The organism is Algoriphagus yeomjeoni (genome assembly GCF_049821175.1).
GTDB classification, from domain to species: domain Bacteria; phylum Bacteroidota; class Bacteroidia; order Cytophagales; family Cyclobacteriaceae; genus Algoriphagus; species Algoriphagus yeomjeoni_A.
Window position 1 is genome coordinate 4,393,550 of sequence record NZ_CP187512.1, and the last position, 193,951, is coordinate 4,587,500.

The 193,951-nt window shown below is 39.7% G+C and carries 180 protein-coding genes, 4 tRNA genes and 1 other RNA gene (1 of these 185 only partly in view); 134 read left to right on the plus strand and 51 right to left on the minus strand.

The window, feature by feature from the left end; genetic code table 11:
• From rpsS to ACPUEN_RS18185, 32 genes are all read left to right on the plus strand, one after another.
• A protein-coding gene (gene rpsS / locus ACPUEN_RS18030; RefSeq protein ID WP_057939455.1) for a 30S ribosomal protein S19 crosses the window boundary here: on the plus strand, window positions 1-104 show its 3' portion. It extends 175 nt beyond the left edge of the window; the window shows 104 of its 279 coding nt (coding positions 176-279); its start codon lies off the left edge, out of view; its stop codon occupies window positions 102-104.
• Between the two features lie 2 nt (window positions 105-106).
• On the plus strand, window positions 107-499 hold the full coding sequence (rplV, locus tag ACPUEN_RS18035; RefSeq protein WP_425637339.1) for a 50S ribosomal protein L22: 393 nt from the start codon (window positions 107-109) through the stop codon (window positions 497-499).
• 9 nt (window positions 500-508) lie between these two features.
• Complete coding sequence (gene rpsC / locus ACPUEN_RS18040) at window positions 509-1,240, plus strand: 30S ribosomal protein S3 (RefSeq protein ID WP_086500275.1); 732 nt, start codon at window positions 509-511, stop codon at window positions 1,238-1,240.
• A gap of 23 nt (window positions 1,241-1,263) precedes the next feature.
• Window positions 1,264-1,683 (plus strand): 50S ribosomal protein L16, encoded by a 420-nt coding sequence (gene rplP, locus ACPUEN_RS18045; RefSeq protein ID WP_111611454.1) that lies wholly within the window; start codon window positions 1,264-1,266, stop codon window positions 1,681-1,683.
• 9 nt (window positions 1,684-1,692) lie between these two features.
• Window positions 1,693-1,875, plus strand: coding sequence for a 50S ribosomal protein L29 (rpmC, locus tag ACPUEN_RS18050; RefSeq protein ID WP_086500279.1), 183 nt, complete (start codon window positions 1,693-1,695; stop codon window positions 1,873-1,875).
• An 18-nt stretch (window positions 1,876-1,893) separates the two neighbouring features.
• Window positions 1,894-2,157, plus strand: coding sequence for a 30S ribosomal protein S17 (gene rpsQ, locus ACPUEN_RS18055; protein WP_111611455.1), 264 nt, complete (start codon window positions 1,894-1,896; stop codon window positions 2,155-2,157).
• 2 nt (window positions 2,158-2,159) lie between these two features.
• Complete coding sequence (gene rplN / locus ACPUEN_RS18060; protein WP_348274829.1) at window positions 2,160-2,528, plus strand: 50S ribosomal protein L14; 369 nt, start codon at window positions 2,160-2,162, stop codon at window positions 2,526-2,528.
• A 2-nt stretch (window positions 2,529-2,530) separates the two neighbouring features.
• Entirely contained in the window at window positions 2,531-2,875 is a 345-nt protein-coding gene (gene rplX, locus ACPUEN_RS18065; RefSeq protein WP_091692114.1) for a 50S ribosomal protein L24, read from the plus strand.
• Window positions 2,868-3,428, plus strand: a complete 561-nt coding sequence (rplE, locus tag ACPUEN_RS18070; RefSeq protein WP_086539684.1) for a 50S ribosomal protein L5 — start codon at window positions 2,868-2,870, stop codon at window positions 3,426-3,428. The genes rplX and rplE overlap by 8 nt, the downstream gene beginning before the upstream one ends.
• A 2-nt stretch (window positions 3,429-3,430) precedes the next feature.
• Complete coding sequence (gene rpsN, locus ACPUEN_RS18075) at window positions 3,431-3,700, plus strand: 30S ribosomal protein S14 (RefSeq protein ID WP_086539683.1); 270 nt, start codon at window positions 3,431-3,433, stop codon at window positions 3,698-3,700.
• Window positions 3,701-3,782: 82 nt separating this feature from the next.
• Complete coding sequence (gene rpsH, locus ACPUEN_RS18080) at window positions 3,783-4,178, plus strand: 30S ribosomal protein S8 (protein ID WP_092894627.1); 396 nt, start codon at window positions 3,783-3,785, stop codon at window positions 4,176-4,178.
• Between the two features lie 9 nt (window positions 4,179-4,187).
• Entirely contained in the window at window positions 4,188-4,745 is a 558-nt protein-coding gene (rplF, locus tag ACPUEN_RS18085; RefSeq protein ID WP_111611457.1) for a 50S ribosomal protein L6, read from the plus strand.
• Between the two features lie 6 nt (window positions 4,746-4,751).
• Complete coding sequence (rplR, locus tag ACPUEN_RS18090) at window positions 4,752-5,102, plus strand: 50S ribosomal protein L18 (RefSeq protein ID WP_111611458.1); 351 nt, start codon at window positions 4,752-4,754, stop codon at window positions 5,100-5,102.
• 6 nt (window positions 5,103-5,108) lie between these two features.
• Window positions 5,109-5,627 (plus strand): 30S ribosomal protein S5, encoded by a 519-nt coding sequence (gene rpsE / locus ACPUEN_RS18095; RefSeq protein ID WP_111611459.1) that lies wholly within the window; start codon window positions 5,109-5,111, stop codon window positions 5,625-5,627.
• A 5-nt stretch (window positions 5,628-5,632) separates the two neighbouring features.
• Window positions 5,633-5,812, plus strand: coding sequence for a 50S ribosomal protein L30 (rpmD, locus tag ACPUEN_RS18100; protein ID WP_057939441.1), 180 nt, complete (start codon window positions 5,633-5,635; stop codon window positions 5,810-5,812).
• Between the two features lie 2 nt (window positions 5,813-5,814).
• Window positions 5,815-6,261, plus strand: a complete 447-nt coding sequence (rplO, locus tag ACPUEN_RS18105) for a 50S ribosomal protein L15 (protein ID WP_111611460.1) — start codon at window positions 5,815-5,817, stop codon at window positions 6,259-6,261.
• Window positions 6,262-6,265: 4 nt separating this feature from the next.
• Window positions 6,266-7,585, plus strand: a complete 1,320-nt coding sequence (gene secY / locus ACPUEN_RS18110; protein WP_111611461.1) for a preprotein translocase subunit SecY — start codon at window positions 6,266-6,268, stop codon at window positions 7,583-7,585.
• Window position 7,586: 1 nt separating this feature from the next.
• Entirely contained in the window at window positions 7,587-8,360 is a 774-nt protein-coding gene (gene map, locus ACPUEN_RS18115; protein WP_425637340.1) for a type I methionyl aminopeptidase, read from the plus strand.
• Window position 8,361: 1 nt separating this feature from the next.
• On the plus strand, window positions 8,362-8,580 hold the full coding sequence (infA, locus tag ACPUEN_RS18120; protein ID WP_057939437.1) for a translation initiation factor IF-1: 219 nt from the start codon (window positions 8,362-8,364) through the stop codon (window positions 8,578-8,580).
• A gap of 7 nt (window positions 8,581-8,587) precedes the next feature.
• Window positions 8,588-8,704, plus strand: a complete 117-nt coding sequence (rpmJ, locus tag ACPUEN_RS18125; protein ID WP_082632371.1) for a 50S ribosomal protein L36 — start codon at window positions 8,588-8,590, stop codon at window positions 8,702-8,704.
• A 3-nt stretch (window positions 8,705-8,707) separates the two neighbouring features.
• A complete protein-coding gene (rpsM, locus tag ACPUEN_RS18130; protein ID WP_091692107.1) occupies window positions 8,708-9,085 on the plus strand; it encodes a 30S ribosomal protein S13 in 378 nt (125 codons plus the stop codon).
• Window positions 9,086-9,100: 15 nt separating this feature from the next.
• On the plus strand, window positions 9,101-9,499 hold the full coding sequence (rpsK, locus tag ACPUEN_RS18135; RefSeq protein ID WP_057939435.1) for a 30S ribosomal protein S11: 399 nt from the start codon (window positions 9,101-9,103) through the stop codon (window positions 9,497-9,499).
• Between the two features lie 18 nt (window positions 9,500-9,517).
• Complete coding sequence (rpsD, locus tag ACPUEN_RS18140; protein ID WP_111611463.1) at window positions 9,518-10,123, plus strand: 30S ribosomal protein S4; 606 nt, start codon at window positions 9,518-9,520, stop codon at window positions 10,121-10,123.
• Between the two features lie 39 nt (window positions 10,124-10,162).
• Window positions 10,163-11,152: a DNA-directed RNA polymerase subunit alpha gene (locus ACPUEN_RS18145; protein WP_111611464.1), complete on the plus strand. Its 990-nt coding sequence runs from the start codon at window positions 10,163-10,165 to the stop codon at window positions 11,150-11,152.
• Between the two features lie 6 nt (window positions 11,153-11,158).
• Window positions 11,159-11,716 (plus strand): 50S ribosomal protein L17, encoded by a 558-nt coding sequence (rplQ, locus tag ACPUEN_RS18150; RefSeq protein ID WP_425637341.1) that lies wholly within the window; start codon window positions 11,159-11,161, stop codon window positions 11,714-11,716.
• A 119-nt stretch (window positions 11,717-11,835) separates the two neighbouring features.
• On the plus strand, window positions 11,836-12,933 hold the full coding sequence (gene carA / locus ACPUEN_RS18155) for a glutamine-hydrolyzing carbamoyl-phosphate synthase small subunit (protein WP_425637342.1): 1,098 nt from the start codon (window positions 11,836-11,838) through the stop codon (window positions 12,931-12,933).
• A gap of 22 nt (window positions 12,934-12,955) precedes the next feature.
• Window positions 12,956-14,236 (plus strand): phosphopyruvate hydratase, encoded by a 1,281-nt coding sequence (gene eno, locus ACPUEN_RS18160; RefSeq protein ID WP_425637343.1) that lies wholly within the window; start codon window positions 12,956-12,958, stop codon window positions 14,234-14,236.
• 104 nt (window positions 14,237-14,340) lie between these two features.
• Window positions 14,341-14,628 (plus strand): FtsB family cell division protein, encoded by a 288-nt coding sequence (locus ACPUEN_RS18165; protein WP_425637344.1) that lies wholly within the window; start codon window positions 14,341-14,343, stop codon window positions 14,626-14,628.
• Window positions 14,609-15,160 carry a hypothetical protein gene (locus tag ACPUEN_RS18170; RefSeq protein WP_425637345.1) on the plus strand — a complete coding sequence of 184 codons (552 nt, stop codon included), beginning with the start codon at window positions 14,609-14,611 and terminating at the stop codon, window positions 15,158-15,160. Before ACPUEN_RS18165 ends, ACPUEN_RS18170 begins: the two co-directional genes overlap by 20 nt.
• Window positions 15,161-15,180: 20 nt before the next feature.
• A complete protein-coding gene (locus tag ACPUEN_RS18175) occupies window positions 15,181-16,029 on the plus strand; it encodes a serine O-acetyltransferase (RefSeq protein WP_425637346.1) in 849 nt (282 codons plus the stop codon).
• A 73-nt stretch (window positions 16,030-16,102) separates the two neighbouring features.
• Window positions 16,103-16,978 (plus strand): cysteine synthase CysM, encoded by an 876-nt coding sequence (gene cysM / locus ACPUEN_RS18180; RefSeq protein ID WP_425637347.1) that lies wholly within the window; start codon window positions 16,103-16,105, stop codon window positions 16,976-16,978.
• Between the two features lie 225 nt (window positions 16,979-17,203).
• Window positions 17,204-17,740, plus strand: a complete 537-nt coding sequence (locus ACPUEN_RS18185; protein WP_425637348.1) for a pyridoxamine 5'-phosphate oxidase family protein — start codon at window positions 17,204-17,206, stop codon at window positions 17,738-17,740.
• 66 nt (window positions 17,741-17,806) lie between these two features.
• On the opposite strand, the gene ACPUEN_RS18190 is transcribed toward ACPUEN_RS18185, so the two are convergent.
• From ACPUEN_RS18190 to ACPUEN_RS18240, 11 genes are all read right to left on the minus strand, one after another.
• The gene (locus ACPUEN_RS18190; RefSeq protein WP_425637349.1) at window positions 17,807-18,913 is read right to left on the minus strand and encodes an acyltransferase family protein; all 1,107 of its coding nucleotides are present in this window, start codon (window positions 18,911-18,913) and stop codon (window positions 17,807-17,809) included.
• A 144-nt stretch (window positions 18,914-19,057) separates the two neighbouring features.
• Window positions 19,058-19,507, minus strand: a complete 450-nt coding sequence (locus ACPUEN_RS18195; RefSeq protein WP_425637350.1) for a VOC family protein — start codon at window positions 19,505-19,507, stop codon at window positions 19,058-19,060.
• An 11-nt stretch (window positions 19,508-19,518) separates the two neighbouring features.
• Entirely contained in the window at window positions 19,519-20,613 is a 1,095-nt protein-coding gene (locus tag ACPUEN_RS18200) for a ferritin-like domain-containing protein (RefSeq protein ID WP_425637351.1), read from the minus strand.
• Between the two features lie 11 nt (window positions 20,614-20,624).
• A complete protein-coding gene (locus tag ACPUEN_RS18205; protein WP_425637352.1) occupies window positions 20,625-22,370 on the minus strand; it encodes a hypothetical protein in 1,746 nt (581 codons plus the stop codon).
• 220 nt (window positions 22,371-22,590) lie between these two features.
• A complete protein-coding gene (locus ACPUEN_RS18210; RefSeq protein WP_425637353.1) occupies window positions 22,591-23,802 on the minus strand; it encodes a class I SAM-dependent methyltransferase in 1,212 nt (403 codons plus the stop codon).
• Between the two features lie 52 nt (window positions 23,803-23,854).
• Window positions 23,855-24,226, minus strand: a complete 372-nt coding sequence (locus ACPUEN_RS18215; RefSeq protein ID WP_425637354.1) for a VOC family protein — start codon at window positions 24,224-24,226, stop codon at window positions 23,855-23,857.
• A gap of 137 nt (window positions 24,227-24,363) precedes the next feature.
• Entirely contained in the window at window positions 24,364-24,822 is a 459-nt protein-coding gene (locus ACPUEN_RS18220; protein ID WP_111611477.1) for a DinB family protein, read from the minus strand.
• A gap of 126 nt (window positions 24,823-24,948) precedes the next feature.
• Window positions 24,949-27,180 (minus strand): BamA/TamA family outer membrane protein, encoded by a 2,232-nt coding sequence (locus ACPUEN_RS18225; RefSeq protein ID WP_425637355.1) that lies wholly within the window; start codon window positions 27,178-27,180, stop codon window positions 24,949-24,951.
• Window positions 27,181-27,235: 55 nt separating this feature from the next.
• Entirely contained in the window at window positions 27,236-32,152 is a 4,917-nt protein-coding gene (locus tag ACPUEN_RS18230; protein WP_425637356.1) for a translocation/assembly module TamB domain-containing protein, read from the minus strand.
• 261 nt (window positions 32,153-32,413) lie between these two features.
• Window positions 32,414-33,784: a fibronectin type III domain-containing protein gene (locus ACPUEN_RS18235; RefSeq protein ID WP_425637357.1), complete on the minus strand. Its 1,371-nt coding sequence runs from the start codon at window positions 33,782-33,784 to the stop codon at window positions 32,414-32,416.
• A 71-nt stretch (window positions 33,785-33,855) separates the two neighbouring features.
• Complete coding sequence (locus tag ACPUEN_RS18240) at window positions 33,856-34,464, minus strand: hypothetical protein (protein ID WP_425637358.1); 609 nt, start codon at window positions 34,462-34,464, stop codon at window positions 33,856-33,858.
• Between the two features lie 199 nt (window positions 34,465-34,663).
• Here ACPUEN_RS18240 and ACPUEN_RS18245 point away from each other — a divergent pair, with 199 nt between their 5' ends.
• The 3 genes from ACPUEN_RS18245 (at window position 34,664) to ACPUEN_RS18255 (ending at window position 38,896) form a co-directional block, all read left to right on the plus strand.
• A complete protein-coding gene (locus ACPUEN_RS18245) occupies window positions 34,664-37,042 on the plus strand; it encodes a TonB-dependent siderophore receptor (protein WP_425637359.1) in 2,379 nt (792 codons plus the stop codon).
• Window positions 37,042-38,211 (plus strand): PepSY-associated TM helix domain-containing protein, encoded by a 1,170-nt coding sequence (locus tag ACPUEN_RS18250; protein ID WP_425637360.1) that lies wholly within the window; start codon window positions 37,042-37,044, stop codon window positions 38,209-38,211. Before ACPUEN_RS18245 ends, ACPUEN_RS18250 begins: the two co-directional genes overlap by 1 nt.
• 145 nt (window positions 38,212-38,356) lie before the next feature.
• Window positions 38,357-38,896: a hypothetical protein gene (locus ACPUEN_RS18255; protein ID WP_425637361.1), complete on the plus strand. Its 540-nt coding sequence runs from the start codon at window positions 38,357-38,359 to the stop codon at window positions 38,894-38,896.
• 19 nt (window positions 38,897-38,915) lie between these two features.
• Here the strand turns inward: ACPUEN_RS18255 and ACPUEN_RS18260 are convergent, their stop codons facing one another.
• Window positions 38,916-39,479, minus strand: a complete 564-nt coding sequence (locus tag ACPUEN_RS18260; protein ID WP_425637362.1) for a Crp/Fnr family transcriptional regulator — start codon at window positions 39,477-39,479, stop codon at window positions 38,916-38,918.
• Between the two features lie 180 nt (window positions 39,480-39,659).
• On the opposite strand from ACPUEN_RS18260, the gene ACPUEN_RS18265 reads away from it, so the two are divergent.
• Complete coding sequence (locus tag ACPUEN_RS18265; RefSeq protein WP_425637363.1) at window positions 39,660-40,211, plus strand: outer membrane beta-barrel protein; 552 nt, start codon at window positions 39,660-39,662, stop codon at window positions 40,209-40,211.
• 48 nt (window positions 40,212-40,259) lie between these two features.
• Here the strand turns inward: ACPUEN_RS18265 and ruvC are convergent, their stop codons facing one another.
• A complete protein-coding gene (ruvC, locus tag ACPUEN_RS18270) occupies window positions 40,260-40,835 on the minus strand; it encodes a crossover junction endodeoxyribonuclease RuvC (protein WP_425637364.1) in 576 nt (191 codons plus the stop codon).
• A 21-nt stretch (window positions 40,836-40,856) separates the two neighbouring features.
• Between ruvC and ACPUEN_RS18275 the strand changes: the two genes are divergently transcribed.
• From ACPUEN_RS18275 to ACPUEN_RS18350, 16 genes are all read left to right on the plus strand, one after another.
• Window positions 40,857-41,957 carry a glycosyltransferase gene (locus ACPUEN_RS18275; protein ID WP_425637365.1) on the plus strand — a complete coding sequence of 367 codons (1,101 nt, stop codon included), beginning with the start codon at window positions 40,857-40,859 and terminating at the stop codon, window positions 41,955-41,957.
• A gap of 33 nt (window positions 41,958-41,990) precedes the next feature.
• Window positions 41,991-42,242 carry a hypothetical protein gene (locus ACPUEN_RS18280; protein ID WP_425637366.1) on the plus strand — a complete coding sequence of 84 codons (252 nt, stop codon included), beginning with the start codon at window positions 41,991-41,993 and terminating at the stop codon, window positions 42,240-42,242.
• A gap of 2 nt (window positions 42,243-42,244) precedes the next feature.
• Window positions 42,245-43,456, plus strand: coding sequence for a PP2C family protein-serine/threonine phosphatase (locus tag ACPUEN_RS18285; protein WP_425637367.1), 1,212 nt, complete (start codon window positions 42,245-42,247; stop codon window positions 43,454-43,456).
• A gap of 1 nt (window position 43,457) precedes the next feature.
• Window positions 43,458-44,084 carry a polysaccharide deacetylase family protein gene (locus ACPUEN_RS18290; RefSeq protein ID WP_425637368.1) on the plus strand — a complete coding sequence of 209 codons (627 nt, stop codon included), beginning with the start codon at window positions 43,458-43,460 and terminating at the stop codon, window positions 44,082-44,084.
• Window positions 44,081-45,190 carry a glycosyltransferase gene (locus tag ACPUEN_RS18295; protein WP_425637369.1) on the plus strand — a complete coding sequence of 370 codons (1,110 nt, stop codon included), beginning with the start codon at window positions 44,081-44,083 and terminating at the stop codon, window positions 45,188-45,190. The genes ACPUEN_RS18290 and ACPUEN_RS18295 overlap by 4 nt, the downstream gene beginning before the upstream one ends.
• Window positions 45,191-45,319: 129 nt before the next feature.
• Window positions 45,320-46,096: a TatD family hydrolase gene (locus ACPUEN_RS18300; protein WP_425637370.1), complete on the plus strand. Its 777-nt coding sequence runs from the start codon at window positions 45,320-45,322 to the stop codon at window positions 46,094-46,096.
• On the plus strand, window positions 46,093-47,160 hold the full coding sequence (locus ACPUEN_RS18305) for an asparaginase (protein ID WP_111611493.1): 1,068 nt from the start codon (window positions 46,093-46,095) through the stop codon (window positions 47,158-47,160). The genes ACPUEN_RS18300 and ACPUEN_RS18305 overlap by 4 nt, the downstream gene beginning before the upstream one ends.
• A gap of 167 nt (window positions 47,161-47,327) precedes the next feature.
• Window positions 47,328-47,999 (plus strand): hypothetical protein, encoded by a 672-nt coding sequence (locus tag ACPUEN_RS18310; protein WP_425637371.1) that lies wholly within the window; start codon window positions 47,328-47,330, stop codon window positions 47,997-47,999.
• A 154-nt stretch (window positions 48,000-48,153) separates the two neighbouring features.
• Window positions 48,154-48,243: transfer RNA gene (locus tag ACPUEN_RS18315), tRNA-Ser, on the plus strand.
• Between the two features lie 1,072 nt (window positions 48,244-49,315).
• A complete protein-coding gene (locus ACPUEN_RS18320; RefSeq protein WP_111611495.1) occupies window positions 49,316-50,122 on the plus strand; it encodes a MotA/TolQ/ExbB proton channel family protein in 807 nt (268 codons plus the stop codon).
• Window positions 50,123-50,178: 56 nt separating this feature from the next.
• Window positions 50,179-50,508: a hypothetical protein gene (locus tag ACPUEN_RS18325; protein WP_111611496.1), complete on the plus strand. Its 330-nt coding sequence runs from the start codon at window positions 50,179-50,181 to the stop codon at window positions 50,506-50,508.
• 1 nt (window position 50,509) lies between these two features.
• Window positions 50,510-51,145, plus strand: coding sequence for an ExbD/TolR family protein (locus ACPUEN_RS18330; RefSeq protein ID WP_425637372.1), 636 nt, complete (start codon window positions 50,510-50,512; stop codon window positions 51,143-51,145).
• Between the two features lies 1 nt (window position 51,146).
• Window positions 51,147-51,611: an ExbD/TolR family protein gene (locus ACPUEN_RS18335; protein WP_111611498.1), complete on the plus strand. Its 465-nt coding sequence runs from the start codon at window positions 51,147-51,149 to the stop codon at window positions 51,609-51,611.
• Between the two features lie 63 nt (window positions 51,612-51,674).
• A complete protein-coding gene (locus tag ACPUEN_RS18340) occupies window positions 51,675-52,988 on the plus strand; it encodes an MFS transporter (protein ID WP_425637373.1) in 1,314 nt (437 codons plus the stop codon).
• A gap of 1 nt (window position 52,989) precedes the next feature.
• Window positions 52,990-54,459 carry an NAD(P)H-hydrate dehydratase gene (locus ACPUEN_RS18345; RefSeq protein WP_425637374.1) on the plus strand — a complete coding sequence of 490 codons (1,470 nt, stop codon included), beginning with the start codon at window positions 52,990-52,992 and terminating at the stop codon, window positions 54,457-54,459.
• Window positions 54,460-54,521: 62 nt separating this feature from the next.
• Complete coding sequence (locus ACPUEN_RS18350; protein ID WP_111611501.1) at window positions 54,522-55,709, plus strand: MFS transporter; 1,188 nt, start codon at window positions 54,522-54,524, stop codon at window positions 55,707-55,709.
• Window positions 55,710-55,747: 38 nt separating this feature from the next.
• On the opposite strand, the gene asnS is transcribed toward ACPUEN_RS18350, so the two are convergent.
• The gene (gene asnS / locus ACPUEN_RS18355; RefSeq protein ID WP_425637375.1) at window positions 55,748-57,199 is read right to left on the minus strand and encodes an asparagine--tRNA ligase; all 1,452 of its coding nucleotides are present in this window, start codon (window positions 57,197-57,199) and stop codon (window positions 55,748-55,750) included.
• A gap of 177 nt (window positions 57,200-57,376) precedes the next feature.
• On the opposite strand from asnS, the gene rpoN reads away from it, so the two are divergent.
• Window positions 57,377-58,831, plus strand: coding sequence for an RNA polymerase factor sigma-54 (gene rpoN / locus ACPUEN_RS18360; RefSeq protein WP_425637376.1), 1,455 nt, complete (start codon window positions 57,377-57,379; stop codon window positions 58,829-58,831).
• 74 nt (window positions 58,832-58,905) lie between these two features.
• Entirely contained in the window at window positions 58,906-59,451 is a 546-nt protein-coding gene (locus ACPUEN_RS18365) for a PA-phosphatase (protein WP_425637377.1), read from the plus strand.
• A 49-nt stretch (window positions 59,452-59,500) separates the two neighbouring features.
• Here the strand turns inward: ACPUEN_RS18365 and ACPUEN_RS18370 are convergent, their stop codons facing one another.
• Entirely contained in the window at window positions 59,501-60,256 is a 756-nt protein-coding gene (locus tag ACPUEN_RS18370; protein ID WP_111611505.1) for a porin family protein, read from the minus strand.
• Window positions 60,257-60,436: 180 nt separating this feature from the next.
• On the opposite strand from ACPUEN_RS18370, the gene ACPUEN_RS18375 reads away from it, so the two are divergent.
• A tRNA-Arg gene (locus ACPUEN_RS18375) sits at window positions 60,437-60,510 on the plus strand.
• 129 nt (window positions 60,511-60,639) lie between these two features.
• Window positions 60,640-60,885: a hypothetical protein gene (locus ACPUEN_RS18380; protein WP_111611506.1), complete on the plus strand. Its 246-nt coding sequence runs from the start codon at window positions 60,640-60,642 to the stop codon at window positions 60,883-60,885.
• Window positions 60,886-60,969: 84 nt separating this feature from the next.
• Here ACPUEN_RS18380 and yidC read toward each other — a convergent pair whose 3' ends face one another.
• Together yidC and ACPUEN_RS18390 are read right to left on the minus strand one after the other, a co-directional pair.
• A complete protein-coding gene (yidC, locus tag ACPUEN_RS18385) occupies window positions 60,970-62,778 on the minus strand; it encodes a membrane protein insertase YidC (RefSeq protein ID WP_425637378.1) in 1,809 nt (602 codons plus the stop codon).
• 41 nt (window positions 62,779-62,819) lie between these two features.
• Window positions 62,820-64,436: a CTP synthase gene (locus tag ACPUEN_RS18390; protein WP_425637379.1), complete on the minus strand. Its 1,617-nt coding sequence runs from the start codon at window positions 64,434-64,436 to the stop codon at window positions 62,820-62,822.
• Window positions 64,437-64,697: 261 nt separating this feature from the next.
• On the opposite strand from ACPUEN_RS18390, the gene ACPUEN_RS18395 reads away from it, so the two are divergent.
• Window positions 64,698-65,474: a hypothetical protein gene (locus tag ACPUEN_RS18395; protein WP_425637380.1), complete on the plus strand. Its 777-nt coding sequence runs from the start codon at window positions 64,698-64,700 to the stop codon at window positions 65,472-65,474.
• Window positions 65,475-65,603: 129 nt separating this feature from the next.
• A complete protein-coding gene (locus ACPUEN_RS18400) occupies window positions 65,604-66,008 on the plus strand; it encodes a hypothetical protein (protein ID WP_111611510.1) in 405 nt (134 codons plus the stop codon).
• Between the two features lie 61 nt (window positions 66,009-66,069).
• Here ACPUEN_RS18400 and ACPUEN_RS18405 read toward each other — a convergent pair whose 3' ends face one another.
• Window positions 66,070-66,477 (minus strand): hypothetical protein, encoded by a 408-nt coding sequence (locus tag ACPUEN_RS18405; protein ID WP_425637381.1) that lies wholly within the window; start codon window positions 66,475-66,477, stop codon window positions 66,070-66,072.
• Window positions 66,478-66,582: 105 nt separating this feature from the next.
• Window positions 66,583-67,158: an RNA polymerase sigma factor gene (locus ACPUEN_RS18410; RefSeq protein WP_425637382.1), complete on the minus strand. Its 576-nt coding sequence runs from the start codon at window positions 67,156-67,158 to the stop codon at window positions 66,583-66,585.
• A gap of 104 nt (window positions 67,159-67,262) precedes the next feature.
• Here ACPUEN_RS18410 and ACPUEN_RS18415 point away from each other — a divergent pair, with 104 nt between their 5' ends.
• From ACPUEN_RS18415 to ACPUEN_RS18445, 7 genes are all read left to right on the plus strand, one after another.
• Window positions 67,263-67,604 (plus strand): DUF6249 domain-containing protein, encoded by a 342-nt coding sequence (locus ACPUEN_RS18415; protein ID WP_425637383.1) that lies wholly within the window; start codon window positions 67,263-67,265, stop codon window positions 67,602-67,604.
• 115 nt (window positions 67,605-67,719) lie between these two features.
• The gene (locus ACPUEN_RS18420; protein ID WP_425637384.1) at window positions 67,720-68,190 is read left to right on the plus strand and encodes a hypothetical protein; all 471 of its coding nucleotides are present in this window, start codon (window positions 67,720-67,722) and stop codon (window positions 68,188-68,190) included.
• On the plus strand, window positions 68,187-69,629 hold the full coding sequence (locus ACPUEN_RS18425) for a CCA tRNA nucleotidyltransferase (RefSeq protein WP_425637385.1): 1,443 nt from the start codon (window positions 68,187-68,189) through the stop codon (window positions 69,627-69,629). The genes ACPUEN_RS18420 and ACPUEN_RS18425 overlap by 4 nt, the downstream gene beginning before the upstream one ends.
• 22 nt (window positions 69,630-69,651) lie before the next feature.
• A complete protein-coding gene (locus ACPUEN_RS18430; protein WP_425637386.1) occupies window positions 69,652-70,356 on the plus strand; it encodes a tetratricopeptide repeat protein in 705 nt (234 codons plus the stop codon).
• A 191-nt stretch (window positions 70,357-70,547) separates the two neighbouring features.
• Window positions 70,548-72,164, plus strand: coding sequence for a tetratricopeptide repeat protein (locus tag ACPUEN_RS18435; RefSeq protein ID WP_425637387.1), 1,617 nt, complete (start codon window positions 70,548-70,550; stop codon window positions 72,162-72,164).
• Window positions 72,165-72,357: 193 nt separating this feature from the next.
• Entirely contained in the window at window positions 72,358-73,449 is a 1,092-nt protein-coding gene (locus tag ACPUEN_RS18440) for a phytase (protein WP_425637388.1), read from the plus strand.
• Between the two features lie 18 nt (window positions 73,450-73,467).
• Complete coding sequence (locus tag ACPUEN_RS18445) at window positions 73,468-76,236, plus strand: TonB-dependent receptor (protein ID WP_425637389.1); 2,769 nt, start codon at window positions 73,468-73,470, stop codon at window positions 76,234-76,236.
• Between the two features lie 80 nt (window positions 76,237-76,316).
• Here ACPUEN_RS18445 and ACPUEN_RS18450 read toward each other — a convergent pair whose 3' ends face one another.
• From ACPUEN_RS18450 to ACPUEN_RS18485, 8 genes are all read right to left on the minus strand, one after another.
• Window positions 76,317-76,532, minus strand: coding sequence for a hypothetical protein (locus ACPUEN_RS18450; RefSeq protein WP_425637390.1), 216 nt, complete (start codon window positions 76,530-76,532; stop codon window positions 76,317-76,319).
• A gap of 133 nt (window positions 76,533-76,665) precedes the next feature.
• Window positions 76,666-77,895: a S8 family peptidase gene (locus tag ACPUEN_RS18455; protein ID WP_425637391.1), complete on the minus strand. Its 1,230-nt coding sequence runs from the start codon at window positions 77,893-77,895 to the stop codon at window positions 76,666-76,668.
• Between the two features lie 153 nt (window positions 77,896-78,048).
• Complete coding sequence (locus ACPUEN_RS18460) at window positions 78,049-79,446, minus strand: S41 family peptidase (RefSeq protein ID WP_425637392.1); 1,398 nt, start codon at window positions 79,444-79,446, stop codon at window positions 78,049-78,051.
• A 67-nt stretch (window positions 79,447-79,513) separates the two neighbouring features.
• Window positions 79,514-80,224 (minus strand): cell division ATP-binding protein FtsE, encoded by a 711-nt coding sequence (locus ACPUEN_RS18465; protein ID WP_425637393.1) that lies wholly within the window; start codon window positions 80,222-80,224, stop codon window positions 79,514-79,516.
• A gap of 2 nt (window positions 80,225-80,226) precedes the next feature.
• Window positions 80,227-80,430 (minus strand): fructose-6-phosphate aldolase, encoded by a 204-nt coding sequence (locus ACPUEN_RS18470; protein WP_111611521.1) that lies wholly within the window; start codon window positions 80,428-80,430, stop codon window positions 80,227-80,229.
• Between the two features lie 44 nt (window positions 80,431-80,474).
• A complete protein-coding gene (gene fsa, locus ACPUEN_RS18475; protein ID WP_425637394.1) occupies window positions 80,475-81,134 on the minus strand; it encodes a fructose-6-phosphate aldolase in 660 nt (219 codons plus the stop codon).
• Between the two features lie 187 nt (window positions 81,135-81,321).
• An RNA gene (gene ffs / locus ACPUEN_RS18480) (signal recognition particle sRNA small type) lies at window positions 81,322-81,407 on the minus strand.
• A 119-nt stretch (window positions 81,408-81,526) separates the two neighbouring features.
• Window positions 81,527-81,757 (minus strand): hypothetical protein, encoded by a 231-nt coding sequence (locus ACPUEN_RS18485; protein WP_425637395.1) that lies wholly within the window; start codon window positions 81,755-81,757, stop codon window positions 81,527-81,529.
• Between the two features lie 250 nt (window positions 81,758-82,007).
• On the opposite strand from ACPUEN_RS18485, the gene ACPUEN_RS18490 reads away from it, so the two are divergent.
• The 9 genes from ACPUEN_RS18490 (at window position 82,008) to ACPUEN_RS18530 (ending at window position 90,508) form a co-directional block, all read left to right on the plus strand.
• Window positions 82,008-83,420, plus strand: coding sequence for an anthranilate synthase component I family protein (locus tag ACPUEN_RS18490; RefSeq protein ID WP_425637396.1), 1,413 nt, complete (start codon window positions 82,008-82,010; stop codon window positions 83,418-83,420).
• A 79-nt stretch (window positions 83,421-83,499) separates the two neighbouring features.
• On the plus strand, window positions 83,500-83,868 hold the full coding sequence (locus ACPUEN_RS18495) for a four helix bundle protein (RefSeq protein ID WP_339869096.1): 369 nt from the start codon (window positions 83,500-83,502) through the stop codon (window positions 83,866-83,868).
• Window positions 83,869-83,971: 103 nt separating this feature from the next.
• Entirely contained in the window at window positions 83,972-84,538 is a 567-nt protein-coding gene (locus ACPUEN_RS18500) for an anthranilate synthase component II (protein WP_425637397.1), read from the plus strand.
• Window positions 84,539-84,570: 32 nt separating this feature from the next.
• Complete coding sequence (gene trpD / locus ACPUEN_RS18505) at window positions 84,571-85,581, plus strand: anthranilate phosphoribosyltransferase (protein ID WP_425637398.1); 1,011 nt, start codon at window positions 84,571-84,573, stop codon at window positions 85,579-85,581.
• 6 nt (window positions 85,582-85,587) lie between these two features.
• Window positions 85,588-86,406, plus strand: a complete 819-nt coding sequence (trpC, locus tag ACPUEN_RS18510; RefSeq protein WP_425637399.1) for an indole-3-glycerol phosphate synthase TrpC — start codon at window positions 85,588-85,590, stop codon at window positions 86,404-86,406.
• The gene (locus ACPUEN_RS18515; protein ID WP_425637400.1) at window positions 86,406-87,032 is read left to right on the plus strand and encodes a phosphoribosylanthranilate isomerase; all 627 of its coding nucleotides are present in this window, start codon (window positions 86,406-86,408) and stop codon (window positions 87,030-87,032) included. Before trpC ends, ACPUEN_RS18515 begins: the two co-directional genes overlap by 1 nt.
• A 46-nt stretch (window positions 87,033-87,078) precedes the next feature.
• The gene (gene trpB / locus ACPUEN_RS18520) at window positions 87,079-88,257 is read left to right on the plus strand and encodes a tryptophan synthase subunit beta (RefSeq protein ID WP_425637401.1); all 1,179 of its coding nucleotides are present in this window, start codon (window positions 87,079-87,081) and stop codon (window positions 88,255-88,257) included.
• A 317-nt stretch (window positions 88,258-88,574) separates the two neighbouring features.
• Entirely contained in the window at window positions 88,575-89,348 is a 774-nt protein-coding gene (trpA, locus tag ACPUEN_RS18525) for a tryptophan synthase subunit alpha (protein ID WP_425637402.1), read from the plus strand.
• Between the two features lie 140 nt (window positions 89,349-89,488).
• Window positions 89,489-90,508, plus strand: coding sequence for a bifunctional 3-deoxy-7-phosphoheptulonate synthase/chorismate mutase (locus tag ACPUEN_RS18530; RefSeq protein ID WP_425637403.1), 1,020 nt, complete (start codon window positions 89,489-89,491; stop codon window positions 90,506-90,508).
• Between the two features lie 99 nt (window positions 90,509-90,607).
• On the opposite strand, the gene ACPUEN_RS18535 is transcribed toward ACPUEN_RS18530, so the two are convergent.
• Window positions 90,608-91,123, minus strand: coding sequence for a nuclear transport factor 2 family protein (locus tag ACPUEN_RS18535; RefSeq protein ID WP_425637404.1), 516 nt, complete (start codon window positions 91,121-91,123; stop codon window positions 90,608-90,610).
• Window positions 91,124-91,316: 193 nt separating this feature from the next.
• Here ACPUEN_RS18535 and ACPUEN_RS18540 point away from each other — a divergent pair, with 193 nt between their 5' ends.
• Together ACPUEN_RS18540 and ACPUEN_RS18545 are read left to right on the plus strand one after the other, a co-directional pair.
• Window positions 91,317-93,263: a tetratricopeptide repeat-containing sensor histidine kinase gene (locus tag ACPUEN_RS18540; RefSeq protein ID WP_425637405.1), complete on the plus strand. Its 1,947-nt coding sequence runs from the start codon at window positions 91,317-91,319 to the stop codon at window positions 93,261-93,263.
• Entirely contained in the window at window positions 93,260-93,991 is a 732-nt protein-coding gene (locus ACPUEN_RS18545; RefSeq protein WP_425637406.1) for a LytR/AlgR family response regulator transcription factor, read from the plus strand. The genes ACPUEN_RS18540 and ACPUEN_RS18545 overlap by 4 nt, the downstream gene beginning before the upstream one ends.
• Window positions 93,992-94,240: 249 nt before the next feature.
• Here ACPUEN_RS18545 and ACPUEN_RS18550 read toward each other — a convergent pair whose 3' ends face one another.
• The 7 genes from ACPUEN_RS18550 to ACPUEN_RS18580 form a co-directional block, all read right to left on the minus strand.
• On the minus strand, window positions 94,241-94,639 hold the full coding sequence (locus ACPUEN_RS18550) for a nuclear transport factor 2 family protein (protein ID WP_425637407.1): 399 nt from the start codon (window positions 94,637-94,639) through the stop codon (window positions 94,241-94,243).
• 38 nt (window positions 94,640-94,677) lie between these two features.
• The gene (locus ACPUEN_RS18555; protein ID WP_425637409.1) at window positions 94,678-95,070 is read right to left on the minus strand and encodes a RidA family protein; all 393 of its coding nucleotides are present in this window, start codon (window positions 95,068-95,070) and stop codon (window positions 94,678-94,680) included.
• Between the two features lie 82 nt (window positions 95,071-95,152).
• Window positions 95,153-96,157 carry an NADPH-dependent aldehyde reductase Ahr gene (ahr, locus tag ACPUEN_RS18560; protein WP_425637410.1) on the minus strand — a complete coding sequence of 335 codons (1,005 nt, stop codon included), beginning with the start codon at window positions 96,155-96,157 and terminating at the stop codon, window positions 95,153-95,155.
• Between the two features lie 104 nt (window positions 96,158-96,261).
• Window positions 96,262-97,119, minus strand: coding sequence for an SDR family oxidoreductase (locus ACPUEN_RS18565; protein ID WP_425637411.1), 858 nt, complete (start codon window positions 97,117-97,119; stop codon window positions 96,262-96,264).
• 40 nt (window positions 97,120-97,159) lie between these two features.
• Window positions 97,160-98,476 carry a DUF418 domain-containing protein gene (locus tag ACPUEN_RS18570; protein ID WP_425637412.1) on the minus strand — a complete coding sequence of 439 codons (1,317 nt, stop codon included), beginning with the start codon at window positions 98,474-98,476 and terminating at the stop codon, window positions 97,160-97,162.
• Window positions 98,477-99,235: 759 nt separating this feature from the next.
• Window positions 99,236-100,759, minus strand: a complete 1,524-nt coding sequence (locus tag ACPUEN_RS18575) for a sensor histidine kinase (RefSeq protein WP_425637413.1) — start codon at window positions 100,757-100,759, stop codon at window positions 99,236-99,238.
• Between the two features lie 7 nt (window positions 100,760-100,766).
• Window positions 100,767-101,504 carry a LytR/AlgR family response regulator transcription factor gene (locus tag ACPUEN_RS18580; protein ID WP_425637414.1) on the minus strand — a complete coding sequence of 246 codons (738 nt, stop codon included), beginning with the start codon at window positions 101,502-101,504 and terminating at the stop codon, window positions 100,767-100,769.
• A 395-nt stretch (window positions 101,505-101,899) separates the two neighbouring features.
• Here ACPUEN_RS18580 and ACPUEN_RS18585 point away from each other — a divergent pair, with 395 nt between their 5' ends.
• The 7 genes from ACPUEN_RS18585 to ACPUEN_RS18615 all read left to right on the plus strand — a co-directional run bounded on the left by ACPUEN_RS18585 (window position 101,900) and on the right by ACPUEN_RS18615 (window position 109,867).
• Window positions 101,900-102,844 (plus strand): hypothetical protein, encoded by a 945-nt coding sequence (locus ACPUEN_RS18585; RefSeq protein ID WP_425637415.1) that lies wholly within the window; start codon window positions 101,900-101,902, stop codon window positions 102,842-102,844.
• Window positions 102,845-102,846: 2 nt separating this feature from the next.
• Window positions 102,847-103,440, plus strand: a complete 594-nt coding sequence (locus ACPUEN_RS18590; RefSeq protein WP_425637416.1) for a hypothetical protein — start codon at window positions 102,847-102,849, stop codon at window positions 103,438-103,440.
• A gap of 51 nt (window positions 103,441-103,491) precedes the next feature.
• Window positions 103,492-104,043: a hypothetical protein gene (locus tag ACPUEN_RS18595; RefSeq protein WP_425637418.1), complete on the plus strand. Its 552-nt coding sequence runs from the start codon at window positions 103,492-103,494 to the stop codon at window positions 104,041-104,043.
• 310 nt (window positions 104,044-104,353) lie between these two features.
• Window positions 104,354-106,126 carry a 30S ribosomal protein S1 gene (gene rpsA, locus ACPUEN_RS18600; protein ID WP_425637419.1) on the plus strand — a complete coding sequence of 591 codons (1,773 nt, stop codon included), beginning with the start codon at window positions 104,354-104,356 and terminating at the stop codon, window positions 106,124-106,126.
• 218 nt (window positions 106,127-106,344) lie between these two features.
• Complete coding sequence (locus ACPUEN_RS18605) at window positions 106,345-107,481, plus strand: 6-bladed beta-propeller (protein ID WP_425637420.1); 1,137 nt, start codon at window positions 106,345-106,347, stop codon at window positions 107,479-107,481.
• A gap of 460 nt (window positions 107,482-107,941) precedes the next feature.
• Window positions 107,942-108,538: an outer membrane beta-barrel protein gene (locus ACPUEN_RS18610; RefSeq protein WP_425637421.1), complete on the plus strand. Its 597-nt coding sequence runs from the start codon at window positions 107,942-107,944 to the stop codon at window positions 108,536-108,538.
• Between the two features lie 57 nt (window positions 108,539-108,595).
• A complete protein-coding gene (locus ACPUEN_RS18615; protein ID WP_425637422.1) occupies window positions 108,596-109,867 on the plus strand; it encodes a hypothetical protein in 1,272 nt (423 codons plus the stop codon).
• Window positions 109,868-110,058: 191 nt separating this feature from the next.
• Here ACPUEN_RS18615 and ACPUEN_RS18620 read toward each other — a convergent pair whose 3' ends face one another.
• From ACPUEN_RS18620 to ACPUEN_RS18630, 3 genes are all read right to left on the minus strand, one after another.
• Window positions 110,059-112,299, minus strand: a complete 2,241-nt coding sequence (locus ACPUEN_RS18620; protein WP_425637423.1) for a molybdopterin cofactor-binding domain-containing protein — start codon at window positions 112,297-112,299, stop codon at window positions 110,059-110,061.
• A gap of 2 nt (window positions 112,300-112,301) precedes the next feature.
• Window positions 112,302-112,772, minus strand: coding sequence for a (2Fe-2S)-binding protein (locus ACPUEN_RS18625; protein ID WP_425637425.1), 471 nt, complete (start codon window positions 112,770-112,772; stop codon window positions 112,302-112,304).
• A gap of 147 nt (window positions 112,773-112,919) precedes the next feature.
• Window positions 112,920-112,990: transfer RNA gene (locus ACPUEN_RS18630), tRNA-Cys, on the minus strand.
• 365 nt (window positions 112,991-113,355) lie between these two features.
• Between ACPUEN_RS18630 and ACPUEN_RS18635 the strand changes: the two genes are divergently transcribed.
• The 21 genes from ACPUEN_RS18635 to ACPUEN_RS18735 all read left to right on the plus strand — a co-directional run bounded on the left by ACPUEN_RS18635 (window position 113,356) and on the right by ACPUEN_RS18735 (window position 140,421).
• Window positions 113,356-114,618, plus strand: coding sequence for a c-type cytochrome (locus tag ACPUEN_RS18635; RefSeq protein WP_425637426.1), 1,263 nt, complete (start codon window positions 113,356-113,358; stop codon window positions 114,616-114,618).
• 39 nt (window positions 114,619-114,657) lie between these two features.
• Entirely contained in the window at window positions 114,658-117,741 is a 3,084-nt protein-coding gene (locus tag ACPUEN_RS18640; RefSeq protein ID WP_425637427.1) for a TAT-variant-translocated molybdopterin oxidoreductase, read from the plus strand.
• A gap of 17 nt (window positions 117,742-117,758) precedes the next feature.
• Entirely contained in the window at window positions 117,759-119,123 is a 1,365-nt protein-coding gene (gene nrfD, locus ACPUEN_RS18645) for an NrfD/PsrC family molybdoenzyme membrane anchor subunit (RefSeq protein ID WP_425637428.1), read from the plus strand.
• A gap of 2 nt (window positions 119,124-119,125) precedes the next feature.
• Window positions 119,126-119,656, plus strand: a complete 531-nt coding sequence (locus ACPUEN_RS18650) for a DUF3341 domain-containing protein (RefSeq protein ID WP_425637429.1) — start codon at window positions 119,126-119,128, stop codon at window positions 119,654-119,656.
• A 13-nt stretch (window positions 119,657-119,669) separates the two neighbouring features.
• Entirely contained in the window at window positions 119,670-120,386 is a 717-nt protein-coding gene (locus tag ACPUEN_RS18655) for a c-type cytochrome (RefSeq protein ID WP_425637430.1), read from the plus strand.
• Window positions 120,387-120,388: 2 nt separating this feature from the next.
• Window positions 120,389-121,681 (plus strand): quinol:cytochrome C oxidoreductase, encoded by a 1,293-nt coding sequence (locus ACPUEN_RS18660; RefSeq protein WP_425637431.1) that lies wholly within the window; start codon window positions 120,389-120,391, stop codon window positions 121,679-121,681.
• A 22-nt stretch (window positions 121,682-121,703) separates the two neighbouring features.
• Complete coding sequence (locus ACPUEN_RS18665; protein ID WP_425637432.1) at window positions 121,704-122,735, plus strand: cytochrome c oxidase subunit II; 1,032 nt, start codon at window positions 121,704-121,706, stop codon at window positions 122,733-122,735.
• 18 nt (window positions 122,736-122,753) lie between these two features.
• A complete protein-coding gene (locus tag ACPUEN_RS18670; RefSeq protein ID WP_111611558.1) occupies window positions 122,754-124,637 on the plus strand; it encodes a cytochrome c oxidase subunit I in 1,884 nt (627 codons plus the stop codon).
• Window positions 124,621-125,697, plus strand: coding sequence for a COX15/CtaA family protein (locus ACPUEN_RS18675; RefSeq protein WP_425637433.1), 1,077 nt, complete (start codon window positions 124,621-124,623; stop codon window positions 125,695-125,697). Before ACPUEN_RS18670 ends, ACPUEN_RS18675 begins: the two co-directional genes overlap by 17 nt.
• Window positions 125,698-125,699: 2 nt before the next feature.
• Window positions 125,700-126,602, plus strand: coding sequence for a heme o synthase (gene cyoE / locus ACPUEN_RS18680; protein WP_425637434.1), 903 nt, complete (start codon window positions 125,700-125,702; stop codon window positions 126,600-126,602).
• A gap of 2 nt (window positions 126,603-126,604) precedes the next feature.
• Entirely contained in the window at window positions 126,605-127,186 is a 582-nt protein-coding gene (locus ACPUEN_RS18685) for a cytochrome c oxidase subunit 3 (RefSeq protein ID WP_425637435.1), read from the plus strand.
• A 27-nt stretch (window positions 127,187-127,213) separates the two neighbouring features.
• Window positions 127,214-127,990, plus strand: coding sequence for a cytochrome c oxidase subunit 3 (locus ACPUEN_RS18690; protein ID WP_425637436.1), 777 nt, complete (start codon window positions 127,214-127,216; stop codon window positions 127,988-127,990).
• Window positions 127,991-128,008: 18 nt separating this feature from the next.
• Window positions 128,009-128,341, plus strand: a complete 333-nt coding sequence (locus ACPUEN_RS18695) for a cytochrome C oxidase subunit IV family protein (RefSeq protein ID WP_425637437.1) — start codon at window positions 128,009-128,011, stop codon at window positions 128,339-128,341.
• Window positions 128,342-128,415: 74 nt separating this feature from the next.
• A complete protein-coding gene (locus ACPUEN_RS18700) occupies window positions 128,416-129,276 on the plus strand; it encodes an SCO family protein (protein WP_425637438.1) in 861 nt (286 codons plus the stop codon).
• On the plus strand, window positions 129,257-129,811 hold the full coding sequence (locus ACPUEN_RS18705; RefSeq protein ID WP_425637439.1) for a DUF420 domain-containing protein: 555 nt from the start codon (window positions 129,257-129,259) through the stop codon (window positions 129,809-129,811). The genes ACPUEN_RS18700 and ACPUEN_RS18705 overlap by 20 nt, the downstream gene beginning before the upstream one ends.
• Before the next feature lie 35 nt (window positions 129,812-129,846).
• On the plus strand, window positions 129,847-130,098 hold the full coding sequence (locus ACPUEN_RS18710) for a hypothetical protein (protein WP_111611566.1): 252 nt from the start codon (window positions 129,847-129,849) through the stop codon (window positions 130,096-130,098).
• Window positions 130,099-130,154: 56 nt separating this feature from the next.
• A complete protein-coding gene (locus ACPUEN_RS18715) occupies window positions 130,155-133,859 on the plus strand; it encodes a sensor histidine kinase (protein ID WP_425637440.1) in 3,705 nt (1,234 codons plus the stop codon).
• A 40-nt stretch (window positions 133,860-133,899) separates the two neighbouring features.
• Window positions 133,900-137,370, plus strand: a complete 3,471-nt coding sequence (locus ACPUEN_RS18720; RefSeq protein WP_425637442.1) for a hypothetical protein — start codon at window positions 133,900-133,902, stop codon at window positions 137,368-137,370.
• Between the two features lie 63 nt (window positions 137,371-137,433).
• Window positions 137,434-138,138 (plus strand): SDR family oxidoreductase, encoded by a 705-nt coding sequence (locus tag ACPUEN_RS18725; RefSeq protein ID WP_425637443.1) that lies wholly within the window; start codon window positions 137,434-137,436, stop codon window positions 138,136-138,138.
• A 5-nt stretch (window positions 138,139-138,143) separates the two neighbouring features.
• Complete coding sequence (gene ispG, locus ACPUEN_RS18730) at window positions 138,144-140,126, plus strand: (E)-4-hydroxy-3-methylbut-2-enyl-diphosphate synthase (RefSeq protein ID WP_425637444.1); 1,983 nt, start codon at window positions 138,144-138,146, stop codon at window positions 140,124-140,126.
• Between the two features lie 100 nt (window positions 140,127-140,226).
• Window positions 140,227-140,421: a DUF6728 family protein gene (locus ACPUEN_RS18735; protein ID WP_111611570.1), complete on the plus strand. Its 195-nt coding sequence runs from the start codon at window positions 140,227-140,229 to the stop codon at window positions 140,419-140,421.
• A 526-nt stretch (window positions 140,422-140,947) separates the two neighbouring features.
• Here ACPUEN_RS18735 and ACPUEN_RS18740 read toward each other — a convergent pair.
• Window positions 140,948-143,929 carry a glycosyltransferase family 117 protein gene (locus ACPUEN_RS18740; protein ID WP_425637445.1) on the minus strand — a complete coding sequence of 994 codons (2,982 nt, stop codon included), beginning with the start codon at window positions 143,927-143,929 and terminating at the stop codon, window positions 140,948-140,950.
• Window positions 143,930-144,097: 168 nt separating this feature from the next.
• On the opposite strand from ACPUEN_RS18740, the gene trxA reads away from it, so the two are divergent.
• The 13 genes from trxA (at window position 144,098) to ACPUEN_RS18805 (ending at window position 155,690) form a co-directional block, all read left to right on the plus strand.
• Complete coding sequence (gene trxA / locus ACPUEN_RS18745; protein WP_425637446.1) at window positions 144,098-144,418, plus strand: thioredoxin; 321 nt, start codon at window positions 144,098-144,100, stop codon at window positions 144,416-144,418.
• Window positions 144,419-144,502: 84 nt separating this feature from the next.
• Entirely contained in the window at window positions 144,503-145,924 is a 1,422-nt protein-coding gene (locus ACPUEN_RS18750) for an MBL fold metallo-hydrolase (protein WP_425637447.1), read from the plus strand.
• Between the two features lie 149 nt (window positions 145,925-146,073).
• On the plus strand, window positions 146,074-146,655 hold the full coding sequence (locus tag ACPUEN_RS18755; RefSeq protein WP_425637448.1) for a YeeE/YedE family protein: 582 nt from the start codon (window positions 146,074-146,076) through the stop codon (window positions 146,653-146,655).
• 10 nt (window positions 146,656-146,665) lie between these two features.
• Window positions 146,666-147,151: a DUF6691 family protein gene (locus ACPUEN_RS18760; protein WP_425637450.1), complete on the plus strand. Its 486-nt coding sequence runs from the start codon at window positions 146,666-146,668 to the stop codon at window positions 147,149-147,151.
• Between the two features lie 262 nt (window positions 147,152-147,413).
• Window positions 147,414-148,589 (plus strand): MFS transporter, encoded by a 1,176-nt coding sequence (locus ACPUEN_RS18765; RefSeq protein ID WP_425637452.1) that lies wholly within the window; start codon window positions 147,414-147,416, stop codon window positions 148,587-148,589.
• On the plus strand, window positions 148,586-149,302 hold the full coding sequence (locus tag ACPUEN_RS18770) for an acyl-[acyl-carrier-protein] thioesterase (RefSeq protein ID WP_425637453.1): 717 nt from the start codon (window positions 148,586-148,588) through the stop codon (window positions 149,300-149,302). The genes ACPUEN_RS18765 and ACPUEN_RS18770 overlap by 4 nt, the downstream gene beginning before the upstream one ends.
• 108 nt (window positions 149,303-149,410) lie before the next feature.
• Window positions 149,411-150,457, plus strand: a complete 1,047-nt coding sequence (locus ACPUEN_RS18775) for a c-type cytochrome (protein WP_425637454.1) — start codon at window positions 149,411-149,413, stop codon at window positions 150,455-150,457.
• Window positions 150,454-151,800, plus strand: coding sequence for a hypothetical protein (locus ACPUEN_RS18780; RefSeq protein WP_425637456.1), 1,347 nt, complete (start codon window positions 150,454-150,456; stop codon window positions 151,798-151,800). Before ACPUEN_RS18775 ends, ACPUEN_RS18780 begins: the two co-directional genes overlap by 4 nt.
• A 448-nt stretch (window positions 151,801-152,248) precedes the next feature.
• Complete coding sequence (locus ACPUEN_RS18785) at window positions 152,249-153,241, plus strand: fatty acid desaturase family protein (RefSeq protein WP_425637457.1); 993 nt, start codon at window positions 152,249-152,251, stop codon at window positions 153,239-153,241.
• 7 nt (window positions 153,242-153,248) lie between these two features.
• Window positions 153,249-154,445, plus strand: coding sequence for a DEAD/DEAH box helicase (locus ACPUEN_RS18790; protein ID WP_425637458.1), 1,197 nt, complete (start codon window positions 153,249-153,251; stop codon window positions 154,443-154,445).
• Window positions 154,446-154,454: 9 nt separating this feature from the next.
• Entirely contained in the window at window positions 154,455-154,736 is a 282-nt protein-coding gene (locus ACPUEN_RS18795; RefSeq protein ID WP_425637459.1) for a cold-shock protein, read from the plus strand.
• A 5-nt stretch (window positions 154,737-154,741) separates the two neighbouring features.
• On the plus strand, window positions 154,742-154,936 hold the full coding sequence (locus tag ACPUEN_RS18800; protein WP_086501652.1) for a cold-shock protein: 195 nt from the start codon (window positions 154,742-154,744) through the stop codon (window positions 154,934-154,936).
• 325 nt (window positions 154,937-155,261) lie between these two features.
• The gene (locus ACPUEN_RS18805; RefSeq protein ID WP_111611582.1) at window positions 155,262-155,690 is read left to right on the plus strand and encodes a Dabb family protein; all 429 of its coding nucleotides are present in this window, start codon (window positions 155,262-155,264) and stop codon (window positions 155,688-155,690) included.
• Here the strand turns inward: ACPUEN_RS18805 and ACPUEN_RS18810 are convergent, their stop codons facing one another.
• Together ACPUEN_RS18810 and msrA are read right to left on the minus strand one after the other, a co-directional pair.
• Window positions 155,691-156,098, minus strand: coding sequence for a hypothetical protein (locus tag ACPUEN_RS18810; protein ID WP_111611583.1), 408 nt, complete (start codon window positions 156,096-156,098; stop codon window positions 155,691-155,693).
• A 130-nt stretch (window positions 156,099-156,228) separates the two neighbouring features.
• Complete coding sequence (gene msrA / locus ACPUEN_RS18815) at window positions 156,229-157,329, minus strand: peptide-methionine (S)-S-oxide reductase MsrA (RefSeq protein ID WP_425637460.1); 1,101 nt, start codon at window positions 157,327-157,329, stop codon at window positions 156,229-156,231.
• Window positions 157,330-157,513: 184 nt separating this feature from the next.
• Here msrA and ACPUEN_RS18820 point away from each other — a divergent pair, with 184 nt between their 5' ends.
• Window positions 157,514-158,098 carry an outer membrane beta-barrel protein gene (locus ACPUEN_RS18820; RefSeq protein WP_425637462.1) on the plus strand — a complete coding sequence of 195 codons (585 nt, stop codon included), beginning with the start codon at window positions 157,514-157,516 and terminating at the stop codon, window positions 158,096-158,098.
• 9 nt (window positions 158,099-158,107) lie between these two features.
• Here ACPUEN_RS18820 and ACPUEN_RS18825 read toward each other — a convergent pair whose 3' ends face one another.
• Window positions 158,108-158,755, minus strand: a complete 648-nt coding sequence (locus ACPUEN_RS18825; protein WP_425637463.1) for a GDSL-type esterase/lipase family protein — start codon at window positions 158,753-158,755, stop codon at window positions 158,108-158,110.
• A 295-nt stretch (window positions 158,756-159,050) separates the two neighbouring features.
• Here ACPUEN_RS18825 and ACPUEN_RS18830 point away from each other — a divergent pair, with 295 nt between their 5' ends.
• Window positions 159,051-160,166, plus strand: coding sequence for a DUF4407 domain-containing protein (locus ACPUEN_RS18830; RefSeq protein ID WP_425637464.1), 1,116 nt, complete (start codon window positions 159,051-159,053; stop codon window positions 160,164-160,166).
• Window positions 160,167-160,220: 54 nt separating this feature from the next.
• Here ACPUEN_RS18830 and ACPUEN_RS18835 read toward each other — a convergent pair whose 3' ends face one another.
• The 5 genes from ACPUEN_RS18835 to leuS form a co-directional block, all read right to left on the minus strand.
• Window positions 160,221-160,976 (minus strand): DUF5995 family protein, encoded by a 756-nt coding sequence (locus ACPUEN_RS18835; RefSeq protein WP_425637466.1) that lies wholly within the window; start codon window positions 160,974-160,976, stop codon window positions 160,221-160,223.
• A gap of 4 nt (window positions 160,977-160,980) precedes the next feature.
• Entirely contained in the window at window positions 160,981-161,706 is a 726-nt protein-coding gene (locus ACPUEN_RS18840) for a VIT1/CCC1 transporter family protein (protein WP_425637467.1), read from the minus strand.
• Entirely contained in the window at window positions 161,707-162,870 is a 1,164-nt protein-coding gene (locus tag ACPUEN_RS18845) for a dipeptidase (protein ID WP_425637468.1), read from the minus strand.
• A 755-nt stretch (window positions 162,871-163,625) separates the two neighbouring features.
• Window positions 163,626-164,660, minus strand: coding sequence for a glycosyltransferase family 4 protein (locus ACPUEN_RS18850; RefSeq protein ID WP_425637470.1), 1,035 nt, complete (start codon window positions 164,658-164,660; stop codon window positions 163,626-163,628).
• A 94-nt stretch (window positions 164,661-164,754) separates the two neighbouring features.
• Window positions 164,755-167,529: a leucine--tRNA ligase gene (gene leuS, locus ACPUEN_RS18855; RefSeq protein ID WP_425637472.1), complete on the minus strand. Its 2,775-nt coding sequence runs from the start codon at window positions 167,527-167,529 to the stop codon at window positions 164,755-164,757.
• Between the two features lie 228 nt (window positions 167,530-167,757).
• Here leuS and ACPUEN_RS18860 point away from each other — a divergent pair, with 228 nt between their 5' ends.
• The 9 genes from ACPUEN_RS18860 to lpxB all read left to right on the plus strand — a co-directional run bounded on the left by ACPUEN_RS18860 (window position 167,758) and on the right by lpxB (window position 182,017).
• Window positions 167,758-168,384, plus strand: coding sequence for a 7-carboxy-7-deazaguanine synthase QueE (locus ACPUEN_RS18860; protein WP_425637474.1), 627 nt, complete (start codon window positions 167,758-167,760; stop codon window positions 168,382-168,384).
• A 4-nt stretch (window positions 168,385-168,388) separates the two neighbouring features.
• Window positions 168,389-170,311 carry an OmpA family protein gene (locus ACPUEN_RS18865; protein WP_425637475.1) on the plus strand — a complete coding sequence of 641 codons (1,923 nt, stop codon included), beginning with the start codon at window positions 168,389-168,391 and terminating at the stop codon, window positions 170,309-170,311.
• Window positions 170,312-170,793: 482 nt separating this feature from the next.
• Window positions 170,794-173,772, plus strand: a complete 2,979-nt coding sequence (locus ACPUEN_RS18870; protein WP_425637477.1) for a SusC/RagA family TonB-linked outer membrane protein — start codon at window positions 170,794-170,796, stop codon at window positions 173,770-173,772.
• A 12-nt stretch (window positions 173,773-173,784) separates the two neighbouring features.
• Window positions 173,785-175,215, plus strand: a complete 1,431-nt coding sequence (locus ACPUEN_RS18875) for a RagB/SusD family nutrient uptake outer membrane protein (RefSeq protein ID WP_111611597.1) — start codon at window positions 173,785-173,787, stop codon at window positions 175,213-175,215.
• 14 nt (window positions 175,216-175,229) lie between these two features.
• Window positions 175,230-176,078 carry a hypothetical protein gene (locus ACPUEN_RS18880; protein ID WP_425637478.1) on the plus strand — a complete coding sequence of 283 codons (849 nt, stop codon included), beginning with the start codon at window positions 175,230-175,232 and terminating at the stop codon, window positions 176,076-176,078.
• 240 nt (window positions 176,079-176,318) lie between these two features.
• A complete protein-coding gene (locus ACPUEN_RS18885; protein WP_425637480.1) occupies window positions 176,319-179,633 on the plus strand; it encodes a S8 family serine peptidase in 3,315 nt (1,104 codons plus the stop codon).
• A complete protein-coding gene (locus ACPUEN_RS18890) occupies window positions 179,633-180,331 on the plus strand; it encodes a hypothetical protein (RefSeq protein WP_425637482.1) in 699 nt (232 codons plus the stop codon). The genes ACPUEN_RS18885 and ACPUEN_RS18890 overlap by 1 nt, the downstream gene beginning before the upstream one ends.
• Window positions 180,332-180,447: 116 nt before the next feature.
• Window positions 180,448-180,867, plus strand: coding sequence for a 6-pyruvoyl trahydropterin synthase family protein (locus ACPUEN_RS18895; protein WP_111611601.1), 420 nt, complete (start codon window positions 180,448-180,450; stop codon window positions 180,865-180,867).
• Window positions 180,868-180,898: 31 nt separating this feature from the next.
• The gene (gene lpxB / locus ACPUEN_RS18900; RefSeq protein WP_425637483.1) at window positions 180,899-182,017 is read left to right on the plus strand and encodes a lipid-A-disaccharide synthase; all 1,119 of its coding nucleotides are present in this window, start codon (window positions 180,899-180,901) and stop codon (window positions 182,015-182,017) included.
• A 29-nt stretch (window positions 182,018-182,046) separates the two neighbouring features.
• Here the strand turns inward: lpxB and clpX are convergent, their stop codons facing one another.
• From clpX to ACPUEN_RS18920, 4 genes are all read right to left on the minus strand, one after another.
• The gene (gene clpX / locus ACPUEN_RS18905; protein ID WP_425637484.1) at window positions 182,047-183,273 is read right to left on the minus strand and encodes an ATP-dependent Clp protease ATP-binding subunit ClpX; all 1,227 of its coding nucleotides are present in this window, start codon (window positions 183,271-183,273) and stop codon (window positions 182,047-182,049) included.
• Window positions 183,273-183,947, minus strand: coding sequence for a ClpP family protease (locus ACPUEN_RS18910; RefSeq protein WP_425637486.1), 675 nt, complete (start codon window positions 183,945-183,947; stop codon window positions 183,273-183,275). Before ACPUEN_RS18910 ends, clpX begins: the two co-directional genes overlap by 1 nt.
• Before the next feature lie 75 nt (window positions 183,948-184,022).
• Window positions 184,023-185,345 (minus strand): trigger factor, encoded by a 1,323-nt coding sequence (tig, locus tag ACPUEN_RS18915; protein WP_425637487.1) that lies wholly within the window; start codon window positions 185,343-185,345, stop codon window positions 184,023-184,025.
• A gap of 93 nt (window positions 185,346-185,438) precedes the next feature.
• A tRNA-Leu gene (locus ACPUEN_RS18920) sits at window positions 185,439-185,520 on the minus strand.
• Window positions 185,521-185,675: 155 nt separating this feature from the next.
• Between ACPUEN_RS18920 and ACPUEN_RS18925 the strand changes: the two genes are divergently transcribed.
• The 6 genes from ACPUEN_RS18925 (at window position 185,676) to ACPUEN_RS18950 (ending at window position 193,746) form a co-directional block, all read left to right on the plus strand.
• Window positions 185,676-187,892, plus strand: coding sequence for a RelA/SpoT family protein (locus tag ACPUEN_RS18925; protein WP_425637489.1), 2,217 nt, complete (start codon window positions 185,676-185,678; stop codon window positions 187,890-187,892).
• 54 nt (window positions 187,893-187,946) lie between these two features.
• Window positions 187,947-188,420, plus strand: a complete 474-nt coding sequence (locus tag ACPUEN_RS18930) for a Fur family transcriptional regulator (RefSeq protein WP_425637490.1) — start codon at window positions 187,947-187,949, stop codon at window positions 188,418-188,420.
• 93 nt (window positions 188,421-188,513) lie between these two features.
• Window positions 188,514-188,861: an STAS domain-containing protein gene (locus ACPUEN_RS18935; RefSeq protein WP_425637492.1), complete on the plus strand. Its 348-nt coding sequence runs from the start codon at window positions 188,514-188,516 to the stop codon at window positions 188,859-188,861.
• A gap of 147 nt (window positions 188,862-189,008) precedes the next feature.
• The gene (locus ACPUEN_RS18940; protein WP_425637493.1) at window positions 189,009-190,280 is read left to right on the plus strand and encodes an adenylosuccinate synthase; all 1,272 of its coding nucleotides are present in this window, start codon (window positions 189,009-189,011) and stop codon (window positions 190,278-190,280) included.
• A gap of 98 nt (window positions 190,281-190,378) precedes the next feature.
• Window positions 190,379-192,724 carry a PKD domain-containing protein gene (locus ACPUEN_RS18945; protein ID WP_425637494.1) on the plus strand — a complete coding sequence of 782 codons (2,346 nt, stop codon included), beginning with the start codon at window positions 190,379-190,381 and terminating at the stop codon, window positions 192,722-192,724.
• Window positions 192,724-193,746 (plus strand): PorP/SprF family type IX secretion system membrane protein, encoded by a 1,023-nt coding sequence (locus ACPUEN_RS18950; RefSeq protein ID WP_425637496.1) that lies wholly within the window; start codon window positions 192,724-192,726, stop codon window positions 193,744-193,746. Before ACPUEN_RS18945 ends, ACPUEN_RS18950 begins: the two co-directional genes overlap by 1 nt.
• Window positions 193,747-193,951 lie beyond the last annotated feature (205 nt).

Genomic DNA, 193,951 nt, shown 5'->3' on the forward strand with positions numbered 1-193,951 from the left:
CAGTATTTGTAACAGACAACATGGTAGGTCATAAGCTAGGTGAATTTGCTCCTACCAGAAATTTCAGAGGCCACATTGCCAAAAAAGATAAAGGAAAGAGATAATCATGGAAGCATTAGCAAAATTAAATAATGTCCCTACATCTCCGCGTAAGATGCGCCTTGTGGCTGACCTTGTCAGAGGCAAGAGAGTAGGATTAGCACTTAGCATATTGAAGTTCACTCCTAACCATGGAGCTGCTCGACTTGAGAAGTTGTTACTTTCCGCTATAGCCAACTGGCAGGCGAAAAACCCTGACGCTAAACTGGAAGAGGCTGACCTATTCATCAAAACCGTAATGGTAGATGAAGGTAGAATGCTTAAGAGATTAAGACCAGCTCCTCAAGGTAGAGGTCACAGAATCCGCAAGAGATCAAATCATGTAACGCTTATCGTCGATTCATTCGACGGTCAAGAAGTTACCGCTGATGTAGTAGAAACAAACGAAAAGGCAAATTAAGAACAGACTATGGGACAAAAGATCAACCCAATAGGATTTAGACTTGGTGTAGTCAAAGGCTGGGATTCCAACTGGTATGGTGGGAAAGACTTCGCTGAAAAACTATACGAAGATCAGAAAATCCGTAAGTACGTCCTTGCCAGAATTCCTAAGGGAGGTATTTCTAAAGTGATTATCGAGCGTACGCTTAAGAGAATCACTCTTACAATACATACTGCCCGTCCAGGTGTTGTAATTGGTAAAGGTGGAGCCGAAGTAGATAAGCTGAAAGAAGAACTTAAGAATATCACCAACAAGGATATTCAGATTAATATCTTCGAAATCAAGCGTCCTGAATTAGATGCGAAATTGGTAGGTGAATCGATCGCTCAGCAGCTTCAAGCAAGAATTTCTTTTAGAAGAGCTATGAAGCAAGCTATCGCAGCATCCATGAGAGTGGGAGCGGAAGGAATTAAAGTTAAACTTTCTGGACGTCTAGGCGGAGCCGAAATGGCCCGTTCTGAAATGTACAAAGAAGGAAGAATTCCTCTTCACACATTGAGAGCAGATATTGATTACGCACTTTCAGAAGCCCTTACGGTTTATGGATTGATCGGGATCAAAGTTTGGATCTTCAAAGGTGAAGTGTACGGTAAAAGAGATCTTTCTCCGAATCAGGGAGCTGCAAATGAGCCTAAAGGTGCTCGTAATGCCGGTCCTAAGAGAAATGACGGTCCAAGACGAAGAAAAAGAAATAACTAATTTTCACCCATAAGTGAGAACTCATGTTACAGCCAAAAAGAACTAAATATAGGAAAATGCAAAAGGGCCGTGTCAAAGGCATTGCACAAAGAGGGCATACGCTTTCTTTTGGCAACTTTGGCATCAAGTCCCTTGAGCCAGGATGGATCACATCCCGTCAGATCGAGGCAGCTCGTATCGCAATGACGAGAGCAATGAAAAGAGAAGGACAGGTTTGGATCAGAATTTTCCCTGACAAGCCTATCACTAAAAAGCCCGCAGAGGTTCGTATGGGTAAAGGTAAAGGTGCTCCAGAGTATTGGGTGGCCGTTATTAAACCAGGAACGATCCTTTTCGAAGCTACTGGCGTGAGCCAGGAGACAGCTAAAGAGGCGTTGAGACTTGCACAGCAGAAGCTACCTGTAAGTACCAGATTTGTTGTTCGTAGAGATTACGCTGAATAAGAAAGCACTATGAAAAATACTGAAATCAATTCACTTTCAAACAGTGAAATCGCCGAGCGACTAGTCGCTGAGCAGGAGAATCTAACCAAACTTAGGTTTGCGCACTCGATATCTCCTATAGAGAATCCTAACAGAATCCGCGAGACCAAGCGCTTTATCGCAAGATTAAAGACTGCATTGGCTGCCAAATAACTAGCTAACAAAAAGAATATGGCTACGATAGAGAGAAATCTTCGAAAAGAAAGAATTGGTAAGGTGGTAAGCAACAAGATGGATAAATCCATCACTGTAGTAATTGAGCGTCGCGTAAAGCACGCCATCTACGGTAAGTTTGTTACCAAAACAACCAAATTTATGGCTCATGACGAGACAAATGATTGTAACCCAGGTGACTTGGTGAAAATCAGCGAAACTCGTCCGCTGAGTAAGAACAAGCGTTGGAGAGTAGTTGAAATTATTGAAAGGGCTAAGTAATTATGATCCAACAAGAATCAAGACTAAGCGTAGCGGATAACTCTGGTGCCAAAGAGGTACTGGTAATCCGCGTATTGGGAGGAACAAAAAAGCGATATGCTACCATCGGCGATAAAGTCGTTGTGACAGTAAAGTCGGCTCTATCTTCCAGCAGCATGAAAAAAGGTACCGTGTCAAGAGCGGTAATCGTGCGTACTCGTAAGGAAATAAGAAGAAAAGACGGTTCTTATATCCGTTTCGAGGACAACGCAGCTGTGTTATTGAACAACAACGACGAGCCTAGAGGCACGCGTATCTTCGGCCCAGTGGCTAGAGAGTTGAGAGAGAAGCAGTTTATGAAAATCGTTTCATTGGCTCCTGAAGTATTGTAATCATGGAAAGAAAAATGAACAAGCAAACAAAGCTTCATATCAAAACTGGTGACACTGTAAAAGTGATCGCAGGTGATGACAAAGGCAAAACAGGAAAAGTACTTTCTGTAGATAAGCAAAAAAGTAGAGCAATCGTTGAGGGTCTTAATATGATCACTAAACACGTGAAGCCTACAGCAGCTAAGCCTCAGGGCGGTATCGATAAGAAAGAAGCTTCCATGCATATTAGTAACCTTATGCTTGTAGATCCTAAATCTGGTGAAGCCACTAGAACAGGTCGCAAAGAAGGTGAAAATGGTAAATTAGTAAGATACTCTAAGAAAACTGGGGAGGTGATCAATGGCTAATCCAAGAATCAAGCAAAAATATGTGGACGAGATCGTCCCTGCTTTGAAAGAGAAGTTTCAATACTCTTCAGTAATGCAAGTACCTAAGTTGGAGAAAATCGTTCTCAACAAAGGTATTGGTGCAGCTGTAGCAGATAAGAAATTGGTAGACCAAGGTGTAGAAGAGCTTTCTTTGATCACTGGTCAGAGAGCCGTTTCGACTATCGCAAAGACTTCTGTTTCCAACTTTAAGTTGAGAGAAGGAATGCCTATCGGAGCTAAAGTTACTTTGAGAGGTCAGACCATGTACGAATTCTTAGACCGTTTGATCACTATCGCACTTCCACGTGTGAGAGATTTCAAAGGTATTTCTGATAAAGGTTTTGACGGAAGAGGTAATTATACACTAGGTGTACAAGAGCAGATTATCTTCCCTGAGATCAGCATTGAGAAAGTCAACAGAATCTCTGGAATGGATATTACTTTTGTGACTTCTGCTAAAACAGATGAAGAAAGTTTAGAATTGTTTAAGGCTTTCGGAATGCCTTTCGTTAAAAAAACTAAAGAAGAATAGTCATGGCAAAAGAGTCAATCAAAGCTCGTGAGAGAAAAAGAGAGCGTCTGGTAGCCAAGTATGCAGATAAAAGAGCCGCGCTTAAAGCTGCTGGCGATTATGAAGCACTTGACAAATTGCCAAAGAACGCGTCTCCAGTTAGACTTCACAACAGATGTAAACTAACTGGTCGTCCTAAGGGCTACATGAGAAAGTTCGGTATCAACAGGGTAACCTTCAGAGAAATGGCCTCAGCAGGCAAGATCCCTGGAGTGACAAAGTCCAGCTGGTAAAATAACGACAGTAGTTTTTATTATAAAAATCAATTCGTAACTTTGCACGCCCAAAACGGGTGTAGCTAGACTATAAAACACAATGACTGATCCAATAGCTGATTATCTGACTAGGTTGAGAAACGCCATCAAGGCATCTCACCGAATCGTAGAAATCCCTGCTTCTAACATCAAGAAAGAGATTACAAAAGTATTGCACGAGAAAGGATATATTCAGAATTACAAGTTTGAAGAAAACGGTCCTCAGGGATCCATCAAAATTGCTCTGAAATTCAATCCTGTCACTAAGCAAAACGCTATTGTAAGCTTGAAGAGAGTTAGTACGCCAGGTTTGAGAAAATATGTGAAACATACGGAGCTTCCAAGAGTAATCAATGGTCTTGGTATAGCAATCGTTTCCACCTCTAAAGGTGTAATGACTGACAAAGAAGCCCGTACTGAGGGTGTAGGTGGAGAAGTTCTTTGCTACGTATACTAATTTACTATCATGTCTAGAATAGGTAAAAAACCAATAAATATACCTGGCGGTGTTACTGTAGACGTCACAGACAAAGGTACTGTGACTGTTAAAGGTCCAAAAGGTACACTGGTGCAGGATGTGAATCCTGATATCACAGTGAAAGTTGAAGACAACGAGATCGTTGTTACTAGACCTACTGATTCCAAGAGGCACAAGTCTATTCACGGTCTTTACAGATCGCTAATCAACAATATGGTGATTGGTGTTTCTGAAGGATATAAGAAAGATTTGGAGCTTGTAGGTGTAGGTTTTAAAGCGTCTAACCAAGGACAGATTCTTGAATTGAATCTTGGTTACTCTCACAATATCTTTATGATGCTTCCTGATGAGGTAGCTCTTAAAGCTGAGACTGCAAAAGGTAAGAATCCAATCATTACCTTAGAATCGATAGATAAAGAATTGATTGGACAAGTAGCTGCAAAAATCAGATCACTGCGTAAGGTTGAGCCTTACAAAGGAAAAGGTGTGCGCTTCGTAGGTGAACAAGTTAGACGTAAGGCTGGTAAAACTGCCGCTAAAAAATAATAGGTTATGGCATTTAATAAGAATTCCAGAAGACTTAGAATCAAGCAGGGTATCAGAAGAAAGATTTCTGGTACTGATTCCAGACCTCGTTTGTCAGTTTTCAAAAGCAATACTGGCATCTACGCTCAGCTTATCGATGACCTTAAGGGTCAGACTGTGGCACAGGCTTCTTCCAAAGAATTGGGAGCAAAGGCTAACGCTAATGTATCAGTTTCCAAAGAAGTAGGTAAAAAACTTGCTGAAAGAGCTGTTGCAAACGGAGTAGATTCCGTAGTATTTGACAGAAATGGCTACTTGTATCATGGGAATGTGAAAGCTTTGGCAGATGGTGCCAGAGAAGGAGGCCTTAAATTTTAATAAGCTATGTCTCAACTAAGAAGAAAGCCTATCAGGGCTACAGATACAGATTTAAAAGAAAAAGTAGTAGCAATCAACCGTGTTGCCAAAGTGGTAAAGGGCGGTAGAAGATTCTCTTTTTCAGCAATTGTTGTAGTAGGAGATGGCCAAGGTGTTGTAGGTTATGGATTGGGTAAAGCCAACGAAGTAACAGATGCAATCACTAAAGGTATCGAAGATGCAAAGAAGAATTTGGTGAAAGTGCCAATTTTGAAAGGTACTATCCCTCATGAGCAGATTGGTAAATATGGTGGAGGTTTTGTGTTGATCAAGCCAGCAGCAGCAGGTACAGGCGTTATCGCAGGTGGTGCAATGCGTGCGGTTTTGGAGAGTGCTGGCGTTACAGACGTATTGGCTAAATCCAAAGGATCATCTAACCCTCACAACGTGGTAAAAGCTACTATTGAAGCTTTGACTCAGCTAAGAGATGCGATTGCTGTTTCACAACAGAGAAGCATTAAAATGTCTAAAGTTTTTAACGGATAATCGAAATGGCTAAGATCAAAATCACGCAAACCAAAAGTACCATTGATAGACCAAAAGATCAAAAAGCAACTATCACTGCTTTGGGTCTAGGTCGTATCAGCAAATCAGTGACCGTAGAGAATACGCCTCAGATTGCCGGTATGGTAAATAAAGTTAATCACCTTGTAAAAGTGGAGGAAGCTTAATTATGAAACTGCATACATTAACACCAGCTGAAGGATCTACCAAAAATCGTAAGAGAATTGGTAGAGGTACAGGTTCAGGTAGAGGTGGAACTTCTACAAGAGGTCATAAAGGAGCGAAATCTAGATCAGGCTACAAGTCTAAGTTAGGTTTTGAAGGTGGTCAAATGCCTCTTCAAAGAAGAGTTCCTAAATTTGGATTCAAAAGCTTGAATAGAGTAGAGTTCAAACCAGTAAATTTGGATACATTGCAAAGCATTGCTGAGCAATACAATCTTGAAGTAGTAAACATGGAAGCGTTGGTTTCTCATGGTATTGCTTCTAAGAATGACAAAATCAAAATCCTCGGTGGAGGTGAATTGAAATCCAAATTAGACGTAACTGCTCATAAATTCTCAGCAACTGCAGCAGCAGCTATTGAGAAGTTGGGTGGAACGGTAAACACAATTTAAATTAATGAAAAAGTTTATTTCGACAGTTAAGAACATTTTCTCTATCGAAGACCTTAGAGTTAGAATCATGAATACGATCGGATTTCTGATCATATTCAGATTAGGGTCGTTCATAGTTCTGCCTGGTGTTGATCCTTCTCGTTTAGGAGATGCGCCCGAAGGAATCTTTGGATTGATCGATACCTTCCTGGGTGGAGCGTTCAGTAACGCATCTATCTTCGGTCTAGGCATCATGCCATATATATCTGCTTCCATCGTGTTGCAGTTATTGACTGTCGGAGTACCATATTTTCAGAAAATGCAAAAAGAGGGTGAGTCTGGAAGAAAAAGAATCAACCAGATCACTCGAGTTTTGACTATCCTGATCACTATTGCGCAAGGTATCGGCTATGTTTCCGCTACTATTATGCCTACAGGAGCAGTGATGGTTAGCTCTACTTTATTTATGTTTAGCTCGTTGGTTTTACTTTCTGCCGGTACCATGTTCTGTATGTGGCTTGGAGAGAAAATCACTGAGAAGGGCATTGGTAACGGTATCTCTATGCTAATCATGATTGGTATCATCTCTAGATTCCCAGGAGCTATTATTGCTGAAGGACTAGAGAAAGGTACATCAGGTATGTTGCTTCTTCTTATTGAAGCCGCTGTATTGTTCTTCGTGGTAGTTGGGGTTATTGCCTTGACTGAAGCGACAAGAAGAATTCCTGTACAATATGCTAAGCAAGTAGTGGGTGGTAAAGTTTATGGTGGACAACGACAGTATATACCTATCAAGGTCAATGCGTCTGGCGTTATGCCAATTATCTTTGCTCAATCCTTGATGTTCGTACCTGCTTTGATCGCTCAGATCTGGGCTTCAGAGAACGACATCGCAAACTACATTGGAGCTACGTTCAGTGATTTCACTTCTTGGCAATACAATCTGCTTTTTGCAGCAATGATCATTCTTTTCACTTTCTTCTACACTGCTATTACAGTTAATCCTGAGCAGATCGCGGAAGACATGAAGAGAAATGGAGGATTTGTTCCAGGTATTAAGCCAGGCGCTCCTACATCGGAATTCATCGACGGAATTATTTCCAAGATTACTCTTCCGGGATCTATTCTCTTAGCTGCAGTAGCTATACTTCCAGCTCTTGCGATTATATCTGGAGTTGGTGGTGAGTTTGCTCAATTCTATGGTGGTACATCTCTACTGATTATGGTAGGTGTGATCATGGATACTTTGAGACAAATAGAAAGTTACTTGTTGATGAGACACTACGAAGGCATGATGAAAAGCGGTAATGTGAAGAATAATCCTTCTAATTACCAAGTTGCCTAAGATGATCAATTACAAGACTTCGGAAGAAGTTAAGTTAATAAAAGAAAGTGCCGACATACTAGCAAAAGCCCACGGGGAAGTAGCTAAACATGTCAAGGAAGGGGTAAAGACCTCTTTTCTAGACAAAATTGCTGAGGAGTTTATCAGGGATCATAACGGAGTACCTTCATTCAAGGGCTACAATGGATTTCCTGCTTCACTATGTATTTCTGTGAATGAAGTAGTAGTACATGGTTTTCCCAGTGAATATGAATTGAAAGATGGCGATATAATCTCAGTAGATTGTGGAGTCTTTCACCAAGGTTTTCATAGCGATTCCGCTTATACGTACCCTATTGGTGAGGTCTCTCCTGCTGTTAAAGCATTATTAAAAGCCACCAAAGATTCACTTTACATTGGAATTGAGCAAGCTGTCTTTGGGAAACGAATAGGAGATGTGGGTAATGCCATCCAAAAGTTTGTCGAAGCGAAAGGCTACACTGTAGTCCGAGAGCTAGTTGGACATGGATTAGGTAGAAATCTACATGAAGGTCCTGAAGTTCCCAATTATGGAAAGAAAGGTAGCGGTCCTTTACTGAAAGACGGAATGGTGATCGCAATTGAGCCCATGATAAATCTTGGAACACGAAATATTGTCCAAGAGCGTGATGGTTGGACTATACGCACTGCGGATAGAAAACCTTCAGCACATTATGAGCACACAGTAGCGATATTTGAAGATAGAACAGAGGTGTTAACCTCTCATAAATACATAGAAGAGAATTTTAAATTCTAATATGGCCAAGCAAACATCAATAGAGCAAGACGGTACGATCAAAGAGGCATTGTCTAATGCGATGTTCAAAGTGGAACTAGAGAATGGACATCAGCTGATCGCCCATATATCTGGTAAGATGAGGATGAATTATATTAAAATTCTTCCTGGTGATCGAGTAAAGTTGGAACTGTCTCCCTATGATTTGAGTAAAGGCAGAATTGTATATCGATATAAATAAGACTGAGATGAAAGTAAAAACATCCATCAAAAAAAGAAGTGCTGACTGCAAGCTAATCCGTAGAAAAGGGGTTTTGTATGTCATCAATAAGAAGAATCCTAAGTTTAAACAAAGACAAGGTTAAATTATGGCTAGAATTGCAGGTGTAGACATACCAGACAATAAGCGTGGCGTAATCGGTCTTACCTATATCTTCGGAATAGGTAGATCTGCAGCCAAAGCTATCCTGACCAAGGCCGGTATCTCTTTCGATAAAAAAGCAGGTGAGTGGGATGACGATGAGTCAACTGCTATCCGTAACATTATCGCTGAAGAGTTCAGAACCGAAGGTGTATTAAAGTCAGAGATCCAATTGAACATCAAGCGACTACAAGATATTGGTTGCTACAGAGGTTTGAGACACAGAAAAGGACTTCCAGTTCGTGGTCAGCACACCAAGAACAACGCCAGAACAAGGAAGGGTAAGAGAAAAACAGTTGCTAACAAGAAGAAAGCAACTAAATAAAACCTGATTTAGATTATGGCTCAGAAAAGAAACGATAAAGCAAAGGGTAAAAAAAGAGTAGTAAAGGTTGAAGCTGTAGGTCAAGCTCACATCAGAGCATCCTTCAACAACATCATTATCTCTCTTACCAACAATGCAGGTCAAGTAATATCTTGGGCTTCTGCCGGTAAAATGGGTTTCAGAGGTTCAAAGAAAAATACTCCTTACGCAGCTCAGATGGCGGCGCAAAACTGTGGACAAGTAGCATATGACTTAGGTTTGAGAAAAATCGAAGTGTTTGTAAAAGGTCCAGGATCTGGTCGTGAATCAGCGATCAGAACATTGCAAAATGTAGGATTGGATGTGACTACGATCATCGATGTGACTCCAATGCCGCACAACGGTTGTCGTCCTCCTAAGCGTAGAAGAGTTTAATCATAAAATTGTAATACAATGGCTAGATATACAGGTCCTAAAGCAAAGATTGCCAGAAAATTCGGCGAAGCTATAGAAGGACATAGCAAAGCACTTGCAAAGAAAAACTACCCTCCTGGCATGCACGGAAGAGGTAGAAGAAAAAAGCAGTCTGAATACGCAATCCAGCTTGCTGAGAAGCAAAAAGCAAAATACATCTATGGTGTATTGGAGAGACAATTCGCTAAGATGTTTGATATTGCTTCCAGAAAAACTGGAATCACCGGAGAGAACCTTCTTCAGCTTCTAGAAGCTAGATTGGACAACACGGTATATAGAATGGGAATTTCCCCTACCAGAAGAGGTGCTAGACAACTAGTTTCTCACAAGCATGTGCTTGTAAACGGTGAGGTAGTTAACATTCCTTCGTTTACACTTAAGCCAGGTGATGTAGTTTCTGTAAGAGAAAGATCTAAGTCTCTAGAAGCAATCACAAGTAGCTTAGCAGGTAGAGGTGCTAATAAATATTCCTGGTTAGAGTGGGATGGCACATCGTTGACCGGCAAATTCGTCAGTGTTCCAGGCAGAGATGATATTCCTGAGAATATCAAGGAGCAACTCATTGTCGAACTTTACTCTAAGTAATATTTTACTATTTTCAGCTTTTAAAAAAGAACGAGATATATGTCCATACTAGCATTTCAAATGCCCGAGAAAGTGGTAATGGAAAAAGCCGATGATTTTCATGGCTTATTCACATTCAAACCACTCGAAAAAGGCTATGGAGTTACAATCGGTAACGCCCTGAGAAGAATTTTGCTTTCTTCCTTGGAAGGTTATGCCATCACTGCCATCAAAATACCTGGTGTAGTGCATGAGTTTTCGACCATCGAAGGTGTAGTTGAAGACGTTACAGATATTATTTTGAACCTTAAGCAAGTGAGATTTAAGAAAGTGCATGAGGCATTTGACGGAAAAATCACAGTTGAGATTAAGAATCAGTCTGTCTTCACTGCAGGTGACATTGCTAAGTTTACTTCTTCCTTCGAAATCTTGAATCCAGAGTTAGTTATCTGTCATATCGACGAAACTAAAAACTTTGAGATCGAATTGACGATGGAGAAAGGAAGAGGGTATCTACCAGCTGAAGAATCCAAACCAAAAGAGCAAATCTTCGGTACTATCGCTATCGATGCTGTTTTCACGCCTATTAAGAACGTGAAATACAGTGTAGAAAATACGCGAGTAGAACAGAAGACTGACTTCGAAAAATTGATCATGGAAGTTTCTACTGACGGCTCTATCCACCCGGAGAAAGCCCTTCAGGAATCTGCCAAAATCCTTATCCAACACTTTATGTTGTTCTCTGACCAGACTATGGTTCTTGATTCAACAGGTATTGCGGAGCCGGAGCCAATTGACGAGGAATTCTTGCATATGAGAAAGCTTCTTAAGACCAATTTGGGTGACCTTGACCTTTCTGTTCGAGCATTCAACTGTCTTAAAGCTGCTGACGTGAAGACTTTAGGTGATCTTGCCAAACTTGAAATTTCTGATATGATGAAATTCAGAAACTTTGGCAAGAAGTCCTTAGCTGAGCTAGAGCAACTTATTCAAGAAAAAAGCCTGACCTTCGGAATGGATATTTCTAAGTATAAACTTGATGAAGAATAAAAAATAATGAGACACGGTAAGAAATTTAACCACCTTGGAAGGAAGGCCGCTCATAGAAAAGCAATGCTTTCTAATATGGCAACTTCGCTGATTCTTCACAAGCGTATCTCAACCACGCTTGCCAAGGCAAAAGAATTGAAGAAGTACTTGGAGCCACTGGTAACAAGAGCTAAAGAAGATACTACGCATAATAGACGTATGGCTTTTGCTTATTTGAAAAATAAGGAAGCTATCATCGAACTATTCGGTGAAGTAATCGCTAAAGTAGCTACTCGTCCAGGTGGATACACCAGAATTATTAAAACTGGTTTCAGATTGGGTGATAACGCAGAAATGTGTATCATCGAATTGGTAGACTTCAACGAATTGATGTTGAAAGATGTTCAGCCTGCTAAGAAAACTACTAGAAGATCTCGTAGAGGTTCTGGTAAGTCTACTGCCGCTGAGGAAACAAAAGCAACTGCTGCAACAGCAGTAGAAGAAGCTCCTGCAAAGGACGCTGAGGAGCCTAAGGCCCCTGAAGCTTCTGCTGATTCCGCTGAAGAAGAAACTGATAACAAATAAGTTGATCAGTGGATCCACGATATTGAAAGGATTGGACATTTGTTCAATCCTTTTTTTATACCCTTTTCATTTATCTTCCTTCCCAATAAATATTTAACTTTGGGCAATTATCTAGCAAAATGATCAAACAAAAAGCAACTTTACTCTTGGCCGATGGTACGGTCTTTCACGGTTCATTAATCGGTAACCCAGGAACTAATGGTGGTGAGATTTGCTTCAACACCGGAATGACAGGATATCAGGAAATCTACACAGATCCATCCTACACTGGGCAAATCATTGTAACCACTACTTCTCACATAGGAAACTATGGTGTGATAGATGAAGAGGTGGAATCTGACCACCCTACTATCGGAGGCATCGTAGTGAACACCTTTTCAGACGTTTATTCTCGCCTAGATGCATTTGGTTCTTTACAGGATTATTTGGTGAAGAACGGTATCACAGGGATAGCAGATATAGATACAAGGCAACTTGTAAGACATCTTCGTTCCAAAGGCGCAATGAATGCAATAATCAGCTCTGAGTTTGAAGATGATTTGGAAGGCCTTCAGGCAAAATTAGATAAGGTACCCAATATGGATGGTCTTGAGCTTTCTTCTACTGTTTCTACTCAGGATCCCTATTTCTTTGGGGATGAGAATTCTTCCATTAAAGTAGCCTGCATGGATTTTGGTATCAAAAAGAATATTCTAAGGAGCCTAGCTGATCGTGGAGTCTATTGTAAGGTTTTTCCTGCTAAAGCTACTCTTTCAGAAATGGAAGAATGGGCTCCAAACGCATATTTCCTGTCAAATGGTCCTGGTGATCCTGCGGTAATGGAATATGCGGTGAAAACTACTAAGGATATTTTGGAGACAGGGAAGCCTGTTTTTGGAATATGTTTGGGACACCAGCTTTTGGCTGAAGCTTGCGGTATTTCTACCTACAAAATGCACCATGGTCACCGTGGGTTAAACCATCCTATTAAGAATATTTTAACCGGGAAAAGTGAGATAACTTCTCAAAACCACGGTTTCAACATTACCCGTGAGGATACTGAGAAAAATTCTGATGTGGAAATCACGCATGTACACCTCAATGATAATACGGTTGCCGGAATCCGTCTGAAAAACAAACCAGCTTTTTCTGTACAGTACCACCCGGAATCATCTCCAGGACCACATGATTCCCGCTATTTGTTTGACGATTTTATTTCTTTAATCAATAAAAATTAATACCATTAAACCTTTTAAAACTATGACGTTGATTCAATCAATTCATGCAAGACAAATCCTCGATTCCAGAGGAAACCCTACCATAGAAGTAGATGTTTACACAGAAAATGGCGCTTTTGGCCGTGCAGCTGTACCTAGCGGTGCATCTACGGGTATCAATGAGGCAGTAGAGCTTCGCGATGGAGATAAAGGTGCATATATGGGCAAAGGTGTTACTAAAGCAGTTGCAAATGTAAATGACATCATTGCATCCGAATTGGTAGGCTTTGATGTGTTCGAGCAAAATATGATCGATCAGATCATGATTGAGCTTGATGGCACTCCAAACAAAAGTAATCTTGGCGCTAACGCTATTCTAGGTGTTTCTTTGGCAGTTGCTAAAGCTGCAGCTATGGAGTCAAATCAGCCTCTTTATAGATATGTAGGTGGTGTGAATGCAAATACACTTCCTGTACCAATGATGAATATCATCAACGGGGGATCTCACTCTGATGCGCCTATCGCATTCCAGGAGTTTATGATCCGTCCAGTTGGTGCTCCAACTTTCTCTGAAGCGATGAGAATGGGAACTGAGATCTTCCACAACTTGAAGAAAATTCTTCATGACAAAGGCCTAAGCACTGCTGTAGGTGATGAAGGTGGGTTTGCTCCTAACTTCTCTGGAGGAACTGAAGAAGCGCTTGGAAGCATCTTGGATGCTATTGAGAAGGCTGGATACAAAGCAGGTGCTGATGTAACTATCGCTTTGGATTGCGCTGCATCTGAGTTCTATGTAGACGGTAAATATGATTACACCAAATTTGAAGGCGCTACCGGTACCGTTAGAAGCAGGGAAGAGCAAGTAGCTTATTTGGCTGATTTGACAGAAAAATATCCTATCGATTCTATTGAAGATGGATGTGCTGAAGAAGATTGGGCAGCTTGGGCTATGTTGACTGCCAAAATCGGAGATAAAGTTCAGTTGGTAGGTGACGATCTTTTTGTTACTAATGTGAAATTCCTTCAGAGAGGTATCGAAGAGAAGTCTGCTAACTCCATTTTGATCAAAGTAAACCAAATTGGTACCTTGACTGAGACCATCAATGCAGTTAATCTTGCGCACAAAGCAGGCTTTACAGCAGTAATGTCACACAGATCAGGTGAAACTGAAGATTCTACTATTGCCGATCTTGCGGTAGCATTAAACTGTGGACAGATCAAAACTGGTTCTGCTTCTAGATCTGACCGTATGGCTAAATACAACCAGTTGCTTAGAATTGAAGAGCAATTAGGAGATTCAGCTGTTTTCAACGGCAAGTTCTAAGTCAGCACTTTATAAAAAGTATTCTTTTAAGACAGCTTACCTAGGTAAGCTGTCTTTTTTTTGCACCATTTTTGTACCTTGAAACTGTATAACAATCATTTCATATGAGCAAATACCTTAAGTACACCAAAAGCTTCTATTTTCTGGGACTTGTTTTTTTTATTGCATGGATGATTTTTATCGACTCAAACAACGTAGTTAACCAAGTTAAGTTGAGCTCTAAGTTGGGTCAGTTGGAAGATCAAAAAGAGTTTTATCTTGAGAGAAGAGAGAAAATAAAAGCAGAAAGAGAAGAATTGATGAGCAATCCAGAACTCTTAGAGAAGTTTGCCCGTGAGAAGTACTTAATGAAAAAAAACACTGAAGATCTCTATGTCATTGTTAAAAAGTAAATACCTACTCCTATTTTTTCTTGCTTTTGCCCTTTTTCAATCGTCCACATTTGCGCAGCGTGAGATTTATGAAGGTGATTCTATTCAGCTTAAAGATCGATTGTATTATGGAGGGAACTTCGGGATGCAATTTGGAACCGTCACTTTAATTGACTTTTCTCCTCTAGTCGGTGTGATGATCACCCCGAAGTTTTCATCAGGTGTTGGTATTACCTATCAATATTTTAATGATAGACGCTACATAGGTGGAGAAACATCCTCCTACGGTGGCAGGCTTTTCAGTCGATATAATATCTTTCCAAATATCTTCCTTCACGCGGAATATGAATCTATCAACTTCGATAATTATAATCGATTTTCAGAGCGATTTGAACGGATTTGGTCCAATGCACTCTTCTTAGGTGGTGGTTATTTTGCCCCGTTTGGCCCAAGAGGAGGTGCAAACTTTACATTCCTCTACAATGTATTGCATGATAATCTTCGTTCGCCTTATGGTGAACCATACGTGATTCGTGTTGGTTTTGTGCTGTAGATACACCTAATACATTTTTAATGGAATCCTTTATTTCAAAACTTCACAAAGCTCATCAGGATTGTTCTGAATGCCCTTCACCAAAGGTGATTCAGAAGTTTTTTGAAGATACGCTTGGGCTCCTTTTCCCGGAGTATACCGTAGAAAAGATTGTGGATAGGTCACAAATAGAAGCGGCTTTACTTATTCTGCAGGATGATTTATCTTTTATTTTGGAGAGAAACCCTCATTTACATAAGGGCAAAGGTTCACAACTAGCGAAGGTCTTTTTTGATAATCTGGAACAGATTTATGATTGGATAAATCAGGATGTTGATGCCATGTATGCTGGTGATCCTGCCGCCAAGTCAAGGACAGAAATACTTAGAAGCTACCCAGGCTTCTATGCTATCGCAGCCTATAGAATTGCACATTCTCTTCTGGGCTTAGGTATCAATTTGATTCCAAGAATTATCACGGAATTTGCGCATAGCCGTACGGGAATAGATATTCATCCAGGTGCTACCATTGGGAAGCATTTCTGTATTGATCATGGTACCGGAGTGGTGATTGGTGAGACGACTATCATTGGGAATCACGTGAAGATCTATCAAGGCGTTACTCTCGGAGCATTGAGCGTAGATAAAGCGGATGCAGATAACAAAAGGCACCCGACCATAGAAGATGAAGTCGTGATTTATTCGGGAGCGACTATTCTTGGCGGTAATACGGTTATTGGGAAAGGCAGTACAATAGGTGGCAATGTTTGGCTGACGAAAAGTGTCGCCCCAAAAAGCAAAGTTTATTACCAAACTCAAATGTACCACGCAGACTCTGCTGTGACAGATATGTACGTTTTCAAAAATGATCAAGATGAAATGAGCCACTAGTATTTATTCTAGGAAAGAATAATATTTTAGCGAGCGAATTCCATGCGAGCAAACTACTATCAATACTAAACGCATGAAACTATTTGAACTTATAGGCAATACCCCACTTGTAGAGCTAGATCATATTCCAGTAAATCCTAAAGTCAAGATATTTTGTAAACTGGAAGGTCAAAATCCAGGAGGAAGTGTGAAAGATCGTGCAGCTTATAATATGCTTAGAAGTGCCATGGATCGTGGCGATATTAAAGCCGGAGATAAGCTAGTCGAAGCCACTAGTGGAAACACAGGAATTGCTCTCGCGATGGTTGCCAAGGTTCTTGGGTTAGAGATGACGTTGATCATGCCTGATAACTCAACCAAAGAGCGAGTAATTTCTATGGAGGCTTACGGAGCTGAGGTGATTTTGACCCCTGCGGCAAAGACAATTGAATATTCCCGAACTCTTGCAGAGCAGATGAGCAAAGAACGTTACTTCATGCTAGATCAATTTGGGAATCCTGATAATTACCTAGCTCATTACAAAACTACCGGCCCTGAAATATGGGAGGCGACTGATGGCGAGGTGACTCATTTTGTATCTGCGATGGGGACCACAGGGACAATTATGGGAGTTTCAAAATATCTGAAAGAAAGAAATCCTGACATTCGGATTGTAGGAACGCAGCCTACAGATGGTTCTAGTATTCCGGGAATCAGAAGATGGTCACCTGAATTTTTGCCGAAAATATTCGATCCTAGCCGCGTAGATAAAGTGATAGATGTAAGCGAACAACAGGCTACAGAAATGACGCGTAGAATGGCAAGAGAAGAAGGCATCCTTGCAGGCATGAGTAGCGGAGGAGCATTGCATGCTGCTATTGAGCTTTCCAAAACGTTGAAAGAAGGGGTTATTGTTTGCATTACCTGTGATCGAGGTGATAGATATTTAAGTTCTGATCTATTTGGCTAATTCCACCCTAGGAATCATTTTCCCCTATTGAGGTATAATTGCTATAAAATAGCTGAGCGGTTCTCTATTCTTAAATGAGGCATAATCTTTCATATCTGTCTCCTTTGGCGTTTAAGCTGGTTTTTGATTTGTTTAGAATTGTAGAGACCTTTTGGGCAGAGGGTTTGCATTATTTCAATTGTAATAATGAATGATTACAAATTGAAATTCTAAACCAACTATACCATGAACTCGATTAACGAAAACCAAGAGGAACAAAATAGGGAGGATTTGATGGGATCAGAAGCTGTTGAGAAAATCAGAGAGCTGATCGATAAATCTGGATCTTGCTTTTTTGTGACTTCTACCAGCCTTAATAATTCTCATAAATCCCGCCCTATGTCTGTTCAAAAAACGGATGATGCAGGTAATATCTGGTTTTTAAGTGCTAAGGATAGCATGAAAAACATGGAGATTGCTGCAGATACGGATGTTACACTATATTTTCAAGGTTCATCTTACTCCGACTTTCTTGAGCTTAATGGGCACGCGGTAATCACCGATGACCGTGCAAAAATAGAAGAGCTTTGGGACCCAACTGTCAAGGCTTGGTTTACCGAAGGAAAAGATGACCCTAGAATCTCAGTAATTCAATTTATGCCTGATAGCGGATATTATTGGGATAACAAACATGGAAATACCGTTGCTGGAATCAAGGTTTTGATCAGTGCTATTTCAGGGAAAACAATGGATGATTCCATTGAAGGAACTCTGAAAGTCTAAATAAGGCTACTATATAGATTAAAATGTGATCCAGTTTTTGGATCACATTTTTTTTGAATAAGATTTTTAGATTTTAAAGAAGATCTTCTTTTTGTATAGAAAATAGCATAGATACCACATTGCTCCTAATGTCAGAAAAGCTGTAATGACAGCAACTGCTGACTCCCCAATTCCAATTGAGTTTAGAACCCCACCGCTAAAAATCTCTACGAATCCAAACAACCAGCTATGTCCTAAAATCTCTGCAAAGAGATAAATGAAAATTGAATTCATGCCTACAATAACAAATGGGAAAACCCATGAATTTATCTTTTTGACATCTACCAGCCAATAGCAGAAGACTAATGCCAACATCGCCCAACCTCCGGAAGCAAAAGCAAACGAGGTGGTACTGATCCGCTTTACAATCGGTGTAATTCCTGCTAGATCCAATCCATATCCAATTGCTAATGCAAGTGCTCCAGCTATTGCCAGAGCTTTAATTTTTTCCTTTTCTGATCTTTTTGAAAGCAGTAAATTCCCGCAGATAGCTCCCCAAATCGTGTGTGCAGCAGTTGGGATGCAATTAATCGCTACCCACCCTCCGTTGTTAATTTTGCCCATCAAAATCATATCCATGTAATTCCCAAAGTTGGTACCGTGCTCATAGGGAACCTCAGGATTATATACTCTGTACATGATTTCCGTCAAGGCAAGAAGAGCCAGAGAGACGCCTAACTGTACTTTCCAAGACCTATCTAGTATGAAATAAGTGACCAGAATAGTAAAGGATAATTGAGTCAAGACATTCCAAAGCTCAAATACCAACTCACCCGAGTAGACGCAATGGAGACCAGTTCCAAATAAAAATAACAGCAAGCATCGCTTCAGAATGTGGCGAGTGACTTTACTCCGGTCACTGGCAATTACCATTCTTTTATTCAAAGAAAAAGGCATGGCCACTCCCACAATAAACATGAAAAATGGCTGGATCAAATCCCAAAATCGCAGCCCGTGCCATGGATGATGGGTGAATTGTGTGAAAAAAGGATGCAGGAATGCTCCTTCAGGATTAGCCTCCAAAAGTGTATGATAAACTGATGCTGCTTCAGCTACAAGTAAGAACATAGTTATTCCTCGAAATACATCTAGGGAAACAAGCCTGTTCTGGTTAGAAAGTTTCAGGTCACTCATGGGTATGGGTTTAGAGTTAGTGGTTTTTCTAAGATATGAAAAATGGAAATTTAAATTATTGTAAACTTGACCAGTGGAAATCAAAAAAGGGAAGAGGCTTTATTAGCGTCTTCCCTTAACTACTTGAATAGAATTATTGCTTACTTATTTCTCCTTCTCTTTTAGATTTTGTCTCATTACCAGAGAATTGTTGTCTGGGTCTCGAAAGAAGAAAAACCGATCTACGTAGCCTTCGTCTGATATGTTTTCAATTATAAATTCCTCATCAGAAACGGGATCTATCGCTACATTTTTACACTGAAGATATTCCAGGCCCTTTTTAATGTCTGATACAATAAGGCTTGGGACGGTTCCACTATCTGGTGGCGGGTCAAATGGCTTTTCTATATCAACAAATAACCCAATTGTAGATTTTAGTCCCTCACCTACATTTAGGTTCATCTGTATATAGGAGTTTTTTTCATAAGACCCACCAGCGTTAATTGTATACTTGTCTTCTACTTCATAGCCTAGGATGTCTCTGTAGAACGTAAGAGACTTTACCATATCACTTACTGAGATTTTGGTGACCTGCTGTTCATAGTTGAATGTCATAGAAGTTGAGTTCAGTGCTTCAGTTTGGCTTTTTCAGCTGGGGACAAATCTTCTCCAGTCACAAATTCAAAACTAGGTCCAGCCATAAATCCTGGGTGATTAGGATCCGGAGTTTTCAAAAGAGTTAAGGCGTATAGCCTAAGTGAAAACATCAACCCCATTGCTTCATTAATTTGCTCAGGTTCTCCATTGAATGTACGATGCAGGCTATTGAGCAAATACGTATAGGAATAGTTGAAAAACTTGCTGTTCACAAACGCTAAGGAATTCGTCGGATAATCTGACATTTTTGGGTTCGGCCACATATTCGGAATATGGGTACTGTCCAATGGAACCGGCGCTCCCGAATAGGAGTAGCCATTTTCTGCATTAGGATCTTTGACCAGTTTTTTGCCTTTGACAATCTCCTGAAACCGATAATAATGTGCAGGTTCTTCAATTTCAGAATCGTCAGGATTGACAAAAGGATCAGTGCTAGTACCTTCACCTTGATCTACAATGATATCTATTCCTCTAATTGCTGAATCTAAATCTGTGATAGGAAATAGCAGATTTGCTGGAAAGAACTTCTCAAAAGTCATTTGATCTTCAATTTTGCCAGTAAAAATTGTTTTCCCGGGACCTGCAGCTTCTTCCATTCGTTTTAATTTGTCTTTAATTTTTTGATAAAACTGTCCTATAGTCATCGGTTCTTCACTACCAGCATAATTAGCTAATGCCTTGATAGAGATAGGGTGTTCTGGCTCTTCAATGGACATAAAGACATTTTTGACCAAGTCCACCGAGAATTTCTCCAATGGAACAGTTAGCCCGGAATCAACGCCACCCGGTAATGGCCCCGGATAGGTAGGAATAAAATCAGGTTTATTTAAGCAAGGCTTTCCACCAATGGCTGTCAGTAAGTTACTGGCAATTGAAAGGTGTAGCATTTCCTCTCCGACCACGGAGCCTATGATATTGGAGATTTCATCATTTCCGGTATTGTGCAACGTGAAATTTGCAGTCAAATATGGCGGGATAGTTGAATGCTCGAGTTCTATGGCTGTTTGTACAGCATTTCTCAAGTCCTCGATTGAGTCGATAGTTATTTTTTTAAGTAAGATCATGAGTGGAGGGATTAAAGTTTTTTGTAAGTGATTTCATCCTTTTTTCCGGTTTGGCTAAGTATACCATCCAGGTAATTGAGAATCATTTGCTGTTTATCCCTCGAGAGATCTCGCGTCACAGGCATGTAGTTTGGATCAGATTTCTCTTTTCCGAAGACAAATTTTAATATCTCAGCATTTTTATCAACTACTTCTTGATCTGCCAGATTGAAAATCCCTTTTGACATCAATGGATAGAGATTGGCGTATTGCTGCATGGTAGGCTGTAAGTCTGACCAGGTCGGATTGTCGATCTTAGTTTGTTCCACGCTGTCAAAAACCAGCAGGCTGATGAAGTTATTCTGATTGCAATTGGAAAAATAGTTGTTGCTTAAATTATAGGCTATTCCGTATACCTGCCCATCTATATAGGATCTAGGATTGCCTGGATCGCCAGCTTTCACAGGTAAGCTTAGCTTTCCTTCAGCGTCGGTGGTTAAGGTTTCAGGGAAATCAATTGCTTCTACCGGAACACCTATAACTGGAGGGTTTGGGCCCAACGCATTGATGTTTCTTGCAAATGAAACCGATCGATTTGGTAAAGGTTTGCCTAGTGAAGAAGCGTACAATTCAGCTTGGCATGACTCTCCAGGGTTCAGGTAAAATACGGGGTAATCTGCACAAACGTATTCTTTGAATTCTTGAAAAACTGGAGTTGATTGTTTCGTAGATGCGATTAAGTCAGGATCGTTGGGATTGCTTGGAGTGACTATAACTAGAGGGTATTTTTCTGCTAGTTCAAATTGAATTTCACTTAGTGGAATGCTACAAACCCCAGAAGAGCCTAGGTACCAATCAGGCTCATGGTAGGGAATGTTTGCCAGAAATTCGTAGTCTGGATAATTCGTAGCTCCTTTATCAACAGCTAGAATTAGCTTATTATGTTGGGCTAAAACCACATGACCTGTAGATTTATCTACGTCGAACTGGAAGGAATTACTGAGATCGAGTGTAAGGCATTTTACTTGAGAGTCCAGCACAGCTGAGGCATAGCAGCTAATATTTGAATTAGTAGGGAAAAACTGCCTGCCAACGGTGAAATGCTTAGGTTCAGAAGTGGTGGACGGACCAATTGAGCCCACTATTCTTCCCAAGGTGAATTGAGGGGAAGTGTGGTCGCCATTGTATCTATCCACAGTAAACTGGATGGAAAGCTGATCAGGGCTGCACCCAAACAATTCTTTGAGATACCTGGAATTACTTTCTCCTATATCCCAAGTTATGTTTTTCAAAATAGACTGGTAAGTGGCGGATGCCGCTCCATCGTGGGTCTGATCCAGCGACCTGGTAAACCATAAGTTGGTAAATGCGGCAACTTCATAGTCGGCTTTAAATAGATCCTTTTCGCCCGAAACTAGTCTGACAATTAATCCCCAAAGCGCAGAAACACCCTGCTGTTGGGAGTCTAGATCCACTATTTTACCACAGACCTTGGAGTCAGAATCCATAATCGACATTCCGATGATGGGGTCATCTGCATGGTGAAACGTGCTGGTGCCATCCAAGTAGGTAACGCTTTTCACAGTACATCCTAGAAATCTCCAGTTACCTGTACCATCAGGATTCCACCAGCCATTTGCGTTCTTTCCTTCCGTGTATTGTTGATACTCAGGTCGGAATGATTCATTGTTGAAATGTGTGGGATCATTGTTGACCGTAGAGGGGTCAGCCTGGAATTGCCCCGAAAAAGTTAATCGGGGTGAGTTTAAATAAGACATTTTTATAAGTTTAAAAGATTAATAAAAAGTATAATCTTAAGTTAGTTGATGTCTTTTTTAAAAGCTAATAAATTAATTATAAATATCTGATAATAAGTTATTTAATTATTTATACTATCGAGATAATCCTATTATGGGGTTGGACAATTTCATAAAAATTTGATTATAAGAGTAGTATAATGTTGTTTGCTAATATATAATTGTAATATATATGGTTAGCTCAGTTGTTAAGTTCTTTCCTAATCCAATTTTTCATTTTGGGAAATTCTGTTGAGTCGCATAAGTCCATCCATACCAGTAATGGTAACCCTTTAAAATCCCCAGATTCATAGGAGTCAATTAGCATCTGAGCATCTCCTTTGTATCCATCAGGATGAAAGACTACTTCCGGATTAAGATTCAACTGCTTCAAGGCAGCATAGGACCAAAGCATCACGCCAATTTCATCATCTTGTCCTGGTGCTCTATATTCTTTGACATTACCTACAATTGTTTGTCGCTCTTCCTCGGTCATCAACGCGATATGTCCAGCTTCATGGAGTAAATCACCTGGATATAAAAGTGTTTCCAGATCATATAATAAAACGCCTTTTTCAATTTTTAGCCCAGGTAGGAAGGTGTTATCAAGTTTTTGAGATTTTGTAGGTGTTCCGATTTCCTCTAGGAAATCAAAGATGATTTTCGTGTTTTTGGCGTCTTCTTTAGAATTAGGTAAAGGTGTTTTCGCTTTAATCCCCCCAAAAGCCCCGAAGCACATGTTCTTATGCAGAATCTCAACTTGATTAAATCCTACCTGTTTCATCAGATCTAGCTGGTAATTCATTGATCTTGGCGAATCTTCCTTGGCTACATAAGCCAATACTTTTTCACGATAATCTTTTCCGCCTATTTCCTCTAGGTATTCACCATAGCGCTCCCACGTGTAGGCATTGAGCAAGTCAGTATCTTGCGTAATCAAATCAGATATCATGAGACATCCTCCCGGTTTGAGCAGCTTAAAAAGTTTAGCAAAGGTTCTTTCCCAGTCTTCATCTTCCCGAAGATGATGCAAAACTGCTCCAGCTAAAATAATGTCGAAACTTCCTTCAGGAAGCCAAATATCCCGTATGTCTCCTTGGAAAGCTGATACTTTACCTTGAGTTTCAGCTGAAACCCGTTCTACTGCTTTCTCAAGCATATTCCCACTTAAATCCACTAATGTGCACGACAGATCAGGAACTTTGCTAAGCATTTTCAATGCATAATTTCCCGCTCCGCAACCCACATCAAGAATACTTTCTGCTTTGGGGACGATTCGTTTCGCGGCTTCAGTAATTAGTTCCAGAGAAATCGTAGCATCGATAGTAGCCACTTGGCCTGTATCTAGATTTGAAAATCGTTCTACATCATTATCGAATCTTTCGCGGATTTCTGAGATACTTGACTTATTCATTAGTAAAGGTTGTGGGGTTAAAAATGACAACTAGTAATTTGAAATGGGTTGCTTATAAGTGCTGATCAAAAAGAATCATATTTCCATCTGGATCTTTGACTAAAAAGCTGCCTGGTCCTGATGAGTTCTCATCAGCCGGGTTGATGATTTCTTCGCCGGCAGACTTTAAGTGCTGCTGGATTTTTCTTACATCCAGGTATCCTTCCACTTCCTGAGCATTTTCATCCCAACCTGGATTGAAAGTCAAGATATTCTCTTCAAACATGCCTTGAAACAACCCAATCAGGGTACTTTCATTTTTCATAATCAAGTAATTACTTTCCATAGCTCCACCAAACTGGGTAAAGCCAAGGTTTTCATAAAATGCTCGTGAAGCTTCAAGATCTTTGACGCTGAGGCTAATAGAAAATGCTCCTAGTTTCATAGCTGTGTAGTTTATGTTTTTAGATGTATTTGCAGGGTTTGATTCCAAAAAAGAATTTAAGAAAAAACCTAGGCTAAAGGATGTCATTACTGCGCTGCTAAAAAGAACAAAACGGTTCATATCAAGATTGATTAGGTTTATTTAATGAATTTCAAGAGACTTATCATGGTGCCCAAATGCATGGCTTCATGGTAATTATTGAAACTTATTGCATCCTCTACCTTGGCTAGATGAAAGCCTTTGGATGTGGTGTAAGGTGTGTATTGCTGCAGTTTTCCTGTTGCAAAATCAGCCTTTGTCTGTGTGATTGGCTTGATCAGAAGCTCCTTGAATAGCTCAATGGTGTCCTGAGATTCGGGGATGCTAGGCTTAGTCCCGGGTTTATATTTTTGAAAAATATCATCAGAAATATTCAATGGTACATTGGCGAGTCCATAGACGAGGCGTTGCTGCACCACGATTACATGGCCGATATTCCAAAGTAAGTTATTATTGAAACCCTTTGGCACTTCATTCAATTGTTCCAAAGAATTGTGAATAAGAAACTTCAGGTAGATTTTCCGATTGTTTTCCCAGATGTGAAAGTCGTTATTCATAGAGGCTAGTTACAGGTTTTTATGCTCATGTTGCCAGAGCTTATTTTTAACAATATACTGAGAAAGTAAAAAAACAGCTTTAACTCGGTAAGCTATTCCGAAATAAAAAGTAGCAATCTGAGAACTTTAGAATGGATATCCAATGGCAAAGTTGAAGATCAAGTTTTGTTTTCTCCAAGTTTTGCTGCCTACATCAAAGCTATTTCCCCAGCGCTCTCCCTCTTCCAAATATGGTATGCGTAGTGGAGTCGCCAAATCGAAGCGAATCACAAAAAACTCAATATCGACACGTAACCCAAACCCAGTTCCTACAGCTAACTGATTCCACCAGTTAGATGTGAATTTACCGCCGGGCAAGGCTTCATTTTCGTTCATTAGCCAGACATTTCCTGCATCCATGAATAGTGCCCCTTTTAGCAAAGACACGATCGGGAATCTGTATTCTATATTACCTTCAATGCGCACATCTCCAGATTGATCGAAGAATGAATTGAGACTAAAGTCTTCAGGTCTGTATGTTCCAGGTCCTATGGAGCGTATTCGAAATGCCCGTACGCTATTTGGTCCTCCAGAAAAATACTGCTTGATGTATGGCAAAGACTGTGAATTGCCAAAGGGTAATCCGAATCCAGCAAAGAGGCGAGTAGCAATGGTTTGCTTTTTATCAATATTCAGATGATATCGTAGATCAAAATCCATTTTGCCGTATTGGGCATATTCCAGGCCCAAGAATTTCCCATCATCCTTCCCGGATATTTTATTGAGTAGATTTATCGTATTTCCGGCAAAGTCTAGCCCCAGTCCAAAGAAATAGCCGTGAGTCCTGAACCTGTCATTTAACTTGTTATAGTTAAAAGTGTAATTGATGCCTGCGATGAAATTCTGCTCAAAACTACGTTTCAAGAAGGGGTTGTCGTCCAAAATTTGCTCAAATTCAGGAGAAGTTTTACTGAGGTTTACTACGCTTACGCTGATCGGGTTTATCTCGTGATATGCAAACTGGTTAGCGTTCCAGAAATAGCCATATTTCGCTGAAATTGAGTTCAGACGGTAAAGTCCACCTCGGCTGAGGTATTCTGCACTAAGACCCATTTTGGTTTTAGGCACCGAGTAGCTGAACTTTTCTGTGATAGGAACGAAGAAGATGACCCTCGGGAAAATTAAATCAGCACCTAAGCCCAGCTCCAAGGATTGAAGCCCTTTCCTACCTTCTCCTCCAGCTATTTGGAACTCATACCCCACCTTTCCTGTCAAATTGAGTGTTTCCCCACCTTTGAATAGATTCCTGTTTCTATAAACCAAATTCAAAGCAGGGCCAGCGAAGTTGTTTGATTTGGATACCGCCAAAAGTTCAGCCCTTACGGAGCGTTTGGTCATCGGAGATAAATAGAAATTAGCAGTGAGATGACCAAGTGAGTCAGAAGTTGCTAACTCCTTATAGCGCAGATTTACAAACTTATAATTACCGATTGAGCTTAGCCTATTACTGGAAAGTCGGGAAAGGGTCGGGTTATATCGTTCATTCTTTTGAATCAGGATATAGTCATTCAGTAGTTTTGGCTTGAAGACTTTTTTATCCTGAATGAAGTTTTTGCCAGCTAGCGTTACCGTATCAGATTTCACACTGTTTTCGTCAATAGAATAATTTGGGAAGACATTGATAGTGTCTACCATATAGGGGATTATTCCATTGGATGGTACATTATTTTTCAGCCTGAGATAAAGCTTGAATAGCCTTGCGCTGTCAGAGATGTTTGTGTCTGCTTCGAAAATTAGGTAGTCGCTGTTAAAGTTGTAATAGCCTTTATCTTTTAGCCCTAAATCAATTCTGTTTCTTTCAGCGGTCAATGTTTGTAGGTCAAACCTGCTTCCGGAGTCGAGGGTAGTTTCCTTCATCAGCTCGATGATTACTTTTTCCAATTCCAGACTATCCCTTTCGACGACTACCTCTGTGAGTTTGTAAGGTTCCGAGATTGTAGCTGTGTAATCAACCTTAGCAAATTTATCTTTTCGAATCACTTCAGAATTTGTCGTGCTGTAAAAGAACCCTCGGTTTTCCAGTCTGTTTATGATGAGTTCTTCTGTTCGGCTTGGCGTTACTTGACTAAAATACACCGGTTTTTCTCCGATTTTTTTGTTTAAAAAGCGATTGATGAATCCAGGTTTTTCTTGAGTTCCTTTATAGTGAGCCCAAAGACCGATGTACATTCCCAGGAATTTTGAGTTTGGCTCAGGACGGAGAAGTTCATTCAATTCTTCCTCTACATCATCTAGTCCTTTGATATCTTCAACTTCCGTCTGGAGATTAAGATCGGCTCCTGTATAAAGGAATTCATCCTCGGGTATATACTTCTTCACGCTGCAGCCAATCATAGTTGCAAGTAGAATTAAATAGATAACCGATATGAACCTCTTAATCCTCATTTTCTTCCGATTCTTTAGCTTGCTTTTCCTTATTTTCTTCCAACTCATCTATCGGGTTTTCCTTATTTGGATCTATAGATGCCTTCCATAGTTCGGAGAATTCATTGAACTCCCGATTGAAAATTAAGCCACCGCCTGTCACGATAAGTTGCCCGTCAATGATACTTTCAAATTGATTTTTACGGAAAGCACGGATTCTCCAACGCCCATCTTCTGTGAGCAAGTATTCAAAACTGATATTTGCCAAGATAGAATTAGGCTGGTCTGAGTTTTGGGTACTTCCTTCCAGATCCATTTGGCTTCCTACCTGCACCACCAGGCGGTCATCAAAGAGAGTCTGCTGCGCATTTATATTGAGATCAGTCCTATTTTGTGCACTTCCCGATTGATAATCTTGATAGCTATCTACATCAAAGCCGACTTGGAACCCGCTGTCTCCAAAGAGTTTATTTGACAACGCATTCATCTGATCAGAAAGTACTTGACTCACCGAATTTCTAGCTATTGCCTCAGCACCGCCATTGGAACCATCACTACCAGTGGATGGGAAAAATCTATTGAGAACAAGCAGTGAAAATACCTGCTTGTTTAGCTCGTCTTCTTGTTCGTTTATTTGTAGTACTCGTGAATACACATTTCCTCCAAAGGCTCCCCGTTGATTCTCAGGCATGTCTAGTCTAAATGTGATTTCTGGTTTTAGCAACTCACCTTCCACATTAAGGTATACCAAGAAAGGAAGCTTTTGCTGATACTGAACTTGCGTTTGATTAGTGCTGCCAGTGAGCTGTGCAGACATAAGTTCAGAGGCTGCGGTTTCTACCCTATAAATTGCCTGAATGTCCATGTTTGCATCCATTGGATCCCCATTCCATGTGATACGACTCCCCTGATTTATTTCGAACTTTTTACTTACGAGATTATAAAGGGACATTTCATAGTTGCCTCCTGAGATCTCATAATTGCCACTCAATGTGATTCGCCCGTTAGGGTTAATATCCATTTGGAGGTTCGCATCACCAGCAATTTGAAGGTTGTCACCAGTGGAAGGATCTATTACTATGGTAAAAAGTGCTTCAGGATCTACAGTTAATATAGCTTGTATATCAAACCCAGAGAAAGCACTTGTAGTTTCTTCAGATTGACGCGTTAAGATATCATCTGGATTTTCCTTGTTAACGAATAAAACGACGCCCTGTCTTTCCACTAAGTCAATCTGAGATTCCGGAATGATGACTGTTAAGTCGGTATTGTCTTTTACTCCCAGATTTGCCTTAACTACTGGCATTAGCAAATCTCCTTGGATAGTGACATCTGCATCAAGAGATCCTGTGCCATATATCAATTCATTCTCTTTATCAGTAGAATTCACTGCCATGAAGTTTTTGGCGGTAAGCTTCAGGTCGAATGTTGGGTTGATGTAGCTTTCTGTGCCTACCGTACCGTCAATAATGAAGGAGTTACTTTCAGCGTCTCTAATGGTGAATTGATCAAAATAAACTCCAGCATTGTCCACCTTCAGGGTTTCATTAGATAGAATGTATTTTGTGCTGAGTTCAGCTGGCACGAATGAAGTCTCATTAAACTGAATCTCTCCTGTGTATTTGGGATCATTTGTTGTCCCGTTCGCTGTAATAGTCCCAGAGAGAAAACCTGTGGCATCCAAGATTTGATTTTGAGAAATGGCAGCTACCTTATCCATTTCTATTCTATTCAGATCTAACTTCAAGTCAAAGTTTCCCCCTGTTTCATCTGCTACAAAATCTCCTGTTAAGTCCAGGTCAAATCCACCGTCTTTCAACCCAAGTTTGATAATATAATCACCAAGACTTTTTGCCGTAGCTTCCAGGCTGAGGTTGCCAAGCGGTACATTTACGACTTTAAGACTATCTACTTTTAGCTCGCCCATTAGCCCAGTTGCGCCGAAAGGGTTCTCTACAACCAGTCGACCATCCAATTTTCCTCCGGCAATAATTTCTGTGGGATTCAATAAACTGGTAATGGTAGAAAGTCTGAAATCCCTAAATACCATTGCAATATTTTCGTCTGTAAATCCTTCAACATTATTTACAAAGGAGATTTCTTGATTTCCTTTTGTGAACTTAAAATCTCTGAAGTCGAGACTTTCGCCAGAATAGGCTACCAGATTATTATCCGCTATAGTCCATTCTTCTCCCTTCAGAATTAAGTCAAGAAAAGAAATATGATAGTCGATCGTGTCACCATTCAGTCCAATGTCAGAAGCCACATGGTACTTTAGTTCATCTTCTTCGAACGAATTAAAATCCAAATACATTCGGCCGTCATCTAAATCACCAGTCAGGAATGTTTTGCCGATACGCAAAGGACCTGAGGTCAAATCGTGAAAACCTACATAAAGGTTGAGGTCTTCTTTGTTTGAGTTTATTCTCAGTCCCAAACTATCCACTTCCGTACCCGAATAGTTAACATATGGAAAGGAAATATCAGCTGTAAGAGAATCTATTTTTTGAAAATAATCAACCTTAATTCTTGCCGAGTCAAATCTTTCCACTCCTTGCAAAAGGACATCATTGAATAAAGGATCATCCGAGATGCTCAAATCCATATTCATGACTATTCCTCGATTGCCAGTCAAATTTACCGAGTCGGCTTTATCTAAATATTGTCGAAAATGTTTTGAAATGGCTGCAGTCAAATCAGTGATATTAGTATTAGTTCGGACAAAACCATTTAGAATTTTACTGGAAATAACTGCGTTGGTAGAATCTTCTCCCACATTCGCATCGATCGCAACTTTTCCAATTGGATAATTTGCTTCATCATATAATAAAATCCCATCCTGCAATTGAGCTTTAAGCTCAAATTCATCAAGATTCCCATTAAATTTGGCGTCTAACTTTAGCCTTGCTCTGGCACTTTTATCAATAAGCCCAAGCTCATAGAAATCAGCTCCTATTAGGTCTAGATTGAGGTCAATTTTTGAATTTACTGAGTCAAGAACCAATTTGGTTATCAGCTCAAAATCTAAATACTCTGAATCTAATCCCGCCTCTAAATCTCCTGCGCCATCTGTTAATTTACCCTCTAGTTTCAATCCTGAATAATCCGAACCATAGAGTCTGAGACGATCAAATGTGGAGGATAATTCCGCGTTTAACTCATTCAGGCTAGATCCTGTACCAGTAGCTTTGATTTCAAATGTAAGCGTGTCCAGTTCTGGTTGATTAAGAAGATTACCCAGTTGCAACTGGTTCACTTTGAGGTCTGCGCTGAAAGCTATGCTCCCGTTATCTTGGTAAGAGCCATCAAGCAATACATTTCCCATGCTCGTCTCCAAATCCAGGTTGGCCAGAAGGTCATCTAGCATTCCGCTGGTATTTGCTTGTAGGTCGATCTGCTCAGGAAATTTGATTCCATACTCCTCTTCCTTGACGAATTTCAGTAAGGTTTCTCTAGTTGTTTGAAGATTTATTTCAGGGAAATCGAATGCAAGCTTCTCTACCTCCAATGGGTTTTGAACCGTTCCATTTGCCTTGAAGATACTTTTGCCCCAATTCAGGTTTAGGCTAGGGATATCCATCGCTTTGAGGTCTCCCTTTGCTATAAAATCCAACAACACCGGGGCTTTTGAAAGCTCTCGTATAAGTGTGTCCTGCGCCAGTGTTGGGTCAAAAAAGTAGCTGTCCCGTACGTCCAACGCAGATTCTTCAACAGTTACGTCAAATTTAAGAGTCTCATAATTATCGATGAGTGCTTGAATGGATGGGTATTCAACAGCTAGTTCTGCGTTGAGTTTACTTCGATTGGTAGCCAGCACCAAGTTCTCAACCTTAGCTGAATTATTGCCAGCTTCAAAGGCAAAATGGAATTCGTTTAGGTTAAAACCACTTCCTTCTTGGAAGTGCAACTCCTGTAGGATTAGGCCTACTTTTTCATCTTTTAGGTAAAAATCTTCAGCATCAAAAATCAAGTTTGAAAGGGTAATAAATTCAGGATTGAATTCACCTTTTTTGATTTGGACATCAGCAGATTTATATTCAATGTCAGTCGAATCAATTGTTAATTTATCAGCTTCTACTACCCAATCAGGCCATACAAATGGAGTAGAAGGACTTGAAGTGCTAGGTTCAATAGGCGTAGGAATCGAGAAATCATGAAAAAGAATGGTAGAGGATTTTAAGTCCAAGGTTTTCAGCTTGACTGTTTGAGTTTGCAGATCAGCTTCAGGCAGTTCAATAAGTAAATCGCCAATCTGGACTTGTGCTTCCTGATTATCTGGTGCACTGGCATAATCCGCAGACACATCTATCAATCTGAATTCATCCAGATTTAAAAGAGGCAATAATGTTTCCTCCGAAGATTCTTCGGTTGGTGGGAAAGGCTTAGTCTGGTGGTATTTGATTTGGGTGTTTTGGAGGGTTATTTTTTTAATGTCAAACTCATATTTTTCAAAATCAAGTCCAGGGATGGTGACCTCTAATTCACCTAACCTAAGTGCGGCATCTATTCCCATCACTTCATCTACAAATGTGATGTCAAAATCCCTTAGTGAAATAGGTGAAAGATTGATTTTGAGTGGGGCAGAAGCAGTCGTATCGGCAGTAACAGTTTGCGTCGAATCCGCAGATTGAGAAGCAAAAGCCTCAATAAGAAAGGCGAAGTTGAATTTTTCGGTGGTTTCACTTCTACTCACTCTGGCGACTAGACCTTGCCATTCTAGCTTGGTTACATTGATATTGCCTGAGGATATTAAGGGAGCAAAAGCAAGACCAGCTTCAAGGTTTTTGGAGTAGATTAAGGTGTCTCCATCAGTGTCTTCCAAGTATAAATCTTCCAGATAAATATTACCTGAAAAAGTGATGAAAAGTCGCTTTACAGATACTTCAGTGCCTGTTTTGTCCGAAACATAACTAGTCGCTTTATCCACAATTATCCCCTGACCCCAAGGGCTACGAATAAAGAGAATCAGGGCACCAACTATCACCAGAATAGTAATAATTGTGATACCTAGAATTTTTAAAAGTTTGGCTAAAAAGCTTTTAATGGAATTGAGCGTTTAAATAGTGGCGTAAATGTACATGTCCCTAAGACTATAATGGGGCAATAAATAAGCCAGTTTGCCTAGTATAACCTATACTTTTAACCTGCCTGCTCTTTGTTTTGTTGAGATAATGGATTTACATAAGCCTCATTTACTCCCCTTTTTGTAAGTCCGCATGTACTCTGCCATTTCTTCGGGAGTCATTTTCTTTTCAGATCCTGGGGTTAATTCTATTGCCTCTTGAATTGCTTTATCGGCTCTATCGATGAATTGCTTTGGCTGATTTTCTGTCTTGATCAGGTCGAAGGCATCATATAAATCTCCTGTGGCAGTGTATGCCCCATAGCTAAGTCGATCTCCTTCTATGCTGATCAATTGGAATAATTGGGTGTTCGAAGCTGCCCGATCCATCCACTTGTCAAAAGTCAGATTGTACATTTTTGGTCCACTGACTGAAACTACGTAAACCGGACCTTGCGCTGCAGGATCTTGATTGGCTACTCCTGAAGGTAAATTTCTTCCTCTACCATACGAATGGTCATGTCCTTGAAGCACCAAATCCACTTTGTATTTATCAAAAACAGGTTTGAATGCCTCTCTAAATTCTTTGTTGTCACGACCGGTTCCTGAGGAATAAATCGGATGATGAAAAGTGATGACTGTCCATTTTTGCGTGTTATCAGCAAGTACTTTTTCCAACCAAGCTCGCTGGGTCTCCATGGATTTTTCATTTTGAACTATCTCCTGTGAGTTCAAAGAAATCAATCGCAAATCTGAATAATCGATGTAATAAACAGTCTCCGAAAACTCGTTTGGGCCATTTTTAGGAAATGTAAATTGCTTTTGCCAATGATAATCCAACACCAACGTACCATCTTCTTCGCTGTCATATTCATGGTTACCAGGAGTGCTTACACTAGGGATCATCGCATTGATAAATCCCCCAGCATAGTTCCACTCACCCCATTCGGAGTCGGATTGCGTGCTGTTGATGAGATCACCTGCGTGAACCATGAATGCCGCTTTTGGAAGGTTGGAATAGGCCTGCCGAATAATTCTTGACCATTGAGATTTGAGATTGTTTTGCGCATCTCCAAAATAGGCGAAAGTAAAAGGTGTCCCCTTTTTTGGTGCGGTGGTAAACTGAAACCATTCTGACCACGTGCCTTCATTTCCCACACGATAGGCATAGGTTGTTGCTGCTTGAAGCTCCTGAAAAGTAACCGAATGGTAGTTTGCTGCTACACTATCTACCTCGAGAAATTCAGTGCTTGCAGGCAACGTCTCGACACTGTCTAGATAAATTGGGGTATTTGGGGCCAAAATGAATTGTGCCTTCGAAACTTTCACGTCAGGAGAAGTTCTCCAAGTGACAGATTGGGTGGTCATCGGGTCATCAGACCAAGTAAGAATGATGCGGTCAGGGAATTCTGAAGGCTTAAAATTCTGAGCGAAAAGTGCAGATGAGGATGCTGCAATAAACAGCATGGTCAAAGCAATCTTAATAGAGGTGTGCATTAATTCAGAGTTTTAGTAAAAATATTTATGTAAAGAAGCCCATAAAAGAGAAGTTCTTTTCAAAAGCTGTATTAAGTAATTCTTAAATCATCCTTATTAGTCAAAATCCTATCTACTCGAAAGCTTAATCCGGATAGGGTAAGACCAATCAAAACTATCGCGCAGGCAACTATCCAATTCCAATAAGAAACCGGAATTGCAAAAAGTTGAAGTGCAAGGCCTGCAAACCAAACGAGGTGACCATTTATAGTCCGTATTTTTCTCACTTTAATATCATGACTGCTTTTGCCTTCATCAAGAAGAGGTCTGAAGAAATCTCTGTATTGCCAAAGTAAAATTAGATCCAGAACTAGCAGGAAAGCCAAGACAAGCGGCGTTCCGCGCCACTGCAAGGAAATAGTCACCATCAATATATTTCCAATCAAAGGAATCATCATAATGCTACCGAGTAATTTGTATCGTGTAGTGACCAAAAGATATCCTATTATGATTTGGCTGAAGGCTATAAACTTACCATAGAATCCTAATCCATAGGGTTCCAGTTCTTCGATCAACCATACCGGCCCAATCCATCCAAAAAACTGGTGATCATGAAAAAGTTTTGCCATACCAGCCCCCCAAAAGGTGAAGCCAAGAAAAATAGAGATACCACTTAGAATCAGTTTCGGAATAGTATTCATGTGAATTTTAGAAAATCTAAGTACTCAATTTATTCAAAATCCTCTTAATAATGGTTTGTCCAATGGTTTGATGCAAAATTATTGGAGGAATTAGATGCATAACTGGGGCGTAATATTTTTTTTAGATTAATTCTAAATAGTGCTTGTTTAGAATTAATCTAAGTAATAGGTTTGTGAAATATTTGAAAGTTAAAACAACATGAACCTTAGAAAACTTTACCTATCCGCTCTATTTTATCTCTCAATTATTGGCGCATTCGCTCAGTCAGCAAGCATCAAAGGATTTGTAACTACCTCGGATAATCAGCCGATGGAATTTGTAAATGTAGGGATTCAAGGCCTTGCAAAAGGAAATGCTACTGACAGGAATGGTTTTTTTGAAATCAAGAACATCGCTCCAGGAAGCTACACTGTTTATGCCTCATTTGTAGGTATAGAAAAGCAGGAGAGAACTGTCCAGTTAAGTGCTGGCGAGACGCTTTCTGTGAATTTCACGTTGTCAGAAAGCTCCACAGATCTCTCAGAAGTAATCGTCACAGATCAGACATCCAACAGGTTTTATGCGGATAGCAATTTCACTATTGCTAAACTTCCTTTAACAGACTTGCAGAATCCTCAGGTTTACAACTCTGTTTCTTCAAAGCTTTTGAAAGAACAGGTGGTGACGAATATGAATGATGCCTTGAAAAATGCGACAGGAGTGACACGGCTTTGGGAATCAACTGGGCGTGGAGGTGACGGTGCAGAATATTATTCTATGAGGGGATTCTCGGTACAGCCAACTATGGTGAATGGAATGCCAAGCTTGAATAATGGTGGCCTTGACCCAGCAAATGTGGAAACTGTAGACGTAATTAAAGGTCCATCTGGGACACTTTTCGGAAGCTCGGTGATTTCTTATGGTGGGTTGATTAATATCACCACTAAGCGTCCAACCGAAACTTTTAAAGGTGAAGTCGGCTTTATCACGGGTAGTTATGGATTGAACAGAATCACAGGTGATGTGAATGTGCCGCTCAATGAAAATGCATCCATGCGAGTGAATACCGCATACCAGTCAAACAATACGTTTCAGGATGCAGGTGGAAGAAACTCCTTTTTTATCGCCCCCTCATTCAAGTTTCAAGCAAGTGAAAGACTTTCTTTTTTGATCAACACAGAATTTTTGAATGCTAATTCTGTGAATGCTCCAATGATTTTCTTAAACAGATCAAACCCTTTGACTTTTGACTCAATTGAACCATTTGAAAGAAATTATGAGCGGTCCTTTACCGGAAACGAATTAAGCATTAACAACAGTTCTTACGCACTTCAGGCTCAGGCTTTCTATAAGCTTTCCAAAAACTGGACTTCTCAGACGGTAGTCTCTAGAAGCACGACCAAGACTGACGGATATTACCACTATTTATTTGACGGAAGCGATGGGGACTCCTTCTATAGATATATTTCTGATCGAAATGGACAGACAATTTCTACTGACATCCAGCAGAATTTCATCGGGGATTTCAAGTTGGGATCAATGAGGAATAAACTTATCGCAGGTGTAGATTACTACGATCAGGATATTCTCAACAGCAGTAGTGGATGGGTTGGGAATGGCGTAGTGACACTTTCTGATGGAAATGATACTGGAGTATTGACTCAGGCTGGAGTTGACGAATTGTTGAAAGATACCTTTGAGGGAAATACTACTGGTAATACCCGAGTATTAAGTGCGTATGTGTCTGATGTGATTGAATTGACTTCTCAGCTTTCTGTGATGGCAAGTATTAGAGTGGATAACTTTAAGAATGAAGCTTGGGGCGATGATACCAAAGAAAATACCCAGACTGCTGTTTCTCCAAAATTTGGCATCGTCTATCAGCCAATAAAAGACAAGGTTTCCATCTTTGGTAACTACATGAATGGCTTCTCTAATGTGGCTCCAACCACCGTGACTGATGCAGACGGGACCAATGCAAGATTCAAGACTTTTGATCCTGAAAATGCCAATCAGTACGAGTTTGGAGTGAAGACAGATTTATTAAAAGATAAGATCACCGCCACTGCGAGCTATTATAATATCACGGTAAAAAATCGTGTGATGACCGATCCTAACAACATCAATAATTCCATTCAAGGAGGTGAAGTGGTGAGTAAGGGTTTTGAATTCAGTGTGATTGCGACCCCTGTGGTAGGCTTGAATTTGGTAGCTGGTTTCAGCCATAACGACGCCGAAGTGACGAAGGATTATCCAGAAAGCGGTTATTTGGGAATGCGGCCAGAAGAGGCAGGTCCAGCTGATTTGGTAAACTTCTGGGCAAGTTATTCTTTCTCAGCTGGGACATTGAAAGGATTCGGTCTTGGCTTTGGTGGAAATGCTGCAAGCGAGCACTTAACTCTCAACAGAGATAATATTGGGTCATTTGCATTGCCGGCTTACCAAGTATTTAACGCATCTCTTTCTTATACAGGATCGCAATATTTCTTAGCCTTGAAAGTAAACAATCTGACAGATCAGAAATACTATTCAGGTTGGTCCACAGTGACTCCTCAGAATCTTCGAAACCTATCTCTAAGCCTTAATTATAGATTTTAATGAATCTAAAAAAGACAATAAATAAGCTTCACCTGTGGCTCGGACTTTCGTCCGGGCTAGTGGTGTTTATAGTGGCAGTGACTGGATGTATCTACGCTTTTCAGGCTGAGATCAAAGATTTGACGTATTCATTTATGTCTGTCGAGCCTCAGGAAAAAGCTGTTTTGCCACCCAGTGAAATCAGTGAAATCGCACAGGCAACCTTTCCCGAAGGGCATCTTCATGCGATTCTTTACCCTAAGAAAGAAAAATCTGTTCAGGCGATTTTCTTCAGCTACGGGGAAGGAAACGATCACTACCAGATTGCTTACATCAACCCTTATTCAGGCGAAGTACTCAAGCTAAAAGATGAGTATGCTGACTTTTTCCGAATAGTTTTGGATGGGCATTTCTATCTCTGGCTGCCTCCTGAGATCGGACAACCCGTAGTGGCGAGTTTTACCTTGATCTTTCTTTTTATGGTGATCTCGGGACTGATTCTTTGGTGGCCAAAGAAAAAGAAGAATCTGAAGCAAAGTCTGAAGATAAAATGGTCTGCTAGATGGAGAAGAAAGAACTACGATTTGCATCAAGTGCTAGGCTTCTATGCCATGACTTTTGCCCTGGTTTTTGCAATCACTGGTTTGGTTTGGGGATTTGTATGGTTTAGAGACGGAGTTTATTTCGTGGCTTCCGGAGGGGAAAAGTTTGTGGAGTACTACAATCCACTTTCGGATTCTACGAAAACTTATCAGGGTGAGATTCCCGCTTTGGATGCAGTCTGGATGAAAATGAATCAGGAATATCCGAATGCAGATTGGATAGAAGTGCATCCCCCTGAATTCGAAGGTTCGGCGCTTGCCGCCAATGCCAACCCGGATGCTATGACTTATTGGAAATCGGATTACCGATATTTTGATCAAAATACCTTGGAGGAAATCCCAGTGACGCATTTTTACAATCGGTTTGAAGAGGCTACTGTGGCTCAGAAAATCATGCGGATGAACTACGATGTCCATGTAGGGGCTATAGCTGGTTTGCCTGGAAAAGTCTTAGCTTTCTTATTGAGTGCCATAATTGCCTCACTGCCAGTGACAGGTTTTATGATTTGGTGGGGAAGGAGAAATAAACCTAAAAAAGAGCCGGTCGCTGAGATTAAGGAGGTGAGGCGTGAGTTGACGGAGGCTTGAGTTCAAGTAAAAAGTTGTAAGGTGGAAAGGTTGTAAAGTTTAGCAACCTTTCTTTTTTGAGACTGAGTGATAGGGTATTTCTTGGATAGGTAAGGGTTTAGTTTTTGTCAAAATTCATTATTTTGGTGGCCTAAACATTTCTAAAATGGCATCAGCAAGTGAACTAGCTCCGGGTAGCAAATTAGTACATCCAAAATTTGGGACAGGAATGATTCTTTCTGTGGACGACACCTATTATAAAATCTACTTTTATAACACTGAAGAGGTGAAAACCCTCGCCAGAGATTACGAGGGTTTTACCGTGGAGGAAGCTAAAGTTCCGGACTTCCCGATGCTGACGATGAAGGATGTAGAAAAGGCAATCCGTGAAGCTTTAATTCAAACTTCTGAGCGAGCACCGATTGTACCTCTCGGGGGTAAATGGATGGGTGGAAATGTGGTTTTTGAGCCAAATGATAAAAGTCTTCAGCCAAAAGAAATTCCTATGGCTACTTTCTTTCATAAGATTGTGATGGTGAGAGAGAAACTGAGAGTTTTGGAGCAAAATATTAATAATCATCCCAAACTTGACGACGAAGACCGTATTAATATGCAGCAATACATTACCAGATGTTACGGCTCCTTAACTACCTTTAATGTGCTATTCGCGTATAAGGAAGATCAGTTCAAGGGAAGTGGGAGCTGATAGCTGTTTTTTAGAAAAGCTAGATTCTTGCTCTAATTCTACTTAGTGTTTCTATCGTCATATCCAGGAAAGAAGCGATTTGTCCTACAGATGCCTTGTGGATCACTTTTGGCCGGTATTGCATCAATTCGAGGTATCTTTCCCTAGCAGTTTTGAATTTGGTGAAGATCTGTTGCTCCTCCAATACTATATAATATTGCTCCAAGATCATTCTATAAGCACGTTCAAGTTCTGGGAATTTCAAAAAACAAGCTTGGAGATTATCGTAGGAGATTTTGAATACCTTACTTTTTTCCATGGTTTCAATGTTTTCGTAAGAAGGTTTCCTCGTAATGAAAGAATGCATTGCGGTGACAAACTCTTCATCTAATGTAAAAGAAACAGTAATATCCCTGTTGTCACGGATATAATAACTTCTGGCAGAACCTATCGCTACAAAATAGAGGTACTTGCTTATTTGCCCTTCTCTTTCAAGTAAGTATCCTTTTTCTACTTCAAATTCTTCTAGGTGACTGGCGAATGCACGCTTTGCCTCATCACTTATGGTAGGGAATTTGCTGAATAAGGTTGAGAAATTTTCCATTAGTTCGGTATTAAAAAGTAACAGCAGCCAATTTTAACTTGTGACCTTTAGCATAAATTTATGCGGTTAATTTAAAAAGAAGCTATCTAAGGCTTGTCCTAATTCAGGAATTATATCAGTTTTTAATGATCAAACCGTTGTTTTTATACTGGAAATCGCATTAACTAAATCATAACTACCATGAAAAATATTTTAGCATTCGTTTTCTTCCTAGGCCTGTTTGCTACAGCAAATGCACAATTCGGTGTTCGTGCAGGCTATAGCAGTGCGAGTTTCTCTGATTTTAATTCTGACGCACTCTCCGGGTTTCATGTAGGAGCATATTACAAGATAGGTGATGGTTTTCTGGCTGTGGAGCCAGGAATTCAATATGCCCAGAAAGGGTACACGAATCTTATGAACGGATCTCCATCTACAGATAAAGAGCTTTTGAATTATGTGGATGTTCCCGTCTTAGTCCGTGTTAATTTCCTTCCATTCCTAAATGTTTTTGCTGGTCCACAGGCTTCAGTATTGGTGTCTAGGGAGCGGAAATTTTCAGATGGAAGTACAGAATCTACCACGGAGCCTATCAGGGGGTATGATATAGCCGGCGTAGTGGGTGTAGGAGCAAACTTACCGTTGGGTATCAATGCACAGTTGAGCTACGACATTGGCTTCCAAAGTGTCAATTATTACAATCAGGATGTGAAAAATACTGTTTTGAAAATTTCTTTGGGATACGATTTCTAGGAGATTTTGAAATCGAATAGTTACTCAAACCCGGTTCGCGCCGGGTTTTTACTTTTTAACCCTGGTTGGATTATCTTCAATAAAAGACTTCCATCCAGCATTTCTTCCCTTGGTCTGGATTCTTCCTTCATGAAAATGATGACAAAGTGCGACAGCTAAAGCATCTGTAGCATCCAACATTTTTGGAAGTTCAGTTAATGAAAATAATGTCTGAAGCATTGCAGCCACCTGTTCTTTGGAAGCATTTCCATTTCCGGTTACAGACTGTTTCACTTTTTTAGGAGAATATTCGGTGATAGGGATGTCTCTCGCCAAAGCTGCTGCCATGGCAACTCCCTGCGCCCTACCAAGCTTCAGCATGGATTGCACATTTACTCCAAAAAAAGGAGCCTCTAGGGCTACGCTGTCAGGTAAGAATTCCTCTATTATACCTGTAATTCGTTCAAAAATCTTCTTAAGTTTCAACTCATGCGTTTCATACTTTTTAAGGTGAATTACGCCGTATTGTAGGAGTTTATATTTTTTGCCTTCAGTCAAAATCACGCCATAGCCCATGACGTTGGTGCCTGGATCAATCCCTAAGATGATTTTTTCCTTTGATGCTTTTTCTTGTTCTTTGCTCACCCCCGCAAGTTAGCCCAAAACATGCTAAGTTTTTACCTCATTTGGTCTCTGAGTTACTTCACATTGCTTTGGTGGATGGGTAGATTTTGGTCGATTAATTCTGATAAATCACGTAATCAGACATTTATTCCCACTGTGACATTGCTCATTCCTTTCAGAAATGAAGCTAAAAATATCGAGAGACTAAGTGCCAATATTAAGAGGCTCAACTACTCAAACCTTGAGGTTATCCTGATAGATGATCATTCTGAAGATGACTCCTATGAGCTTTTGAAAAAGTCCTTAAAGAAAAATGAGAATGTTAAAATATTAAGAAGTGAGAAAACTGGTAAGAAGCGAGCGCTGGAATTTGGAGTAAATGCAGCTAAAAGTCAAATCATACTTTGCTCAGACGCCGACTGTGAATTTTCAGAGTTTTGGGTAGAAAAGATGGTCTTGCCTTTTCAGGAACCCAAAGTTCAGTTGGTTGCAGGACCTGTTCTCACCGAAGAACGAGCTGGGTTTTTAGAAGCTTTTCAAATTTTAGACTGGGCAAGTATTTTATTACTTACTAATTACTCCTTTATTCACCAAAATCCTTTGATGTGCAGTGCTGCGAATCTGGCTTACAGAAAGGAGGCTTTTGAGCAAGTAAATGGATATGACGGCAATCTCGAGTTTGCTTCAGGAGACGATGAGTTTTTGCTAAAGAAAATCCATGCAGAATATAGCAAAGGAGCCTGTCTTTATTTAACTTCAGTAGAATCACTGGTTAAGACGAAGCCTGAGCTTACTTGGGATTCCTTGATCAATCAGCGCGTTCGATGGGCAAGTAAGTGGAAGGCACATTTTTCTATTTCTCATGCGCTATCAGCTGCGGGAGCTTTTCTGACTCACTTGATATGGATAGGAAGCATCTATTTAGTTTTTCTTGGAGCAAAGGGAATTATAGCTTTTGGGTTAGTTTGGCTGATTAAAATTGCTGCTGAAAAGTTGAGTCTGGGAAAAGTCCTTGAAACGCTGGGTGCGCAGCCGAGTAATATTACTCTGCTTCAGATTTCCCTGGTTCATCCTTTTTATGTTTTGCGAGTTGGGATTGCAGCTTTAAGCGGAAAATTCACTTGGAAAGGCAGGGAGAACTAGAGAAGTGTTAATTTACAATCTGAAACTTAGATCATGAGCGAAGAAGAATTTGACTTGATGGACGAACTCTATTTTGTCCAACCCTATTCATACCTTGCGGAAACCCTAGCTTGGGAAGATGAATTGCTATTGGCAACTTTGCAAAAGCTCTATTCCCAAGGATTGGTCAAGTGTCTGGATGATCCAGATACAGAGAGATTTGGGGTAGTAGACATCAGCAAGGAAGGAAAGGATTTATATTTTTTGGCAACGAAAAAAGGCCTGATGGCACATAATACACTTTAAAATTGATCAAAGAAACACACAAATTCCAACGGAAGGAACTGCAACTTAAATCTCTGCTAGAGATCACTCAGGCTATTAATGAAAATCAGTCTGAAGCAGTTTTGCTCAATATTTTCAAGTTTACCTGCCTAGTCCATTTGAATATCAAAGCCCTGATTCTATACGTGGCAAAGGAAGGTGCTTTTGAAAATAAAATTTCCCACGGAGTGAAAGGGAATGTGCCTAAGTTGATTTCTGCCGATCAAGTTTTGGATGAAAAGTCTACAGGTGAATTGAGATTGGAATTGGAGGAGCAATATTCCTTTGCGGAGCTCGAAACCTATCTGCCAGTCTACCACAAAGACAAGATGCTCGCGATTCTTTTTCTCAAGCGAAAGGATTTGAGTTTGGATTTAGATCTGAACTTCACCCAAGCTTTAACCAATATTTTGGTTGTGGCTTTGGAAAATAAGCGATTCGCCAGAAAACAGCTGGAACAGGAGATCTTGAATCGTGAAGTTGCGATAGCCTCTCAGGTGCAGCAAATGCTTTTCCCTGCAGAACTTCCTATTGATAAAGAGCTCAAAGCTAAAGTGACTTATTTGCCTCATAGCATGGTGGGTGGAGACTATTATGATTTGATCCGCAAATCAAAAGATGAAGTCTATTTCTGTATTGCCGATGTTTCTGGAAAAGGAATTTCTGCTGCCTTGCTTATGTCTAATTTTCAAGCGGCACTTCGTACACTTTTGCGAAGCGACGCAGATTTGGAAATGGTGGTAAAACAATTGAATTATACGTTGTTTGAAAACACCAATGGTGAGCGATTCATTACTTTTTTCCTTGGTTACTTCAATTTCAAAACCAGAGAGCTCACTTACGTCAACGCTGGGCATAATCCGCCATTGTTGTATAGAGAAGGAGAGGAAAAAGGCGAGAATTTAGATGCTGGAACGACTATTCTTGGGGCTTTTGATGAGTTGCCTTTTTTGGAAATAGGAAAGCGAGAAGACCTCAATAACTTTTCTTTGCATCTATATACTGATGGCCTGACCGAAGCTATGAATCCATCCGGAGACGAGTTTGGAGAGGAGCGATTAGAGAAATTTGTAAGTAAAAATGGAGGCTTGGATCCAGATGACTTTCATCGGAAGTTTTTGAAGAAGATCAATGCTTTTTCAAAAGATGTTCCTCTGAGAGATGACTTGACTTTGCTCAGTTTAAAGTTCCAATAGTATGATTTTGCATACGGTTCCGAAGCTTTTTCAGATGCTTTATCCTGAGAGGATTTGGAAGAAAAGTGCAGATGATAATACAATCTACCTGACTTTTGATGATGGTCCAGTGCCCGGAGTTACAGACTATGTTTTGCAGGAGCTGGCCAAAAGAAATCAGCAAGCTACCTTTTTTGTGGTCGGTGATAACGTTAGGAAGAACCCAACCTTAGCTCACGAAATCATCAAGGCAGGTCATAAACTAGGCAATCATACCTTCAATCATATAAACGGCTGGAAAACAGCAAACTCTGAATATCTAGAAAACATAGAACTCTGCGATAAAACCCTTCAGGATGTTTTGAGCATAAAAACGAAGATTTTTCGTCCACCCTATGGTTTGATCAAATCGAATCAGGTGGTGGAGGTTTCCAAATGCTATGATATTGTAATGTGGACTATGTTGTCAGGAGATTATGATCAACGTATTAAGCCTGAAGTGGTCTTGAGAAAATCAATAAAACATACTAGCGAAGGCTCTATAGCAGTTTTCCACGATCAATTAAAAACTAAAGCACTTTTGCCAAAAATTTTGCCTCAATACCTTGATTACATACAAGAACTGGGTTGGAAAACTGGAGTGTTATGATCATTTGGTTGTCCATAGGTGCTTTGGTGTTGATTCAGGTACAGTTTGTTGTTCTGCTGGTCAGAATGAGATTTTTCTGGAAAAACCATGCTAAGGATACTGATTTTGATTTACCACTAGTTTCAATTTTAGTTGCAGCACGAAATGAAGAAGTAGATCTTCCTAACCTTCTATCCTCCTTTGAAAAGTTGGATTACCCTTCTGATCGAATCCAGTTCCTGTTTGCTGATGACCAAAGTTCAGACTCAACCCCTGAGATTTTGGGAAATTGGTGTGGGATACAACCTAATCGGACTTTCTTAACTATTGCTCCACTCCAAACTGGATTATATAACCAAAATGGTAAGGCAAATGCCTTGGCAATTTTGGGAGAAAAGGCGACTGGGGAATATTATTTTTTTACAGATGCAGACTGTGAGGTAAACCCAAATTGGATTCGTGAAGGAGTTTCGTGTTTCAGTGAAACTATTGGTCTGGTGATTGGGATTACTAAAGTCAAGGCAAAAAGTTTGTTAGAGAAGTTTCAGGAGATTGATTGGTGGTTGACATTGGGTTTTGTGAAAGTGGCTACGGATCTGGGGGTTCAGACCACAGGACTTGGAAACAACATGGTCATTAGTAAAGAGGCCTATGAACGATCTGGAGGGTTTAAAAAATTGCCCTTTTGCCTTACCGAAGATCTCGAGATCTCAAGAGCAATTCAGCAATCAGGATTTAAAATAGCTCATCAACTGAGTCCTAAGATGCTTGCCATCACCAAGCCAGAAATCAATTTTTCGGCTTTACTTGAACAGCGGAAGCGCTGGATGAGTGGAGTGATGACTTTGCCCTTTTATTGGAAGTTTATTCTATCACTTCAGTTTATTTTTTTTGCAGCGATTATAGGGTTAATACTGCATAATCCTTTGCTAGGGCTTAGTTTGACGTTGATCAAATCTTTTTTTCAAAGCGTATTTCTTATGGGGATAGCCAAAAAAGTGGGTGTTAAAATAGGTTGGGTTTTCTTACTGGTTTTTGATTTTTATAATTTCAGTACTATCCTCCTTACTATTCTTTACTATTTTTGGCCTTCCAAGACCAAATGGAAATCCAGAGAATACTCATGAAACCGAGCCTGCCTAGCAGAAAGGGGATATGACTCAATTGGGCACACATGAGAAAAAGTATAATGTTTACGAGATTCCACGCTTATCTACCTGCCCAAGTAATGGTCTTTAAAAGTAAGATATAACCCTATGAATTATATAGAAACACACGCACATATTTATTCTTCCAAGTTTGACTCCGATAGGGATCAGGTGATCCAAGATATCAGAGAAGCTGGGGTTGAGCGTGTTTATATGCCGAATGTGGATGTGGAAACGATCGCGGCAATGCTTGACTGTGAGGAGAAATATCCAGGATTATGTATTCCGATGATGGGATTGCATCCATGTGATGTGAAGGAAGACTTTCGGGATCAGTTAGTGATCATGGAGGATTGGCTAAATAGGAGGCAATTTGCAGCAGTAGGTGAAATCGGATTGGATCTCTACTGGGACAAAACATTTTTTGAGCAGCAAAAAGAAGCATTGAGAATCCAGATCAATTGGGCAAAAGAAAGAGATTTACCGATTGTTTTGCATTGTAGGGACTCTATGGACGAAACCATAGCTATTGTTCAGGAGGAGCACGATGGCAACCTAAAAGGGATTTTCCATTGTTTTACTGGTGATCTAGCTCAGGCCGAGCAAATTATTGAAATGGGATTTCTACTAGGCATTGGCGGTGTGGCGACTTTCAAAAATGGGGGGTTGGATAAAGTCATCCCTGAAATCAGTATAAAGCATTTTGTGCTGGAAACCGATGCTCCTTACCTAGCACCAGTACCTTATAGAGGGAAAAGGAACTCTCCGGCATATTTACCTATTATTGCAGAGAAAATCGGAGATTACTTGCAGATTTCGAAGGAGGAGGTAGCTCTTCAAACAAAACAAAATGCCCTTAACCTATTCCGTGAGATTGGATCATGAATTATAAAATAGTTAGATTAAATACAGCTCTTCGCACGAGTAAAACTTCTTCGGTTCTTATTGTATATACGGGAGGAACGCTTGGTATGGCCTATGATGATAGTGGTGCATTGGTGCCATTTAACTTTGGGCAGATTCTGGAGAAAATCCCTATTCTATACACGATGGATATTGCTATCACCGTGATTTCATTCCCTGAGCCGATTGATTCTTCTAATGTTACGATGAGTCACTGGAAGGATATGGCATATATAATCTATGAGAATTACGATAGTTACGATGGTTTTGTCGTGCTACACGGTACAGATACCATGGCGTATTCAGCTTCCATGCTAAGCTATATGCTTCAAGGATTGAACAAGCCGGTGATTTTTACGGGAGCGCAATTGCCAATTTCAGCAATGAGATCTGATGCTCGGGAAAATCTGATGACATCCTTAGAAATTGCTACCGCAAAAATCAATGGAGAACCAATAGTGCCAGAGGTATGTATTTTCTTTAACCACCTGTTGCTAAGGGGAAATCGCTCCAAGAAGGTGCAGAGCGTTCACTTTGATGCCTTCGAATCAGAGAATTATCCGCCACTGGCCGAGTCTGGGATTGTCATAGATTATAATACCCAGGCGATTCGCCCCATTGAAACCCATAAGAAATTAGTGAATAGAAACTCACTGGATAACAATGTGCTTATCCTAAAGTTGTTTCCAGGAATCACTCAGAATGTGATCGATGCGACTTTAAATATAAAAGGATTGAAGGCGATAGTGCTGGAAACCTATGGCTCTGGAAATAGTCCAAGTGAAGAGTGGTTTATGGATTCACTCCAAAAAGCAATCAAAAAAGGGATAATTATTCTTAATGTATCCCAGTGTAATGGCGGACGGGTTATCCAAGGCAGATACGAAACTAGTAAGGAGCTTCTGAACGTAGGTGTGATCAGTGGTACGGATATGACTACCGAAGCAGCAGTGACGAAATTGATGTTTTTACTAGGCCAGGAAAATAAGCATTCAGAGATTATTGCAAAGCTGAAGGTGCCATTGGCAGGAGAGATGAGTGCTTAACTCTTGTGGAAGCTCAATTTCGCATTTGAGTATATTGTTCCGTTTAGTTTGAAAAAAGGAGACAGCTATTTTTTAAATTATTGTTAATATTTCACTTTTCAAGAGACTAGCGCAAATTTCATTGGATAAAACACTTAGTTTTAAAGGGTTTTTAATACTATATACGGATGAGGAATTTGAAGTCATTTTCAACAGCTGCATTTTTCATAGCAACAGCAATTTTAGCGTTTTCTTGCCAAATGGATGATCAGATAGAAGAGATTCAAGAAGCAGAAAATATCGTTAAGGAGACTGTTTTTAGGTTTTCTATCAACCATCGTGAGCAGGATATTTTGAGTGGAGCAGGAACCGATTTATCATGGGACTGGCAATCAGTGAATCAAATAGTGTCTGCATACATTGACTTTCCTCAGTCCCCAACTATTTCGCAACTTACTATTCCGGCACCTTGGTATACACAGGGCAACCCGCTTAATACGATTGAAAAAGATATTTATTCAAAGGATGGATGGGTATTAGTTATGCGAAATTTTGGTTCCTCTGAGAGTGCTGTGAAAAGACCTTATTTCGGATTGCTAAATACCAAAACAAATATTCTCAAGATTTTCATTCACAACTCACAATGGCAGCCTGGCCATTATTTAGAGTCTAACCTAGTCCTAGTTGATAGTCAGAATATCCACAGTAGAAGTTTTGAGTCCAAACCTGCTAAAATAGTCCAATTTGATTCCTGGTTTAATTTGGAGTTTCAGCTAGATCAAAATCAGCTAAGCCCTCCATATGCAAATTTCAGTTTCCTAATTGACTGCGCAGGAATCCTTGAAACTGAAGTAGGTTGAAATTTGAAATTCTAAACGTGTTTTCTTGAAAACCTTCTTAAATGAAAAGAATGGGAATTAGATTCCTGTGTTTTTTTTAGATATAGTTTGTAGGAGGCTCAATTTATTCATTTCTTTGCACTCCGATTTGGGATACTGGATCGGAAGCCAAGCTAGAGAGGTGGCCGAGTGGCTGAAGGCGCACGCTTGGAAAGCGTGTATACTCGTGAGGGTATCGAGGGTTCGAATCCCTTCCTCTCTACCAGAAAAGCCAGTTTTAGCAATAAAACTGGCTTTTTCTATTTCATCTATTTATAGTACAAAAGTGGAAGGGGATGAGAATTCCCGGGTTTGAATCCGAATATCGGGAGATACGCGAGAGATGGTGCGGCATGGCCGTGCATATGAGCAATCCCGTCCTCTCTACAGATTGTTACCCTAACTATCCGAAATAATGATAGTTAAGGCTAGCTTGTTTTAGTGATTGCGGGTTGTAGGCTAGGCTTAAGTACTAATAGACCTGAATGTTATTCGTCGCCTTGAGTTGGGACTTTCAAAAGTCTCATCGATACATCATTAGATTTTATTGTCTCTCATCCTGAGGTTCTGGAAAAAGCATAACGAGATTCTAATTAATATTTTCCTTTTCTGGGTGCCTCTAATGTGTTTTGGTCATGAAGGCGATGGGTAGATCACGGGATCAAATGCTGAAACTATTTTTATCGAAATGTAAATCAACTCAAAGTAATAAAGCTTGTGGTTCTAATCATCTTTCAAGTTGTATTGGGTCTTTTTTACTTCACTCAACCTTACTTGGAAGGTTATTTATTTACTAGAAGAAATGAAAGAAAGCCACACATGCTTTTTCAGAATAGCATTTGGGAATATGTCAGGAAAAGCAACAGTGAAAAATTTAAACTTTGTTAAATATGATTAGGAGTATAGTTAGTTTCTTCAAGGATTTTTGCAACTTATAGACAATTAGAAAAATTTCATTGAGGAATAGTATTAAAATGTTTCAGGTTGTAATAATCGATTAGTCAGTGTTTTATGATCAATTATAAGAAAGCTTGGCTCTCTTAGACATTTTAATTTTTCTTTCTGCGAAAAAATAAGAACCTTACACCGAGTTTTGGAGATATATGATCTTTTAAAATGTAAAAGGAATTACTTCCGTTCGTGTAAAAGCTTGCTTAATCCTGAGATATAAGCCTGATTTTTCACAAAATTCTAAAAGAGTCGTTTGTTTTTTGAATTTAAAAAATGATAACTTTAAAACTCGATTCTAGAGTAGAAACCATTTAACCTTTATCAAAAGTCTATTTAAAATCCACATTATGAGAAAGTTAATCGCTTTGTTCATGCTTGCAGGCATCCTTTTCGCACCTGTCATCGCTAACGCACAAGATGCAGCAGATACCGCAGCACAAGAAGAACCAACCCCAGTAGCAGTTGAGCCTGCTGCATCTCCTACAATTATTGACGATGAGATCGTTGAAGAGGAGCTAAGCTTCCACCAAGTTGTAAAGGAGAAATTCATCGAAGGTGATCCTCTTTACATGACTCCAGTATTGATCTGTTTGATCTTGGGTCTTGCGGTTGCATTGGAAAGAATCATCACCCTGAACCTTTCTACGACCAACACTAAGAAATTGTTGACTAAAGTAGAAGATGCTCTTGAATCAGGAGGAGTAGAAGCAGCCAAAGATGTTACTAAAAACACTAAAGGTCCTGTAGCTTCTATCTTTACTCAAGGTCTGATGAGATATTCAGAAGGAATCGAGATGGTGGAGAAATCTATTATTTCTTATGGTTCTGTAGAAATGGGTAGATTGGAAAAAGGTCTGGTATGGATCTCTCTTTTCATATCTCTTGCTCCAATGTTGGGTTTCATGGGAACGGTAATTGGTATGATCGGTGCATTCGATTCTATCGAAGCAGCTGGTGATATCTCTCCATCTCTAGTAGCGGGTGGTATCAAAATCGCCCTTTTGACTACAGTTGCTGGTTTGATCGTAGCGATCATCCTTCAGTTGTTCTACAACTATTGTGTAGCTAAAATTGATTCTTTGGTTAATGACATGGAAGATGCTTCCATTACATTGGTTGACATCTTGGTTAAGCATAAATTGACTGGCAAGTAAGCCGTCAATTTTGTTGGACCTGAATTTATACGTTAACCTCAAAGAAAAACTACATTATGGATACTTATGACATCTTATTATACGGAAGTTACATCCTAATCGCAGTTGGTGCTGTAGTGGCTGTTTTTATGCCATTGATCAAGTCTTTGGATAATCCAAAAAGCTTGCTTAAAACTGCAGTGGGAATTGTTGGTATAGTTGTTTTGTTCTTCATAGCTTACTCAATTTCAAGCAATGAAGTGCTTCCAAAATTTGAAGCTTCTCCATTTAACTTGACTCCTGCGGGATCTCAGTTAGTTGGCGGAATGCTTATCACCACCTATATTCTTGCACTCGTTGCTTTAGGTAGCATCGTATTGACAGAATTGAATAAAGCGATAAAGTAATATGGCCAGAAAGAAAAATAGAATGAGTACGGAGGTCAATGCAGGCTCTATGGCAGATATTGCTTTCCTGCTACTGATCTTCTTTCTCGTCACCACTACGATCGCATCGGATAAGGGTATTTTAAATATTCTTCCTCCGAAGCTTGATCCAAACAATCCTCCTCCAGAAATTGATCTGAATGAGCGAAATATCTTCACTATTCTACTTAATGCCAATGATCAGTTGTTGGTTGAAGGTGAATTCAGAGATAATCCTGATGGATTAGATGAAGATGTTAAGGCGTTTATCTTGAATTTTGGTCAGCCAGATGAAGAGGGTGCAGCGCTTTATAACACGCTTCCAGCTTCTTTGAAAGCATTGTCCGCAAAACTTCCAGATTCTTCGGATGATCCAGGAGAGGCGGTAGTTTCGATAAAAACAGACCGTGGTACCAGCTATGACAAATATCTTGAAGTATTTGATTTAACTAAGAAAGCATACTTCGATATTTATGCTGCTCGAGTTAATTTAAGTACTGATGAGTATAGAGCATTGACTGGTAAAAATGACGCCGAAGTAAGTTTACAGGATAAAGGCAAGGAAGGAATTCCGATGGCTATATCTATTGCAGAACCTAATAAGATAGGAGGAAATTAAAATGGGAAAGTTCGGAAAGAAAAATAAAGTCTCGGAGAATATCCCAACCTCAGCGTTACCGGATATTATCTTTATGTTACTCTTCTTTTTCATGGTAACAACCGTGTTAAGGGATCAAGAGATACTGGTGGAGCAGAAAATTCCTCAAGCTACCCAACTGCAGAAGCTGCAGAAGAAGACGCTTATTTCTTATATCTTCATTGGTAAGCCTAAGAATACAGCACTTTATGGTACAGAACCTAGAGTACAAGCGAATGATGCCTTATTGAATACTCCTGATATTGTTCAGTGGGTGAACCAAGAGCGTGATTTGCTTCCTGAATCTGATCGTGGATTAATTACTATTTCCATGAAAGCTGATAGAGATGTAAAAATGGGTCCTATCTCTGATGTTCAGACTGAACTAAGAGAGGCAGATGCAAGAAGAATACTTTACGCTTCTACAGGTAAAGTTAAGAACGATTAATATTTTCTATTGATTATATAAAAGCTATCCCAATTCCAGGGATAGCTTTTTTTTGTAGTATTTATGCTAGCTTCTCTTAAAAACACCCAGAAAATTCAAAATGCCTGGGCGATGTATGACTGGGCAAATTCAGTTTACAGTTTGGTGATTACTTCGACGATTTTTCCAGTTTATTTTAATAGTGTTACAAAGGGGTTAAGCGCTAATGATGCTGTTGATTTTTTTGGTTTCGAAATCGTAAACACAGTTTTATATTCTTATTCCATTTCCTTTTCCTTTTTAATTATTGCTTTGATATCTCCAATACTGTCTGGTATTGCTGATGCAAGCGGAAAGAAACTTCAATTCATGAAGTTTTTTGCCTATATGGGCTCTCTTTCATGTGTTGCTCTTTTCTTTTTTGATGGAAATAATCTTGAGTGGGGGATATGTTTTAGTGTCTTAGCAAGTGTGGGGTATGCTGGAAGTATTGTTTTTTACAATGCCTATTTACCAGAGATTACCACTCCTGATAAATTTGATCTTTTAAGTGCAAAGGGGTTTGCCCTGGGATACATTGGTAGTGTTATACTATTAGTTGTAAATTTGCTAATGATCCAGTTTCCATCTTGGTTTATGCTTTCTGATGATGGTATGGCAGCACGTTTTTCATTTCTGATTACCGGTTTATGGTGGGCTGGATTTTCTCAGATTCCTTTCAGAATACTACCACAAAACCCATTTGGAAAGGATATTAGAAAAGAGTTTTTGCTCAAAGGTTACCAAGAAATACAAAAAGTGTGGAATGAGGTAAAGCAAATAAAAGTGATGAATCGATTTCTCGCTTCCTTCTTCTTTTATTCTATGGGTGTCCAAACAGTAATGTACTTAGCTGCCACGTTTGGAGATAAGGAACTTGGATTACCTGGTGATCAGTTAATCATGACTATTTTGATTATTCAGATAGTGGCCATAGCAGGTAGCTATTTCTTTGCGTTTATTTCCAAAAAATATGGGAATAAGCAGAGTTTGGTGATTATGGTTTTGATCTGGGTAGGGATATGTGCAAGTGCATATTATGTATATACTGTCTATGAGTTTTTTGCATTGGCTTTTGTCGTTGGATTGGTGATGGGAGGAATACAATCCTTATCTAGATCAACATTCTCCAAGTTAATCCCGAGAGACACCACAGATCATGCTTCCTATTTTAGCTTTTATGACGTGACCGAGAAGGTAGCTATTGTCCTAGGTACTTTCTCCTATGGATTTATAGAGCAAATCACAGGAAGTATGCGAAACTCAGCTCTTTCTCTAGGTTTATTTTTTCTTGTTGGCTTAGGTTTCCTACTTTTAGTTACTATCCCTAAGAAGGGGTTGGGAACTGAAGTAGGATAACATGCAAAAAATACTAGCTGGAAATCAAGTCAAAGATCTTGATTCACAACACCTAAAATTATGTGGGCAAGAAAGCCATGAGTTAATGGAGGCAGCTGCGCATTCTTTTGTGAATTGGTTTGTGGACCAAAATTTTTCTCTAAACTCTCCTGTTCTAATTGCTGTAGGAGGTGGAAATAACGGAGGCGATGGGTTGGCAATTGCGAGATTATTAACTAAGAAGTCATTTTCAGTTTCAATACTTCAATGTTTTGAATCTATTGACAAATTGAGTCCTGATGGACTTTTGAACTATAACAATCTTCCCAAGTCGATTGACCTTATATCTTTTGAAAATTGGCAGTTTCCAGAGAATTCCATATTGATTGACGCATTTCTTGGCGTTGGTTTAAAGGGAGAGCTTAGACCAGTTGCGAAGAAGTATATTACTCGGTTGAATGAATATGATGGAAAGGTAATCAGCATTGATATCCCTTCGGGCTTGCCTTCCGATGACATTGTGTCAAATACAGCGATAAAAGCAGACTTTACTGTTAGTTTTGAATTTCCGAAGCTTTCATTGATTTTACCAGAGCACGGTGAATTTGTTGGTGAATTAGTAATCCTGAAAATTGGGGTAGTAAATGCAGCCTATAATGGGATAGATTCATCATTATATTATCTGGAAGCACAAGACATTCCTCCATTGCATAAATCTTTTAGCAGGTTTAGTTACAAGGGGGATATGGGTAAGGTACTGCTGATGGGCGGGAGTCCTGGAAAAATGGGAGCACTTATTCTATTTGCTAAAAGTGCCTTGCGAACGGGTTCAGGCTTGGTTACTTGTCACATGGAGGATTCAGAACGTTTTATTATCCAAACTGCTGTTCCTGAAGCGATGGCCTCATGGGGACTGATCCCAAATCCTGAATTTTACGATTCGGTGGGGATAGGTCCAGGCTGGGGGACGGAAAATAGGGAGCGTTTATTACGGCAGTTTCTACAGGACTTTAAAAAGCCTATTGTAATAGATGCAGACGGATTAAATCTATTAGCGAGGTATCGTGATTTGGTGTCCTTGCTTCCAAAGAATTCTATTCTTACTCCTCACATCGGAGAGTTTACAAGACTCGTTGGCGCTGCGGGGAATCATCCAGAGAGGTTAGAAAAGGCAAAAGCATTTGCTTTAGAGAACCAATTAATTTTGGTGCTAAAAGGAGCAAATACAGTTATAAGTTTTCCTGATGGAAGACAAGTTGTCAATTCTTCTGGGACTAAATATATGGCAACTGGAGGTTCTGGAGATGTGCTTACAGGAATGATTACTTCTTATCTAGGTATGGGGTACACGCCTGAAAATGCTTCACTTTGTGGGGTTTATCATCACGGTTTGGCAGGAGAAATAGCCTCACGTACTAAGAGGAGATCTATGGTTGCAAGTGATATCATAGAAGCAATTCCAGCGACTTACCTTCACTTGAATATTTCTTGATTATTTCTGTTTAAGCAAACTTTATCAGTTTTCCTGAGGTTTCTCATTTATCCATTTTTACTATGAACAAAGAGAAGCTTCTACTCTGGACTTTAGCCGCCATCAATTTTATTCACATTGTCGATTTTATGATTTTGATGCCCTTAGGGCCTCAGCTCATGCGGATCTTTGATATTTCACCGCGTGAATTTGGACTTTTAGTTTCATGCTATACATTTAGCGCAGGAATTTCAAGTTTTTTTGGAGCCTTTGTCTTAGACCGTTTTGATCGAAAAAAAATATTGGTTTGGGTGTACATAGGTTTCGCTATTGCCACTTTAGGATGTGCATTATCACCTAGCTACCCAGTTCTTTTGGCTGCTCGAGTGATCTCAGGTTTATTCGGTGGGTTAACATCGGCTTTGATTTTAGCTATTATTGGCGATGTTATTCCGGATTCCAGGCGTGGTCGGGCGATGGGATTGGTGATGGCAGCTTTTTCTGTAGCATCTGTACTTGGTGTTCCTTTGGGCTTGTTCCTTGCAAGCTTATCAGATTGGCATACACCATTTTTCATCCTTACGGGATTATCTGTATTGAGCCTTGGGATGATTGTCAAATACATTCCAAATATCACAGAACATCTTAAAAATGATGTAGTTCGACCAAATCCTTTAGTCGTGATTCGTAGAGTGACGAGCGATTCTAATCAAATGCGGGCTATCACACTTTCGGTAATGATGATGTTTGGGCAGTTTATGGTAATACCATTTATTAGCCCTTACACTGTGGCAAACGTCGGATTCACTGAGTTACAGCTCACCTACATTTATATGGCTGGCGGTGCATTTACTATTTTTACATCCCCCTGGGTAGGAAAGCTATCTGATAAGTACGGCAAGCAAAAGATCTTTATCATCTTTATGCTGCTTAATTTGATTCCCATTGCCATAATTACCAATCTTGGAGTTACACCTGTGCCTTTTGTATTGATGGTTTCCACAATGTTTTTTGTCACTTCAAACGGAAGGTATGTGCCAGCCGCAGCAATTGTCACAGGGACTTCGAAACCTGAAAACAGGGGTAGTTTTTTAAGTTTCAATTCAGCAGTACAACAATTAGCTACGGGGGTAGCATCTTTAATGGCTGGAATAATAATAGGTGAAAATGCAGCAGGAGAATTAACCAATTACAACATCGTTGGATACTTGGCCATCGGTTTTAGCTTGGTATGTATTCCACTTGCAAGGAGAATTAAAGTGGTTAGTTGAAAAAAAATCCCCAACATTTCTGAAGGGGATTGATGATTTTAAAATTCTGCGTTTCCAGGAGTTCGAGGGAATGCGATTACATCCCTGATATTTCCCATTCCGGTGACAAAAAGCACCATTCGCTCAAAGCCAAGTCCAAAGCCTGCATGAGGCGTAGCACCGAATCTTCTGGTATCCAAATACCACCACATTTCGTCTTGTGGAATATTCATTTCTTCCATTCGTTTAGTAAGTACATCCATTCGCTCCTCTCGCTGAGAACCGCCGACTATTTCACCGATCCCAGGGAAAAGAATATCCATCGCAGCAACAGTTTTTCCATCGTCGTTTTGACGCATGTAGAATGACTTGATGTCCTTAGGATAGTCAGTAAGAATTACCGGCTTTTTGAAGTGTTTTTCCACCAAGAATCGCTCATGCTCAGATTGCAAATCAGCTCCCCAAGATTCGATTAGATAGGAAAATTTCTTTTTCTTATTCGGATTTGAGTTGCGAAGAATATCAATGGCTTCCGTGTAAGTAATTCGCACAAAGTCATTATCTACTACGAATCTCAGCTTATCCATCAAGCTCATTTCGCTTCGCTGATCAGCAGGTTTTACTTTTTCTTCTTCCTGGAGCCTTGTGTCAAGGAAAGCAAGATCCTCTGCACAATTGTCAAGTGCATATCGAATGACATATTTTAAGAAATCTTCAGCAAGATCAGCGTTGTCCTCTGCATCATAGAAAGCCATCTCCGGCTCTATCATCCAGAACTCAGCTAAATGCCTTGTTGTGTTTGAATTCTCTGCTCGGAAAGTAGGGCCAAAGGTATAGATGTCTGCAAGTGCCATTGCTGCCAATTCACCTTCCAGCTGACCAGATACCGTCAGGTTAGTTTCTCTTTCGAAGAAATCTTGCTTGTAGTCGATCCCTCCCTCGCTAGTTTTTGGAGGGTTTTTCAAATCAAGCGTAGTTACTTTAAAGGTCTCCCCGGCTCCTTCTGCATCTGAAGCAGTGATGATTGGTGTATGGATATAAAAGAACCCTTTATCGTTAAAGTATTTATGTACAGCAAAAGCTAAGGCATGCCTAACTCTAAATACTGCGCTGAAAGTATTGGTACGCATTCTCAAATGCGCATTTTCCCGAAGGAACTCCATAGAGTGCTTCTTAGGCTGCAGAGGATATTTTTCAGGGTCCGCTTCACCAAGTACTTCGATAGAAGTTGCATTCAGTTCAGAGCTTTGACCTGCACCCTGAGATGCTACTACGTTTCCGGTTACCTTAAGGCAGGCGCCTGTGGTACATTTTTTTAAGACTTCCTCTGAAATCAAATTTGGGTCAGCCACCACTTGGTAATTGGTAATAATAGAGCCGTCATTCAGTGCAATGAATGAAACATGTTTGTTTCCTCTCTTTGTACGTACCCAGCCCATAAGCGTCACTTCTGTTCCAATCGGATTCGTGTCCAGGATGGTCTTGATTTTGACTCGTTTGTTAAATGCCATTTGGTGATTTGTTAATACAGGAATTATTATCCTGCGAATAATTTAAAGGAATGCAAAAAAACGATTAAATAAGCTTTTTATCAAAAAATTGCTCGTTTTTCCTAACTTTGGCATAAGGGCTTTTTCAAGAGAAAAGGCCTTTTTTGAACCCAAACAGCAGGTTTTACCAAATACTGAATGCAAAAGTTAAATCTTAGCCAATCACTTTCCCAGAAGCTTTCACCTCAGCAAATACAATTTATCAAATTGCTTCAGGTTCCGACAGCCGAATTGGATACCCGAATCGAAGAAGAACTCGAGATTAATCCTGCGCTGGAAGAAGGAAAAACAGAAGAAAAGGATAGTGCGGAGGAGGAATTTGATGATAACTATGAGGAGGAGCCTCTAAAGGATGACCGCGATGTAAATATAGATGACTACTTAGATGATGAGTATGGAGGCTATAAAATGCAGGGCGATGGCAATTACAATGCAGATGAGGAGGATAGAGAAATCCCTATTTCCAGTCAGTCATCACTTCACGAGCAGCTCGTGTCACAATTAAGTTACCTCAAGTTAGATGATAGAGAAAAGATCATTGGGGAGCAGTTAATTGGTAGTATTGAGAATGATGGGTATATCCGTAGAGATTTAGAGGCCATAATTAATGACTTAGCATTCAGCCAAAATATTGAGACAGATATTGATGAGCTAGAAGAGATTTTGAGAAAAATTCAAAATTTTGATCCTGCTGGAATTGCCTCGAGAAATCTTCAAGAGTGTCTTACTATACAGCTTGAGCGCAAAGAGCATCCGGATGACCCAACGGTGCAAAATGCACTTAGGATTATGCAGGATTGCTTCGATGAATTCACCAAAAAGCATTATTCGAAAATTCAGAAGCGTTGTGATCTGAATGATGAGGAGACCAAAGAAGCAGTTAATTTGATTACTAAACTGAATCCAAAGCCAGGAGGAGTGGCAGATGGCTTAGTTCGGACACAATACATCATTCCGGATTTCATGCTGACGAATACTGCTGGCAAATTTGAGATCAGCCTAAATTCTAAGAATGCACCGGAACTAAGAATATCCAGGTCTTATTCTGAGATGTTTGACGCTTACGATAAAAGTGATAAGAAGGATAAAAAACTGAAGGAGACAGTCACTTTTGTCAAGCAAAAGCTAGATGCTGCCAAGTGGTTCATTGATGCTATCAAGCAAAGACAGAATACTCTTTTGAGAACCATGGAAGCTATTCTTCAATATCAAAAAGAGTTTTTCATTGACGGTGATGAAACCAATCTTCGTCCCATGATTTTGAAAGATATAGCGGAGAAAATTGATATGGATATTTCTACCGTTTCACGAGTGGCAAACAGTAAAGCGATTCAGACAGAATTTGGAGTTTACCCACTTAAATACTTTTTCTCCGAAGGAATAGCGACTGATAGTGGCGAAGATGTGAGTAACCGTGAAGTGAAATCTGTTCTTCAAGGAATGGTAGATGCTGAGGATAAGAAGAAGCCACTTTCGGATGATAAGCTGGTCAAAATGCTAAATGCTAAAGGCTATAATATTGCGAGAAGGACTGTTGCAAAATATCGAGAGCAACTACAAATTCCTGTAGCTAGACTAAGAAAAGAATTGTAGTGGGCAGAATTTTTTCGTTAATTATTTCAGTTGTCTTACAGCCACTGGTCATTCCAAGTTTAGTTTTTGGGTTGATGTTTTTTACTGTTCCTGAGTCTACTAGTATCCCTGAGGAATTCAAAATCCGAATCTTTTACCTGATCGTTTTGTCTACACTTGCTATTCCTATGATCACAATTCTAGGATTGCGGTTGAGTGGAACCCTCAGAAGCGTACATATGGCTGAGTTAAAGGATCGGGCTATTCCTTTTTCAGTCACTAGCATTTATTACGTCCTTACCGTCTATTTTTTATATCAAAAGAAAGAACTTGATCCAATTCTATGGCAGGTACTTGGGGTGATCACATTGGCGATTGTAGGCCTTACCTTGATTACTTTTGTATGGAAGATGTCTGCTCACTTGACTGGAATGGGAGGGCTACTAGCGCTGGTCCTGGTGCTAGGGTTTAAATTCCCTACTTTTCGGCCAATTTATCCTTTGCTTGCATCGTTAGTGCTAACTGGGCTGGTTGGGACAGTTAGGTTGTTCTTAGAGGCTCATAGGCCTATTGAGATTTATGTTGGTTTAATTTTTGGTTTTATACTTTGCTTTGTAGGTTTTAGTTGGATTTGGGCATAAAAAAACCGAGCTAAAGCCCGGTTTTTCAAGTTCAAATTATAAAAGTTTATTAGAAAACGTTTACTGCAATACCAAAGTTGATTTGGGTAGCTTCTGTGCCATTTGGTCCCATACCTTTCTGAAAGACTTTATTGAGTCCAAAATAACTCCAAGCATAAAATCCTGGAGAGCCAGCTTTAACTGAAATACCGTATCGGAACTTTTCAAAACCATAATTCTGCGAATCTTTGATTTGTCTCTTCAAGTCATCTGAGTTTTCATACTTTACTTTGGTATGTGACTCATAGAGATAACCGAATTTCCCGCCTACACTTACTGCAAAGCCTTTAGAGTAGTTCGTTTTATTAAAGTGGTAAACGAAGTCCAAGGGAATATCAAAGTAATTAGCAGCTACTACGTTCTTTTTGATATTTATATCATCTCCCAATACTTCAGTGATTTCTCTTAAAACACTCGATTCAGCGCCAAGAGCAGGATTGTTGTATAATGTCTGATCGTCCTTGAAAGCATATTTGTCAGTTCCGACTCCTATACCAATATCCATGGTAAATCCAGAGGCATCTCCAAAAATAGCAATAGGGTATTGATAGTAAACATTGAAAGTGCGGGATGCAAAGAAGTTGATGCCCAGGTCTTCGGCCCTATTATTAAGTTGGTTGAATCCAAACTCTAACTTCAAGTCACTTGGGATATTTGGTCTTCCCCCAATTGGAGTCTTTGATTTTTTGGCGATTTGCAGGCTGTCCTGAGCGAATGCTCCTTGAATCAAAACAAATGCGAACAGGAAGGTGTATATTTTTTTCATCAAATTGGTTTACTTAAATGCACTCAATGCGGGCAAAAATAGGAAATCCCAGCTGATTTACCCCTTTTTTGGTCTTAATTATTCTTAAGGAGGAACGCTGTAACCGAAAGAAAATTATTAAATTTCTATGCGACGGTGTTTGGATAAAATCTAATTTTAAATACCTTTGCATTCCAATTCGGCTTCGTAGCTCAACTGAATAGAGCACCTGATTACGGCTCAGGAGGTTTCAAGTTTGAATCTTGACGAGGTCACAAGGTAAAAGCTTCATAGTTTTCTATGAAGCTTTTTTTGTGTTTTGCCCATTCTTATTTAAAACCATTTTTTTTAAAAGAGAATTTATACTCATTTTAGTCTAACAATTCAGTCCTTTGAGATTTTCAATGAAAAAGTACCTTCCATTTCTGATACTTATTTTAGCTAGTTGCAGCCTTTTTGAGAAGACTGACTTGGTAGATATCCAAGAAATAGATGGGCCTTGTACCATTCAGCTTACGGATGGTACTAGCGTAGTGAGTAATGGCAATATTGAGATCAGTAAGCGGACTCAGGCTATCACCTACCGTGACGAGAATAATAAGATCTGGTCACTATTTAAAAATGATTACACTAGTTACACTTGTGAATAGTCAGTAGTATTTGTTTTCTAGACAAAAAGAAGTCCCAATAAGAATTAACTTATTGGGACTTCTTTTTTAAGCGCTTTGTCAGAATTATTTTTTGCGGTTGGTATCTGCCGCTTTCATTGCATCTTCCAGTTTCTGCTGGAATTTCGATTTCTTTTTATTCACATTCTTCGCCTTGCTCTCTTCCACTTTCGCTCTGATTTTCTCATCATCTACAAATAGCTTGATCAAGGCTTGCTGACCAAATGTCACCATGTTTGACACGAAATAGTAGAAGCTCAATCCTGCAGGATAAGAGTTCAAAATGAACATGAACATCACCGGCATGATATAGCCCAAGTTTTTCATAGGCCCGGTTGCCGTAGTCAGCTGATTGTTGAAGTGCGTATAAATAATCTGAGACACCGTCATCAATAGTGTAAACATACTCACATGAGACCCATAGAAAGGGATAGTAAATGGGAGTTTGAAAAACACGTCATAGGTAGAAAGGTCATTTGCCCAGAGAAATGATTCTTGGCGTAGTTCAATTGCATTTGGAAAGAAGAAGAACATCGCAAACAAGAATGGCATCTGAAGCACCATCGGCAGACAACCGGAGATAGGACTCACACCCAGCTTCGAGAAGAGCTTCATCTGCTCCTGCTGCATCTTGGTCGCGTCGTCACCATACTTCTCCTTCAATTCGTCTATTTCTGGCTTGATCACACGCATCTTAGCCATACCTATGTAAGATTTATAAGTGAGCGGGAAAAGCGCAAGTTTGATCAGAAATACGATGATGATAATGATGACACCGTAGTTGGTGAAGAACTTCTCTAAGAAGGCGAATAGGTTAACGATAATATACTTGTTAACCCAGCTGACGAAGAAGTAGCCCATGTCCACATTTTCCTCAAATCCATTGGTGACTTTTTTGAGGGTATTGTATTGGTCTGGTCCAAAGTAATATGTGAAACCAGCTTTTCCATCTTGAAGCGGGATAGATAAGCTGGTAGCCATGTTGCGTACAATAGTACTGTCTGCTTCAGGAGTACTTTGGGTGATCGTGACGCTTTGGAACTCCGTGTCAGCAATCATTGCTGCTGTAAAGAATCGTTGACTAAAGCCTACCCATTTTACAGGCTCAGGAATAGTTTCTGTTTCCAAATCATTTCCAGCTCCCAGGTTGTCAAAAGACTCTGAGGTAGTATAATAGTTAAGCTGTGCTTGTCTTCTAGATTCTGCGAGATTGCTCTCTTGAGCGATTACTTGATCTTCCCAGGTCAGGGATAGCGCGTTTCCAGTAAATACACTTTGATATCGATCTACTTCAAAAGATTTGTGCACTTGGTAGCTACCATCAGCAAGAGTGAAAGTTTGGATAATTTGTCCACTTTCTGTTCCTGCCTTGAGGGTTAGAGTTTGGATAGTTTCGCCATCTTCATTTTGGCTACTTTCTACCGATGGAGTGAAATAAAGATCGTTCAGGTCTAAAGGTCCATTTTTGCTTTCTATCAAGAAATCCATTTTAGAACTTTCCTGATTGAAAAGTTCAAGTGGCTCCATTTTCCAGCTTTTGTACTCTTTTAGAATTACCTTTTTGACTTGTGCTCCTTTAGAAGAAATTTCCACCAGGATTACGTCGTTTTCAAGTGTAAGAGTTTCTTCTTTTCCTATAGTAATACTTGCTAAAGCACCATATTTTGCAAGTCTTGCTGCATCCAGGGTACTATCATTTTCAGAAATAGTCTCTGTAACTGCTGGTTGGTTTGCTGCATTTGATTGAATCGATTCTGTTTGAGTGGTAGTGGCTGTTTCCACTTCTGGTATCTCAGGCGTACTCGCAAAGAAAAACGAATAAACAAGGATAACTGCTGCAAAAAGAATCAAACCAGTTGCTTGATTTCTGTCCATAAAGATTAATCGTAGTCCCGAAAATGAAACTTCGGGGTGTTTTATTTAATTTTTTTGTCAACAGCCGCCTGAATGAATCTCACAAAAAGTGGCTGAGGAGTTAATACTGTACTTTTATATTCTGGGTGGAATTGAACGCCAACAAACCATGGATGGCTTTTAATTTCCACGATTTCTACCAAACCTGTTTCAGGATTTGTGCCTGTGGCGATCATGCCATTGCTCTCCATTTCTTTCAGATACTCGTTGTTGAACTCATATCTATGGCGATGTCTCTCCTGGATTTTTGATTTCCCATAAGCTTGGTAGGCCTTACTTCCTTTTTTGAGGTCGCAAGCATACGAACCAAGACGCATAGTTCCGCCCATTTGATCAATATTTTTTTGCTCTTCCATTAACCCAATTACCGGATTGCTCGTTTTCGGATCCATTTCGGTGCTATTGGCATCTTTTAGGTTGAGTACATTTCGTGCGTATTCAATCACTGCCACCTGCATGCCTAGACAGATCCCTAGGAATGGAATGTTGTTTTCTCTGGCATATTTTACAGTCTCAATTTTGCCTTCGAAGCCTCGCTCACCAAATCCTGGAGCAACTACAATTCCATCCAAATCAGTAAGTTTCTGGATGATGTTATCCGAATTTAATTCTTCTGAAGAAATCAATCGAAGGTTGACATCACACTCAATAGAAGCGCCTGCATGGGTAAATGATTCGATAATGGATTTATAGGCATCAGGCAAGGATACATATTTGCCTACTAATCCAATTGTCACTTCTTGAGTGGGATTTTTAAGCTTGCCTAGGAAATCTTTCCAATTTTCCAAGTCAGTGTTTTCTTTGGAAGAAAGCTTAAGCTTGGTCATTACGCGCTCATCCAACTTTTCCTTCTTCATCAGCAATGGCACGTCATAAATAGAGTCTGCATCCATTGCTTCAATTACATTATTAAGCTGAACGTTGCAGAATAATGCTAGCTTCTTCTTCACATCAGAAGGTAAATGGTATTCTGTACGGCAAACCAAAATGTCTGGCTGAATACCAGCTTCTAGTAATTGTTTGACAGAGTGCTGAGTTGGCTTGGTCTTTAATTCCTTCGCTGCTTTCAGATAAGGAATTAACGTTAAGTGGATAACCAAGAAATTATTTGGGCCTAAATCCCATTTCGCTTGTCTTACCGCTTCTATGAAGGGGAGTGATTCTATGTCTCCCACACAGCCACCTATCTCTGTGATTACTACGTCAACTTTTCCGTCTTCACCTAATTTGTAAAAATTGGATTTGATTTCATCAGTAATGTGTGGAATAACCTGCACTGTTTTGCCAAGGAATTCGCCTTTACGCTCCTTTGTGATCACATTGTTGTAGATCCTACCCGTGGTGATATTATTGTCTTGGGAGGTAGGGATATTCAAAAAGCGTTCGTAATGTCCTAGATCCAGATCTGTCTCAGCACCGTCATCCGTCACATAGCATTCGCCGTGTTCATAAGGGTTTAGAGTGCCTGGATCGATGTTCAGATAAGGGTCAAATTTTTGGATGGTTACTCTGAAGCCTCTGGCTTGTAGCAGCTTGCCTAATGAAGCAGCTATAATGCCTTTGCCTAGTGAGGAAGTAACGCCTCCGGTAATAAAGATGTATTTGGTGCTTGAAGCCATAAGAATGGGGGAGGATGGAAATTTGTTTGGATTCTTATGGGGCTCAAAATTATGGAAAAATTCCCGATTAATGGCTTTTTGAACTTTAAATAGATCACTTTTCTCGAATTTCTTGAGGTTTTAACAATAAGTATATCGCGACAATACGCGTCAATTGTTGTTTGGTTTATGTGAAAGTCAGTAGTTTTATTAGGTATTAAAGTCTGCAAGTGTGTGACTTTTGCCTAGTCTTTTAGTGCTCATCATTTTAACATATATCATATGAATTCTAATCCCAGAGAAATTACACTCGTAAACCAAATCATAAAGAAACAGTTAGGTAGCTTTTGTGACCTACAACCGAATGATAACGAAAGCTTTATGCTAAATCCAATAGATTTATATAGCAGCATAGATTGGACTAAGTTTGAGGAAGATCTTGATGTGTTAAATTCAATATATGCTATCCTTTTTGATGAGTTCGTGATTGCTCGCAAGAAGATAGTATGCTATTGGCCAAGTCAAGATTATGCTGACGATAATCTTTCAGAAATTAATGAATATTGTCTGTCAGCAGGAGTAGGATTAAATTTAGAGTTAAGCCAATGTTATGTGGATAGCGGTAATAAAATGCTACCTGAACATGAAAGATTATGGTGTTCGTTTATGCTGTTTTTAGTTGAGTCTATATGTGAAGACATAAAACTAAATGAGGAATTAGAAGAAATAGCTACTTTAAAATGTGACAGCGAAAGTATCTTGGTTTTTAGTATAAGAGAAAATGGAATAACTCGTTATTCCTATTTAAAATCCCAAGTCTCCTTATTTGAACTTGAAGGGGGTATTGAGTGCTTTAAACAGGGGCTCGAAGGTGGGATGTCTTCTTTCTTAAATTTTCAAGAACTAATAGGTTTTCTTATGAATGAAATTAATATTAAAAAATATAGTGCTAACTTTTCTAATAGTTCATTAGAAAAACAATATTACAGAGCTATTAGTCTGAATTTTAATTCGTTTAATCTTGTCCAGCAATGGATGTCTAATTTTAATCAGAATTAGTTTTTGATGGAACAGGAATTTTTATTTGTAAAAAAAAGCTATTTATTTCTCTGTTTAATAAAACAAAGAATGATAATTATATATATTGCACTTGGTTTGTAATTAACAATTATCAACAGATAAGAAAATATGAGAGATTTAATCAAAGAAGCTATTGCTGATCTGAAAAAAGGCGATGGATTTATTTATGTAACATCTGACGGAAGTAAGATCGATTTACATGAGGCGGCTACTAAGGGTATTGCAGTGACTCCTGTAAACCCGAAAGATCAGGTAATTAAAAAATTGGAGGCTGCTGGTCTTCATTTGAATGATGGCAGATTCTTAAATGAATTGAACGAATTGATTTCACTTGTAACGGGTAATAGCACTGGTGCTAAATCTTCTAAAAGAAGATCGTTCACAGATGCTGAGAAAAGTAAGATAGTTGAAGAGTGGAAGAAGGTAGAGGCAGCAGGTAAAAAAACTAAAGCTGCATTTGCCAGAGAAATTGGAGTAGGCTATCAGACATTTATTAACTGGTTAAGAAGTTAATTATACTTGACATAGAAAAAAAGACAGCTTATTGGCTGTCTTTTTTTGTTTTAATGATGAGCTATGAAATTTTCCATTTTCTTAAAGTTATGATAAATGCTAAAGATGCCAGAATTACAAAGGAGATTAGAGATTGTAGTACTATGTGGGATAGATTTATCACAGGTACTGATATTTTAGGCAGTGATATCGCCAATTCTGGATAGGTGATCTCAGGTAGCTGACTAAATAAAGAATTAGCTTCGCTACCATTGGGAGCAAATAAAAAGACCGTGATAAATAGTATTGCCAAAGTACTTCCAATAATCTTCCATGCTAAAGCAGAAATCACTGGTTTATAGACTGATAACGAGGTTCTTGAGTTTATCTTCTCCAATATAGATTCATGAAAACCTACTGAAGGAGACATTGTGCCGAGCTCAGAAATGAACTGTCTTATATATTCCTCTTCCTTTCCTTGATTTGTCATTTGCTCATTTATTGAAATTCATTTGTACTATTGGAACCAGCTTATTTATGGGTTATAATTAATGGCGTTCCTTACCATTTCCTTTCTAACTAAGTTAGGCTTCATTTATAGCAAATGAATTAATTCACTATTTGTTATTTTTAGCAGAGATTCTAAAAGACTTTTTCTTCCTCTATGTAATAGAATTTTTACATGAGAACTTGTCAATCCCATTATTTCTTCAATTTCTTTTACGCTTTGTTCTTCTAAATAAAACAAGGTAAGTGCTGCAGATTCTGCGGGCTTCATGGCATCCAAACCTCGTTTTATTAGATCTTTTCTTTCAGCTAGTTGTAGTGATTTTAATCCATCCAAGTAATCTGATGAATTACTTTCCATTTCCTCTATCTCATCTAATTGGACCGTATAATTCTTTGATTTTCTCAATCTACCCAATGCCTCATTATATACAATAGTATATAGCCAAGTAGTAAATTTAGATTTTCCTTCAAATGTTTTCAAGGAATGGTACGCTTTCATAAAGGTGTCCTGACATGTTTCCTCTGCTTCCTCTCTATTTTTCAGAATACGCATCGCTAGGGTGAATACATATTTTTCATGCTTTTGGATCAATTGTCCATAAGCATGCCTATTACCCCGTAACGTTCTCTCTATATAAAGGTGGTCTTCCTGGAATCGCATTTTTACATTGGATGCAAGTACCCGAAAAAAAGTTACAGTTTTTTTAATAGAGTTGTAACCTTTTGGTTGGGATAATGCATCCAAGAAGAAAAAACACACAGATCATGGCAGAAACCATCTTAGTTACATTGATTATTTTCTCTAGTATTTTCGGAGTCATTTATATTTTCTTGACTACCCGAAATAAGGAAAGACTAGCTCTCATTGAAAATGGTGCTGATGCAAAGCTCTTCAACTCCGGCAAGAAGTACGGATTTGGTCAATTTATCCTAAACCTTGCACTTTTGGCTATTGGAGTTGGTGCAGGCGTATTAGTGGGAGCAATGTTCAATTCAGGCGGAATGGAAGAAGGGGTTGCTTTCAGTTCCTGCATCTTCATTTTTGGAGGAATAGGCTTGATGTCTAGCTTTTTTCTTAACAGAAAACTGGAAAAGGAGGATAAATAATACGTTCTCCATAGTCATTCAAAAGCCTTCCTTTTACGGGGAAGGTTTTTTTGCTTTTACCCCAAAGAAGCTTGCTCTCAAAATTCTGATTATTTTTGTGAAAAAATAAACCGCTTTGGAGCACGCACAATTATTATCAGCTTTTAGAGAAAAAGGTATTCTTCATCTGAAAGAAGGAAATGGAAAAGTAGTCACATTCATGAAGCCAGAACTTTGGCGGACTGAAATGGGCGAAGACTGGACTTTTTTACTTTTTGATTTATTCCAAATCCGTACGATTTGTGAGCCGTTTTCTGAGGTTTCATTAGATATAGTAGAGTATGCCAACAAGCCTACTGTCTATCATAGCCCAGCTAATCGCATTCTTAAAAATGGTCCAATTCAGGATGGTGAGCTGAAGTTTAGTCTGATTCTGGAGCCAAATTGGAACAAACTACTTTTTCAGATTTCTCAGCCCGTTTTGGTCAAATTAGATACGAAAGAAGACACTTCGCATCAGACCACAATCTTATTTCCGCTGCTAAGCCCAAGCACAAAAGAGATGTTTTTGGGTCCAGAGGGAGATGTCAAAATTATTAAAGGATGAATTTCAAATCGCATCTTGACGAATTCGAAGTTTTTGAAAAAGTCGCAAAAGCTGCTGCCAATTTAGGGTTAGAAACCTATGTGGTTGGAGGTTATGTGAGAGACTTGATTCTGAAAAGAGAGAAAAGTGGGCAAAAAGATATTGACTTTACCTGTGTAGGTAGTGGGATAGAGCTTGCTAAGGAGGTAGCAAAACAGTACGAAGAACATGTACCGCTTTCTGTTTTTAAGAATTTTGGTACAGCCATGTTGAAGCTAGATGATTGGGAGCTTGAGTTTGTAGGGGCTAGAAAAGAATCCTATCGAGCAGACTCTAGAAATCCTATTGTAGAGACAGGTACGCTTCAGGAAGATTTAGAGCGAAGGGACTTCACGATCAATGCCATGGCGATTTCATTGAATTCAGCCAATTATGGTGATTTGTTGGATCCGTTTGATGGATTAGGGGATATTAAGAAAAAACTGATTCGCACTCCTCTAGAGCCGAATGTGACATTTTCTGATGATCCACTACGTATGCTTAGAGCTGTACGATTTGCAGCTCAGTTGGATTTTGATATTGATGGAGATACGTTTTATGCACTTAGTGAAAATGCTCACCGGTTGAATATTATTTCTGCCGAACGAATCATTGTTGAGCTCAACAAAATCATAGAAGTCAAAAAGCCATCTTATGGGTTTAAATTGCTTTTTGCAGGGAAGTTACTTCATGAGTTTTTCCCGGAAATGGTAGAATTGCAGGGAGTGGACTCCGTGGATGACAAGTCCCACAAGGATAATTTTTATCATACGCTGCAGGTTCTTGATAATGTTTGCCAGACTAGTGATGACCTTTGGCTTCGTTGGGCAGCTATTCTTCATGATATTGCAAAGCCAGCGACTAAGCGGTTCAACAAAAAAGTTGGATGGACATTTCATGGTCATGAAGACAAAGGAGCTCGAATGACACCGGGAATTTTCAGAAGGCTAAAGCTTCCCATGGACGACAGGATGAAATATGTGCAGAAGCTGGTAAAACTTCATCTTCGTCCGATTGCTTTGGTCAAAGATGAAGTAACAGACTCAGCGATGCGAAGGTTGCTTTTCGAAGCGGGAGACGATATCGATGATTTAATGAAACTTTGCAGGGCAGATGTCACGTCAAAGAATAATAAAAAAGTAAAACGATACTTGGAGAATTTCGATAAAGTAGCTCAAAAGCTGATCGAAGTTGAAGAAAAGGACCAGGTCAGAAATTTCCAGCCTCCCATTTCTGGGGAAGAAATCATGAGGATTTTCGGTTTGGAGCCTTCAAAAATCGTTGGGGATATTAAAGAAGAAATTAAAGAAGCTATATTGGAGGGCAAAATTCACAATAATCCTGAACAGGCACGTGAATTGATGCTGGAGATAGCCAAATCCAAAGGATTATCTCCAGTGTTAGATCGCCCAAATTCATAAACTAAATCAAAATCAATCTAAAATGAAGCACGTATTACTCATGCTGCTTATGGCCTTTTGCGCCAGCACTACTATTGCCCAGACTGCAGACTCTGTAGCTAGACTTGATCCTAAACTTAAGAAAACCCTGAATGTAGCGGATCAGGCTGCTTATCAGCTGGCTATGCGCTACAATGATATGACTTCTGCAAAGAGTTTTCTCTACGAATTGATCGTGAGAAACCCTGATGACATACGTTACATAGAGATGCTGGGATCACTTTATTATGAGTCAGGACAGTCCATGTCAGCAGCTCTAGTGTCTATGGACGTACTGAAAGTCAATGATAAAAGCATCGCTTCTTTAGAAATCGCTGCTTATTCCTTAGAGCAAGTTGGGGCATTGGAAAGAGCACTTCCATACTTCGAAAGTCTTTACTTACTAAGTGGCGATAATTTTAGCCTTTATAAAACAGGATATCTTCAGTACAGCTTGAAAAAATATCCTGAAGCTTTGAATTCTATGAACATGCTTATCAAAAATGCTAAGCCTGAGGATAAAGTCGGATTTCCTAAGTCTCAAACAGAAACCCAGGAGATTAGTATGAAAGCAGCAGCTCTGAACTTAAAGGGGATGATTTACCTAGACCAAGGCTCCAAAGTAGAAGCAAAGACTGCCTTTGAAGAAGCAATTTCACTAGATCCTTCATTTGATTTCGCTAAAGAGAATCTTGCCAAAACAAATTGATCAATTTGTGTAATGAATTCTAAACCGGCAGCGATGCCGGTTTTTTTTATGAAAAATTTTACCGGAGTGACTAAGAAATGCCACTGGGATAGTTCGTAAAAGGTAATTGAAAGGAAACTTTTTCTTAACAGCTTCGAGACTTAATTCACGGATCTTTATGGGTTATGGAAAGTCTCAAACGAATTTGCTTTTTGGCTGTAGTTTTATCTTGTTTTTGCTCAGCTATTTCTTTGGCACAAAGCCCAAAATCACTTACTCAACAATTGGATTCGGCTTGGATAGTTTCCAAAAGTTCACCGGAGACAGCTTTTGCATTTGCTTCTGAATTGCTGGAGAAAAGCCGAGCCAGTAATATAGATTCTCTGACAGCTCGAATCCAGCTGTTGCGGGGCAAAATACTTTTTCAATTCGGGATGTTTCAGGAAGCAACTGAAGCACTTTATGAAGCAGAGCACATTTTTGAAAGTAGCGGGAAAAGGCGTCCATTGGCGCAAGTCAATAATGTGCTGGGAGAAGTTTATTACAAGATCAAGAATTCAGAAAGTGCACTGAATAGGCATGAAAAAGCACTGAAGATCTATCAGGAAATCAATGATGAAGCAGGAGAGGCGGAGACCAAAAGTTACATCGGTGGGATGTTTGAGAAAATCGGTTCCTACCCAAAAGCTTTGGAGTATCAGACAGAATCTCTCCAGCTTTTTGAGTCTTTAGGCATGAAGCCCGAAATAGCTTTTGTCCGGGAAAATATTGGAAGCATTTACGAAGACTTGGAAAAGTACGATTCTGCCTATTCTAATTTTCAAAAAGCATTTTTATTGAATTCGGAATTGGGCGATAGTCTGCGGTTAATAGGTAATCTGAATAATCTTGGGGATGTGCTGCGCAAAACAAGAGAAGCAAAAGAAGGCTTGGAGTTCTCCAGAAAAGCAGCTGAAATGAGCCAGCGGCTTGGGATGCTTTATCAGCAAAAGTCAGCTGTAGTAGATATCTCAAAGGCCTATGCTGAGATGGAAGATTATGAAAACGCCTTCAAATACCTGGAGCAAAGCCGCCAATTGAGTGACTTGGTGTTTTCAGAAGAGACCACCCGTCAGTTGGCAATTCAGGAAGCTCAATATAATCTCTTTACAAAAAATCAGCAGATTAAGGAGCTGGAGCAAACCCGGAGTTTTGACACAAAAGTCAAATGGTTGCTATTGTTTTTAGTCAGTCTTCTCTGCGTGCTAGGATGGGTGATTTTCAATAGACAAAAGCTGAAAATTAGGAGTAATAGAGAATTGCTACTTCGACAAGATGAGATTTTACAAGTGAAGGAGCAATTGATCAACACGGAGAAGGAAAACCTAAAATTACTTGAGTTGAAGATGGCGGCTGAAGATCAAGCACATTCAAAATCCCTTACCGCCCAAACTCTCCATGTCATCGACAAAAATCAAATGCTAGAAGATATTCAGACTAAACTGAAGAGCATTTTGGAAGAGGATCCAAAGGAGCAAAAGAAAAGGATCCGCAATTTGATCAAGCAAATTGATTTTAATTTTTCGCACGATACAGATTGGGATGATTTCAAGCAAACCTTTGAGAGAGTGCATCAGGATTTTTTCAAAATCATACAGACTAGATCTGGAGGTTTGACTCCTGCAGAAATGAAACTTGCCAGTCTGATGCGCTTGAATCTAAACTCCAAAGAGATCGCCTCTTCCCTTGGTATTTCCATGGATAGCCTTCGTATTTCCCGCTACCGACTTCGCAAGAAATTGAACCTTCAAAAGGAGGATAGTTTACAGCAATTTCTTCTTTGTATATGATTTACAATTTGTTAATCAGTTTTTAACATATAGTAATGATCTATAATTCAATTCATTACGATTGATTTTTGAAATTTTGTTTAGGTTTTGTTAACGGTCAATTTCTCCATTGTTGCTCAATTGATAACAGTCTTTTCTAGTCTACAGCGGCTGTCCGAGCTAACATTGTAGCATCAAAACCATTTTAAATCTTATGTCAACAAGCAGACTAATTTATGGACTGTCCGCTCTGGGAATTCTCGTAAGTTCCTGTAGTAAGCCAGTTCAACAACAAGAGGAAGGAGTAGCAGTAGAACAAAGCTTAGTGAAGCCATTCTACGTGACAGACTCGGTGATTCATGATACTGATGATCCAGCAATTTGGGTGCATCCTTCCGATCCTAGCAAAAGCCTGATCATCGGTACTGATAAGGATGCCGAGGGAGCTCTTTATGTATTTGACCTGAAAGGGAATGTAATTGATTCATTAATAGTGCGAGGTATTCAGCGTCCAAATAATGTGGATGTGGGATATGGATTAGATCTAGGGGATCGCACCGTTGACTTTGCTGTTACCGGAGAGCGAATGACTTCCAAATTGAGATTTTTTAGCCTTCCTGATATGAAGGAGATTAATGCAGGAGGAATCGAAGTGTATGAAGGTGAATCCGGCGCTGATTTCAGAGATCTGATGGGAGTAGCTCTTTTTCAAGACAAAACCACAGGTAAGAATTATGTAATCGCCGGAAGAAAAAATGGACCCACCGATGGGACTTACTTATGGCAATATGAGATTCTCGGACAAAATGGTCAAATCAGCCTCAAGGAAGTTCGGAAGTTTGGCTCCTACTCTGGTAAAAAAGAAATAGAAGCCATAGCTGTTGATGCTGAATTAGGATATATCTATTATTCCGACGAAGGAGTTGGAGTGAAAAAGTACTACGCTGATCCTGAGAAAGGAAATGAAGAACTTGCGTTTTTTGCCCAAGAGGGATTTTCTGACGATCATGAGGGAATTTCCATTTACAAACTCGATGATACCACCGGTTACATTTTAGTATCGGACCAAGGTTCAAACCTTTTCCATGTTTTCCCAAGGGAAGGTTCTGCTTCCAACCCACATGATCACAGTTTGATTACCAAAATCGCCACAAGTACTATTTCCAGTGACGGGTCTGAATCCATCAGTTTGGCTTTAGGACCTGATTTTCCTCACGGACTTTTTGTAGCCATGTCTGATGACAAAACCTTCCAGATCTATCGCTGGGAAGACATGGCTGGTGACATTCTAAAATCAAAAAATTAATCTTTCAACCTCATATTTATGCAAAATCAATTACTAAGAGCAATTACCTTGATTGCAGCTTTTTGCCTGAGTCATCAGATGCTGGCGCAGGGTGTTTTAAGAGGTAGGGTTATCGATGCACAGAACCTATCCATGCCTGGTGCAAATGTTATTTTGAAGGGAACCACCATTGGTACTATCACCAATCAGTCTGGAGATTTTTCCATTGTTGACCTTCCAGCAGGATCTTATCAAATAGAAGTTTCTTACCTGGGTTATGGTTCTTTGATTCATGATACTGAGGTAGAAAATGGTCAGACTACCATTTTGAATTTCAAACTGGATGAAACTACGATTGAAAGTCTGGAATTTGTGGTCATGGGCGATCGATTGAAAGGTCAAGCCAAAGCACTTAACCAGCAAAAGAACAATGCGAATATCACCAATGTGGTCTCCTCTGATCAGATTGGTCGTTTTCCGGATGCAAATATTGGGGATGCGCTGAAAAGAATTCCTGGTATCACCATGCAAAATGATCAGGGTGAAGCTAGAAATATTATTATCCGTGGACTTGCTCCTCAGCTGAATTCTGTGACTTTGAATGGAGAAAGAATACCATCTGCAGAAGGAGATAACAGAAATGTACAGATGGATTTGATTCCATCAGACATGATCCAGACTATTGAAGTAAACAAAGCGGTGCTTCCAAGTATGGATGCAGATGCAATTGGTGGCTCGGTTAACCTAGTTACACGTCAGGCTCCAAATTCACTTCGGATATCTGGAACTGCAGCTTCTGGAGTCAATTTACTTTCCAATAAACCAATCTGGACTGGCGGTTTGATCATAGGCAACAGATTCTTTAATGATAAATTGGGAGCTATCTTTTCAGGTTCTTACAACAATCACCGCTTTGGCTCCGACAATATCGAGGCAGTATGGAAAGAGTATGATAATGGCGTTGCCTTGGAAGAATTTGATATCAGAGAATATAGAGTGCAGCGTGTTCGTAGATCTGCTTCGGTTGCCTTTGATTATGAAATCAATGATAACCATACCCTATTCCTTTCCGGAATGTACAATCACAGGGATGATTGGGAAAACAGATTCAGAATGAGAGTAAGTCAGTTAGACGATTCATTTGATGATGGAGACTTTACTGAAGTTAGTCCCGGGAATTACCTGACAAAAGGCCGTGTAGAATACGAGACCAAAGGTGGACTGGATAGCGATAGAAACAAAGCAGCTAGACTTGAAGATCAGCGAGTTTATAATACGACACTTGGCGGTAGCCACTTATTCAATAAACTGAAAATGGATTGGTCTGCGACTTATGCAAAAGCATCTGAAGAAAGGCCTTTTGAGCGCTACACTTCCTATAGGTCATCAGGCCAGAATGTTACTGTAAATGTTTCAAATCCGGAGAAACCCTACGCATATCTGACCGATCCGGCTGATAATCTTAGTATTGGTCTTAATGGGCTATCAGAGCAGTATGGGTACACTTCTGATCGTGACTTAAATGCCAAATTGGATTTCAAACTTCCATATAGCCCTAAGGGCATTCTTCAATTCGGTCTGCGTTATAGAGGGAAAAATAAGGAGCGGGAAAATAATTTCTACGAATACGAACCATTGGATGAGGAAGCTTTCGGAGAAACTTTGGCGAATGTACCAAATAGGAACTACTCAGATCCAAATTACCTGGTAGGTTCACAATATCAAGTAGGCACATTTATGACTCCTGAGTATTTGGGAGGATTGGATTTCAATAACGCCGGACTGTTTGAACAGAGTGATATTCCTGAAGAATATGCCCCAGGAAATTTCACTGCGAAAGAAACAATTACCGGTGGTTACGTGATGGCTGATCATCAGTTCTCAGAAAAGTTCTCAGGAATTGTTGGTGTACGTCTTGAGCATACAGCAATTGACTACGTCGGGAATATCTTTGATATTGATAACGAAGAGATTTCATCAGCAGAAGGTGAGCAAAGCTATACCAACTTTATGCCTGGGGTACATTTGAAGTACAATATGAATTCCAACTCAGTTCTAAGATTTGCATGGACTAATACCATTGCCAGACCGAACTACTTTGATTTGGTTCCTTATGCTGAGTTCAGTCCTGAGGACGAAGAACTTTCTCGCGGTAACCCTAATTTGAAGCCAGCCACTGCAATGAATTTCGATTTGATGGGAGAGCAGTATTTTGACAATGTGGGTTTGATTTACTTGGGTGGTTTCTATAAGGATATTGATGATTTCGTTTATACCATCACTTCTCAAGGTTATAGTGATCCTCAGTTTGGATCTGATCTTCAATATTCCCGTCCTGAAAATGGTGGAACTGCTAAAATCTATGGACTTGAAGCTTCCATTCAGCGTCAGTTGTGGAAAGGATTCGGAATTTACCTAAACTACACTTACACAAAATCATCTACCACAGGCATTGAAGGCAGAGACAATGATGATATTGAATTGCCGGGTACAGCGGATAACATGTTCAACGCGTCACTTTCTTATGAATCAAAGAGAATTGTAATGCGAGTGTCGCTGAATTATGCTTCAGATTATTTGGATGAATTGGGTGGAGAAGGTTTCGAAGATCGTTACTATGACAAGCAGACGTTCTTGGACGTAAATGCCTCGTATGCGATCACTCCAAAATGGAGAGTTTTCTTTGAAGGAAATAACCTGACTAACCAACCTTTGAGATATTATCAAGGAACAAAAGCTAGAACGATGCAGGCGGAATATTACAATGCAAGACTAAACTTTGGATTGAAGTTCGATTTGTTTGAGTAATTCTGTTACGGAATGAAAGTAAAAAAGGGCTTCCAAATTAATTTGGAAGCCCTTTTTCTCGTTTTAAGTATGAATTCTTCTTAGCTAAGAAACAGGTAGTAAGCGATGAATGTGGTGATTAATGAGATTCCAAAGCTTAGGGTTATGATTTTTGGATAGTTTGTTACCCAATGTCTTTTTTTGCTTTCGCCTTCGATTACTAGTTTTCTGTTAGGTCTTACTACTTCCTGAACCAAAGCCAGGCAGCCCATAAAGTAAATTGTAAGTATTAAGATGAAACTCGCTGCGATCTCCATGACATTCAAAATTGAACCTCAAATTTAACAGCAATTTCTGCGTGATCTTTCTGAAAATAGAAACTTAACAATTTGATAATGAGCAAAAAAAAGGTGACTCGTATGAGTCACCTTTTGATTTATTATGAGAACTTTATTTAACAGCGATTGGATCAGGATTTCCATCAGGATCATTTATAGCGGTTCCTCCATTATTTGGAGTGCCATATAATAATAATCCACACACATGTGGAGATGCCATAGAAGTTCCGTTATAGCTGGCATATCCTCCTGGTACTGTAGAAAGTACTCCTACTCCAGGAGCAGCAAAATCAACAGGGGAGCCGTAATTTGAAAATGAAGCAAATCTGTCAGTACTATTTATGGCTGAGACAGTATAGATGTTTGGGCCATTTGCACGAGCTGGTGAATGATACCGTGCATCATCAGATTCATTTCCTGCAGCTAATGCAACCTTTACTCCACTAGCACCTAATGCGATTACCGCGTTGTCCAATGCCTGAGAAACCGGTCCTCCCAAACTCATATTGGCAACATCTCCGTTTGATGCATTTGCTGTTACAAAATCGACGCCTGCAATCACTCCAGAATACGATCCTGAGCCTCTAGAGTCCAAAACTTTTACAGGAATAAGAGTAACTCCTGGGGCTACCCCGATTACGCCGATGTTATTATCAATCGCTCCTACAGTCCCTGATACGTGTGTTCCGTGACCGTTTCCATCGCTGCCGATGTCAGAGTCTTTTCCTTTGGAAAAGGCATTATAGCCAATACTATCAACAACATTTAAATCAGGATGTGAAGAGTCAATTCCTGAGTCAATGATATATGCTTTGTTATCTCCTGAATAGGTCGTTCCTCCACCTACTCTGTCGATACCATATGGAGTTTGTTGGGAAGAAGTTTCACCTCCGCCTCCACCACCATTTCCAGGACCTTTACCTGGAGGTCGACCTAGAGCAATAACTCGATCTGGTTCTATAGCCAATACTGTTGGGTCTTGCGAGATGGACTGATATTGTTCGTCTGTTAAAGTGACAGCAAATCCTTCTATGCTGCTGCCATATACATAACCAAGATTTTCTTGATCGATTCTATATTTTGCCAAAAGCTCCGAACCGGTTTTTCTCATAGATGCTTGGACGGCAATATAGGACATGTCTTTTCTGAAACTAATTCCTGTAGGCATTAACGTAACAATGTATTTCCCTGGAATGATATCACCCGACTGGTATTTCACAAATTCAATTGAATCTCCGGCGATAGGAGATTCTGCCTCTTGCTGGCAGGAGAAGGCAAGGGCGCCCATGAGGATTCCTGCATATAATGCAGGTTTTTTCCAAAGTTGTTTTTGGTTGATCATAAAATATAGTGGTTAATATGTTTTATAAACTAACTCTTTGATAAGCATTTAGAGCAGTTCACGCCTATAATGTCTGGAAATTATATGAATTAACCAATTATTTGATGGTGTGATAAAAGCAAAAAAAAGCCCCGAACTATCGGGGCTAACTTCTTATTTTTTGATTTGGGATTCAATCATCTGGCCCATCCGGGTTTTTCCGTCTAAGGTATTTGCGAGTTCTACTCGGTCCAGTTTGGTGACTCTGGCTGAGGAAGGTGTGCCCGTAACTTGTTCGATGGCCGTTCTGAGCATGATTTCATTTACATCTCCCAACGCTCTTAGGCGCTCGCTGTTTTCATTTACAGCAATATTGGGAGTGAACCCCGTATTGTAATCAGATTGATCTAAGCTGTTGAAACTTTGAGTAACTATAGGTAAAAGGCCGTAAGCATTTTCAGTATTCTCTTCGTCTTCGATAGCGATGGATCCTACATTTTTTCCGTAGGTGACACCGCCTATAAGGAAGACATCCATATAAGGTTTTAGACCATTGATGATCAGTTCAGATGCTGAAGCTGTTCCGTTTGAGGTCAACACGTAAATTCGATTTCCTGTTAATGAATTACCTATATTTTGTGTTTTTTCAAGGAAGGTTGTCTGCACATTACTCAAAGATGGAATATTTGTCATAATGAACTGATTGTATTTCGTCTTGGAAAAAACATCAGAACTGGTTACTCCAGGACCAATGAGGCTTGCTAAATTAACCGCAGAAGAAACATATCCTCCACCATTGTAGCGTAGATCCAAAACCAAGTTATTGATATTCTCTGCTTTCATTTTGGCAAAAACAGCATCCATTTCTTTGTCATATTTAGTAGCGTCTGCCGTAGTGCCAGGAGCAAAGAAATTATACACAACGTACCCAATTTTTTGATTATCGACCGTATAGATAGAATCTAGAAAGTTTGGGTCTTCGGAGAACTGAATTGGAGTGAGGGAAATTTCTGGCATTTCTTCATAAGCCAAAGTCTCCTCATTGAAGCGAAGGGTGGTGATTGTATGGGTTAGCTCTGCTTGTCCACGAAGTTCAGAGAAGTTACTCCTCGTCAGTTCAATGCCATTTATTGCGACAATGACATCGCCTCTTTTTAGGTCTTTTGAGGAGGCAGGACTATTTTCCTTGGTGTAAATTACTTCTCCATAAACGTCATCAGAGTTAGGAACTCCATACCATTTAGCTTCGTATCCAGGATCAAGGGAAATGCCCTGAAGGGAATTAATCAATTCTTGATAATCCGGGTAAATAACCGAAAAACGATCTGTAGGAGTGTTTAACAGAGAGTTGAAATAGGCTGTAGGATCAGATGTCTCTGCGATTGGAGTCTTCATATTCTGCCTCCAGTAATAGACTTCATCCATTACATCATAAATCCAATTGTTAATTTGCTCTTCCAGTGTAGCAGAAGGATCGATTACAGGGTCCTCCTCGCCGTCCTTGTTGCAGCTCCAGAGCAGCCCACTAAGTAAAGCCAGCAATACAGCTCTTGAGATTAGGGTAGATTTCATATCTTGATAGTTTGGGTGATTACAAACGCTGCAATTAGCATAATCGTTTGATATTTAACGCGAAATATCAAAAGGACGAACCAAAAGAAACGTCGTGTGTTTGACTATCCTGCAATTCACCTTTCTCACATTTCAATACTCGATATGGATACTTACGAAGTAAATCATAATTATGGGTTGCCATTAAGATTGCAGTTCCCTTTTTATTTATTTCTTGGAAAAGCTTGAAGATGCCATCTGCCACATCTGGATCAAGATTTCCTGTAGGTTCATCTGCGAGCAGTATGGAAGGTTCATTAAGTAAAGCTCTTGCAATCACCACACGTTGTTGTTCACCTCCTGATAGCTGATGTGGCATTTTGCTGGATGCATTATTCAGACCTACCAAAAGCAGAACTTCAGCCATACGGGCATTTATTTTTGCTTTGTCTTTCCACCCAGTCGCTCTCATCACAAAAGCTAAATTTTCCGCAACAGAACGATCATTAAAGAGCTGGAAATCCTGGAATATTATTCCGATTTTTCTTCTCAGATAGGGGATATCCTTCGTTTTAATATTTTGCAGATTAAATCCTGCAACCTCTGCACTTCCACTTTTCAACTCCAAATCGGCATAAAGTGTTTTTAGCAAGGAGCTTTTTCCGCTCCCAGTTCTCCCAATTAGAAATACAAACTCGTGTTGCTCTACAGAGAAGTTTACATCAGTGAGAATCGGGTCTATCCCCTGAAAGATTGTAGCTTGGTTTACCTGGAGTACAGGCTTAGTACTGAAATCCATTCTTAAAGTTCTAATTTTTGCAATTTCCCAAAAGGAAGATCTTTGATTAACGCTTCCAATTCATCTTCCTTTCCTTCTAGACCAAATTTCTCCATTTTTTTCAAGGGCCTATCTGCTCTGAAATAGGCGACTAATACAAAGTTCTCATCTCTGATCTGTATGTAGTCAGGGATTTTCGCTTTGCCTTTTACTTTGATGATATACATAGGGGAAATTAAAAAAAGACCGACAAATGCCGGCCTTTTACATATTATTTACCAGCTGCTTTGGCATGGTCTGCCAAAAACGTTGCCAAACCTGAGTCTGTCAATGGGTGATTTAATAAGCTGGTGATTACTTTCAATGGACAAGTCACTACATCTGCTCCAACTTCAGCACATTTTAATAAGTGCATGCTGTGTCTAACTGACGCGGCTAGAACTTCAGTTTCGTAACCGTAGTTACCATAGATATGAACGATTTGAGCGATTAATTCCATTCCGTCAAAAGAAATGTCATCCAATCTTCCGATGAATGGAGAAACGTAGGATGCTCCAGCTTTAGCAGCTAAAAGCGCTTGACCTGCAGAGAAAATCAAAGTACAGTTTGTACGGATACCTTCACTTTGGAAGTATTTAAGTGCTTTTAGACCATCCTTAACCATAGGGATTTTCACCACGATTTTGTCGTCGATCTTTGCCAGCTCTTTTCCTTCTTTTACCATGCCTTCGAAATCTGTGGAGATTACTTCAGCACTTACTTTATCATCTACGATATCACAGATCGCCTTGTAGTGAGCTCTTACTTTTTCATCTCCGCTGATGCCTTCTTTAGCCATCAAGGAAGGGTTGGTAGTTACGCCATCTAAAACACCTAGGTCATAAGCTTCGCGAATGTCACTAAGATTGGCTGTGTCAATAAAGAATTTCATGTTTAAATTGTTTAATAGGTATTGAAATCCCTTTTCTCAGATTTTAGTGTTCTTGCCTTAATTCATAAAACAAGGTTAAGTCCGAATGAAGGATGATTCCAAATGGATTTATTTGTAAGAAACAAAGTTAGAAGATTAATCAAGATTTGGAACTTGATTGGAGGTGCCTTAGAAAAAATAGGGCAAAAAAGAAGCGGCATCGCACCGCTCAACCACCTACCCTTGCTTCCTTCCGGACCTGGGGGATTCAGCAGGAGCTGGTCGTGCCGCCGGTGCAAAAGTAAGGAGAAAATTATTGTTTACAATGTTCTTCCACAACATTGCTGAAACAGTGGCTTTCAGTGCTGACTGTGAGGGGGATTAATTTCAAATAAGAAATTTGAGATTTGAAATTACTTCGACTTCGCCATGTGCATCTGGAATTCAAGCACATTGCAATGGATGAATTCGTCCTCAGCTAAGTCCTCAAAAATCTCCTCGTCAAAGGTCATTTCTGTCTTTTCAATTTTTCCATCAGGATGTATAATCAATTCAATTCCTGTGAAATCATCAGAATTCACCTGCACCAAAACCTGGTAATCTTCAAAAACCCGCTTGAAATACTGTGGAAATGCTTTGGCCATGATATTTTACTTATGTTTTTTCAAAATTATATAGAAATAAATGAAAAGAAGTTTTGTCATTAAGAATCCCTTTCTAAATTTGCTCCCATTCTTATGAAAACAATCGCAAACAAATACTGGTGGTGGCATTCTATCTCTTTCCAAAAGGAAGTTTAGACAGCCCCTGCATTTAATTTTGCGTTACTTAATAGTATAAAAGGCTTACTGGATTTCCGGTAAGCCTTTTTTCATGAATAAAAACAACCACAAAATGACTCAAATAAAACTACCTATTTTAACTACTTACAGAAAGCGATTGGCAGATACGATCACCCCGGTAAGTATTTATCTTCAGATTCGGGATCGTTTTGCTAATCCTATTTTATTGGAGAGTTCAGATTATCATGGGCAGGAAAATAGCTATTCCTATATCTGTTTTAACCCATTGGCTACCTTCAGTTTCAATGCCGGAGAAGTTAAGGAGACCTTACCTCTTGGGCATTCTGTATCTTATAAGGTGAGTTCAGATCAAAAGCTGATGGAAAGTTTGAGGGCTTTCGGGAATAAGTTTGATACAGCACAGGATAATTTTAAATTCAGCTCCAATGGGCTTTTCGGATACATCCAATACGATTCAGTAGCATATTTCGAAGACATCAATCTCCAGAATACAAAGCCATCTGATGTGCCCATGATGCAATATTCGGTCTATCAGAATATCATTGTTGTGGATCATTATAAAAATGAGCTGCACTTATTGGAACACCGTGTGGCAGGAGCTGAGAATCCGGAATTAATGGATGAGATCGAGCGCTTGCTTTCTAATAAAAACATCCCAAGCTACTCATTCAAGCGAGTGGGTGAAGAAAGCTCAAACTATACGGACGAAGAGTTCTTAAAGATTCTGAATCAGGGTAGGGAGCATTGCTTCAAGGGCGATGTGTTCCAGATTGTACTTTCCAGAAGGTTCTCCACAAGCTTCAAGGGTGACGAATTCAACGTTTATCGTGCCCTTAGATCTGTCAACCCTTCCCCTTACCTATTCTACTTTGACTATGGTTCCTTCAAGGTTTTTGGAAGTTCTCCAGAAGCTCAAATCGTAGTAAAGGATAAACGTGCTACTATTTATCCAATAGCGGGTACTTTTCGACGTACAGGAAATGATCAGGAAGATGCAGTTTTGGCTCGTAAACTTTATGATGATCCTAAGGAAAATTCAGAGCATGTCATGCTAGTAGATTTGGCGAGAAATGACCTGAGTAGATCTTCTGAAAAAGTCAGTGTAGATGTATTCAAAGAGATTCAATACTATTCACATGTTATTCACTTAGTCTCCAAGGTGACCGGAGAATTACCAGATGGAACAAATCCACTTCAGTTAGTAGCAGACACCTTTCCGGCAGGGACACTTTCCGGAGCTCCTAAATACAGAGCGATGGAGCTGATAGACGAGTTGGAGAATGTTTCTAGAACGTTTTACGGTGGTGCAATCGGCTATTTGGGATTCAATGGAGACTTCAATCATGCTATTTTGATTCGATCATTTGTCTCCGAAAACAATCAACTCAGATTCCAAGCCGGGGCAGGAGTCGTAGCTAAATCAACCATTCCATCAGAGTTGCAGGAAGTCGCAAATAAACTGGAGGCGCTCAGGGTGGCATTGCGGGCGGCGGAGAATATTTGAGTTGGAAGGTTTTAAAGTAGGAAGGTTTTAAAGTGGTATAATGAGTATTCTTGAAAATATTTGATATAAATCTTTGAATATGAAGGCTAACAGTTTTGAAGAATTACTCATTTGGCAAAAAGCAATTGAGATTGGAGTAGAGATTTATTCTCTTTCTGATCAAGTACCTCTCAAAAGCGACTACAAATCTAGAGATCAATTAATTGGGTGTGCAATATCGATTTCGAACAATATAGCCGAAGGATTTGAATACAATAATAAGCTTCAGTTCATTAGATTTCTGGGCTATGCGAAGGGATCAGCAGGTGAATTAAGGAGTCAATTAGCACTATTAGTTAAAGTAAACAGAGTTTCGGAAGAGACATATTTAAAATTAAAAGAAGAGTTAATTGTCTTGTCAAGGCAGATTAAAGCTTTAATGACCTATTTGAAAAATAAGAAAGAATAGAGTAAAAAGGAATGGATTGCAAGGGTTGAGGATAAGGGAACTTTACCACTTTTCGACTTTGCCACCTTTCAACCAGAATTACCTATTAAAACGATAAAATTATATGCGAATTCTCGTCCTAGATAACTACGATTCCTTCACCTACAACTTGGTATATATCGTCCGCCAACTTGGTTATGGGGCAGATATGGATGTGTTCCGAAATGATAAAATCAGCTTGGAGGATGTCTCTCAATACGATAAAATAATTTTGTCTCCAGGTCCAGGTGTGCCGGAAGATGCAGGAATTATGCCTGAGCTATTGAAGCAATATGCGTCCAGCAAATCAATTCTTGGAGTTTGTCTAGGGCATCAGGCGATCGGTGAAGCTTTTGGTGGAGATTTAATTAATTTGTCTGAGGTGCTTCATGGTGTGGCTTCTACGGTAAAAGTCTCTGATGATTTGCTTTTCAAGGGCGTTCCCGATACTTTTAGTATTGGTAGGTATCACTCTTGGGTCATTAATGAAATCACCCTTTCATCAGACTTGGAGGTGATCGCCCGTACACCTGACAATCAAATCATGGCAATCAGACACAAAAAGTATGATGTCCGTGGGGTACAATTCCACCCAGAAAGCATTCTTACCGAAAATGGAGTGCAGATTATCAAAAACTGGATGGAGAATTAAAAGTAGAACCACCCACCAACACCCTATCTATTATGAAAGAAATATTAAATCATCTTATCGAACATCGCACACTGACTCGGGAAGATGCACTCGAAGTTCTGAAAAACATTACTGCCGGCACTTATAATCAAAGTCAGATTGCGGCATTTATGACCGTTTATATGATGAGAAGTATCACGGTGGAGGAGCTTTCAGGATTTCGACAAGCAATGCTAGAGCGTTGTATCCCTGTGGAAATCGCAGAATATGACGCAATGGATCTCTGTGGTACAGGCGGCGATGGTAAGGATACTTTTAATATTTCTACGCTATCGTCTTTCATAGTAGCTGGAGCTGGTCAGAATGTGGCAAAACATGGCAACACAGGTGTATCATCTATTTGTGGATCATCCAACCTTCTGGCCTACTTTGGTTATGAGTTTACCAGTGATATAGACAAGATTCGACATAGTTTGGATGAAGTTGGGATTTGTTTCTTGCATGCACCCTTGTTTCACCCAGCTATGAAACACGTAGGCCCAATCAGAAAAGACCTTGGTGTGAAAACCTTCTTCAATATGCTGGGGCCGATGGTGAATCCAAGTTTTCCAAATAAACAGTTAGTGGGAGTATTTAGTCTGGAGTTAGCCCGACTTTATGGTTATTTGTACCAGGAAATGAACGGTAGATTTTCCATCCTGCATGCTTTGGATGGTTATGATGAGATTTCCTTGACCGGGGATTTCAAAATGATTTCAAATGATGGTGAAAAGGTGTTGAACCCTGAAAATATCGGTCTTCCTAGACTAAACGCAGATTCTATTAAAGGAGGAGATACCATACAGGAATCTGCCAAAATCTTTGAATCTATCTTAAAAGGGCAAGGTACGAAAAGCCAAAATGCTGTTGTACTGGCGAATTCTGCCGCCGCCTTAGTTACAGCCCAAGAAGGCCTTTCTTTTCCAGATGCTGTCGCAAAAGCGGAAGAAGTTTTGCTTTCCGGCAAGGCATTAAACGTTTTTGAAGGCCTTGTCAATCCTAAAACCTCAGTTTCTTTAGCTTAAAATTGTATGAACATTTTAGATAAAATTATTGCTCAAAAACACATAGAAGTAGCTGAAAGAAGCAGTTTGGTTCCAGTGAAACTATTAGAGAACAGTGTCTTTTTTGAAGGTAAAGTAGTTTCCATGAAAAAGTACGTCACCGATACAGAGAAGTCAGGTATTATTTCAGAGTTCAAAAGAAAGTCACCTTCCAAAGGATTGATCAATGGTTCTGCTTCTGTAGAGGCAGTGAGTATTGGTTACATGCAAGCGGGAGCATCAGCATTATCTATTTTGACCGACGCTGATTTTTTTGGTGGAAGCAATGCCGATTTGAAGGAGGCACGTAAATTTAATTTCTGCCCGATTCTCCGAAAAGATTTTGTTGTGGATGAGTACCAAATTCTTGAAGCAAAGTCTATCGGAGCTGATTGCATTTTGCTGATTGCAGCGGCTTTGGAACCAGCTAGATTAAAGGAATTGGCTGCTTTCGCAAAAAGCCTAAACTTAGAAGTCCTGATGGAAGTTCATGATGGGCAAGAGTTGGAGAGAAGCCTTTGTGAGGACCTGGATTTGGTAGGAGTGAATAATAGAAATCTGAAGACTTTTGATGTTTCTCTGCAGACTTCTCTGGTTTTGGTAGATCAAATCCCATCGGAATTTGTAAAAATTTCTGAATCTGGAATTTCTGATCCAGCCACTTTGATCACGCTTAAAAAAGCAGGATTTGATGGGTTTTTGATCGGGGAAAATTTCATGAAATCTAGCCGTCCCGAGCAGGCGGCTTATAATTTCATCAAAGAATATAAGAAGCTATTGGCTGAAGAGTCAAAAGTAAACGCCTGATGAAAATTAAGGTCTGTGGGATGCGGGATCCTGAAAACATCCAACACCTGATTGATGTGGTGAAGCCAGATTGGATAGGTTTAATCTTCTATTCCAAATCTAAAAGGTATGTTTCAGCTGATTTGGCGGAATTATTTCCAGAAACTGATATTGCTAAAGTTGGGGTTTTTGTAAATGAAACGATCGAGTTTGTTTTATCCAAAATTGATGAGTTTAGCCTTTCAGTAATCCAATTGCATGGGAACGAAAGTCCGGAATATGTGAGGGAATTGAAGCTGAAAACAGGTAAAAAACTGTGGAAAGTCGTTTCAGTTGGAGATTCGATTGACTGGGAAACATTGAGGGATTATGTGGGTTTAGTTGAAAACTTTCTCTTTGATACCGCAACGCCAAATCATGGAGGTTCAGGAAAAAGATTTAATTGGCAAATACTAGAGAGCTATCCTTTTGAAACGGGCTTTTTGCTGAGTGGAGGAATAGATGAGGAAAGTGCTTCTGAAATACTGTCGCTTGCGGGTAAAATGCCTCAGATGGTAGGAGTTGATTTGAATTCAAAATTCGAATATGCTCCGGGATTAAAGAATATAGAGAAACTGAAGAGTTTTAAGGAAAAAGTTAGACCATAGTTGAGAGTCCATAGTCCATGGTAGACCAGCTATTAACTATAGAATTATGATCAAAGTAGATGAAAAGGGTTTTTACGGCAAGTTTGGTGGAGCGTATATCCCCGAAATGCTGTATCCAAATGTCGAAGAACTGAAGGAAAACTACGAGTCCATTTTGGCTTCGCAGGAGTTTCAGGATGAATTCAGAGGTTTGTTGAAGGATTATGTCGGTCGTCCTACGCCTTTATATTTTGCTTCCAGAATTTCTGAAAAGTATGGTGCAAAGATTTACCTGAAGCGTGAAGACCTTTGTCATACCGGCGCGCATAAAGTAAATAATACCATTGGTCAGATCATCTTGGCTAAGAAGCTTGGCAAAAAGCGGATCATCGCAGAAACAGGGGCTGGTCAGCATGGGGTGGCAACCGCGACAGTTTGTGCGCTGATGGGGATGGATTGCACCATCTATATGGGAGAAGTTGATATCGCCCGCCAGCATCCGAATGTGGAGCGAATGAAGATTTTGGGAGCTACTGTGGTTCCTGCTACCTCTGGATCGAAAACCTTAAAAGATGCAACGAATGAAGCCATGCGTGCTTGGATCAATAATCCTGTTGACACCCATTACATCATTGGTTCGGTGGTTGGGCCACATCCGTATCCGGAAATGGTAGCTAGATTTCAGTCTGTGATTTCGGAGGAAATGAAGTGGCAGTTGAAAGAAAAAGAAGGGACAGAAAATCCTGATATCGTCATTGCCTGTGTAGGTGGAGGATCAAATGCTGCCGGTGCTTTTTATCATTATTATAATACGCCTGAAGTACGTTTGGTAGCTGCTGAAGCTGCGGGTTTGGGAGTTTTATCAGGTAAATCTGCAGCTACCACAGTATTGGGAACTCCAGGTGTTTTGCATGGGTCAAAGACGATCTTGATGCAAACCGAAGATGGTCAGGTGGTAGAGCCGCATTCCATTTCTGCAGGTTTGGATTATCCTGGAATCGGTCCAGTTCATGCGCATTTATTTGATGTAGGAAGAGGTGAGTTCGTAGCGGTGGAGGATAAAGACGCCATGGCTTCCGGAATAGAGTTAAGCAGATTGGAAGGAATCATTCCTGCGATTGAATCCGCACACGCGATCTATGCATTAAATCTGATCGAATACTCCAAAAACGATGTGATCGTAATCAATTTGTCAGGAAGAGGTGATAAGGATTTGGATACATATATAAAATGGGGACAGTACTGATATGGGATAAATGATATTGGATTTACGAGGGCATTTCGAACTTCAATCGTCATCGTAGAATTCATGCATTTCCTAAAAAAAATAATGAATGTTGAAGGCTGAATATTGAGGTAAGCTAACCTCTGTGTAAAATTTGGCTTTTGAACCCTGAACTGGTTCAACAATTAATTACCATGGATGCAACCCATGGGAAAAAGTATAAATAGTTATTCCAACCTTGAAGGGGTTGAACCATAATCGAATTACGCTGAGACTTGGCAAAAATGTTAAACTCTAACGAGAGCCTCGTAAATCGTAAATCGTAAATCGTAAATACAATGAACCGAATACATAAACTATTTGAAACCAAAAAGGAACGAGTCCTCTCGATCTATTTCACAGCTGGCTTTCCCAAGCTTGAAGATACGCTTCCTATAATGGAGGCAGCTCAGGCTGGAGGTGCAGATATAATTGAGATAGGAGTTCCTTACTCAGATCCTGTTGCTGATGGGCCTACGATACAGGATAGCAATATGATTGCGCTGGAAAATGGTATTTCCCTTAAAACGATCTTTGATCAGCTGAAGGGCTTCCGTGCCAAAATCCATATTCCTGTAGTGATGATGGGCTATTTGAACCCAATCATGCAATACGGAATGGAAACTTTTTGCAAGAAATGTAAAGAGGTAGGAGTAGATGGTTTAATCTTGCCTGACCTACCTATGCAGCAATACATTGATGATTATAAGGAGTTGTTTGAGCAGTATGGTCTGGTTAATACATTCTTAATTTCACCTCAAACCAGTGAAAAGCGAATTAGAGAAATCGATGAAAACACGAGTGGATTTATCTACATGGTTTCCTCACATAGTATTACAGGTGCTAAAGCTGGAATAAGCGATGAGCAGATTTCTTACTTCGAGCGTGTTAGAGCTATGAACTTGAAGAATCCACGACTGATTGGTTTTGGTATTTCAGATTCAGAAACATTCTCCAAAGCCTCTGAATATAGCAATGGAGCTATTATTGGTTCGGCTTTCATCAAAACAGTAAAAGATTCAAAAAATCTGAGTGAAGACATTCAGAAATACATTCAATCAGTCGTGAATTGAAATATTGTAACAACTTGTCCGCCTTGGCGGATTGGAAAATTCACGAAACTCAGACCTTATTCTAAATATTAGAATCAACTCTACAGAAGGCCTCGCACCACGATAGCTATCGGGGCGTACTTCGTAAATCTCAAATTAATATGATTATTCAGCTACAACCCGATATTTCCTCTTCGCAAAAGGAGAACCTTATTCAAAAAGTCAATGGAATCGGCTATAAAACAACTGAGGTAAAAACTCAACTTGGCGATTACCTTATAGGTATAGGCAAAAAGGAGTTCGATATCCGTAAGATCGGTCAGATGGACGGAATCATAGACATTCATATCGTTTCTGACGAGTACAAATTGGTGTCGAAAAAATGGAAAGCCAAGCCAACTTCCGTGGATTTGGGTGATGGTATTTTCATCAAGGAAGGTGAAATGGCTGTGATCACGGGGCCGTGCTCCATCGAAACTGAAGAGCAAATCCGTGCTGTCGTGGCACACTGCGTGGAAAATGACATCAAGATGATGCGTGGCGGAGTCTTCAAACCTAGATCTAGCCCTTATGCATTTCGAGGTTTGGGACTAGAAGGCTTAAAACTATGGCATCAGATTGCCAGCGAAGCGGGCATCAAGATCGTCACTGAAGTGATGCAGACTTCCCAAATCGAAGAAATGTATCCTTACGTGGATGTTTACCAAGTAGGAGCGAGAAACTCCCAAAACTTCAATTTGCTTGATGAGCTGGGAAAAGTAGATAAGGCGGTAATGATCAAGCGCGGGATTTCAGGTACAATCGAAGAGCTTCTGCAATCTGCGGAATATGTGTTCTCAGGAGGAAATGAAAAACTGATTCTTTGCGAAAGAGGAATACGTACTTATGAAAGGGCATCAAGAAATACCTTGGACCTCAATGCAATTCCGATTTTGAAAGCAAAATCTCATTTGCCAGTTATTGTGGATCCATCTCATGGAATAGGGATCCGAGCCTATGTACCTCAGATGGCCTTAGCGGGAGTAATGTCAGGAGCAGATGGGATTATCTATGAATCGCATGAAGTTCCAGAGAAAGCCTACTCCGATGGTCAGCAGACACTTGACTTTGCGCAAAGTGCAAGGCTTGCAAGCTGGATCCGAGAGAGTTTCGCGATGCGAAAGGGATTTGATTTATTGTAGATCAACCGAGTCAGGTACTTATTAAATAAATATTCCAGGAAGAAAGCTCAATCCTAAATTGAAACTCTTCCTGGAAATAAAAAAATCGCGTTAAGTATCTTATTCAGATGTTTCCATCGCAGCCATTTCGGAGGCTTCTTGCAGTTCCATTAGGGCCATTTGAATTGCAGTATTGTTCCAGTAGCCGTAGGCTTTTACAACTTTTCCATCTACGAATTGATAAGTTAGATGTACCGGGATAACAAATTCCTCTCCTGTTGCCGCTAGTGTGCCTTTCCAAGTTCCCCAGTAATTCACCCAGGTTTCCCCTTCATCTGTCACTACCATTTCTAGATCTTCCTTATCTCTGTCAAAAGAATAAGTCGACAATGGTTCTATAGAGAGTTTTTGTGCAGCAATAGTTTCCGCGACTGTTGCTGGATTTTCTTCGGTGGCGTTAAAGAAAATAGTCGCACCATCCGCATAGTTTGCACTATAGGCATCCCAGTCTCCATTGACATAATGGCCAATTGCAGCTTTAATACTGTCGATCTCCGCTGATTGCTGAGTATACCTTGATTCTGTAGCACATCCAGCAATCGAAAGGAAGAGTAATAGGAATATTGAATTTTTCATTTGACTTGATTTTAGAGTTAAAGATTTGATAAATAGGCTTTCATTAAGAGAAGTTGGATTTTTTTAAGTCATATGAAAAACGGTTTGGTACGAACGTGTAAGGATTCTTCCCTAACTGTATTAAATATTTACCCAGACTTGTTTTATATACAAAAAACTGATTTTCAAATGAATGATTTTCTTACATTTAGAAATGAATAAATTTTTTTTGATCGCCTTATTATTGATTTCTTTCTCAGGATTTGCTCAAATCGAAGTGAGAAATGGATTATTCCTTTACGATGAGGTATTTGTTGAATCAGATGATTTTCAATCTGATTATTTAGAAGAATTAGAAAAAGCACTTTCCGCAATACCTGTTGACTCAGTCCTCAGGTTACAGGTTTTGAACGACCTGGGGTATTATTATCATACTCGAAACTTGAAAATAGCTCTGGGGTATATTGAAATGGGTTTGGAGGAAGCGAGAGGTAAAAATGATCCGTATTGGGAGGGGAAATTATTAGTGTCCCAAGGCGCAATTTTGCTAAGAATGGAGCAATTGGATTTGGCTGAAAAGGCGTTAACAGATGCGATTTCCAAAATCCCAGAAAATGAAAGTTGGTTATTATATACCAATTTGGGCTATGTGTATGAACGGAAAGGCATTCTTGGAGAAGCCTTTGTCTATGCCTCCAAGACACTGGAAATCGGTGAAAAATATGGGGACACAAAAGCCGTAGCTATGGCTTACTCCGATATGAGTAATCTTTTTTGGAAGCAAGGGAAGTTTGATGCGGCCTTAAGCTATGGACTTAAATCACTTGAAATATTTGAAAAAAGAGGGCTGAAAGATCTTGACTATGATTTTACATTCCACTTGGTTGGGCAGTATATGGTGGATTTGGACAGGCCTGAAGAAGCAATTTTATACTTTAATAAATCAGTAGAAATTGGTGAGCGCTACGGTTTCTATAATAACCTAAGCGATACATACATTGCTATGGCCAATCTGCAGGCTAAAATGGGTGAGTTTTCTGAAGCTCAAATATCTGGTCTGAAGGCACTTCGGTATGCGGAATTGCTTGAAAATGAATTTATGATCATGCGGTCCTACATGTCTTTGGGGAAAGTAGGTAATGCGTCTAAAGAATTTGCCAAGGCCGCTGACTATTTAGAAACTAGTATTCTGGAGGCTACAGAGAATTTTGGAGACAAATTCTATTTAAGCCTAGTCTATGAAGAACTGAGCAAGGCTTATGAAGGCCAAGGGAATTTCCAAAAATCTCTAGTAGCATCAAGAAAATCTGATGAATTGAGAAGAGATGTCTTTACTGCTGAGGCTGATAAGCAGGTCGCTCAGCTACAGACTGAAATGGACGTGGCTCAAAAGGAAAATACGATCATGCTTCAGGAGGCTAAACTGAGTAGGCAGCGGATTTTACAGGTTTTTTATCTGACTCTTGCTGGAGTTTTGATCATAATACTTTTTCTACTTTTCAGAGTTTTTCTACGAAAAAAGAAATACAGTACCCTACTTGAAAAGAAGAATGAAGAGAAGGAGTTTCTGTTGAAGGAAATTCATCACCGTGTAAAAAATAATCTTGAGACAATTTCTAGTCTTCTGACTCTTCAAATTGCAAAAATCGGTGATCCCAAATTCAAGCAAATCATGGAAGATACTTATACCAGAGTACAAAGTATGGGGATGATTCACTTGAGCCTGTATAAGGAAGGAAATCTGAAGAAAGTGGAAATGAAGGAGTTTTTTAATGGTTTGGGGAGATTTGTTTTTGATACGTTTGACGTGTCGGATCGGATTCGATTTGAGACTAACATGCCTCCGATTGAATTGGATGTTGATGTCGCTATTCCAATTGGTTTGATTGTAAATGAACTCATTTCTAATTCTCTTAAGTATGCATTTCCAAATCAAAAGTCAGGTCAGATTTGCGTGCAATTGCTGGAAAAAGAAGGGAATCTCTACTTGAAAGTCTCTGACGATGGGATTGGAATTATGGAAGACTCGACAATAAAAGGGACAGGTTTTGGAAGGGAATTAATAAGTCTTCTTACCCGCCAATTAGATGGGAAAATGACCTTAGTAAATGATGAAGGAGCGGCCTTTTCCTTTGAATTCCAACTTAACACAGCAGCATGAGTGCAACACGAATTTTGATAGTAGAAGACGATATGATTATCGCTGCAAATATTAGTCTGCAGCTCTCAAATTTAGGCTATGAAGTCACAGGGATTGAGACAAAAGGAGAGGAGGCAGTTCATCATGCCCTGGAAACTAAGCCAGATCTTATTCTCATGGATATTCATCTGAAAGGAAAGTCCACGGGCATAGATGCAGCCCGTGAGATTCATAGAATTTTAGATATCCCAATTATTTTTTTGACGGCAAATGAAGATGATGCTACTTTCCAGAAAGCCAAAGAAACTCAGCCTTTTGCTTTCATTTCCAAGCCTTTTTCCAAACTAAATTTAGAGCGGACTATTGCTTTGGTGGAGGAAAGAATCAAAGAAAACACATCAAAATATTCATCAGAAGACACGCTCGTAGATGCACAGGAGGATAGGATTTTCATCAGAAATCAAAACAAAATGATTAAGGTGATGCTAGATGACATACTCTGGGTGGAGGCAGAGCGAAACTATTGTAAAATCATCACCTTGCAGCAGTCCTTTTTGATAGTAAGCCCTTTAAACAAGCTCTGTGAAAGAATGGATCAAAAACGATTTGTGCGGATTCATCGATCCTTCATGATCAACTTTTCTAAACTGGATGCTGTCACTGACTCCAGTGTGGAACTGAACCAAAAAATCCTCCCGATTGGCAAGCAATACAAGGAGGATTTATTTCGATTAATGAAGAAGGTGTAAATAGTCTGTGTGCTGGACTAGTAGAATTCAAATGCAGCAGCGCATACCATGTCACTCCTTAGTATGAATTACCATAGAGAATCTGAAATAAAATCAGATTATTCGGTTTATATCAATCCTCCTTTATCATAAAATTGGGACACCGACCTTTTCAGATTTAGGTGAATAACTTCGATTCAAGGAGGTCAAGATTTCCGAGACTGAACTTCTTTAACATGGTGAAGGAGGTATTCAAACAGGTTTTAATACTCAATTTCTTGCATCATTTAATTTTTTAGTGTCTACATACTGTTGAAAAGCCACGATTTTCCCGTCTTTCAATGTCCAGAAATGCGCCACTTGTGCATTATAAGGATGACCGTTTTTGTATTTGGCATCATAGCGGAGGGTTGCTAACACTTTATCATTGAGCATCTCGTGTAGCTCAATATCCTTCAAATTAAAATATTCATGTTCCTGCATTATTCGGCCAAAAACACCATTCAATATGGCGTCAGGTCCAATGTAGGGATTGCCGTCGGAATAAGCGTTTCCTTCGGCTTCGTTCCAAGCTATGCTGGCATCCATACTACCTAAAACTGTCGGGATATCACCCACAGCGAATGCGTTATAAAGTCTATCAATGATAGACATATTCTTGTTTGCCATTTTAATGTTGTTTTGTAAGGTTTATTGTTTTGTGTAGATCACTTATGCACTTCCAATTCAATCTCAATCAGAAATTCCGGCAAGGCCAATCCTTTAACTTCGAGCCAAGTTCCTGTAGGGTAATGATTGGTATAAATCGTGTTGCGGAATTCGGCATGTTCTAAAAATGCAGGCATATCTGTGGTGAATACATTCTCAACTACCACATTTTCAAAGCTGCAATCGTAATTCTTCAAGACTTTCTCCAAGTCAGCATAGCAGTTTTTCATCTGTAGGAGAAAATCACCTACAGCCGTGGGAGCTCCTTCGTCATCCATACTGACCGCACCCGAAACTTTGATGCTATTTCCAATTTTCACAGCATGGCTGTACCCGTAGGCTTTTTCCACTTCAGGCCTGAGGCAGAAGTATTCTGGTTTTTCTGATTTCATGGTTTAGGATTAAAGTTTACGTTTTTATTGCTGAACAAGTGGTCAAATGAATTATTTAGGACTTATTCCCTTATTCTATGAACTAGTTTTTCAATACGATTCGGAATCTGGCTTTTCCTGCTTTTAAATGAGCTATAGCCTCATTTACTTGGGACATAGGGAACTCCTCTGTAATCGGATAAATGTCATGTCGGACACAAAATTCAAGCATTGTACGAGTGAGTGCTGGACTCCCCAGTGGACTTCCTGCAACAGATTTTTCTCCGGTCAATAAGGTAAATGCTGGAATAGCCATAGGTTCCAGCACAGCGCCCACGTTGTGAAACTTTCCTTTTGGAGCCAGAGCCACCAAGTAGGAGTTCCAATCCAAGGTGACATTGGTGGTGTTCAGGATGAAATTGAGGGTTCCTGCGATTTTCTGTAGTTCTTCAGGATTGGTAGAGTCTACTACTTTAGTTGCTCCCATGGCTAGAATAGATTCTTTTTTTGCAGGATTTGAGCTAAAGGCGGTCACTTCACAGCCCCATTTATTGAGGAATTTCAATGCCATATGTCCAAGTCCTCCGATCCCGATTACGCCCACTTTGTCAGTTGCTTTTACTCCAGCTAAAATGATAGGATTGAAGACGGTGATTCCCCCACAAAGCAAAGGTCCTGCTTTTGCCAAATCTATTCCTTCCGGCAGTGGAATAGCCCAAGACCAATGACTTCTCACGTAGTCTGCGAAGCCGCCGTGTCTTCCTCCAATGGTGAATTCAGCTGAAGCGCAGAGATGATGTGAACCGTCCATGCATTCGTGGCATGCCATGCAAGAGCCTGAATACCAGCCAATCCCAACTTTTTCGCCGACTTTTACATTTTTGACTGCATTGCCTGTGGCCATGACTTCACCAATGATTTCATGACCAGGCACTATCGGATAAGCGGTCATTCCCCAATCATTGTCAATCATACTTAGGTCCGAGTGACAGATTCCGCAGTTGATTACTTTTACATCTACCTGTTCTGCCCCTAGTTCTCCCATTTCATAGGAAAATGCTTCAAGTTTTTCCCGAGGGCCAGTGGCCGCATATGCTGATACTTTCATGTTTGAGATAATTTTAAAAATTGGTTATTAAATACAACATGTTTCCTCGGGTTTTGTGATAGTTCAAAAACATCGGTCACCGGTCATCTGGCAACTTGTAGCAACTACCTCCTTGCATCCATTCCAAAATCCCGCTCTACGGCATCGTACCATTCTTTATCCGGAAGGCAATGCCTGTTAATCCATTCTTCATCCGTCATGGATTGCCTCCATTGAATGAAAGGCAGAGCGTCTGGGCCAACGGGATGCCGAAGAATCCAAGAGTCACTACCTGCGAACTCTAGTACTTTTTCTGCTACCAAATTAGCGGGAGTTGGGTTTTTGAGAGATGCAAAGAATAGATCAGCCATCCTCTTAGAGCTTGGATAGATAGATGGATTCACTTCTTCGATCTCATGTGCCATATCGGTGTCAATAATTCCAGGTTCAACTATTCCCACTCGAATACCAAAGGGCTTTACCTCTTGAGCCAGTGCTTCGCTGATTGCCTCCAGCGCAAATTTGCTCGCTGAGTAGCATCCCAAAGGAGAGCTAGTCAGGCGTCCAGAAACCGATGTGACATTAATAATACACCCACTTTGTTGTTCTCTCATAGCCGGAAGGACTGCTTTCATGCAGCGTACAGCCCCAAAAAGATTGGTTTCAAAAACTGCTTTGAATTCGGATAAAGGCATTTCCTCAATAGATCCATTCAAACCTATTCCAGCATTATTGACTAGGATATCAATTGGGCCATTTTCCAGGAGTATTTCATCCATGATAGCCTTCACAGAGATGTCTGAATTGACATTCATCTTGTGCATGCTGACAGGAAGCCCTTCCGCTTTTATTGTTTCAGAGAGTGTAGTCGCTTTTGACGGAGTACGCATGGTGGCAAAGACCTGATATCCTGCTCTGCCAAATGCGATTGCGATTTCCAAACCTATTCCTCTGCTTGATCCTGTGACGAGTACTTTTTTCATGAAAAATCAAATACTTAAGTGTGTTGTCTAACTTTCTATTTCATATAATCTGAGGAGACCTTTTCCGGAGTGCGTGTAATTTTCCATAGCTCAAGTTTCTCCAAAGCCATTCCATGGGTCCATAGTGAAAGTACCTAAGCCATATAGGACTCAGAATAAATTGCAAGACCCAAATGGCTAAAACTACATAGAGTAATTCATAGCGCTCGAACTTTCCGAACATCCCAAAACCTACCCCTGTAAAGACAATCATGCAGATCACCGAATGCATCATGTAATTTGTCAGCGCCATTTTGCCGACGGCGGATAGGCCATTTTTCAGCCAGATGAGAATAGGAGCTTTGCAAAAAAGCATGATCAGTCCCACATGACCCATCGCTAAAAATGCTCTACCCCAGTAATAAGTGATATTCGATTTACTAAATGAAAGCAAGGAGAAGCTGTCATCTATGACCAGCTTCATTTCATAGTAGTTAATGGCAAGACCAATTGCATACCCTATGCCTGCCAAAGTGAAATAGAACCCGACTGATTTTTCAGCTGTAAGTATACCCCATCTGAAAAGAGCTATTCCAATCAGCATCATGCTCAGTACATCCCAAACATCACCTCGATAAGGCCAGTTGACATCGAATTCGTAATTGGTGGGGGCGAGAAAAGCTACTACAGAAAAGTACCCTTTTCGCATTTCTGTATTATGCTCATCTATTGCTTCAGGACTTCTTTTGGCTTCTCTCCTTTCCCAAGATTCATTAGCCGTCTTTAATTCCTTAGGAAGTTCTTCACCTTTTGCCAATAAAGCCTGCGCTTCTTCCACCTTTGCTATCCATTTTTTGTCTTTTTGATAGTCTATGAAGTTCCAAAGAGTCCCAATACTGAAAAGTATCACCGCGGTGATAACCAGATATTTTGGCGCCATCGAGCGAAAAGAATACACCAAAAATCCCATCAAGGCATATTGGTACAAGATCTCGCCAACCCAGAGTAAGAGGTAGCCATGTATTAGTCCAAAAAGCAAAAGCCACATCAGTCGGCGGAAATAAACATCAGCTGCTTTGATCCCTGCACCTTTTTTGAGCAATCGATCCAAGAAAATATACATTCCAACCCCAAAAAGCAGAGAAAATAAGGCCCGCATTGTTCCCTCAAAAAAAAGATTGGTCATCATCCAGGTGTATAGATTCAGACCTGTAGAACCTCCAGATACTGTCGGGTCTTCGTAGGCAAGCGCTAAGCCAAAGCCATTGATGTTCATCAATAATATTCCAAAAAGTACAATCCCGCGCATCACGTCCAAGGAAAGTATGCGATCTGATTGCTTCACAGGAATCAGTTCTTGTGTGAGGGTTTGTTCCATAGTTTGATTTTGCTGCCGAGCGGTCAGTTTTAAATATTCCCGTAGCTTATATAAGCTATTCATTTAGAGGAAGAGCGGGAACTGGTTTAGGACGAATGAGTGGTAAAAATGTCCTAACTGCTTTGTTATTTTTTCCGAGCATTTTCAAGTTGAAATACTTTTTTCTGTGGTAGGTATTTAGTGCGATAAATGATCAGGAGGGATAATTTGATTTACTATAAAACAGCTAACCTATCTTCGAAATTCTTGCTAGATAATCTGCAAAAAGAAAATCAATGCCGTTCGGAATTTTGCAATTCCAAACAGCATTGATAGAAAAATGTAATCACCCTTTATCGAAAAAATAGTCTTAGTGTGTTAGTGGTTTAAAGTCATATCGGTGAAGCGTCAAATTTGCTTCTCTCATATAGCTATATAAAAGATGGAGCTTATTGCTTCTGCAATTTTTGATTCCCTTTGAAGTAATTGAAATTAAAGTGGAAATCGAAACTGATTTGGACGAAGCCTATCTAATTTTGTCCGAATACTAGGAGAGATTTTTCGGGAGAGGATATTTGTAGTGAATAGTGGCTATTTCAAAACTAGATTGTAGCTGTTGAATTAGTTGATTAAAAATGGCTGGCAAACTCACTGTCTAAACCTTTCTTGGACTTCACCTTCAACTCTCCTCCATCAGCTTTCGCAAGATCGTAGGACAGTGAAAATTGCCTACAAACACATGTTTATTGCGGAATCTATTCAAGGCCAAACCAATTAAGGCTAAAATGTTTGCTCTCGAAGCTGAATTGGGATTTTGAGAATAACCTTCACACCGGATTCTGATGGGTTTGTTACTCTTAGGTTTAACAGGGTTACTTCACCTTCTTGAGTGTAATTTTGGGAAAAATGTTTGAGTCGTTCCTGTGAAAGTGTGATTCCTACTGATTCTGAGACATGCAATTTTTTCTTCTGGTTCTGGCTGGAATCGAGGAGTCCTATCCCATTGTCAATTATTTCCAAAGTGAGGGCTTCTTCTGAAAGATTCGCCAACCTAATCTGTAGTTTTTTCTCCTCTTTGCTTGCAGATAGTCCATGCCAAATTGCATTTTCCAAAAAAGGCTGAAGTAATAGGGAAGGGAGTAAAATTTGAGCAGGGTCAATTAGTTCTGAACCAGATATTGAAAATTGGATTTCTTGATCAAATCGAAGATTCTCGATATTCACATAAAGCTTCATTGTATCCAATTCTTCTTTAAGGGTCGATTCTTTCTCCCGAGTGGTGGCCAAAAATTTCCGAATGAGCTTGGCGAATTTATTTAAATAGTAAACTGCTTCCTCAGCTTCATTTTCTATGATGTAGGATTTGATGGAATTGAGCGAATTGAAGATAAAATGAGGGTTCATTTGGCTCCTCAGGGCCAGAAGTTTTAATTCCGCCAGTTCTTTGTCATAGGAAGCTTGCAAGGAATTGATTTTTTCAGCTTCGGCTGCTAGTTCCATAGACTTAAAGCTTTCTTCCAGTTGTTTTTGAACCTCAATGCGGAGTCGATCATTTTCTTGAAGTTGGTCGATCAGCTCTTCTTGAGACTGATTTCGTTCTTCTAAAATCAACTTTTGCTTTTGCCCTAATCCTAGGGAGAAAAGTACGTTTTCTAACCAAAAACCTATATAAAGAACACTATAAGCTGGCTCCACAGAGAACCCTTGCCTGAATAGACTTTGGTGAATCGCCAGCGAAGTCACCGAAAAGACAATCAATAAAACAGAGCCGATAATCATGTAATACTTAAGTGGAGTCTTGACTTTGAAAAATGGAATATAAGTCACCATCCCAAGGATGGAAATCAAGATAGTGAACACATAATATCCTCTCAATAGAACTTCTTGAATTCTTTGATCCACCCATAAATAGTATAGAAAAAGTAATAAACAATAAGCAATGATAACCCAAAGACCGATCATGATCCGCCTGTGCCATTTTGGGAGCTCTTCCTTAATATTCAGAAACCGTAGGGCAAAAAATACATAAATGATGTAGTAGATTTCTGTATGAATCATTGGATAGTCAGTGATCCAAGAAAATTGTCCGCCTAACTCATATAGGAAGCCTCCTTCCATCCACCTATATTGAGATAGTAAGATGAAAAAGGTATATCCGCTGTAGAGTAGGTAGGTGCTATCCTTTTGCTGAAAAAAAAGGATGAAATGATAAACTGTCAGGATAAAAAGTGCACCTAGCGTAAAAACTAAAAACCCATTCTCAAATGGGCAGCAGTAAAAGTATTCTAAGTAGCTTTTTACCAAGGTTTGGTTAATGATTTAAGAGGTGGAGAAGTTCACTCTTTCTTGATCGAGAGACAGGTATTTGAGTTCCGTTCGCAAGCATCAGGCTTGGGCCATCCTGATTGACGAAAGCCTTGATAGCATCCAGCCTAACGATATAAGAATTGTGGACCCGGTAAAACCCTTTGCCCAACTGTTCTTCCAGATCTTTAAAGCGGATGGTAAACAGTTCTTTTTTCAAGTCATTGAAATAAATTTCTGAATAATTTCCGTCTGACTTGCAGTAGAGAATCTCATTCCGATCCAAATACAAGGTTTTGCCTGCCATAGCAAGTGCCAATTTCTTTTCCTCTTTACCCTTCCAATCACTGATCATAGATTTAAGGACAGAGCCAAGTCCGCTTGATTCTTTTTTCACTCTAATCCGATCAATTGCATCTTTGAGGTCATCAGAATCTACCGGCTTCATGAGGTAATCGACCGCATGCTCCCGAAATGCCTTGATCGCATATTGGTCGTAGGCAGAAGTAATGATCAACTCAAAATCTCGAAAATGAAGTTTTTGAAGTAGTTCAAAGCCATTCATTTCGGGCATTTCCACATCTAGAAAAACACAATCAGGCTTTAAATAATTGATCGCAGAAACTGCTTCCCGTGGGTCAGTGAAGCTATCTATGATTTTCACATCTTGGCAGAACTTTTCAACCTCCCAAGTTAAATTCTTGATCGCATTGGATTCGTCGTCTACTATGATAGCATTGATCATTTAGTTAAAGATAAACATTTGAATCTGTACAATTATATCATTGAAAAGCGGTCAATGAAAACTGCAACATTCTATTTTATAATGATTTGAAAAACTAAAAGCTAAGAAATTTTAGTCCTTTCTCATGGAGTTGGCTTTAAAATTTCTTAGTCGGTAGGGATTTTAACTTACTTGGTAAAGAACCCATGAATATTGGTATACCGAAAAAAGCATAAGCTCAATTCCAGATTATAAAGAAATGCGCACCAGCTATGTATTCTTTTCTACCAAGTAAATGCCGTCACTTTTAAATTTTAATAGAAATGGGTAAAATTCTTGTGTCCTCCACCTGACAGTCAGACTATTGGGTGGTGTTTTCAGATTTATCAAGGAAGCTATTTGAACCTTAGTCATTTATGAAAAAATTAGTTCTATTCTGTAGTGTCGTTTTTCTTTTCACTTTTTGCACAAACCGAACCTCTGAGGAAACTACAGCCTCTGAAGCCCCAACCCAAGAGGAACTTTTACAACAAGGCCAAGTGAACGTTCAAACTCAAGGCATGGAGTTTTTGGTTGCAGATACCCTTTACTCAGGCTGGAATGAGTTGATTTATGACAATCAGTCTGCAGAAGTTCATTTTGTGCTTATGGATTATTACCCTGAAGGCAAAACAGTAGAAGATACCAAGAAGGAAGTGCTCCCTCCATTTGATGAGGGAATGAAGAAAATAATAGATGGGCAAATGGATGAGGCAGTGGCTGCTTTTGGAAAATTGCCCGAATGGTTTTTTTCTGTCCAGTACCATGGTGGCACTGGGTTGATCTCTCCCGGGCAGACAGCAAAGAGTACTATTTTTTTGAGCCCGGGACTTTACGTAATGGAATGCTATGTAAAAGCTGCCAATGGGGAATGGCATACTTCCCATGGGATGATCAAGCAGATAATCGTCAGAGATTCTCCTACTTCGAAGATCGCCCCATCACCGAATACATCCATTTCTATTTCTAGTACTGAAGGAATTCAAATGGCAAATCCACCTGGTCTTGGAAGCCAGATTATAGAGGTCAAGTTTCAAGATCAAAAGGTTTACGAGCATTTCGTGGGGCATGATGTGAATCTTGTTCGCTATGAAGATGACGCCTCACTTGACTCTTTACAGTACTGGCTGAGCTGGATGAATCCTGCCGGTCTTCGTACACCTGCACCCGAAGGGTTCACTTTCTTGGGAGGAATGAACAATCTAGGTGAAGGAGGAAAAGGTTACTTCGAAGTGGAGCTGATTCCGGGAAATTATGTCTTGATATCTGAAGTTCCTGAGGCGGAGAAAAAGGGTCTGATCGCAAAATTTCAACTTAACTAGCTATGAAAAAAAGCATTAAAAGTATCGCTTCGGCCTTCATTGGACTGATTCTATTGGTTTCTTGCAGTGGTAAGGAAGCTGCTCAATCGGATGGTTCTATGGATGGAGGGGAAAATCTTGAATCACCTCCTGAGTCGGTCCAAGACAATGCAGAAACTCTTTCCGAGCTAACCCCTCTAACCACAGAGCAATTCAAGGCTTTTTTCCCAGAAACGATTATTGGCTTACCTCAAACTTCTTTTGTAGAAAGTTTTATGCCTGGGATTGGCTCTGGAAGTGCGACTTATAGAACTGCCAACCGAAGTATCCGGATTATGATCATAGACGGAACTGGTGAGAAAGGAGCTGATGCAGTTGGAACCTACAAATTTTCCCACACAAAGGATTACGATGAAAAAGGCTCATGGGGGTATACCAAAACAATCGTCCATGAAGGAGTTAAAATGAAGGAATCCTCGCTTGGAGAGGATAGATTTAATTGGTCCCTTTTTTATAAAGACCGATTTGCAGTAGATATTGATGGTAAAGAAGTTACCAAAGAGGAATTAGATGGAATTATGAAAGATTTGAACCTGACAAGGCTTCCGCCCGACTAGTATTTATTTATTTTTAACTGAAGCTGTTTTAAATACAAATAGATCTCTGTCATGAAAAAATTATACATCCTACTAATCCTTGTCCTTGCCGTAGTAATTATCATATATGCTAATTCCAAAGTTCAAGTCTCTGAGCAAAAGGTAACATCCACAGCACCGGCTTTTTTGTCACAAGATGAAGCTGTCAAGCCAGGTGTGACCTTGACTATGGAAGGAGAAACATATACTTTGGAACAAAAGGATCTCAATCCGCAAACCAACCTGAATTTTGATAATGATGATTTGAAGTTTGCGATATATACAAATGAAGGTCGAGTATCCGTGAACTTCAATCTTACTAAGACTGGAATACTTGGGAAGGGTCCTGTTTCCTATTCAATTCCTGAGGCAAATCAAGAATCAGTAAAAGTAGACCTGAATTTTTTTAATCAAGAAAGAGAGTCCAGCAGGATGAATAAGCGTATAATTTTTCGAAAAGGGGAAATACAAATTGAAAAACTTACTAAAAATCAGCTAGTTTTTACTTTCAAAGGAGAAGGGTCAGGAATGACAGAAAGAGGCGATTTATTTCCAATAGAAGGATCCATAAATATGACTTTTTAGTAATCGATCAAGTATTCAAAAATAAGCTGATCATACCTGAGGATACTTAGTCGCCAGAACATCAATTAATAGCATCAAGAGCCCCACAAGTTACTATCACGAGGTCTTTTTAAGATTTGGTTTTTTAGTATCATGATTTTATCTCTCAGGAACAAATTTCTCAGTAGAAGACCTCCTTTACCAATAATTCCATACCTTTGCAGTCCGTTCGAGTGAATGGAGTGTGTTTGGTTAGTTTAACACATTGATTTACAACTAAAAACGATAGTCCCTTGACCCGTGGACTATTGCTAATCAGGGTTAGTACATTATGTCAAAACAAGAAGATTTTAACTGGGACAACTTCGAAACCAAAGGTTTTGGAGAAGGCTATTCCAAAGCAGAGCGTGAGCAAATGGCTGCAATGTACGAAGGTACATTAGGTGAGATCACTGAGAAAGAAGTTATCACAGGTACTGTAGTAGGTGTGAATGACAAGGATGTTATCATCAACGTGGGCTTTAAGTCTGACGGATTGGTGCCTCTTTCTGAATTCAGAGATCTTGAGTCGATCAAGCCAGGTGATACTGTAGAAGTATTCATCGAAGAGCAGGAAAACGCATTGGGTCAGCTGATCCTTTCCCGTAAGAAAGCGAAGATCGTACGCGCATGGAAAGACATCGAAGATGCTCTTGAATTTGATAACGTGATCGAAGGTTTGGTGAAAAGAAGAACTAAAGGTGGTTTGATCGTAGATATCTACGGTGTAGAAGCATTTTTGCCAGGTTCTCAGATCGACGTGAAGCCTATCAGAGATTTCGATATCTATGTAGGTAAGAAAATGGAAGTGAAAGTGGTGAAAATCAACCACGCAAATGATAACGTAGTGGTATCTCACAAAGTGTTGATCGAGAAAGATCTTGAGAAGCAAAAAGCTGAGATCCTAAACAACCTTGAGAAAGGTCAAGTATTGGAAGGTGTGATCAAGAACATGACCAACTTCGGTGTATTCATCGATCTAGGTGGTGTAGATGGTCTTCTTCACATTACAGATATCTCTTGGGGACGTATCAATCATCCAGAAGAAGTATTGCAACTTGATCAGAAAGTTCAGATTGTGGTTCTTGACTTTGATGATGATAAGAAGAGAATTTCTTTGGGTATGAAGCAGCTTACTGCTCATCCTTGGGATTCTTTGGCGTCTAGCCTTGAAATCGGATCTAGAGTTAAAGGTAAGATCGTAAACGTAGCCGACTACGGTGCGTTCCTTGAGCTTGCTCCAGGTGTTGAAGGTTTGATCCACGTGTCTGAAATGAGCTGGTCTCAGCATTTGAGAAACCCTGCTGACTTCGTGAAAGTTGGTGACGAAATCGAAGCTGTAGTATTGACTCTTGACAAAGACGACAGAAAAATGTCTCTTGGTATCAAGCAATTGACTGAAGATCCATGGACTAAGAACGACATGGGTACTAAGTATGCTGTAGGTTCTAAGCACACAGGTGTGGTAAGAAACTTGACTAACTTCGGTCTATTCCTTGAATTGGAAGAAGGTATCGACGGTTTGGTTCACGTATCTGACCTTTCTTGGACTAAGAAAATCAAGCATCCATCTGAGTTTGTGAAAGTAGGAGATGAGCTAGCAGTAGCTGTACTTGAGCTTGACGTAGACAACAGAAGACTTGCTCTTGGTCATAAGCAATTGGAAGAAAATCCATGGGACACTTTCGAATCTGTATTCCCAATCGGATCAGAGCATAAGTGTACTGTAGTTTCCAAAAATGACAAAGGTGCAGTTCTTGAATTGCCTTACGGTCTTGAAGGATTTGCTACAGTGAAGAACTTGGAAAAAGAAGACGGATCTCAAGTAGAGGTTGGTGAGGCTTTGGATTTCAAAGTAACTGAATTCTCTAAAGATGATAAGAGAATCGTTCTTTCTCACACTGCAATGTTCAGAGAAGAAGCTAAGCCAGCTAAGAAAGAAGCTAAGAAGAAAACTGATTCAGGTTCTGCTTCTACTTCATCTTCAGCTCCAGCTGAGAAGTCAACTCTTGGTGACTTGGACGCTTTGACTCAATTGAAAGAGCAAATGGAAGGCAAAAAGTAAGACGTTAGATTCTAGATATTAGAATCAAGACTTACTTGATATATTGGAAACGCCGGCTGAGAAGTCGGCGTTTTTTTGCTAAAAGGTGAATTTCGGTTTAGAACCAACGGATTATAAATTGGCAATTACAATAATTAATTTACTTTCATTTTTTGGAAAGCTTTTTATTTAATAAACAGAAGAGGGATTATTTCACTAAACAGAACTACTTTATAATTATGAATCAATTAAAACATCTAGTTATACTTTCCCTACTTTTTTTTTCATGTGGTGAAGAAAAAAAGGAAAGCTTATCGGAGAGATCTCATACGGTAATGGCTGAACTGCCAGCTCCGGTAGAAAATTCAGACTTGATTTTTGAGTTTGAAGAAATTATAAGATTGAGAAATTCGTCAGAAGATGTGCTGAGCATAGACAAGGTGGTCGAAAACGAGTCAGGGTTCTTTGTATTAGATAAGAGACAAAACAGACTCTCCCTCTTTGATTATTCAGGGGATTTTATTAGAAGTTTTGGGGAAATGGGTAGTGGACCAGGCGAATATGGAGCAATCTATGATTTCTTCATTATAGGTGACTTGGTTTATATTTTCTCTCCAAGTGACCTTGCTTTGATTACTTATGAAGTAAACTCTGGGGATTTTAAATCAAAATCACAGCTCAAGCTTTTTGCTCAAAGAATTGTTCCAGTTTCAGATCATGAAATCTTAATTTATGTATCAAATAATCCTTCGGACTCAAATTTCAACGTTTATCTTTCCGACTTAAAAGGAAATTTGCTGAAGGAGTATTTTCCATTCGATCCTCTAAGATCAAATTCAATTGTTTCTTATACCGGGTTTCTAGTAAGCGGAGTAGATGGCCAATATTATTGTGAACCATTTGGGGATAGCATTTTTAAGTTTGATTCCTCAGCCAAAAGTTTTGATCAATTATTTGAATTGGGGTTTGTTTCTGGTGAAATCAAATCTGACAGGGAGAATTTTGAAAAATATACTGGAGACTACAATCTTGATCCTCAAAATCGGGTTAGATTTCCTGGAGGAAATTTTTTAATAAACCAAGAATGGATGTTATTGGAGATGACTTTTGACTCAAAAGTGCAATATGTATTGCAAGATTTAAAGGATACTAGTCATTTATATACTCTAAGTAGAGGAGTGAGTAATGAGTTTTGGAGGTTTGTTAGAAATCCTTTGCTTCTAAACTCTAAGAATGAATTGCTTTTCCCAGTAGATCCTGAAACTTTTCACAATTATGATAAAGAAAAGTCATCTCAAATCATGACTGAGATTTTTAACAATAAAGAAACTACTGAAGAGGACAATTTTTATTTAATTAGAATGAAAATCAAATAGATCTCGCGGTTAGAAACTCGTTTTTTAAGTATTGATTTCAATTGCTGGATCGCTCCAATGGTAAATAAAAGGCTATAATTTTCATAATAACCTTAAAAACGCCGACTGAGAAGTCGGCGTTTTTTTTGGACAAACACTGAACCGCTAAGAACGCGAAGGAAGCGCAAAGGGCGCAACTGCTATTGTTTTCCTGCTTCTCAAGAAACTGGATTTTACTTTTTTGTTGGTGAGTTCTTATAAATATCTGTTCCGTAGCAACGTTTGGTGTTGTTTTTACCACATAGATCACAAAGTTCGCGCAGGGTCGCGATTGTCTGGCTTAGCGAAGTTGAAGCCTTATTGATCTAGGAGTTTTTACATTTGTGCTGCTTCTCCAAAAGCTAGATTATTTGATCATTTGTAGCATTTCATTAACACCTTCCGTCTTAACTAAACTAGCTTTGATATTAACTTCGATTATATGAGAAATACACTTTTACTTTCCTTCTTCCTTTTGATCAGTTTTTCGGCTTCGGCCCAATCTTCTTTAGAGGTACGAGGATATTTCGGTTTTTCAGGAGCTATGGCCAACTGGGATACACCTTTAGATGGAGCTAGTTCCGTGGATATCGAGAATGTAAAGGAGGTAGGTGTTTTGCTTTCGAAAAGGATAAATGAGAATTTCTCGCTGGGTGGAGGTTTGAATTATTCTTTTGCGCAAGTGAAATACAGTCCTAATTTCCCGCCATGTGCAAATTGCTTATATGGCTATTCCCATAATCCTGATTTCAGAATGCTTTCCATCCCAGTATATGCAGAATATTCCCTAGGCAAGATCTTTTATGCTGCCGCTGGACCAGTGGTAGATTTTCAGCTTTCTGAAGAAAATAATTTCTCTGACCAAAGTGGAGTTGGCTATTTGGCTGGTCTTGGAGCAAAGTTGGATACTGAGAAGTTTTCCTTTTCTATTTTCCCCAACTACAAAAGGCACAACGTGATTCCATTTGAAAAGGAGGGAAACTACAAACAGATCTTGCAGGAATTGGGAGTGCAATTAGGAGTAGGGTATCAATTTTAATAGTTAGCTCAAACCTCTACCCCATTTAAATCCGTAAAGGGTTTAACTAATTAAATTATGAAGAATATTGCTTTACTCTTTGTCCTGATCCTTGCTTTTTCCTCCTGCCAAAACTTCGATGATCCTATACCGGATGGGAGTTTTTTGGAAACACCTACACTTAGTACCAGACTTGTTGATGAGACTAGTGTAGAGCTCACTTGGTCTTCAGCACAGATTTGTAATATCAACTGCCCTTCCATCGTTCCGGCATCTTTCTATGAAGTATGGACCAAGTCGCTTGTTTCCAGTACTAATTATAAGCTTGTCGAGATTCCAGCAGGGCAGATGTCATATTTAGTTGAGGGTTTAGAGCCTGGCGTGAGACAGGAGTTTTATGTGGTTGCAAAGCGGGCGAATGTGAGTAATGAAACGAACCGCGTGATGGTGGTGCCGAATGAACTTCCTGCTTCCCAAACAGTTTTTGAAAAGGCAAGCTTCGACTACATCACTCATCCGCAAGTTTCTCCTGACGGGACTAAAGTGATCTATACCATTTCAGAAGCGGGATCTAGTATCCAGCCCCAGCAGGTTTTTGTTTTTGATCTCAATAGTAAGTCTGAAAAGTTAATTTCTGAGAAAGGTCAATATCCATCCTGGTCTGCAAGTGGCGAGAGTCTGATTTTTGTTGTTGGGGATCAAAATACTTCTGCTTTAAGGGAATATACAGTGGCTTCAGGCGAGTCGAAAGAAATTATCAGTGATTCATTTCAAAGTTACTTCCCGGTTTTTGGCGTCAGAGATACAACCTTGATCTATTTTCTGGATAGCCTAGATGAGGGGGACCAAAGCATTATTTTATTCAATTTAGATGAGGAGGCTACGAATCCAAAGAGAATACTTCGTGATGTAGATGACATTGAGAATATTCAGATGCCGATTTTAGGGATGACTTATTCTACAGAAGAAAACAACGTTGCCTACAGCGTGACCTTTGCAAAAGACACTCCTGTTGGCTTTTCTTATGATGTAGTAGGTTTTGCCGTGAATAGTCCCACATCTTTCAGGAGTTTTGTGGTATCTGACTGGAATGATAGTAATCCATTTTTTTCTCCAACAAACTCTGATCTCTTGGCATTTGTCTCTGACCGTAGCGGGTCTAATCAGATTTGGATTCGCAATACAATTACCGGGCAGCTTTACCAAGTGACTGACCTCCAGGAAAGTGAACGTATCAATGTCGGAATAGTAGGGTTAAGCTGGAGCGAAGAAAAGTTGTATTTAAATATTCAAGAGGCTTCAGGAGTCACCCAACTTGTAAGTATTGATGTTTCTTCTTTATTGAATTAAAAGGCGTTTTTCTTAACATTTTTTAAACCAAATAACACACAAAGAAAGCACAACCCGTGCTGCTATCATCCTTGAGGTTTGTGCCGGTTGAGACCAAGACTGAACACTGATCACTGGGACTCACCACTTATTAGGCTCCACTCTGATCCACGGCCCAAGGTTAAATGAAAGTTTTTATGTGAGCAATTAGGTTAATTCACTGACTCCCAATCTATCTTTTCAGGCTTTATCGGCAGATTTCTGACTCTGCTTCCTGTGGCATCAAACACAGCATTGGCAATTGCCGCCGCGACAGGTCCCATAGCTGCTTCACCCGCTCCCATGGCTTTAGTCTCGGGTCGGTCGATAATGTGTACTTCCACTTCCGGCACATCCACCATCCTCAGAATCGGGTATGTATTCCAGTCCACGCTAGTGATTCCATCCTCGTCAAATTGTACTTCCTCCATCATTGTCCAGCTGGCGGATTGGATCATTCCACCTTCCGTTTGGTTTTTAAGCCCATCCGGATTGATAGTTAAACCAGAATCTATTACCCCAGTTAGTTTTTTGAGTTTGTAGTTCTTGGCAGCCTTATCTATTTCCACTTCTGCCATTACAGCAAAATAGGAGGTAGCGTTCTTATACCTCGCATAGGCAATTCCAAATCCGTTATTAGCTGATTTAGTTCTGTTTTTCCAGTTGGTCTTCTGAGCCAATTCTTCCAAAACGGCCCTGGCTCGTGGATCCTCCAAGTTTTTTATCCTAAAATCAATAGGGTCTTTACCTGCTTTGTGAGCCAGTTCATCCATGAAGGTCTCCATAGCAAAAGTATTTGCATAAGCCCCTAAACCTCTAAGTGAAGAGGTTCGGAGTGGGCCATCGTAGTTGAAAAGGTGGAGTTGCTTGGCTTCGAAACTGTATTCTGGAATTCCATTTCGGTGAGAGCCACCTGACCAGCCGCCTTTTCTAAATTCAACCGGCGGATCCAAAGTTCTTGCTGCGATAAAACTTCCCCCACTTCCATTTGGTCGTGTACTATGGGAATCTGACCAGACAGTGCTATCCCAACCTAAAAGCTTTCCAGCTGAATCCAATCCAGCAGATAGGCGAAAAGCCATAGTTGTGCCGTATGGTTCCCACTTGTGTTCGTCCTCTCTCATCCATTGAAGCCTCACATGCTTACCTTGAAATTCTTTGGCTATCAAAGCAACTTCCCCCGACACATCGTCTGCTCCATTGTGGCCATAGCATCCGGAACCTGGAACTCCAATACATCGGACTTTTTCTTTATCCAAAGTGAGCAAATCTGCTATTGAATCTCTCACGGGATATACTCCCTGCGTAGCTGACCAAACGGTTAGCAGGTTTGGCTCCCAAAGTGCGACTGCACAAGACGGTCCCATGGAGGCATGCATGTGATAGGGACGGAAATAATCCGCTTGAAGGTGTATGGCAGAGTTTGAAATCAAATCTGCAATTCCAGGTGAGACTGCTACTTCATCCGGTTTGCCTGATGTATTTAGCACGTCATCCATGAGCTGATTTGGAAGAATGGTAATAGGTGATTTTTCCCAGACGGCTAGCTCTTTTAGCATTTCCCGTGCTTTTACTGCCTGGTATTCACGTTCAGCGACTACTGCTAAAAAGCTTCCGTTTCTGATCACTTTAAGTACTCCAGACAAAGCTTCTACTTGGTTGATGTCTAAGGATTCTAAGGTTGCGTCGTAGGAAGGAGGATGAAGCACTCGTGCATGGACCATCCCAGGCATTTTCAGATCATGGACAAAATGAGACTCACCAGTAACTAATTTCCGGATATCATCTCGGTGCAATGGTTTCCCCACATATCTATAATCTTCAGGCTTTTTTGGTTTAATGTCTCCGGAGATTCTCTCCTCTATAAATTTGCCTTCCAAAAGCTCCCAATAACTCACTTTCTCGCCAGAGTTAGCTACAACTACTCCGTCTTCTACTCGAAGACTTTCTGGACTTACATTCCATTTTTGCGCAGCCATTTTCAGCAAATGGTATTTTGCTTCAGCGGCAGCCTGCCGGATAGCGCTTCCACTTCCTTCCACGGAGTTGCTGCCGGCAGTAAATCCTTCATTTGGAGTTTGACCTGTATCTGAATTGATGATATGGCAGCGATCGGGATGTATATCCAGTTCTTCTGCAGCTATTTGGATCAGGGCGATTTTAATTCCTTGACCTAGTTCCTGCTTTCCAGACAGGACTGTCAGGTGTCCTTTAGCATCTAATCGAATCCACGAGTCAATTAATTTATTGTCAATCGTAGACCGAAGAGGCACTCCAGTGTAAGGAGGGATCTCGTTTGGTGCTCCCTTAGTTTGGCAAAAAGTGAGCGGTAATAGATTGAACCCTATTAATAGGTGTCCAGTGCTTTTGAGGAAAGACCGGCGACTTGAGTTCATATTATGTAGATCTTCCATGATTAGGACTTTGTTTTTTCTGATGCCAACTTGACTGCTTTGATAAATCTGGAATGTGTGCCACAGCGACAGATCACTGGATTTAGTGCAGTTCGAATTTCCACCTCGGTCGGTTTGGGGTTTTCTTTTAAAAGTGCTACAGCAGTCATGATCATCCCGTTGAGGCAATAGCCACATTGTGCGGCTTGGGTATCTATGAAGGCTTGCTGTACAGGATGAAGTTTCCCGTTTTGGGCTAATCCTTCCAGCGTTGTTATTTCAGTGTTTTCAAAACTGGAACATGCTCTAAGGCATGAGGGCTCTGCTTTCTGGTCTGCGATTACCATACATGCGCCGCATTGCAAAAGGCCACAGCCATATTTGGCACCCTTGAATTCAAATTCCTCTCTTAGGATATATAAAAGTGGCTCTTCAGGGTCTGCGGAAATAGTTTTAGTATCTCCGTTAACACGTAGTTTAATTTCTTGAGGCATGGTAATCAGAAGTTTAATTGGATAAACTAAGGAATGTCTGCCTGAATTGCAATGTGAAAAAATAATTAAGTGACTTGAACTAAATGGATGGCGAAAAAAATGACTTGAAACTAAAAAAGCACCCACTTGCATGGATGCTTTTTGTCGAGGTCGAGAGCGGATTCGAACCGCTGTAGAAGGTTTTGCAGACCTCTGCCTAGCCACTCGGCCACTCGACCAATCAGAATTGGAATGCAAATGTAGTTATTATCTTTTCCTTTGCAATAAAGGAACTATTTATTTTGAATCTATCCCAGTAAATCAGCCTCAGTGATATTTGGAATTCAAGAAACAAGAGCCTTGTATCGTGGGATTTCATTTGAAGTTTGGAAAGCTTGCAAAATACATTCTATTTATATTGATTCTAAATTAAATTTCGATAGATAAATTAACCTTAATTATCTGTAATACAAGTGTATATGAAATCAAATAGTCATCCTATGTGCAGTAAGTCATACATCACTACAAGTTTGAAAAATTGGCTTCGGGTAGTACCTTTGCAGGGGTTATAATAAACCGCATAAACTATTTAATTAGCTATAATATGTTATCTAAACGCTCGTTAGTAGGGGTTCGATTGAATTTCCACACACTGGCAGTGCTGTTTTTCATGCTGATCGGTACGCAGGCTTTTGCCGCTGATCCGTCGGTGGACAATAGCGATGAAGCAGTAGCAGCAGGAAAGGCTCTGTTCAACACAAACTGTAAAACTTGCCACAGATTAGATCAGAAGTTGGTTGGCCCTGCTTTGAGAGGAGCTACAGACAGAGCGCCTGTCGAATTAGTGAAAAGTTTCATCAAAAATTCGCAGGCTGTAATCGCATCGGGCAATGCGTATTATAGTGACTTATATAAAGAATATAACAACACTATGATGATCTCTCACGAATTCTTAAGTGATGAGGATCTAAATAATCTATTGGCATATATAGAGTACGGTGACACTGCTGACCCGGCAGCAGCTACAGCTACTGGAGATGCGGAAGGTGGTGCTGTTGCGGCAGGAGGGGGCATTCCTAATGAATACTTGACCGTCATTTTGGGTGTACTAGTAGTAGTACTTCTTTTGATTTTGATAGTATTGGGACTCATCATCTCTGTATTGACCAAATACCTTACAAAACAGGATTTGGATGAGGATGACAAAGAATTTGTCAACCAAAAAACCAACCTGGGTAAAGTTTTTAAAAGCGATATGTTCGTGGTTATAGTCACTGCTTTGGTGGTGGCATTGGTAGCTAAAACTGCATTGGACGGACTTTATTCCGTAGGTGTACAGCAGGGCTATGCTCCTGAGCAGCCGATTGCTTACTCACACGCTCTTCACGCAGGTACGCTAGAGATCGAATGTCAGTATTGTCATACCGGTGTTGAGCTAGGGAAATCTGCAAATATACCTTCTGCAAATATCTGTATGAACTGTCACACGCATGTGCAGAATGTACAAGGAGCTGAAGGCGTTTCTCCGGAAATTCAGAAAATATATGATGCGGTTGATAACAACCAGCCGATCGAATGGGTAAGAGTACACAACCTTCCAGATTTGGCGTATTTCAATCACTCTCAGCACGTTGTAGTAGGTGAAGTGGAATGTCAAACTTGCCATGGTCCTATTCAGGAAATGGAAGTTGTTGGTCAGCATAGTGCGCTTACTATGGGTTGGTGTATTGACTGTCACAGACAGACTGAAATCACCACGGACGGCAATGCCTACTATGATAAGTTGGTTCAGATTCACTCTGACTCTAAAGATGCCTTGAAGGTGAAAGACATCGGAGGTTTGGAGTGTGCTAAGTGCCACTATTAATTCATTATTCTTTTCGCAAATTCATTCTTATATCATAAAATGAAGGAAAATAAAAAAACGTACTGGAAAGGGCTTGAGCAGCTCAATAACGATCCAGAGTTTGTAAAGAACGCTGACAGGGAATTTCCTGAGCTTCCTTCTACACTCAACGAAGAGGGTAGTGCTTCCAGAAGAGATTTTCTGAAAGTAATGGGATTCAGCTTAGCGGCAGCTTCATTAGCGGCATGCGAGGCTCCTGTAAGAAAGATGATCCCTTATGTGAATAAGCCGGTTGATATCAACCCATCTATTCCTAATTATTATGCTTCTACTTATGCTACTGGTGGCGATTACGCTTCCATCGTAGTTAAGACTAGAGAAGGTCGCCCGATCAAAATTGACGGCAATGAACTTTCTCCTATTAATAAGGGGAAAGTAAATGCTATCGTAGAAGGATCAATTCTTTCTCTTTATGATAAAGAGAGAATAGCAGGACCTTACAGTGGAGGTCAGCTTTCAGATTGGAAAACTGTAGATGCGCAGGCTAAGTCTGCATTAGCTTCTGCAGGAGCAGTCAAAATCGTAGCAAACACGATTATTTCACCTTCTACCATGAAAGCTATTCAGCAATTTGCTGATGCCAATGGAAATGTGGAAGTGATCATGTATGACCCACTTTCTAACTACGGTATTACAAAAGCTGCAGAAACTTATTACGGTTCAGCAGTACTTCCTTCTTACTCATTTGATAAAGCAAAAACAATCGTATCCTTCGGAGCTGACTTCTTAGGATCATGGATTTCTCCAATTGAATTTGCTCGTCAATATGCTCAGACAAGAAAAATCAGCAAGGAGAAGCCTGAAATGTCCAGACATTATCAGTTTGAATCTACGTTGTCTCTAGCTGGCGCAAATGCAGATTACAGAACACCAATCAGAGCTTCTCAAAGCGGTTTGGCGGTTCTTGCTTTATATAATGCAATTGCCAAGAAAGCTGGTGTAGCTACCGTTTCAGCTCCTGCAGTTGATATTGCTCATCTAGAAAAGGCCGCGGCTGATCTTTGGGCAAGCAAAAGTGCATCATTAGTAGTTTCTGGATCAAATGATCCAAATGTTCAGGTTGTTATCAATGCAATCAACGAATTACTTGGAAGCAACGGAACTACAGTAGATTTCTCTAATCCTGCTTATTTCAGAAAAGGCGATGACGCTAAAATGAATCAGTTTGTAACTGATTTGAATGCTGGAAGAGTTGGAGGAGTTATTTTCTACAACTGTAACCCAGTATATGATTTTGCAAGAGGAGCAGAAATCGCTGCTGGTATTGCAAAAGCAAAAGTGAGTATTTCTACTAACGGTACATTAGATGAGACTTCATCTTTGGTGCAAATAGTAGCTCCAGATCATCACTTCTTAGAGTCTTGGAATGATTTCGAACCAAAGAAAGGTCACTTCTCTTTGGCGCAACCTACGATCTCCCCACTTTTTGATACACGACAAGCCCAAGAATCTTTCTTGGTTTGGGCTGGTGACACTACCTCTTATTACGATTTTCTTCAGAACAACTGGCAGGGTGGTTTATTCACGCAGGTTGAAACTAGCGGAACCTTCCAAGAATTCTGGGATCAGACCTTATACAACGGCGTACTAGCTATCAATTCTACTTCTGAGGCTTTGGCTCCAGTTGGAGATGTAAGTGCTGCTGCTTCTGCGGTATCAAAAGCTTACTCTGCTGATAGCGCTTCTGCTGAATTGGTTATTTATACTAAAGTAGGTATCGGTAACGGTGCTTATGCAAATGTTCCATGGCTACAGGAATTGTCAGATCCTATCTCTAAGGCGACTTGGGACAATTACCTGACAGTTACTCAGAAATGGGCTTCTGAAAACGGTGTCACTCAATCTGAAGAACATACCAGCAAAGCTTCTATCACGGTAAATGGTAAATCGTTGATCGTTCCGATCATGATTCAACCAGGTCAGGCAGAAGGTACTTTCGGTTTGGCTGTAGGATACGGTAGAACTAAAGCAGGTCGTGTCGCTAATGGTGTAGGTGTTAATGCTTACGAACTACTGGATGCTTCCAAAGGTTTTGTCAATTTCGACATCACTTCAGGCGTAGAGGTTTCTGCTACTGGTGATGCCTATAAAATTGCCCGTACACAAACTCACCAGACATTCATGGGACGTGAAAACGTAATCCAGGAGTCAGTATTAAGTGAGTATCAAAAAGATGCTTCAGCAGGCAGATCTCATCCTCAGATTTACAAGGATGGTGAATTTGTAAAGCCATCTAAAATATCTCTTTGGTCAGGACACCAATATTCTCAGCATCACTGGGGATTGGCTATCGATATGAACTCATGTATCGGTTGCTCTGCTTGTTCTGTTGCTTGTCAGGTTGAAAACAACGTGGCTGTAGTAGGTAAGCAGGAAGTATTGAACAGAAGAGAAATGGCTTGGATCAGAATTGATCGATACTATTCTTCTGATGCTCCAGCCGATGATTTGAGCGCTATGGAAGTAGCAGCTAGCAATCCTGAGGTTACTTTCCAACCAATGATGTGTCAGCAGTGTAATAACGCTCCATGTGAGACAGTTTGCCCTGTTGCTGCGACTACCCACTCTTCTGAGGGACTTAATCAAATGACTTACAACAGATGTATTGGTACAAGATATTGTGCAAACAACTGTCCGTATAAAGTGCGTCGATTCAACTGGTTCAAATACCACGATAACAAAGACTTCGCAGGAGTCAATGTCGCTCAAAATGATGATTTGGGTAAAATGGTCTTGAATCCAGACGTAACCGTTCGTGCACGTGGTGTTATGGAAAAATGCTCCATGTGTGTTCAAAGAATTCAATCCGGTAAGCTAGAGGCTAAGCGTGAGAAACGTAAAGTGAAAGATGGTGACATCAATGTAGCTTGTGCTGTAGCTTGTCCTACCGATGCTTTGGTATTCGGAGACTTGAATGACTCGAATTCTAAGGTTTCTCAGCTTCTTAAAATTGAGGAGAATACTACTTCAGCATTGAAAGAAGTGAATGAGGAGAGAGCATACCATGTATTGGAAGAGATCAACGTAAGTCCAAACGTTTGGTACTTTACCAAAATCAGAAATAAAGACTTAAACGAAGCGTAATCAAAATTTTATAAACTATGCAGGTTACTTCATCCGTACGCGAGCCGTTAGTTACCGGGGGTAAAACCTACCATGATGTGACGCATGACGTGTCACGACATGTAGAGGCAAAACCAAATATCAGATGGTTTCTAGCTTTCCTTACGTCTGCCGGTGTTTTGGCTTTAGGATCCATTGCTGTTGTTGCCACCGTTTGGGAAGGCATCGGTATGTGGGGTCTTAACAAAACCGTAGGCTGGGCTTGGGATATCACCAACTTCGTTTGGTGGGTAGGTATTGGTCACGCTGGTACACTTATTTCAGCTGTATTATTACTTTTCAGACAGAAATGGAGAACATCCATTAACCGTGCTGCAGAAGCGATGACTATTTTCGCTGTAATTTGTGCGGCTATGTTCCCGGTTCTTCACATGGGTCGTCCATGGTTAGGAGCTTATTGGGCACTTCCGCTTCCAAACGTTTTTGGATCACTTTGGGTAAACTTTAACTCCCCGCTTCTTTGGGATGTGTTTGCGATTTCAACTTATTTCTCTGTATCACTAGTATTCTGGTACATAGGTTTAATTCCTGATTTCGCTACCATTAGAGATAGAGCTACAGGTTTAAGAAAGATTATTTACGGAGCTCTTTCATTCGGTTGGGATGGCGCTGCTAAATCTTGGAGCAGATACGAATCAGTTTCTTTGATCCTTGCAGGTTTGGCTACTCCACTTGTACTTTCAGTACACACGATTGTATCCTTTGACTTTGCAACTTCAGTAATACCAGGTTGGCACACGACTATCTTCCCTCCATACTTTGTGGCAGGTGCGATTTTCTCTGGTTTCGCCATGGTATTGACCCTGATGATTGTAACTCGTAAAGTTTACAAACTGGAAGATTACATCACAATGGGTCACATCGAATTGATGAACATTGTAATTATTATCACAGGTTCTATCGTAGGTATTGCTTACATCACTGAATTCTTCATCGCCTGGTACTCAGGAGTAGAAGCAGAGCAATATGCATTCATCAACCGTGCTACAGGGCCTTACTGGTGGGCATACTGGTCAATGATGACTTGTAACGTAATCTCTCCACAGCTATTCTGGTTTAAGAAAATCCGTACTTCTATCGTAGCAACGTTCGCTTTGTCTATCGTAGTGAACATCGGTATGTGGTTTGAAAGATTTGTAATTATCGTAACCTCCCTTCACAGAGATTATCTTCCATCTTCATGGGCGATGTTCTACCCAACTTGGGCTGATGTCGGAGTCTACCTATTTACTTTTGGTTTGTTCTTCACCCTGTTCTTCTTGTTTGCCAAATTCTTCCCGGTAATCAACATGGCAGAAGTGAAATCTGTATTGAAGTCTTCATCTGATAAAGTGAATAAATAATCATGGAAAGAGATACACATTTTGTTACTGGAGTTTATGAAGACGAGGATGTATTGCTTGAGGCAATCACCCAAGTAAGGTCTTCAGGTATTAAAATCCATGAGGTCTATTCACCCTATCCTGTTCACGGGATAGATGATTACCTAGGATATAAAAGAAGCAAGTTGCCAATCGCTGCCTTCTTATTCGGATTGCTTGGAACTACTTTGGCTTTGACCATGCAGTTTTACATGATGAAGTTTGATTGGCCAATGATTATTGGTGGTAAGGATTACGGAGCTTTCCCTGATTTTATTCCTGTGACATTTGAATTGACTGTCTTATTGGCATCATTCGGAATGGTAGGTGTATTTATGGTGAGCACAAACTTGAAGCCTTGGGCACAGCCTAGAATCTTCGATTTGAGAATCACTGATGATAAGCACGTAATGGCCATAGATATAGCAAATAATTCTGCAATGGAATTGGCTAAGATCGAAGAGATATTGAAATCTTCTGGAGCATCAGAGGTTAATAAAAAAAGTTTTGAATAGTAAATCTGGAAATATGAAGATTGCTAAGACACTAAGTATTTTAGGGATTGCAGTAGCTGGGATTGCCCTTGCAAGCTGTAGAGCCGGAGGCGAAAATCAAGGCTTGGAATATGCCCCTCAGATGTATCACTCGGTAGCGTACGAACCTTTGACTCAGATCATGGATTCGGAAACTAAGGGAAACCTGATTTCTACCCGAGAAGATGGTAAAGGCGAATATTTCAATAGTAACATTAACAACCCTCACAACATGAATATGCGTGAGCCAGTTGCGAACACGGTTCCTAGAAATAAGCAAGGATATTTGCCATATCGCTACAAGGCTTTTGAAATAGAAGAAGCTGGAACATCAATGAAAAACCCTATCGAACTTTCAGATGAAGTTTTGACTGAGGGTAAAAGGTTGTACCAACTATATTGTACTCCATGTCATGGAACAGGTGGTCAAGGAGACGGTAAAGTAGGAGCAATTATAGGTGGTGTGGCTAACTTAACAGGTGGCGCCTATGTGGGTCTTTCTGAAGGACATATTTACCATGTTATCACCAAAGGAAAAGGAAGAATGGGAGCTCACGGTTCTCAGATCACTCCAGAAAATAGATGGAAAATTGTTCACTATGTGAAACAAGAACTCCAGGGAGGTCAGAATGCTGATAATGCAATAGCAACGACGGAAGTTGTAGCTGAAGCTGACCAAGATGTATCACAAGTAGAAACTCCAGCTAATTAATTATGGCTCACGACGTACAACACTATAATCTGGATCAAAAATTTGATTTCACAGCAGCGACAAAAAAGTCTGTTTTTACAGTTTTGGGTATCGGTGCAGCATTGCTAGTAATAGGTATCCTAATGGCAATGTTTGGTGGAGGTCATGGCGAAGCGGCAGAAGCTGAAGGCCATGCTTTTCATTGGTATCAGCGCCTATACGCTAATCTTTGGATCAATAATGTTTATTTCACTGGTATAGCGATTATTGGCGTATTCTTTTTTGCAATTCAATATGCTGCACAGGCCGGTTGGTCAACAGCTATTATTCGAGTAATGCTTTCATTAGGTAATTGGCTGCCAATTGCTGGTGTATTAATGATCGTTACTTTCTTCGTAGCTAATCATGATTTGTTCCACTGGACTCATGCTTATTTATTTGATAAATCTTCTCCGGAATATGATAGCATCATAGATGGCAAAGGTGCATTCTTCTATTGGCCTATGGCTAAAGGAACATTCCCTGTTTTCTATATCTTTAGAATGGTCTTGTTCTTTGGGTTCTGGGTATTCTTTTTCAAGAAATTCCAGCAATTCACCTACAATGAGGATATCATCGGCGGGACTTCGTCCTGGTATAAAATCAGAAGTTGGTCAGCATTCTTCCTTATTTTCTTTGCAGTTTCATCGTCTATTTCTGCCTGGGATTGGGTGATGTCTATTGACACGCATTGGTTCTCTACGCTATTTGGATGGTATGTATTTGCCTCTTGGTTTGTAGCTGGACTTTCAACGATTACATTGCTTGTCATCTTTTTGAAAAGTCAGGGATTACTTGAAATGGTTAATGAAAACCATGTTCATGACTTAGGTAAATTCATCTTTGGCTTTACCATTTTCTGGACCTACTTATGGTTCTCTCAGTTCTTGTTGATCTATTATGCCAACATTCCTGAAGAAACTGTTTACTTCATTGAAAGATTGTCGAGTGATATTTATGGTCCTTTCATATTTGTGAACTTAGGTCTAAACTTTGTCCTTCCTTTCTTGTTATTAATGACAAGAGATTCTAAAAGACATGGAGTATTCTTGAAATTAGTTTGTGCTTTAATCATCACTGGACACTGGGTAGATTTCTTCCTTATGGTTCAGCCAGGCACATTAGGACATAATGGTGGAGTTGGGTTTATGGAAGTAGGTATGTTCTTGGTATATGGAGCTGCCTTCACCTTCGTAATTCTTTCTAGTTTGGCAAAAGGGAATTTGGTTCCTAAAAACCATCCAATGCTTGAAGAAAGCTATAATCATCACATTTAATAACAGCCGAAATAACTAAGGTATGTACGGATTTCTGATTGGAGTAGGGGTTCTTTTGATATTTTCCATAATATGGATGGTATATAGAATCCAAACATTAGTCTCTGTGGTAAAAGGATCTGATAAGAAGATCGCTTCAGGGAGTAATAAGGTAAATGCTATTTTGTTTATAGTTTTCTTGATTGGTGGGGGCATATTGATGTTCTGGTATTCAATCAAAGAATTTGATAACTATCAATTACCAGTAGCATCTGAGCACGGGGTTGTCACAGATTCTTTGTTTTGGTGGTCTATGGGTGTCACTGGAATTGTATTCCTAATCACCCACATTTTGCTTTTCATTTTCCCATACAAATATCAGTATAGCGAAAAGCGTAAAGCGTCATTTTACCCTGACAATAACAAACTAGAAATTATCTGGACAATTGTTCCAGCTATCGTTCTAGCAGGATTGGTTATCTCAGGATGGGTAGCTTGGTCTGATATTACGGCTCCAGCTCCTGAGAATGCGCATACAGTCGAAATTATGGGCTATCAATTTGCTTGGGAGGTTAGATACCCAGGTAAAGACCAGGTGCTCGGAGATTACGATTACCGCTTGATTTCAGCTACGAATTCACATGGTGTCGATTTCTCAGATAAGAATTCTGTTGATGATTTTCCATCTCCAGTAGTGGTAATCCCTAAAGGTGAGCCTGTTCTTTTCAAAATTAGAGCAAGAGACGTACTTCATTCAGTTTTCGCACCTCATATGAGATTGAAAATGGATGCTGTACCTGGAATGCCTACTCGTTTTTGGTTTGTTCCTACTAAGACTACTGCTGAAATGAGAGAAGAGACAGGGAATCCTGATTTCAATTATGAGATCGCTTGTACTGAGATATGTGGAAGAGGTCATTTCTCAATGAGAAAAGTAATAGAGGTAGTAGAGCCTGAGGCTTATCAAAAGTGGTATGCAGAGCAAAGATCTTTTATCCAGATGAATCCAGCTTTAGCTACTGGAGTTCAAGCGGATGCAAAAGAAGTTGCAGAAGTTCAATTAACTGAAAAGTAACAAACAAAATTATAGATTATGTCAACAGCATCTGTCGCAAATCATGACGCAGCTCACGATCACCACGATCATGAGCACCATGATAATTTTGTAACCAAATATATTTTCTCTCAAGATCACAAGATGATCGCAAAACAATACTTAGTTACTGGTATGTTTTGGGCTCTTATCGGTGGACTTCTTTCTATCCTATTTAGATTACAACTAGGTTTTCCAGATATGGATATGTCTTTCCTTCGCCCTATACTGGGTGGATGGATAGATGAAGCAGGGAAATTGGATCCTACGTTCTACCTAGCTCTGGTCACTATGCACGGTACCATCATGGTATTCTTTGTTTTGACGGCAGGTCTGAGTGGTACATTTTCGAACTTCTTGATTCCATTACAAATTGGAGCTAGAGATATGGCTTCAGGATTTATGAATATGATTTCCTACTGGTTGTTTTTCATTTCCGGTGTGATCATGTTTATTTCTCTTTTCTTAAAAACAGGGCCTGCTGCTGGTGGTTGGGTGGTTTATCCGCCTCTATCTGCATTGGAGCAAGCTATTCCTGGATCTGGATTGGGAATGACCTTATGGTTGGTAGCGATGACTTTCTTTATTGCTTCTTCTCTAATGGGAGGTATCAATTACATCACTACAGTAATTAACCTGAGAACAAAGGGAATGTCTTTTTCAAAGCTTCCTTTGACTATTTGGGCTTTCTTCTTGACAGCCGTTATCGGTCTATTGTCCTTCCCAGTGTTATTTGCTGCTGCTTTATTATTAGTATTTGATAGAAGCTTTGGTACTTCATTCTACCTTTCTGATATCTATATCGGTGGTGAAGCACTTCCAAATACAGGTGGTAGCCCAGTATTGTATCAGCATTTATTCTGGTTCCTAGGTCACCCTGAAGTTTACATTGTATTGCTTCCTGCATTGGGTATTACTTCTGAAGTAATCGCCACCAATTCAAGAAAGCCAATCTTCGGATATAAAGCGATGATTATATCCTTGCTTGGTATTACAGTACTTTCTTTCGTAGTATGGGCTCACCATATGTTCGTGTCTGGTATGAATCCTTTCCTTGGATCTATCTTTATGTTCCTGACATTGATTATTGCGGTGCCTTCTGCGGTAAAAGTATTCAACTACTTGACTACGCTTTGGAGAGGTAACTTGATCTTCACTCCAGCGATGTTGTTCTCGATTGGTCTAGTTTCCTTCTTTATCTCTGGCGGTTTGACAGGTATTTTCCTTGGAAACTCCGCTATTGATATACAGCTTCACGATACGTATTTCGTAGTAGCTCACTTCCACTTGGTAATGGGTTCTGCTTCCTTCTTTGGAATGATCGCGGGTGTTTACCACTGGTTCCCTAAGATGTTTGGCAGAATGATGGATGCTAAATTGGGCTATGTACACTTCTGGATCACATTTGTAGGAGTATACATGGTTTTCTTCCCTATGCACTACATTGGTATTGCTGGCTTCCCAAGAAGATACTATAGCTGGACAAACTTTGAATTTGCCAATATGTATACTGATTTGAACATGTTTGTGTCTGTAGCTGCGATCATCACTTTCGGTGCTCAGTTCATATTCTTGTTCAACTTCTTCTACTCTATGTATAGAGGTAGAAAAGCTTCTGAGAATCCATGGAGATCCAATACGCTAGAGTGGACCACTCCTATCGAACCAGGTCACGGTAACTGGCCAGGTGAGATCCCTGCTGTTTACAGATGGCCATATGATTACTCTAAGCCAGGCGCTGAAGAGGATTTTATACCTCAGACTGTTCCGCTTTCAGCTACTCCTGAGTCCAATCTTCCTCATGAGCAGGAATTGGTTAAAGTGGAGTTGGAAATTATGAAGGAAGAGGAGGAAGTGTTGGTCTCAAATGAAACAAGTCACTAATAAATCAATAAACAGCTTTCGTCGTGTAAATTTAATCACGGTGATAGCTGTTTATATACTGATTCTTATTGGAGGGATAGTTAGGAGTACCGGTTCTGGAATGGGCTGTCCCGATTGGCCAAAATGCTTTGGCAGTGTGATTCCTCCAACGAGTGTGGATCAATTACCTTCAAATTATAAGGAGATTTATCTCAATAAAAGATTAGCCAAGAACGAAAGGTTCGTGGCAACACTTGAAAAATTAGGATTCTCTGAAAAGGCCGAGGAAATAGCTAATGATAAATCCATTCTGATCGAAGAGGAATTTAATGCAGTTAAAACTTGGATTGAATACCTCAATAGATTAGCTGGAGTCGTTATTGGACTTCTGATAATCTTTACTGTTTGGAAATCATTTTCACTCAGAAAGGCTGATCAATGGGTACCAATATTATCTGTTTTCAATCTAGTTTTGGTCATTTTCATCGGGTGGATCGGTTCCATTGTAGTTTCTACTAATTTGCTGCATTGGATGATCACTTTCCACATGATGTTGGCATTGCTACTCGTTTCACTTTTAATCTATGTTTATCACAGATCAGGTAAGTTGATAATGAGTAAAAGTGTGAAAATGAATGTGCCAAAACGAATTGAGCTTGTGCTATTCATAGGTACTGCATTAATGGTGGTTCAGATTGTTCTAGGCACTCAGGTAAGAGAACAGATAGATGTTATCTCTTCTTCTTTAGGCAATATGCTTAGAGATGAGTGGATAGGAAGAGTGGGTTTAAATTTCCTTATTCATAGATCCTTCTCATTAGTTCTACTTGGTATCCACGTTTTGTACTTCTTCTGGGCATTTAAATATACTCTAAGAAGGTCTCAAGTGAATCTTTGGTCTCAGGTCTTGATGATTCTGATTATACTGGAAATAGCTACAGGAATGGGAATGGCCTACTTTGGAATTCCAGCATTTCTTCAGCCAATCCATCTCTTATTAGGTTCTTTGATTATAGGAGTGCAAGTTTTCCTACTTCTTGAAATCAAAGAAAATATACAGTTTCGATTAAATACAAATTGATCATGAGGACAGTTGCAGTGACTGACCATATTAGTAGTTTAGTGATAAGCAAGTTTAGAGCTTACGCTGAGTTGATTAAATTAAGGCTTTCAGCCTTAGTTACCTTCTCTGCTGTATTTGGTTATATTCTTGGCGATCGTGGCGTTAGTTTCGGATGGTCTGGCTTTCTAGGTTTGGCCATTGGTGGTTTCTTGATTAGTGGTGCTTCCTGTGCTGCAAACGAAATCTTGGAGCGTGATCTGGATAAGCTGATGAAGCGTACTCAAAATCGTCCACTTCCTTTAAAACTTATTTCGCTTCAAGAAGCTCTTTGGGTTACTTCACTTGTAGCAGTAATAGGCGTAGGATTGCTCTGGTACTTTACAAATCCGCTGACCACTTGGCTAGGTGTATTGAGTATGGTGCTCTATGTATTTGTCTATACTCCGTTGAAAAGGGTAGGACCTATTGCTGTCTTCGTTGGTGCTATTCCTGGTGCGTTGCCTCCGCTTTTAGGATGGACTGCGGCTACGGGTTCCATTACTCATGAAGCTTTGATTATTTTCGGGATTCAATTTATCTGGCAATTTCCTCACTTCTGGGCGATCGCTTGGGTTGGAGATGAAGATTACAAAGCAGCAGGTTTCAAACTACTTCCTAGTGGTGGTGGAAAAGATCTCAATACTGCTATTCAAATAATGATATATACGCTCTTCTTGTTGCCATTGGGTTTGTTGCCAAGTTATTTTGGGCTTACTGGAATGACTTCAGGAATCGTCGCTACTGTTTGTGGCGTGTTGTTTTTGGCACAGACTTTCTCCTTGATGAAAGATTGTTCCCGCAAATCAGCTTTACGAATAATGTTTGGTTCCTTTTTGTATTTGCCAATAGTGCAAATCGCTTACCTATTAGATAAATTACCCTAATCATGGAAAAGGAACTTAAATACGTAGACATGGTAGAGCAGCCTATCGCGATGCATCCAAAAAAGTTTGCATTATGGCTGTTCTTAGTGACTGTGGTAATGATTTTTGCTGCACTCACCAGTGCTTATATAGTTCGGCAATCTGAGGGAAATTGGTTAGAATATGATCTCCCTACTATTTTCTGGTACAGTTCAGGTATAGTGGTACTCAGTAGCCTATTCCTTCAATATGCCTATTCTGCAGCAAAAAAAGATAATCTTGTAGGACTTAGAGCAGGCCTTGGCTTGGCAGTGCTGTTTGGTGTTGCTTTTCTAATAAGCCAATGGTACAGTTGGGTAGCGCTAGTTGATGAAAACGTGTTTTTTGTTGGCAACCCTTCGGGATCATTTCTTTACGTATTCACGGGATTGCATGCTGTTCACTTAATCAGCGGTGTGATATTTCTGATTATTGTATTAATTTCGACCTATAGATATAAAGTGCACTCCAAGTCTATGGATACACTTGAAATGGCAACTACTTTCTGGCATTTTCTAGCTGCATTGTGGTTATATCTATTTATGTTTTTGCTTTTGAATCATTAAAATAAACCAAGTACAAATCAATATCTTATGTCTGCGCATTCTACTGCTATAGGAGTAAGCTCGAAAAGAGGCGTTTGGGGAGGTGGTAATGAACCTCTCAAAGCTAGCTATGGAAAACTCATGATGTGGTTTTTCCTTCTTTCGGATATCTTTACTTTTGCCGCTTTTTTGATTACCTATATTGCTATCCGAGTAAGTTATCCTGCTTATGCTGGGCCTGCCACGGAGTTTGTAGGTTCTAATGAGTACTGGCCAATTCCTGAATTGGTATTTGATGCGATTCCATTTGTACATGGAGTCCATGCACCTCTTGTATTCGTAGGTTTGATGACTTTCATTTTGATCGCAAGTTCTGTTACTATGGTATTGGCTGTAGAGGCAGGACACAGAAATGATAGAAATGATGTAGTGAAATGGATGCTTTGGACCTTGGTAGGGGGTATTACCTTCTTGAGCTGCCAAGCATGGGAATGGAATCACTTTATTCATGGATCTGAAGGTGGCGCAGTTCTGAATTATATCAATGGAATTAGCCAGAATGTAACTGAAACAGTATTTGGGGCAAACCTACTGGTAAATGAATATGGTCCAGCATCTTTTGCCAATCTGTTCTTCTTCATCACTGGTTTCCACGGATTCCACGTTACGATAGGAGTTATCCTACTGTTCATGGTGTTCTATCAGGCCGCTGTGGGAGTATATGATAGAAGAGGTCATTACGAAATGGTTGAAAAAATCGGTTTGTACTGGCACTTTGTTGACCTTGTTTGGGTCTTTGTATTTACTTTATTCTACCTGATCTAACCTGTAATAATTAGAATTATGGAAATTCAAGAAAATAAATCTACGCTTAACGTAGTTCCAAGGAACAATGATAAGATCAAGAAAATCTGGAAGACAGCCTTTATTTTGCTTGCTATAACCGCAGCAGAATTCGTAATGGCTTTCACTATGCCAAGAGGAATATTGCTTTATGTATTGTTCATGGCTTTGACAGTATGGAAGGCTAAATATATCATGATGGAGTTCATGCACCTTGGTGATGAGGTTAAACCATTGATCTATTCTATTTTGATTCCGATAGTATTTCTGTTTTGGTTGATAATAGTTCTTGTCAAAGAAGGCTCGGACATATTCACTATGCGTTGGTTCTAATCGGAGTTTCAAAATAAATTCAAAAAAAGAAGGTTGAAGTGAAGAACTTTAACCTTCTTTTTTGTTAAACAAATATGATTTTACTCTTAATATTAATCCCTGTTTGGATAATAATGTCTTTTCTTGTTGCTGGTCAAGGAGAAAAACGAGAATTAGGATATTTTAAAAGTCTTGTCATAAGCCTTTTGTTTACTCCAATATTTGGGATATTAATTGTTCTTTCTTCTAATAAGCTACCTGATGACCAAATTTCAAAGATTGATCGCCATCTAGTATTTTTAAAGGGCTTGGTAGCACTATCCATACTCTTGGTACCTGTTTTGATTTTCCTGTTTCTTAAGGGGTTTGGAAGTAACACTTATGATATTCCCATCTTTTTTGAAAATGGAGTGGACAATCCATTTCAAGAATGTCCAGTTGCAGATACTACTCAGCATTATATTCCTGAGTTCACCTTTACTAATCAAGAGGGGGATAAAGTAGGTAGATCAGATATGGAAGGGAAATTGACAATAGTTGATTTTTTCTTTACCTCTTGTCCAAGTATCTGCCCTAAGATGTCTGCAGAGATGGAGCGAGTAAATGACATGTTTAGAGATGAAGACAAAGTTCAGATTATGTCAATTAGTATAGACCCTACTTATGATACTCCGGAAATCTTGCGGGAATATGCTGAAGAACATAAAGCAGTGGCTGGCAAGTGGGATTTCCTTACCGGTGGAGTTCAGGAAACCTATGACCTAGCCAAATGCGGCTTTATCATTCCTACTGTTGATGGGATGGGGGTTCCGGATGACTTTGTCCATAGTGACAAGTTTATGCTGATAGATGAGTTGGGTCGGATTCGTGGATATTACAGTGGAACCACACGTGAAGAAGTTGATTTATTGATGTTAGAGACTAAAGTGTTATTACATGCAAGCGAAGGAGAATAGTTTGTTAGAAAATGAAGGGAAAGTTAAAGGCTGGATTATTGCCATTTCTATAATTATACCTCTGGCTGTGGCGGTACTTATATTTATGCCCTCTAAAATTAGTTTGGGGGCAGAATGGGTTTATTTCCTTCCTCATCTAAACGCAGTAATGAATACTGCAGCAACCTTTGCTTTGATTGCAGGATTTGTATTTATCAAAAAAGGAAATGTCCCTTATCACAGGGCATCAATGACTGTGGCTTTTGTACTGGGAGCCATATTTCTGGTTTCTTATGTGATTTATCACGCAGCCGCTGAGAGTACTTCATTTGGAGGTGAAGGATCAATACGTGGCATTTATTACTTTCTTTTAATTACTCATATTATTCTGGCAGCTGTCGCTCTTTTCCCTATCCTCTTTGCTTACTACTATGGGTATACAGATCAGCGTGTGAAGCACAGAAAAGTTGTTAAATTTGCCTATCCGATCTGGCTTTATGTAACTGTCACCGGTGTGATTGTTTACTTGATGATCAGTCCTTATTATCTACATTAAAAAACCTGCGTTCATTTTCATTCGTAGGAATTAATATGAAAAAAGCTCTTAAAATAGGATTTCTTTCAATCATAGCTTTGCTGTTCCATACTGCAACTTATGCTCAGTGTGCCATGTGTCGCGCATCAGTAGAAAATAATGTGAGTAATGGAGATACTAGTGTAGCAGCTGGTCTTAATCTTGGGATTATGTATTTGTTTGTAATGCCCTACCTAATTGCAATGGTGCTAGGGTATTTCTGGTATCGAAATGCTAAGAAAAGAAAAGCTAAAATTGCCATGCACTAAACGAATAGAATAGCAAAGTTTGATCAGAGACTTTGCTTTTTTTATTTTACATCTAAATGAAGCATGATTCCCGCCGCCTGATCATCTTGATCAGTATTTTCTCTCTTCTTGCAGTGTTGATATTGAATTTCTTTTTCTTTCAGAAAAGCGATCAGGATACGTATTTGCAAGCTTTACAGGATCGGATTCAGGCTGTTGACAAAGAGTTTGATGAGGATTTCATTCAGATTCTCATGGATGTTAGACCAGATGATACGTTAAGTTTTGGTCAAATCAGTACTCCAGTCCACAAACATCCTTTTTTTATTTTAAGTCCTGAGAAAGATCTCTTGTTTTGGTCAGACTTCACACTAGCGCTGGATTTCTCCCAAGTTGATCTTACCAAAGAATACCAGTTGTTGGAGGACCCTTATGGTACTCTCATGCTAAAGATAAGGAGCGTGAAGAGGAATGGAGCTGATTATGTCATGCTTCATGTGCTCCGCTTGATTTGGCCAGGGAACATTGAAAATAACTATCTGATTACTGGTCCAAACCCAGAGATATTTGGGAATGGTAGATTCGAGCTTTTGGCCAACCCTGAGGAAGGAACTGCAATTGTTAAGAACCCTGCGGGAATACCACTTTTTGGAATCAATTTTCTTTTTGGTTATAGCCCAGCTGGCCGAGTTGTCAATCCTGCCATTCTAATCTTCTTTACCTCAGTATTTCTTCTTTATTTTCTATTAAGCTCTGATTTTGTACTGAGTAAGTGGAAGTCAGGAAGAAGGTGGCAGGCTATAGGCTACGCGATTTTTGTGCTAGGGACATTTAGATTTATGATGTTACTCCTGGATTTCCCAAGTAACTATCTCAATTTGCCCTTATTTGATTCCGCCAATTATGCCTCTTCTTGGTTCAATCCCAGCTTGGGAGATCTGTTGATCAACACGATTTGTGGGGTTTTGATCTTAGCGATGGTGATCTATCAGCTTGCTTCCAGAGTGATGCATGAAAAGATAAAAGTACTAAAGAGCAAGAATGAGTTTTTGGTATTTTTCCTTTTCTCCTTCTTGGTTAGCTCTATAGGTTTGTACATGATTTGGTCACTCCCGCGGGACTTGATGATCAACTCGCAGTGGGCATTAGATATTAGCTCTATTCCCTCATTTGATTGGTTTAAAGGCATAAGTTTCTTTATGCTTTTCCTATGGGGAGCAGTATATGTTTTGCTTTCGCTTACTATGTTTAGTTTGCTTTTGGAGGTCAATAAGCACAAAAAAGTATATTACAAATGGATTGCAATTGTAGGTCTTCCCATCGCTGCAGCTTTATTTTTCTTTAGCCTCTGGGGTGGGACTGTATGGCTTATCCATCTTATTTTCATAGTCATAATCATCCGACTTGAGCTTTTCAAAAATGCCTTTAAACTTGGATTAGACACCTTTCTCACCTTCTTTTTTGCATGTTTAGTGGCGGCAATTATTGGAGGGATAAGTACTTTTCAGACAGAAAAAAGTGAATTGATTCAATCGAAAAATCGCTTTGCAAATCAAAACCTAATTGAGAACGATGTAATGACTGAGTTTTTCTTGGGGGAAATTTTCACGCGGATCAAAAATGATTTGTTCATTCAGAATCGGATAGCAGATCCACTTTTCTCTAAAGACCCAATCGAAACTAAAATCAGGAGAATTTATCTGGATAATTACTTCGATCAGTTTGAAGTTCAAGTCAGGATTTTTTCTTCTTCAGGGCAACAAATCTTAGGTTCTTCCAATTCGGAAAGCCTAAAAGATGTGCAGCTGGAATATATCAAAAGCGACTATGCGACTAGTGTAAAAGATCTATACTTTATCCGCGGCAATGAATCGAACAAAGGGAATCGCTTCATAGCTTTTGTGCCAATGAGCAAAGAAGGATCATCGCTAGGAACAGTTTTTCTTGAGTTGAAACAGTTACGTGTTCAGCCTACCAGTGTCTATCCGAAATTGTTACTGGATAAGAAGTATAACGACAAGCTTGACCCTGTACTTTATGATTATGCCATTTTTAAGGAGGGTGAATTTATACGGAATTCAGGCTCCTTTAATTATCTCAATGTTGGATTCAATCGTGTACTGAGCCGCAATGCATTATTGACTGAAGGAGTCCATCAAAATGGATATCATCATTTCGGGATAAAAAACGGAGATGAGTTGATAATTGTCTCCTCAAAGAATATTTCCGTGGCTCACTTCTTTGGGAATATCTCGCTCTTCTTTGTGCTGTTTGTGATCATGACTTTCTTAGCTATACTGATCAATACACTGGTCACAGGAGTGAAGAACTTCGAATTCAATTACTCCACCAAGCTTCAGCTTTACCTTAATTTCGCCTTCTTTTTCCCAATCCTTATCATTAGCATTATTACGATTGGACTGCTTGCCAATAGCTACCGTGATGACTTGGACCGACAATACATCCAAAAGGCAGCATTGATCAGAGGGAATCTTGGAAGCTTTCTCAATAATCAGAGCCTTGAAAATGTCGATAGCGATCAACTCAATGAGGAAGTAAATGAATTGGCAAATACCATTGCCAGTGATATCCATATTTATAGCACAGAGGGTAAACTGGAATCTACTAATCGCCCTAACATCTTTGATAAGAAAATTTTGTCTCCTTTAATAAATCCTAGAGCAATGGCTGAGATTGAAGAAATGGGGCAGTCTCAGTTTCTGGCTGAGGAGCAAATTGGAAAATTGCGGTACAAATCTGTGTATCTATCGATTCCAGCAACAGCGAGTCAGCAGAATTTAGGGATTTTGGCAGTTCCATTCTTCGAGTCAGAAACAGAATTAAATACCCTGATTGCAGATGTGCTAAGCAATATTTTCAATGCCTTTGTGGTGATTTTTATCTTGTTTTTATTTGTCTCCTACTTTGTTTCTACCAATCTCACATTCCCTTTCAAATTGCTGACACAAAAGCTAAAAGCTACCAATTTGGAAGATAATGAACCAATGTACTGGGGCTCCAAAGATGAGATCGGACTGTTGGTGAATGAGTATAACAACATGCTTTTTAAGTTAGAAAACTCCAAGAAAGTGCTTGCTTCCACGGAGAAGGAATCCGCATGGAGGGAAATGGCTAAGCAAGTGGCCCATGAGATTAAGAATCCGCTCACGCCTATGAAACTGACTTTGCAGCACTTGATCCGTCTGCAGGACGCAGGGAGATTAGATGATGCAGAAAAGCTAAAAAGGTCACTCGAAACGCTGATTCATCAAGTGGATGCGTTAAGTGGGATAGCTTCTTCTTTTTCTACTTTTGCGAAAATGCCTCTTCCGAATAACGAGTTGATGAACTTTAAAGCTGTACTGAATAAAGTCCTGGAGCTTTTCAGTGGTGATCAGCAAGTGGAGTTGGTTTTTCAGGATGATTCTTTTACCAATGAAATTCCGATTTTAGGTGATGATAAGCTATTCGGGAGGGTAATTTCTAATCTGATCATTAACGGCGTTCAGGCAGTTGATCCTGGAGTAAAACCAGTAATTCGGATATGGCTTTGGATGACTGATCAAGCGGTTTTTCTGGAAATCACAGATAATGGAAAAGGAATTTCAAATGAGCTGAAGGATAAGATTTTCATCCCTAATTTCTCGACTAAATCCACTGGCTCAGGCTTAGGCTTAGCTATCGCAAAAAGTGGTGTGGAAACAGCGGGAGGAAAAATCTGGTTTGAAACTGAGGTTGGAAAGGGCACTACATTCTATCTCACCTTTCCATTGATGGGATAATTCATCTTTTTAGTACCTTCCAATCAAAAGGCATTTCGGAGTGAATAATCTTATTGGGCTTCTTATCTGGGTATTATTGCTGGGCTTTGCTATATCTGTAAAAGCTCAGGAAAAATGCCGATGGGTACAGTCTGGAGATTTTATAGTGCCTACTGTTCCAGATTCACTTTCACTGTTAGAAGAAACCATTAGACTAGCAGATAAGGAAGGAAAGACCTATAAGTTCAATTACGATCTCAGTGCAAATAAGCTTCAAGTGCTTTTTGAAAATGACTCAAAGCCCGACTCACTTTTGCTTTGCTATCGGACTTTTTCTATACGTTTTGATCAGCCAGTTGCTCGTCGGACTTTACTGGTCGATTACGATTCCATGGCTCAGTTTAAAGATAATCGAATGGCAGAATTACCTGCATTTGACTTTCGTGAGGAGCTATTTCCCACGACAAATCTTTATAAATCCGGAAGTCTCACGCGGGGTATTTCCTTTGGGAATACCCAAAATGTCTTTGTCAACTCTGCACTTAACCTTCAGCTGGAAGGGGATATTTCTGAGAATTTAAAGATCCGTGCAAGCATCACTGATCAAAATGTGCCTTTCCAACCTGAAGGAAACACACAGCAGATTCAGGACTTTGACAATGTGTTGATCGAGCTATATAACGATGACTTCAATTTGGCTGCCGGGGATGTGGTTTTGCAGCAGCGGGAGTCTGAGTTTTTAAGATATTACAAAAATGTACAAGGGCTCCAATTCACCTCCAAGTACAAAATGAGTGAAAAGTGGTCTGCAAGTTCTCAAGGTTTTGCTTCCATTGCCAAAGGGAAATTTGCTTCAATTCTACTTCCGATTTTGGAAGGAGTACTTGGACCGTATCGGGTTAGCGGACCAAATAACGAGCGATTTGTAATCATTATGGCGAATTCAGAAAAGGTGTTTCTCGACGGTAAACAGCTCAAGCGTGGTTTCAATGAAGACTATGTGATTGATTACAATCAGGCAGAAATCACTTTTACCCCGAAAGTACTCATCACCCAGTATTCCCGTGTTCGGGTAGATTTTGAATATGCCGAGCGGAATTATTCCCGATCTATCATCGGAGCAAATCATACTCAGACCAACGGGAAAGTCGATGTTTATTTGAATTATTATCAGGAAAAGGACAATCGGAATAGGCCACTTTTTACAGAGTTTTCCCAGCAGGAATTAGGCTTATTGGCTTCTGTGGGCGATAGTGCCGAATTGGCAAGAACTCCTCGGATCGATAGTGTCGCTTTTGATCAGAATCGGATTTTATACAAAAAGGTCACAGCGTTTGATAATCTGGGTAATCCAGTTGTGTATTATGAATATTCCAACGAACCTGAGTTGGCGCATTACGAATTAGGTTTTTCACAAGTGGGTGCTGGACTTGGAGATTATCGTCGCTCCAGCCAATTGTCAAATGGAACAGTCTATGAATATGTCCCTCGATTAAATGGACAGCCACAGGGAGATTATTCGATTTTGTCCCAATTACCGCTCCCTGATAGCAAGCGAATGGTGACTGCGGGCAGCAGAATTAAGCTAAATGAACATGAGAATGTTTATACGGAATTGGCGCTTTCTTCGGTAGATAAAAACCTTTTTTCTGAATTAGATGATGAAAATAATCAGGGGCTGGGAGTGAAGGTAGGCTTGCAATCTGAAGGTCGGGAATCCTCACTTTTCAAAGGCTACACAATGAAGGGGCAGACCGAATACGAATACAATTCCACTAATTTCAATTTCATCGATCGATTCAGATACATAGAGTTTGACCGGGATTGGGGACTGAGCCAGCAAACTTTGCAAAATGCAGCATCCGAGCAGTTTTTCCGCGCAGGGATTGGTTTTGAAAAAGATGCGCTAAATCACTTCGATTACCTTTTTTACCTGAGGAACAGGCAAAACGTACTAAATGGAACGCAGCATACTGCAAATTGGAACCTTCAGTTAGGCTCCAAAATTCGGCTTAGGCAAGAGTTCTTTCGCTTAAATTCAACTCAGGATTCATTGAAATCTGACTGGACGAGGTATTTGGGTGATGTGAGTTATAATTCCAAAATTATTGTGCCTGGCTATCAGTTTTCATTGGACCAAAATGCTTTGAGAAGTGCAGAAACGGATTCGGTGGTTAGTACTGCAATGAACTTTAAGCAGCATCTTATTTATTTGCGTAGCAACGATTCGTTGAGTTATGCTTTTTTAGCAGATGCAGCTTGGCGTGAAGATAAAGCCCCAATGGCGGGAGAATTGCTCAATGATACAAGAGCTTTTACGTCCAATTTTACGTTCAGAAAGCAATGGACGCAGCATAGTTTGAGTAGTACTTTCACGTATCGGGAGCTGGAATATTTGCAGCACGATCTGCAGTCTGAACTCAATGTGATGGGCAAGCTTGACTATCAAGGTAGTTTGGGGAAAAATCTCATTAGAAATGAAATCAGCTATGCGATTGGCAATGGACGAGAATTGCAACGGGAGTTTGTGTTTTTGCCAGCACCAAATGGTGATGGAACGCATACTTGGCGTGATGACAATGGTGATGGAGTGCAGCAGCTGAATGAGTTTTATTTAGCAATTAACCCAGAGGAAAATCAGTACATCAAGATCTTTGTGCCTACAGATACTTACATTCAGGCATACACCAGTATTTTGAATTATCGGATTCAGGCTAAATTCCCGGAATCTTGGAAGGAATCAGGTGGGGTGCGAACATTTCTGCACAAGTTCTCCAATACAACAAGCCTGAGCGTGGAAAAAAAAGTGACTTCTGACGACTTTGTAGATCGGATCAATCCTTTTGTTGGCGGAGTGGATCGGGAAGATATTTTATCACTTAGGCAGGTGATCCGGTCTAGTTTTTTCTTCAACCGAGCTTCCGCCAGTTATGGATTTGATTTGTCGTATTTCGATTCCCAGTTTAAGCAATTGCTTTCAGGAGGATTTGAAGATTTAATCCAAAAAGATTGGAAATTGAATACTAGATATAATTTCAATGGACAGACTACTTTGAGGATTTTGGCAGGAACAGGAACTAGGCTTTCCGCTTCTGACTTTTTGGACAATCGAAATTACACCATCTCCCAAAATCAAATAGGACCTGAATTTTCTTGGCAACCTACACCATATTTTAGGACTACTGCGAGTTATTCTTTCACTGGAAAAGTCAATACTGCAAACGTTGAATTCAAGGAAAAAGCCCAATTGCATCAATTAGGGCTAGATCTTCGTTTTGCGCAGGCAGTAAAAACCACACTCACTGGAAATCTCAAGTTGATTCAAATCGATTACAATGGTGTGGCAAACTCTCCTGTGGGCTATGAAATGCTCCAAGCGCTGACGGCAGGAACAAATGTGACTTGGAATTTGAATTGGCTTCAGAAAATAGGGGAAGGGCTACAGCTGAATCTAGTGTATGAAGGTAGGAATTCGCAGGGATTGGATAGAATCGTACATGTAGGGAGAATGCAAGTTTCAGCACTGTTTTGATAAAAAAATGTAACTTTGCTGATGTAAGATAGTTGTCACACTAACTATTAAACTACGAAACAAATGAGCAAAAGCATCCTCGTCACCGGAGGCACCAAAGGAATAGGAAGAGCGATCATCGAGCGCTTTGCAGCAGAAGGTTTTGATATTTTCACCTGTGCGAGAAATGAATCTGACTTAGCTGAGTTAAAAGCTAGTTTGGAAGCAAATTATCCTTCGATTAAAGTGTTGGCGATTCAGGCCGACCTTTCAGAGAAAAAAGAGGTTTCCAAATTTGTGAATGAAATAAAGTCGGAAGCAATACCTGATGTCTTGGTAAATAATACCGGAGTCTTTTTGCCAGGGGCAATTCACAATGAGCCAGAAGGGAATTTTGAATTGATGATGCAAACCAATTTGTATTCTGCTTACTACCTAACCCGTGGTTTTGTCAATGAAATGATCGATAGGAAATCAGGACATATTTTTACCATGGGTTCCGTTGCTGGATTGACTGCCTATCCAAATGGCGGAACCTATGCAGTTTCAAAATGGGCGATGCTTGGAATGACCAAATGCCTTCGCGAAGAATTAAAACCGCATCAGATTAAGGTGACTTCTATTCTGGCCGGTGCAACTTACACTTCGAGTTGGGAAGGTGTTGATTTGCCGATCGAAAGATTTATGAAAGCTGAAGATGTTGCCGAAAGTGTTTGGGCAGCATATAACCTTTCACCGCAGTCTGTTGTTGAAGAACTAGTAATCCGACCTCAATTAGGAGATATATAAACCCCATGGATACAAATATTAAATCTTTAGATCAGCTGTATTGCGATAGCCTGATTAGTTACTCGAGGAGAAAAACTATCCCTGTGAAAATCGGCGACGTAATCATCGGCGGGGATAATCCTATCGTGGTACAATCCATGACTACTGTGGATACCATGGATACCGAAGGCTCGATCGAGCAAAGTATACGGATGATCGAGGCTGGGTGTGAACTGGTGAGAATCACTGCTCCAAGTATCAAGGAAGCGGAAAACTTGAAGCACATTAAGGAAGGGCTTCGCAAAAGAGGTTACAATACACCGCTAGTTGCTGATATCCACTTTACTCCAAATGCAGCAGAAGTGGCTGCTAGGATCGTAGAAAAAGTGCGGGTTAACCCCGGGAATTATGCGGATAAGAAAAAATTTGAAGTTTTAGAATATACCGATGAAACGTATCAGGAAGAGTTGGATCGTATTCGCGAGCGGTTTTTGCCTTTGGTGAAAATCTGTAAGGAACACGGCACAGCCATGAGAATTGGGACCAATCACGGTTCTCTTTCTGACCGAATCATGAGCAGATATGGCGATACTCCGCTGGGAATGGTGGAATCGGCACTGGAGTTTTTGAGGATTTGTGAGGATGAGAATTACTTTGATATCGTGATATCAATGAAGTCTTCCAATACCCAAGTGATGGTTCAGGCATATCGATTGTTGGTCGAGAAATTGGACAAAGGTGGGTTTAAACCATATCCCCTTCACCTTGGAGTGACAGAAGCGGGAGAAGCGGAAGACGGCAGAATCAAATCGGCAGTTGGAATAGGGACTTTGCTTGAAGATGGCTTGGGAGATACAGTCCGTGTTTCCTTGACAGAAGATCCTGAATTTGAAGCGCCGGTTGCTAAGGCATTAATTGATCGCTACGCTCATAGGGCCGGGCATGCTGAAATTAAGCCAATTGAAAATTACCCAGTCAATCCTTACGAGCATTTCAAACGCCACAGTGCTGAAATTTACAACTTTGGAGGACAAAATGTACCTCGAGTAATCACGGATATTTCTAAGGTAGAGAAGATTACTGAGAAGGAAATGAAGTCAGTTGGTCATTTCTATTTACCCGAATTGGATAAGTGGAAAATGAATGATCAGGGTTGTGACTTTGTTTATTCTGGCGCCAATCCAATTCCTTTTATGTTGCCAAATGGTATGAAGGAAATCCAGGATGCTGCGATTTGGACTACTGGTTCTGACCAGCAAAACAAATTCCCTCTTTACGATTTGGTGAGTTTCAATACTGCTGAGAAATTTCATGCTGAATTGAATTTCCTGGAAATCAATGACACCCAAATTGCTGAAGGCATAGCGCTGACTTCGGATAGAAGCGACACCGTTCTGATCTTGAAAACAGAGAATAAACACGCCATGCCTGCTTTGAGACGGGCTCTTGTAAGTTTACTCGAAGCGAAATCCGAGATTCCTGTGATCGTCAAAGTAAGCTATCCAGATCAATCTCAGGATGAAACAATGCTTTATGCAGCTACTGATGTTGGAGGATTGTTGATTGATGGCCTTGGAGATGGAATCTTTATTTCCCTGGAAAAGGAGAAAGAACATTCCCGCGAGGAAGTGTTAGCACAAATCAAATTGCATAATTCTGTAGGTTTTGGAGTGCTTCAAGCTGCCAGAACTCGAATGTCTAAGACAGAATACATTTCCTGTCCATCTTGTGGAAGAACCTTATTTGATTTGCAAGAAACTACTGCGATGATCCGTAAGCGAACCGATCACCTCAAAGGTGTGAAGATCGGGATTATGGGTTGCATCGTGAATGGTCCTGGGGAAATGGCAGATGCCGATTATGGGTATGTAGGATCTGGAAAAGGAAAAATCACTCTTTACAAAGGTAAGGAAGTGATGAAGCGGTCTGTGCCTTCTGAGAAAGCTGTCGATAAATTGATAGAAATTATCAAGGAAGATGGAATGTGGAATGAGCCGGAAGTGATTTAATTTTCGGGAAACCCTTCGAGGTTTTCAAAACCTTGAAGGGTAGTAAAAGTTAAGCCAAACCATTTCCCAACTCTACCTGTTTACAATAAAAACTGAATCCATGTCTGATAACAATAAAGTCAAAGATTTCTTTAAGTTCGGTGATTTTGGAAATTATTTCCTGCGGGTTTTCCAAAAGCCAGATCCAAACCAGAAGTCTAATTATAACCTTCGCATGATGCATGGCATCAATAAGATCTCGATTGTCGTATTTTTGCTGGCGATTATTTTTTGGGTAGTAAAGCGGTTTATTTGAGGGTGTAAACCACAAAGTTCGCTGAGTCCCGGTAGCTATCGGGATTCGCAGAGGACGCAGCTGCTACTTTTTGAGGTTTCTAGATTTTTCTAACTCTAATTGATGCCTGATATTAGGAGATTCAATTCTCGGGTTGCCCATTTTTTCTAGTAAATCCTTATGTCTTAATCTGGTGTACTACGCCATTTTCCTTAATCAATAGATCAAAAAGAATTGAATATTGCTTTATAAATAAAGCAATATTCAATAAATAACGTTTTATCTGGAAAGCAATTTGTCAATAATAAACAACATAGTCACATAGGAATCATAGCTTGGCAAGTCAATTTTGGTACAGATTCCTATGAAATCTATGTGGCTATGTGGTGAAAACCTTTGCGTTCAATTTGGGATGAAAAAATAATTAAGTCTGACTTGGAAAGGCTTCGAATTCGCTCAGCCTAACATAATCTGTGCTTTTCAAGGTTATAAATAAAAAAGGGATTCGAATCATCTTCGAATCCCTTTACTATAGAATTATTTGTTTTTATCTCCTATCCAAAGCGCTACCTCCACCTTGTTGAGGCCCTAGGAATTGTTCCATTCTAAGCTTTAGCTCCTGAGCTTTTTCCTGATAACCTCTTTCTTCCAAAAGTGGAATGAAATAGCGAATCATCTCGATTGATATCATCATTTCTCTGTCATATTCTCTGTTTTCCTCTGTGTAGAACTCGATCATATCCAGGGATTTCTTCGAAACCTCGTTTATTATATCTAGCGCTTTTTCATCTTCACCTACCTCAAAGAAAAGTGGTACGGACTGTCCGCTAGACAGGTCATAAGGAATTGCTTCATTCGGCATTACTTCCAATCCGTAGTTTAGAAGAGTAGCTGCTTTTTCCATATCACCTTCATCTAACAGCGCAATGACAATGCTGTTCAATGCGCTTCTATGATTCGAAGCAAATCTTCTGTATTCCTCGTCCAGGTAAGCATCAGGATTGTTCATGCCCCGGAAAGAAAACTTGGTCATGTAGTTTTCATAAGCCAAATCAGCATTTACCAACTCTTCGCGAATGTATTCAGGCTTTCTCACAGGAAGTAAGCGATAAGTCAACCCTTCCATCACGACGTGATCTTGTACGTTGATTCCAATAGTAGCAAGGGAAGTATTGTTAAAGTAGATCGGTCTTTCCCAATTATTGGATACAATCAGATCAATTAGCATCAAAGTGCCTTTGGTGACATAGTTTCCAGTGATTTGAAGATTCATTTGCGGCGCAAAAAGCGGCGCAAATTCCTCAGGGATGATGTCCTTATTAGCGACTGATGCGCTATCTACTTCCATAATCAAGTTTCTGGAAGGAACCATGTTTGCAACAGATTTGCCGCCAGTTTCCATCTTCAAAAGATCAGATCCTGAATTCAAAAGCTTCAGATATTCCTTTGCAGAGATCGCATTTAGATTCTCTCTTTCCATCACGTAAAGCACATCATTCGTACCTTTTTGATATCGGTTAGGATCTAGACTGAATGGCAAAGCTTCAGACTCATTCACAGGTCTTGTCATTTGCTCCACATACCAATCCGTATCGAAATAACTCAAGACAATAACTCTCACGTCGGTGCGGAATCCTTCTACTTCCTGCACATACCAAAGCGGGAATGTGTCGTTATCTCCACCTGTGAAAAGAATCGCATTTGGCGCACAGGATGCGAGGAAGTTTCTAGCAGAGTCAACAGAGAAATACCTATCTCTTCTATTGTGATCATTCCAGTTTTGAGCTCCCATTAGGCCAGCAACAGGAAGGGTAAGCAAAGTCGCTATGATTCCTGCTGTTGCTAGGTTTTTGGTAGCACGACCAATCATATGTGCTATGGCCATGGTGCCAAGTCCTATCCAAATTGCGAATGCATAGAAGCTACCAACGTAGATGTAATCCCGCTCTCTAGGCTCCACTGGTGGGGAGTTCAGGTAAAGAACCAATACCACACCCATCATTAGGAAAAGCATCAGGTTAACATAGAAGGATTTCGGATCAACTTTAGCTTGAAAAAACAAGCCAATTATTCCCAGCAAAAGTGGAAGCATCAGGTAATTATTGTGCCCTTTGTTATCGGTGATATAATCGGGATAATCTTTGAAAGCATCCGTAATTCCTATCCATGGCGCATCGCCAAAGTCTGATTCTCTTCCTGAGAAATTCCACATAAAATATCGCCAGTACATATGCCCTAGCTGATGAGAGAACATGAAATAAATGTTGTCTCCGAAAGAAGGCTCTTGACCTTCTCGTAATCCAAGTTTTTGGCGGTAAAGTCTTTTGTGGCTTTCCTGAGTAGAATAAATTCGAGGCAGAATAGTTGTCTTCGTAGGGTCGTAAGTATTGACCAAGGAATAATCTACAATCTCGTATTTATCCTTGCCCTTCATGTAAACAGGAGCACCTTCTTCTTGAGCTACTAATTGCGCGGTGAAATACTGCCCATGCAGCAAAGGTCTGTAGCCATACTGCTCACGTTTCAAATAAGAAACGTAGCTAATGATATCTTTTGGGGCATTTTCGTTGATAATAGGGTCTTGATTGGCACGTACTACGATTAGCGCATAACTCGCATAGCCAATCAAAATGAAAATGAAGGATAGAAGAGCTGTGTTTAGGATCGCATTCCCTTTCTTCCGAGAATATCTGTAGGCATAAAATACAGCAACAAAAAACAGAATCATAAATACAACGATTCCTGACCCAAAAGGCAATCCAATGCTGTTTACAAAGAAAATTTCCATGGAACCAGCCAAACTTGGAAGGCCTGGGATAATGAGATTGTTAATGATAATTAGGGCAACACCACCGAGGAACATTGCGAAAAGGCCTCCTTTTAAAGTCGGGTTTTCGTACTTTTTGAAATAGTAGATGAGAGCCAGAGCTGGCAAAGTCACCAAGTTCAGTAAGTGAACACCAATAGAAAGACCAACCAAATAGGCGATGAAAATCATCCATTTGTTCTCCTCACGAGGGTCTTTGATCACGTCCCACTTCAGGAATGCCCAAATCACTATGGCTGTAAAAAAGGATGACATGGCATATACCTCGGACTCAACCGCAGAAAACCAGAAGCTGTCTGAGAAAGTATAAACCAATGCCCCTACTATTCCAGCACCCATCAAAGTGATTGTTTCGCCTTTGCTTTCCTGACCTTCAACTACTTTGAAAAGTCTTTTTCCAAATAAAGTGATAGACCAAAAAAGGAACAAGATGGAGAAACTTGAGAACAGTGCACTTCCTATATTCATCCAATAAGCTACCTGTAAAGGATCTCCGAAGGCAAAGAAGCTGAACATTCTATAAACTAGTAGGAAAAATGGAGCTCCTGGAGGGTGTGGAACTTGCAACTTGTAGGCTACCGCTATGAACTCTCCTGGATCCCAGAAACTTGCAGTTTGTTCGACAGTAAGCACGTAAACTAAAGTAGCTACCGCAAAAACGACCCAACCGGTCAGATTGTTGATTTGCTTGTAATTGAGCATTTAATAAGTAGAATTTGACTGGCGAAAATAAAAAAAATAAATGCCAATTAAGGTGAATTAAGGTATTTTAAAACAGGAACGGCTTTACCATTTCATGCCTATGTGATATTAATTACCGTTCTGAACTGATTTTGCTTCTACTTTTGTTGTGTCAAATAAATAGAAACCATGAGTACACAAGCCAAAACATTTCAAGAACTGATAGACGGAGACCAAGCAGTATTGGTGGATTTCTTTGCCACTTGGTGTGGTCCGTGTAAAATGATGCAGCCTATTTTAGAGGATGCGGCCAAGCAATTAGGCAGTAAAGTGAAGATTCTAAAAGTAGATGTAGATAAGAATCAATTAGCAGCTAGCAAATTTCAAGTTCGCGGTGTGCCTACTTTGATTCTCTTCCAAAAAGGAAAAATTCTTTGGAGAGAGTCTGGTGTTGTTCCTACACATCAGCTTATCAATACTTTAAATAGTAACATTAAAGAGACTGTTTGATTACTGTGTGACAAAAGTCATTCTCCTCATAGGGGCAAAGGGCTACTTTTGTTTATCAATTAGAAAAATTATAAAAGAAGATATATGAAAATCGAACAAATATATACTGGATGTCTTGCTCAAGGTGCGTACTACATTGAGTCAGATGGTGAAGCGGCGGTAATTGACCCGCTTAGAGAAGTTCAGCCTTACATAGAGAAAGCTGAGCGAAGAAATGCTAAGATCAAATATGTGTTTGAAACACACTTCCACGCTGATTTCGTGTCAGGTCACCAAGATCTTTCGGCAAAAACAGGCGCTCCCATAGTATATGGACCTACGACTATGAAAATGGGCTTTGATGCAATTGTTGCTGAAGATGGTCAGGAGTTCAAAATCGGGAAGGCTAAGATAAAGGTGCTTCACACTCCTGGGCATACCATGGAGAGTTCTTGTTACTTGTTATTCAACGAAGAAGGAAATCCTGAGGCAATATTTACTGGAGATACTTTATTTATAGGAGATGTGGGAAGACCTGACTTAGCGCAGAAAGTAGTAGCAGATTTGACTCAGGACATCTTAGCTGGGCATATGTACGATTCCCTTCGAAATAAGATAATGCCACTTCCAGATGACTTAATCGTCTATCCAGCGCATGGTGCAGGATCTGCCTGTGGTAAAAATATGAGCAAGGAAACGTCAGATACCTTAGGTAATCAGAAGAAAACCAATTATGCACTTCAGGATATGACCAAAGAGGAATTTATCAAGGAATTGATAACTGGATTGACTCCGCCTCCTGCATACTTCCCGCAGAACGTAATGATGAACATCGAAGGTTATGACAGCATTGATGCAGTTTTAGAAAGAGGAGTAAGGCCTTTGACTCCTTCAGAATTTGAAGCTGCCGCAAATGAGACCGGAGCATTGATTCTGGATACTAGAGCTCCTCAGGTTTTTGCAAAAGGATTTGTTCCAAACTCAGTTAATATTGGAATTGACGGAAGTTTTGCGGTTTGGGTTGGTGCAATGATACCGGACTTGAAGCAAGAAATCTTAGTAGTTGCGGATGAAGGAAGAGAAGAAGAGGTAATCACCCGATTGGCTAGAGTAGGATACGATTATGCGATCGGATATTTGAATGGTGGAATTGAAGCTTGGAAAAAAGCAGGTCAAGAAATCGATCAAATAGAGTCGATAAGCGCTGAAGAGCTCGCGCAAAGACAGGTAGAAAATGCTGAAATCAATATTCTAGATGTGAGAAAGAATAGCGAATTTCTTTCCGAGCACGTGGAGAATGCAGAAAATGCACCACTCGATTATATCAACGAGAGTATGCAGAAAATCGATAAAAACAAAACCTACTTCGTGCACTGTGCAGGTGGGTATAGATCAATGGTCTTCAACTCTATTCTGAGAGCTAGAGGTTATGATAATCTCATCGATGTCAAAGGTGGGTTCAAGGATATCAAAGATTCTGAGAAGTTCAAGGTAACCGATTATGTTTGCCCAACTACGTTATTGTAGTAGGAAGACGTAAGACATTAGATTCTAGAGCCCTGAATCAAGAGTCAAGAATATGTACTCTCAACCGTGGTCTGTGTCCTCACAGACCACTTGGTTCAACATTCAAGCTTTAAAATAGCTTTAAATTATATCACCCAATTAATATTCAAATGAATCAAATTATTGACTGGATTAGCCAACCGTGGCCTTGGTATGTGGCAGGTCCTATGATTGGACTTACTGTCCCGGCTCTACTCATTTTGGGAAATAAGAGCTTTGGAATCTCTTCATCACTTCGTCATGCCTGTGCGATTTGCATTCCGGCAGGCATTCCATTTTTCAATTACAACTGGAGAAAGGAAATGTGGAATCTGGTATTTGTCCTAGGGGTTTTGATTGGAGGCTTTGTAGCTACCACTTTCATTTCTAATCCTGATGAAATCGTCATAGCTTCCAAAACGCAGGCTGATCTGGCCTACTTGGGAATCACTGATTTCTCTGGCTTGATGCCATCTGATATTTTCTCTTGGGAAAACCTATTTACAGCAAAAGGATTGGTTTTTTTCGTTTTAGGTGGATTTCTGGTTGGTTTTGGAACTCGCTATGCTGGAGGCTGTACCTCTGGTCATGCAATCATGGGGATCAGTTCTCTCCAATGGCCATCTTTAGTAGCGACCATTTTCTTTATGTTGGGAGGTTTTTTGATGACTCTGGTATTTTTAGGCCCTTTAATGAAATTGGTAGGATTTTAATTTATTGAAAATGAAAGTTATTGAAAAAAATATACAAGAAGCAGTTTGTGATGCTCCTAATTCACAGCCGACAGAGGAAAAAGGTTTGGCTTTACTGAAATATTTGATTCTCGGGATTTTGTTCGGAATCGTGTTTGTGAAAGCAGAGATTATCTCATGGTTTAGAATACAGGAAATGTTTCGGTTAGATTCATTTCACATGTACGGAGTGATTGGATCAGCGATAGTGACAGGAATTATTTCCATCCAATTGATCAAGCGATTAAAAATCAAATCTATTGCTGGAGAGGAGATCAAGATCCCTAAGAAAGAATTCCGAAAAGGTCAGATTTACGGTGGGTTTATATTCGGATTAGGATGGGCGATTACTGGAGCTTGCCCAGGTCCACTATTTGCACAAATAGGGAGTGGGTTTACAGTAATTATTATAACCTTACTTTCCGCCATCGCAGGCACTTGGGTATATGGGAAATTCTCCGATAAGCTTCCCAATTAATTAGCAGATGATTCAAATAATGCGATTAACAGACCACTTTCTGAATAGAGAGTGGTTTTTTTAGTCAAAAACTTTTTTGATAATAAAGCGCACAATAAAAATTGCGGTAACGATTACGGCTCCTGCTATGACCAATTCCATGGGTTTGCTAATAAGATGAATGAGGTTATGATAACTGGTTTGTCAATGCAATGTTCGTGATTGACCATGAATTTGCAGTAATGTTCTGTACTTTTGTGAGCCTCTTAAACCCAACTATTTGATGAACACACTCTCCAAAAGACGAGTTGCCCTAGGGGCATTTTTCTTTTTCGTAGGTCTTTGCTTTGCTTCATGGGCAGCTAGAATTCCAGATATTCAATCCAAGTTTGATCTTTCAGAAGGGCAGCTTGGGACGTTGTTACTCTTTTTGCCACTTGGTTCTGTTATTGGTTTGCCTATCGCCGGCTGGGCTGTACATCAGTTTGGGAGCCGTACTGTGGTTATGTTTGGGGCTTTTGCATACGCGATGACATTACCTTTGATTGGCTTGGCGCCGACTACATGGTTGTTGATTCCAGTGTTGATTCTATATGGAATGCTGGGTAATGTGATGAATATCTCTTTGAATACCCAGGCATTGGGATTGGAGGATGAAATGGGTAAAAGTATTCTAGCCTCCTTCCATGGTCTATGGAGTTTGGCAGGTTTTTCTGGTGCTGGCTTAGGTGCCTTGATGATATTTTTAGGATTGTCACCTGCGCAGCATTATGGGGTGGTGATGGTGATTTCTATTACCATTATTCTTTCTGCTCAGCGTTATATCATTAAAGACAAAAAAGTCTCAGAAAGTGGAGGCGGTTTGGTGTTGAAAAAGCCAGATGCACTGTTGATGCGAATAAGCTTGATTGCTTTTCTGGGAATGATGGCCGAGGGCTGTATGTTTGATTGGTCCGGGGTGTATTTTAAAAAAGTAATTCAATCAGATCCTTCATTAATAGCTTTAGGATATGTTGCTTTCATGGGGACTATGGCAGCAGGAAGGTTTGTAACTGATAAAGTTGCCGCCAGATATACCAAAGTGGAGGTGATTCAAGTTAGTGGTGTATTGATATTTATAGGATTAAGTTTAGCTGTAATTTTCCCTACTGTACTAATGGCAACGATCGGATTTTTACTGGTTGGACTTGGAGTAGCGTCTATCATTCCGCTATCATATAGTATTGCTGGCAGATCTAAGCTCTATACTCCTAGCGTTGCTTTGGCTTTGGTATCCACTATTTCATTTTTTGGGTTTTTGCTTGGTCCTCCAATGATTGGATTTATTGCTGAACTATTTAATTTGAAAGTCTCTTTTGGATTAATAGCTTTAGCAGGATTGGGAATTACTGTACTTTCAAGTATCAGAAAAGCAGTCTTTCTTATTCCAATCAAATCCTCACCAAATCGAGCTAAATGAATTTAAAGCTTTCTTTTCAGTTTCAAAAAGATTTTGAGGTTCGATCTTATCAGGTAGATCCAGAAGGGAAATTGAGCTTGACGGCATTATCTAATTTATTTCAGGAAATAGCCTGGAGGCATGCTGATTCAGCTGATTTTGGAAGGAACTTGCAAGACCAGAATCTCTCATGGATTCTTTCACGAATAGAAATCAAATGTGAGAATTTGCCTTCTTGGGGAGATTCGATTAAGGTCTATACCGCAGGAAGAGGCGTAGATAAGCTTTTTGCTTTTCGGGAATTTCTAATTACCAATCCTTCCGGAGATATCCTTGCCCATGCAATGAGTTCTTGGGTTCTGATGAATGTGGTGACAAAACGGATTTTCAGGCCAGAAAATGCATTGCCTGCAGAGCTTTTTGACCCAAAAGAAAAGCCAGCTTGGCAACCTGAAAAAATCAAATTAAAGGGAGTATTACTAAAATCTGAGAAGTTGAAGGTTAGGCACTCCGATCTTGATCTGAACAATCACGTGAATAATACGAGCTATGTGCAATGGGTCGAGAATGTCCTTAGGGAAAATGGTTGTCATACGCTGCCTTTTTTAATCAACTATCTAGCAGAATGTGTGTTGGGAGACGAGTTGGATATTCATTTATATAAACAGCAGAATCATTACCTGGTACTTGGGACTATTGGTGATAAGCAAGTGTTTTTGGCTGAAGCCAAATGAGAATACTGAATTTGACAAAGAATTATTGTTTTTTGAATAGCCAACGTGATCTTCGTCACATGCTTCGTGGATGATTAACTTCATTTTTGTAGCTTGATCACACAAAATATGAATCAGACGTCCAAACCTTTACTAAAACTTTTTCCTCTAATCGCTGGGCTACTCGGGACTGTGGTGCTTCTTATAGGGCTAGTTGTAGGAATATTGTATTTTGATCATGTTGGTTTGCAACCCACTCAGGTGCAATTGTCCGAGGCTTTACCTGCTACAGCAGAACCCAAGTCTAATGCATTGATGGATCCAGTTGGGATGTGGGCAGCGCCAGATTGGGGTACGGTAGATACCGAACCGAATGCGGACGATATTAAGTATGGTAGAGAATTGATAGCAAATACATCTGAATATCTTGGGCCCAATGGAAAAGTGCGAAAGATTTCGAACGGATTAAATTGTCAGAATTGCCATTTGCAAGCTGGTACAGTCCCATTGGGAAATAATTATTCAGCTGCAAAAAGTACCTATCCAAAAGTGAGAGGCAGATCAGGGAAATCTGAAGATATCCAGTTGAGAATTAACGGCTGTTTTCAGCGAAGCTTGAATGGGGAGGTTTTGGCAAACGATAGTAAGGAAATGATAGCTATGGTAGCTTATATGGATTGGCTAGGGAAAGATGTGCCAAAAGGAGAGAAGCCAAAAGGTGCTGGAATATATGAAGTTCCTTTGCTCCAACGAGCTGCGGACCCAATTAAAGGAAAAACTATTTACGAAAGACAATGCGTGACCTGTCACATGATCGATGGTCAAGGAGTAATGAAGCCTGATAGTAGCGGCTATATTTATCCACCTCTTTGGGGAGAGTATAGTTACAATCAAGGTGCAGGGTTATTTCGTATGTCCAGATTTGCTGGTTATGTGAAAGCAAATATGCCTTTTGGCGTAACCTATGAGAACCCAATACTCTCAGATGAGGAAGCATGGGATGTGGCTGCTTATGTGAATAGTTTAGATAGGCCAAAACGAGATTTCCCGAATGATTGGCCTGATATTTCTAAGAAACCTTTAGATCACCCTTTTGGTCCATATGCTGATGGATTTTCAGAAGAGCAACACAAGTTTGGTCCATTTCAGGCAATAAAAGCAGCAGCGAAAAAATGAGAAAATTCCTTTTAGGGTTTCTCTACTTTATCCCTTTTCTAACTTTAGCACAGCAGTCTGAGAGAAAGCTGGCTGTGAATCCAGAGGTTCATTTTAGAATGTTCTGGATGAATACTTCCTATCCTGGCGAGTTCAAAGATGACTATGCTCTAGGTTCAAGTTTGAATCTTGGGGGAAAGCTCAACTTTGCTAATCACTGGGAGTTTCGTGTTGGCTATAGAGTCTTTGCAAATCTATGGAGTAGCAACCTTGCAGCCTCCGATCCAGTCAGCGGTGGTGGGAATCGATATGAAGTTGGCTTATTTGATTTGCTAAATCCGAAAGATCGTTTTTTTGGTAAACTAGAGAAGTTTTCTTTAGGCTACTCAAATGCTAACTGGGGAATTACTGTAGGCCGAATGGCAATCGAAACAGATTGGATCAACGGGCAAGACGGCAGGCTATCTCCCACCGGGATTGAAGGAGCGAATGCCTGGTTTTCCACAAAAGATCAATTGAAATTTTCTGCTTGGGGAATCAGTAGGATGAGTGTGCGTGGAACAAGTGAGTGGCTTTCTGTAGGAGAAAGTATTGGAGTATTTCCGGTAGGTAGAAATCCAACTGGAAAAGTTTCACAATATGTTGGAAAAACCTCCAGTGATTGGCTTGCTATAGCTGAAGTGGCCAAAGAATGGGAATCATTTAGCATGAATGTGTCCAATACCTTGGCTCAAAATATTTCTAACACCATTTGGGCTCAAGGAGAAAAAAGATGGGAAAATGAGCAGGATGGAATTACTTGGCTTTGGGGAGTTCAGGCAGGGTTTCAGTTTGGTTTGGGAGATGGGGGGAATGAAAATCCTATTTTCCAATACAAGGATCCAGAAGACAGAAATTGGGCGATTTCTACTCGGCTTGCCCTTAAAAATTCTACTTGGAATCTGAATTTGAATTATACCAACACAGGAGGTAAAGGGATTTGGCATAGTCCAAGAGAGTGGGGGAAAGATGCTTGGTACACCTTTATTCCTCGAGAAAGGAATGAAGGTTTTAGCTCCTTAGATGCACTTACGACATTTGCCGAGTATACTTTTCCTAGTACAACTTTAAGAGCATTTGCTCATTTGGGATTCCATTGGCTACCTCCATTAAATGCTCCTGCTGAAAATAAATACAACATGCCATCCTATCGGCAACTTAATGTTGGGGTTAAATATTCTCCTAAAGCTATTTCAAGCCTAGATTTTCAATTGCTAGTAATGAATAAAGAAGCACTAAAAAATCAAGAGCTTACAGCTAGACAGATATATAATAAAGTTCAGTTGATCCATATAAATGGTATAATTAACTGGAGATGGAAATAATCAGAACGGTCTATTTGCATTTTTAGTGACATATTTGTTACTTAATGCCAAATTGTTGAGGATAGAGTTGTACGTTATTAGGATATGCGAATTCTTCTACTCACCTTTGTACGCATAAAGGCGCTGTCTACGGATATCCTTTTTACTTGAAATAAAGTATGCGTTGATAATCAACCTGCTTAAGTAGCAAATTCAGGAGTTTCCCCTCGCAAGGTTTTAATTCTTCATCTTTCTACTTTTTTAATTCCAAAATGATTGATTTCATTTTTCGAATTAAAACTTGCAGAGTAAATCCCACGGGAAACAATAGTATTTATAATTTAATTTCAGTGCCATTAAGACAGTAAGGTTCTCAGAATCAGAATTATCTGAATTCTCCCAAACACTAAGAAAGCGAGTTTATGGACATTTCACGTCCACGAACAAGTCGAAATACGGAAACTCGGAGATGGTTATTAAGTCCATCATCTTGCTTTCCCTGTATGTCGTGCCGATTTCTCTTGTGATCACCGGCGTAGCTACCACTACATTCCAATTATTTGCTTGTTATTTATGTTCTGCTATTGGTATGGCTGGCGTAGGTATGGGTGTTATGCATGATGCTATTCACGGTTCCTACTCTAAAAATAAGAAAACTAACACTTGGATCGGCTATACACTTGATATGGTAGGCGCGAGTTCTATGGTTTGGCATTTGCAACACAATGTACTTCATCATAGCTTTACCAATATTGATGAGCATGATGACGATATCAATGCGCCATTCTTTTTGAGGTTTTCGCCAAATGCAGAAAAAAATAACCTGCACAAATACCAACATTTGTACGCATGGTTCTTTTACTCACTTTCTACGATTTCGTGGGTAACGGCAAAAGACTTCATCAGATTCACCAGATATTATAACAAAGGACTGGTGAAGGGCGGAGAGAAAGCTTACAGAAAAGGAATACTAAAATTGGTTTTCTTAAAACTAGCTTACTTCTTCGTAGTCATAGGTTTGCCTATCATTTTCACATCATTCTCCGTTGGATTAATTATTCTAGCATTCATTATGATGCATTTTGTGACAGGCTTTGTGATTACTATGGTATTCCAAATTGCACATATTGTGGAGGTTGTGGATTTTCCGAAGGCTGATACTGATGGTGTAGTAGAAGGAGAGAGAATTCTGCATCAATTGGCTACCACCTGCAATTTTGCACCCAAATCAAAAATCTTGTTTTGGTTTGTTGGTGGTCTCAATTTTCAAGTTGAACATCATTTGTTTCCAGATATTTGCCATGTGCACTATAAGGAAATAGCACCAATTGTAAAGGCTACGGCGGAAGAATTCAATGTGCCTTATTATTCAAAACCTCATTTTTTGATGGCTGTATTGGACCATTTTAAAATGCTCTACGTATTGGGGAATTCTCCCAAAATGGAGCCGGTAAAAGCCTAATTATATCATGAATAGAAATAGTAATACAAGACCAGCAGCTAACCAGAGACGTAATGCTCGTCCCGCAGGAAGGCCAGGTCAAAATAAAAAGAAGGAATCCAAACTTGATCCTAATTTGTTTGTCAAAAAGGCTCAGCCTAGTGGACAGCAAGGATTTCGTTCTGAAACTCCTTTCACAAGTGTAAAGCTCAATGCTTCATTATTAAGAAATCTTGAAGCAAAGGGTTATGAAAGCATGACCAATATTCAGGAGCAAGCTATTCCATCTTTAATGGACAGAAGAGATTTGCTTGGGATTTCAAATACAGGTTCAGGTAAAACTGGAGCTTTTTTGATTCCAATTATTGAGCATGCAAAACTTGACCCTCAGAATTTCACTGCACTGATTGTAACACCTACTCGTGAGTTGGCGCTACAGATTGAAGAGGAATTTAAGAGCCTGAGCAAAGGAATGAACTTGTACTCCAACACTTTCATTGGTGGTACGAATATCAACTCAGACTTTAAAGCTTTGAGCAGAAAACTTCATGTAATCGTCGGAACTCCTGGCAGATTACTGGATCTTTCAAATCGTAAGCTGCTGCACCTCAATCGAGTAAATACGCTCGTGTTGGATGAGTTTGACAGAATGCTTGACATGGGTTTTGTTCACGATGTGAAAAAACTCGTAAATTTAATGACTAAGAGAAGTCAGACTATGCTCTTCTCTGCCACATTGGAACCAAGCCAAAAAGCTCTTATTGATGGGTTGCTAAATAACCCAGTTGAGATTAAAGTAAACACTGGTGGAACAACCAGTGAGAATGTAGATCAAGAAATTATTCGTGTGCCGGAAGGCAAGAATAAGTTTGATATACTTGCTGATTTATTTAAAGGAGCTGATCTGGATAAGGTGATAATATTCACTGAAACCAAGCGACTTGCAGATAAGTTAAGTAAGCAATTAAATCAGTCTGGAATAAAATCTGGTTTGATTCATGGTAATAAATCTCAGAATTTCAGAAATAGGACCATTGATGAGTTCAAAACTGGAATGACTCGAGTACTGGTAGCAACCGATGTAGCTGCCAGAGGTATAGACGTAGCTGATGTATCCCATGTGATCAACTTTCAGCTTCCCATGTCTATGGATAGTTATATCCACAGAATAGGCCGGACAGGTCGGGCCGGAAAAACCGGTAAGGCCATAACATTTGTCAATTAAAATCGCGATATGTCAAAAAACCAGAACACATTCATTAAAAAGCAAAAAGCAGAACTTAAAAAAAGAAAAAAGAGAGAAAAGCAAGAGAAGATGGCTGCTCGTAAAGATCAGCCGAAAAGCGGAGATCTGGACGATATGATTGCGTACGTGGATGAGTTTGGTAACATCTCAGACACGCCGCCAGAACCAGAACCACCGAAAAAAGAAAATGCACCTAGGTCGCAAAATCCTCCTAGGCCACAGAATACAACACAACAAAAATTTAATAGAAACACCAATTTAAAAAGTTAGTAATCATGAATGAAGGAACAGTAAAATTCTTTAACACAACCAAAGGTTTTGGTTTTATTACACCAGCAGACAACAGTGAAGATGTATTCGTACACCACTCAGGTCTAGTACACGAAATCCGTGAGAACGATCACGTTACTTATGACGTAGTTCAAGGTAAAAAAGGCGTTAACGCTGTGAACGTGAAAGTAGCTAAGTAATTCCTTTTGGGCTTCGCCCAAGTAAGAAATACAAAGTTTGATGCCTGCAGATCTATGATTTGCAGGCATTTTCTTTGGTAAATCTTTCAAATCATCGTGGTTGAATGGGCTTATAGTGGGTAAGGAAATGGGATGTCTCCTGCGTGTTGGTATTAATGTACTTTGATAAAAGAATTGTGTCATGATTTGACGGGGCATAATACCCTATTTTTGAGATAGCTCTATATTATGATTGCCATTCTATTTCAAAAAGGTGATTTACAATCTGGCCATGATTTAGAATATTTTGGTGAATCTCCTTAGATTGGTCAAAAATCTATAACCTATGAAAAAATTACTCTATTTTCTCCCTTTGGTCCTCGCACTTTCCTGCGCTGAAAAAGAGGAGAAACAAGTCGAAACAGAAATTAAAGAAATCCAAGAAGAAGTTATGCCTGCAAAACCTGATTCCGTCCTAAGACACAATGTTTATTTTAGCTTTAAAGAAACTTCTACTCCAGAGGATATTAAATCTGTGGTAGATGCTTTTAGAAATCTCCAAAATGAAATTGACGGAATCGAAGATTTTGAATGGGGTGTAAATTCTAGTCCAGAAGGTTTGAATCAAGGATTGACACATGCATTCACGTTGACTTTTCATTCTGAAGAAGCGAGAGACGCATATTTGCCGCATCCTGCTCACCAGGCTTTCGGAGCAATCTTAGGTCCGCATTTAGATAAAGTGACAGTAGTCGATTATTGGACTCGTCCTTAATTATTGATCAAAGGGCAAAGCTGATCCGTCAGTTTTGCCCGCATTATTTATAGTGAGTACTTCAGTAACCACAAAGTTGCTTGTACCTCTCCAAGGAAGCATCCCGTTGTATTCTTTGTAGCGAAGCTCCACAAACTTTCCTGAAGCCCTTTCTAGCTGCACTGCGATGTCTTCATCTACTACACTGAATCGAAACTCATTGCTTTGCAATCCGCCGGCAGTTGGGCTCTGAAAGCCTTCCTGTACCACTCTGCCTTCATAGGTTTTAAAAACTACTCCTTTTTTCACGAAGTAATTCAAACTCCCCGCTTTTACTCCTTCTCCAAATACGAAGTAGAATTTATACCAAAAAATCCCGGCCAAAACTCCGATTATAACAAGGCCAGCAATCCAAGCGAATTTTTTCATAACAAGAACAAGTTTGGCTTAAAGATATATATCGGGATGATTTTTAAGTGAAAAACTTAATAAAAAAATCAATTACCTATAGTTATGAAATGAAAAAGGCTACTCGAAAGCAGCCTTTTCAATTGTATTTTTAATCGACTAACCAAAGATATTCACCGTAACCTTTAGCCTCCATTTCTTCTTTAGGAATAAACTTCATTGCAGCTGAATTCATGCAATACCTTAAACTCGTAGGTTCTGGACCATCATAGAATACATGTCCTAGATGACTATCTCCAAATTTGCTTCTTACTTCTACTCTCAGCATGCCGAGCGCATCGTCTGTTGGCTTTTCTAATGCTCTAGCGTCTATTGGTTTAGTGAAGCTTGGCCAACCTGATCCCGATTCGTATTTATCTTTTGAGCTAAAAAGTGGCGCTCCAGAGATGATGTCCACGTAAATTCCATCTTTTTTATTGCCGTTATATTCATTCTGAAAAGACATTTCAGTGGCATCTTCTTGCGTAACCTCATATTGTAAATCAGTCAAGGTTTTTTTCAACTCGGATTTTGGTGGAGCCTTATATTCTTTTTCACTAAGTTCTGGCCAATGTTCCTTGATGAATTTATCACGTCCAGAACCACTTCTGTATGAATAGTAGTCTTGAGGATTTTTCTTGTAATAATCTTGATGATAATCTTCTGCTGGGTAGAAATTTGTGTATTTGATCACCGGAGTAGCGATTGGCTTTTCAAATTTACCGGACTTATCTAGCAATTTCTTAGATTCTTCAGCAACCTTTTTCTGTTCAGCATCATGAAAGAAAATTGCTGATTCATATTGAGAACCCCTGTCGTAGAATGATCCACCAATATCAGTCGGATCAAATGTTTGCCAGAAAATATCAACTAATTCAGAATAACTGATTACTTCCGGGTCAAAGGTGATCTGTACAGATTCTCTGTGAGAAGTTTTTCCGCTAGATACTTCACCGTAAGTTGGGTTTTTCTCTTTACCTCCTGCATAGCCTGAAATTACTGTGATCACGCCATCTATTCCTTCAAAGGGAGCTTCAACGCACCAGAAGCAACCCCCAGCAAAAGTAGCAACTTCTGTTTCGCCTTTATACTCCTCAAGTTTTGCTGAATCAGCAGAGGATTCTTGATTTTGAACTGATGTGTTTCCACAGGCAAACATCAGCGCCACAATTAGAGATAGCAGTGGTGTTTGTAGTTTATTTGATGTAAACATGTTTTTTGGTTCTTTTTTTGTTTTGGATGATATAGAAATCATTTAACAGGAAACTCAATTTAAGTAAATCTGTTTGGAGACTTTACTTATTTTAAGATTCTTATACTTTCAAATACGAGATGTAACTCTACTCGGTTTGTCCTTTGAAATACATTTTGGCACAATTCAATCAAGCTAGAATCATATGAAAAACATCTTCCTACTCAGCTTTATTTTCTTTTTTGCTATAGTTCTACAAGCAAATGCACAACATAAAGGTTCAGGGTTTGGGCTGAAGGGAGGAGTGAGTTACAATACATCTGGCAAATATTTTAAAGATGCGGGCTCAATTTGGAAGGAACCTAGCAGTTCTACAGGTTATCAAATAGGCGCTTTTTACAAGTTGGCATCTTACGACATTTTCTTGAGGCCTGAATTGGTTTATTCCCATACTAAATTTGATAACGGGATAGGTGAAATCAAAGCCAATCGGCTAGATGCACCGGTGATCGTTGGAATGCATCTTTTCAAAATAGTTAGTTTGGTTGGTGGTCCATCTTTCCATTATATCTTGGATGATAATTATGATGATTTTTTTGAGTCAACTTCGGGCAAAGATTTACTATTTGGATATCAATTTGGCTTAGGGCTTAATGTTGGGCCAGTAGGCTTAGACTTGCGATATGAGCGAGTGTTGAATGATCAAAAATTAAATTTGGATCAGGTGATCAAAAGAAAGGATGACTTTAGGTCTGAGCAAGTTGTACTTGGATTGTCCTTTCAGTTTTAACCTTTTGACTTATTTCATAAAAGGAGTGAAAACCTCCTTCCAAAGCGCATAGCCTTTGTCATTCATATGTAGGTTGTCCTCTATGAAAATATCTGCTTTTGGTTTACCTGTGTCATCTATCATGATGTCCCACACATTCACAATATTAACTTTATCATGAGTAGTAGCATATTGACGTATCAAATCGTTTAAAGCGACATAAGATACTTTTTTATCCCATCGGGAAGGACTTGGTTTTGCAGCTATCAGATTCACCGTGGTATTAGGATACTTTGCGTGAATTTTAGTTGCCAATTCATCTAGGTTTTCCATGATATCTGAAATTTCTTGTCCAGCATTGATATCATTATCGCCTTCATAGATGAAAACTTTGGAGGGTTCAAAACGCAAAACGGTTTTGTCCAGATGCATCAAGAGTTGATCAGCAGTAGAACCACCGAAAGCAGAGTTGATTATTGCCACATCCGGGAATTGCTCCTGAAGATTTTTCCACATTCTCACGCTTGAACTACCCGTGAAAACGGCGCTACCTTTTACCCATCCAGCTTCATCGATTTCTTTTGCGCGGTTATTTACTTCCTCTTGAAATGGGAGTTCTTGGGCAAATGAGAACTGTATAACTAATAATAGAGCGAATGTGGAGAGTAGTTTCTTCATATTTTAAATATAGGTAAGCACATTTACAATTTTCGTTTAGATTCCTTCAAATTATTTCATTTCCCAAAGGAAGCTGAACAAAACCGTTCAGATGGCGAGCATTTTCGAACAGTGCGTACAAAAATGGAGAATGACCTCAATTCAGGCAATAACATTTTTATCACTTTAAATATGCCTTATTTGATCAGAGTGTGCTTTTTTATCTGAATTCGTCACATTTTATATCCGAAAATTTAATACACACCTTTTTGGAAGAGTTTTAGCGTTGTGTATTCAGGTCAACCATTTACCGTTTATGAATAGAATTACTCGTTTTTTCTGGTTTTGTAGTGGAGCTAACTTCTCTATACTTAAGAGGTCTCCAACCGAGTCAAATAAATATATAGGAATTGGAGCTACCGTTTTCTTCACGGGAATCCTCGCCGCATTGGCAGCAGGATATGCCTTGTTCACCGTTTTTCAATCTATTTGGCCCGCTATTTTTTTTGGCTTGCTTTGGGGGTTGATGATTTTCAACCTTGATCGATTTATCGTTTCCAGTATGAGAAAAAAGGATAGTGGTTGGTCGGAATGGAAACTTGCTATTCCTAGACTAGTGCTGGCTGTGTTGCTGGCGTTGGTGATTTCGAAGCCGCTGGAATTGAAAATGTTTGAGCGGGAAATTAACCGGAAGATTGATGAGAAGCGAACTGAGTTTATTGCCGAGTCCAAATTGAATCTCGCTAAAGGATTTCCCGAAATCCAAGAACTTGAAGCAAAAATAGACACGCTAAAAGCGGAGGTTATGGATTTTGAAGTTTATAGAGATCAGCTTCAGGATGAATATGATGCTGAGAGATTTGGAGAAAAAACTACTAGTACGAGCGGAATTGTGGGTTTAGGGACAAATGCTAAAAAGAAAGAGCAACAGTTGGATGCCGCACAAGTTACTCTTAATGAACTAAGACTGAGGAATCAAGTGCGAATTGATACGCTGGAAGCTCTGATTCGTGAGTTTGTAGCTTTGCGACAGCTGGAGTTTGAGAAGCAGCAGCCCGGAATAGAGGGATTTGATGGCTTGGCTGCACGAATGGAAGCATTGGATGTGTTGACAAACGAGAGCGCGGCAATGGCCCTGGCGAATATCTTTATAATGTTGCTATTTATAGCTATAGAAACGGCACCAATTTTTGTAAAATTAATCTCACCACGGGGACCCTACGATGAGTATTTGGAGCTACATGAGGATAGGGTGAAGTTGTTCAAGGGGGAGAAATGGACTTTTGCCAAAGGAGAATCTGAGGCTAGAGTTGGCTATTTTCAGGACACGCATTTCTATGCTACTGATCTTAACAAGGAGAAAACGAATCAAAAAAATAAAGCTCAGACTGAATCGGAAATCTCAGAGATAGAATCCAAGTTTAAAGTTTGACAGTTGTAAGGTGGCATTGTTTCCAATCTTACCACCTTATAACATTACATTTATTTACAGGTTTTTATTGACGACCACATCTAACTGTTCCATCGTGCGGCTCACAGACTTCCATTCTACAAAGCATACTATTTTCACTAAAAATGATAAGAACTTTCCAGGGTTAATTAGCTTGTTAGCAAGCTTTGCGATGGTTTCATCTCGTTCTTGAATCGAGATAGTTCGATCTTCACAGCCATAGTATTCTCCAGCGTATTTCCATGCACCATCTCTGGCAAGTTGTATGGAGAAGTTCAAGAGCATTTCATCTCGGCCTTTGGCTAGCGGGATCAACCATCCAAAAATCGGAGACACTTTACTGATATTTGATTTTACTCCATCTACTAATTCTGCTAGTACAGCATTGATTTTATTAAAGTCGTTCTGGATTTCAGCGATTGGCTCGGTCCCCATTGTTTCTGCTGCAGAAATCCCCAAGTCTAAATTGATGTGAGCATTGATGCCTAGAAACAAATGCTGTAAAACTAGATGTTTGCTATGTGTGCTAGCTTCAAATGCTAGCGACCAACTTTCAGTAGGCGTTTGACCTAGCTTCCACAGGTCGTAAGCCTCGATAAATCGTCCTGCAAATAGAACGTCCAGCTTCTCCATTCTAGGATTGTCTTCGAATTCTCCAGCTAGTATCCCCTCACGAATACGATGCGTGACTTGTCGGTAAAGGATAGCAAAATACCCCATTCGGGATTGTGTGTTTTTACATTCATCTACGATTTGATCCATTCGAACCAATACTTTATCTATGGTGTCCATGTCATTATTTTATAAAAAAGTTCTCTAAAATATCACCTACATAATACGCAACTATCGCTGCCAATAAGCCTAAACCAACTGTCTCGGTTATACTTTTAAATGCAGATGTTTGGTTTACGAGAGATTTTAATGCTCCGATAAATAAGAATGCTAAACCAGTAAGAACACTAGTCCAAAAGAAAATATTGATAGGTGAGGGGTGAAAAAAAGTCCACAAATACACTAATAGTGGAATAAATCCTACGATCAGAAATGAAACGAAAGTGGCAACCCCGATTTTAAATGGACTTTTGGTTTCTTCCATGAGGTTGAGTTCGTCCTTCATCATTTCAGCCACCCAGATATCTTTGTTTGATGTGATTTGATCTACGACCTTCTCCAATAAATCCCCTTTGAAACCTTTCGCTTTGTAAATGTCACGGATTTCCTCGCGCTCTACTTCAGGAAGGTTTTCTATTTCCCAGTATTCAATTGATTCGTGTTTCTGGTAGTTTTCTTTATCGCTTTTCGCAGATAGATATGCTCCTACAGACATGGAAAAACCATCAGCGAGCAAATTTGCAAAGCCAAGAATTATTATGATTCCTGCATCCAGATCTGCTCCAAATCCTCCGGCAACCACCGCAAAGGTTGTCACGGCGCCATCTATTCCTCCGTAGACAAATTCACGTAGATATTCTTGGAGTTTCTGAAAATATCTGCTTTCCTGGTGTAGGTGTGATTCGTTCATCTAGTTTAAATTTTGTAAGAAAAACCTCTTTACATTTTCGCCCATTACAGCTTTGATTTCTTGCTCAGTAAATCCTGCTTTTAGCATTCCTTCTACTAATAGGGGGAATCCGGTAATATCAAAAGGAACGGCCACGGAGCCGTCGTAATCGGAGCCTAAAGCAACATATTCTATTCCTACCAGATCTCTAATGTGTTTGATCGAAGCAATGATGTTAGGTAGTTCAGGCACGCCAACAGCTTCATCAAAAAATGCTATCCCAATAATACCTCCATTCTCAGCGATTTTCTGAATTTGATAATCACTTAAGTTTCTCTGGGAATCCAGCACTGCTCTGACTCCGGTGTGGGAAACAATCACAGGCTTGGTAGTCATAGCTAGCACATCATCGACAATTGTAGGCGAGCAATGAGCCAAATCTACGAATATCCTTAGCTCATTCATTTTTCTCACCACCTCTTTTCCAAAATCAGTCAAGCCTGCTTGACTTTGACCATGTGCTGAACCTCCGAGCTCATTGTCGAAAAAATGAGTGAGACCAATCATCCTTACGCCAGCCTGATATACGCGATCCAGATTTTCTAAATCACCCTCTAATGCATGAGCTCCTTCTATTCCGAGCATTCCGCCGATTATTGAAGGATCGGTTTTACGTGCTTCTATCAGCTTTTGCAGATCAGCTTTATTCTTTACTAAAATAGCTTTCCCTTCTTCTTCTTCAATAAAGTCTTCCAATTTTTGGGATTGTGCAAGAGTCCGGTTAATTAGGCTGAACCAGTTTGCTGGAGATTCTCCTTTAGCAATTGTTAGTGGAGTGATGTTGTCAAATGCCTCAGCACTATTACTCTGCATATTTTGGCCAGCAGGAGATTTTGATACAATGGTGAACATTTCCAAAGCGACGTTAGCCTCTCGCATTCTCGGGAAATCCACGTGACCTCGAGTTCCTCTTTTGGTCAGATCTCTACCCCAAAGTAAGGCGTCGCAATGTAAATCGGATATAAAGTCCAATCTATCGTACAAACCTTGCGCATCTGCAGAAACATAATAGGGTGGGGATGTCTTAACTGGATTTCTTTGGGATTCAATGTAGGGTGGTACTATAATAGTGGCAGTAAAATAGATAAGGGCTAAAATCCCAATTGAGATAATTAATTTTTTCATAGCGAATAGATGTGCTCTTGAAGATACTTAAAAATAGGCTTCGCTCTAAAAATCTCACTTTTCACAGAGATAGGTGTGATTCTATTGTTCGGATCATATGTTAAGTGGTGCTGCTTGATTTAAATATTCGAGGAATTGGGAAAAAATAATTATTTGTTTTTGGGCGCTTTAAAACATTTTCATTATGTTTATCAAAGTATAAAGATCAAAAAAACAAATACACAGCAAGGATTACAAAAGTATATTTGGTTTTAGATGATTGACAATAGACCCACTCCTGGGGGCTTTTTCTAAAAAGCCCCCTTTTTTTATGTCTATATATTTTAAGATTTTGTTAAGATTTGAAAAGTGGGTTTAAAAAATCTTTGATTTAGATCAATTTTCTGTTGAGATCCGAAAAAATGGTTACTTTTAGTGAAGAAACCCGAATTGATTGTTTTGAATTGAAAATTTGGCGTAAATGAAAAAGTCCTAGGGAAAATTTTGAAAAGGGTATTTTTGAGATTTAATCTACTGAAGTGATTTCAGTATGGTTTGGCTTGTTTACGTTATAATTTGAATAATTTAATTTTTAAAAAATTATGAATTTTCACATATTATTAACGGTACGGGATGAAGTTTTGAAAAAAATGAATCGCTTTCAATTTTGGATTTTCTGAAACAAAAGTTATGGACTGATTACCAAAACATATAATATATTTCCTATATACTTATATTAATTTTTCAATATAGAGTAAGAACTTAGTCTATTAAATTTAAGTATTAGCTGGTTCAAGTATTCCTAAAAGGGTGTTTTTCCGCTTCTTAAATGGGAAGCTAGTTTGAATTCTTTGTTGAGCAGTTTGGCTGATGCTCAGTAAGTTAAGATCTTGGAGATCTTCTAGAAGTGAATCTAAATCCTTATATTTTTTTGTTTTTAGAATTAACCTTTCATCCCCGATAATTTCTGCAATAGCTCCTACATCAGATCCTATGGGAATGCACCCTGTAGCCATAGCTTCCCCAAGTGCATTTGGGAATCCCTCCGAAGTAGAAAGTTGGAGATAAAAGCGATGGGAATTATACAGTGTGAGTAGTTGAGTTGGCGTTTGCTTTCCGAGGACTTTCACATTTGGATTTGGTGAACGGTAATTGGGATCGCCAACTACGGTAATAGTAAATTCGCGATGATGAGCTGCCAATTGTTCTATCAAATCGTAGCCTTTGACTTTGGCCCGTGCTGGATTTGATGTTCCTGTTGCAACTGACATAAAAGAAAGTGGTTGTCGATCCATATTTAGGTTTCTCCAAAATTCTGTATCAAAACCATTAGGGATGATATGAATTGGAGTGGTAAGATCTGGAATCAGATTTAGCAACCCTTGCTTGGGAGAAATAGAAGGATCGTAACGATAGTTTTGTTTAACTAAGGCTTGAGCTACCGGTAAGATCAGGCTACAATTTTTGAAACTGTAGACGGTTGCTTTTCGAAGCCATTTCTTTCGGAAGTTTCCATAGCCAATTTCTGGCATATTGATGCAATCAGTGCCTCCAGCTTGAATGCTGCATTTTTTTCCGAATACCTTTCCAAACCAAACCGGCAAAACGCTGTGGTAACCACCAAAGAAGCAGAGGTATTGAGTCGTTTTTGGTAAAAACCAAAGCAACTGGAAAAACTGTAGAATAAAGTAGAAGGGGAGTGCTGCTGGACTTTGAGTGAATTCTAGCGGTTTTATCTCTAATTCTGGGCTGATCATATCTACATCTCTGTCGATAAAAGCGGTTCTTATGGGGAAAGTGTAGAGGATCATGATTATATATTGGGAAATCAAAATAGCCCTTAAAACAAGAAAGGAGCAAAGAAATTCAATTTTTCCTTGCCCCTTACTTTTAACTATAGGAATCTTAAATTACCACGTTGACAATCTTGCCAGGCACCACGATCATTTTCTTCGGTGCTTTTCCCTCCAACCATTTCTGAACGGTTTCGTCCTCCAACGCTGCTTTTTCTATTTCTTCTTTGGAAAGTGAAAGGTCTAAGTTGATCTTAGCTCTCATTTTTCCATTAATCATCACTGGATATTCGAACGCACTTTCAACCAGATGCCTTTCTTCAAAAAGAGGGAAAATAGCATCAGTTATAGAACCTTCGTGTCCAAGTAAACTCCAAAGCTCCTCCGCGATATGTGGTGCATATGGAGAAACCGAAATCGCAAGTGGCTCCAAAATTCCTCGTTTGTTGGACTTCAGGGCAGTAAGCTCATTCACGCAGATCATAAAACTGGATACGGAAGTATTGAAGGAGAAATTGGCCATGTCTTCTTCCATCTTTTTGATGGCTTTATGAAGGGCTTTGTACTCTTTTTTGCTTGGTACTGCATCAGAAACTTGGAATTCTCCGGAGTTGGAGTGGTATAGATTCCAAAGTTTTCTTAAAAACTTATACACCCCGTCAATTCCGTTGGTATTCCAAGGCTTGAATTGCTCCAAAGGCCCCAAGAACATCTCGTATAATCTCAGCGTATCTGCGCCATAGCGCTCGATAATGTCATCAGGGTTAACGACGTTGTACTTGGATTTGGACATTTTCTCGACCTCAGATCCGCAGATGTATTTGCCGTCTTCCAGGATGAATTCAGCATCTGCCAAATCAGGTCTCCAAGCTTTGAATTTATCCAGGTTTAGCTGATCGTTGTAAACGATATTCACGTCCACATGCATTTCGAAAGTGTCGTACTGATCTTTCAATCCTTTGCTCACAAACTGATTGGTTCCTTTTACTCTGTAGACAAAGTTCGATCTACCTTGGATCATGCCTTGGTTGATCATCTTTTGGAATGGCTCATCGATGCTTACCACGCCGAGATCATATAGGAATTTGGTCCAGAATCTGGAATACAATAAGTGCCCGGTTGCATGCTCTGATCCACCGATGTATAAATCTACTGCTCCCCAGTAATCTGTTTTTGCTTTGTCAGCAAAAGCATTTCCATTTTTAGGATCTGTATATCTGAAGAAATACCAGCTAGAACCAGCCCAGCCAGGCATAGTGCTTCTTTCCAAAGGAAATTCACCTTCAGGGGTTTTATAGTTCCAGTCTTTTGCTCGGGCAAGTGGAGGCTCGCCGTCTTCAGTTGGTAAGTATTTATCTACCTCAGGCAAAACCAAAGGCAAGTCTTTTTCTTCTATTAAGTATGGAAGTCCCTCTTTGAAATAAACCGGCAGTGGCTCTCCCCAATAGCGCTGACGTGTAAAAATCGCGTCACGCATTCTGTATTGGATTTTGCCTTTTCCTATTCCTTTTTCTTCCAAAAATTCAATGGCTTTGTTCATGGCATCTTTCATGTAAAGATTTGAAATGAAGCCAGAGTTGATAATCAAACCTCCTTTTCCAGGGAATGAACCTTCTTCCATAGAGCCATCGATTACTTGTCTGATCTCCAGGTCGAAGTGCTTTGCAAAGTTGTAATCTCTCTCATCATGCGCAGGAACGGCCATTACTGCGCCCGTACCGTATCCAGCCAAGACGTAATCTGCCACCCAAACCTGGATTTCTTCTCCGTTGAATGGATTGATTGCGTAGGAACCAGTAAACGCGCCAGAGATAGTTTTGACATCACTCATACGCTCACGCTCCGAGCGGTTTTTAGCTACTTCTATATAGGCTTCAGCTTTTTCACGCTGATCTTCAGTGATCAGTGCAGCCGCCAGATCAGATTCTGGTGCCAATGCTAAATAGGTGACACCATATATAGTATCTACTCGGGTTGTAAAGACTTTGATGGTTTGATCGGAATCTTTTACCTGAAAAACCACGTCTGCTCCAATGGATTTTCCAATCCAGTTTCGTTGCATTTCCTTGATTGGCTCAGACCAATCTAGTTTGTCCAAGCCTTTTAGCAAGCGGTCAGCATATGCTGTGATTCTCATAGACCACTGCATCATTTTCTTTCGCTCCACAGGATGCCCGCCACGCTCGGAGAAGCCTTCTTTCACTTCGTCGTTGGAAAGTACAGTGCCTAAAGCTGCACACCAGTTCACGGTAGTTTCGGCTAGAAAAGTCAGTCTATATTTAAGGAGTGTTTCTTGTTTCTCTTTTTCAGAGTATGCATTCCAATCAGCTGCAGTAAACTTCCCCGTATCCTCATCACAGGCAGCGTTTACGGATGCATTGCCTTCTTTTTCAAATCGATCGATCAATGAATCAATGGAAAGTGCTTTGTCCGCTTCTAGATCATAATAGCTATTGAAAAGCTGCATGAAGATCCACTGCGTCCATTTATAATAGTCTGGATTGGAAGTTCTGACTTCTTTACTCCAGTCGAACGCAAAACCGATATTCTTCAACTGCTCAGTATATCTGGCGATGTTTTGCTCGGTAGTGATCGCAGGATGTTGACCAGTTTGGATGGCATATTGCTCAGCAGGCAGACCAAAACTATCATAACCCATCGGGTGAAGGACGTTGAATCCTTTTAGCTTTTTGAATCTAGAGACAATATCAGATGCGATGTAACCCAGCGGATGTCCTACATGTAATCCTGCACCAGATGGATAGGGGAACATGTCTAGAGAATAAAACTTTGGTTTGTCAGGATTTACATTGGCCTGGAAAGTTTGGTTCTTTTCCCAGTATGCTTGCCATTTTTTCTCGATCTCCTTAAAAGTGTACTCCGCCATGATTGTATTTTTTCTTGTTTTTTAGCTGAACGCCTGCAAAAATAGAAAAATTGATGGGCTTTTGAATTCAATTTGATAATTGATCCTAAGTAAAGAGCTTATTTTGATCAAAAGATAGAATTGAGCAAAATCCGTTAATTTTCCAAACTTCGAATTTTCCAATCATATCCTTACCTTTGCGGCATAATTCACCCAGCGGTTCAATTGCCCGCTTTATCAAAAATTCAGATGAATATAGAAGAAGCAGTAGCCAAAGGAGTTCAGCTTCCTTTAATGGAAGCATTTTATACCATACAAGGCGAAGGTAGATTTACCGGACATCCCGCTTATTTTATCCGGCTAGGAGGCTGTGATGTAGGATGTGTCTGGTGTGACGTCAAAGAGTCTTGGGATTCTGGTAAGTGGCCGGTTCTTTCGATAGAAAAGATTGTGGAGGATGCCTTGGCTTACCCAGGGAGACTGGTTGTGATTACTGGTGGAGAACCCTTAATGTATGATTTAGGGCCATTGACAGCACTTTTGAAAGCCAAGGGTTTTACAACTAATATCGAAACTTCCGGAGCGCATCCATATTCCGGTGATTTTGACTGGGTTTGTTTTTCGCCTAAGAAATTTAAGAAGCCACATCCTTCTATATACAAGGAGGCAGATGAACTGAAAGTAGTGGTATTTCATCAAAGTGATTTTGACTTTGCTGAAGATCATGCCTCTCTGGTGAAAAGCACGTGCGAACTGCGACTCCAACCTGAATGGAGTAAGGCTGAAAAGTTTACTCCGGAAATTATAGATTTTGTAAAAAAACGCCCAAAATGGAAAATTTCGCTTCAAACTCATAAATTTATGGACATTCCTTAAGTCCATGCGCCCAATAATAGTCGGTATTCTTCTTTTTTTGACGATTTCTTTCGCGAAAGCGCAAAGTTACTCCATCATAGATGGCAGAGCAATAAGGATGTATCAGGAGGCTGAAGAGCTGACACTATCCCGACAATATGATGCTGCCATAGCAAAATATAAAGATGCAATTGACAGAGAAGGCTCTTTTTTAGAGGCCTATGTGAAATTAGCCCAGCTTCAAATTACTCAGGGGAAACTTGATGAAGCTGAGAAAACAGCCAGTGCAGGTAAGTCACGACTCGGTGGAAAGAATGCAACTAAACAAAATCGAGCAGACATAGGGTGGGTTTTTAGTAATCTGTATTTAAAGCAAGGTGAGTTTCAAAAAGCTTTTGATGAATTTCAGGCAACTGAGCCCCTTTTTGATGCTTCATTCCGGAAATCAAGTTATTATCTGGAAATGAGAAACCAAATGGAGTTTTTGGCTTCGCAATTGGGAAATTTTCAACCCATCGAAAAAGAAAAGCTTCCTGAGCCTCTGAATCAATTTCAACTTCAGTATTTCCCGGTTTTGACTGCAGATGGTGAGCAGATTTTATTTACCAAACGGGACGGAACGGGTAATAATGACAAAGAGGATATTTTCATGTCCTTTGTTTCCCCGGAAGGAAATTGGTCCAAGCCCCAAAGCATTGCCCAAACAATTAACTCCATTTATAACGAAGGGACTTGCTCGGTGACTGCTGATGGGAATATCCTTATTTATACTTCATGTGATGCTCCAGATTCAGAAGGAAGCTGCGATTTGTATATAGCATATAAGGTAAATGGGATGTGGCAAAGGCCTAGAAATATGGGTAAAAATGTGAATTCAAGATCATGGGATTCACAGCCCTCGCTTTCTGCTGATGGAAGAGTTCTTTTCTTTTCCTCCAACCGAAAAGGGGGGTATGGAGGAAATGATATTTGGTATAGTGTCATGCAAAATGATGCTACTTGGTCTGAGGCAAAGAATCTGGGGGATGTTGTAAATACACCGAAAGATGAAATTTCACCTTTCATGTTTTTTAATAATGAGATTCTTTTTTTTGCATCTAATGGTCATCCTGGTTTTGGGGGCATGGATATCCAGCTTTCAAAAGTTGTTGATGGAGAGTTTACAAAGCCAGAAAATTTGGGATGGCCAATAAACGATCAATTAGATCAAGTTGCTTTATTTATTACTGCCCAGAAAGATTATGCCTATTTCACAGAATTGACAACCTCGGAAAAAGAACACGACCGTTCGTTATTATATAGGTTCAAATTCCCAGACGAGATTTCCTTAGGTGAAAACCTTACCGTAACTGAAGGAAAAGTTTTTAATTCGAATACGGGCGAACCTATCGATGCTACGCTATCGCTTGTTTCTCTGATCAATGATAGTACGCTATATCGATTCAATGCAGATGGCAAGACTGGTGCATTTACCATGATTTATCCAGATAAAGCTATCTCGGGATTATATGTTGAAAAGAAAGGATATCTGCCCAAAATTTTTAATGTGGAACGTGACAATATTAAAAATGTCAAGGATTTGAAAGTAGAGCTTGTGCCGGTAGCAGCTGGAGAAGAGTTCGTCTTTGAAAATGTATTTTTTGAATTTGATGAATATAGCTTAAAACCTGAGTCAATATCATCTCTCAAAAGACTGGTTAAATTTTTATCGGAAAATCCAAATGTCAATATCTTGATAATAGGGCATACGGATAATGTAGGAAGTGCAAATTACAATCAGACTCTTAGTTTGCAACGTGCCGAAAGTGTTCAAAAATACTTGATTGAACAAGGTTTTCATCAAGGTAGGGTGCTGGTAGAAGGCAAGGGAGATAAGGAGCCAATGGTCAAAAATGATAGTCCTGAAAACAAAGCTTTAAATCGAAGAATAACAATTAAGGTATTATAGAAAGGGATAAATATTATTATTCTGTTACTAAATATCCCTCAAAAGCCAACTAGTTAATAAATCCTAAAACTAATACTCTTATTTTAATGCTTATTTTTTCTGTCAATTCAAATTTAAATTTTATTAAAAGGCTATTTTTAGCAATAATAGCAATGATTTTAATCATAAGAATTACTAATATTCTGCATAACAGCTGAATTTTGAAATTTAAATTTTTTTCCTCATAGCGAAAGTGAATACTCTCATTGTTAAATATTTTTTACAAAAAATTAACTTTTGTTAACGTTCGAATAACAAAACATAAATGCAGTTATTGGCTGATTATTGCCGTTAATCCAATTTAAATTTTGTAAAAAAGCTGAAATGTAGATTTATATTAAATTCATCACACTGGCTACAGCTTAAATAAGTAACCTGCTGTTTTGCGATATTGCTTCAATAAGAATATCATTGGGTATAATATAAACCAAATCATATTACTTATGAAGAAAATTTTACTCCTAGGGCTTTCGCTATTCCTGGTAGGTGCTGTGGCATTTGCACAGGGGCGTAGAGTAACCGGAATAGTAACTTCTGCGGAGGATGGTCAACCAATTCCAGGTGCCACTGTCCTTGTTAAAGGTACTACTGTTGGTACTGCCACAGATCTTGATGGCAAGTATTCGTTAAACATCCCCGATGGTGGAACAGTTTTGGTGATTAGTTTCATTGGAACAACCACGCAAGAAATCAGCATTGGTCAAAAATCTGAAATCAATGTTGTTTTGCAACCTGACTTTCAAAGTTTGAGCGAAGTAGTTGTAACATCTTATGGAGATCAGTCAAAAAGAGAGATTACAGGCGCTATTTCATCTGTTAAGGGTGAAATCTTCGAGAATCTTCCAGTTCAATCTTTTGACCGTGCTATGCAAGGTCGAGTTGCTGGGGTTCAAGTAACTTCTACCTCAGGTCAGCCAGGTGGTACTTTGAATGTTAGAATTCGAGGCGTTGGTTCTATCAACGCAGGTAACGATCCACTTTACATCGTGGATGGAGTTCAGGTAAACAATGGCGGGCTTTCTGGTCAAGGTTCCCAGAATGCACTTGCATCAATCAACCCTAATGACATCGAGTCAATCGAAGTTTTGAAAGATGCTGCGGCTGCTGCGATTTATGGAGCTCAAGCTGCAAATGGTGTTGTATTGATCAATACTAAAAGAGGTAAAAAAGGAAAGTCGCAAGTAAAAATTTCAGTTCAAGAAGGAATTGTTCAGCCATTGAATCTTTATGATGTGATGGATGCTTCTCAGTTGGCTGGAATCAAAAGAGTAGCTTATCAAAACCGTGGTTTGGCTACTTCAGGATCAGATGCTACTTATGGTAACCCTGAAGACCCAAATCTTCAAAGCTATGATTGGCTAGATGCGCTTTACAGAGAAGGCAGATTGAGTGTTTATGATATTTCTGTTTCAGGCGGTGATGAGAAAACTACATTCTTCCTTTCTGGGTCATATACCAAGCAGGAAGGTCAAATTCAAATGTCTGATTACGATAGAGCTACAGGAAGACTTAATGTAACTCATAGACCTACTAAAAATCTAACTGTATCAGCTAATCTTTCATTAGCGTTCCAAAATACAAATGGTTCAATCGATAGAGGTAACTTTGTAAACGGTCCTTTCGTAGCTGGTTTCTCAGCTCGTCCAAATGTTCCGATTTATAATGAAGACGGAACTTTTGCTCCTTACCCTTCCAATCACTTGTTTGGATACAATATTGTGCAAGGTGTATTTCAAGAATTAAGAAGTGGAAAAACAGTACAGACAGTATCTAACCTGCAATTGAATTATCAGTTTGCACCTTGGTTGAGCTGGACTTCTTACTTCGGTCTTGATTTCTCTGATAATGCTGATATCAATAACAGACCATCTACGATTCCAGTATTCTCATCTTACGGAGGTGCTTCTGTTTTCACAGCTAGAAGAAATACAAACTTAAATACCAACCACAACTTTAATTTCAATAAGAAATTCAATGATGTACATACAGTATCGGGTATCTTGGGTTTTGAGTACAAAGGTTCACAATCAGATTTGCAAACTGCAACAGGTAGAGGATTTCCTAATCCAACATTGATTTATTTGAACAACGCTGCTACTCCATTCTCAGTTGGTAGTTCATTTACTGAATACAAAAGAGCTGGTTTCTTTGGTCAAGCAAAATATGATTACGATGACCGATACACTGCAGACTTTACTTTGAGACGAGATGGTCACTCTAGATTTGGTGAGCAAAACAGATGGGGTACCTTCTACGCAGTTTCTGCTGGATGGAGACTTTCATCTGAAGCATTCCTTCAGGATGTTACTTGGTTGGATAACTTGAGAGTTAGAGCTTCCTATGGTGTAACAGGTAACTCTGACATTGCCAATTTTGCTTCAAGATCTCTAGTAGGTTCATCAGGACAGTATTTAGGTCAAGGTGGTTTGACATTAACTCAGTTGGGTAATGACTTGTTGACTTGGGAAGAGGCAGAGTCTATCAACCTTGGTTTAGATGGGACATTATTCAATGGTCGAATTATTACAACTATTGAATTTTGGAGAAAGAATTCACAAGCACTGCTATTTAATACTCCACTTCCTACTGATTCAGGTTTCGGATCAATTACTAGAAACTCAGGAGAAGTAAGAAATCAAGGTATCGATCTTGATGTTCAAACAGTGAACGTTGTAGCTGGGAAATTCCAATGGAGCACTGGTTTTAACATCACTTTCCTAGAGAACGAATTAATATCTCTATATGATGGTTTGGATCGTATTGGTAACAGTTTGATCGTTGGAAAACCAATAGATTTCTTTTACACTAATGAATATCTAGGCGTCAACCCGGCAAATGGTAGAGCGATGTATGATGACGGAACAGGAACTGGCAACTTCACTTATGTAACAGGTCAAAACACCTTGGACTACAAAGGTAGTACTTTACCTTCCAGCTATGGTGGTCTTTCAAACACGTTTACTTATGGTCCAGTATCACTGGAAGTTTTCTTCCAATACCAGTTCGGTAACTTAGCCACAAATTCGGATTTGTATAATCTTGCAAACTGGGGATCTGGAACTGGCAACTTGCTTGTGAATCAATTAGATTATTGGACGCAGCCAGGCGATATCACTACAGTAGGAAGACCTTTCGAAGGTGGTCAAGAACCAGGAACTTCAAATATCAACACATTCTCTACACGATTGATAAGTGATGGAGGATATATCAGATTGAAGCAAGTTACATTAAACTATACTTTAGGTGCAGCCACTGCGAGTAAAATAGGTATGGCAAGCGCTTCCCTATTCGTTCAAGGGTTGAATTTGGCGACATTTACCAAGTATAATGGAATTGATCCAGAGGCTAACTCTATCGGAAGTACGTACGGAGCATATCCAAATGCACGTCAAATTTCTGCAGGTATCAATCTTAACTTCTAATTAGAAATAGGAATGAAAAATTATATAAAAATCATTGCGCTTGGTTCTGTAATATCTCTGGCATCTTGTTCAGATTTATTGGAAACCGAACCAAGACAAAGTTTAACACCAGAGTCTGCACTTGCAGACGTGGATGGTTATGAGTCTTTACTGGCAGCTACTTACGGTGGAGCTAGAGCATTTGGTACTTATGGACAAACATTGATGATTGCTCCTGAAATAATGGCTGATAATTTAAGAATTATAGCAAATACAGGACGATATATTGGCCAAGAAGTGAATGCAGACAGAGCCCATATGGGACTTTGGGGTAATTACGGTTCAATTAATGAAACAAATATTATCCTTGCAGGTATTGATGAAGTGGAAGGTGATGCTACCAGAAAGAATAGAATTAAAGGTGAAGCCCTTTTCTTGAGAGCGTTATATTATTTCGATCTAGCTAAAGTTTATGGCTATGAGCCAGGAAAAGAAGTAGATGGTTGGAATAATTCTGTGATTATCAGAACTGAACCTACATTAGGATTTTCTGATGCAGACTTTAGAGCTAGATCTACAAACAGACAAGTATATGATCAGATTGAGTCTGACTTGACTACTGCAATTGGTTTACTGCCATCAGCTGCAAAAGGAACAGCAGGAATTTACAGAGTGACTAAAGGAGCAGCGGAAGCACTTCTTGCACGAGTTTATTTGTATGATTCCAAGTTTTCTGAAGCTGCTGCAATGGCAACTCAATCAATGGCTACTTTTGGTCTTGGAAATGATGGAACTGGCCTTGCTACACCTGCGAATTATGTATCAAGCTTCTCTACTTATCCTAACCCTGAATCTTTATTTGAGGTTGAAATAAGATCTGTAGATTGGTCAACAGTGGATGGTGTCAATAACTCCATGTGTACGCTTACTGCCAATGTTTTCAGTAGTGCACAGTTTATTGTAACTGCATCAAATGAATTGCTTGCAACCTACGAAACTGGAGACGTACGAAGAGATACTTGGACGGAAACCACTCGTTCTGGTGCTACAGGTACAGTTTACAGATCCAATAAGTGGTTAGGTACAAAAGGTGATTTTCTTGAAAACCTTCCGATCATTAGAGCTGCAGAGCTTTATCTAATCAGAGCTGAGGCTAGATTTAGAACTAGTGATGCCGCTGGATCAAGATCAGATTTGAACGCACTTAGAACAAACAGAGGGTTGTCTCCAGTAGACGGTGGATTGTCTGGTGATGCATTGTTCAATCAGATTATGACTGAAAGACGACTTGAATTTGCAGTTGAAGGTCATAGATGGTTCGATCTAAAAAGAAATGGTCTTACAATCACTAAGCATGGTAACAATCAGCCTGTTCCTTATACGGATTACAGACTTCTTGCTCCTCTTCCACAGGATCAGATACAATTAAATGAGCTGTTGGTAGATAACCCAGGTTATAACTAAAACCGGAAAAAATAATGAAAAGCAATAAAATATATATATTTCTAGCAATGCTCATCGCTACGCTGACGACCACTGCTTGTTTTGATGATCAAGGTGTTGATACTTTCTACAATGGAAATCAGGTAGAATTCAACGCTGCAAATCTTCCAAATGGATTGACTCAGTCTTTCGTAAGATTGAATCCTACGCAAACTGATATGTTGAATGTTCAAATCAACAGAGTTTCTACATCAGGTACTGGAGCAATTACTGTGAATATTGAGGCAGATCCTACTTCGACAGCCGTTGAAGGTGTTCATTATAGATTGGATTCTAAATCTATTACAATTGGTTCTGGTGAATTCGTTTCTACCTTACCAATTACAGTGTTAACAGGGAATATTGACCCATCAGAGACTCCTAATTTGTTGTTGAATATCACAAGTGCTACTGGTGCAGAAGTTTCCTCTAACTATGGTTCGTTGAAAGTAGCTATACGTGTAATCTGCCCTTCAGATTTAGCTGGAACATACTCTGTTTTTTGGGAGGAACTCCAGCTTGGTGATGGTTCTGGTGGTGCAGATCAAACAGCTACGGATTTCGTAATTGCTTCTGACAATACCATGTCATTTGCAGTTGCAGGTACTGGTTTATATAACATGGACGATATGTCTTTTGGAATGTATCCTGGTCTCTATGGTGACTCAAAACCAACTGGATCTATCCGTGATAACTGCGATGTCCTTACAGGTGCTGCATCTAATGCAGATAGGTTTGGTGATCCTTTCACCATCTCGGGTGTTGTAAATGACGACGGTACGATTACCATTATTTGGTCAAATACATGGGGAGATGGTGGTACTGTAGTGCTTACCAAAGTCTAGAATCTCTTTTGACTCATAATAAAGGGGGCTATTTAGCCCCCTTTTTTTTAAACTTTATTTAGTTCTAAAACGTTGACAAACTGGTTTATGGATAAAAGATTGATGAGATCAATATTTGTAGTTATGCTATTGGGTTTAAGCATTGCCTTTGTCAAAGCCCAACAGGTTGTCAATACTCCCTCTCTTTTGGAGGAACGGAATGTTATATCTAGGGATTTCAATTTAAATTTTCCTTCTTTCTTGCTTAATAAAGAAGCTTTAAAACAAAAAGCTAGTCAATTAGGTATTCCCTATCTGCTCAAACTACAAGATGGTCAAATAGCGGAGCTTAATTATTTTGACGAAAGCAATGCACCAGTTTATTACACTACGTTTAACACCAGGGCTGCAATCACTACTTCTACCAATGCTCTTCAGCAAGGTGGGAGTCTGGCAGTTAATCTTACAGGTAAAGGAATGACTGTTGGGATATATGATCAGACACGACCAAAAGCTGATCATATTGAATTCCAAGATCGACTAACTCAAATTGACGGTTCTACAGAGACGATTAGTAACCATGCAACGCATGTAGCGGGTACAATTATGGCAGCTGGGATTAATGCAAATGCTAAAGGCATGGCAAATGAAAGCACTGGTTGGGCTTTTAACTGGGAAAGTGATCTTTCCAAGATGAATTTAAATGCATATGATCCGCTCACCAAAACGAACGGACATTTAGTTTCTAATCACTCCTATGGAATAGTTGTGGGTTGGTTTCGAAATGCCAGTAATGCTTGGGTTTGGTCAGGAAATGCATCTGTTGATCCTGATGAGGACTATCGATTTGGTTTTTATTCCTCTAAAAGTAGAGGTATTGATGAATTGGCTTTTGCTAAGCCGTATTATACGATTGTTTGGGCGGCAGGTAATGATAGATCTGATTCTGGTGATGGGACAAGAGATCCTGATGGCCCTGATGACACAATTGGACCGGAAGGGGTTGCTAAAAATGTAATAACAGTAGGAGCAGTCAGTAATATTAATGAATATACAGGTCCTCAGGATGTTGCGATAAGTAGTTTTTCCAGCGTTGGGCCGGTAGATGACGGTAGAATAAAGCCAGATGTGGTGGGGATGGGTGTCAGTGTATTCAGCACTGCTATTGCAAATGGAGGCACAACTGATTCATATGCTTCACTCAGTGGTACTTCGATGGCATCACCAAATGTTACTGGTTCGCTCTTGTTACTCCAACAACTGTTTGCGCAGCGAAATGCAGGTAGATATATGTGGGCATCGACTTTGAAAGCGCTCATGATAAACACCACCAGAGAAGCAGGGAATAATCCCGGTCCAGATTACGTATATGGATGGGGCTTGTTAAATACCAAAGGAGCAGCGGAAATTATTTTAAATGAGAACGGAAGCTCCGATGTGATTCGGGAGGAAAGTCTTGAACAGGGAGCTATTTTCGAAAATGAATTTGTATCGGATGGAATTCAACCAATCCGTATTACAATTGCTTGGACAGATCCTGCTGGAAATCCAGCTTCGCCGTCCGTTAATCCTCAAAACTTGATGCTGGTTAATGATTTGGATTTAAGAATCATAGATGAAGAGGGTAAGACGTACTTTCCTTATACACTCAATCCGGCTGTTAGACTTTCTGCTATCGCAGAAACGGATAAGGACAATTTTAGAGATAACGTCGAGCAGATTTACATACCTAACCCAAAGCCTCAGCGCTATAAAGTAATTGTAACTCATAAGGATGAATTGATAAACGGGGTACAGGATTTCTCCTTTGTTATGAAGGCAGGAACTGCTGATGGAGCTGCAGAGACATTGTATTGGATAGGGAATTCCGGTGGAAATTGGAATAATCCATCTAACTGGTCAAAAACTTCCAATGGTTCTGCTGCTGATAAGATCCCTTCTTTAGGAACTAGGGTTGTTTTTGAAGGAGCTGCTGCAAATTCTTTAGTAGTCAATTTTCCCGCAGATGCTAATGCCTTTAGTATAAATCTATTTGGCAGCCAATCAGTCTCGATGAATTTGAGTGGAAATGATATTGCAGTCTCTAATGGGTTTAGAGTTAGTAATCAACTTACCGAAATTAAAAATGGTCGAATTGTTTTTATTAATTCTACAATAAATGACCAGCTGGTTGAGTTAGGTAATACTATGTTTGAAAATGTAGAATTAAATTTCCAATCTGGGAATTGGCAGTTATTGCAAGCAGAAAATCTGGATGAAGTTTCAGTTTCTAATGCAAATCTTAAAATTGCTATTCCACGATTGAGTTTAAACTCTCTTTCGCTTACTTCCTCATCGGAAATTTCGGGAGTTTTCCAGGAGATTGAATTCAAAACTGTTTTGTCTATTTCTAATAACTCAACTGTTAAAGAGGGAATTGACATAGAATTTAGTGGGGAAAGTGGCCTATTTGAAAATAATTCCTCAGGAGATTTTTCTAAACTTATTATTGGTTCTGGTGAATTGAATGTTTCTTCAGATGGTTTCAGAAATCTAGAAATTTTGAATGGTAAAATGATTCAAACTGCCCCTTCTATACAAGTGGAGGGTTTGACGCTTGGTGCTGGTTCTCAGTTGGATTTGAACCAGTCAGGAGAAATCTCAGTGTTGAATATGATAACAGTTGAAGCAACCTCTACTTCAAATGCTGAAATAACTTCCTCAGATAGGGGGACATTAATCCATGACGAGTATAGGAAATATTGCTTTGAAAATCTTAATATCTCCAATGTTGACCTAGATGGTTCCGCGATAATCAATCTTGGTAGCAACGCTTCTCTTACAAATTCTGCAGGATGGCTAGCTCAAAATTGTGATGATGTTTTGTTCGCTAACTTTGTTAGTAGTTTTACTTGTGTAGGTGCCGCATCTGAGTTTGAGAATCTAAGTGAAGGATCAATTTCAGAATATTTATGGGATTTTGGGGGAGTAGGTACTTCCACTGAAGTTGATCCTATATTCGTTTTTGACCAGCCAGGAGATTATCTGATTACGTTGACTATTACGAATGCTTCTGGATCTACGGAATTTGACCAACTGGTAACGGTAGTCGAAAATGACTTACTCAAGCCAAACATTGTTGTAAACGGGAATGTTCTCACATCCCAGCAATCAGGATCTTCCTATCAATGGTATCTCAATGATGTGAAATTAGAAGGTGCTACCAATAGATCCTTTGAAGCTACAAGTGATGGACGTTACCAAGTTGCAATCTTCGATGACGCTTGTAATCGGATCTCTGAACCAACTGTTATTTCTGCAATACCAGATAATGAGTCAGAATTAAGCCGGTTTGGCGTGTTTGTTGGTCCTATTCCTACAACTGACAAGCTGAATGTGACCATTTCCAATAATTATAGAGGTAATGTTGAAGTGCAGCTTATAGACTTGGCAGGTAGAATATACGTTTCCCAAAGTGCAAACAAATCTGATGATGAATTGAATTTTGAACTTTTAATGACCGGTCCATCAGGGTTGTATATCCTGAAGATCAATACAAATAATTTGACACTTAATAAAAAAGTAATTAAAAACTAATGAAAAATATCCTACTGATTGCAAGTCTATTTTGTTCCAATCTTGCAGTAGCACAAATTTCTAATATAAATATGAATGGAGCTCCTGCCCGGTTAAATTCATACACTGAAATCGATGGTTCTCCTTACCTTTTCGATGATTGGTCAACAGCTGATATAGGGTTTACCAATGCTGGCTTAAAAGAAAAAGTTTCATATAAATTTAATATTCATGACAATGAGTTAGAAGTAATCAATGAAGCTGGCAATAAAATTTATCTGAATAAGGATTTTGTGGAATATGCAATTTTGACTAGACCTTCTCTTCAGTTGATCAATAATAACGAAGGAATGTTAACCAGTTTGTTGATTAAAAAAGGGTTTGATTTTGTACCAAATCTGGGGCCAAATGATTTAGTGAATGTAATTGCAGAGGGAAAAAACTATACGTTGATCAGGAGATTTTATTCTGATTTGGTTACACCTCCTAAAAATAGTTATGCTGTGACGGCTGGTAGAATGTTCGTGTTTGAGGAGAGCTTTTACTTGATAGATTCTGACGAAAACGTCCAGAGTGTTCGGAATAACACTAGAAATATTCTCAAGGCGCTGCGTGAAAAGGATCAGGATATTGGGAAGGAAATCGTGAAAAAAAATGACCTTAATCTTGGGAGAGAGGATCATTTGACGATTTTCTTTCAAAAACTTAACGAATTATAGTCTATTTTCAGTGCTTAAGCCCGACATCAATCGGGCTTTTCTTTTGGTGTTCAAGGGCTAGTCTTTCGATTAATATGTACTTTTTTGGCTAACTTCGCCCCGAATTTCAGAATGCTATGATTTACGTTTGTAGAAAAGAACACTTCAATGCAGCCCACAAGCTGTGGAATCCGAAGTGGTCAGATGAGAAAAATGTTGAAGTATTTGGACCTTGCGCCAATGTTAATTGGCATGGGCACAATTTTGAATTGATCGTGATGGTAAAAGGTCTTCCAGATCCAGAAACAGGATTTGTGGTGGACCTAAAGAAGCTAAGTACCATCATCCGAAACTTGGTGATTGAAAAAGTGGATCACAAAAACCTGAATGTCGATGTCGATTTTATGCAAGGGAAACTGGCCAGCTGTGAAAATCTGATTATGGAGTTCTGGAAAATACTTGAACCAGCCGTTTCAGAGATCACATCCCAAGGAGGTCTTCATAAGCTTACACTGTACGAGACGCCACGGAATTTTGTGGAGTATCTTGGCGAGTGATTTTTAGAGTTTGAAATTTAAAATTTGAAATTTGAAACCCCGCAAACTGTACATCATCTCCGGCGAACGATCAGGTGATCTGCATGCCTCCAACTTGGTGAGATCTCTATTCGAGATAAATTCAGATCTAAATATTCGTGGGATGGGGGGTAGCTATTCCAAAGATGCTGGAGTAGATATAGCGGTAGACTACGCTGAGGTGGCTTTGATGGGGTTTTTGGAAGTTGCCTTAGGGTTCCGTAAAGTCCTTAAATATCTCAAACTGGTAAAGAATGATATTTTGTCATTTAGACCAGATGCGATCATTCTAGTGGATTACGGTGGGTTTAATATGAAAATCGCCACTTTTGCCACAAAGAATAATATTCCTGTTCATTATTATATTCCGCCAAAAGTATGGGCTTGGAATCAGAAAAGAGCTCTCAAGCTAAAAGCCTACACGGACCACATCTACTCTATTTTACCTTTTGAGCCAACTTTTTTTGAAAAGTACGATTTGAAAATCCATTATGTGGGGAATCCGCTTTTGGATCAGATATCTAAGTTTTTTCCACATGAATTTTTTTTTCAGAAGAATGAGCTGAGTTATCAGCCTATTATTGCTTTATTGCCTGGAAGCCGGGCTCAAGAGATCAACGCCATGCTTGTTCGGATGGTTGAGTTAGTGAAAGAGTTTCCAAATGCTCAATTTGTGATTGCAGGAGTTGGAGATCTTGGCTCAGCTATCTATCAGCGCGGTATAGATGCAGGTATTCGTGTAATCTTCGATCAAACGTATGATCTATTATCTCATGCCATTGCGGCGGTGGTAACTTCGGGGACTGCAACTTTGGAGACTGCTCTTTTTAGAGTTCCTCAGATAGTGGTCTATCGGACTAGTTCCATTTCCTATGCAATCGCGAAAAATTTGATCAGAGTACCATACATTTCATTGGTAAATCTAATCGCCGATAAAGAAGTAGTAAAGGAATTTATTCAAGATGATTTTTCTGTTCTTAATCTTAAGACTGAGCTTAAACAGATTTTAGGAAATCAAGTTTACAAAGGCTATATGCTACAAGGGTACGATCTCATCAAAGAAAGAATAGGAGAACGAAGTGCTTCAGACACTACTGCTAGGCAGATACTAAATAGTTTAAATCAAAAATAAACCCTGCCTCAGTGAAGCAGGGTTTATTTTTATGCTACTTGAAGTCGCTTAAACTTCGACTTATCAAATTTCTCATGCGCATATTTCGCATCTATTATCAATTCCTTGATCGAATCATCAGAAGGAATATCATACATCGCATCCGTAATAATAGCTTCGCAAATTGATCTCAACCCTCTTGCTCCCAGATTGAATTCAACCGCCTTTTCCACAATAAAATCAATGCCACTTTCTTCAAATGTCACTGTAACTCCCTCGTAATTAAGTAGTTTTGCATATTGCTTTACCAAAGCATTCTTTGGCTCGGTAAGAATTCTTTTCAATGCATCACTATGCAGTGGATCCAAATGAGTTAAAACAGGAAGTCGTCCTATGAGCTCTGGGATCAACCCAAAAGCTTTCAAGTCCTGAGCAGTTACGTATTGTAAAAGGTTTTCACGATCTGCAACAGCATCTGCTGCTGCTTTGCTGAAGCCCATTGGTTGAGTGTTTAACCTTTTACCGATGTGTCTCGAGATTCCATCAAATGCACCTCCGCAAATGAATAGGATATTCTCAGTATTAACAGCAATCATTTTTTGGTCAGGATGCTTACGCCCTCCCTGCGGTGGTACATTCACAATAGTCCCTTCCAGGAGCTTAAGCATTGCCTGCTGCACTCCTTCACCGCTTACATCACGCGTGATGGAAGGGTTATCAGATTTTCTTGCGATTTTATCCAACTCATCAATATAAACTATACCTCTTTCAGCAGCTTCTACATTATAATCAGCAGCTTGAAGCAGCCTAGTCAGGATACTTTCGACATCTTCTCCTACGTATCCAGCTTCAGTCAATACGGTGGCATCCGCTATGCAGAAAGGGACTTCTAAGGTTTTAGCTAGTGTCTTAGCGAGATAGGTTTTGCCTGTGCCAGTATCACCCACCATGATGATGTTAGATTTCTCAATCTTCACTTCATCATTTTCATCCTTTTGAAAAAGGCGCTTGTAATGGTTATATACCGCCACTGTCAAAACTTTCTTTGCATCTTCCTGACCAATAACATATTGATCAAGATAGCTTGTGAGTTCTTTCGGTTTCTTGAGTTTGATTTTAGGTTTTGCATCTCCTGGCTTCTTGGCTTTATCTTCTTCGCCGAGAATCATATGAGCTTGATCAATGCAGAAATTACAGATGTGGGCGGAAATGCCCGACACCATGAGATCTACATCTTTCTTATTTCTACCGCAAAAGGAGCAGGTAACTTGAGCCATTATTTTGGTTTTTTAACTAATACTTCATCGATTAGGCCGTAAGCTTTTGCTTCTGGCGCTTTCATCCAATAATCCCTTTCCGAATCCTTTTCGATCTGTTCTGGGGTTTTTCCAGTATGTTCAGAAAGAATTCCATACAATTCTTCACGCATGGAAAGGATAAGCTTCAAGGAAATTTCCATATCTGTAGATTTTCCCTGCATTCCACCAGAAGGCTGGTGAATCATCACCCTGGAATGTTTCAGTGCTGATCTTTTACCAGCTGCACCTCCTGCAAGCAAAACAGCTCCCATAGAAGCAGCTATCCCTGTACAGATAGTCGCTACATCAGGGCTGATAAACTGCATCGTGTCATAAATACCAAGACCGGCAGTCACCGATCCTCCTGGGCTATTGACATAAAGTAACACATCTTTTTTAGAATCTACTGATTCTAGAAAAAGTAGTTGGGCCACGATAATGTTCGCGATGTGATCATCTACGCCTGTTCCAAGGAAGATGATGCGGTCCATGATCAATCTGGAGAATACGTCAATCTCTCTGAAATTTTGAGGTCGCTCTTCGATTACAGAGCGAGTCATGTTTTCAATATGTTGCGTGTACTGATCAAAAGCAGTACCGCTTACGCCTTGATTATGAATGGCATATTTCCGGAATTCGTCTTTGTTAATCATCTTTTGAGTATGTTGTGGTAAGCAAAAATAAAAAAAGCCCTTTAATAAGAGCTTTTTTATGATGATTTAAGCGAATTACTTATCTAAAAGTTCCTTGAATTCGTCAATCGTGATATCCTTTTCTTTCACACTGATTTTGTCCAAAGCGAAAGCAAGAACTTTTTCATTCTGAATAGATGTAAGCATGTTCATATAGTTCTGACCCTCTTCACCTTTAAGGTAATTATCAACGAACATATCCATGCTGTCTTCCATTTGTGCTCCAAGACCTGAAGCTGCGAATTGTTCACGAACCATTTGCTTGGTTTTCTCGATCACTTCTTCATGCTCAGCTTTTACTTCGTGCTTAGTAGCGATCTCATTAGAGATTAATGACCAAGTTAATTGTTTTGCATAGATCGGGAATTCCTTCTCTATATCTTCAGCAGTTACTTTGCCTTCATTGGCAATCATCAACCATTCTTTTAAGAAAGTCTCTGGAAGATCCACTTTTGCAGCATCAGTCAATACCTTCTTCAATTCCTCTTCAGTGAATACTTTAGATTCCTTGTCGTAGTTTGCCTGAAGTGTCTCACGTACTTTAGTAATGAATTCTTCTTCTGTAGAAACTTGATCAGGACCGAAGATCTTATCGAAGAATTCTTGGTTCATTTCTGCAATCTCTTTTCTATTGATGTTTTTTACAGTCAAGGTAAAAGTTCCGTCAAGATCAGCTGATTCCTCTTCGCTTAATCCGAAAGCCTCTTCCCACTGACCTTTCTTCACATCTTTTGCTTCGAATTCTACGACAGCTTCTTTACCTAATCCAACAAATTTGCCAGCAAGTTTCTTAGTGATTTTAGTCAAATCCAAAGAAACAGTTTTTTCAAAAGATCCTTCCGTTGCTTTCAAGTCACCATAGATATGATCACCTTCTTCACTTATTTCAGGATTGGTACTGTTACCGTATTGTGACTTTAGGTTGTCAAGAGTTTCATTGACTAACTTATCATCTACTTTGATAGAATATTTTGTTGCTTTGATTTTTGGATCAAGCGTGAGATCAACATTTTCTACGAATCCGATCTTGTAATCAAATTCGAAATCTTTCTGAGTTTTCCAATCGATAGCTTCTTGGTCTTGAGGAAGCGGATCACCTAGAATTTTGAAAGTTTGCTCTTTTAAGTAAGTATTCAGTGATTCGCTAAGGATACTGTTGATTTCCTCTACAAGTACAGAAGTACCGTACATGCCTTTCACCATAGACAAAGGAGCCTTTCCAGGTCTGAATCCTTTGATGTTAGATTTTTTGGCAAAGTCCTTAAGTTTTGCGTCAACCTTAGGTTGGTAATCTGCTTCGTTTAATTTAATTTTAATTAAAGCTTGATTTGCTGAATGCTTGTCTTGTGTGATTTCCAAAGCTCAAAATTTAATAATGAAGATTAACTAAAAACCCCCAATCCCATCCCTGTTTTTGAAGACAGTTGAGTGATTGAGGGTTCGGTATTTAAGTGCGGATAGAGGGACTCGAACCCCCATGCCTCGCGGCGCTAGATCCTAAGTCTAGTGCGTCTACCAATTTCGCCACATCCGCAATACGTACAAATTAGAATAGAATATTGATTCCAAATCCAATTGTGGATGCAAATGTAGGCACTATTAAATAAAATGCAATAGCATTCAAAAAAAAATATTTAACATTTGATACAAAATGAGTCTCTGCACATTTTTGTATTAAATTCCTCCTGTATGATTGAAGTGGACATAGAAGAAGAAAGAAAAGAAATACTCAAACGCTACCGTAGGCTGTTGAGACAGGCAAAGCCCATTCTTAAACCAGGTGATGCAAAACTTATAAAAAGGGCATTTAATGTTTCTCTTGAGGCTCATAAAGATATGCGTCGGAAATCTGGAGAGCCCTATATCTATCATCCTCTTGAGGTCGCGCTAGTTTGCGTGGAGGAAATCGGGTTGGGGACAACTTCCATCGTGTCTGCGTTGCTGCACGATGTTGTTGAGGATACCGATTGGGAGCTTGAGGACATTGAGAGAGAGTTTGGTTACAAGGTCATGACCATCATAGACGGCCTCACCAAGATCGCTGGAGTTTTTGAATCTGGAAGCTCTCAGCAAGCGGAGAATTTCCGAAAAATGCTTCTCACGCTCTCTGATGATGTGCGTGTGATTCTAATCAAACTTGCTGATCGACTCAATAATATGAGGACGTTGGCCAGTATGCCTAGACACAAGCAGCTTAAGATTGCATCTGAGACCATGTACCTCTACGCCCCTTTGGCTCACCGACTAGGACTTTACTCCATTAAATCTGAATTGGAGGATTTGTATTTGAAGTATACAGACACCGCTACTTATAAGGATATTGTCTTCAAAATCAATGAATCCAAATCTTATAGAAATAAATTTATCAGGAGTTTTATCCTACCGATTGAGGAGGAGTTGAATAGGACTGGGTTGGACTTCACGATTAAAGGCAGGCCTAAATCTGTTTTCTCCATATATAATAAGATGAAAAAGCAGGGAATTCCTTTTGAGGAGGTATATGACCTATTTGCTATTCGTATTATTCTGGAAAGTGACTTAGAAAGTGAGAAAGCTGACTGCTGGCAGGTGTATTCTATTGTGACTGATTTCTACAGACCAAACCCTGATCGACTTCGGGACTGGATCAGTACCCCTCGTTCGAATGGTTATGAATCGCTACACACCACAGTTATGAGCGGAACAGGTCAATGGGTGGAAGTTCAGATTCGAACCGAGAGAATGGATGAAATAGCAGAGCGTGGTTATGCTGCCCATTGGAAATACAAAGACAAGGAAAATTCAAAAGGTCCGTCTGGATTGGATGATTGGATTACCCAAGTTCGGGGTCTTCTCGAGTCCAATGATGGGAATGCCATAGAATTCATGGATGATTTCAGAGGGAATCTGTTCCATGACGAAGTCTTTGTATTTACTCCAAAAGGGGATTTGAAAGTGTTGCCGTTTGGTTCCACAGCGCTGGATTTTGCTTTTGAAATTCACACCGAAGTAGGGGCTAAGTGTATTGGTGCAAAAGTCAATCAACGGCTGGTTCCAATTTCTCATAAGTTAAAAAATGGAGATCAGGTAGAAATACTGACCTCAAATAAGCAAAAGCCTACTGAAGATTGGCTAAATAATGTCGTAACTACACGAGCTAAGGCTAAAATTAAAGATGCGCTCCGAGAGGATAAAAAGTCTGCAATTCTGGACGGGAAAGAAATAGTTCAGCGAAAAATGAAGCAGATGAAGATGGAATTCAACTCTGAATCTGTGGAAAAGCTACGGGCATATTTTGAACTTAAAACTGCCAATGAATTTTATTTTCGGGTGGGAATAGGCGCGATTGACCCAACTTCGATTAAATCCTTCAAGGATTTCAAAGCAACTCAGAAACTCCAGAACAAGTCTACACAGGAAAAAGTAAGGGATGAATCTACATTTACCAAAGAAATAAAAAGTCTTAAGGGACCAGATCACGATCAGTTGCTGATAGGAGAGGATATGGACGTTGTCGATTACATTTTGGCCAAATGCTGTAATCCTATCCCTGGAGATGACGTTTTTGGTTTTGTGACTGTAAATGAAGGGATCAAAATCCATCGTACTTCCTGTCCAAATGCACTCGAATTACTTTCCAATCACGGAAATAGGGTGATTAAAGCCAGATGGACAAGTCAGAAAGAAATAGCCTTCTTGGCAGGATTGAGAATTCTCGGTACAGATAGAGTAGGCTTAATCAATGATGTAACGAAGGTGATTTCAAATGAACTGAAAGTGAATATGCGTTCAATCACCGTTGATTCTGATGCTGGTATTTTTGAAGGAACAATTAAGCTTTATGTTCATAGTACAGAGCATCTTGACAAGCTAATAGAAAATCTTGTAGAAGTTGATGGAATCTTAAAGGTTTCAAGGTTTGATTGATGCAATGAATCTTTTCTTACTTACAAAAGTTATATTTGAAAAAATACCCAACTAATGGCTTTGAATACAACCCACTTCGAAGAGGTAAAGAAGATATTTACAGCTTATCTTGAAACTAAAAAGCTCCGAAAGACACCTGAGCGATATGCCATCCTCGAAGAAATTTACTCCCGAACCGGACACTTTGATGTAGAGTCTCTATACATCAGCATGAAAAATAAGAATTACCGAGTTAGTAGGGCTACTGTTTATAATACTTTAGATCTTTTAGTCGAATGTGACTTGGTTACCAAGCATCAGTTTGGTCAAAATCTCGCGCAATTTGAAAAGTCCTATGGGTACAAGCAGCATGATCACTTGATTTGTACAGATTGTAATAAGGTACTGGAATTCTGCGACCCTAGAATTCAAAATATCCAAAATACGGTTGGGGAAATTTTAAATTTTAAAGTGCTTCACCACTCTCTAATTTTGTATGGTAATTGTACCAAAGAGATTTGTGAAAATAGAAAAGTAGAAACCACATGAACTTGAGTTAGGCAGAGGCAAGACTTAAGAGTTATCAACGAAGATGTTCATTTCCATTGCGAGATTTTTCATTAAAAGACAAATTATCATTATATGAAACTGACTTATACTACAAGCAAAGATCAAATTGCAAATTACCTTTTTATCCAAGGTGATTTGATAGGTGACGAAGTGGGCCCACAATTGGTTGAAGTCGTTTCGGATGCAATAGAAGACGGGGCGAAAAAATTTGTGGTTGACCTGAGTGAAGTACGTTATATCAGTTCCAGTGGGATCGGACTTTTGATCACTATGCTTACTAAAATGAGAAATAAAGATGGGGAAGTCTACCTTACCGCACCATCTGAGCATGTAAAGAAATTGCTGATAATCACGAAGCTGAATAATATTTTTACAGTGTATGATTCGATTGAAGACTTTAAAAAAGGCAACTCAAAATAAATTTCAGCTCCTCTTATTTAAACTGGAAAAAGCAGGTTGGTTATTGTTCAACATAAATAATTACCACCTTTCTCTTGGTTTTGTATGGGCTTATCGCAAATTTCACGCTTCAAAAAGTCAAGTGTAACAGATAAGACCGCACATCAAATGAAGATGGATGTACTTCTAGGTCTCCAGTGGGGAGATGAAGGAAAAGGAAAAATAGTAGACGTATTAGCGCCAGAATATGAAATTGTAGCCCGTTTTCAAGGTGGTCCAAATGCTGGGCATACCTTAGAATTTGACGGAATAAAGCACGTTTTACATCAGATCCCTTCTGGGATTTTTCGCTCACAGATACTTAATATTATAGGAAATGGTGTCGTTCTCGACCCAATCGTCCTCAAAAGAGAAATCGATGGATTAGGTAAATTTTCCATTGATTACATGAAAAATCTAGTGATCTCAAAGAAAGCTACGATTATCATCCCAACACATAAATTGCTAGATGCTGCTTCGGAGAAATCCAAAGGAGATAAGAAGATTGGATCTACTCTTAAAGGTATCGGACCAACTTATCAGGATAAAATAGGAAGAACAGCGCTTCGAGTAGGGGATATTCTTAGTCCTGATTTCAAAGAGAAATATGAGGCATTAGTCGCTAAGCATAAAACTACCCTTTCATTCTACAGCCATCCATTGGATGAATTGCCTGGAATGGAGGAGCAATTTTTCGCTGCTGTTGAGTTTTTCAAAACATTGAATCTAATTGACAGTGAGTATGTGGTAAATGAGGCTTTGGATTCGAAAAAGAGAATTCTTGCTGAAGGAGCTCAAGGTTCATTGCTTGATGTTGATTTTGGAAGTTATCCATTTGTGACAAGTAGCAGCACTATGGCTGCAGGAGCTTGTACCGGATTGGGAGTTGCTCCATCCAAGATCGGTGAGGTTTTCGGGATTTTCAAAGCTTACTGCACCCGAGTTGGTAGCGGACCTTTCCCTACTGAACTATTCGATCAGGACGGTGAGGACATGAGGAAAGAAGGGAATGAATTTGGAAGTACGACTGGCCGACCAAGAAGATGTGGCTGGTTAGATCTGCCGGCTCTTCGCTATTCCATTATGATCAATGGCGTTACTCAGCTCTTCATGATGAAAGGTGATGTATTAAATATTTTCAAGGAGATCAAAGTTTGTACACATTATGAGCTCGCTTCTGGAGAGAGAATTGATAAATTGAGTTTTGAGATTACTGAGCAGGAAGTTTCTCCAGTTTACAAAACGATGAAAGGATGGAATTGCTCACTTGAGAATATCCATGCTTATGACAACTTCCCTACAGAATTGAAGGATTATGTAGAATACTTGGAGACAGAATTAAATGTGCCAATCAAATTGGTTTCCGTAGGTCCAGATCGTACACAGACAATCATGCGCTAATCAAAAGCAAACAATAGTTGGAGCCCTTGATATTAATTCAAGGGCTTTTTTATTTCTATGGGTTTATAGTGTATTTTGGTCATCCAAAATAATTCAACTTGAATAGAATTTTACGCCTTCCTCTTTTACTTTTTCTTTTTGCTTTCGCTTTTAATGCAAAAGGGCAAGTAGGGTTTCCGTATTGTGAGACTTTTGCTGATCAAGAATCTGTAGGAGCAGAAACCATTTTTGGAGGAAATGCTAGAATGGAGAATGGTGTTCTCCGTTTGACTGATGCACAAAGAGAACAAAATGGCTACGTTTATATAGATATCCCTTTTTCTCCAGCATATGGGATAAAGACCTCCTTTGAATATTTCATGTATGGTGGAAGCGGTGCGGATGGGTTAACAGTTTTTCTATTCGATGCGGATGTTCAAAACTTCAGAACCGGTGGATTTGGAGGCTCTTTTGGATACGCACAGAGGGGCAGTACTCCTGGAATGACAGGTGGATATTTGGGGATTGGCTTTGATAGCTTTGGGAATTTCAGTAATAACAGCGAAGGAAAGATTGGAGGGTTCAATGGTTCCCCCAATGGATTATACCCAAATAGCATTTCCATCAGGAAAGGTGGATCTGGATTAAACGGATATGAATTTATCGGTGGAAAAATGACTTTGGATCCGCCGACGGGCCCTCTAGGTTTAGCGTTAGATGTGGAATTTCAATTTCCACTAAGCTCTGGGGGACAAGGTACTACAAGAGTTACAGACCCAGCTGTTCCAGGGTATCGAAAAGTGTTTTTGGAGTTAGAGCCTAACCCAGCAGGAATAGGGTATATCTTGAAAATGGAAATGGTAGTCACCACCCTTGCCAATGAACCTAGGACTATTACAATTTTTCCAGGCATTCCATTTCCATATGAGCCTCCAAAGAACCTAAAAATAGGGTTCGCGGCATCTACTGGAGGTGAAACAAATATCCATGAAATTAGAAATCTGATAGTGGAAGTGTCCAATGATGAAGGCTTGCAAAATCCATCAGGAGTTGATTTCTCTGATTTTGCTTCATGTGAAGGACAGGAAAACACCTATTACATCACTGATGAAGAAGTGATTTTACCTAATGAGAATAGTGAGATCAGATGCTTACAGTTTTATGCATCTTTGGAAGATATTGAAGAGGAAAGTGATGATATCTGCACTCAGGGAAAATGTCGCGAAGAGAATAGAGTTTTGGAATTACCGGAAGGGACTTTTACAGCCGGATCTGATGGTGGAGACTTTACATTTTTCCCAAATGAAGGCTACACTGATCAAAGTGTAACTGTTTATTACACCATTACAGATACCTACGGAAAAAGCTCAGAGGGAAATGCCATGACTTTGAAAATTCAAGAATCTCCGGAACCGATAAGTATATATGAGAATGGGAACCTAGAGATAGTAGAAGAAGTAAGGTTGTGTGGCGGAGAATCGGTAACTCTCACCTCTAAGGGAGGTGAAATCTATGAGAGATACGAGTGGTATAAGGACGATGAGCTAATTACCGGAGCAACCTCCGAGCAATATTTTGCTAGCTCAGTTGGTGAATATGTAGTTAAAGCCTACAACAGAAAAAACTGTCCAGCCATCTCCAATTCAATTTTGGTGAGTTTCCCGGAGTTTCCGGATTTCGGAGTTGAATCACCGGTTGTGGGTTGTGTTCCTGGGGAGACTGTGGATGTGACTAAAAGTATTTCGAATTATGATCCTTTTACGTTTGATTATAAGCTCTCTGGTGGAGGAGAAACGTTTTTGGACGATGAGATGAAGGAAATTTCTGTCTCTGGTGAATATCAATTGCAGATTAAGCATGCAGACTTAGATTGTTATTCATCTCCGGAACCTATACAAGTTGTTATACTTCAAGAGGAACTCATTTCTAATTTTTCATTTGAAATAAGAGGTACAGGTGTAAAAGGAGAGGAAGATGGTGGGTTTTTTCCAGACGATGAATTTCAATTTAGAGACTTGTCTCCCAATGGTGCCGAAAGCTGGAGTTGGGATTTCGGGGACGGGTCTGTATCCACTGAGAAAAACCCTACCCATGTTTATGGTAAAAAAGGTGAATTTGATGTGGTGCTAACTGTCACCAATATGTGGGGTTGCGAAGCATCCTTGACTCAAAGAGTGTCAATTATTCGAAGCTATAGGATAATGTTTCCTACAGGCTTTACTCCCTTGAGCAACTCAAACCAATTTTTTCTACCAAAATTCAAAGGACTTATTTCAGGAGAGTTAATGATTTTTAATACTTGGGGAGATTTGATTTTTCAAACAGATGACTTGAACACCCCCGGTTGGGATGGGAAACTGGATGATAAATTATTGGATGCAGGATTCTATGTCTATAGATATGACGCAATAGCTACAGATGGAGAGAAAGTGACTCGGTCTGGTAAATTCAAATTAATCAGATAGTGAATAGAATTTGCCTAACTATATCATTCCTACTACTTCTAGTTATGAAGGTTCAAAGTCAAGATGTGCAGTATTCGCAATTTTATGCAAACCCTTTTTACTTAAATCCTGCTTTGGCTGGTAGCACTGAGCTAACGAGGGTGGGGGTTAATTTCCGGAACCAGTGGCCCGCCTTAGATCAAAGTTTTATTGCATACACTGCGTATGCAGATCACTTTTCTAGTAAATATAACTCTGGATTTGGGGTGGTAATTTCAGGAGCAAGAGAATCCTTCACTCAAAGTAGTACGGATGAGATTGGCTTAGCCTACAGCTATAGGCTAAGATTAGGAGAAAAACGATTTTTACACGTAGGGGCTCAAGGGAGTTTGTTGTCTAGAGATGTCCTTTTTGATCAAGTGATTTTAGGGACTCAATTAGATATAGATAAAGGAGTAATCCTGGGAGAACCTGGGCAAGGATTTACTGGAGACAGTAGGGTGCGAGCTGCAGATCTTAATGCAGGGCTATTATATTATGAAGAGAAATTTTGGATAGGTTTTTCGGCTTTCCATCTTTTGAAACCTCAGATTAGTTATTTGGAGATTAACTCAAACAAACTTCCAATTAAGTATTCAATACATGGTGGAGTTAGATTTGACCTAGCTCCAGGATACATTAATGATTTTTTCAATAATACTGATCAAGAGAGGTCTCTGGCTTTAGCTTTTAATTATAAATCACAGGGAGCTTTCGATCAACTTGATATTGGAGCTGAGTTTTATTTCGAGCCATTAATACTTGGTTTTTGGTATAGAGGACTTCCTACGAAATATAATTTACCCAACAGTGAGTCTTTAGTGGGACTTATAGGAGTTGAATTAGATTCGGGTTTGGATTTCGCATATAGCTATGATTTTTCTATTTCAAAATTAGGTCAAAGAGTATCAGGTGGGGCTCATGAGATTTCAGTGAGGTATGTTTTTTCTACCAAAGAACCAAGGAAAAAGTATTACCCTGAGCTGCCAACCTTTAGGTATTAAATTCACTATAGGCGACATATTGTTTCGGTAAATTTCATGCTTACAGAATTTACCGTTTTTACCAAATGCCCTGATGATTCAATCATCAGGGCATTTTTATTTTGTGAAACTTTTCCCTGTCGTTATCAGGTGTTTATGTCAAAGCGAGTTAAAACTCTAAGAAATCTATTGCCCATAAAATAAAATCCCTGATATTTGCACTCCC

Bases quoted from the DNA above. Each gene is read 5' to 3' on its own strand.
- ACPUEN_RS18535 (WP_425637404.1), bottom strand. From the start codon at position 91,123: ATGAAAAATTCAATATTCCTATTACTCTTCCTTTCGATTGCTGGATGT.
- ACPUEN_RS18675 (WP_425637433.1), top strand. From the start codon at position 124,621: ATGAAACAAGTCACTAATAAATCAATAAACAGCTTTCGTCGTGTAAAT.
- ACPUEN_RS18305 (WP_111611493.1), top strand. From the start codon at position 46,093: ATGAATTATAAAATAGTTAGATTAAATACAGCTCTTCGCACGAGTAAA.
- ACPUEN_RS18830 (WP_425637464.1), top strand. From the start codon at position 159,051: ATGAATAGAATTACTCGTTTTTTCTGGTTTTGTAGTGGAGCTAACTTC.
- ACPUEN_RS18290 (WP_425637368.1), top strand. From the start codon at position 43,458: ATGATTTTGCATACGGTTCCGAAGCTTTTTCAGATGCTTTATCCTGAG.
- ACPUEN_RS18585 (WP_425637415.1), top strand. From the start codon at position 101,900: ATGAAAAAATTAGTTCTATTCTGTAGTGTCGTTTTTCTTTTCACTTTT.
- ACPUEN_RS18440 (WP_425637388.1), top strand. From the start codon at position 72,358: ATGTCAACAAGCAGACTAATTTATGGACTGTCCGCTCTGGGAATTCTC.
- rpsD (WP_111611463.1), top strand. From the start codon at position 9,518: ATGGCTAGATATACAGGTCCTAAAGCAAAGATTGCCAGAAAATTCGGC.
- ACPUEN_RS18350 (WP_111611501.1), top strand. From the start codon at position 54,522: ATGAACAAAGAGAAGCTTCTACTCTGGACTTTAGCCGCCATCAATTTT.
- trpA (WP_425637402.1), top strand. From the start codon at position 88,575: ATGAACCGAATACATAAACTATTTGAAACCAAAAAGGAACGAGTCCTC.
- yidC (WP_425637378.1), bottom strand. From the start codon at position 62,778: ATGGACAGAAATCAAGCAACTGGTTTGATTCTTTTTGCAGCAGTTATC.
- rplF (WP_111611457.1), top strand. From the start codon at position 4,188: ATGTCTAGAATAGGTAAAAAACCAATAAATATACCTGGCGGTGTTACT.
- ACPUEN_RS18690 (WP_425637436.1), top strand. From the start codon at position 127,214: ATGTCTGCGCATTCTACTGCTATAGGAGTAAGCTCGAAAAGAGGCGTT.
- cyoE (WP_425637434.1), top strand. From the start codon at position 125,700: ATGAGGACAGTTGCAGTGACTGACCATATTAGTAGTTTAGTGATAAGC.
- ACPUEN_RS18635 (WP_425637426.1), top strand. From the start codon at position 113,356: ATGTTATCTAAACGCTCGTTAGTAGGGGTTCGATTGAATTTCCACACA.
- ACPUEN_RS18700 (WP_425637438.1), top strand. From the start codon at position 128,416: ATGATTTTACTCTTAATATTAATCCCTGTTTGGATAATAATGTCTTTT.
- nrfD (WP_425637428.1), top strand. From the start codon at position 117,759: ATGCAGGTTACTTCATCCGTACGCGAGCCGTTAGTTACCGGGGGTAAA.
- ACPUEN_RS18840 (WP_425637467.1), bottom strand. From the start codon at position 161,706: ATGAACGAATCACACCTACACCAGGAAAGCAGATATTTTCAGAAACTC.
- infA (WP_057939437.1), top strand. From the start codon at position 8,362: ATGGCCAAGCAAACATCAATAGAGCAAGACGGTACGATCAAAGAGGCA.
- ACPUEN_RS18795 (WP_425637459.1), top strand. From the start codon at position 154,455: ATGTCAAAAAACCAGAACACATTCATTAAAAAGCAAAAAGCAGAACTT.
- ACPUEN_RS18640 (WP_425637427.1), top strand. From the start codon at position 114,658: ATGAAGGAAAATAAAAAAACGTACTGGAAAGGGCTTGAGCAGCTCAAT.
- ACPUEN_RS18845 (WP_425637468.1), bottom strand. From the start codon at position 162,870: ATGAAAAAATTAATTATCTCAATTGGGATTTTAGCCCTTATCTATTTT.
- fsa (WP_425637394.1), bottom strand. From the start codon at position 81,134: ATGAAATTCTTTATTGACACAGCCAATCTTAGTGACATTCGCGAAGCT.
- ACPUEN_RS18455 (WP_425637391.1), bottom strand. From the start codon at position 77,895: ATGATCAACCAAAAACAACTTTGGAAAAAACCTGCATTATATGCAGGA.
- ACPUEN_RS18430 (WP_425637386.1), top strand. From the start codon at position 69,652: ATGAAGCACGTATTACTCATGCTGCTTATGGCCTTTTGCGCCAGCACT.
- ACPUEN_RS18405 (WP_425637381.1), bottom strand. From the start codon at position 66,477: ATGACAAATCAAGGAAAGGAAGAGGAATATATAAGACAGTTCATTTCT.
- ACPUEN_RS18465 (WP_425637393.1), bottom strand. From the start codon at position 80,224: ATGGATTTCAGTACTAAGCCTGTACTCCAGGTAAACCAAGCTACAATC.
- ACPUEN_RS18250 (WP_425637360.1), top strand. From the start codon at position 37,042: ATGAATCTAAAAAAGACAATAAATAAGCTTCACCTGTGGCTCGGACTT.
- eno (WP_425637343.1), top strand. From the start codon at position 12,956: ATGACGTTGATTCAATCAATTCATGCAAGACAAATCCTCGATTCCAGA.
- ACPUEN_RS18565 (WP_425637411.1), bottom strand. From the start codon at position 97,119: ATGAAAAAAGTACTCGTCACAGGATCAAGCAGAGGAATAGGTTTGGAA.
- ACPUEN_RS18260 (WP_425637362.1), bottom strand. From the start codon at position 39,479: ATGGAAAATTTCTCAACCTTATTCAGCAAATTCCCTACCATAAGTGAT.
- ACPUEN_RS18715 (WP_425637440.1), top strand. From the start codon at position 130,155: ATGAAGCATGATTCCCGCCGCCTGATCATCTTGATCAGTATTTTCTCT.
- ACPUEN_RS18925 (WP_425637489.1), top strand. From the start codon at position 185,676: ATGATTGAAGTGGACATAGAAGAAGAAAGAAAAGAAATACTCAAACGC.
- ACPUEN_RS18515 (WP_425637400.1), top strand. From the start codon at position 86,406: ATGAAAATTAAGGTCTGTGGGATGCGGGATCCTGAAAACATCCAACAC.
- ACPUEN_RS18610 (WP_425637421.1), top strand. From the start codon at position 107,942: ATGAGAAATACACTTTTACTTTCCTTCTTCCTTTTGATCAGTTTTTCG.
- ACPUEN_RS18580 (WP_425637414.1), bottom strand. From the start codon at position 101,504: ATGATCAATGCTATCATAGTAGACGACGAATCCAATGCGATCAAGAAT.
- clpX (WP_425637484.1), bottom strand. From the start codon at position 183,273: ATGGCTCAAGTTACCTGCTCCTTTTGCGGTAGAAATAAGAAAGATGTA.
- ACPUEN_RS18325 (WP_111611496.1), top strand. From the start codon at position 50,179: ATGGATACTTATGACATCTTATTATACGGAAGTTACATCCTAATCGCA.
- ACPUEN_RS18280 (WP_425637366.1), top strand. From the start codon at position 41,991: ATGAGCGAAGAAGAATTTGACTTGATGGACGAACTCTATTTTGTCCAA.
- ACPUEN_RS18935 (WP_425637492.1), top strand. From the start codon at position 188,514: ATGAAACTGACTTATACTACAAGCAAAGATCAAATTGCAAATTACCTT.
- ACPUEN_RS18200 (WP_425637351.1), bottom strand. From the start codon at position 20,613: ATGATCTTACTTAAAAAAATAACTATCGACTCAATCGAGGACTTGAGA.
- ACPUEN_RS18650 (WP_425637429.1), top strand. From the start codon at position 119,126: ATGGAAAGAGATACACATTTTGTTACTGGAGTTTATGAAGACGAGGAT.
- rpmD (WP_057939441.1), top strand. From the start codon at position 5,633: ATGGCTAAGATCAAAATCACGCAAACCAAAAGTACCATTGATAGACCA.
- ACPUEN_RS18170 (WP_425637345.1), top strand. From the start codon at position 14,609: ATGTCATTGTTAAAAAGTAAATACCTACTCCTATTTTTTCTTGCTTTT.
- ACPUEN_RS18320 (WP_111611495.1), top strand. From the start codon at position 49,316: ATGAGAAAGTTAATCGCTTTGTTCATGCTTGCAGGCATCCTTTTCGCA.
- ACPUEN_RS18345 (WP_425637374.1), top strand. From the start codon at position 52,990: ATGCAAAAAATACTAGCTGGAAATCAAGTCAAAGATCTTGATTCACAA.
- ACPUEN_RS18895 (WP_111611601.1), top strand. From the start codon at position 180,448: ATGATTTACGTTTGTAGAAAAGAACACTTCAATGCAGCCCACAAGCTG.
- ACPUEN_RS18670 (WP_111611558.1), top strand. From the start codon at position 122,754: ATGTCAACAGCATCTGTCGCAAATCATGACGCAGCTCACGATCACCAC.
- ACPUEN_RS18330 (WP_425637372.1), top strand. From the start codon at position 50,510: ATGGCCAGAAAGAAAAATAGAATGAGTACGGAGGTCAATGCAGGCTCT.
- rplX (WP_091692114.1), top strand. From the start codon at position 2,531: ATGGAAAGAAAAATGAACAAGCAAACAAAGCTTCATATCAAAACTGGT.
- ACPUEN_RS18235 (WP_425637357.1), bottom strand. From the start codon at position 33,784: ATGCACACCTCTATTAAGATTGCTTTGACCATGCTGTTTATTGCAGCA.
- ACPUEN_RS18735 (WP_111611570.1), top strand. From the start codon at position 140,227: ATGTCTGATAACAATAAAGTCAAAGATTTCTTTAAGTTCGGTGATTTT.
- ACPUEN_RS18335 (WP_111611498.1), top strand. From the start codon at position 51,147: ATGGGAAAGTTCGGAAAGAAAAATAAAGTCTCGGAGAATATCCCAACC.
- rpsE (WP_111611459.1), top strand. From the start codon at position 5,109: ATGTCTCAACTAAGAAGAAAGCCTATCAGGGCTACAGATACAGATTTA.
- ACPUEN_RS18220 (WP_111611477.1), bottom strand. From the start codon at position 24,822: ATGAATAACGACTTTCACATCTGGGAAAACAATCGGAAAATCTACCTG.
- ACPUEN_RS18825 (WP_425637463.1), bottom strand. From the start codon at position 158,755: ATGAAGAAACTACTCTCCACATTCGCTCTATTATTAGTTATACAGTTC.
- ACPUEN_RS18655 (WP_425637430.1), top strand. From the start codon at position 119,670: ATGAAGATTGCTAAGACACTAAGTATTTTAGGGATTGCAGTAGCTGGG.
- rpsN (WP_086539683.1), top strand. From the start codon at position 3,431: ATGGCAAAAGAGTCAATCAAAGCTCGTGAGAGAAAAAGAGAGCGTCTG.
- rpsH (WP_092894627.1), top strand. From the start codon at position 3,783: ATGACTGATCCAATAGCTGATTATCTGACTAGGTTGAGAAACGCCATC.
- cysM (WP_425637347.1), top strand. From the start codon at position 16,103: ATGAAACTATTTGAACTTATAGGCAATACCCCACTTGTAGAGCTAGAT.
- ACPUEN_RS18850 (WP_425637470.1), bottom strand. From the start codon at position 164,660: ATGATCCTCTACACTTTCCCCATAAGAACCGCTTTTATCGACAGAGAT.
- ACPUEN_RS18550 (WP_425637407.1), bottom strand. From the start codon at position 94,639: ATGGCAAACAAGAATATGTCTATCATTGATAGACTTTATAACGCATTC.
- ACPUEN_RS18195 (WP_425637350.1), bottom strand. From the start codon at position 19,507: ATGACATTCAACTATGAACAGCAGGTCACCAAAATCTCAGTAAGTGAT.
- carA (WP_425637342.1), top strand. From the start codon at position 11,836: ATGATCAAACAAAAAGCAACTTTACTCTTGGCCGATGGTACGGTCTTT.
- ACPUEN_RS18500 (WP_425637397.1), top strand. From the start codon at position 83,972: ATGCGAATTCTCGTCCTAGATAACTACGATTCCTTCACCTACAACTTG.
- rpsK (WP_057939435.1), top strand. From the start codon at position 9,101: ATGGCTCAGAAAAGAAACGATAAAGCAAAGGGTAAAAAAAGAGTAGTA.
- ACPUEN_RS18295 (WP_425637369.1), top strand. From the start codon at position 44,081: ATGATCATTTGGTTGTCCATAGGTGCTTTGGTGTTGATTCAGGTACAG.
- ACPUEN_RS18205 (WP_425637352.1), bottom strand. From the start codon at position 22,370: ATGTCTTATTTAAACTCACCCCGATTAACTTTTTCGGGGCAATTCCAG.
- ACPUEN_RS18820 (WP_425637462.1), top strand. From the start codon at position 157,514: ATGAAAAACATCTTCCTACTCAGCTTTATTTTCTTTTTTGCTATAGTT.
- rpmJ (WP_082632371.1), top strand. From the start codon at position 8,588: ATGAAAGTAAAAACATCCATCAAAAAAAGAAGTGCTGACTGCAAGCTA.
- ACPUEN_RS18410 (WP_425637382.1), bottom strand. From the start codon at position 67,158: ATGCGATTCCAGGAAGACCACCTTTATATAGAGAGAACGTTACGGGGT.
- ACPUEN_RS18785 (WP_425637457.1), top strand. From the start codon at position 152,249: ATGGTTATTAAGTCCATCATCTTGCTTTCCCTGTATGTCGTGCCGATT.
- ACPUEN_RS18800 (WP_086501652.1), top strand. From the start codon at position 154,742: ATGAATGAAGGAACAGTAAAATTCTTTAACACAACCAAAGGTTTTGGT.
- ACPUEN_RS18765 (WP_425637452.1), top strand. From the start codon at position 147,414: ATGAACACACTCTCCAAAAGACGAGTTGCCCTAGGGGCATTTTTCTTT.
- ACPUEN_RS18860 (WP_425637474.1), top strand. From the start codon at position 167,758: ATGAATATAGAAGAAGCAGTAGCCAAAGGAGTTCAGCTTCCTTTAATG.
- ACPUEN_RS18805 (WP_111611582.1), top strand. From the start codon at position 155,262: ATGAAAAAATTACTCTATTTTCTCCCTTTGGTCCTCGCACTTTCCTGC.
- ACPUEN_RS18660 (WP_425637431.1), top strand. From the start codon at position 120,389: ATGGCTCACGACGTACAACACTATAATCTGGATCAAAAATTTGATTTC.
- ACPUEN_RS18370 (WP_111611505.1), bottom strand. From the start codon at position 60,256: ATGAAAAAAATATACACCTTCCTGTTCGCATTTGTTTTGATTCAAGGA.
- rplN (WP_348274829.1), top strand. From the start codon at position 2,160: ATGATCCAACAAGAATCAAGACTAAGCGTAGCGGATAACTCTGGTGCC.
- ACPUEN_RS18425 (WP_425637385.1), top strand. From the start codon at position 68,187: ATGAATTTCAAATCGCATCTTGACGAATTCGAAGTTTTTGAAAAAGTC.
- ACPUEN_RS18240 (WP_425637358.1), bottom strand. From the start codon at position 34,464: ATGAATACTATTCCGAAACTGATTCTAAGTGGTATCTCTATTTTTCTT.
- ACPUEN_RS18365 (WP_425637377.1), top strand. From the start codon at position 58,906: ATGTTTTTTACTGTTCCTGAGTCTACTAGTATCCCTGAGGAATTCAAA.
- ACPUEN_RS18300 (WP_425637370.1), top strand. From the start codon at position 45,320: ATGAATTATATAGAAACACACGCACATATTTATTCTTCCAAGTTTGAC.
- rpsM (WP_091692107.1), top strand. From the start codon at position 8,708: ATGGCTAGAATTGCAGGTGTAGACATACCAGACAATAAGCGTGGCGTA.
- ACPUEN_RS18175 (WP_425637346.1), top strand. From the start codon at position 15,181: ATGGAATCCTTTATTTCAAAACTTCACAAAGCTCATCAGGATTGTTCT.
- ACPUEN_RS18390 (WP_425637379.1), bottom strand. From the start codon at position 64,436: ATGGCTTCAAGCACCAAATACATCTTTATTACCGGAGGCGTTACTTCC.
- ACPUEN_RS18415 (WP_425637383.1), top strand. From the start codon at position 67,263: ATGGCAGAAACCATCTTAGTTACATTGATTATTTTCTCTAGTATTTTC.
- ACPUEN_RS18710 (WP_111611566.1), top strand. From the start codon at position 129,847: ATGAAAAAAGCTCTTAAAATAGGATTTCTTTCAATCATAGCTTTGCTG.
- ACPUEN_RS18395 (WP_425637380.1), top strand. From the start codon at position 64,698: ATGAATTCTAATCCCAGAGAAATTACACTCGTAAACCAAATCATAAAG.
- ACPUEN_RS18570 (WP_425637412.1), bottom strand. From the start codon at position 98,476: ATGGAACAAACCCTCACACAAGAACTGATTCCTGTGAAGCAATCAGAT.
- ACPUEN_RS18695 (WP_425637437.1), top strand. From the start codon at position 128,009: ATGGAAATTCAAGAAAATAAATCTACGCTTAACGTAGTTCCAAGGAAC.
- ispG (WP_425637444.1), top strand. From the start codon at position 138,144: ATGGATACAAATATTAAATCTTTAGATCAGCTGTATTGCGATAGCCTG.
- trpB (WP_425637401.1), top strand. From the start codon at position 87,079: ATGATCAAAGTAGATGAAAAGGGTTTTTACGGCAAGTTTGGTGGAGCG.
- ACPUEN_RS18530 (WP_425637403.1), top strand. From the start codon at position 89,489: ATGATTATTCAGCTACAACCCGATATTTCCTCTTCGCAAAAGGAGAAC.
- ACPUEN_RS18740 (WP_425637445.1), bottom strand. From the start codon at position 143,929: ATGCTCAATTACAAGCAAATCAACAATCTGACCGGTTGGGTCGTTTTT.
- rplR (WP_111611458.1), top strand. From the start codon at position 4,752: ATGGCATTTAATAAGAATTCCAGAAGACTTAGAATCAAGCAGGGTATC.
- ACPUEN_RS18760 (WP_425637450.1), top strand. From the start codon at position 146,666: ATGAAAGTTATTGAAAAAAATATACAAGAAGCAGTTTGTGATGCTCCT.
- ACPUEN_RS18770 (WP_425637453.1), top strand. From the start codon at position 148,586: ATGAATTTAAAGCTTTCTTTTCAGTTTCAAAAAGATTTTGAGGTTCGA.
- ACPUEN_RS18255 (WP_425637361.1), top strand. From the start codon at position 38,357: ATGGCATCAGCAAGTGAACTAGCTCCGGGTAGCAAATTAGTACATCCA.
- ACPUEN_RS18245 (WP_425637359.1), top strand. From the start codon at position 34,664: ATGAACCTTAGAAAACTTTACCTATCCGCTCTATTTTATCTCTCAATT.
- ACPUEN_RS18930 (WP_425637490.1), top strand. From the start codon at position 187,947: ATGGCTTTGAATACAACCCACTTCGAAGAGGTAAAGAAGATATTTACA.
- ACPUEN_RS18555 (WP_425637409.1), bottom strand. From the start codon at position 95,070: ATGAAATCAGAAAAACCAGAATACTTCTGCCTCAGGCCTGAAGTGGAA.
- secY (WP_111611461.1), top strand. From the start codon at position 6,266: ATGAAAAAGTTTATTTCGACAGTTAAGAACATTTTCTCTATCGAAGAC.
- ACPUEN_RS18780 (WP_425637456.1), top strand. From the start codon at position 150,454: ATGAGAAAATTCCTTTTAGGGTTTCTCTACTTTATCCCTTTTCTAACT.
- ACPUEN_RS18870 (WP_425637477.1), top strand. From the start codon at position 170,794: ATGAAGAAAATTTTACTCCTAGGGCTTTCGCTATTCCTGGTAGGTGCT.
- ACPUEN_RS18590 (WP_425637416.1), top strand. From the start codon at position 102,847: ATGAAAAAAAGCATTAAAAGTATCGCTTCGGCCTTCATTGGACTGATT.
- rplO (WP_111611460.1), top strand. From the start codon at position 5,815: ATGAAACTGCATACATTAACACCAGCTGAAGGATCTACCAAAAATCGT.
- ACPUEN_RS18940 (WP_425637493.1), top strand. From the start codon at position 189,009: ATGAAGATGGATGTACTTCTAGGTCTCCAGTGGGGAGATGAAGGAAAA.
- ACPUEN_RS18705 (WP_425637439.1), top strand. From the start codon at position 129,257: ATGCAAGCGAAGGAGAATAGTTTGTTAGAAAATGAAGGGAAAGTTAAA.
- ACPUEN_RS18835 (WP_425637466.1), bottom strand. From the start codon at position 160,976: ATGGACACCATAGATAAAGTATTGGTTCGAATGGATCAAATCGTAGAT.
- ACPUEN_RS18540 (WP_425637405.1), top strand. From the start codon at position 91,317: ATGAATAAATTTTTTTTGATCGCCTTATTATTGATTTCTTTCTCAGGA.
- ACPUEN_RS18605 (WP_425637420.1), top strand. From the start codon at position 106,345: ATGAATCAATTAAAACATCTAGTTATACTTTCCCTACTTTTTTTTTCA.
- ACPUEN_RS18625 (WP_425637425.1), bottom strand. From the start codon at position 112,772: ATGCCTCAAGAAATTAAACTACGTGTTAACGGAGATACTAAAACTATT.
- trpC (WP_425637399.1), top strand. From the start codon at position 85,588: ATGAACATTTTAGATAAAATTATTGCTCAAAAACACATAGAAGTAGCT.
- map (WP_425637340.1), top strand. From the start codon at position 7,587: ATGATCAATTACAAGACTTCGGAAGAAGTTAAGTTAATAAAAGAAAGT.
- ACPUEN_RS18450 (WP_425637390.1), bottom strand. From the start codon at position 76,532: ATGGAGATCGCAGCGAGTTTCATCTTAATACTTACAATTTACTTTATG.
- ACPUEN_RS18215 (WP_425637354.1), bottom strand. From the start codon at position 24,226: ATGAAACTAGGAGCATTTTCTATTAGCCTCAGCGTCAAAGATCTTGAA.
- rplP (WP_111611454.1), top strand. From the start codon at position 1,264: ATGTTACAGCCAAAAAGAACTAAATATAGGAAAATGCAAAAGGGCCGT.
- ACPUEN_RS18685 (WP_425637435.1), top strand. From the start codon at position 126,605: ATGGAAAAGGAACTTAAATACGTAGACATGGTAGAGCAGCCTATCGCG.
- ACPUEN_RS18910 (WP_425637486.1), bottom strand. From the start codon at position 183,947: ATGATTAACAAAGACGAATTCCGGAAATATGCCATTCATAATCAAGGC.
- rpmC (WP_086500279.1), top strand. From the start codon at position 1,693: ATGAAAAATACTGAAATCAATTCACTTTCAAACAGTGAAATCGCCGAG.
- rpoN (WP_425637376.1), top strand. From the start codon at position 57,377: ATGCAAAAGTTAAATCTTAGCCAATCACTTTCCCAGAAGCTTTCACCT.
- ACPUEN_RS18145 (WP_111611464.1), top strand. From the start codon at position 10,163: ATGTCCATACTAGCATTTCAAATGCCCGAGAAAGTGGTAATGGAAAAA.
- ACPUEN_RS18750 (WP_425637447.1), top strand. From the start codon at position 144,503: ATGAAAATCGAACAAATATATACTGGATGTCTTGCTCAAGGTGCGTAC.
- ACPUEN_RS18755 (WP_425637448.1), top strand. From the start codon at position 146,074: ATGAATCAAATTATTGACTGGATTAGCCAACCGTGGCCTTGGTATGTG.
- ACPUEN_RS18400 (WP_111611510.1), top strand. From the start codon at position 65,604: ATGAGAGATTTAATCAAAGAAGCTATTGCTGATCTGAAAAAAGGCGAT.
- rpsA (WP_425637419.1), top strand. From the start codon at position 104,354: ATGTCAAAACAAGAAGATTTTAACTGGGACAACTTCGAAACCAAAGGT.
- ACPUEN_RS18210 (WP_425637353.1), bottom strand. From the start codon at position 23,802: ATGAATAAGTCAAGTATCTCAGAAATCCGCGAAAGATTCGATAATGAT.
- ACPUEN_RS18190 (WP_425637349.1), bottom strand. From the start codon at position 18,913: ATGAGTGACCTGAAACTTTCTAACCAGAACAGGCTTGTTTCCCTAGAT.
- ACPUEN_RS18470 (WP_111611521.1), bottom strand. From the start codon at position 80,430: ATGTATATCATCAAAGTAAAAGGCAAAGCGAAAATCCCTGACTACATA.
- rpsQ (WP_111611455.1), top strand. From the start codon at position 1,894: ATGGCTACGATAGAGAGAAATCTTCGAAAAGAAAGAATTGGTAAGGTG.
- ahr (WP_425637410.1), bottom strand. From the start codon at position 96,157: ATGAAAGTATCAGCATATGCGGCCACTGGCCCTCGGGAAAAACTTGAA.
- trxA (WP_425637446.1), top strand. From the start codon at position 144,098: ATGAGTACACAAGCCAAAACATTTCAAGAACTGATAGACGGAGACCAA.
- ACPUEN_RS18340 (WP_425637373.1), top strand. From the start codon at position 51,675: ATGCTAGCTTCTCTTAAAAACACCCAGAAAATTCAAAATGCCTGGGCG.
- rplQ (WP_425637341.1), top strand. From the start codon at position 11,159: ATGAGACACGGTAAGAAATTTAACCACCTTGGAAGGAAGGCCGCTCAT.
- rpsC (WP_086500275.1), top strand. From the start codon at position 509: ATGGGACAAAAGATCAACCCAATAGGATTTAGACTTGGTGTAGTCAAA.
- trpD (WP_425637398.1), top strand. From the start codon at position 84,571: ATGAAAGAAATATTAAATCATCTTATCGAACATCGCACACTGACTCGG.
- ACPUEN_RS18275 (WP_425637365.1), top strand. From the start codon at position 40,857: ATGCTAAGTTTTTACCTCATTTGGTCTCTGAGTTACTTCACATTGCTT.
- ACPUEN_RS18810 (WP_111611583.1), bottom strand. From the start codon at position 156,098: ATGAAAAAATTCGCTTGGATTGCTGGCCTTGTTATAATCGGAGTTTTG.
- ACPUEN_RS18485 (WP_425637395.1), bottom strand. From the start codon at position 81,757: ATGGCCAAAGCATTTCCACAGTATTTCAAGCGGGTTTTTGAAGATTAC.
- ACPUEN_RS18265 (WP_425637363.1), top strand. From the start codon at position 39,660: ATGAAAAATATTTTAGCATTCGTTTTCTTCCTAGGCCTGTTTGCTACA.
- ACPUEN_RS18725 (WP_425637443.1), top strand. From the start codon at position 137,434: ATGAGCAAAAGCATCCTCGTCACCGGAGGCACCAAAGGAATAGGAAGA.
- ACPUEN_RS18665 (WP_425637432.1), top strand. From the start codon at position 121,704: ATGTACGGATTTCTGATTGGAGTAGGGGTTCTTTTGATATTTTCCATA.
- msrA (WP_425637460.1), bottom strand. From the start codon at position 157,329: ATGTTTACATCAAATAAACTACAAACACCACTGCTATCTCTAATTGTG.
- ACPUEN_RS18890 (WP_425637482.1), top strand. From the start codon at position 179,633: ATGAAAAATATCCTACTGATTGCAAGTCTATTTTGTTCCAATCTTGCA.
- ACPUEN_RS18880 (WP_425637478.1), top strand. From the start codon at position 175,230: ATGAAAAGCAATAAAATATATATATTTCTAGCAATGCTCATCGCTACG.
- rplV (WP_425637339.1), top strand. From the start codon at position 107: ATGGAAGCATTAGCAAAATTAAATAATGTCCCTACATCTCCGCGTAAG.
- asnS (WP_425637375.1), bottom strand. From the start codon at position 57,199: ATGGCATTTAACAAACGAGTCAAAATCAAGACCATCCTGGACACGAAT.
- ACPUEN_RS18445 (WP_425637389.1), top strand. From the start codon at position 73,468: ATGCAAAATCAATTACTAAGAGCAATTACCTTGATTGCAGCTTTTTGC.
- leuS (WP_425637472.1), bottom strand. From the start codon at position 167,529: ATGGCGGAGTACACTTTTAAGGAGATCGAGAAAAAATGGCAAGCATAC.
- rplE (WP_086539684.1), top strand. From the start codon at position 2,868: ATGGCTAATCCAAGAATCAAGCAAAAATATGTGGACGAGATCGTCCCT.
- ACPUEN_RS18185 (WP_425637348.1), top strand. From the start codon at position 17,204: ATGAACTCGATTAACGAAAACCAAGAGGAACAAAATAGGGAGGATTTG.
- ACPUEN_RS18495 (WP_339869096.1), top strand. From the start codon at position 83,500: ATGAAGGCTAACAGTTTTGAAGAATTACTCATTTGGCAAAAAGCAATT.
- ACPUEN_RS18620 (WP_425637423.1), bottom strand. From the start codon at position 112,299: ATGGAAGATCTACATAATATGAACTCAAGTCGCCGGTCTTTCCTCAAA.
- ACPUEN_RS18865 (WP_425637475.1), top strand. From the start codon at position 168,389: ATGCGCCCAATAATAGTCGGTATTCTTCTTTTTTTGACGATTTCTTTC.
- ACPUEN_RS18875 (WP_111611597.1), top strand. From the start codon at position 173,785: ATGAAAAATTATATAAAAATCATTGCGCTTGGTTCTGTAATATCTCTG.
- ACPUEN_RS18545 (WP_425637406.1), top strand. From the start codon at position 93,260: ATGAGTGCAACACGAATTTTGATAGTAGAAGACGATATGATTATCGCT.
- ACPUEN_RS18790 (WP_425637458.1), top strand. From the start codon at position 153,249: ATGAATAGAAATAGTAATACAAGACCAGCAGCTAACCAGAGACGTAAT.
- ACPUEN_RS18310 (WP_425637371.1), top strand. From the start codon at position 47,328: ATGAGGAATTTGAAGTCATTTTCAACAGCTGCATTTTTCATAGCAACA.
- ACPUEN_RS18615 (WP_425637422.1), top strand. From the start codon at position 108,596: ATGAAGAATATTGCTTTACTCTTTGTCCTGATCCTTGCTTTTTCCTCC.
- ACPUEN_RS18595 (WP_425637418.1), top strand. From the start codon at position 103,492: ATGAAAAAATTATACATCCTACTAATCCTTGTCCTTGCCGTAGTAATT.
- ACPUEN_RS18165 (WP_425637344.1), top strand. From the start codon at position 14,341: ATGAGCAAATACCTTAAGTACACCAAAAGCTTCTATTTTCTGGGACTT.
- ACPUEN_RS18380 (WP_111611506.1), top strand. From the start codon at position 60,640: ATGAAAAAGTACCTTCCATTTCTGATACTTATTTTAGCTAGTTGCAGC.
- ACPUEN_RS18460 (WP_425637392.1), bottom strand. From the start codon at position 79,446: ATGAAATCTACCCTAATCTCAAGAGCTGTATTGCTGGCTTTACTTAGT.
- ACPUEN_RS18490 (WP_425637396.1), top strand. From the start codon at position 82,008: ATGACTCAAATAAAACTACCTATTTTAACTACTTACAGAAAGCGATTG.
- ACPUEN_RS18775 (WP_425637454.1), top strand. From the start codon at position 149,411: ATGAATCAGACGTCCAAACCTTTACTAAAACTTTTTCCTCTAATCGCT.